This window comes from Ectothiorhodospiraceae bacterium 2226, from assembly GCA_013348725.1.
GTDB lineage: Bacteria > Pseudomonadota > Gammaproteobacteria.
In genome coordinates this window covers 285087-515772 of sequence record CP054689.1, presented here as the reverse complement: position 1 = coordinate 515772, position 230686 = coordinate 285087, and the positions used below count along the sequence as shown (strand labels likewise).

Annotated in this window: 187 protein-coding genes, 7 tRNA genes, 2 other RNA genes, 4 pseudogenes and 1 riboswitch (2 of these 201 only partly in view); of the genes and pseudogenes, 151 read left to right on the top strand and 49 right to left on the bottom strand. The window is 67.1% G+C overall.

The genetic code is table 11. The annotated features are described in order from the left end of the window. The 3 genes from HUS23_02340 to HUS23_02330 form a co-directional block, all read left to right on the top strand. Nucleotides 1-447 carry the 3' portion of a glycoside hydrolase gene (locus HUS23_02340; protein QKT02735.1) on the top strand. Its footprint begins 1245 nt before the window's first position, so the window shows 447 of its 1692 coding nt (coding positions 1246-1692); its start codon lies beyond the left edge, outside the window; its stop codon occupies nt 445-447. Continuing rightward, nucleotides 447-1931: a 4-alpha-glucanotransferase gene (gene malQ, locus HUS23_02335; protein QKT02734.1), complete on the top strand. Its 1485-nt coding sequence runs from the start codon at nt 447-449 to the stop codon at nt 1929-1931. The genes HUS23_02340 and malQ overlap by 1 nt, the downstream gene beginning before the upstream one ends. 291 nt (nt 1932-2222) lie before the next feature. Beyond that, nucleotides 2223-3473 (top strand): DEAD/DEAH box helicase, encoded by a 1251-nt coding sequence (locus tag HUS23_02330; GenBank protein QKT02733.1) that lies wholly within the window; start codon nt 2223-2225, stop codon nt 3471-3473. A gap of 135 nt (nt 3474-3608) precedes the next feature. Here the strand turns inward: HUS23_02330 and glgP are convergent, their stop codons facing one another. Together glgP and HUS23_02320 are read right to left on the bottom strand one after the other, a co-directional pair. Continuing rightward, on the bottom strand, nt 3609-6167 hold the full coding sequence (glgP, locus tag HUS23_02325; protein ID QKT02732.1) for an alpha-glucan family phosphorylase: 2559 nt from the start codon (nt 6165-6167) through the stop codon (nt 3609-3611). Nucleotides 6168-7010: 843 nt separating this feature from the next. Then, nucleotides 7011-7097, bottom strand: a tRNA-Leu gene (locus tag HUS23_02320). Between the two features lie 79 nt (nt 7098-7176). Here HUS23_02320 and queA point away from each other — a divergent pair. The 5 genes from queA to secF all read left to right on the top strand — a co-directional run bounded on the left by queA (nt 7177) and on the right by secF (nt 12566). After that, entirely contained in the window at nt 7177-8223 is a 1047-nt protein-coding gene (gene queA / locus HUS23_02315; protein ID QKT02731.1) for a tRNA preQ1(34) S-adenosylmethionine ribosyltransferase-isomerase QueA, read from the top strand. Continuing rightward, on the top strand, nt 8213-9319 hold the full coding sequence (tgt, locus tag HUS23_02310; GenBank protein QKT02730.1) for a tRNA guanosine(34) transglycosylase Tgt: 1107 nt from the start codon (nt 8213-8215) through the stop codon (nt 9317-9319). The genes queA and tgt overlap by 11 nt, the downstream gene beginning before the upstream one ends. 33 nt (nt 9320-9352) lie before the next feature. Continuing rightward, nucleotides 9353-9685, top strand: coding sequence for a preprotein translocase subunit YajC (gene yajC / locus HUS23_02305; protein ID QKT02729.1), 333 nt, complete (start codon nt 9353-9355; stop codon nt 9683-9685). A gap of 62 nt (nt 9686-9747) precedes the next feature. Continuing rightward, the gene (gene secD, locus HUS23_02300) at nt 9748-11607 is read left to right on the top strand and encodes a protein translocase subunit SecD (GenBank protein ID QKT02728.1); all 1860 of its coding nucleotides are present in this window, start codon (nt 9748-9750) and stop codon (nt 11605-11607) included. Nucleotides 11608-11618: 11 nt separating this feature from the next. Then, a complete protein-coding gene (gene secF, locus HUS23_02295; GenBank protein QKT02727.1) occupies nt 11619-12566 on the top strand; it encodes a protein translocase subunit SecF in 948 nt (315 codons plus the stop codon). Nucleotides 12567-12613: 47 nt separating this feature from the next. On the opposite strand, the gene HUS23_02290 is transcribed toward secF, so the two are convergent. Both HUS23_02290 and suhB read right to left on the bottom strand, forming a co-directional pair. Beyond that, a complete protein-coding gene (locus HUS23_02290) occupies nt 12614-12964 on the bottom strand; it encodes a hypothetical protein (protein ID QKT02726.1) in 351 nt (116 codons plus the stop codon). A gap of 259 nt (nt 12965-13223) precedes the next feature. Next, complete coding sequence (gene suhB / locus HUS23_02285) at nt 13224-14024, bottom strand: inositol-1-monophosphatase (protein QKT02725.1); 801 nt, start codon at nt 14022-14024, stop codon at nt 13224-13226. Nucleotides 14025-14119: 95 nt separating this feature from the next. Here suhB and HUS23_02280 point away from each other — a divergent pair, with 95 nt between their 5' ends. The 13 genes from HUS23_02280 to der all read left to right on the top strand — a co-directional run bounded on the left by HUS23_02280 (nt 14120) and on the right by der (nt 26628). Next, nucleotides 14120-14839 (top strand): RNA methyltransferase, encoded by a 720-nt coding sequence (locus HUS23_02280; protein QKT02724.1) that lies wholly within the window; start codon nt 14120-14122, stop codon nt 14837-14839. A gap of 86 nt (nt 14840-14925) precedes the next feature. Further along, nucleotides 14926-15726, top strand: a complete 801-nt coding sequence (cysE, locus tag HUS23_02275) for a serine O-acetyltransferase (protein QKT02723.1) — start codon at nt 14926-14928, stop codon at nt 15724-15726. 141 nt (nt 15727-15867) lie between these two features. After that, the gene (gene iscR / locus HUS23_02270; GenBank protein ID QKT02722.1) at nt 15868-16326 is read left to right on the top strand and encodes a Fe-S cluster assembly transcriptional regulator IscR; all 459 of its coding nucleotides are present in this window, start codon (nt 15868-15870) and stop codon (nt 16324-16326) included. A gap of 79 nt (nt 16327-16405) precedes the next feature. After that, nucleotides 16406-16729 (top strand): iron-sulfur cluster assembly accessory protein, encoded by a 324-nt coding sequence (locus tag HUS23_02265; protein QKT02721.1) that lies wholly within the window; start codon nt 16406-16408, stop codon nt 16727-16729. 581 nt (nt 16730-17310) lie between these two features. Then, complete coding sequence (gene ndk, locus HUS23_02260) at nt 17311-17742, top strand: nucleoside-diphosphate kinase (GenBank protein QKT02720.1); 432 nt, start codon at nt 17311-17313, stop codon at nt 17740-17742. A gap of 159 nt (nt 17743-17901) precedes the next feature. After that, nucleotides 17902-19071, top strand: a complete 1170-nt coding sequence (rlmN, locus tag HUS23_02255) for a 23S rRNA (adenine(2503)-C(2))-methyltransferase RlmN (protein QKT02719.1) — start codon at nt 17902-17904, stop codon at nt 19069-19071. Further along, complete coding sequence (gene pilW / locus HUS23_02250) at nt 19068-19838, top strand: type IV pilus biogenesis/stability protein PilW (protein QKT02718.1); 771 nt, start codon at nt 19068-19070, stop codon at nt 19836-19838. Before rlmN ends, pilW begins: the two co-directional genes overlap by 4 nt. Then, nucleotides 19825-20766 carry a helix-turn-helix domain-containing protein gene (locus HUS23_02245; protein ID QKT02717.1) on the top strand — a complete coding sequence of 314 codons (942 nt, stop codon included), beginning with the start codon at nt 19825-19827 and terminating at the stop codon, nt 20764-20766. The genes pilW and HUS23_02245 overlap by 14 nt, the downstream gene beginning before the upstream one ends. Nucleotides 20767-20793: 27 nt before the next feature. Then, nucleotides 20794-21924: a flavodoxin-dependent (E)-4-hydroxy-3-methylbut-2-enyl-diphosphate synthase gene (gene ispG, locus HUS23_02240; GenBank protein QKT02716.1), complete on the top strand. Its 1131-nt coding sequence runs from the start codon at nt 20794-20796 to the stop codon at nt 21922-21924. Nucleotides 21925-22083: 159 nt separating this feature from the next. Further along, entirely contained in the window at nt 22084-23385 is a 1302-nt protein-coding gene (gene hisS, locus HUS23_02235; GenBank protein QKT02715.1) for a histidine--tRNA ligase, read from the top strand. A gap of 30 nt (nt 23386-23415) precedes the next feature. Beyond that, complete coding sequence (locus HUS23_02230) at nt 23416-24057, top strand: tetratricopeptide repeat protein (GenBank protein QKT02714.1); 642 nt, start codon at nt 23416-23418, stop codon at nt 24055-24057. After that, nucleotides 24054-25214 carry an outer membrane protein assembly factor BamB gene (bamB, locus tag HUS23_02225; GenBank protein QKT02713.1) on the top strand — a complete coding sequence of 387 codons (1161 nt, stop codon included), beginning with the start codon at nt 24054-24056 and terminating at the stop codon, nt 25212-25214. Before HUS23_02230 ends, bamB begins: the two co-directional genes overlap by 4 nt. A 16-nt stretch (nt 25215-25230) precedes the next feature. Beyond that, nucleotides 25231-26628, top strand: coding sequence for a ribosome biogenesis GTPase Der (gene der, locus HUS23_02220; protein QKT04932.1), 1398 nt, complete (start codon nt 25231-25233; stop codon nt 26626-26628). 78 nt (nt 26629-26706) lie between these two features. Here the strand turns inward: der and HUS23_02215 are convergent, their stop codons facing one another. Both HUS23_02215 and HUS23_02210 read right to left on the bottom strand, forming a co-directional pair. Further along, nucleotides 26707-27561: a peptidoglycan DD-metalloendopeptidase family protein gene (locus HUS23_02215; GenBank protein QKT02712.1), complete on the bottom strand. Its 855-nt coding sequence runs from the start codon at nt 27559-27561 to the stop codon at nt 26707-26709. Then, nucleotides 27554-28924 (bottom strand): exodeoxyribonuclease VII large subunit, encoded by a 1371-nt coding sequence (locus tag HUS23_02210; protein QKT02711.1) that lies wholly within the window; start codon nt 28922-28924, stop codon nt 27554-27556. The genes HUS23_02215 and HUS23_02210 overlap by 8 nt, the downstream gene beginning before the upstream one ends. A 129-nt stretch (nt 28925-29053) precedes the next feature. On the opposite strand from HUS23_02210, the gene guaB reads away from it, so the two are divergent. The 19 genes and pseudogenes from guaB (at nt 29054) to HUS23_02115 (ending at nt 54643) form a co-directional block, all read left to right on the top strand. Then, a complete protein-coding gene (guaB, locus tag HUS23_02205; protein QKT04931.1) occupies nt 29054-30514 on the top strand; it encodes an IMP dehydrogenase in 1461 nt (486 codons plus the stop codon). A gap of 59 nt (nt 30515-30573) precedes the next feature. Continuing rightward, on the top strand, nt 30574-32172 hold the full coding sequence (gene guaA / locus HUS23_02200; GenBank protein QKT02710.1) for a glutamine-hydrolyzing GMP synthase: 1599 nt from the start codon (nt 30574-30576) through the stop codon (nt 32170-32172). Between the two features lie 114 nt (nt 32173-32286). Then, nucleotides 32287-32556 carry a type II toxin-antitoxin system Phd/YefM family antitoxin gene (locus HUS23_02195; GenBank protein ID QKT02709.1) on the top strand — a complete coding sequence of 90 codons (270 nt, stop codon included), beginning with the start codon at nt 32287-32289 and terminating at the stop codon, nt 32554-32556. 12 nt (nt 32557-32568) lie between these two features. After that, nucleotides 32569-32877: a type II toxin-antitoxin system RelE/ParE family toxin gene (locus HUS23_02190; GenBank protein ID QKT02708.1), complete on the top strand. Its 309-nt coding sequence runs from the start codon at nt 32569-32571 to the stop codon at nt 32875-32877. 129 nt (nt 32878-33006) lie between these two features. Then, complete coding sequence (gene tadA / locus HUS23_02185) at nt 33007-33450, top strand: tRNA adenosine(34) deaminase TadA (GenBank protein QKT04930.1); 444 nt, start codon at nt 33007-33009, stop codon at nt 33448-33450. A gap of 844 nt (nt 33451-34294) precedes the next feature. Next, a pseudogene (locus HUS23_02180) lies at nt 34295-34963 on the top strand (hypothetical protein). A 601-nt stretch (nt 34964-35564) separates the two neighbouring features. Further along, on the top strand, nt 35565-38057 hold the full coding sequence (locus HUS23_02175; protein QKT02707.1) for an SBBP repeat-containing protein: 2493 nt from the start codon (nt 35565-35567) through the stop codon (nt 38055-38057). A 39-nt stretch (nt 38058-38096) separates the two neighbouring features. Next, nucleotides 38097-46556 carry a DUF1566 domain-containing protein gene (locus HUS23_02170; GenBank protein ID QKT02706.1) on the top strand — a complete coding sequence of 2820 codons (8460 nt, stop codon included), beginning with the start codon at nt 38097-38099 and terminating at the stop codon, nt 46554-46556. 856 nt (nt 46557-47412) lie between these two features. Next, nucleotides 47413-47490, top strand: a pseudogene (locus tag HUS23_02165) (hypothetical protein). A 39-nt stretch (nt 47491-47529) separates the two neighbouring features. Beyond that, nucleotides 47530-49224, top strand: a complete 1695-nt coding sequence (locus HUS23_02160) for an RHS domain-containing protein (protein ID QKT02705.1) — start codon at nt 47530-47532, stop codon at nt 49222-49224. A 15-nt stretch (nt 49225-49239) separates the two neighbouring features. After that, nucleotides 49240-49569, top strand: a complete 330-nt coding sequence (locus tag HUS23_02155) for a hypothetical protein (protein ID QKT02704.1) — start codon at nt 49240-49242, stop codon at nt 49567-49569. A gap of 94 nt (nt 49570-49663) precedes the next feature. After that, a complete protein-coding gene (locus tag HUS23_02150; protein QKT02703.1) occupies nt 49664-49837 on the top strand; it encodes a hypothetical protein in 174 nt (57 codons plus the stop codon). Further along, nucleotides 49837-51000: an RHS repeat protein gene (locus HUS23_02145; protein QKT04929.1), complete on the top strand. Its 1164-nt coding sequence runs from the start codon at nt 49837-49839 to the stop codon at nt 50998-51000. Before HUS23_02150 ends, HUS23_02145 begins: the two co-directional genes overlap by 1 nt. Continuing rightward, the gene (locus HUS23_02140) at nt 50946-51140 is read left to right on the top strand and encodes a hypothetical protein (GenBank protein ID QKT02702.1); all 195 of its coding nucleotides are present in this window, start codon (nt 50946-50948) and stop codon (nt 51138-51140) included. The genes HUS23_02145 and HUS23_02140 overlap by 55 nt, the downstream gene beginning before the upstream one ends. After that, on the top strand, nt 51122-51763 hold the full coding sequence (locus HUS23_02135) for an RHS repeat-associated core domain-containing protein (GenBank protein QKT04928.1): 642 nt from the start codon (nt 51122-51124) through the stop codon (nt 51761-51763). Before HUS23_02140 ends, HUS23_02135 begins: the two co-directional genes overlap by 19 nt. Before the next feature lie 25 nt (nt 51764-51788). Continuing rightward, nucleotides 51789-52184, top strand: a complete 396-nt coding sequence (locus tag HUS23_02130; protein ID QKT02701.1) for a hypothetical protein — start codon at nt 51789-51791, stop codon at nt 52182-52184. 98 nt (nt 52185-52282) lie between these two features. Further along, a complete protein-coding gene (locus HUS23_02125; protein QKT02700.1) occupies nt 52283-53128 on the top strand; it encodes an RHS domain-containing protein in 846 nt (281 codons plus the stop codon). A 173-nt stretch (nt 53129-53301) separates the two neighbouring features. Further along, on the top strand, nt 53302-53862 hold the full coding sequence (locus tag HUS23_02120) for a sel1 repeat family protein (GenBank protein ID QKT02699.1): 561 nt from the start codon (nt 53302-53304) through the stop codon (nt 53860-53862). Between the two features lie 232 nt (nt 53863-54094). Next, on the top strand, nt 54095-54643 hold the full coding sequence (locus HUS23_02115; GenBank protein ID QKT02698.1) for a hypothetical protein: 549 nt from the start codon (nt 54095-54097) through the stop codon (nt 54641-54643). Nucleotides 54644-54709: 66 nt separating this feature from the next. Here HUS23_02115 and mltF read toward each other — a convergent pair whose 3' ends face one another. Then, nucleotides 54710-56086: a membrane-bound lytic murein transglycosylase MltF gene (gene mltF, locus HUS23_02110; GenBank protein QKT02697.1), complete on the bottom strand. Its 1377-nt coding sequence runs from the start codon at nt 56084-56086 to the stop codon at nt 54710-54712. A 919-nt stretch (nt 56087-57005) separates the two neighbouring features. Here mltF and HUS23_02105 point away from each other — a divergent pair. Continuing rightward, a tRNA-Ser gene (locus HUS23_02105) sits at nt 57006-57097 on the top strand. Nucleotides 57098-57567: 470 nt separating this feature from the next. Here the strand turns inward: HUS23_02105 and HUS23_02100 are convergent. Beyond that, nucleotides 57568-57834, bottom strand: coding sequence for a hypothetical protein (locus HUS23_02100; GenBank protein ID QKT02696.1), 267 nt, complete (start codon nt 57832-57834; stop codon nt 57568-57570). Between the two features lie 207 nt (nt 57835-58041). On the opposite strand from HUS23_02100, the gene HUS23_02095 reads away from it, so the two are divergent. Continuing rightward, nucleotides 58042-58785 carry an SIMPL domain-containing protein gene (locus HUS23_02095; GenBank protein ID QKT02695.1) on the top strand — a complete coding sequence of 248 codons (744 nt, stop codon included), beginning with the start codon at nt 58042-58044 and terminating at the stop codon, nt 58783-58785. On the opposite strand, the gene HUS23_02090 is transcribed toward HUS23_02095, so the two are convergent. Then, nucleotides 58734-59903 (bottom strand): hypothetical protein, encoded by a 1170-nt coding sequence (locus HUS23_02090; protein ID QKT02694.1) that lies wholly within the window; start codon nt 59901-59903, stop codon nt 58734-58736. The genes HUS23_02095 and HUS23_02090 overlap by 52 nt on opposite strands. Before the next feature lie 184 nt (nt 59904-60087). Here HUS23_02090 and HUS23_02085 point away from each other — a divergent pair, with 184 nt between their 5' ends. From HUS23_02085 to HUS23_02045, 9 genes are all read left to right on the top strand, one after another. Next, a complete protein-coding gene (locus HUS23_02085) occupies nt 60088-60789 on the top strand; it encodes a flavodoxin family protein (protein QKT02693.1) in 702 nt (233 codons plus the stop codon). Between the two features lie 44 nt (nt 60790-60833). Next, nucleotides 60834-61733, top strand: a complete 900-nt coding sequence (locus HUS23_02080; protein ID QKT02692.1) for a cobalamin-binding protein — start codon at nt 60834-60836, stop codon at nt 61731-61733. A gap of 406 nt (nt 61734-62139) precedes the next feature. Beyond that, nucleotides 62140-63321, top strand: a complete 1182-nt coding sequence (locus HUS23_02075) for a PQQ-dependent sugar dehydrogenase (GenBank protein ID QKT02691.1) — start codon at nt 62140-62142, stop codon at nt 63319-63321. A gap of 40 nt (nt 63322-63361) precedes the next feature. Continuing rightward, nucleotides 63362-64276 carry a pyrroloquinoline quinone biosynthesis protein PqqB gene (pqqB, locus tag HUS23_02070; protein QKT04927.1) on the top strand — a complete coding sequence of 305 codons (915 nt, stop codon included), beginning with the start codon at nt 63362-63364 and terminating at the stop codon, nt 64274-64276. Between the two features lie 10 nt (nt 64277-64286). After that, on the top strand, nt 64287-65015 hold the full coding sequence (gene pqqC / locus HUS23_02065) for a pyrroloquinoline-quinone synthase PqqC (GenBank protein ID QKT02690.1): 729 nt from the start codon (nt 64287-64289) through the stop codon (nt 65013-65015). Beyond that, on the top strand, nt 65012-65287 hold the full coding sequence (gene pqqD, locus HUS23_02060; protein QKT02689.1) for a pyrroloquinoline quinone biosynthesis peptide chaperone PqqD: 276 nt from the start codon (nt 65012-65014) through the stop codon (nt 65285-65287). Before pqqC ends, pqqD begins: the two co-directional genes overlap by 4 nt. Then, the gene (gene pqqA, locus HUS23_02055) at nt 65175-65447 is read left to right on the top strand and encodes a pyrroloquinoline quinone precursor peptide PqqA (GenBank protein QKT02688.1); all 273 of its coding nucleotides are present in this window, start codon (nt 65175-65177) and stop codon (nt 65445-65447) included. The genes pqqD and pqqA overlap by 113 nt, the downstream gene beginning before the upstream one ends. A 53-nt stretch (nt 65448-65500) precedes the next feature. Next, nucleotides 65501-66631 (top strand): pyrroloquinoline quinone biosynthesis protein PqqE, encoded by a 1131-nt coding sequence (pqqE, locus tag HUS23_02050; GenBank protein QKT02687.1) that lies wholly within the window; start codon nt 65501-65503, stop codon nt 66629-66631. A 342-nt stretch (nt 66632-66973) separates the two neighbouring features. Continuing rightward, nucleotides 66974-67933 (top strand): IS110 family transposase, encoded by a 960-nt coding sequence (locus tag HUS23_02045; protein QKT02686.1) that lies wholly within the window; start codon nt 66974-66976, stop codon nt 67931-67933. A gap of 91 nt (nt 67934-68024) precedes the next feature. Here the strand turns inward: HUS23_02045 and HUS23_02040 are convergent, their stop codons facing one another. The 4 genes from HUS23_02040 to HUS23_02025 form a co-directional block, all read right to left on the bottom strand. Further along, nucleotides 68025-68579, bottom strand: a complete 555-nt coding sequence (locus tag HUS23_02040) for a cob(I)yrinic acid a,c-diamide adenosyltransferase (protein QKT02685.1) — start codon at nt 68577-68579, stop codon at nt 68025-68027. Between the two features lie 4 nt (nt 68580-68583). Continuing rightward, entirely contained in the window at nt 68584-69396 is an 813-nt protein-coding gene (locus HUS23_02035) for a TonB family protein (GenBank protein QKT02684.1), read from the bottom strand. A gap of 2 nt (nt 69397-69398) precedes the next feature. Continuing rightward, a complete protein-coding gene (gene btuB / locus HUS23_02030; protein QKT02683.1) occupies nt 69399-71219 on the bottom strand; it encodes a TonB-dependent vitamin B12 receptor in 1821 nt (606 codons plus the stop codon). An 89-nt stretch (nt 71220-71308) separates the two neighbouring features. Then, nucleotides 71309-71529: riboswitch (cobalamin riboswitch) on the bottom strand. A 71-nt stretch (nt 71530-71600) separates the two neighbouring features. Beyond that, entirely contained in the window at nt 71601-72941 is a 1341-nt protein-coding gene (locus tag HUS23_02025) for a spore maturation protein (GenBank protein QKT02682.1), read from the bottom strand. 242 nt (nt 72942-73183) lie between these two features. On the opposite strand from HUS23_02025, the gene HUS23_02020 reads away from it, so the two are divergent. Continuing rightward, nucleotides 73184-75082, top strand: coding sequence for an ATP-binding cassette domain-containing protein (locus HUS23_02020; protein ID QKT02681.1), 1899 nt, complete (start codon nt 73184-73186; stop codon nt 75080-75082). A gap of 39 nt (nt 75083-75121) precedes the next feature. On the opposite strand, the gene HUS23_02015 is transcribed toward HUS23_02020, so the two are convergent. Next, nucleotides 75122-75991: a diiron oxygenase gene (locus tag HUS23_02015; protein QKT02680.1), complete on the bottom strand. Its 870-nt coding sequence runs from the start codon at nt 75989-75991 to the stop codon at nt 75122-75124. A gap of 165 nt (nt 75992-76156) precedes the next feature. Between HUS23_02015 and HUS23_02010 the strand changes: the two genes are divergently transcribed. Beyond that, nucleotides 76157-76247 (top strand) — tRNA-Ser (locus HUS23_02010). 418 nt (nt 76248-76665) lie between these two features. Here the strand turns inward: HUS23_02010 and HUS23_02005 are convergent. Beyond that, entirely contained in the window at nt 76666-77574 is a 909-nt protein-coding gene (locus tag HUS23_02005; GenBank protein QKT02679.1) for a DMT family transporter, read from the bottom strand. A 267-nt stretch (nt 77575-77841) separates the two neighbouring features. After that, on the bottom strand, nt 77842-78084 hold the full coding sequence (locus HUS23_02000) for a hypothetical protein (GenBank protein ID QKT02678.1): 243 nt from the start codon (nt 78082-78084) through the stop codon (nt 77842-77844). A 590-nt stretch (nt 78085-78674) separates the two neighbouring features. Here HUS23_02000 and HUS23_01995 point away from each other — a divergent pair. The 7 genes and pseudogenes from HUS23_01995 (at nt 78675) to recR (ending at nt 84876) form a co-directional block, all read left to right on the top strand. Continuing rightward, entirely contained in the window at nt 78675-79544 is an 870-nt protein-coding gene (locus tag HUS23_01995; protein QKT02677.1) for a glycosyltransferase, read from the top strand. A 102-nt stretch (nt 79545-79646) separates the two neighbouring features. Beyond that, the gene (locus HUS23_01990) at nt 79647-80696 is read left to right on the top strand and encodes a Gfo/Idh/MocA family oxidoreductase (GenBank protein ID QKT02676.1); all 1050 of its coding nucleotides are present in this window, start codon (nt 79647-79649) and stop codon (nt 80694-80696) included. Next, nucleotides 80693-81901: an NAD-dependent epimerase/dehydratase family protein gene (locus tag HUS23_01985; protein ID QKT02675.1), complete on the top strand. Its 1209-nt coding sequence runs from the start codon at nt 80693-80695 to the stop codon at nt 81899-81901. Before HUS23_01990 ends, HUS23_01985 begins: the two co-directional genes overlap by 4 nt. A gap of 78 nt (nt 81902-81979) precedes the next feature. Continuing rightward, an RNA gene (gene ffs, locus HUS23_01980) (signal recognition particle sRNA small type) lies at nt 81980-82076 on the top strand. A gap of 94 nt (nt 82077-82170) precedes the next feature. Further along, nucleotides 82171-83888, top strand: a pseudogene (dnaX, locus tag HUS23_01975) (DNA polymerase III subunit gamma/tau). Nucleotides 83889-83933: 45 nt separating this feature from the next. Then, complete coding sequence (locus HUS23_01970; protein ID QKT02674.1) at nt 83934-84260, top strand: YbaB/EbfC family nucleoid-associated protein; 327 nt, start codon at nt 83934-83936, stop codon at nt 84258-84260. Between the two features lie 10 nt (nt 84261-84270). Continuing rightward, on the top strand, nt 84271-84876 hold the full coding sequence (recR, locus tag HUS23_01965) for a recombination protein RecR (protein ID QKT02673.1): 606 nt from the start codon (nt 84271-84273) through the stop codon (nt 84874-84876). 4 nt (nt 84877-84880) lie between these two features. On the opposite strand, the gene rsgA is transcribed toward recR, so the two are convergent. Genes rsgA through HUS23_01950 form a run of 3 tightly spaced genes read right to left on the bottom strand, consistent with a single transcriptional unit; the run spans nt 84881 to nt 86442 of the window. Continuing rightward, the gene (rsgA, locus tag HUS23_01960) at nt 84881-85855 is read right to left on the bottom strand and encodes a small ribosomal subunit biogenesis GTPase RsgA (protein QKT02672.1); all 975 of its coding nucleotides are present in this window, start codon (nt 85853-85855) and stop codon (nt 84881-84883) included. Beyond that, nucleotides 85815-86156 carry a 4a-hydroxytetrahydrobiopterin dehydratase gene (locus HUS23_01955; protein QKT02671.1) on the bottom strand — a complete coding sequence of 114 codons (342 nt, stop codon included), beginning with the start codon at nt 86154-86156 and terminating at the stop codon, nt 85815-85817. The genes rsgA and HUS23_01955 overlap by 41 nt, the downstream gene beginning before the upstream one ends. 4 nt (nt 86157-86160) lie before the next feature. Next, nucleotides 86161-86442, bottom strand: coding sequence for a cytochrome c (locus HUS23_01950; protein ID QKT02670.1), 282 nt, complete (start codon nt 86440-86442; stop codon nt 86161-86163). Between the two features lie 196 nt (nt 86443-86638). Between HUS23_01950 and orn the strand changes: the two genes are divergently transcribed. From orn to HUS23_01885, 13 genes are all read left to right on the top strand, one after another. Beyond that, entirely contained in the window at nt 86639-87184 is a 546-nt protein-coding gene (gene orn / locus HUS23_01945) for an oligoribonuclease (protein ID QKT02669.1), read from the top strand. Between the two features lie 267 nt (nt 87185-87451). After that, on the top strand, nt 87452-88345 hold the full coding sequence (locus HUS23_01940; GenBank protein QKT02668.1) for a P-loop NTPase: 894 nt from the start codon (nt 87452-87454) through the stop codon (nt 88343-88345). Then, nucleotides 88345-89082: an RNA polymerase sigma factor FliA gene (locus tag HUS23_01935; GenBank protein QKT04926.1), complete on the top strand. Its 738-nt coding sequence runs from the start codon at nt 88345-88347 to the stop codon at nt 89080-89082. Before HUS23_01940 ends, HUS23_01935 begins: the two co-directional genes overlap by 1 nt. A gap of 124 nt (nt 89083-89206) precedes the next feature. Beyond that, complete coding sequence (locus HUS23_01930; protein QKT02667.1) at nt 89207-89920, top strand: DUF481 domain-containing protein; 714 nt, start codon at nt 89207-89209, stop codon at nt 89918-89920. Between the two features lie 177 nt (nt 89921-90097). Further along, nucleotides 90098-91033: a 50S ribosomal protein L3 N(5)-glutamine methyltransferase gene (gene prmB / locus HUS23_01925; protein ID QKT02666.1), complete on the top strand. Its 936-nt coding sequence runs from the start codon at nt 90098-90100 to the stop codon at nt 91031-91033. Nucleotides 91034-91046: 13 nt separating this feature from the next. Next, complete coding sequence (parE, locus tag HUS23_01920; GenBank protein QKT02665.1) at nt 91047-92954, top strand: DNA topoisomerase IV subunit B; 1908 nt, start codon at nt 91047-91049, stop codon at nt 92952-92954. A 5-nt stretch (nt 92955-92959) separates the two neighbouring features. After that, nucleotides 92960-95203 (top strand): DNA topoisomerase IV subunit A, encoded by a 2244-nt coding sequence (parC, locus tag HUS23_01915; GenBank protein ID QKT02664.1) that lies wholly within the window; start codon nt 92960-92962, stop codon nt 95201-95203. A gap of 395 nt (nt 95204-95598) precedes the next feature. Beyond that, nucleotides 95599-98790 (top strand): exodeoxyribonuclease V subunit gamma, encoded by a 3192-nt coding sequence (recC, locus tag HUS23_01910; GenBank protein QKT02663.1) that lies wholly within the window; start codon nt 95599-95601, stop codon nt 98788-98790. Beyond that, complete coding sequence (gene recB / locus HUS23_01905; protein ID QKT02662.1) at nt 98777-102256, top strand: exodeoxyribonuclease V subunit beta; 3480 nt, start codon at nt 98777-98779, stop codon at nt 102254-102256. The genes recC and recB overlap by 14 nt, the downstream gene beginning before the upstream one ends. Further along, nucleotides 102253-104049, top strand: coding sequence for an exodeoxyribonuclease V subunit alpha (gene recD, locus HUS23_01900; protein QKT02661.1), 1797 nt, complete (start codon nt 102253-102255; stop codon nt 104047-104049). The genes recB and recD overlap by 4 nt, the downstream gene beginning before the upstream one ends. A gap of 107 nt (nt 104050-104156) precedes the next feature. Next, a complete protein-coding gene (locus tag HUS23_01895) occupies nt 104157-106103 on the top strand; it encodes an SEL1-like repeat protein (protein ID QKT02660.1) in 1947 nt (648 codons plus the stop codon). Between the two features lie 32 nt (nt 106104-106135). Further along, nucleotides 106136-106750, top strand: a complete 615-nt coding sequence (locus HUS23_01890; GenBank protein ID QKT02659.1) for a hypothetical protein — start codon at nt 106136-106138, stop codon at nt 106748-106750. Between the two features lie 166 nt (nt 106751-106916). Continuing rightward, the gene (locus HUS23_01885) at nt 106917-107525 is read left to right on the top strand and encodes a DUF4412 domain-containing protein (protein ID QKT02658.1); all 609 of its coding nucleotides are present in this window, start codon (nt 106917-106919) and stop codon (nt 107523-107525) included. A 268-nt stretch (nt 107526-107793) separates the two neighbouring features. Here HUS23_01885 and HUS23_01880 read toward each other — a convergent pair whose 3' ends face one another. From HUS23_01880 to HUS23_01850, 7 genes are all read right to left on the bottom strand, one after another. Then, complete coding sequence (locus tag HUS23_01880) at nt 107794-108213, bottom strand: hypothetical protein (protein ID QKT02657.1); 420 nt, start codon at nt 108211-108213, stop codon at nt 107794-107796. A gap of 143 nt (nt 108214-108356) precedes the next feature. Then, nucleotides 108357-108842, bottom strand: coding sequence for a hypothetical protein (locus HUS23_01875; GenBank protein QKT02656.1), 486 nt, complete (start codon nt 108840-108842; stop codon nt 108357-108359). A gap of 17 nt (nt 108843-108859) precedes the next feature. Then, entirely contained in the window at nt 108860-109024 is a 165-nt protein-coding gene (locus HUS23_01870; protein ID QKT02655.1) for a hypothetical protein, read from the bottom strand. 131 nt (nt 109025-109155) lie between these two features. Further along, nucleotides 109156-109232: transfer RNA gene (locus tag HUS23_01865), tRNA-Arg, on the bottom strand. Between the two features lie 158 nt (nt 109233-109390). After that, complete coding sequence (locus HUS23_01860) at nt 109391-109894, bottom strand: hypothetical protein (protein ID QKT02654.1); 504 nt, start codon at nt 109892-109894, stop codon at nt 109391-109393. 150 nt (nt 109895-110044) lie between these two features. Further along, nucleotides 110045-110120 (bottom strand) — tRNA-Ala (locus HUS23_01855). Between the two features lie 91 nt (nt 110121-110211). Next, on the bottom strand, nt 110212-110520 hold the full coding sequence (locus HUS23_01850) for a flagellar biosynthesis anti-sigma factor FlgM (protein QKT02653.1): 309 nt from the start codon (nt 110518-110520) through the stop codon (nt 110212-110214). Between the two features lie 239 nt (nt 110521-110759). Between HUS23_01850 and HUS23_01845 the strand changes: the two genes are divergently transcribed. Beyond that, nucleotides 110760-112181 (top strand): sigma-54-dependent Fis family transcriptional regulator, encoded by a 1422-nt coding sequence (locus HUS23_01845; protein QKT02652.1) that lies wholly within the window; start codon nt 110760-110762, stop codon nt 112179-112181. Between the two features lie 45 nt (nt 112182-112226). On the opposite strand, the gene HUS23_01840 is transcribed toward HUS23_01845, so the two are convergent. Further along, nucleotides 112227-113294 carry a 3-deoxy-D-manno-octulosonic acid transferase gene (locus HUS23_01840; protein ID QKT02651.1) on the bottom strand — a complete coding sequence of 356 codons (1068 nt, stop codon included), beginning with the start codon at nt 113292-113294 and terminating at the stop codon, nt 112227-112229. A gap of 178 nt (nt 113295-113472) precedes the next feature. On the opposite strand from HUS23_01840, the gene HUS23_01835 reads away from it, so the two are divergent. After that, complete coding sequence (locus tag HUS23_01835) at nt 113473-113916, top strand: DUF1249 domain-containing protein (GenBank protein ID QKT02650.1); 444 nt, start codon at nt 113473-113475, stop codon at nt 113914-113916. Between the two features lie 7 nt (nt 113917-113923). Here the strand turns inward: HUS23_01835 and HUS23_01830 are convergent, their stop codons facing one another. Beyond that, nucleotides 113924-114370: a hypothetical protein gene (locus HUS23_01830; GenBank protein QKT02649.1), complete on the bottom strand. Its 447-nt coding sequence runs from the start codon at nt 114368-114370 to the stop codon at nt 113924-113926. A gap of 156 nt (nt 114371-114526) precedes the next feature. Between HUS23_01830 and HUS23_01825 the strand changes: the two genes are divergently transcribed. Beyond that, the gene (locus tag HUS23_01825; protein QKT02648.1) at nt 114527-114883 is read left to right on the top strand and encodes a DUF3579 domain-containing protein; all 357 of its coding nucleotides are present in this window, start codon (nt 114527-114529) and stop codon (nt 114881-114883) included. Here HUS23_01825 and HUS23_01820 read toward each other — a convergent pair. Further along, nucleotides 114857-115270: a VOC family protein gene (locus tag HUS23_01820; protein QKT02647.1), complete on the bottom strand. Its 414-nt coding sequence runs from the start codon at nt 115268-115270 to the stop codon at nt 114857-114859. The two genes, HUS23_01825 and HUS23_01820, sit on opposite strands and share 27 nt — an antisense overlap. Before the next feature lie 223 nt (nt 115271-115493). On the opposite strand from HUS23_01820, the gene HUS23_01815 reads away from it, so the two are divergent. The 3 genes from HUS23_01815 to HUS23_01805 all read left to right on the top strand — a co-directional run bounded on the left by HUS23_01815 (nt 115494) and on the right by HUS23_01805 (nt 119607). Next, nucleotides 115494-116864: a heterodisulfide reductase subunit B gene (locus HUS23_01815; protein QKT02646.1), complete on the top strand. Its 1371-nt coding sequence runs from the start codon at nt 115494-115496 to the stop codon at nt 116862-116864. Nucleotides 116865-116993: 129 nt separating this feature from the next. Next, nucleotides 116994-118124, top strand: coding sequence for a peptidase C39 family protein (locus HUS23_01810; GenBank protein QKT02645.1), 1131 nt, complete (start codon nt 116994-116996; stop codon nt 118122-118124). Between the two features lie 7 nt (nt 118125-118131). Further along, nucleotides 118132-119607 carry a RimK family protein gene (locus HUS23_01805; protein QKT02644.1) on the top strand — a complete coding sequence of 492 codons (1476 nt, stop codon included), beginning with the start codon at nt 118132-118134 and terminating at the stop codon, nt 119605-119607. Here HUS23_01805 and HUS23_01800 read toward each other — a convergent pair. Continuing rightward, nucleotides 119593-121746, bottom strand: coding sequence for an EAL domain-containing protein (locus tag HUS23_01800; GenBank protein ID QKT02643.1), 2154 nt, complete (start codon nt 121744-121746; stop codon nt 119593-119595). The two genes, HUS23_01805 and HUS23_01800, sit on opposite strands and share 15 nt — an antisense overlap. Before the next feature lie 129 nt (nt 121747-121875). On the opposite strand from HUS23_01800, the gene putA reads away from it, so the two are divergent. Then, nucleotides 121876-125022 (top strand): bifunctional proline dehydrogenase/L-glutamate gamma-semialdehyde dehydrogenase PutA, encoded by a 3147-nt coding sequence (putA, locus tag HUS23_01795; protein ID QKT02642.1) that lies wholly within the window; start codon nt 121876-121878, stop codon nt 125020-125022. A 163-nt stretch (nt 125023-125185) separates the two neighbouring features. Here putA and HUS23_01790 read toward each other — a convergent pair whose 3' ends face one another. After that, on the bottom strand, nt 125186-127315 hold the full coding sequence (locus tag HUS23_01790) for a hypothetical protein (protein ID QKT02641.1): 2130 nt from the start codon (nt 127313-127315) through the stop codon (nt 125186-125188). Between the two features lie 137 nt (nt 127316-127452). Here HUS23_01790 and HUS23_01785 point away from each other — a divergent pair, with 137 nt between their 5' ends. Both HUS23_01785 and chrA read left to right on the top strand, forming a co-directional pair. After that, complete coding sequence (locus HUS23_01785; GenBank protein ID QKT02640.1) at nt 127453-128409, top strand: chromate resistance protein; 957 nt, start codon at nt 127453-127455, stop codon at nt 128407-128409. Beyond that, nucleotides 128406-129776 (top strand): chromate efflux transporter, encoded by a 1371-nt coding sequence (gene chrA / locus HUS23_01780; protein QKT02639.1) that lies wholly within the window; start codon nt 128406-128408, stop codon nt 129774-129776. The genes HUS23_01785 and chrA overlap by 4 nt, the downstream gene beginning before the upstream one ends. On the opposite strand, the gene HUS23_01775 is transcribed toward chrA, so the two are convergent. From HUS23_01775 to HUS23_01760, 4 genes are read right to left on the bottom strand one after another with little or no spacing between them, the layout of a single operon-like run. Beyond that, entirely contained in the window at nt 129720-130331 is a 612-nt protein-coding gene (locus tag HUS23_01775; GenBank protein QKT02638.1) for a hypothetical protein, read from the bottom strand. The two genes, chrA and HUS23_01775, sit on opposite strands and share 57 nt — an antisense overlap. Continuing rightward, the gene (locus HUS23_01770; protein QKT02340.1) at nt 130328-130936 is read right to left on the bottom strand and encodes an SCO family protein; all 609 of its coding nucleotides are present in this window, start codon (nt 130934-130936) and stop codon (nt 130328-130330) included. The genes HUS23_01775 and HUS23_01770 overlap by 4 nt, the downstream gene beginning before the upstream one ends. Next, a complete protein-coding gene (locus HUS23_01765; GenBank protein QKT02637.1) occupies nt 130936-132405 on the bottom strand; it encodes a cbb3-type cytochrome c oxidase subunit I in 1470 nt (489 codons plus the stop codon). The genes HUS23_01770 and HUS23_01765 overlap by 1 nt, the downstream gene beginning before the upstream one ends. Nucleotides 132406-132419: 14 nt before the next feature. After that, entirely contained in the window at nt 132420-132959 is a 540-nt protein-coding gene (locus HUS23_01760; GenBank protein QKT02636.1) for a cytochrome C oxidase subunit II, read from the bottom strand. A 176-nt stretch (nt 132960-133135) separates the two neighbouring features. Between HUS23_01760 and HUS23_01755 the strand changes: the two genes are divergently transcribed. The 3 genes from HUS23_01755 to HUS23_01745 all read left to right on the top strand — a co-directional run bounded on the left by HUS23_01755 (nt 133136) and on the right by HUS23_01745 (nt 135712). Then, complete coding sequence (locus HUS23_01755; GenBank protein ID QKT02635.1) at nt 133136-133561, top strand: Rrf2 family transcriptional regulator; 426 nt, start codon at nt 133136-133138, stop codon at nt 133559-133561. A 177-nt stretch (nt 133562-133738) separates the two neighbouring features. Then, a complete protein-coding gene (locus tag HUS23_01750) occupies nt 133739-134878 on the top strand; it encodes a PilT/PilU family type 4a pilus ATPase (protein ID QKT02634.1) in 1140 nt (379 codons plus the stop codon). A 186-nt stretch (nt 134879-135064) separates the two neighbouring features. Further along, nucleotides 135065-135712, top strand: coding sequence for an adenylate kinase (locus HUS23_01745; protein ID QKT02633.1), 648 nt, complete (start codon nt 135065-135067; stop codon nt 135710-135712). A 72-nt stretch (nt 135713-135784) separates the two neighbouring features. Here HUS23_01745 and HUS23_01740 read toward each other — a convergent pair whose 3' ends face one another. The 3 genes from HUS23_01740 to HUS23_01730 all read right to left on the bottom strand — a co-directional run bounded on the left by HUS23_01740 (nt 135785) and on the right by HUS23_01730 (nt 139382). Next, entirely contained in the window at nt 135785-135988 is a 204-nt protein-coding gene (locus HUS23_01740; protein ID QKT02632.1) for a cold-shock protein, read from the bottom strand. Between the two features lie 240 nt (nt 135989-136228). After that, on the bottom strand, nt 136229-138217 hold the full coding sequence (gene betT / locus HUS23_01735; GenBank protein ID QKT02631.1) for a choline BCCT transporter BetT: 1989 nt from the start codon (nt 138215-138217) through the stop codon (nt 136229-136231). A 16-nt stretch (nt 138218-138233) separates the two neighbouring features. Beyond that, nucleotides 138234-139382, bottom strand: coding sequence for a carbohydrate porin (locus HUS23_01730; GenBank protein ID QKT02630.1), 1149 nt, complete (start codon nt 139380-139382; stop codon nt 138234-138236). A 151-nt stretch (nt 139383-139533) separates the two neighbouring features. Between HUS23_01730 and HUS23_01725 the strand changes: the two genes are divergently transcribed. The 12 genes from HUS23_01725 (at nt 139534) to HUS23_01670 (ending at nt 154685) form a co-directional block, all read left to right on the top strand. Further along, entirely contained in the window at nt 139534-140061 is a 528-nt protein-coding gene (locus HUS23_01725) for a hypothetical protein (protein ID QKT02629.1), read from the top strand. Nucleotides 140062-140130: 69 nt separating this feature from the next. After that, nucleotides 140131-141138, top strand: a complete 1008-nt coding sequence (locus HUS23_01720) for a hydroxyacid dehydrogenase (protein QKT02628.1) — start codon at nt 140131-140133, stop codon at nt 141136-141138. A gap of 6 nt (nt 141139-141144) precedes the next feature. Beyond that, nucleotides 141145-142824: an L-lactate permease gene (locus tag HUS23_01715; GenBank protein ID QKT02627.1), complete on the top strand. Its 1680-nt coding sequence runs from the start codon at nt 141145-141147 to the stop codon at nt 142822-142824. 322 nt (nt 142825-143146) lie between these two features. After that, complete coding sequence (locus HUS23_01710; protein ID QKT02626.1) at nt 143147-145270, top strand: chitobiase/beta-hexosaminidase C-terminal domain-containing protein; 2124 nt, start codon at nt 143147-143149, stop codon at nt 145268-145270. A gap of 26 nt (nt 145271-145296) precedes the next feature. Then, entirely contained in the window at nt 145297-147399 is a 2103-nt protein-coding gene (locus HUS23_01705) for a chitobiase/beta-hexosaminidase C-terminal domain-containing protein (GenBank protein ID QKT02625.1), read from the top strand. Between the two features lie 34 nt (nt 147400-147433). Then, entirely contained in the window at nt 147434-147754 is a 321-nt protein-coding gene (locus HUS23_01700; GenBank protein ID QKT02624.1) for a cytochrome C, read from the top strand. Between the two features lie 21 nt (nt 147755-147775). Beyond that, nucleotides 147776-149059 carry an FAD-dependent oxidoreductase gene (locus tag HUS23_01695; GenBank protein QKT02623.1) on the top strand — a complete coding sequence of 428 codons (1284 nt, stop codon included), beginning with the start codon at nt 147776-147778 and terminating at the stop codon, nt 149057-149059. A gap of 17 nt (nt 149060-149076) precedes the next feature. Beyond that, nucleotides 149077-149226, top strand: coding sequence for a hypothetical protein (locus tag HUS23_01690; protein ID QKT02622.1), 150 nt, complete (start codon nt 149077-149079; stop codon nt 149224-149226). A 9-nt stretch (nt 149227-149235) separates the two neighbouring features. Then, nucleotides 149236-149775: a cupredoxin domain-containing protein gene (locus tag HUS23_01685; GenBank protein QKT02621.1), complete on the top strand. Its 540-nt coding sequence runs from the start codon at nt 149236-149238 to the stop codon at nt 149773-149775. Nucleotides 149776-149815: 40 nt separating this feature from the next. Continuing rightward, a complete protein-coding gene (locus HUS23_01680; GenBank protein ID QKT02620.1) occupies nt 149816-151435 on the top strand; it encodes a cbb3-type cytochrome c oxidase subunit I in 1620 nt (539 codons plus the stop codon). A 2-nt stretch (nt 151436-151437) separates the two neighbouring features. After that, nucleotides 151438-152145: a cytochrome c4 gene (locus HUS23_01675; protein ID QKT02619.1), complete on the top strand. Its 708-nt coding sequence runs from the start codon at nt 151438-151440 to the stop codon at nt 152143-152145. 8 nt (nt 152146-152153) lie between these two features. Further along, on the top strand, nt 152154-154685 hold the full coding sequence (locus tag HUS23_01670; protein QKT02618.1) for a heavy metal translocating P-type ATPase: 2532 nt from the start codon (nt 152154-152156) through the stop codon (nt 154683-154685). Nucleotides 154686-154799: 114 nt separating this feature from the next. On the opposite strand, the gene HUS23_01665 is transcribed toward HUS23_01670, so the two are convergent. Continuing rightward, nucleotides 154800-156242, bottom strand: coding sequence for a PAS domain S-box protein (locus tag HUS23_01665; GenBank protein QKT02617.1), 1443 nt, complete (start codon nt 156240-156242; stop codon nt 154800-154802). A gap of 168 nt (nt 156243-156410) precedes the next feature. Here HUS23_01665 and HUS23_01660 point away from each other — a divergent pair, with 168 nt between their 5' ends. Together HUS23_01660 and HUS23_01655 are read left to right on the top strand one after the other, a co-directional pair. Beyond that, nucleotides 156411-157037 (top strand): response regulator, encoded by a 627-nt coding sequence (locus tag HUS23_01660; GenBank protein ID QKT02616.1) that lies wholly within the window; start codon nt 156411-156413, stop codon nt 157035-157037. A 212-nt stretch (nt 157038-157249) separates the two neighbouring features. Continuing rightward, on the top strand, nt 157250-160582 hold the full coding sequence (locus HUS23_01655) for an EAL domain-containing protein (protein QKT02615.1): 3333 nt from the start codon (nt 157250-157252) through the stop codon (nt 160580-160582). Nucleotides 160583-160969: 387 nt separating this feature from the next. Here the strand turns inward: HUS23_01655 and HUS23_01650 are convergent, their stop codons facing one another. Continuing rightward, nucleotides 160970-161773: a phospholipase A gene (locus HUS23_01650; protein QKT02614.1), complete on the bottom strand. Its 804-nt coding sequence runs from the start codon at nt 161771-161773 to the stop codon at nt 160970-160972. A gap of 111 nt (nt 161774-161884) precedes the next feature. After that, the gene (locus HUS23_01645) at nt 161885-166165 is read right to left on the bottom strand and encodes a PAS domain S-box protein (GenBank protein QKT02613.1); all 4281 of its coding nucleotides are present in this window, start codon (nt 166163-166165) and stop codon (nt 161885-161887) included. 655 nt (nt 166166-166820) lie between these two features. On the opposite strand from HUS23_01645, the gene HUS23_01640 reads away from it, so the two are divergent. The 4 genes from HUS23_01640 to HUS23_01625 all read left to right on the top strand — a co-directional run bounded on the left by HUS23_01640 (nt 166821) and on the right by HUS23_01625 (nt 174010). Further along, nucleotides 166821-168755, top strand: coding sequence for a hypothetical protein (locus HUS23_01640; protein ID QKT02612.1), 1935 nt, complete (start codon nt 166821-166823; stop codon nt 168753-168755). 254 nt (nt 168756-169009) lie between these two features. Continuing rightward, the gene (locus HUS23_01635; protein ID QKT02611.1) at nt 169010-170083 is read left to right on the top strand and encodes an HlyD family efflux transporter periplasmic adaptor subunit; all 1074 of its coding nucleotides are present in this window, start codon (nt 169010-169012) and stop codon (nt 170081-170083) included. Next, entirely contained in the window at nt 170080-172848 is a 2769-nt protein-coding gene (rbbA, locus tag HUS23_01630) for a ribosome-associated ATPase/putative transporter RbbA (GenBank protein ID QKT02610.1), read from the top strand. The genes HUS23_01635 and rbbA overlap by 4 nt, the downstream gene beginning before the upstream one ends. Before the next feature lies 1 nt (nt 172849). After that, nucleotides 172850-174010 (top strand): ABC transporter permease, encoded by a 1161-nt coding sequence (locus HUS23_01625; GenBank protein ID QKT02609.1) that lies wholly within the window; start codon nt 172850-172852, stop codon nt 174008-174010. A 9-nt stretch (nt 174011-174019) separates the two neighbouring features. Here the strand turns inward: HUS23_01625 and HUS23_01620 are convergent, their stop codons facing one another. Both HUS23_01620 and HUS23_01615 read right to left on the bottom strand, forming a co-directional pair. Continuing rightward, entirely contained in the window at nt 174020-175423 is a 1404-nt protein-coding gene (locus tag HUS23_01620; GenBank protein ID QKT02608.1) for a hypothetical protein, read from the bottom strand. A 437-nt stretch (nt 175424-175860) separates the two neighbouring features. Continuing rightward, nucleotides 175861-176160, bottom strand: coding sequence for a hypothetical protein (locus HUS23_01615; protein QKT02607.1), 300 nt, complete (start codon nt 176158-176160; stop codon nt 175861-175863). A gap of 130 nt (nt 176161-176290) precedes the next feature. Between HUS23_01615 and HUS23_01610 the strand changes: the two are divergent. From HUS23_01610 to HUS23_01600, 3 genes and pseudogenes are all read left to right on the top strand, one after another. Beyond that, nucleotides 176291-176704 (top strand): annotated as a pseudogene (locus HUS23_01610) (LacI family transcriptional regulator). A 133-nt stretch (nt 176705-176837) separates the two neighbouring features. Next, complete coding sequence (locus HUS23_01605) at nt 176838-177443, top strand: type IV toxin-antitoxin system AbiEi family antitoxin domain-containing protein (protein ID QKT02606.1); 606 nt, start codon at nt 176838-176840, stop codon at nt 177441-177443. Then, nucleotides 177440-178291, top strand: coding sequence for a nucleotidyl transferase AbiEii/AbiGii toxin family protein (locus HUS23_01600; protein ID QKT02605.1), 852 nt, complete (start codon nt 177440-177442; stop codon nt 178289-178291). Before HUS23_01605 ends, HUS23_01600 begins: the two co-directional genes overlap by 4 nt. 352 nt (nt 178292-178643) lie before the next feature. Here the strand turns inward: HUS23_01600 and ssrA are convergent. Both ssrA and smpB read right to left on the bottom strand, forming a co-directional pair. Then, nucleotides 178644-179020, bottom strand: a transfer-messenger RNA (tmRNA) gene (gene ssrA / locus HUS23_01595). Nucleotides 179021-179166: 146 nt separating this feature from the next. Beyond that, nucleotides 179167-179646, bottom strand: coding sequence for an SsrA-binding protein SmpB (smpB, locus tag HUS23_01590; protein QKT02604.1), 480 nt, complete (start codon nt 179644-179646; stop codon nt 179167-179169). Nucleotides 179647-179749: 103 nt separating this feature from the next. On the opposite strand from smpB, the gene HUS23_01585 reads away from it, so the two are divergent. Genes HUS23_01585 through HUS23_01575 form a run of 3 tightly spaced genes read left to right on the top strand, consistent with a single transcriptional unit; the run spans nt 179750 to nt 181946 of the window. Next, complete coding sequence (locus HUS23_01585) at nt 179750-181129, top strand: sodium-dependent transporter (GenBank protein ID QKT02603.1); 1380 nt, start codon at nt 179750-179752, stop codon at nt 181127-181129. A 39-nt stretch (nt 181130-181168) separates the two neighbouring features. Then, nucleotides 181169-181612 carry a type II toxin-antitoxin system RatA family toxin gene (locus HUS23_01580; GenBank protein ID QKT02602.1) on the top strand — a complete coding sequence of 148 codons (444 nt, stop codon included), beginning with the start codon at nt 181169-181171 and terminating at the stop codon, nt 181610-181612. After that, entirely contained in the window at nt 181599-181946 is a 348-nt protein-coding gene (locus HUS23_01575) for an RnfH family protein (protein ID QKT02601.1), read from the top strand. Before HUS23_01580 ends, HUS23_01575 begins: the two co-directional genes overlap by 14 nt. Nucleotides 181947-181957: 11 nt before the next feature. Here HUS23_01575 and HUS23_01570 read toward each other — a convergent pair whose 3' ends face one another. Next, the gene (locus tag HUS23_01570; GenBank protein QKT04925.1) at nt 181958-182335 is read right to left on the bottom strand and encodes an outer membrane protein assembly factor BamE; all 378 of its coding nucleotides are present in this window, start codon (nt 182333-182335) and stop codon (nt 181958-181960) included. 89 nt (nt 182336-182424) lie between these two features. Between HUS23_01570 and fur the strand changes: the two genes are divergently transcribed. Further along, nucleotides 182425-182844 carry a ferric iron uptake transcriptional regulator gene (gene fur / locus HUS23_01565; GenBank protein QKT02600.1) on the top strand — a complete coding sequence of 140 codons (420 nt, stop codon included), beginning with the start codon at nt 182425-182427 and terminating at the stop codon, nt 182842-182844. Nucleotides 182845-183019: 175 nt separating this feature from the next. On the opposite strand, the gene recN is transcribed toward fur, so the two are convergent. Beyond that, a complete protein-coding gene (recN, locus tag HUS23_01560; protein ID QKT02599.1) occupies nt 183020-184705 on the bottom strand; it encodes a DNA repair protein RecN in 1686 nt (561 codons plus the stop codon). 112 nt (nt 184706-184817) lie between these two features. Further along, nucleotides 184818-185696 (bottom strand): NAD(+) kinase, encoded by an 879-nt coding sequence (locus tag HUS23_01555; protein QKT02598.1) that lies wholly within the window; start codon nt 185694-185696, stop codon nt 184818-184820. A gap of 172 nt (nt 185697-185868) precedes the next feature. Between HUS23_01555 and hrcA the strand changes: the two genes are divergently transcribed. The 8 genes from hrcA to greA all read left to right on the top strand — a co-directional run bounded on the left by hrcA (nt 185869) and on the right by greA (nt 196838). After that, entirely contained in the window at nt 185869-186921 is a 1053-nt protein-coding gene (gene hrcA, locus HUS23_01550; GenBank protein QKT04924.1) for a heat-inducible transcriptional repressor HrcA, read from the top strand. A gap of 70 nt (nt 186922-186991) precedes the next feature. Further along, nucleotides 186992-187561 (top strand): nucleotide exchange factor GrpE, encoded by a 570-nt coding sequence (gene grpE / locus HUS23_01545; protein ID QKT02597.1) that lies wholly within the window; start codon nt 186992-186994, stop codon nt 187559-187561. A gap of 102 nt (nt 187562-187663) precedes the next feature. Beyond that, entirely contained in the window at nt 187664-189604 is a 1941-nt protein-coding gene (dnaK, locus tag HUS23_01540; protein ID QKT02596.1) for a molecular chaperone DnaK, read from the top strand. 184 nt (nt 189605-189788) lie between these two features. Then, nucleotides 189789-190934, top strand: coding sequence for a molecular chaperone DnaJ (gene dnaJ / locus HUS23_01535; GenBank protein ID QKT02595.1), 1146 nt, complete (start codon nt 189789-189791; stop codon nt 190932-190934). 23 nt (nt 190935-190957) lie between these two features. Beyond that, nucleotides 190958-191782, top strand: a complete 825-nt coding sequence (gene dapB / locus HUS23_01530) for a 4-hydroxy-tetrahydrodipicolinate reductase (protein ID QKT02594.1) — start codon at nt 190958-190960, stop codon at nt 191780-191782. Between the two features lie 212 nt (nt 191783-191994). After that, nucleotides 191995-193125 (top strand): glutamine-hydrolyzing carbamoyl-phosphate synthase small subunit, encoded by a 1131-nt coding sequence (gene carA, locus HUS23_01525; GenBank protein QKT02593.1) that lies wholly within the window; start codon nt 191995-191997, stop codon nt 193123-193125. A 15-nt stretch (nt 193126-193140) separates the two neighbouring features. Further along, nucleotides 193141-196362: a carbamoyl-phosphate synthase large subunit gene (gene carB, locus HUS23_01520; GenBank protein QKT02592.1), complete on the top strand. Its 3222-nt coding sequence runs from the start codon at nt 193141-193143 to the stop codon at nt 196360-196362. Then, nucleotides 196359-196838 carry a transcription elongation factor GreA gene (gene greA, locus HUS23_01515; GenBank protein ID QKT02591.1) on the top strand — a complete coding sequence of 160 codons (480 nt, stop codon included), beginning with the start codon at nt 196359-196361 and terminating at the stop codon, nt 196836-196838. Before carB ends, greA begins: the two co-directional genes overlap by 4 nt. A 13-nt stretch (nt 196839-196851) precedes the next feature. Here greA and yhbY read toward each other — a convergent pair whose 3' ends face one another. Next, complete coding sequence (yhbY, locus tag HUS23_01510) at nt 196852-197142, bottom strand: ribosome assembly RNA-binding protein YhbY (GenBank protein ID QKT02590.1); 291 nt, start codon at nt 197140-197142, stop codon at nt 196852-196854. Between the two features lie 94 nt (nt 197143-197236). Here yhbY and HUS23_01505 point away from each other — a divergent pair, with 94 nt between their 5' ends. From HUS23_01505 to HUS23_01345, 33 genes are all read left to right on the top strand, one after another. Further along, nucleotides 197237-197452 carry a hypothetical protein gene (locus tag HUS23_01505; GenBank protein QKT02589.1) on the top strand — a complete coding sequence of 72 codons (216 nt, stop codon included), beginning with the start codon at nt 197237-197239 and terminating at the stop codon, nt 197450-197452. Beyond that, complete coding sequence (rlmE, locus tag HUS23_01500) at nt 197439-198059, top strand: 23S rRNA (uridine(2552)-2'-O)-methyltransferase RlmE (protein QKT02588.1); 621 nt, start codon at nt 197439-197441, stop codon at nt 198057-198059. The genes HUS23_01505 and rlmE overlap by 14 nt, the downstream gene beginning before the upstream one ends. A gap of 150 nt (nt 198060-198209) precedes the next feature. Further along, nucleotides 198210-200135, top strand: coding sequence for an ATP-dependent zinc metalloprotease FtsH (ftsH, locus tag HUS23_01495; protein ID QKT02587.1), 1926 nt, complete (start codon nt 198210-198212; stop codon nt 200133-200135). Between the two features lie 57 nt (nt 200136-200192). Further along, on the top strand, nt 200193-200990 hold the full coding sequence (gene folP / locus HUS23_01490) for a dihydropteroate synthase (protein ID QKT02586.1): 798 nt from the start codon (nt 200193-200195) through the stop codon (nt 200988-200990). A gap of 39 nt (nt 200991-201029) precedes the next feature. After that, a complete protein-coding gene (glmM, locus tag HUS23_01485) occupies nt 201030-202376 on the top strand; it encodes a phosphoglucosamine mutase (GenBank protein QKT02585.1) in 1347 nt (448 codons plus the stop codon). Between the two features lie 280 nt (nt 202377-202656). Beyond that, the gene (locus HUS23_01480; GenBank protein ID QKT02584.1) at nt 202657-203412 is read left to right on the top strand and encodes a triose-phosphate isomerase; all 756 of its coding nucleotides are present in this window, start codon (nt 202657-202659) and stop codon (nt 203410-203412) included. Nucleotides 203413-203417: 5 nt separating this feature from the next. Next, entirely contained in the window at nt 203418-203765 is a 348-nt protein-coding gene (gene secG / locus HUS23_01475; GenBank protein QKT02583.1) for a preprotein translocase subunit SecG, read from the top strand. A gap of 17 nt (nt 203766-203782) precedes the next feature. Beyond that, nucleotides 203783-203867: transfer RNA gene (locus tag HUS23_01470), tRNA-Leu, on the top strand. A 199-nt stretch (nt 203868-204066) separates the two neighbouring features. Then, complete coding sequence (locus HUS23_01465) at nt 204067-204423, top strand: NADH-quinone oxidoreductase subunit A (protein QKT02582.1); 357 nt, start codon at nt 204067-204069, stop codon at nt 204421-204423. Beyond that, nucleotides 204414-204890, top strand: coding sequence for an NADH-quinone oxidoreductase subunit B (locus HUS23_01460; protein ID QKT02581.1), 477 nt, complete (start codon nt 204414-204416; stop codon nt 204888-204890). Before HUS23_01465 ends, HUS23_01460 begins: the two co-directional genes overlap by 10 nt. Nucleotides 204891-204901: 11 nt before the next feature. Further along, complete coding sequence (locus HUS23_01455; GenBank protein ID QKT02580.1) at nt 204902-205516, top strand: NADH-quinone oxidoreductase subunit C; 615 nt, start codon at nt 204902-204904, stop codon at nt 205514-205516. Nucleotides 205517-205518: 2 nt separating this feature from the next. Further along, nucleotides 205519-206772, top strand: a complete 1254-nt coding sequence (locus HUS23_01450; GenBank protein QKT02579.1) for an NADH-quinone oxidoreductase subunit D — start codon at nt 205519-205521, stop codon at nt 206770-206772. Next, complete coding sequence (gene nuoE / locus HUS23_01445; protein QKT02578.1) at nt 206772-207284, top strand: NADH-quinone oxidoreductase subunit NuoE; 513 nt, start codon at nt 206772-206774, stop codon at nt 207282-207284. Before HUS23_01450 ends, nuoE begins: the two co-directional genes overlap by 1 nt. 36 nt (nt 207285-207320) lie before the next feature. Beyond that, nucleotides 207321-208598: an NADH-quinone oxidoreductase subunit NuoF gene (gene nuoF / locus HUS23_01440; protein ID QKT02577.1), complete on the top strand. Its 1278-nt coding sequence runs from the start codon at nt 207321-207323 to the stop codon at nt 208596-208598. A gap of 40 nt (nt 208599-208638) precedes the next feature. Beyond that, nucleotides 208639-210999, top strand: a complete 2361-nt coding sequence (locus HUS23_01435) for an NADH-quinone oxidoreductase subunit G (protein ID QKT02576.1) — start codon at nt 208639-208641, stop codon at nt 210997-210999. Nucleotides 211000-211063: 64 nt separating this feature from the next. Continuing rightward, entirely contained in the window at nt 211064-212128 is a 1065-nt protein-coding gene (gene nuoH / locus HUS23_01430; GenBank protein QKT02575.1) for an NADH-quinone oxidoreductase subunit NuoH, read from the top strand. A 10-nt stretch (nt 212129-212138) separates the two neighbouring features. After that, nucleotides 212139-212627: an NADH-quinone oxidoreductase subunit NuoI gene (gene nuoI, locus HUS23_01425; protein ID QKT02574.1), complete on the top strand. Its 489-nt coding sequence runs from the start codon at nt 212139-212141 to the stop codon at nt 212625-212627. A 14-nt stretch (nt 212628-212641) separates the two neighbouring features. Further along, nucleotides 212642-213247 carry an NADH-quinone oxidoreductase subunit J gene (locus HUS23_01420; GenBank protein ID QKT02573.1) on the top strand — a complete coding sequence of 202 codons (606 nt, stop codon included), beginning with the start codon at nt 212642-212644 and terminating at the stop codon, nt 213245-213247. 82 nt (nt 213248-213329) lie between these two features. After that, complete coding sequence (gene nuoK / locus HUS23_01415) at nt 213330-213635, top strand: NADH-quinone oxidoreductase subunit NuoK (protein QKT02572.1); 306 nt, start codon at nt 213330-213332, stop codon at nt 213633-213635. A gap of 16 nt (nt 213636-213651) precedes the next feature. Further along, a complete protein-coding gene (gene nuoL / locus HUS23_01410) occupies nt 213652-215604 on the top strand; it encodes an NADH-quinone oxidoreductase subunit L (GenBank protein ID QKT02571.1) in 1953 nt (650 codons plus the stop codon). A gap of 26 nt (nt 215605-215630) precedes the next feature. Further along, nucleotides 215631-217142 (top strand): NADH-quinone oxidoreductase subunit M, encoded by a 1512-nt coding sequence (locus HUS23_01405; protein QKT02570.1) that lies wholly within the window; start codon nt 215631-215633, stop codon nt 217140-217142. Between the two features lie 12 nt (nt 217143-217154). Continuing rightward, nucleotides 217155-218594 (top strand): NADH-quinone oxidoreductase subunit NuoN, encoded by a 1440-nt coding sequence (nuoN, locus tag HUS23_01400; protein ID QKT02569.1) that lies wholly within the window; start codon nt 217155-217157, stop codon nt 218592-218594. Between the two features lie 76 nt (nt 218595-218670). Beyond that, the gene (locus HUS23_01395) at nt 218671-218988 is read left to right on the top strand and encodes a DUF2818 family protein (protein ID QKT02568.1); all 318 of its coding nucleotides are present in this window, start codon (nt 218671-218673) and stop codon (nt 218986-218988) included. Nucleotides 218989-219086: 98 nt separating this feature from the next. After that, a tRNA-Met gene (locus HUS23_01390) sits at nt 219087-219163 on the top strand. A 139-nt stretch (nt 219164-219302) separates the two neighbouring features. Next, a complete protein-coding gene (gene rimP / locus HUS23_01385) occupies nt 219303-219761 on the top strand; it encodes a ribosome maturation factor RimP (GenBank protein QKT02567.1) in 459 nt (152 codons plus the stop codon). A 73-nt stretch (nt 219762-219834) separates the two neighbouring features. Beyond that, on the top strand, nt 219835-221328 hold the full coding sequence (gene nusA / locus HUS23_01380; GenBank protein QKT02566.1) for a transcription termination/antitermination protein NusA: 1494 nt from the start codon (nt 219835-219837) through the stop codon (nt 221326-221328). Between the two features lie 16 nt (nt 221329-221344). Next, a complete protein-coding gene (gene infB / locus HUS23_01375) occupies nt 221345-223894 on the top strand; it encodes a translation initiation factor IF-2 (protein ID QKT02565.1) in 2550 nt (849 codons plus the stop codon). Between the two features lie 48 nt (nt 223895-223942). After that, nucleotides 223943-224308 (top strand): 30S ribosome-binding factor RbfA, encoded by a 366-nt coding sequence (gene rbfA, locus HUS23_01370; protein QKT02564.1) that lies wholly within the window; start codon nt 223943-223945, stop codon nt 224306-224308. Between the two features lie 17 nt (nt 224309-224325). After that, the gene (truB, locus tag HUS23_01365) at nt 224326-225243 is read left to right on the top strand and encodes a tRNA pseudouridine(55) synthase TruB (protein ID QKT02563.1); all 918 of its coding nucleotides are present in this window, start codon (nt 224326-224328) and stop codon (nt 225241-225243) included. Nucleotides 225244-225457: 214 nt separating this feature from the next. Next, nucleotides 225458-225727 (top strand): 30S ribosomal protein S15, encoded by a 270-nt coding sequence (rpsO, locus tag HUS23_01360; GenBank protein QKT02562.1) that lies wholly within the window; start codon nt 225458-225460, stop codon nt 225725-225727. A 42-nt stretch (nt 225728-225769) separates the two neighbouring features. Next, nucleotides 225770-227854: a polyribonucleotide nucleotidyltransferase gene (gene pnp, locus HUS23_01355; protein ID QKT02561.1), complete on the top strand. Its 2085-nt coding sequence runs from the start codon at nt 225770-225772 to the stop codon at nt 227852-227854. Between the two features lie 155 nt (nt 227855-228009). Then, nucleotides 228010-230163 carry an STAS domain-containing protein gene (locus HUS23_01350; protein QKT02560.1) on the top strand — a complete coding sequence of 718 codons (2154 nt, stop codon included), beginning with the start codon at nt 228010-228012 and terminating at the stop codon, nt 230161-230163. Between the two features lie 34 nt (nt 230164-230197). Next, on the top strand, nt 230198-230686 hold the beginning of the coding sequence (locus HUS23_01345) for a DUF4147 domain-containing protein (protein QKT04923.1). It continues 696 nt past the right edge of the window; 489 of the gene's 1185 nt are visible here — the first part of the coding sequence; the start codon lies at nt 230198-230200; the stop codon falls past the right edge of the window.

Below are 230686 nucleotides of genomic sequence, written 5' to 3'. Positions count from 1 at the left end.
GAGCACCCGCAACTCGAACTCACCACCTACGCAGAGCTATTGGCGCGCGCGCCCGAGGCGGCCACGCTGCCCCGGCTGGTCAGCGGCAGCTGGGTGTACGGCACCTTCTCGACCTGGATCGGCGAGAGCGACAAGAATCGCGGCTGGGATCTGCTCGGCGCGGCCAAGCAGGCCTTCGACCAGGCGGTTGCCCAGGGCCGCCTCAGCGGTGAGCGCCTGGCAGCGGCCGAGCGTCAGCTCGCCGTGTGCGAGGGCTCCGATTGGTTTTGGTGGTTCGGTGACTACAACGCCGCGGAGTCGGTGAGCGATTTCGAGCGCCTGTTCCGCCTGCACCTCGCCAACCTTTATCAATTGATCGGTGACGAACCGCCGGAGGACCTCACGCACGTGCTCTCGCACGGCGGCGGGGCGCCCGAACATGGCGGCGCCATGCGGCGGAGCCACTGATGGTGGTGCGCAATGAGGTACTGCCCCGCCGCATGGCGGGCATTCTGCTGCATCCGACCTCGCTGCCGGGTGCCTGGGAGTACGGCCACCTGGGCCCGCATGCGCGGCGCTTCGTGGACTTTCTGGTACGCGCCGGGCAGGGCGTGTGGCAGATCCTGCCGCTCGGGCCCACGCACGACAACCGCTCACCCTACCAGTGCCTGTCCGTGCACGCGGGCAACCCGCGCTTGATCAGCATCGAGGAACTGGTGGCCGCGGGTTGGCTGCCGGCCGAGGCCGCCCACGGCGGCGATCAAGCGCACCATGAACGCCTGCTGCGCGAGGCCTACCGCGCGTTTCGCACCCACGGCACCGAGGCGCAGCATCACGCCATGGAGCGCTTCTGTGCCGAGGAGGCGAGTTGGCTGGACGATTACGCGCTGTATCAGGCGGTGCGCCTCGAGCAACAGGCCAAGGGGTGGATGCAATGGCCGGTGCCGCTGCGCGACCGTGAGCCGCAGGCGCTGGCCGAGGCGCGCGCGCGGCTGGCCCGCGATGTGGAGCAGGCCCGCTTCGAACAATGGGTGTTTTTCACCCAATGGGACGCCGTCAAACGCTATGCGAACGACAACGGCATCCTGGTGTTCGGCGACGTGCCGATCTTCGTCGCGCACGACAGCGCCGACGTGTGGGCGCAGCGCGAGTACTTCGCGCTGGACGACGAGGGTAATGCGGCGCGCGTGGCGGGGGTGCCGCCCGATTACTTCTCCAAAACCGGGCAGCGCTGGGGCAACCCGCACTACCGCTGGGATCGCATGGAGCAAGATGGTTTTGCCTGGTGGCGCGAGCGCCTGCGCACCCAGTTGCGCCAGTTCGATCTGGTACGTATCGACCACTTCCGCGGCTTCGAGGCCTACTGGGACATCCCGGGCGAGGCGGAGACCGCGGTCGACGGCCACTGGGTCAAGGCGCCGGGCGAGGCCTTGTTCGAGGAGTTGCACAAGCACTTTGATCCGCTGCCGCTGGTGGCCGAGGACCTCGGCCTCATTACCGACGAGGTGCGCGCGCTGCGGGATCAGTTTCAGCTGCCGGGGATGACCATCCTGCAGTTCGCCTTCGACGGCGGCCCGGAGAATCCCTACCTGCCGCACAACTACCGCCCCAACTGTGTGGCCTACACCGGCACGCATGACAATGACACCACCATGGGCTGGTATGCCGAACTCGGGGAGGACGAGCAGGCCGCTATCCATGAATACCTCGGGCGCCCGGAGGAGCCCATGCCCTGGCCCCTGATCCGCGCGGTCACGGCGTCGGTGGCACGCCTCGCGGTGGTGCCGCTGCAGGACGTGCTGGAACTCGGCAGCGAGCAGCGCATGAACACTCCGGGCACCTCCGAGGGGAACTGGCGCTGGCGCTTCCGCTGGGAGGACGGGGTCGAGGACAAGGCCGGCCACCTGTTGCACCTGGCGGGACTCTACGGCCGGTTGCCGCCGCGGGACTAGCTGGGTGTTGAAGGGGCATTGCGGAACGCGCGCCCCGACCTGCGGCTGCTGCTCGCTTTTTGGCCGCGCGGCGGTTATACTCCGCCCCCAGCGTTCCTGACCCTCCTCCGGTTCCTTTCCCACCTCCGGCTTCGCGGTTAGCGACGTATGCGTCGACAGGTGTCGCGGTCTTAGAAGACCGGGCGCCCCAGGCGCCACGAGACCGGGCGGTCGCTACAGCCACCGTAGTTCGCCTACTGTCAATCATTCGTTTGCGCTCGTCCAGTGGCATGGCGGGCGAGGGGTATGCTTTTGTCTTTCAATGACCTGAATCTTAGTGAGCCGCTGTTGCGCGCGCTCGATAGCTGTGGATTTACCGTGCCGACCGCGATTCAGCGGGAGGCGATTCCTGTGTTGCTCGCGGGCCGTGATCTGATGGCCTCGGCCCAGACGGGCACCGGCAAGACCGCGGCGTTCGCGCTGCCGGCTCTGGAGCGCCTGCAAACTCGCGCCCCCGGCCATGGACCGCGCGTGCTGGTGCTCGCCCCGACGCGTGAACTGGCCATGCAGGTGGAGCAGAACTTCCGCCAGTTGGGTCGCTTCTCGCGCGTCAAACTCGCCACCGTCGTGGGCGGCATGGCTTACCCGCCGCAGCAGCGTGCGCTGTCGCAGCCGCTGGACGTGCTGGTCGCGACTCCCGGCCGTTTGATGGATCACATGGCGCGCGGGCGTGTCGACTTCTCGCGCCTGGAAATGCTGGTGCTGGACGAAGCCGACCGTATGCTGGACATGGGCTTCGTGGACGCGGTGAAGGACATTGCCGCCGCCACGCCGGCCACGCGCCAGACCGTATTGTTCTCGGCCACGCTGGAAGGGCGGGTGCTGTCGGTCGCGCGTATGCTGCTGAAGGATCCCGCGCAGGTCGCACTGGCGGCCTCCGCGACGCCGCACACCAACATCGATCAGCGCGCTTACCGGGCGGACGATGTGTCGCACAAGCGGGCGTTGCTCAAGCACCTGATCGAGGACGCGGACCTCTCCCAGGCGGTGATCTTCACCGGTACCAAGCGTGGCGCCGAAGACCTCTCGGCGGCTCTAAGCCAGAACGGTCATGCCAGCGCGCCCTTGCACGGCGACATGTCGCAGCGTGACCGTCGCCGCACGGTGGACAACATGCGCCGCGGCCAGGTGCGCCTGCTGGTGGCGACGGATGTGGCCGCGCGCGGTCTGGATATCAGCGGCATCACCCACGTGATCAACTTCGATCTGCCGATGGTGGCCGAGGATTACATTCACCGCATCGGCCGCACTGGTCGCGCGGGCGCAAGCGGCACCGCGATCTCGCTGATCGGTCCCGAGGATCGGCGGCGACTGGGCCAGGTCGAGCGGCTCACGGGTAAGCGGCTGGATTACGCCGTCGTGCCTGGCCTGGAGCCGCGGCGTCCGGTGCCGACGGGCCGTCCCGGCGGTGCGCGTCCAGGTGGCCGTCCCGGCGGTTACAAGGGCAAGCGAGGTGCCGGCGGAGGGAAACCCTTCGCTGCACGCACGCCGCGTTTCAGCTAAGAAAGGCCTGAATAGATCCATCGTGGATTGGTCAGAGCAGTGAAATGAAAAGCCGCCTTCGGGCGGCTTTTTGTTGCGTGCGCTATGAACGAAAGAGGCCGCCCAGGGGCGGCCTCCGTCGTTACCGTGCGGCGCCTACAGCCACAGCATGCAGCCGGTCTCGAAGCGGTGGCTGAGCTGGGCGTGGTAGGGATACATGCGCACCTTGTAGTACTGCAGCCCCGCCAACGGCGGCTGCAAGTCCAGACGGAACAGCGCCGCGCCGTCGCGTCGCGTCATTTGATGGTCGAAGGCGTGACTGTCGTGCTCCACGAACTCGCCGTCTTCGCCCAAGGTGCCCACCAGGCATTCGACCACCACGTCGTCGGGTTCCAGCCCGTTCAGTTGCGCGTTCACTTCCAGGACCAACGACTCCCCGGCGCGCATCTCGCTGGGCGGTGACTGTTCGCCGCCAAGGCTGACGCCGGGCCACGCGGCGCGCACCTTCTTCTTCCATTCCGACAGGACGCGTGCGCCGCGAAACTCGTCGGCCATGAGCGCGGCGTGCTGCTGCTTCGCGGGGCCGTAATAGTGCTTCACGTAGTCCATCACCATGCGCTCGGAACTGAAGCGCGGCATCAGCGAACGCATGGAGGCCTTGGACTTGCGCACCCAGCCCTCGGAGTAGCCGTGGCCGTTGCGCTCGTAGTACAGCGGCACCACCTGCTTCTCCAGGATGTCCATCAGCTCGTGTGCCTCCTCGCGATTGCGGAAGGTGGCGTCGTACTGCGGACCGTGCGGGGTGATGGCCCAGCCGTTTTCGCCGTCGTAGCCCTCGCCCCACCAGCCGTCCAGGATGCTGAGGTTGAGTACCCCGTTGATGCCGGCCTTCTGCCCGCTGGTGCCGCTGGCCTCCAGCGGGTAGTCGGGGTTGTTCAACCACACATCCACGCCCGAGACCAGCTTGCGGCTCAGCGCGAGGTCGTAGCCCTCGAGCAGGATGATCTTGCCCTCGAACTCCGGCCGGCGCGAGAAGTCGTGGATGATGCGGATCAGGTGCTGGCCCGGCTGGTCGTGCGGGTGGGCCTTGCCGGCGAAGATCAGGATCACCGGTCGCTCCGGGTCGTTCAGCAGACGCTCCAGACGCTCGGGATCGGCGAACAGCAACGTGGCGCGCTTGTAGGTGGCGAAGCGGCGCGCGAAGCCCACGGTGAGCACCTCCGTCTCGTGCGGGCGCAGGTGCTGCACCAGGCGCTCGGTCTGCGACTCGGAGAGCCCGTTGCGCCGGTGCTGGCGGACGGCGCGGCGGCGCACGTCCTCCAGTAACATCGCCTTCAGCGACTGGCGCAGGCTCCAGAAGCTGTGGTCGGGAATGTCGTCGATGCGCTGCCAATAATCCGGGTGACACAGCTCGGTACGCCACCCGCCGCCGAACTGCATGTCGAACACATTGGCCCACTCGCGCGCCAGGAAGGTCGGCACGTGCACGCCGTTGGTGACGTAGCCGATCGGGTTCTCCTCGGCGGGGATCTGCGGCCACACGTAGGCCTCCATCTGCGAGGCCACGCCGCCATGGATGCGGCTCACCCCGTTATGGAAGCGCGAGCCCCGCAGCGCCAGCGCGGTCTGGTTGAAGCCGTGCGGGTTGGCCGGTCCCGCACCGAGTTCGAGGAACGCCTCGCGCGAGATGCCGAGCCGCTGCACCAGCGGGGAGAGGTACTCGTCCACCATCTCGTGCGGGAAGATGTCGTGCCCGGCCGGCACCGGCGTGTGGGTGGTGAACACCGTGCCGCTGGCCACTGCCTCCAATGCGGCCTCGAAGGAGAGCCCTTCGTCGATCAACTCGCGGCAACGCTCCAGGATCTGGAAGGCGGCATGCCCCTCGTTGATGTGCCACACCGTCGGCTGCAGGCCGAGTTGACGCAGCGTCCGCACCCCGCCGATACCGAGCACGATCTCCTGCTGCATGCGGGTGTGAATGTCGCCGCCGTAGAGTTGGTAAGTGATGGAGCGGTCCGCCTCGCTGTTTTCGGGCAGATCGCTGTCGAGCAGGTATAGGCGAATGTGGCCCGCCACCGCCTGCCAGACCTTCAGACGCACGGTGCGCCCCGGCAGCTCCACCTCGACGTAGACGTCGGTCCCGTTGCGGTCTTGCGCGGGCGTCACGGGCAGGTCCGCCACATTGTTTTGCGCGTACTGGGCGACCTGGTTGCCCTGTTCGTCGATGATCTGGTTGAAGTAGCCGCGGCGGTACAGCATCCCGACCGCCACGAAGGGCACGCCGAGGTCGCTGGCGGCTTTGCAGTGATCGCCGGCCAGGATGCCGAGGCCGCCCGAGTAGATCGGGAAGCTCTCGTGGAAGCCGAACTCCGCGCAGAAGTAGGCGACCAGGTCCTGATCCGGATCGAGAATCTCCTCCACGCCGGAGCGGATCCGCTCCTCGCGGTAGATGTCGTAGGCGGATAGGACGCGGTTGTAATCCTGGATGAACACGCGGTCGTTGATCGCCTCGTCCAGGACGCTCTGCGCCACCCGGCGCAGGAACACACGCGGGTTGTGCCCGCAGGTTTCCCACAGTTGGGGGTCGAGGCGGTAGAACAGACCGCGCACCTGCCGCTCCCAGCTGTACAACAGATCGTCGGCCAGTTCCTTCAGGCGGGCGAGGCGGGCGGGAAGGGTCGGTTGGACCTCCAGCGGGAATTGAGTACCGGGCATAGGTGTGTTTTCGTCCTTATTGGACCCGAGCGGGTGCCGGGTCGGGTGTCGGCGGATTGGCGAAGGATAACGCGTGCCGCATCAGCAGCAGAAGGCGGGCCTACTGGATTTGGGACTGGTGCCAGCACCGCGGATCGCCGAAGCGGGCCAAGATCGCTATTGTGCGCCCATCCCGCCGCTCAGTCCAAGGTGGTGCGGGACATTGCCGCTCAATGGGCTCAGGATCGGTTCCCAAACAGGGTCCGGGTCCGCTGGTCGGACGGCGCGAACACAGGGAACTGCCCCGCTACGGCAGCGCCGAAAATGGAGGCGCCTGAAAACCACGCTTTTCAGGGGCCGACCAGGAAGAATCCATGGATGGATCCCGACGCGCCTCCGCGGCACAGGGAGGTGCCGCCATTTTCGGTAAGCGCCGAAAATGGGAGGTCCCTGAAAACCACGCTTTTCAGGGGCCGACCAGGAAGAATCCATGGATGGATCCCGACGCGCCTTCGCGGCACAGGGAGGTGCCGCCATTATCGGCGCCAGCCGATAATGGGAGCCCCTTGAAAACCACGCTTTTCAAGGGGCGACTAGGAAGAATCCATGGATGGATTCCGCCGCGCCCCCGCGGCACAGGGAGGTGCCGCCATTATCGGCGCCAGCCGATAATGGGAGCCCCTTGAAAACCACGCTTTTCAAGGGGCGACTAGGAAGAATCCATGGATGGATTCCGCCGCGCCCCCGCGGCACAGGGAGGTGCCGCCATTATCGGCGCCAGCCGATAATGGGAGCCCCTTGAAAACCACGCTTTTCAAGGGGCGACTAGGAAGAATCCATGGATGGATTCTTCCGTATATAAAATGGTGCCGAGGGGGAGACTCGAACTCCCACGGTGTCACCACCACCTGATTTTGAGTCAGGCGCGTCTACCAGTTCCGCCACCCCGGCGAGGGAACGCGGAAGTATACGCGTCCGGCGGCGCCCGGCCAAGCAGCCGGCGAGCCGATCTGTTACCATCGCGCGGCCCATGCAGCGTACCGACTTTCATTTCGATCTCCCCCCCGAGCTCATCGCCCAACACCCGCCGGCCGAGCGCGGCGCCAGCCGCCTGCTGTGCCTGGCGGGCGCCACCGGGCAATGGCAGGACCGGCGTTTCGCGGAGCTGCCGACGCTGTTGGCCCCCGGCGACCTGCTGGTGTTCAACGACACGCGCGTGGTGCCGGCGCGGCTGCGCGGACACAAGGACAGCGGCGGGCGGGTGGAAGTCCTGATCGAGCGCATCCTCGACGATCGCCGGGCGCTGGCGCTGGTACGCGCCAGCAAGTCGCCGCGCGAGGGCAGCACGCTGTGGCTGGGCGAGGACCTGCGGGCCGAGGTGGTGGGGCGGCGCGAGGATCTGTTCGAGCTGGTGTTGGCGGGTGAGCGGCCGCTGCTCGAGCTGTTGGAGGCGTATGGCGAGCTGCCGCTGCCGCCCTACATCGGCCGCGCCGCCGAGGCCGCCGACCTTAGCCGCTACCAGACGGTCTATGCGCGCCGGCCCGGCGCCGTGGCGGCGCCCACCGCCGGGCTGCATTTCGACGAGCCGCTGCTGGCGGAGCTGGCGGCGCGGGGTGTCGAGCGCACCTTCGTGACCCTGCACGTCGGCGCGGGCACCTTCCAGCCGGTGCGCGCGGATGATGTCCGCGAGCACCGTATGCACTACGAGTGGCTGGAGGTGACGCCGGAGGTGGTGGAGCAAGTGGCACGCACCCGCGCGCGCGGCGGGCGCGTGGTGGCGGTCGGCACCACGGCGGTGCGTGCGCTGGAATCGGCGTCGCAGAACGGCACGCTGCGCCCTTACGCCGGCGAGACGAATCTGTTCATCTATCCCGGTTATCGGTTCCGCGTGGTGGACGCCATGGTCACCAATTTTCATTTGCCCGAATCGACATTGCTGATGCTGGTGAGCGCCTTCGCGGGGCGCGAGGCGGTGCTGGCGGCCTATGCGCACGCCGTGGAGGAGCGTTATCGCTTCTTCAGCTACGGCGACGCCATGTACATCACCCCGCAGCCCGAGGCCCGCGATGCGCTTTGAGCTCCTGGGGCGCAGCGGGCAGGCCCGGCGCGGGCGCCTGCATCTGGCGCACGGCACGGTGGAGACGCCGGCCTTCATGCCGGTGGGCACCTACGGCACGGTCAAGGCCATGACGCCGGACGAGGTGAGCGCCGACGGCGCCGAGATCGTGCTCGGCAACACCTTCCATTTGATGCTGCGCCCCGGCCGGGAGCTAATCGAGGCGCACGGCGGACTGCACGGCTTCATGGGTTGGCACGGGCCGATTCTGACCGATTCGGGCGGCTTTCAGGTGTTCAGCCTCGGCACCCGGCGCAAAGTGCGCGAGGAGGGGGTGACCTTCGCCTCGCCGGTGAACGGGGACCGCGTGTTCCTCGGTCCGGAGGAGTCCATGGCCATGCAGCGCGCCCTGAACTCCGACATCGTGATGATCTTCGACGAGTGCACCCCGTATCCCGCGGATGAGCGCACGGCGCGCACCTCCATGGAACTGTCGCTGCGCTGGGCGGCGCGCAGCAAGGAGGCGCACGGCGACAACCCCAACGCGCTGTTCGGCATCGTGCAGGGCGGGATGCACACCGAACTGCGCCATCGCTCGCTCGAGGGTCTGCAGGCCATCGGCTTCGACGGCTACGCCATCGGCGGCTTGTCGGTGGGTGAGCCCAAAGACGAGATGCTGCGGGTGTTGGATGAACTGACGCCGGCGATGCCCGCCGAGCGGCCGCGGTATTTGATGGGCGTCGGGACCCCGGCCGACATCGTGGATGCGGTGGTGCGCGGCGTGGACATGTTCGATTGTGTGCTGCCCACGCGCAACGCACGCAATGGCCACTTGTTCGTGCGCGGCGGCGTGGTGCGCATCCGCAACAGCCGCTACCAGCACGACCTCGGCCCGCTCGACCCGGAATGCGACTGCTACACCTGCCGTCATTTCACCCGCGCCTATCTGCGCCACTTGGACAAATGCGGCGAAATTCTCGGCGCACGGCTTAACACCATCCACAACCTGCATTACTATCAGCAGCTTATGCGCGAGCTGCGGGAGGCCGTGGCGGCTGGACGGGTGGAGGAATACGCCCAGGCCTTCCATGCCCGCAACGCCGAGGCTATGTCATAATGCCGCTTTTTACCGCCAACCTTGGGAAACTTTATGAGCTTTTTCATCTCTGATGCTTGGGCGCAGGCCGCGCCGGCCGCCGATCAACCGGGCATGCTGGCGACCTTCCTGCCGCTGATCATCCTGTTCGTGGTGTTCTACTTCCTGCTGATCCGCCCGCAGCTCAAGCGTGCCAAGGACCACCGCAAGATGGTGACCGAGCTGGCCAAGGGCGATGAGATCGTGACCAACGGCGGGCTGGTGGGGCGCATCATCGAACTCGGCGAGAACTTCATGGTCGTCGAGGTGGCGGACAACATCCAGGTCAAGGTCCAGCGCCAGATGATCTCCTCGGTGCTGCCCAAGGGGACCATGAAGACCCTTTGAGGCCCCTCTTAGCCGGTAACAGTACGCGCGCGGCCGAGGCGGTCGCGCCGCGCAGGTAGACTATGAACCGTACTCCGCTCTGGAAGTATCTCCTCATCCTCGCCATCGTCGTGGTGGGCGTGGTGTATGCGCTGCCCAACCTGTTCGGCGAGGACCCCTCTCTGCAGGTCTCACCGCCGCGTACCGCGACGCTCGACGCCGCCGCGCGCGAGCGCATCATGGACTCGTTGCAGCAGGCCAACCTGACCCCGCGCGCGGTGGACGAGGTCGAGCGCGGCATCCTGGTGCGCTTCGAGGAGACCGAAGATCAGCTGCGCGCCAACGACATCGTGCGTGCCGCGCTGGGCCCGGAGTACACGGTGGCCCTCAATCTGGCGCCCAACACGCCGGACTGGCTGAGCGCGCTGCGTGCCGCGCCCATGTACCTGGGGCTCGACCTGCGCGGGGGCGTGCACTTCCTGCTGGAAGTGGATATGGAGGCGGCGGTCCACCAGGCGCTGGAACGTTACGTCAACACCTTCCGGTCCATGCTGCGCGACCAGCGCATCCGCTACCTGAGCGTGGCGCGCGAGGGCGGCGCGGTGGAGATCGGCTTCCGTGATGCCGCCGAGCGCGAACGCGCGCAGCGCCACCTGGGCGGCGAGTTCCGTGCGCTCGAGTTCACCACCGCCGAGCGGGGCGAGAACTTCTTTCTTTATGCCCGTCTGTCCGAAGACGAGCAGCGCGAGATCCAGCGCTTCGCGGTGCAGCAGAACATCACCACCCTGCGCAACCGCGTGAACGAACTCGGCGTGGCCGAGCCGATCATCCAGCAGCAGGGCGAGAGCCGTATCGTGGTTCAGCTGCCGGGGGTGCAGGACACGGCGCGCGCCAAGGAGATCCTGGGCACCACGGCGACGCTCGAGTTCCGCCTCGCGGTCGGCACGCACGACCAGTGGCAGGAGGCGGCGCAGACGGGCCGGGTGCCGTTCGACGCGCGGCTGTATCGCGAGCGCGACGGCTCGCCGGTGCTGCTGAGCCGGCAGGTGATCGTCACCGGCGATCAGATCACCGACGCCTCGTCCGGCTTCGATCAGGAGGGCGGGCGCCCCGCGGTGTTCGTCAGCCTGGACGGGCAGGGCGCGCGCGCCATGAGCCAGACCACGCGCGACAACATCGGCCGCCCCATGGCGGTGGTGTTCATCGAAAACCGGGTCGAAACCGTCATGGTCGGCGGCGAGGCGCAGCAGCGCACCCGTCGCGTGGAAGAGGTGATCAGTGTGGCCACGATTCAGGGCCACTTCAGCCGCCGCTTCCAGATCACCGGCGTCGGCAGCCCCGAGCAGGCGCGCGACCTCGCGCTCTTGCTGCGTGCCGGCGCGCTCGCCGCGCCCATCCAGATCGTCGAGGAGCGCACCGTCGGCCCGAGCCTGGGCGCGGACAACATCGAGCAGGGCTTCCGCTCGGTGGTGATCGGCTTCGTGTTGGTGCTGGCGTTCATGGCGCTGTGGTACCGCGGTTTCGGGCTGGTGGCCAACCTCGCGCTGGGGCTGAACCTGGTCATCATCGTGGCGGTGCTGTCGATGCTGCAGGCCACACTCACCCTGCCGGGTATCGCCGGCATCGTGCTAACCGTGGGTATGGCGGTGGACGCCAACGTGCTGATCTTCGAGCGAATACGCGAGGAGCTGCGTAACGGAAGCAGTCCGCACGCGAGCATCGTGGCGGGCTACGACAAGGCATTCTCGAGTATCGCCGACGCCAACATCACCACGATTCTGGCGGCCATCGTGCTGTTCATGTTCGGCACCGGCCCGATTAAAGGCTTCGCGATCACGCTAACGATCGGTATCGCGACCTCCATGTTCACCGCCATCGTCTGCACCCGCGCGGTGGTCAACTACTTCGTCGGCGGGCGCCGTATGCGCCGGCTGTCGATCTGAGGGTTCGCGTCATGTGGCTGATCAAGAAGAACCCCGAGTTCGACTTCATGGGCAAGCGCAAGCTGGCCCTGTTCATCTCGATAGTGCTGATCGTGGTGTCGATAGTGGCGCTGGCCACGCGCGGTCTGAACCTGGGGCTGGATTTCACCGGCGGCACGCTGGTTGAAGCGGGCTATCCGCATGCGGTGGAGTTGTCCGAAGTGCGCGCGGTGCTGGCCGAGGCGGGCTTCGATGATGCGGTGGTACAGCACTTTGGTACCGCGCGGGACGTGCTGGTGCGGCTCGCGCCGCGCGAGGGTGTGCAGGCCGCCACCCTGGCCGAGCAGGTGTTCGCGGTCCTCGATGCCTCGGTGGAGGGTGAGGTCGATCGGCGCCGCCAGGAGTTCGTGGGGCCGCAGGTGGGCGACGAGCTCACCGAAGACGGTGCGCTAGCCATGCTCTACGCGCTGATTCTGGTGATGATCTATGTGGCGCTGCGCTTCGAGTACCGCTTCGCGCTGGGCTCGGTGGCGGCGTTGATACACGACGTGATCATCACCTTCGGTATCTTCGCCCTGTTCCAACTCAGCTTCGACCTCACGGTACTGGCGGCCATCCTGGCGGTGATCGGCTATTCGCTCAACGACACCATCGTGGTGTTCGACCGCATCCGCGAGAACTTTCGGCGTCTGCGCAAGGGCACGCCGGCACACGTGATGAACGTGTCGATCAACCAAACCCTGTCGCGCACCTTGGTCACCGGCGTCACCACCTTGCTGGTGCTGCTGACCCTGCTGCTGATCGGCGGTGAACTGATGCGCAACTTCGCCATCGCGCTGATCATCGGCGTGGTGGTGGGTACCTACTCGTCGATCTACGTCGCGAGCCCCGTCGCGCTGGCGCTGGGTGTCAGCAAGGCGGATCTGATGCCCGTCAAGAAAGAGGGTGAAGGGGAAGGCGAAGGGCGCCCGGAGCCCTGAGCCGATGCCACGCGGCGCCCTGCGCGGGCGCCACGCACGATGGCCGCTCAATGGCTCAGGCGGCGCACTTCCTCCAGCGGGTCTTGTTCGTCGTCTTGCGGGCGCACCACGTGGCAGTGGGCGCTTTCCCCGCTGGTGCAGTCCGGGTCGCGTTCGTCTTCCGCGGCCCGGCGCAGGGTGTCGAACGTCCACACCACGGCGATTGCCCAGAGCACCAAGCCTAGCCCCAGCATCATCCACTCCAGCCCGCTGCTGCCCAGCAGTCCGTCGTTCAAGCCATAGAGCAATGCGGTGATGCCGGCGAGCCAGAATACGCCTATGGGCGCTGCGCAACAGCGCGCATAGGCGTAGCGGTACACGGCCAGAGGTGGAGCCAGGTAGGTGACAACATTCTTCATACCGCCCCCTTATGAGGTTGGGCGGGGCGCGGCAGGCGTATTCCGCTGGCGCGGCTCGCTGCCTGCGCTCCACTGACGACGGCGGACCCGGGTCCGTCGCCCGAAGGATCCCCACCGGGTCGTTACCCACCGACCTCTTGGAGTCGGGATCTACGCTCCCGTTTAGCAGCCGCGCCGCGGGCTTGTCAAGGCACTAGCGCGACGGCTGCGCCACGGTCGGGGTGCCGCGCAGGAGAGGGAAGTGCGACGGAGCGCCCTTTCAGCGGGTCAAAGCCTCGCCGAGGTGCGGCTGGATGGTCTGCAGAATGGCCTTGAAGACCTTGGGGTTGCCGCCAACCACGTTACCGCTTTCCATATAGCCGTGGCCGCCGGCGAAGTCGCCGACCAGCCCGCCTGCCTCCTGGATCATCAGCACGCCCGCCGCCATATCCCAGGGCTTGAGCCCGATCTCCCAGAACCCATCCAGGCGCCCGGCCGCGACGTAGGCGAGGTCCAGCGCCGCGGCACCGGCGCGACGGATACCCGCGGTCTTGGGGAGCATCGCGCGAAACGTCTCGAGGTAGGCGTCGAGGTGCTCAAGGTCCTTGAAGGGGAAGCCGGTACCAATCAGCGAGCCGTCGAGGCTGCGGCGGCTGGTGACGCGGATGCGGCGGCTGTTGAGCTGCGCGCCGGCGCCGCGTGAAGCGGTGAACAACTCCTGGCGCAGGGGGTCGTAGATCACGCCCTGGTACAAACGCCCGCGCTGCTGCACGGCCACCGAGACGGCGAACTGCGGAAACCCGTGTAGAAAATTGGTGGTCCCGTCGAGCGGGTCGATGATCCACACATACTCCTCGTCCAGCCCCTGCGCGCCGCTTTCCTCGGCCAGGATGCCGTGCTGGGGGTAGGCCTCGCGGATGATGCGCACGATCTCCTGCTCGGCGCGGCGATCAATCTCGCTGACGAAGTCGTTCTGCGCCTTCTGCACGACGTTGAGCGTGTCCAGCTGGTCGACCGAACGTGCAATGACGTTGCCCGCGCTGCGCGCGGCACGAACGGCGATGTTCAGCAGGGGGTGCATGTAGGGGACTCCTCGGTTCGTGGCGCAGGGGCAGGCGCCCGCCTGGCTGCAAAACGTTGTATTCTAGCAGCCCGCAAGTGCTGTCGGCATGTTTCATGAGCCTCTCGCAGATTCGCTTTGTCCTGGTCAACACCTCGCATCCCGGCAATATCGGGGCGACGGCGCGCGCGCTCAAGAATATGGGCCTGGAGCGGCTGTACCTGGTCGACCCGCTGGAGTACCCGCATGCCGAGGCCACCGCGCGTGCCTCGGGGGCCGACGACCTGCTCGCCCGCGCCGTGGTGTGCGCGACGCTGGAGGAGGCCGTGGCCGACTGCGCCTTGGTGCTCGGAGCGAGCGCCCGCCTGCGCACCTTGCCTTGGCCGGTGGTCGAGCCGCGCGAGGCCGCCGCGCGGGCGATGGCGTTGGCGGGCGAGGCGCAGGTGGCGGTGGTGCTCGGGCGCGAGCATTCGGGCCTGACCAACCAGGAACTGGAACGCTGCAACGCGCTGGTGCACATCCCGAGCAATCCCCGCTACAGCTCGCTCAACGTGGCAGCCGCCGCGCAGGTGCTGGCCTACGAGTTGCACTTGGCGGCGCGCGAGGCGCCTCCGGCGCCGGAGACGGACGGGCCGCTCGCTACCGGCGCCGACATGGAGGGGCTATACGCTCACCTCGAGCAGGTGCTGGTAGAGGTCGACTACCTGGATCCCGGCAACCCGCGCCAACTGATGCGCCGCTTGCGCCGGCTGTTCAACCGGGCGCAACTTGAGCGCATGGAACTCAACATCCTGCGCGGGGTGTTGACCGCGGTGCAGAAGAAAACCGGACGCTGAAGGCGATGCTAGTCGGCACTGGCATCGTGACGGCGAGTTGCGTCATAATAGTTGACGCGTTTACTCAGGAATAGGGGCTCACGCCTATGTTTGGCCGGCTGCGCGAAGACCTTCGCTGCATCAGGGAGCGGGATCCTGCCGCGCGTCATGCACTGGAGATTCTCACCACCTATCCCGGCCTGCATGCGATTTATCTGCACCGCCTGAGTCACGCGCTGTGGCAGTGGCGCCTGAAGTGGCTGGCGCGCGTGCTTTCGACGGTCGGTCGCTGGTTGACGGGAATCGAGATTCATCCAGGGGCCAAGATCGGCCGGCGGTTCTTCATCGACCACGGCATGGGCGTGGTGATCGGCGAGACCGCGGAGATCGGCGACGACTGCACCCTGTACCACGGTGTGACCTTGGGCGGCACCAGCTGGCAGAAGGGCAAGCGTCATCCGACGCTCGGCGCGGACGTGGTGGTGGGCGCGGGCGCCAAGGTGCTCGGGCCGATCACGCTGGGCGAGGGCGCGCGGGTGGGCTCGAACGCCGTGGTGGTCAAGGACGTGCCCGCCGGCGCCACCGTAGTGGGCATCCCGGGGCGCGTGGTGCGCAAAAGCGGGCCGGTGGTGGAGGTCGATGCGCGCCGTCGCGCGATGGCGCAGAAGATCGGCTTCGACGCCTACGGCACCACACAGGACATGCCCGATCCGGTGGCTAATGCCATCGATTGCGTACTCGATCACATGCACGCGACGGATAAGCAGCTGGAGATCCTGTGGCATGCCATGCAGCGCCTCGACCCGAAGTTCCACGGGACGGCGCCCGAGTCGGCCGCCTGCAGCGTGGATCTGGAGAGCCAGAAGCCCGGCGGCCCCGAGCAGGAAGCGGCCGCGGGCCGCAAGTAGGTAGTACCCGTATTGCCGGGGTTGGGGGGCGTTGGGTAGATTTTCACCAGGCGCCGATTGAGCCGCCTCGGGCCTTGGGCCTCGCCCGTATCCGGGCGCCGCGGCACACACTGGACAGCAATCGCGCGCGAAGGAAGAGCTATGAAGTTGACGACCAAGGGGCGTTACGCCGTCACCGCAATGCTGGATCTCGCCTTGCATTACACGGATGGCCCGATCACTCTGGCCGATATCTCGCGGCGCCAGGGCATCTCGCTGTCGTATCTTGAGCAGCTGTTTGCACGGTTGCGCAAGCACGGGCTGGTCGAGAGCGCGCGCGGGCCGGGCGGCGGCTATCGCTTGAGCCGCGCCGCCGCACACATTGCGGTGGCGGACGTCATCACCGCCGTGGACGAGAAGGTGGACGCCACGCGCTGCGGGGGGGCCTCCAACTGCCAAGGCGAGGAGCGCTGCCTGACCCACGATCTATGGGCGGATCTCAGCAACCAGATCCACAGTTTCCTGAGCAACATCACCCTCGGCGAACTGGTGGAGCGGCGCGCGGTGCGCGAGGTCGCCACGCGCCAGGATATTAAGGTGGCGCGCTTCGTGCGTCCTTAGCACGCAGCGGTCAAGCTTCGGAAAGTGTGGTCTGGCGCCGCCGGAAGGCGCGCCGCCAAGTATGTTCAGGAGGTAGTCAATGGCAGTCAGTCTCACCCCCGCGGCCGCCAGCCGCGTCAAGAACTTCATCGAGAAGCGCGGCTCCGGCGAGGGACTGCGCGTGGCGGTGCAGCGTACGGGCTGTTCCGGCTACATGTACGTCGTCGACTACGCCGAGGCGGTGGCGCCCGAGGACAAGGTGTTCGAGAGTCACGGTGTGAAGGTGATCGTCGACCCGAGCAGCCTGATGTACCTCGAAGGCACCGAGGTCGATTACCGGCGCGAGGGCCTCAACGAGGGATTCAAGTTCAACAACCCCAACGTCAAGGACGAGTGCGGGTGCGGAGAGAGTTTCAATATCTGATTGCAAGCCGGGATGGCGCTGTTTTGAAGCCGGATGAATCCCTCCTGGATTCCCCGGCTGACGGAAGGCGAGAAGCGTGTTCTCGCCTTCCTTCGTTTTCGGCGTGTTGCCCCGAAAACGGGCGGCGGCTGTTTTAAGCCGGATGAATCCCTCCTGGATTCCCCGGCTGACGGAAGGCGAGAAGCGTGGTTCTCGCCTTCCTTCGTTTTCGGCGTGTTGCCCCGAAAACGGGCGGCACATCCCTGTGCCGCGGACCCTGCGGGTTCTCGGCGGTTGTGGGCGCGTGGCCTGATGTCGCGCCGTTCCCGTGCCATCTATCTCGTCGCGGCTGAACCCCTGGCGCGCGTCTGCGTCCAATCAAGACGGGCGTCCATATGCCCGCCGACTTTGTTTTCAATGGCTTGTCTTCGGCGGCGGTGCGCCATGGCTCTGCAGGGCGGCGCGCGGTCGTTCGGCGGGTTGCGCGGACTTTTTGTGCACGCGGTCACGGCGCTCGATTGTGGGCCTGCGGGGCGACCGTTAGAATAGCGCGACCGCCGGGAGGCGGATGGACACCCCCCTAGAGACCTTACGGAGTAGTCATGGCCACAGAACGTACCCTCTCCATCATCAAGCCCGACGGCGTCGCCAAGAACGTGATCGGCGAAATCTACAGCCGCTTCGAGAAGGGCGGGTTGCGCATCGTCGCCGCCAAGATGTTGCAGCTGTCGCGCGAGCAGGCCGAAGCCTTCTACGCGGTGCACAAGGAACGCCCGTTCTACAACGACTTGGTGAGCTTCATGACCTCCGGCCCGGTGATGGTGCAGGTGCTCGAGGGGGAGAACGCGGTGGCTCGCAATCGTGAGCTGATGGGCGCCACGAACCCGAAGGATGCCGCGCCCGGCACCATTCGCGCCGATTTCGCCGAGACCGTCGACGAGAACGCCGTGCATGGTTCGGACGCCGCGGAGACTGCCCGGGAGGAGATCGCTTTCTTCTTCAAGCCCGAGGAATTGTGCGCGCGGACGCGCTGAGGCGCCGCGCGTTCTAGGCACACGGAGGTGCCGTCGCTGCAGCGCCGCGTGAGCAGCGGGGAGTGCGCCGCGCGCGCCGCTCCGTCTCCGGGGGCGGCGGCAGCGCGACGCCGGACCGCCCGCCGCCGAAGTACCCCAGCGTCATAGAGGCAATGCCCCATGGATCAGGCAGCACAGTCAGACCGCCCCCAGGCCGCGGGAACCCAGGAAGGGAACGCGCGCCTCAATCTGTTCGGCCTCAACCGTGCCGCGATGGAGGCCTATTTCGTCGACCTCGGCGAGAAGCCCTTCCGCGCCACGCAGGTGTTGAAGTGGATACACCAGCTTGGTGTCACCGACTTCGACGCCATGACCAACCTCAGCAAGGCACTGCGGGCGCGGCTGGCCGAGCGTTGTGAGATCCGCCCCCCCGAGGTGCGATTGGAGCAGACCTCGGCCGACGGTACGCGCAAGTGGTTGCTGAGCGTGGACGGCGGCAGCGCGATCGAGACGGTATTCATCCCCGAGGCCGGGCGCGGCACGCTGTGCGTGTCCTCGCAGGTCGGCTGTAGCCTCAACTGCTCGTTCTGCTCGACCGGGGCTCAGGGCTTCAACCGCAATCTGACCACCGCGGAGATCATCGCGCAGGTGTGGGTCGCGAAGCGTGCGTTGGAAGGGGATCCGGACGGCGCGCGGCGGGATTCTCCGGCCGCCGAGCGCGTGATCACCAACGTGGTGATGATGGGAATGGGCGAGCCGCTGCTCAACTTCGACAACGTGGTGCCCGCCATGGACATCATGATGGACGATTTCGCCTATGGCCTGTCCAAGCGGCGCGTGACGTTGAGCACCGCGGGCGTCGTGCCCATGCTCGATCGCTTGGCCCAGGAGAGCGACGTGGCGCTGGCGGTCTCGCTGCACGCGCCCAACGATGCGCTGCGAAACGAACTCGTGCCGCTCAACAAGAAGTACCCTATCGCGGAGCTGTTGGCGGCCTGCAAACGCTACGTGGCGGCGGATTCGCGCCGGCGCATCACCTTCGAGTACGTCATGCTCGAGGGCGTCAATGACAGCCTGGAGCACGCGCGCGAACTCATCCGGGTGCTGCGTGGCGTGCCTTCGAAGGTGAATCTGATCCCGTTCAACCCCTTTCCTCAGGCCCGCTATCGGCGCTCCTCGCAGTCCCGCATCGATCGCTTCCGCGACGTGCTGCTGGCCGCGGGCCTGACCACCATTACACGCAAGACACGCGGTGACGATATCGACGCCGCCTGCGGTCAGCTCGCAGGCCGGGTACAAGATCGGACGCGCCGCAGCCAACGCCTACAGAGGGTGCAGGAGGTGAGATGAGAGCATCGACCAGAACCTTGGTTCTGGCAGGGATGCTGATTGTTTTGCTGGCAGGATGTGCCAGCAAGGGTCCACGGGAAGAGCAGAGCGGTCCGGCTGAGTTGAATGCCGAACTCGGTCTGGCCTACATGCAGCAGGGCGAACTGGAACTCGCACTGAACAAACTGCAGCGGGCGTTGCAGCACAATCCGCGCCTGGACCGGGCCCACCACTACCTCGCCGAGTTGTATCGGCGTCTGGACGAGCCGGAGAAGGCCGAGCAGCATTTCGCGCGCGCCGTGCGGCTGGCCCCGCGAGACGCCGCCTTGCACAACAACTACGGCGTGTTCTTGTGCTCCCAGGGGGAGTACCAGCGCGCCTCCAAGCACTTCCACACGGCGCTGCGCAACCCGGTCTACAACGCCCCGGCGCAGACCTACGAAAACCTGGGCGTGTGCAGTAAGCGCAATGGCGACGCGGAACAGGCGGCGTCTTACTTTCGGTCGGCGCTGCAACTCGATCCACACTTGCCTACGGCGCTCGTGGCGCTGATGGAGCTCAAGTACGAGCAGGGCGAGCACCTGGAGGCGCGACGTTACCTCCAGCGGTATCGGGAGGTCGGTCCGCATACGGCCGAGACGCTGTGGCTCGCGGTGCGCAACGAGTACGCGCTGGGCGATCAGAATGCGGTGTCCAGCCTTCGCATGCAGTTGAACAACCGCTTTCCGGATTCGGACGAAGCGCGCCTGATGCGCGAATGGGAACGCACGCGACATGAGCGACACTGAACACGTACAGGAATCGGCCGAGCGCTTGGGCGCCGGCGCGCGGCTGCGGGCCGCGCGCGAGGCCCGCGGTCAGACCGTGCAGCAGGCCGCTCAGGCGTTGCGGCTGGAGGCGCGGGTGGTGCAGGCGCTGGAAGCGGAGGAGCGGGCGGCACTGCCGGCCGACATGTTTATCAAGGGCTACCTGCGCGCCTACGCGCGCCACCTGGGGCTGGACCCCGATACCGTCGTGGGCGAGTTTCCGCTGGACCTCCATGACCCCGCCCTGATGCCGAACATCACCCGTCCGCAGGTGCGCAGCAGCGATGCCCCGGTGCGACTGGTGACCTATGCGGTGGTGCTGGGCTTGGTCGCGCTATTGGCGATCTGGTGGGCCACGCAGGGCTCGGACCGCTTCGCCGAGCGGCTGCCGGTCGAGGACGCGGGCGGCTCGGTCACGGTAGCCGCGGGGGACGCGGTGCCCGATGAGGTTGCCGGCCCAGAGCCGCTCGCCGAGCCGCCGATTGTGGAGCCGGCGGCCCCGGCGCCCGCGCCGACGGCGGCCTCCGAACGCGCGGCGGCCCCCGCCCCGGAACCGGCCCCGCAGGTGCAAAGCGCGCCCGCGGACGCCCTCGCGGCGCGGCGCGAAGCCGCGCCGGCGGCCAATGAGGCGGCCCCGCGGGTCGCCGCAGCGGCGCCCAAGTCGCGCCTGGTGCTGCGCTTCGAGGCCGATTCCTGGACCGAAGTGACCGACGCGAGCGGCGAGCGCCTGGCCTATAACCTGGTGGCGGCCGGGCGTGAGTTGAGCCTCGAGGGTGAGCCGCCGTTCACGGTATTCCTGGGCTATTCGCCCGGCGTGGCAGTGACCTACGACGGTGCGCGCTTCGACCAGTCACGCTACAATCGCGCGAATGATGCGGCGCGTTTTCGCATCGGCCAAGCGCGCCACTAGCCCACCTTCTATCCCGCGGTGATCGACATGCAGTTCCACGGTGCAATACAGCGACGCTCTTCCCGCCAGATCATGGTCGGCGATGTGCCGGTCGGCGGCGGGGCGCCCATCGCCGTGCAGAGCATGACCAATACCGAGACCTGTGACGTCGAGGCAACGGTGGCGCAGATCGAGCGTCTGGAACGCGCGGGCGCCGACATCGTGCGCGTGTCCGTGCCCACCATGGAGGCCGCCGAGGCGTTCGGGCGCATCAAGCAACGGGTGCGGGTGCCGCTGGTGGCGGACATTCATTTCGATTACCGCATCGCGCTGCGCGTGGCCGAGTTGGGCGTGGACTGCCTGCGCATCAACCCGGGCAACATCGGGCGTGAGGATCGCGTGCAGGCGGTGGTGAGCGCCGCGCGCGACCGCGGCATCCCCATCCGCATCGGGGTGAACGCCGGCTCGCTCGAGAAGGATCTACAGAAGAAGTACGGCGAGCCCACCAGCGAGGCGCTCGTCGAATCCGCCCTGCGCCACATCGAGATCCTCGACCGGCTCGACTTCCAGGACTTCAAGGTCAGCCTGAAGGCCTCCGAGATCTTTATGACCGTGGGCGCGTACCGCCTGCTGGCCAAGCAGATCGAGCAGCCGTTGCACCTCGGCATCACTGAAGCGGGCGGCCTGCGCGCGGGCACCGTGAAGTCGTCCATCGGGCTCGGCATGCTGCTCGCCGACGGCATCGGCGACACCATCCGCATCTCGCTCGCCGCCGATCCGGTGGAGGAGGTGAAGGTCGGCTTCGACATCCTGAAGAGCCTGCACCTGCGCAACAAGGGCATCAACCTCATCGCCTGCCCGTCCTGCTCGCGACAGAACTTCGACGTGATCGCCACGGTGAACGCCCTCGAGGAGCGCTTGGAGGATGTACTCGAGCCCATGGACGTCGCGGTCATCGGCTGCGTGGTCAATGGCCCGGGCGAGGCCCGCGAGGCCAACATCGGCCTGGCTGGCGGTAGCCCGAATCTGCTCTATATCGGCGGCAAGCCGCATCACAAGGTCGGCAACGAGGGTCTGGTCGACGAGCTCGAGCGGGTGGTGCGCGCCGAACTTGCACGTCGCGCCGAAGCGGGGGAGGCAGAGCCCGGGCGCCCCGTGATCCCCATCAAGGCCGTCTGAGCGCCGACGGGGACAACCCGTCCAGTGTTTCGGCGCGCCGTGGCGCAACGCCGCAGTGCCGGGCATTTCAACATCCTGCTAGCGCCGCCACCGCCCATGTATAATGCGGCCTCCTGCGCGTCCGCGCGCGCCCTTCCAACCCGTCGATCGAGGTCAGTTTTGTCCAGCACCGTACAGGCCGTGCGCGGGATGAACGACATCCTGCCCGAGCAGACCCCCCAGTGGCAGTACTTGGAGGCCGGCTTCCGCGCCTTGATGGCCCAGTACGGCTACCGCGAGATTCGCCTGCCCGTGGTGGAGAAGACCGAGCTGTTCCGCCGCTCCATCGGCGAGGTCACCGACGTGGTCGAGAAGGAGATGTACACCTTCGAAGACCGTAACGGCGACAGCCTGAGCCTGCGCCCGGAGGGCACCGCGGGCTGCGTGCGTGCCTGCATCGAGAACGGGCTGCTGCACAATCAGGTGCAGCGCCTGTGGTATGCGGGTCAGATGTTCCGCCACGAGCGTCCGCAGAAGGGGCGCTACCGCCAGTTCCATCAGGTGGGCGTGGAGGCCTACGGGCTGGCGGGGCCGGACATCGATGCCGAACTCATCGTCATGACGCGGCGCTGGCTGGACGGGCTGGGTCTGGGCGACGCGGTTACCCTGCAGCTCAACTCGCTGGGCACCGCCGCCGCCCGCGCGGCCTATCGCGAACGCTTGGTGACCTATCTTGCGCAGCACGCGGACGTGTTGGACGAGGACAGTCAGCGGCGGCTGCACACCAACCCGCTGCGCATCCTCGACAGCAAGAATCCCGCGATGGCGCCGATGCTCGCCGAGGCGCCGGTGCTCACCGAACACCTGGACGCCGAGTCGCAGGCGCATTTCGAGGCCCTGCAGGGCTATTTGCGCGACGCGGGCGTGGACTTCGTGGTGAACCCGCGCCTGGTGCGTGGACTGGATTACTACTCGCGTACCGTGTTCGAGTGGGTCACCGACCGCCTCGGCGCCCAGGGCACGGTTTGCGCCGGCGGGCGCTACGATGACCTGGTCGAGCAATTAGGCGGTAAGGCCACGCCCGCGATCGGTTTTGCCGCCGGGCTGGAACGCCTGGTCGCGCTGTTGGACGAGACGCGTCGGCTGGACGACGCGCCGCACGTGTATCTCGTGATGGCCGGGGATGCGGCCGAGCGGCGCGGCTTTGCGCTGGCCGAGGGGCTGCGCGACGCGCTGCCGGGCCTGCGCGTGCTGATGCACGCCGGCGGCGGAAGCTTCAAGAGCCAGCTCAAGCGCGCCGATCGCAGCGGCGCTGCGGTGGCGGTGATCCTGGGCGAGAGCGAGGTGGCGCAGGGGGTGGCCGGTATCAAATGGCTGCGCGAGGCGCGTGAGCAGGAGAGCGTGGCGCAGGAGCGCCTCGGTGAGCACCTGGCGGAGAGGGTGACGCGCCCAACGACACAGCAAGAGCCCGCCATCGGCTAGCGGGCCGATTGAGGATCAGGAGGCAGGACGGTGCAGACAGACGACGAACAACTCGAAGCGCTCAAGCGCTGGTGGAAGGAGTACGGCCGCTCGGTGGTGCTCGGCGTGGTGCTTGGCGGCGCCATCGCCGGCGGTGCCTGGTGGTGGATGGAGCAGCAGGAGCGCCAGGCCGAGTCGGCCTCCATGGCGTACCAGTCCATGCTCCACGACCTGGAGCAGGGCGAGTACGCCCGCGTCATGGAGCAAGGCCAGGGGCTGATCGGCGAGTATTCGCGCAGCGCCTACGCCGGCCTCGCCGCGCTGGCCGTGGCGCGCGCCGCGGTGGCACAGGATGAACTCGACGTGGCCCGCGCGCAGCTTGCCTGGGCGGCGGACAATGCCCGTACCGATGAGGCGCGCACCTTGGCGCGGCTGCACCTGGCGCGGCTGCTGCTCGACGCCGGCGAGCACCAAGAGGCGCTGGCACGGCTGGAAGGCGAGGTGGCGGACCCCCTGCGGCCCGCCTTCGACGAGGCGCGCGGCGACGTGTACCTCGCGATGGGCGAGCGCGCGCAGGCGCGGCAGGCCTACGCGGCCGCGCTGGAGGGCGTGGAGGGGCGGCCCTCGCAGCTGTTACAGATGAAGTATGACGACGTCGCGGATGCGGCCACACAAGAGGACGCGGCCTCGTGAGACGCCTGCTGACGGTGGCGGCGCTCGCCGCCCTGCTGCTCGCCGGTTGCGCCACACGCTCGGCGGTCGAACCCCCGGCGCCGCTGGTCGAGTTCGAACCCACCGTGGAGGTGAAGCGGGACTGGCAGCGCCGCGCCGGTGGCGGCGACGACAAGCGCTATCTGCGGCTGGCGCCGCTGGTGGCCGACGGCGCGGTCTATGTCGGCGAGCGCGGCGGTACGGTGCGCGCCTACGAAGCCGGGAGCGGCCGCCCGCTGTGGCGCCAAGATCTCGAGGCGACGCTGACCAGTTCGCCCGGCTGGGGCGCTCATTTGTATATCGGCGCGAGCGACGGCACCGTGGTGGCGCTCGCGCCCGATACCGGCGAGGAGATCTGGCGCGCACGGGTCAGTTCCGAGGTGCTGGCGCCGCCGCGTGAGGCGGGCGGGGTGGTGGTGGTGCGTTCGGGTGATGGTCGCCTTACCGGCCTCGATGCGCGCGAGGGCCGACGGCTGTGGGTTTACGACCGCACCGTGCCGGTGCTGACGCTGCGCGGCACCAGCGCGCCGCTGCTGCTCGGCGACTGGTTGTTGGCCGGCTTCGACAGCGGCCAGCTCACCGCGCTGACCCTGGCCGAGGGCGGCGTGCTGTGGGAGCTGCCGCTCGGCGTGCCGCGCGGACGCAACGAGCTCGAGCGCATGGTGGATATCGACGCCGATCCGCTCGTGGTCGGCCCCTTGGTCTTCGCGGCCAGCTATCAGGGGCGTGTGGGCGCCATCGAACTGGAGAGCGGCCGGGCCGTGTGGGCGCGGGATATCTCGGTGCACGCGGGTCTGGCCACCGACGCGCGGCCGCGCGGTCCGGCGGTGGTCGGCGCCGTGTATGTGACGGACGCCGACGATCACCTGTGGGCGCTCGATGCCCGCACCGGCGAGACCTTGTGGCGTCAGGACGAGTTGCGCGGCCGGCGCCTCAGCGGCCCGGCCGTGCACGGCGACTACGTGGTGGTGGGCGACTACCAGGGCTATCTGCACTGGTTCGCGCGCGAGGACGGGCGCCTGGTGGCGCGCGAGCGCGCCGACCGGCGCGGGGTCCTCGCCGCACCGGTGGTGGAGGGCGAGTACCTGTACGTGCACGGCCGCGGCGGGCGCCTCAGCGCTTGGCGCGTCGGAGGCTGACGAGCGAGCCATGGCGCTGCATCCGGTCATTGCCCTGGTGGGGCGCCCCAACGTCGGCAAGTCCACCTTGTTCAACCGCCTCACGCGTTCGCGCGATGCGCTGGTGGCCGACCAACCCGGGCTGACCCGCGACCGCCAGTACGGGCGGGTCGAGCATGCCGGGCGCGCGTTCATCGTGGTGGATACGGGCGGCCTCACCGGCGAGGGCGGCGGCCTGGAGGGCCTCATGGCACAGCAGGCCATGCGTGCCGTGCAGGAAGCCGACCACGTGCTGTTCCTGGTGGACGGGCGCGGCGGCCTGACCGGCGGCGACGAGGCCATCGCCGCGGAGCTGCGGCGCACCGGCAAGCCGGTCACCCTGGTCGCCAATAAGATGGAAGGCCTGGACCCGGACGTCCACGCCGTCGAGTTTCACGCTCTGGGGCTCGGCGAGGCGCTGGCCATCGCCGCGGCGCACGGCCACGGCGTGCCCGACCTGATCGCACAGGTGCTGGAAGCGGTGCCCGAGCCCGAGGCGCCCGACGCGGCGGCCGAGGAGGAGTTCGGCATCAAGGTCGCCGTGCTCGGGCGGCCCAACGTCGGCAAATCCACCCTGGTGAACCGCATGCTCGGCGAGGAGCGGGTCCTTGCCTACGACATGCCCGGCACCACGCGCGACAGCATCCACATCCCCTTCGAGCGCGACGCACAGCGCTACACCTTGATCGACACCGCGGGCGTGCGCCGCCGCGGTCGCGTCCACGAGGCCATCGAGAAGTTCAGCGTGATCAAGGCCCTGCAAGCCATCGAAGAGGCCCACGTGGTGATCATGGTGCTGGACGCGCGCGAGGGCATCTCCGACCAGGACGCGCACCTGCTGGGCTTCGTGCTGGAGGCCGGTCGCGCGCTGGTGGTGGTGGTGAACAAGTGGGACGGTCTGGAACGCGACGTGCGCGAGCGGGTACGCAGCGAGTTGGACCGCAAGCTGCCGTTCGTGGATTTCGCCGAGGTGCGCACCATCTCGGCCCTGCACGGCACCGGCGTGGGCGACCTGTTCGGCTGCGTGCAGCGTGCCTACGACGCGGCCATGCGCAAGCTGCCGACGCCCCAGCTCACGCGTCTGCTGCAGGACGCCGTGACCCAGCATCAGCCGCCGCTGGTGCGGGGGCGGCGCATCAAGCTGCGCTACGCCCACCAGGGCGGCAGCAACCCGCCGCTGGTCGTCATCCACGGCACCCAGGCCGAGGCCGTGCCGGACAACTACCGGCGCTTCCTGGTCAATCTGTTCCGCGAGCGCCTGAAGCTGCGCGGCACGCCGCTGCGCATCGAGTTCCGCTCCGGCGCCAACCCCTACGAGGGCCGCAAGAACAAGCTCACCCCCCGTCAGGCCGAGCGCCGCAAGCGCCTGATGCGTCACGTCAAGGGCAAGTCGTAGCGGCGAGCGCGCCGCGCGGCATTCGCCGCCGTTTCTCGCCGGCCCGCTCGCCTGGGCGGGCCATCGTTCAGCCGCCGACTAAGGCGCCTGCTCCTCCAGTGCCGCTTCCTGCAGCTCCACGAACAGCAGCGGATCGACGCGCGCGTCGTTGAGGCTCACGCCCCAGTGCAGGTGCGGGCCGGTGGCGCGGCCGGTCATGCCGACGGTACCGACCACCTCGCCCTGCGCGACCTGCTGGCCGGGCTCCACCTCGATGGTGTGCAAGTGGGCGTACATCGTGACCAGACCCTGGCCGTGATCCAGGAACACGGTGTTGCCGTTGAAGAAGTAATCGCCCACCGACAGCACGCGTCCCGGCGCGGGGGCCGTGACCGGCGTGCCTTCGGGGGCTGCGATGTCCAGGCCGCTGTGCGGCGCGCGTGGCTGCTCGTTGAAGTAGCGGCGCAGGCCGAATGGGCTGGAGAGGCGGCCCTCCACCGGCAGCGTGAAGCGCACCGGCACCTCGGACGCGTCGGCCCAGTGGGTGAGGGCGGCGTCCATCTTCACGCGTTCGCGCTGGTGGCGCGCCAAGTCGGCCTCGGAGAGGTTCACCCGGCGGTTGCTGCTTAGCGTGATGTGCTGGGTGGGGTAGTCCTTGTCGTGGACCGAGAATTCGATGCGCTGGGGCTGCTCGCCCTCGCGCAGCTCGAGGCGATGCACGCCTGGGCGCGCGCTCAGCGGCAGCCCGACCACCGCGTGCCAGCGCCCCTCGCGCTGCAGCACCAGCACGCGCCGCTCGCCGTAGGTGACCAGCGGCGCGCGGCTGCCGCTGATCTCCAGCGGCACCACCGCCACGCCCCCCGGCACCGGATCGTGTGCCGGCCACGCCCAGGCGGTGCCGGCGGCCAGCGCCGAGCCCAGCAGGGCGAACAGGGCGAGCCCCCCTTTAATCATTCGAGATCTCCTCCACAGTGCAGGTGGCGCGGCCGCGGCCGAAGCGGGCCTCCACGCGCGCGCCGGGTTCGAGTTGATCGGCCGTGCGCACCAGGGTGCGCTCGGGTAGACGTTGCACGATGGCGTAGCCGCGTCCCAGCGTGGCGAGCGGGCTGACCGCCTCCAGGGCGCGCGCGTCGCCCATCAGGCGGTCCTGACGGCTGCGTAACGCCGCGCGCACGGCCCCTTGCAGGCGCGTGGCCAGCTGCGCCTGCTGGCTGCCGAGCCGCAGGAGTTGGGTGCGTGGGGTCTGGCGCTGCAGGCGCAGGGCGAGGTCCTGTACCTGACGGGTCTGCAGCGCGAGGCGTCGGGTGAGGCAGCCCTGCATGCGCCCGTGCAGCTCGTCCAGGCGCTGGGCCATGTCCTGCAGGCGACGGCCCGGATGACGGAGGCGGGCGCGCAGGCCCTCCGCGCGCCCGCGCGCCTCCGCCAGGCGGTGCACCATGCAGCGGCGCAGCGCGGCCGCCTGCTTGTCCACCTTTTGCGCCCACTCGGCGCGCTCGGGGCTGACCAGTTCGGCGGCGGCGGAGGGGGTGGGCGCGCGCTGATCGGCGGCGAAGTCGGCGATGGTGACGTCGATCTCGTGCCCCACGCCGCACACAATGGGCAACTCGGAGGCCCGTACCGCGCGCGCCACGCGCTCCTCGTTGAAGGCCCACAGATCCTCGAGCGACCCGCCACCGCGGGTGAGGATGAGCACGTCGCACTCGCCGCGCGCGTTGGCGGTCTCGATCGCGCGCACGATGGCGGCGGGCGCCTCGGTCCCCTGCACCGGCACCGGGTACACCACTACCGGCAGGGTGGGGAAGCGCCGGCGCAGCACCGCCAACACGTCGCGGATCGCCGCCCCGGTGGGCGAGGTGATGACGCCCACCCGACGCGGGAAGCGCGGCAGCGGGCGCTTGAGCTCGGTGGCGAACAGGCCCTCGGCGGCGAGGCGCTGCTTGAGCTGCTCGAAGGCGCGCTGCAGGGCGCCGTCGCCGGCCTCTTCCAGGTGCTCGACGATGAGCTGGTAGTCGCCGCGCGGCTCGTAGATCGAGATGCGCGCGCGCACCACCACCTGCATGCCGTTTTCGGGCCGTACGCTGAGCAGCCCCGCGCGCGTGCGGAACATGGCGCAGCGCACCTGCGCCTGGGCGTCTTTCAGGGTGAAGTAGAGGTGGCCCGAGGCGGGACGGGCGAGGTTGGAGATCTCCCCCTCCACCCACAGCAGCGGGAAGGAGCCCTCCAGGAGCAGGCGTACGTTGCGGTTGAGCTGGGAGACGCGCAGGATCTCGCGTTCGGCTCCCGGCGTGCCCCCCCACGGTTCACGGTCTTGGTTCATGAGGGAGATGATACCGCCGCGGCGCGACCGCGCCCACCGCCTCCCGGCGCATTCGGGAACCCGCACACGTTTACCCGTCGGCAGGAAAAACTTATAATGCGCGTTTCGCTTTAGGAAGCCTTATCTATGCTGCGCATAGTTCAGGAAGCCCTCACCTTCGACGACGTCCTACTGGTGCCCGCCCACTCCAAGGTGCTGCCCAAGGAGGTCGAACTCGCCACCCACATAACCCGCGGCATCCGCCTGTCCATCCCGCTGGTGTCCGCCGCCATGGATACGGTGACCGAGGCGCGTCTGGCCATCGCCATGGCCCAGGAAGGCGGCATCGGCATCATCCACAAGAACATGACCATTGAGGCGCAGGCCGAGCATGTGCGCCGGGTGAAGAAGTTCGAGAGCGGGGTGATCAAGGAGCCGATCACCGTCAGCCCCAACACCAGCATCCAGGACGTGGTGCGCCTCACCCGCGAGCACTCCATCTCCGGCGTGCCGGTGGTCGAGGGCGAGGAGTTGGTCGGCATCGTCACCAGCCGCGACCTGCGCTTCGAGACCCGCCGCATAGAGCCGGTCTCCAGCATCATGACCCCCAAAGAGCGCCTGATCACCGTGAAGGAGGGCGCAGACCGCGGCGAGATCGTCAACCTGCTGCACGAACACCGCATCGAGAAGGTGCTGGTGGTGAACGACAAGTTCCAGCTGCGTGGGCTGATCACCGTCAAGGATATCCAGAAGGCCACCGAGAACCCGTACGCCTGCAAGGACGAGCAGGGCCGGCTGCGCGCCGGCGCGGCGGTGGGCGTCGGGGCCGGTACGGAGGAGCGCGTCGCGGCGCTGGCCGCCGCCGGGGTGGACGTGGTGGTGGTGGACACCGCGCATGGCCACTCGCAGGGCGTGTTGGACCGCGTGCGCTGGGTAAAGAAGCACTTCCCCCACGTGCAGGTGATCGGCGGCAACATCGCCACCGGCGACGCCGCCCGCGCGCTGGCCGAGGCGGGCGCCGATGCGGTCAAGGTCGGCATCGGCCCGGGCTCGATTTGCACCACGCGCATTGTGGCGGGCGTCGGCGTGCCGCAGATCTCGGCCATCGCCAACGTGGCCGAGGCCCTGCAGGGCACCGACATTCCGCTGATCGCCGACGGCGGCATCCGCTATTCGGGCGACATCGCCAAGGCGTTGGCCGCCGGCGCACACCTGGTGATGGTCGGCAGCATGTTCGCCGGCACCGAAGAGGCGCCGGGCGACGTGGAGCTCTACCAGGGCCGCTCCTACAAGTCCTATCGCGGCATGGGCTCGCTGGGCGCCATGACCCAACAGCAGGGCTCCAGCGACCGCTATTTCCAGGAAGGCGGCGAGGCCGACAAGCTGGTGCCCGAGGGCATCGAGGGCCGCGTGCCGTACAAGGGCAACCTGCAGCCCGTGATCAACCAGCTGCTCGGCGGCATTCGCGCCAGCATGGGCTACACCGGCTGCCGTACCATCGAGGAGATGCGCACCCGTCCGGAGTTCGTGCGGGTAACCAATGCCGGCATGCGTGAGAGCCACGTGCACGACGTGACGATCACCAAAGAGGCGCCGAACTACCGGCTGTAATCACCGCCCCGCGTGGGCCGCGCGGCGGCCCGCGCGGGCGCCACGCGAGCTCGAACCCAGTGACCGATCAACACGCCGCTCCCGCGGACATCCACACCGACCGCATCCTCATCCTCGACTTCGGATCGCAGTACACGCAGCTCATCGGCCGGCGGGTGCGCGAGGCCGGTGTCTACTGCGAGATCCGCCCCTGGCACAGTGACGAAGAGGCGCTGCGCGCCTTCGCGCCCAAGGGCATCATCCTCTCCGGCGGGCCCGAGTCGGTGCACGGCGTGGCCGCGCCGCGCGTGCCGCAGGCGGTATTCGACCTCGAGGTGCCGCTGCTCGGCATCTGCTACGGCATGCAGGCCATCGCCTCCCACTTCGGCGGCAAGGTGGCGGTGGCCAACCACCGCGAGTTCGGTTACGCCCAGGTACGCGCCCGGGGTCACTCACGCCTGTTGCGCGACATCGAGGACCACACCACGCGCGAGGGCTACGGCATGCTCGACGTGTGGATGAGCCACGGCGACCGGGTGGAGGAACTGCCCGAGGGCTTCAAGCTCATCGCCAGCACCGACAGCGCGCCGATCGCCGGCATCGCCGACGAGGCGCGCCGCTACTACGGCCTGCAGTTCCACCCTGAGGTCACGCACACGCGCCAGGGCGCGCGCATCCTGTCGCGCTTCGTGCACGAGATCTGCGGCTGCGAGGCGCGCTGGACGTCGGGCAACATCATCGAGGAGAGCATCGAGCGCATCCGCCGCGAGGTGGGCGACGAGGAGGTGGTGCTCGGCCTTTCGGGCGGCGTCGATTCCTCCGTGGTGGCGGCGCTGCTGCACAAGGCCATCGGCGATCAGCTCACCTGCGTGTTCGTGGACAACGGCCTGCTGCGCCTGCAAGAGGGCGACCAAGTCATGGCCACCTTCGCGCAGCACATGGGCGTGCGCGTGCTGCGTGTGGACGCCTCCGAGCGCTTCCTCACCGCGCTGAAGGGGGTCAGCGACCCCGAGGCCAAGCGCAAGATCATCGGCGGCCTGTTCATCGAGGTGTTCGAGGAAGAGGCCGGCAAGCTCAAGAACGCCACCTGGCTCGCGCAGGGCACCATCTACCCCGACGTGATCGAGTCCGCCGGCGTGAAGGGCGGCGGCGGGGCGCACGTCATCAAGTCGCACCACAACGTCGGCGGCCTGCCCGAGATCATGAAGCTCAAGGTGCTGGAGCCGCTGCGCGAGCTGTTCAAGGACGAGGTGCGCAAGATCGGTGTGGAGCTGGGATTGCCCTCCGAGATGGTGTATCGCCACCCGTTCCCCGGTCCCGGGCTCGGCGTGCGCATCCTCGGCGAGGTGAAGAAGGAGTACGCCGACCTTCTGCGCCAGGCCGACCACATCTTCATCGAGGAGCTGCGCAGCAGCGGCTGGTACGACAAGGTCAGCCAGGCCTTCGCGGTGTTCCTGCCGGTGCGCTCGGTGGGTGTGATGGGCGACGGGCGGCGCTACGACTACGTGGTCGCGGTGCGCGCGGTGGAGACCATCGACTTCATGACCGCGCGCTGGGCGCACCTGCCCTACGAGCTGCTGGAGCGCGTCTCCAGCCGCATCATCAACGAGGTGGACGGCATCGCCCGCGTCACCTACGACATCTCCGGGAAGCCGCCCGCGACCATCGAGTGGGAGTGACGCCTACTCGCTATGCGCAGCGACAAGCATCCACTGGCAACTAGAGACCTGTTGAATGGTCGTCGAAGTGGCGCTATTTTGGGTGCTGATCAGAGCGCTTTGCGGAGCGAGTCAATGGCTATTAAGTTTTCCGAGGATCTGGTCCCCCTGACCGATCTCAAGGTCAACCCGGGGCGGGTGGTGAAGCATGCGACCGAGGCTCACCGCCCCGTGCTCCTTACGAGCCGCGGCCGCGGAGTGGCCGTGGTGCAGTCGGTGGTCGATTACGAGAAGGCGGAGGAAGAGCGGGCCTTCATGCGCGCCGTGGTCGCAGGATTGGCGGACCTGGAGGCAGGGCGCGAGGTCTCCCTCAACGAAGCTATGGCGCGGCTCGGCCTCAAGTAGCCTGAGCGCCGGATGGTCATCAGTTTCGCCGAGTCCGCACTGCGTGATCTTGATGCGGTACGGACCTGGTACGCCGAACAGGGGGTGCCCGATGTCGGGGCCAAGCTGGTCGGGGAGATATTTCAGCGCGTCCAGTCGCTTGCCGAGCACCCTGACATGGGCCGCGTGGTGCCCGAATTCGATCAACCCTTATTGCGGGAACTTATCCATCCGCCGTTTCGCATCGTGTACCGGCGTGATCCGCAGCGGGTGAGAATTATCCGCGTCTGGCGGAGCGAACGTCTGCTGCATCTTGCCCCGGGTGAGGATGAAGCACCGTGATCCCGGACGAACCGCACCAACGAAGACGGACTTCGTGACCCCTAACATCCTTGATCCTGCGCCGCTTACGGAACATGGCTTGGTAGTCATGGAGTGGGCGTAATGACTGATGCTGGCGACCTCGCCTGGATGGACCGCGCGCTCGCGCTCGCGCGCGAGGGCGAGGCGGCGGGCGAGGTGCCGGTCGGGGCGCTCATCGTGCGCGATGGCGAGGTGCTGGGGGAGGGCTGGAACTGCCCCATCGGCACCCATGATCCCACCGCCCATGCCGAGATCGTCGCCTTGCGCGCCGCCGCGCGGCGCTGCGCCAACTACCGCCTCACTGGCGCCACGCTGTATGTCACCGTCGAGCCCTGCCTGATGTGCGCCGGCGCAATCGTGCACGCGCGCATTGCGCGCGTGGTCTACGGCACCGATGAGCCCAAGACCGGCGCCGTCACCAGCCGTTTCCCGGTACTCGATTCCCCGCTGCACAACCACCGCGTCGCGGTGGAGGGCGGTGTGCGTGCCGAGGAGTCGGCCGCGCTGTTGCGCAGCTTCTTCCGCGCCCGCCGCGGCGCGTCCGGCGCCTAGCGCGCCCGCCCCGGCGCGTCCGGCGCCTAGCGCGCCCGCCCCGGCGCGGCTCCTGGTGCTCGCCAAGCCGCTTTCCGAGCCTGCTAGAATGGCCGAAACCACATGAATGGCGGCCGCTCGAGCCGCTCGGGAGGATGAGTATGAAACCTTGGCTGGCCCTCGCGGCCATAGGCGCACTGGTGGGATGTGAGCAGGGCCAGGCGCCCGAGACGCAGGCGGCGGCGGACGCGGCCGAACCTGCCTATGCGGAGACCAGCGTCGAGATGACGCTGCAGCAGCTCAGCGACCGCGTCTGGTTCGCCGATGGCAAAGACGGCACCGCCACCGAGTTCGAGGGCTTTATCTCCAACGCCGGCATCATCGTCACCGATGAAGGCGTGGTGCTGTTCGACGCCCTCGGCACACCCGCGCTTGCCAACACGCTACGCGAGCGCATCCGCGAGATTACCGATCAGCCTGTCCGCAAGGTGATCGTCAGCCACTACCACGCCGACCACATTTACGGCCTGCAGGTGTTCAAGGATCTCGACGGCGCCGAGATCATCGGGCCGCGCGGCGCGGAGCAGTACATCCACTCCGATGCTGCGGTGTCGCGCCTGGAAGAGCGCCGCACCTCGCTGTGGCCGTTCGTGGACGAGAACACGCGCATCGTCGAGCCCGACCGCTACGTTGCGGAGCGCGAGGAGTTCGAATTCGGCGGCGTGACCTTCACCATCGATCACGCCGGCGCCGCCCATTCCGACGGCGACCTCACCCTGTTCGTCGAACCCGACGGCGTGCTGTTCTCGGGCGACATCATCTTCGAGGGCCGCGTGCCGTTCCTCGGCGATGCGGACAGCGCCGCCTGGCTCGCCGCGCTCGAAGACATGGAGCAAGCCGAAGTCAGCGCCCTGGTCCCCGGCCACGGCCCTGCCGCCGACGACCCGCAGGAATCCATCACCCTCACGCGCCGCTATCTCGCGCACGTGCGCGAGGCCATGAAGACCGCCGTGGAAGACTTCATGCCCTTCGACGAGGCCTACGCCGCCACCGACTGGTCCGAGTTCGAACACCTGCCGGCGTTCGAAGAGACCAATCGCCGCAACGCCTACAACGTCTACCTCGGGCTGGAAGCGGAGCTACTGGGAGGCTAGGGAATACCCGAAAGCGCGAGGTGAAGAAGGAGTACGCGGACCTGTAGCGCCAAGGCGAACACATCTTCATCGGGGAAACTGCGCCGCAGCGGCCGATACGACAAGGTGAGCGGGCCTTCGCGGTGTTTCTGCCGGCGCGCTCGGTGGGCGTGACGGGTTACGGCCGCCGCTACGACTGCGTGTTCGCGGTGCACGCGGTGGAGACTACCGACTTCATGACCGCGCGCTGGGCGCACCTGCCCTACGAGCTGCTGGAGCCCGTATCCAATCGCATCATCAACGGGGCGGACGGCATCGCGCGCGTCACCTACGACATCTCTGGCAAGCCCCCCGCCCACCATCGCCCGGGAGTGATGGCGTACGCCGCCGACCTCGCCTGAATGGAGACGCTACTTAGGCAGCCAGCGATTCCGCTCGGGACACTGACGGGCCGCTTCATCGGCAACAGCGTGATGGTCGCATCCTAACGGGGTGTGGTGGTGTTCTTTGGCCACAGCGGTTTGGGTTGCGCACCGGAACCTCAGCGACCAGCGTGCCCGCAACGTTACCGTTGGCCGTATGCCGAAGCCGGGTGTGCCCTCCCCTGAGTAAAGCCAGCGACACGAGTGAGTCGAACGCACCTGATACTACTCTGCGCGCACGCGGGAGGTATGTAGGCCTCAGTAACATGCCGTTCGCGAGCGCTACGCGATGGGGTGAGGGTGCGAACCGCTGCCTGGTTCAACAAGGACGACCGCGGAAAACGACTACGTGTGGGCACGCTGGAACCGGTATTGCTTTCGCTGCCAAAAAAGCGCTTGTCGTGCGATCTCCGCGGATGCTATAAGACTTGGAAAGTCAAAGTACCGACTACAAGAATAAGCCGAGAGAGCCAGCCGATTGACGCCCATCGTTCTGCCTGATGGCGGCCGCTGGGGCGTGGTCGTCACTGTGCCTCATGGCTCCACAGCATACTAAGAACAAGACGCAAGTGGGGGCAGTATGGGCATAGCACGGACTTTTGTTCTCTTCGTCTTCCTGATGCCGCTTGAGCTTCTCGCTGGGGACATCTCGGACGTTCCCGACATCCAGGCAGTGTCGGCCATGTCGCGCACGGATGGCGCCGAGTTGGCGTTTGAGGAGAACCGTGGGCAAGCAGACTCAAACATCGAATACTTTGCCGAAGCTGCCGGATACAACGTGTATCTGGGCGCTGCCGAGGCGACGATCCACCTTCCAGTAAAGTCCTCTTCGGCCGGTCAAACCAACTCCTTCCGGCTGCGGCTATTAGGCGCGATTGCGGATGTGCCTCCGACTCCCTTTGATCGATATCCCGGTACCAAGAATTACATTCGCGCCAGCGGCACAATAACGGACGTTGGTAGCTATGCGCGCGTGGTGTACCCGGACGTCTATCCGGGTATCGATATTGTGTACTACGGGAACGGTCGCCACCTCCAATATGACTTTGAAGTTTCTCCCGGCGCTGACGTGTCCACTATCCATCTAATGCTCGAAGGGGTTAAAGGTTTAGCGCTAAGTGAAAACGGTGAGCTTCGCTTCCGCGTGGGTGAGCACGAACTGACGATGAGTAAGCCATATGTTTACCAGACGGAACGCGGTGAACACATCCCCGTGGCGGGAGCATATGAATTGCTCGCAGCAAACACGCTTGCCTTCCATATCCCGAACTACGATAGATCGAAGAAGCTCGTTATTGATCCCATTCTGAGTTACGCGACGTATCTCGGTGGATCGGGGAATGATGTGGCGACCGCCATAGCGGTGGACGGCGACGGGTATATCTATGTGGCAGGCTATACATCCTCACGCGACTTTCCGCTCGTCTCCGCATTGGATAGGCAGATAGGCAATGGGGATCGCGACGTCTTCATCACCAAGCTGGATCCCTCTGCACGCACAGCGATCTATTCTACCTATCTCGGCGGTAACCGGGGCAGAGACGCGGGAATTGCCCTCGCCGTAGACGAAGATGGAAACGTGTTTGTGGCGGGATATGCTGGGACAGGCTTTCCGACGACAAACGGCGCGTATCAGACCACGTCAGATTCTTCCGCAGGATTCGTAGCGAAGCTGAACAACCAGGGAACCGCGTTAGAGTTTTCAACCTATGTCTCCGAGGTAAGCATCCGCTCCCTTGCGCTTGGAGGTGATGGAAGCGTTTACCTCACGGGTGTCGCGACCCCCAGTTTTCAGACAACTCCTGAGGCGGTACAGCCAGCTGCGCTAAGCGCTCAGAGTAGCGCGTTTGTGGCGAGGCTCGCGCACGACGGAAAGAAGATGGTATATGCCTCCTTTCTCGGCGGAAGTGCTCGGGATGAGGGAATGGCAGTCGCTGTCGATTCGGGTGGCTATGCCCACGTGGCAGGTCTGACGTTCTCGGCAGACTTTCCCACGGCGAGCGCGCTGCAGCCCACCTATCTGGGTACTGATGGAAAATCCATGGGCTTTCTGGTGCAACTCTCGCCGGATGGACGATCATTCGCCTATTCAACCTTCATTGGTGGCAGTCTCACCGACATTGTGAATGCGGTAGCTATCGACGTGGAAGGGAATGTCTTCTTGGCCGGGGAGACGAGATCACCGGACTTCCCGGTGAGGAATGGCTTCCAGCTGAAGGCTGGAGCGCGCCTCAGGAACTCCAGTCTTGGCAATGCATTTGTTATGAAGTTGAACTCTGCGGGGAATGCAATAGTATACTCGTCTTTTCTTGGTGGAGAGGTTTGTCGTAGTAGCTGTTTTATCACCCCTAGTTCTCCGCCGGACTGGCCTGGCGACGCCGCGTACGGCATTGCTATAGATGATGCTGGTCATGCTTTCGTGACGGGAATTGCTAAATCATACACATTCCCGCTCATTAATTCGCTTTTCCCGACCAAGGCAACCGAGTACGTCGACTCTGTGTTCGTGACGAAAGTCAGCCGTTCCGGTTCTGCCCTCGTCTACTCAAGCATTGTTCAGCAGTGGGAGACGCCGCACGCAAGCGGATCATCCTACGACTCTTCCAGTTCCCTCTGGTTTGACATCGGCGGTGGGAGGGCGATTGTGACGTCGGGGGAGGGCCACGTTTACTTAGCGGGATCGACTAACCATCCAGACCAAACTCTAGTGAACTTTACGCCTACACAGGATGCCTTTCAGGCGGAGCACAAGGGGTTTAATGATGCAACGCTTATGGCGCTGACGAGCGTCGTGCGCGATATTTTGCTCGAGACCTCGGCGGAGTTCATTTCGAACGCGGAGAGCCTGCAGTTGACGGCTTCAGTGCATGGCGAAGCTACGTCCGGGATGATTACGTTTCTTAGCGGGCGCACACCGATGGGTTCTGCGCCCTTAATCGATGGTGTGGCGCAGCTTACCGTGAACCTCGGCGCGGGGGTCCACAGCCTCTCGGCCGTTCTTCGCACGAATGAAGTGTCCGGTAGTTCAGAATCGAAGTACGTCGTGGTCGACGCCGTCCGTCAATGCCACTAACAATAACAATCACAATAACAATAACTATAGGGACAATCGATGCACCCTCAGCTAAGAGCTTTGGCCGCGACGTTGCTCTTGACACTCGGGGTCGTCGCCAACGCGGCTCCTCCACCCAAGAACGTCGCCCCCCAGGTATCCCTTGTTGATCCGGTTCAAGGCGCGCATTTCGTTGCTCCCGCCACTGTTCGCCTGGAGGCGGAAGCCTCCGATACCGACGGGTATGTAACTCAGGTCGAGTTCAAGGCGGGAAATGCGACCATCGGTGTGGTCACCCAGGCGCCATATGTGTGGCACTGGGAGAATCTGGCTGTCGGCAGCTATACCATTTCGGCGATAGCCACGGACGACAAGAAGGCAAAGACGACGTCAAACGCCGTGTCATTCACGGTCGGAGACGCGCCACCGAACCAGTCGCCGAGCGTGTCTCTGATCAGCCCTGCACCGGGATCGAGCTATGTCGCGCCGGCAACCATCACGTTAGGCGCCAACGCGTGGGATGACGACGGTACGATTGCGAAAGTCGATTTCTTTCGAGGCGCGACCTTGATCGGCAGTTCCACAAGCGCGCCCTACACGTTCGTGTGGGGTTCGGTTTCCGCAGGCCAGTATTCACTCAGTGCGCGCGCGACGGATGATTTGGGCGCCACATCGGATTCCGCCCCGGTCGATGTCGTAGTGGTTGCGCAGAATCGCCCGCCGCTCGTCGCAATCACGCAGCCGCAACAATGCTCAGTATATGACACGTCTTCCTCAATCACACTGCGAGCCGATGCACTAGATCCTGATGGGCGGGTGGCGTCAGTGGATTTTTACGCGGGAAGCACGTTGTTGGGGAGCGTGGAGAATCCGTATCCCTATACCGACATGCCTAATAGCTACGTGTTTAGCTGGACCGGTATGGCCGCTGGCGATTATGTGATACGAGCAGTGGCAACGGACAACTTAGGGGAAACCGCAGTATCGGGTCCATTCGATGTGTCAGTGCTCGCGGCCAATGTGCCCCCGAGCGTGTACCTCACGTCTCCTGCTCCTGGGCAGTCCTATGGTCCAACCTCTTCGATTAGGATAGCCGCGGAAGCATCCGACTCCGACGGTTACGTCACGCGGGTTGACTTCTACCGCAACTCGAGCTTCTTGGGGATGTCGGCCCAACCGCCCTACGAGATCGAGTGGGGCGGCACCAAGTCTGCGGGCCAGTACAGCATCACAGCTCGGGCTACTGATGATCGAGGCGCCGTTACTACTTCGGCCCCAGTTTCGATCACTGTAGTGAGCTCTAACGTCCTGCCGAGCGTCGCGCTCACCAGCCCGATTTCGGGGGCGAGCTACGCCGCTCCAGCGAGTATCGCGTTGGCAGCGGATGCGTCGGACCCGGACGGTACCATTCAGAAGGTCGAGTTTCTCCAGGGAGATCTCGTCGTGGGGACAGCGTTGGAGTCCCCCTACGGCTATCAGTGGGAGAATGTACCAGCCGGAACGTATCAGCTACGTGCCCGGGCTACGGACAATCTAGGCGGCGTGGCGGTATCGGCGCCTGTTGAAGTCACGGTCGCGTCCGGGCCACCGGTGATTGTGATTGAGGACAACCTTACGGTGGCTGTCGGGACGGAGCTGACGCTCGATGCCTCGCAAAGTTACGACCCCATGGGAGGCACGCTCAGCTTCGGATGGTTCGACGTCGACACCGAGCAGCAGATCGGCACCGAAACTAGCTTGTATGTGGGCGTGCTTGAGGCGGGCGTCCGACGCTATCGCCTTGAAGTGGAGTCGGAGTCGGGGCAGACGTCTCAGACTATCGTGACGGTAACGGCAGCGCACGCTCCGGTGGCTAGAGCACCCGAAACCGTATCTGCGTACGTCGGAATGCCGATCGAGATCGACGGCAGTGCCAGCTCGGTAGAAGACGGCGAGTTGGTGTTCCGGTGGCGCATGAACGGCGAGGACGTGTCCCAGGAGCCCATTGCGCGCATCGAAGGTTTGGAGGTTGGTACCTACGGCATCGAACTGGTGGTGACGACGAATCACGGCTTGACCGACACGGTGACGGTGGCTCTGTACGTCGAAGAAGGGCGCGCCCCAGAGGTATGTCCCATCGCGCAGGTCGAGGACGACCAGTCCTATCTGGCGCTGTACCCCGCAGACAACGTCGACTGGATCGGAAACCGCGGCGAAACCGTAGAGGAGATCGAGCGAGCGTTCAACTTCGCGCGCGAGCAGGATCCGTCGGTATTCGCCTACCTGCTGATGCCGTCCCAGGCCGAATGGGACGCCATGAGTCTGCAGGCGAAGGGCTTGTATCTAATAAATGCCGAGCGCTCCGCGCGGGGACTGCGGCCTTTCGAGGGCTATGACGCACGGGTGGCGGACGTCGCGCAGTACTACGCCGAGTACATTCACTCGCGCAACCAAGTGATTGGGCATTACAACGACGGCCAGTCACCAGCGGGTCGCCTAGACGGTGATCCCTATGTTCTCGAGCATAGGGACGGACACATTCAGACTGAGTCCGTCGCGTATGGATTGAGCTATAACGAGCCGTTTAGCGCCGAGCTTGCGCTCGTCCGCGGAATCTTCTTCTGGTTGTATCAAGATAAGGACTGGTTCGAGCAGTTCGAGGGCGCTGATCAACTGCCATGGGGGCATCGCGACCATGTCTTGCAGACGGGATTGGAGGAGAACAGCGGCTCGCCGTTCGCGGAAGGTCTTCTCGGATTCGGTGTTGCTACAGGTCCGTACAGTCCGGGTATAGAGCCACCCGCGGCGCAGGGCTTTGTTACCGTGTTCAAGACGATCGACCAGGGGAGCACCTGGGACCTCAGTGCGATAGGCACGGTCGATCACAGCGGGAGTCAGGGTTGCAACACAGCCCACGTCATTTCCATTGAGCCCGACGCCGCGACGACGGAAGGACTTGCTTATTTGCAAGTCGAACCGGGGACGTTACTCATGGTGCCGGGGGATGTCCAGCCGATTCAGGTGTCGGGCATCTATGAGGATGGCTCCGCTGTCGACTTCACTCCCTTTGCTCAATACATTCCCGACCAGCGCTCGGTCGTCTCAGTCAGCGCCGGGCAGGTGATTGCCCTCCTGGAGGGCGAGGCACGGGTGTTTGCCCGCCTCGGCGACGTCGAATCAAATCGCCTTAACGTGCGGGTTCGGAAGCCGACAGACCTCGCGCATCTGACGGGCACAGGGGCGGAATCCCTGCTGCGGTACCTACCGCCTAATGCGACCGTAGATCGCTACGATCCGATGGCGATGGCCGTCTTTACGGGGTTCGTGACGGGCCGCAGCGGTCACGCACTCCAAGACGTACAGGTCTCCTTCCTAAACAAGCCGCAATACGGCTCAGTGCGCACCGGGTCGGACGGCCGGTTCATGATCGCCGGACCCGCCGGACATCAGACCCTTGTGTACGACAAAGCAGGCCATCTTGTAGTGCAGCGCTCCACGATCGGCTCTTCGGGAAGCTGGGCGACGCTTGACGATGTCATGCTCCTGCCGCGGGATACGAAACGTACGCGCATTGACCTCGCGTCTGGCGAACCTCAGGTACATCAATCCACGCTGATCAACGACCAGTTCGGACCGCGTCGCGGCACCGTGGTGTTCAACGGCGTCACGTCTGCCGTCATCCGCTCGATCGACGGCACGGAGCGGCCCCTGGAGTCCTTTTGGTTGACGGCGACGGAGTACGAGACTCCGGCCTCCATGCCGGGCGTGCTTCCGCGGGAGACTGCGTTCACCTACGCAACGGATCTCCATGTGGCCGGCGTTCATTACACCGACACGGTGGTCTTCGACAGCGACGTTGTGTTGTTCGTGGACAACTTCCTTGGGTTTCGGGTCGGCGAGATCGTGCCGATCGGTTACTTCGACCGGTTGGCGGATCGATGGATCGCCTCGAGCAACGGCGTCGTTGTCCAGTTGCTGGACCAGAACAACGACGGGGTAGTCGACGGCATTGACTATACGGGAGACGGCATAGCCGACGATCTGAACGGCAACGGTTCGGTCTGGGACGAGGCAATCGGACTGGAAGGGTATCACCCGGGTGACACTCTGTGGTGGGGAAGTTTCAACCACTTCACACCCGTCGATTACAACTGGGGCGCCGGAGAAGAGCAGGTTGACTTCGCAGTCGAGGTCGAGATCGACGAGGAGAAGCCGGAAGAGGAGGAGGAGGTTTGTACCGGCTCGTCTGCCAAACCCTACCAGCAATCGCACCATGATGATGTAGCGATCGGTGGAAGCAATATCGCTCTGCACTACGCCAGCCAGCGCACAACCGGCTTTAAGCATCGGATCCGCGCGACTGTTAGTGGCGATGAAGTTCCGGCGGGCTTGCAACGCATCATTGCCCGGCTGGACGTTGCCGGGCGGGTGTACGAGCAGACGTTTGACCCCGCGCCCAACCAAGAGGCCGAGTTCGTGTGGGATGGCCGCAGCATCGCGGGGGACCGACCGCGCGGCATTGTCAGCGGACGGATCAGCATCGGCTATGAGTTCCCGACACGCTATCTCAGCTCCGGCAATGCGGCGGATGAAGAGCGCCCGTTGGATGACTTTCCGGTTGCTTGGGCGACGGTTGGGGATACGGTCACGGATGTGGCTGCTCGCGAAAGCTTCATCAGCTGGCAAGGCCGAGGGGTCGCCCTGAAGAACAGCTACGACAGCCAGTTGGCGGAAGGATGGTCACTCGGCGTGGTGCACGAGTACGATCCCGTCGGTCGTGTTTACCTCGGCAGCGGCGGTACGGAAGATGTGGCTACCGGGTCCACTATTCTGAAGACTGGACAGACCTTCAGCCTGGTGGACGGCGACGACGGGTACTACCAGCGCGGTGGCAGTTCGATCGACTACGTCATCAGCGATGAAGGCGTGCTCATCGACCGCGTCACCGGAATCGTCTGGGAGTTTGCCGACCGACCGGCGCGGTTCCGCACGCGAGACGAGGCGGCACAATACTGCGCGGCGGGCGTCCACCTTCCTGGTAGTGGGTGGCGCTTGCCTACGGCGAAAGAGGTCGGCTACACGATCAGCAAGTCCGCCGCCAACGTCGGTCCGATGATGTATAACCTCAACGCAGCGTCGGATCTGTGGCACCACAGGTCGGGCAATCCGGAAGAACGTCTGAAGCCTGTGCTATGCGTTCGGGGCGAGCCCATCGACCAGCGCTACGTGACGGCTCTGGTGCGCGATGCGGCTCAGCAGGTGGTGGTCGATCAAGAGAACGGCCTCATGTGGCAGGATGCCCTCGACAACGCGAGCTTGAAGCGCGATTGGGCGGGTAGCATCCAGCACTGCGAAGCCTCAACGCACGGGGGCTTCGACGATTGGCGCCTGCCGAATATCAACGAGTTGTTGTACGTCCTCCCGAACGCGGTGTTCGCGCACCAGACCAAGGTGGTGTTCCCTCCGGGCGGGCTTTGGTCGCCCGAGGCGGACTTCCGGCAGCTCTACTGGAGTTCCACCACAAATTTCCAGAACGATGGCCAGGCGTGGGCGATCGAAAGCGAGAGCTTCCACAGCGAGCGCTTCAACAAGAACGACGAGTATCACGTGCGCTGCGTGCGCGACGCTGCGTCGGCTGCCCGCATGCCCTACCGGTTCAACCACGACGGCAAACACGTCGCGACTATCGACCTGGATAGCGGCAGGACACTGCTTGACCTTTCCTACGACGAACGCGGCTTCTTGAACGCCGTAGTCGACCGGTTCGGTAATCGCCTCACCGTGGAGCGAGATGCCGCGGGTAAGCCGATGCGTCTAGTCGCCCCGAATGGCCAGGTCACGGAGCTAGTCATCGACGAGAACGGCCACTTGACGCGCGTCGCGTACGAGGATGGCACCGCGTACGCGTTCAACTATGCCGCAGGCGGGCTGCTGACGCGAAAGACGACGCCCAACGGCCACGCCTTCAACCGGTTCTACAGCGCTGACGGGCGCCTGCTCCGCTCGGACGACCCCGAAGGCGGGCTGTGGGAGTTTTTCAGCGACAGGATGGCCCCAGGGCACGACCGCTACGGCTACACCACGGCGGAGAGCAACCAGTATCAGACGGATCGGCGGTTGCTGCCGGATGGCGATGTTCAACACACCACGGTGCGCGAGGACGGGACCCAGGTCGTGAGTCGCATGCGTGCGGATCGCCTCTGGGAGTCTGAAGAGGCCTGCGGCGTCGGCCGGGTCGTCGACTACGTCCGGGATGCCAAGACCCTCCAGGAGATCCCCAACGTCATCACCGTGTCACAGCCGAGCGGCTGGACCAACGTCACCACGCTCACCAAAGCCTACGGCGAAAACGGCGCGGACACTATGCGTTACACGCTGACTGTGGACGACGGCGCCGGCGTCAGTACCGTGAATGTAGACGCCCGTAGCGGCATCTCCACCTACACCTCACCGGAAGGCCGAGTCTCCTCGGAACTGCGCGACCCCGTCACGCTGCTGCCGCAGACGATTGCGCTAGGCGGCTTGCTGCCGACCACGTACGAGTACGACGAGCGCGGACGCGTCACCCGCCTAAGCGTCGGCGACCGGGCCACGCGTTACAGCTATAACGAAGCCGGGCTGGTGGCGGAGGTCGTCACGCCGGATGATCGTAGCACGCACTACGAGTACGACGCCCTGGGCCGGATTACACGCATCACCTATCCGGACGGCCACAGTACCGTCAGCACCTACGACGCGAACGGTAACCAGACGACGATCGTCGTTCCCACCCCGGCCGAACATGAGTTCGCCTACACTGGCGTGGATCGACTCCGGGAGAGCGTCGCCCCGCTTAGCGAGCCCACCCGCTACACGTACGACCGCGACCGCCGCCTCACCGCCATCGAGCTGCCCTCCGGCCAGCGGATCGAGCACAGCTACGCGCAGGGCCGCCTCGCGCGCACCGACACCCCCGAGGGGATTGTCGAGTACGACTACCTGTGCGGCGGTCGCCTGAGCCAGGTGCGGGAGGGCCTCGAGAGCCTCGGCTACACCTGGGACGGCAACCTGTTGACCGAGCTGCACTACCAGGGCGAGCTGAACGAGAGCATCCACTACGCCTACGACAACCAGTTCCGGATCAATCAGCTCAGCTACGCCGGCGCCGGAAGCAGCGTCAGCTACGACGCCGACGGCCTGCTGACCGGTATCCACGGGTTCAGCATCCTGCGCCATCCCGAGCACGGCCTGCCCACCCAGGTCAGCGATGCGGCGCTCAGCCAGACGCGCGCCTACAACGCCTACGGGGAGCCCTCAGCCCTCGCCTATAGCCTCGGCACGGCAGAGCGCTTCGCCTATCAGCTCGAGCGCAACGCGATGGGCCAGATCACCGCCCGCACGGAAACCCTGCCCGACGGCAGCACGCGCCAGTACGAGTACGGCTACGACGCGCGTAGCCGCCTGAGCACCGTGCACCGCGACGGCGTGCTGGTGGAGGCCTACCAATACGACGCCAACGGCAACCGCAGCGTCTACACCAGCGCCCTGCGCGGCCGCCACGGCGTGAGCGCCACCTACAACCTCGGCGACCAACTGCAAACCAGCGGCGACAGCAGCTACGCCTACGACGCCAACGGCCAACTCGCCGAGCGCACCACGGCAGGCGTCACTACCCGCTACCACTACAGCAGCCTCGGCCGCCTGGAGCGCGTCGAGACGCCCGACAAGCTCATCGAGTACCGCCACAACGCCTACGGCAACCGGGTGGCGAAGCTCGTGAACGGCGAGGTGGTGGAGCGCTACCTGTGGCTGGATCTAACCACACTGCTGGCGATCTACGACGGCGACGGCAATCTGAAGCAGCGCTACGAATACACCGTAGGCCACACGCCCACCCGCTTCACCCAGGACGGGGAGGTCTACTACATCCTCACCGATCACCTCGGCAGCCCCAGGGTGATCACCGACGCCCAAGGCAGCGTGGTCAAGTCCCTCGACTACGACGCCTACGGCAACGTCCTCCACGACAGCAACCCGGACTTCAGGGTACCCTTTGGCTTTGCGGGCGGGCTGTCCGACCCCGACACCGGCCTGATCCGCTTCGGCTACCGGGATTATGATCCCGACACCGGGCGCTGGACGGCGCGGGACCCGATCGGGTTTGCGGGTGGGGATACGAATCTGTACGGGTATGTGTTGGGGGATCCGGTCAACTTCTATGACCCGCGCGGGACGCACCCCCTCGTAATAGGTGCGGCAGTTGTTGGAGCGGGTGTAGTTATCTACCAGGGATACAAGGCGGTCTCCGAATTCTCTCAGGATGTGGCGACGCTGAAGGCCGCCCGAGATCGCCAAGACAGTATTGATATATTACGCGATCCAAACGCTTGGTTTGATGCTAATCGTGAGAGGAATGAGGCGTTGATCGACGGGATGTCGTCAGGTGTAGGAGTCGTGATGTCCTGTCCAGGAACTTCGGCCACCGGTCCGATTCCGTCATCTCAAATCGACTTGATATTTGGGGGTGCCGGCGCTGCACTTACCAGTGGAGGCGCAGATTGATCTGGGGGGTGGCGAAAAGCGCGTCGCGACTTAGACGCGCATGGATGGGGGCTGGCGCAATCGCTCTTGTGGCGGTTGGAGCCGGGTTGTACGTGAATATGCTAGTCGGCCTCTCGTTCTATGCTTATAACCGCGTGCTTGGCCCTAGCTCGCTTGAGATCGGGTATGCGCGCGTAGAGCTTCCTCCGTGGTGGTGGGTCCATGAGAGATCGCCCACGGAAGCGATTGTTTCCCGTGTTCCAGGCGGTAGAAGCGTAGAGTTTGTAACCCTTTTGCTCTTCACTGAAGATCCTGAAACGCTCTGTGAGCGCATCACGCGTGATGGTTGGTTTGGAGCTAAATGTGAGGTTGGAATGACGGGGCTGATTAGGTACGTGCGTCCGAGTAGTATGCGCGAAGGTGCTTACGACTACTTATGGATTTCGCCAGCGGCTCGAGTCGGTGTTCTGGGTGCGGACGCGCCGAGAACGTACGTTCCCGCCATGAATGAAGTCGTTGATAGGATCAGCATTAGCCAGTCGGGAGTTTACCCGACGCAAACAAGCGTGGTTGATCGACATGAAAGCTATGCGCTAGCATCGATCGCGGAGGCTTCCAATAGCTTGGGGCGATGGTGCAGCATCGCTAGTACAGGAGCAGATGACGGTCGCATCAAAGTATAGGTCGGTAAGCGACCAACTGCGGGGGGAGGTGGAGTGGTATAGCGAAGCCTTGCCGGCACAGTGCGCCCCGTGCGATGAAGAGAGGGCCTTGGCACCCGAGTCGTGCCCACTGTTGCCGTAACCCCGCGCTGATGGCGGAGGTCGGCACGCCGGATGATCGTAGCACCCACTAGAAGTACGACCTCCTCGGCCGCATTACGCGCGTCACCTATCCGGACGGCCACAGTACCGTCAGCACCTACGACGCGAACGGTAACCAGACGACGATCGTCGTTCCCACCCCGGCCGAGCACGCGTTCGCCTACACCGGCGTGGATCGGCTCCGGGAGAGCGTCGCCCCGCTTAGCGAGCCCACCCGCTACACGTACGACCGCGACCGCCGCCTCACCGCCATCGAGCTGCCCTCCGGCCAGCGGATCGAGCACAGCTACGCGCAGGGCCGCCTCGCGCGCACCGACACCCCCGAGGGGATTGTCGAGTACGACTACCTGTGCGGCGGTCGCCTGAGCCAGGTGCGGGAGGGCCTCGAGAGCCTCGGCTACACCTGGGACGGCAACCTGTTGACCGAGCTGCACTACCAGGGCGAGCTGAACGAGAGCATCCACTACGCCTACGACAACCAGTTCCGGATCAATCAGCTCAGCTACGCCGGCGCCGGAAGCAGCGTCAGCTACGACGCCGACGGCCTGCTGACCGGTATCCACGGGTTCAGCATCCTGCGCCATCCCGAGCACGGCCTGCCCACCCAGGTCAGCGATGCGGCGCTCAGCCAGACGCGCGCCTACAACGCCTACGGGGAGCCCTCAGCCCTCGCCTATAGCCTCGGCACGGCAGAGCGCTTCGCCTATCAGCTCGAGCGCAATGCCAAGGGCCAGATCACCGCCCGCACGGAGACCCTGCCCGACGGCAGCACGCGCCAGTACGAGTACGGCTACGACGCGCGTAGCCGCCTGAGCACCGTGCACCGCGACGGCGTGCTGGTGGAGGCCTACCAGTACGACGCCAACGGCAACCGCAGCGTCTACACCAGCGCCCTGCGCGGCCGCCACGGCGTGAGCGCCACCTACAACCTCGGCGACCAACTGCAAACCAGCGGCGACAGCAGCTACGCCTACGACGCCAACGGCCAACTCGCCGAGCGCACCACGGCAGGCGTCACTACCCGCTACCACTACAGCAGCCTCGGCCGCCTGGAGCGCGTCGAGACGCCCGACAAGCTCATCGAGTACCGCCACAACGCCTACGGCAACCGGGTGGCGAAGCTCGTGAACGGCGAGGTGGTGGAGCGCTACCTGTGGCTGGATCTAACCACACTGCTGGCGATCTACGACGGCGACGGCAATCTGAAGCAGCGCTACGAATACACCGTAGGCCACACGCCCACCCGCTTCACCCAGGACGGGGAGGTCTACTACATCCTCACCGATCACCTCGGCAGCCCGCGGTACATCACCGACGCCCAAGGCGATGTGGTCAAGGCGATCGAATATGATGCCTACGGCAACGTCCTCCACGACAGCAATCCCGCGTTCAGGTTACCCTTTGGTTTCGCGGGCGGGCTGTATGACACGGACACCGGCCTCATCCGCTTCGGGTACCGGGATTATGATCCGGACACCGGCCGGTGGACGGCGCGGGATCCGATCGGGTTTGCGGGTGGGGATACGAATCTGTATGGGTATGTGCTCGGTGACCCCGCCACCTTGCGAGATCCCTTCGGTCTTGCGCCGAGCTGGGTTGGGCCGACTGCCGTTGTGGTTAGTGCGACCGGGGGTGCCCTCGTCGTCGCAGGAGTCGCGAGTGGGAATCCCGTTGTGGGAGGAGCGGGACTCGTGCTTGTGGCGGTAGGAGGAGGATTGCTTTTCTGGGATGCTGCGACGACCCCGATGGAACAGGTGGAGTCGATCAAGAACAGCGAAAGCATGAAGGAGATTGAACAGAATTTAAGGGGGATACAAGATCTAATCGATGGTCGATCCCGGAATGAGCGGGATGGTTCCTGTTGACTTAGGAGTCAGGCAATGTGTGAACCGAAGTCTGCGTGCCTGCGTTACCAAAGACGCTTAGCCAAAGTTGCGGTATGGCCCGCTCTGGCGTTTGCGGTACTCTTTCTGCTGCTGGGGGGTCCACTGCTTTGGGTTATCCACGCGCTATACATCCCCGCGATGCTCCAACAAGCAAGCATAACCCTCTCCGACGCCGAACGGACGTGGATGATCGAGAGCACTCAGCAGATCGTCTTGTGGTTGGGGGCCTATATGATCGCCATGTTGATCGTCAACCTGGGGCTGGTCTATTTGGTCTGGACAGGGCGAAGGTTGGCTTTATCGCTTCAAAGGAAGGACGGCTAGCACACTCAATTCACAGGCCAGGCAGTTTGTGCTGGTGAACTACGCGGAGCGCAAAAGAGCGACTTCGAGGGTTCGTTCTCGTAGACTAGCTGACGTGTTCGCCTACCAGCTCGAGCGCAATGCGATGGGCCAGATCACCGCCCGCACGGAAACCCTGCCCGACGGCAGCACGCGCCAGTACGAATACGGCTACGACGAACGCAGCACCCGTGCGATGAAGGGCCTTGGCACCCGAGTCGTGCCCACTCTTGCCGTAACCCCGCGCTGATGGCGGAGGTCGCCACGCCGGATGATCGTAGCACTCACTACGAGTACGACGCCCTGGGCCGGATTACACGCATCACCTATCCGGACGGCCACAGTACCGTCAGCAGTTATGACGCGAACGGCAACCAAACGACGATCGTCGTTCCCACCCCGGCCGAGCACGCGTTCGCCTACACCGGCGTGGATCGGCTCCGGGAGAGCGTCGCCCCGCTTAGCGAGCCCACCCGCTACACGTACGACCGCGACCGCCGCCTCACCGCCATCGAGCTGCCCTCCGGCCAGCGGATCGAGCACAGCTACGCGCAGGGCCGCCTCGCGCGCACCGACACCCCCGAGGGGATTGTCGAGTACGACTACCTGTGCGGCGGTCGCCTGAGCCAGGTGCGGGAGGGCCTCGAGAGCCTCGGCTACACCTGGGACGGCAACCTGTTGACCGAGCTGCACTACCAGGGCGAGCTGAACGAGAGCATCCACTACGCCTACGACAACCAGTTCCGGATCAATCAGCTCAGCTACGCCGGCGCCGGAAGCAGCGTCAGCTACGACGCCGACGGCCTGCTGACCGGTATCCACGGGTTCAGCATCCTGCGCCATCCCGAGCACGGCCTGCCCACCCAGGTCAGCGATGCGGCGCTCAGCCAGACGCGCGCCTACAACGCCTACGGGGAGCCCTCAGCCCTCGCCTATAGCCTCGGCACGGCAGAGCGCTTCGCCTATCAGCTCGAGCGCAATGCCATGGGCCAGATCACCGCCCGCACGGAGACCCTGCCCGACGGCAGCACGCGCCAGTACGAGTACGGCTACGACGCGCGTAGCCGCCTGAGCACCGTGCACCGCGACGGCGTGCTGGTGGAGGCCTACCAGTACGACGCCAACGGCAACCGCAGCGTCTACACCAGCGCCCTGCGCGGCCGCCACGGCGTGAGCGCCACCTACAACCTCGGCGACCAGCTGCAAACCAGCGGCGACAGCAGCTACGCCTACGACGCCAACGGCCGACTCGCCGAGCGCACCACGGCAGGCGTCACCACCCGCTACCACTACAGCAGCCTCGGCCGCCTGGAGCGCGTCGAGACGCCCGACAAGCTCATCGAGCCTTCGGCAACCGCGTGGCCAAGCTCGTGGATGGCGAGGTGGTGGAGCGCTACCTGTGGCTGGATCTAACCACCCTGCTGGCGGTCTACGATGGCGATGGGAATCTAAAGCAGCGCTTTGAGTACACCGTGGGCCACACCCCGACTAAGTTCACCCAGGATGGCCAGAGCTACTACATCCTCACCGACACCTGGGGAGCCCGCGGGTGATCACCGACGCCCAAGGCGATGTGGTCAAGACCCTCGACTACGACGCCTACGGCAACGTCCTCCACGACAGCAACCCGGGCTTCAGGTTACCCTTCGGCTTTGCCGGCGGGCTGTATGACACGGACACCGGCCTCATCCGCTTCGGCTACAGGGATTTCGACCCCGACACCGGCCGCTGGACGGCGCGGGATCCGATTGGGTTTGCGGGTGGGGATACGAATCTGTATGGGTATGTGCTCGGTGATCCCGTTAACCTCATCGATCCCGATGGATTGCAGGGAATACCCAATCCGAACGGTATCGTACCGGGAGGGCCCTGGACACCTGCAGGCCCTGGCCAGCCGGCCGGCGCATTCTATGGACCGCCACGACCTGCGGGCGGCAAGCAACTTTGTCAATGGGTACCACCCGGTGGTCCGTCTGCCTCGATTGGCTATTGGAAAGTCAATGAGCCCGGTGTCAAAGGGTGGCAACGCTACAATCAGGAAGGAAAGCCGATCACGCCGGAGCAAGCTCATCCAGGACGAGGGAGCAGGCGTGGGGGTGGCGGAGGCGGGGGCGGAGGCTTCGACGGACCTGGAACTCCAGGTAACTGGCTGGACAAGCTGAATCCGAACCACTGACGTGCGACTTGCAGGGGTGATAGACGTGGCTGATAACAGCGATGGAGTTCCTCCAGACGACGAATTTCAAGCAGAGTACCGTGTTTTCGTCTTCACGCTCGAGGTCTTGGCGGACACGCCGGAAGGTGCGTGCGAGGCCATGGGAAACTATAACGTGCCGTGGGAGCTGAAGATCGACGTCGAGAGAGCGAAGTACCTTGTGGGGCGAGGCTACCTCACAGCAGAGCAGGAAAAGAAGATACTCGCCATGGTCTCGGCGCTGGGGGATGTTCCGGCGTCGGTTTACGCCGGGCCATCACCGACAGACGGTAATGTTGAAGCGATGCGGCACCCGGCATGGTCGCCGTTGCGTGACATGGCAAAGGAACTTCTCTTGGAACTGCGCCCTGTAACGGCGCGATGGTTGGGGAACGGAAACTAGCACTTGCCTGACTTCTTCCAGGTGCCGCCTGAGCGCCGCCTCGCGACGCCAACGGCAACCGCAGCGTCTACACCAGCACCCTGCGCGGCCGCCACGGCGTGAGCGCCACCTACAACCTCGGCGACCAACTGCAAACCAACGGCGACAGCAGCTACGCCTACGACGCCAACGGCCGCCTCAAGGAGCGCACCACGGCAGGCGTCACCACCCGCTACCACTACAGCAGCCTCGGCCGCCTGGAGCGGGTGGAGACCCCCGACAAGCTCATCGAGTACCGCCACAACGCCTACGGCAACCGGGTGGCCAAGCTGGTGGACGGGGAGGTGGTGGAGCGCTACCTGTGGCTGGATCTAACCACCCTGCTGGCGATCTACGACGGCGACGGCAATCTGAAGCAGCGCTACGAATACACCGTAGGCCACACCCCGACCCGCTTCACCGAGGAAGGGGAGGTCTACTATATCCTCACCGACCACCTGGGCAGCCCGCGGTACATCACCGACGCCCAAGGCAGCGTGGTCAAGTCCGTCGACTTCGACGCCTACGGTAACGTCCTCCACGACAGCAACCCGAGCTTCAGGTTACCCTTTGGCTTTGCGGGCGGGCTGTACGACTCCGACACCGGCCTCATCCGCTTTGGCTACAGGGATTTCGACCCCGACACCGGCCGCTGGACGGCGCGGGATCCGATTGGGTTTGCGGGTGGGGATACGAATCTTTATGGGTATGTGTTGGGGGATCCGGTCAACTTCATCGATCCTGATGGGATGCTTTTTCGGGGCTCCATGCGCTCTCCCGGGAAACGACCACGCGTCAAGCGATGCAGGCTGGTGGAATGGGAACTGCGGCTGCAGTCACAGGTGGAGCGGCAGCGGCCGTCACTGGCGCCACGGCGGTCGGCGGCGGTGCTTACATGTGTGTCCCCAGGGCGGTTAGGACGGTGAGTCCTGTGGTTAGGGAGCTAATAAAAGGGCTTGATGATCCGGTAATTCCCGCACCTCGTGCGCCAGGGCCGCAGCTACAGCAGCCGCCTGCGATCACGCAGCCGCATACACCGCCGCAGTTACCACCGAATCTTCCGCGATTGCCGTGACGTGGGTGGGGTATCGTGAGCAGTATGGAAAAAGAGCTTAAGGACGCTGCAGATTGCTACGGGCGCGGCGATTACCGTGCGGCGTACGAACGCTACCGATTGCTTGCCGAAGCGGGTCATGCTGAAAGTCAGGTATTCGTGGGTTGGATGCTCTTTAATGGGATTGGTACAGAACACTCACATGAAGGCGCTTCCTATTGGTTTCAACGAGCCGCATCGCTGGGCTCACCGCGTGGAGCTTTCTATTACGGAAGGTTTCTTACAAGTCAAGGGGAACATGTAGATGCCTTGGAGTGGTATAGAATAGCGGCAAACAAGCACGATACTCCCGCTCTCTTTCGCCTAGGATACTCGCTGGCGAGAGGTAAGGGAGCAGCTATTGACCTTGATGCTGGATATAGGTATTTGATTGCTGCATCCAAGAATGGGCATGTATTCGCCATACGGGAAATCGCTATCCAGGATGCGAAGGGCGGTCGTGGGATGGTCCGCCGAATGATCAGTCCTTTTGTCTACGCATACGCTGTTTCACTGGGTTTGCTTCTTGCTCTTCGGGACCGTTTCTCGGAAAGGCTGCTGGCGTAGCGGGCGTCACTCTCCAAAGCAAGAGGAACTGGAGGGCTTATCCCCGCCCAAGCACAGCCCGGGCAATGTATAGAATCCTTTCTCGGATACTGAGACTCTCTAAGCACCGACGACGCCGACGGTCTGCTCACCGGCATCCACGGCTTCAGCATCCTGCGCGATGCCGAGCACGGCCTGCCCATCACGCTCGACGATGGCACCCTCAGCCAGACGCGCAGCTACAGCGCCTACGGTGAGCCCTCCGCCATTACCTATCGCACCCTGCGGCTACCAGCTGGAGCGCAATGCCAAGGGCCAGATCACCGCCCGCACGGAGACCCTGCCCGACGGCAGCACGCGCCAGTACGAGTACGGCTACGACGCGCGTAGCCGCCTGAGCACCGTGCACCGCGACGGCGTGCTGGTGGAGGCCTACCAGTACGACGCCAACGGCAACCGCAGCGTCTACACCAGCGCCCTGCGCGGCCGCCACGGCGTGAGCGCCACCTACAACCTCGGCGACCAGCTGCAAACCAGCGGCGACAGCAGCTACGCCTACGACGCCAACGGCCGACTCGCCGAGCGCACCACGGCAGGCGTCACCACCCGCTACCACTACAGCAGCCTCGGCCGCCTGGAGCGCGTCGAGACGCCCGACAAGCTCATCGAGTATCGCCACAACGCCATCGGCAAGGAGTCTCTTGTACTCCTTTGCCTCGCTCGCAGCTTCGATGCATGTCTTCAGTGTGACTGCGGCCCTAGTGGAGCTGGACTCATGGTATCTACCGGACGTGGACACTGACATTTCGCAGCTACGTAGAGAGCTGGCCGCGCGCGGAGTTGATGCTGCCGGGTAGCGATCGGGTAGCTATTGGGCGGCGACGACCTGCGGGCGCGGCCCGCGCACGAGGTGGGGTTCGCGGTCCATGGTCCACAGCAGGATGTCGTAGTAGCTGCGGATGTTCTCCACGTACACGAAGGCCTCGTTGCCGCGCGCGTAGCCGTTACGGGTTTGCTGGTACCACTCGCGCTGCTGCAGCAGGGGCAGGTTCTCTTTCACGTCCGCCCAGGAGTTGGGGTTGCCGCCGCGCAGCGTGGTGATGTGGCGCACGCCGGCGACGTGCCCGGCCCCGATGTTGTAAGCGGCGACGGCCATCCACATGCGATCGGGTTCGGGGATCTCAGACGGCATGCGATCCCATAGGTGGCGGAAGTAGCGCGCGCCGCCGTCGATGCTCTGCTGGGGATCGGTGCGCTGGTCGAGGCCCAGGTCGCGCGCGGTGGCTTGCGTGAGCATCATGATGCCGCGCACGCCGGTGGGGGAGACGGCGCGCGGATTCCAGTGCGATTCCTGATAGGCCATCGCCGCCAGCAGGCGCCAGTCGAGGCCGTTGGCCTCGGCGGCCTCTTCGAACCACGCGCGATAGTGGGGCAGGCGCTCTTCGATGTGGCGCATGAAGACGCGGGTCCCCACGTAGTCGAACTCGCGCAGGTGGCCGTAATGCTTCTCCAGCAGGCGCGCGAGTTGGCCGTTCTCCTTGATCTCGGCGAAGTAGCGCTCGGCGGCCTGGTAGAGGCTCGCGTCCTTGCTATGCGGGAACGCCCAGGCCAGCGACTGCGTGCCCTCGAGGTCGAAGGCGACCCGCAGCTCGGGGAAGTAGCGCTGCTGTACGGCGACGAGGTGCGAATGCGCGACCGTGTAGTCCGCTTCGCGCGTCCATACCCGCGCCAGGAGTTCCTCGGCCGGGCCGTCGGCATACTCCCAAGCGAGGTCGGGGTAGTCGTTTTGCATCGACGCGACCCGCTCGGCGTGCGCGCTCGCGCTGGCGATCTGGAAGCGGCCGCCGTTCAAGGCCTCGAGCCCGGTGGGGCGGTCCGACCCGAAGCGGTAGACGACTTGCTGCGTGACGTCCTGATAGGGTGGGCCGAAGCGCGCGCGCTGGCGGCGCGCCTCCGTAATGGCGACCCCGCCCGCGGCGAAGTGGGCATGCCCCTGGGTGACGGCGTCGAACATCTCGTCGATGCTGTGCGCGGTAATGATGCGCACACCGACGCCCAGAAACTCCGCAAATCCCTGCGCGAGGTCGAATTCCAGCCCGGTCTCTCCATCCGGTCCGAGGTAGTACGTGGTGGCGCCCGGTCGGGTCACCACCACCACCTCGCCCAGCTCGACCACCTTATCGAGGGTATTCAGCTCCGGTTGCTGGCAGCCCCCCCCGATGGCTAGCGTCGCCCCCAGTGCCAAGCTGGCCAGGAGGCGCGTCGACCGCGAGCGACGTTCTTGATCTTCTCGCATGGGCGCGTAGATTAAGCGATTTCTGATGCGGCTGCCACCCATTTTGTGCGGCGTATCACATAAATAGGTCCGGCAGCGGTTCCCCGGATATCGGAAACGTGACAGAATAAGCGGTTTTCGGGCGCTTTGAGGCTTTGAAGGACGTCGCCCTTCCCCTGTCGCACGCGCCCCGAGTATAGTAGCCCCCGCCGAGCGGCGAGGCCGGCGTAGCGGTACCCAGGGAGACGTACCGGAGCGGTCAAGGCGCCGACTCGACAGAATCGCCGGGATCGATTTTGGCCGCTGCGAAGCGGCGGCCCCGGAGGGGCGAGTCCCAGGGATGGGACGAGCAAAGCGGTTGGGGGCAGCGCGGCGCAGCCGCGCCCGATACCAGAGCCTTCGCGGATTGTGTTTCATGCGCCCGCCGGCGCGTTAATGCCGGCAGTAGTAACCATGGAGAGGTACCGAAGCGGCCATAACGGCACCGACTCGACAAAATCGCCGGGAGCGATTTTGGCCGCTGCGAAGCGGCGGCCCCGGAGGGGCGAGTCCCAGGGATGGGACGAGCAAAGCGGTTGGGGGCAGCGCGGCGCAGCCGCGCCCGATACCAGAGCCTTCGCGGATTGTGTTTCATGCGCCCGCCGGCGCGTTAATGCCGGCAGTAGTAACCATGGAGAGGTACCGAAGCGGCCATAACGGCACCGACTCGACAAAATCGCCGGGAGCGATTTTGGCCGCTGCGAAGCGGCGGCCCCGGAGGGGCGAGTCCCAGGGATGGGACGAGCAAAGCGGTTGGGGGTAGCGCGGCGCAGCCGCGCCCGATACCAGAGCCTTCGCGGATTGTGTTTCATGCGCCCGCCGGCGCGTTAATGCCGGCAGTAGTAACTATGGAGAGGTACCGAAGCGGCCATAACGGCACCGACTCGAAATCGGTTGGGGGCATTGCGCCCCACGTGGGTTCGAATCCCACCCTCTCCGCCATAATGAAAAAGCCCCGCCTTGCGCGGGGCTTTTTCATTATGGGGGTGCCGGGTGGCTTGGTGAGGACCCATGGGTTCGACCGAATCGGCAGGACAGCCGATTCGGAACGCCGCGCAGCGGCGGCCCCGCAGGGGCGCGGGTCCAGGGAGGGACCCGCGTATCTCCCACCCTCTCTTTTGGGGTGCGGGGTGGCCTCTGGTCGGCAGCACCGTCGACTCGGAACGCCGCGCAGCGTCGGCCCCACGGCGGTGAGGGCGCAGGGGTTGGCCCCGAATACCGAATCGGCAGGACAGCTCCGGCGGTGGTGAAGGTGGTGATGGCCCGACGCATGCGCTCCGATCTTCGAGAGTGATCGTTTAAATGCGCTTGCTGAATGCGAGCGCGCACGAGAGCGCTGCCCCGAGCTGAACCTGGGCACCGCCTTCGTGCGTGGTGGGTTTGAGTGGGCGCCTCCCGTGGGCGGTGGCCACTCAGGCGGTCAGGGCGCCCTTGGTGCGCAGCTTGTTCGAGAGCGCCTCGGCGGCGCGGTCGGTCAGGTCACGCAGTTCAGCCTGTAGGTCGTCGAGCGACGCGACTCGTGGGTTCAGCACGTGCAGGAACCCCGCCCCGCGCCCCTCGCGCAGCATTACGCCTACCGCCAGGCCGCTGGGATCCCAGGCGCAGTAGGCAGCCACCGGCGCGCCGACCTGTACCATGACGTTGCGTTCGATGCGATCCAGGTCTTTTTTCGTTAGCATTTGTGCGACCTCCTTCCCGATGTTGTTGTTATCGTGCTGCTTGGACGCCAAACCGCGACGGCACGCAGCGTCGCTGCCCTCGATGTCGGCATGGGGTCACGTTACTGAAGGGCCGGCACCGCAAACCGTGACCGCATTCTCAAAGTGCGCCGGTCGGGCGTCGGTTGGATCATGCTGCCCCATCGGGGGTGCGGAGCGGAGCCCGTCATGAAGCGACTCACCGTGGATTGGATCATCGTCCTGAGCCTCATGGCGTTCTGCGCCGTTCCTCTCGCAGCCTGGGCGGAGGCGCAGCGCGAGCCACCGGCGATTGCGGTGCAAGGCGAGGGCACAGTGGCGGCACGGCCGGATCGCGTGACGATAGATGTGGCCGTGGTGAGCCAGGCGGCGCAGGCGGACGAGGCCCTGTCGCGCAACACACGCGCGATGCGCGAGGTGATGACGGTGCTATCACGCCATGGCGTGCAGGAGCGCGATACGCAGACCCGCCAGTTCGCGGTCACCCCTGTCTACGAGTACGAGGAGACGCGCCGCCGTCAGCGCCTGGCCGGCTTTCAGGTCACCAACCAGCTGCGTGTACGCAGCGATGACCTCGACGGCGTGGGTGCCTTGCTCGATAGCTTGGTCGCGGCGGGCGCGAACCGCATCGAGGGCATTACCTTCGATGTGAAGGACGCCTCGGCGCTGTTGGACGAGGCGCGCCGGCAAGCCATTGCCGATGCGCGGCGGCGCGCCGAGGTTTACGCCGAGGCCGCCAGCGTGGCGGTGGGGCCGCTGTTGTCGGTCGACGAGGCGGCGGGTGCCGTGCCGTTCGCCGGCCAGCGCCTCGCGATGGCCGCCGAGGCCGCCGTCCCGGTGGCTCCGGGCGAGCTGCAGCTGCGCGTCGCGGTGACTGTGCGCTACGGCGTGGCGGAGGCAGCGGCGGAGGGGGGTGCACCGCCCGCGCGATAGCGGGCATGCACGGCCAGCACCAGGGCGCCGATCCCGAGCAGCCACAGGACCAGCAGCGCCAGCGGTCCAAGCAGGGGCACGCGGCTGAGCAGCAAGACCGCGATCAGGGCGACGATGAAGGCCAGGGCCTGCGCGGCCCGGCCCGGTTCCAGCGGGGCACGCCGCGCGAGCCGCAGCCCGCGATCGCCCAGATAGAGGATGCCGGTGAGGAGGCCCGCTAGCAGAGTGACGAGGTAGGCGGCGGCGAGCATCAGCGCGAGCCACATGCCCAGTAGGGTCATCCCCAGCAGCAGAATCACCAGCGGCGTGGTCGCCAGCACGGCGAGGCCCAAGCCGAGGGCGTGCCAGGGCGCGGCGCCCACGCTGCGCGCGCCGGCAAGCGAGAAGGCGGGAAAGAGCAGATACAGGGCCACGCCCGTGGCCGCCAGGCTCGCCGCCAGCACCGTGATCACGGCGCCGCGCGGCGGTGCGGCCGGGGCGGTGGGCGTCTCCGTCGGCTGGTGGGTGATCGTGCCGAGAATCTCGGCCTGCGGATCGATGGCGGCGGCCCGTGGACTGCGGTAGTGCAGGTTGCCGTGCAGGCGTGCGCCGGGCAGGAGTTCGACGTGGTCGGCGACCAGTTCGACGTCGCCCAGTATCTCGCCGCTCAGTACGAGCCGCCCGCCGCCGGCCCGCAGCGGCCCTTCGAGTCGCCCGGCGATCTCGACGCGGCCCCCCGCCAGCGCGGTGCGGCCGCCTACCACCGCCTGCGGACCGACGATGACGCTGCCCCCCGCGGCCAGCAGCCCGTCGGCCACCGGGCCGAGCACTCGTACTTCGCCGCCGGCGGCCCGCACGTCGTCGCCCACCGGGCCCCGTATGGTGATCGAGCCCCCCACCGCCAGCACATCGCCATCCACGGCGCCATCGACGGCGATACGTCCGCCGGCCGCCACCACGTCGCCGCGTACCGGCGCGAGGACGTCCACCGTCCCGCCCGCGAGATACACGTCCTCGCGCACCTCGTCCGGGATCACCACCGAACTGCCGGCCTCCTGGCCCGCGGCGACGGGCGCGAGCCCAAGCCCAAGCAGTAGCACCAGGAGCAGGCTGCACCTGCAGCACGCTGTTACGCCCATGACCGCCTCCCTGCAAAGCCCCTGCGCAATGGAACGGACCTAACAAGCGTAGTCCCATGGAGGTTGTGGAAGGGCAGGGGCGGCTACGCTTAGTCTCGGGGTCAGGCGAAAGTCGACAACCCATGAACACGAGACGCGCGTTCCCTTTGCTCAGCGCACCGGCTGTCGAAGCTCAGGAGGAACCATGCCAAGAGAAGCGCTCACCACCGAGCCGCTCACCGCCTTGTTCCTCAACTGCACGCTCAAACGCAGCGGCGAGCTCTCGCACACCGAAGCACTGATGGACGTGGCGCGCACCGTCATGGCGCGCAACAAGGTCGCGGTGGAGCTGCTGCGGCCGGTGGACTACACCATTGCCCCCGGCGTCTATCCCGATATGACGCAGCACGGCTGGCCGCGCGACGACTGGCCGTCGATCCAGCGCAAGGTGTTGGCGGCCGACATCCTGGTGCTCGGCACGCCGATCTGGCTGGGCGAGAAGTCCTCCGTGTGCACCAACGTCGTGGAACGACTTTATGCCTGCTCCGCGGAGCTCAACGATCAGGGCCAGTCGATCTACTACGGGCGCGTGGGCGGTTGCGTGATCACGGGCAACGAGGACGGCGGCAAGCACTGCGCCATGAACATTCTGTACAGCCTGCAGCACCTGGGGTTCGTGGTGCCGCCGCAGGCCGACGCCTCTTGGGTGGGCGAGGCGGGGCCGGGCCCGTCCTATGCCGATGAGGGGTCCGGCGGGCCGCAGAACGATTTCACGCAGCGCAACGTCACCTTCATGAGTTGGAACCTCATGCACCTCGCCCGACTGCTCAAGCGCGCCGGCGGCATTCCCGCGCACGGTAACCAGACCGCGCGCTGGGCCGACGGCGAGCGCTTCGATCATCCCTGACGGGGTGCGGCTCGTGCGGCTCGCCCGCGCTAGAATGGGCCGCTATGCCTACGGCGTCACCCTTGCATTTCTTACGCAGCCTCGCAGCGGCACTGCTGCTGGCTGGCTGCCTGCTCGGGCCCGCGCAGGCGGGGCCACCGCCCGTTACCGACGCCACCGGGCACATGCTGCAACTGCCCGCGCCCGCCCAGCGGGTGGTGAGCCTTGCGCCGCACGTCACTGAGTTGCTCTATGCGATCGGCGCGGGCGAGCGCATCGTGGGGGCGGTCAGTCATAGCGACTGGCCGCCCGCCGCGCGCGATCTTCCGCGAGTCGGCCGCCACGACAGCCTGGATATGGAACGCATCGCGGCCTTGCGGCCCGATCTGGTGGTGGGCTGGGCCAGCGGCAACGCGGCGCACCAGGTCGCGCGCTTGCGACGCCTCGGCATCCCCGTGTACCTCACCGAGCCGCGCGCGCTGGACGATATCTCCGCCACCCTGCGTACGCTCGGCGTGCTGGTGGGGGGTGTCGACGGCATGGCGGCCGCCGAGGCGTTCGACGCGCGTCTGGCGGGCCTGCGCGCGCGCTACGCAGGCGCATCGCCCGTGCGGGTCTTCTACCAGTTGTGGGACCGCCCGCTGATGACGGTGGGGGGCGACCAGATCATTACCCAGGCTCTTAAGCTTTGCGGCGCCGAGAACGTGTTCGCCGACCAAGCAGCGCTCGCGCCGCAGGTTTCCTTGGAAGCGGTGCTGGCGGCCAATCCACAGGTCATCGTCAGCGCCGGCGAGGGGGACGTGGCGCCGCGCTGGCTCGCCGAATGGCGGCGGTGGCCGTTCTTGCACGCGGTGCGCGCCGATAACCTGTTCCAGGTCTCGCCCGACCTCATGCACCGGCCGACGCCGCGACTCCTCGACGGCATCGCCGAGTTGTGCGAGCAACTGGCGGCTGCCCGGCGTTAAGGATGGGCGCCGCGCGCTGAGGTCCCCTATCTCGAGCGGGAGCCGCTGAGGAACCCCGGCGACGCTATTCGCGTCGAGCTCTAGCTCATCAATGTGTCGCATGGTTGAGATGTATGGACGCGCTCCCGCCTGCTAGCGAGCCGCCCCGTTCGTCGCCCGACGGTGGACTCTTGGCGAACGTGATTTATTCTTCAACATACTCCGCGGGTCGGCCCCGACTGCGTGCCGGTGACGCCTTCGGGTCACCCTCTGCGCGCGCATCGGTTGTCATCCAGCGGACGGGACAGCCATCTATGCCATAGCGTCGGGCTCGTCGTCGTCTTGTCATTCCTTGGGCTTCGCTGACGGGCGCGCAGCCGCATCCCGTCCCTTACAGTTGGCGAAATCTCGTTGAGGGAGCAACGCAATGAGCAATTCATCCTGGAAGGACGCGCGGCCGTTGCTGGTGGCGGGCGCGCTGATGTTGGCTGCGCCCGCCGTCCCGGCGGCCCCGGAGCCGGTGGAGCCGACCGCCGACGTGCCCATGGCCGAAGGGTGGCGCATGGAGACAGTGGTGGAAGGGCTGGAGCACCCCTGGAGCATGGCCTTTTTGCCCGATGGCGACATCCTGGTCACCGAGCGCCCGGGCCGCTTGCGTCTGGTCCGGGACGGCGAACTGGTGGAGGATCCCATCGAAGGCGTCCCTGAGGTGCTGGCGCAGAACCAGGGCGGTCTGCTCGACATCGTGCTGCACCCCGACTTCGAGGAGAACCGCTACGTCTATCTCACCTACGCCTCCGGCAGCCCGGACCGGAACCGCACCACGCTGGCGCGCGGCGTGCTCGAGGGCGATCGGCTGCAGGACGTAGAGGTGCTGTTCCAGGCCGAGCCCGACAAGGAGCAGGCGCAGCATTTCGGCTCCCGCCTCGCCTGGCTGCCCGACGGCACGCTGCTGATGAGCGTGGGCGACGGCGGCAACCCCCCGCTCGAGATCGACGGCACCCCTGCGCGGGAGCACGCCCAGCGCCTGGACAGCCACCTCGGTAAGCTGCTGCGGCTCAACGACGACGGCTCCGTGCCCGAGGACAACCCCTTCGTCGGCCGCGAGGACGCCCGCCCCGAGATCTTCAGCTACGGCCATCGCAATATCCAGGGCCTCGCCTACGACCGCGACAACGACCGCATCTGGGTCAACGAGCACGGACCGCTCGGCGGCGATGAACTCAACCTGGTGCAGAAGGGCGCCAACCACGGCTGGCCGCTCGCCACCTACGGTGCCGACTACCGGACCGGGCAGCGCTTCACCCCGCACCGCACCCTCGAGGGTGGGGTGGCTCCCAAGGCTGTGTGGACGCCGGCGGTCGCCCCGTCCGGCCTGATGGTGTACACCGGCGATCAGTTCCCCGATTGGCGCGGTGACCTGTTCTCCGGCGGGCTGGTGGGGCAGGACATCCGGCGCATCGTCTTCGACGGCGAGGCGGTGCAGGACCAGGAGACGCTGCCCATCGCGCAACGCGTGCGCTACGTCACGCAAGGGCCCGACGGCTACATCTACGTGCTTACCGACGAGGAGGAGGGCGAACTGCTGCGCCTGGAGCCGGAGCAGTGAGCGCGCTAGGCCGCCGAGCCCCGGGCCCGGTGACGGCATGCTGAAGGTGCGCGTGCTGGGCTCGGCTGCGGGCGGCGGCTTCCCTCAGTGGAACTGCAACTGCGACAACTGCGCCGGGCTGCGCGCGGGGCGGCTGCAGGCGCGCGCCCGCACCCAGTCGTCCATCGCGGTGAGCGGCGACGGGCGCGGCTGGCTGCTGGTGAATGCCTCGCCGGACATCCGCGCCCAGATACTGGCCACGCCCGCCCTGCAGCCGGGCGCAGCGCGGCGCGACACCGGCATCCGCGCGGTGCTGCTGGTGGATGCCCAGATCGATCACGCGGCCGGCCTGCTGATGCTGCGCGAGCACGACCGGCCGCTGGCCGTGTGGTGCACTCGGGCGGTGCACCAGGACCTCACCACCGGGCTGCCGATCCTGAAGGTGCTGGAGCACTACTGCGGGGTGCGCTGGCACGAGCTCGCGGTCGACGGCACAGGCTTTCGTATTCCGGGGCTGGACGGACTCGAGTTCGCCGCCGTCCCGGTGGCGGGCAAGGCGCCGCCTTACTCGCCGCACCGCGACGACCCCCACGCCGGGGACAACATCGCGCTGAGCGTGCGCGACGCGGCGAGCGGGCGCAGCCTGTTCTACGCGCCGGGGCTCGCCGAGGTGGATGCGCGCCTGGAGGCCGAGATGGCCCGGGCGTCGGCTCTGCTGGTGGACGGCACCTGCTGGAGCGACGACGAGCTCGAGCGCCGCGGAGTCGGCGCGCGCCGCGCAACGGCCATGGGACACCTACCGCAGAGCGGCCCTGGCGGCATGCTGGAGGTCCTGGAGCGGCTGGACGGGCCGCGCAAGGTGCTGATCCACATCAACAACACCAACCCCGTGCTGGCGGAGGACGGGCCCGAGCGGGGGCAGCTGGCGGCCGCGGGCATCGAGGTCGCCTACGACGGGATGGAACTCGATCTGTAGAGGGGACGGCATGCAGGAAGCGGCCAGGACCAGACAGGAATTCGAGGCGGCGCTGCGCGCGCGGGGCCGCCGCTACCACATCCACCATCCCTACCACCGGATGATGGCGGCGGGCGAGCTCACGCCGCAGCAGATCCGCGCCTGGGTGGCCAACCGCTTCTACTACCAGGTCAACATCCCGCGCAAGGACGCCGCGCTGCTCGCCAACTGCCCCGACCGTGAGACCCGCCGCCGCTGGGTGCACCGCATCCTGGCCCAGGACGGTAGCGACGGCGACGCGGGCGGCATCGAGGCCTGGATGCGGCTCGGCGAGGCCTGCGGCCTGCAGCGCGAGGACCTGTGGTCCATGGCGGGGGTGCTGCCGGGCGTGCGCTTCGCGGTCGATGCCTACGTGCGCTTCGTGCGCGACGCCGAGTGGCACGAGGGCGTGGCCGCGTCCCTGAGCGAGCTGTTCGCGCCCGAGATTCACCGCCAGCGCCTCGACAACTGGCCGCGCGACTATCCCTGGATCGACCCGGCCGGGCTCGGCTATTTCCAGCGCCGCATCGGCGAGGCCGCCCGCGACCTCGACCACGGGCTGGCGCTGACCCTGGAGTGGGCCGACAGCGCCGAGCGCCAGCGCCGGGTGTTGGCCGCCCTCGACCTCAAGCTCGACGTGCTGTGGTCCCTGCTCGACGCCCTGTATCTCGCCTACGTGCTCGACATGCCGCCCTACGCCGGCATTCCGGAGGGGACATGAGCGCTGTCGAGACTCAGGCGCGCTATGGGCTCGCGCCGGGGCACCGGCTGCAATGGGAGGAGGCCCAGCAGACCTGGGTGATCCTCTATCCTGAGGGCATGGTGGTATTGAATGACAGTGCGGCCGAGACCGTGCGCCGCTGCGACGGAGAAACCCCGCTTGCAGCCGTCATCGACGATCTGGAGCGGACGTACGGGGAGACCGGCCTCGCCCCCGACGTCCAGGAACTCGTGGCGGCAGCCGTCGAGGAGGGTTGGCTGCAGCCTTGTTGATACAAGCGTTCGATACACGCATGCAGGACGTCCGGGCGCGCCGGCGCCCGAACGGCTTTCATTCAACCGGAGGAGCCTAGTGATGAAGCGATGGTCCAGACCGAAGTTCGAGAACCTGCGTTACGGCTTCGAGATCAACCTCTACGTGAAGGTCCGCTGAGGCGGTCGGAAGGCGGGCGGGGGCGCCGCCCGCCCGCCGGCTGTGCCGGTCCTATGAAGACTCCCGTCGCGCGCGCCGCGCCCCGGCCCCTGTGGCTGCTCGCGGAGCTGACGCATAGCTGTCCGCTGCAATGTCCGTATTGCTCCAACCCGCTGGCGCTCGCCGCGCGCGACACGGAGCTGTCGACGGCGGAATGGGTCCGCGTGCTGGGCGAGGCGCGGCGCCTCGGGGCCGCGCAACTCGGGTTGTCCGGCGGCGAGCCCCTGGTGCGCCGCGACCTCGAGGAGATCGTCGCGGCGGCGCGGGCGCTCGGCTACTACACCAACCTGCTAACCTCGGGTTTCGGGCTCGACGCGGCGCGCCTCGCCGCACTGCGGGCCGCGGGGCTCGACCACGTGCAGGTGAGCTTCCAGGCGGACGAGCCGGTACTGAACGACCGCCTGGCGGGTACGTCGAGTTTCGCCGGCAAGCTCGCCACCGCGCGCGCGGTGAAGGCGGCGGGCTATCCCATGGTGCTCAACGTCGTCCTCCACCGGCACAACCTCGACCGGGTGCGGGAAATCCTGGAGCTGGCGCTGGAACTCGGCGCCGATTATGTCGAACTGGCCAATGCCCAATACCACGGCTGGGCCTATCGCAACCGCCACTGGCTCCTGCCCACGCGTGAGCAGCTGGCGCGGGCCGAGGCGGTGGTGGCGGAGGTGCGCGCGCGCATCGGGCGGCGCATGCGCATCTACTTCGTGGTGCCCGACTACTTTGAAGGGCGACCCAAGCCATGCATGAACGGTTGGGGGCAGGTGTTCCTGGGCGTCGCCCCCGACGGCACCGCCTTGCCCTGCCACGCCGCCGCCGGGCTGCCGGGCCTCAACCTGCCCAACGTGCGCCGGCATTCCCTCGAGTGGATCTGGCGGGATTCGCCCGCCTTTGCCGCCTTTCGCGGCGAGGACTGGATGCAGGCTCCTTGCGCGGCCTGCGAGGAGCGGGGCACGTGCTTCGGCGGTTGCCGCTGCCAAGCCCAGCTCATCGCCGGTGAGGCGCGTGCGGCCGACCCGGCGTGCGACAAGTCGCCCCATCACGCCCGGCTGCAGGAGACCGTGCGCCGCGCCGCCGTGGCGGTCGACCTTCCGGCGCCGCTGATGCGCAACCGGCGCAACGCGCGGAACGGGCCAGACGCAGGCGCGTGAGGGCGGGGCTTGCGGGCGAGCAGTTGGGCTGGGGACGCCTCGGGCCGCTCGGGGGGGGGCGGGACGCCCCTGGCGCAATGCGCTGCGCTTATTGCGCCCTTATATCTAGATTCTTCCGCCGGTCGGTGGAAGAATTCCCGACTGATCATCGGGCAGCGGCGGGGACAGGACGTTTGCGCCCTTAGGCTGGCAGCCTGTTACGTAGATAGCCCACCCCGCCGCCTCTTCTGTTCTCAAGTACGTACAGTATCTTAGGCCCGCCCGTGGGTGTGAGCCTGCATGGATAAGGCTGAACGGGACAGATCGAGCCCCATGATCAGGTTGCTTTCGTCAGGGGGAGAGATGAAGACCGCCATCGGTATCGATATCGCCAAGCGTAAGTTCGACGTGGCCGCTCTGCGCCAGGGCAAGTACAAGACCAAGACCTTTCCCAACACCCCACAAGGCTTTGAGGCACTGATAGGTTGGCTGGACGGCTTCAGCGACCTGCACGTCTGCATGGAGGCCACCGGCGTGTATGGCCAGGCGCTGGCGGTGTTCCTGGCCGACCGCCAAGTGCCCCTGAGCGTGGTCAACCCGGCGCGCATCGCCGCCTATGCCAAGAGCGAGCTGGCCCGCTCCAAGACCGACCGGGGCGACGCCAAGCTCATCGCGCGCTTCTGTCACGAGAAGCGCGACAGGCTGAACCTATGGCAGCCGCCCGCGCCGAACGAACGGGCGCTACAAGCCTTGGTGCGTCGCCTGGATAGCCTGCTGGAGATGCAGCAAATGGAGCACAACCGACTGGCGGTGGCCGAGGCGGCGGTACGCCCCTCGCTGGAGGCGGTGTCGGCGACCCTGGCGGCGCAGATCGAGGCGGTGCGCGAGCAGATCCGCCGGCACATCGACAACGACCCCGACCTAAGGCAGCGGCGCGACCTGCTGCATAGCATCCCCGGCATCGGGGAAGCCACCAGTGCCGCGCTGCTGGGGTTGCTGGGTGACGTCGCGCGCTTTGAGAACGCCAAACAGGTAGCCGCTTACAGCGGGTTGAGCCCGGCGCTGCGTACCTCGGGGGAGTGGACAGGACGCACCCGGCTCTCCAAGACCGGCGACTCGCTGCTGCGCAAAGTGCTCTACATGCCGGCCTTGGTGGCGTGGCGCCACAACGCCGTGATTCGCGCCTTCTGCGAGCGACTGAAGGCCAACGGCAAGAACGGCAAGGCGATCGCTTGTGCCGCCATGCGCAAGCTGCTGCACATCGCCTACGGCGTGCTTAAATCAGGCCGCCCCTTCGATCCTGAAATCGCACTTGCGCGTTAGAAGCGAAGACAGTATCTACGGTTTCCCATTGCCGCCAGGACGCCCGACGCGTGCGAACGCCGCCGGCGCGTGTGGCCGAAGGCGCGCTGCCTCACGCGCGCTGGCGGCCGGGCTGCCACAGTACGTCGGGCGCACCGGCCGTGCGGTTCAGGTGCCGCGCGACCACGAACAGCAGGTCGGAGAGGCGGTTGAGGTAGCGCAGGGAAGCGGGATTGATCGTCGTTGCTTTGGCCAGGGTCACCAAGCGCCGTTCGGCGCGGCGGCACAGGGCGCGCGCGACGTGGCAGGCGCTGGCGGCGGGGGTGCCGCCGGGCAGGATGAACTCCTTGAGGGGCGGCAGCGGCCCGTTAAGGGTATCGAGGACGCGCTCGAGCCGGCCGACCTGCGCCTCCTGGAGATCGACGCGGCCGGGGATGCAGAGTTCGCCGCCGAGATCGAACAGCTCGTGCTGCACAGTGGTGAGCGCCTCGTGGACCGTCTCGGGCAATTCGTGGGCGAGCACCACGCCGAGCGCGCTGTTCAACTCGTCCACACAGCCGAATGCCTCGACGCGGGCGTCATCCTTGTCGACGCGGGTGCCGTCGCCGAGGCCGGTGGTGCCGTTGTCGCCGGTCTTGGTGTAGATCTTGGTCAAGCGGTTACCCATCGCATCAGCTCTCCGTCAGGCGGTAAATCACGGGCAGTTCCAGATCCAGTGCGCCGACGCCGCGCGCCCCCGCGAACCCGTGCAGGCGGCCCACGCGCGCCAGCGCGTCGCGTGCCGCGCGGTCGAGCAGGCCGTGGCCGGAGGTGCGGGCAATGACGATTTCCTCGATCGCGCCGTCCTCACTCACTCGGAAGCCGAGCACCACGGTGCCCTCCCAGCCGTTGCGCTGGGCGAGGGGCGGGTAACGAAAGTGGCGCGCGAGTTCGGTGCGCGCCTCGCGCAGGGCGTGGTGCCGGGCGCGTGCGTGCGCAAGTTGCGCTTCGTTCGGGACGGGGGCCGTCCGCGGCGGCGGTGCAAGGGGCGCAATCGCACGTTCGGCGGGCGGCGTCGGGCGGGGCGCTGCGGAGGCCGCGGGCGGCGGCGCGGCGGCCGCTTCGGCGTCATCACGTGGTGTCGGTGTCGGTGTCGGTGTCGGTTTCGCTTCGGCCGGCGCGGCGGTGCGCGGCGGCGACGGTGGGTGGCTCTTGGGCGGCGGCGCCGATTGCGCCTCGGCCGGCGGCTCGCGTTGCGCGCGCGCCTGTTCATGCGCCTGTTGTTCGCGTTGGACCGCGTCCAGTGCGGGCGGATGTGCGGCGGCCGTCTGTCGCGGCGCCGAGCGTGCGAGGACTACGGTCAATTCGGTTGCGCCGGGGTCTTCGCTGGGCATCGGCAGGCGCTCGGTGAGCCAGATCAGAAAGGCGGCGTGCAGCAGGCCGGAGAGGGCGGCCGCGCCGACCAATCCCCGGGTATGTCTGCTGGACGCCGCCTGAGACTTCATGGCTAGGGCATACGGTACGCGACCGAGAGGAACCAGAGCCGCCCCGGCATGCGGTAGCCGTGCGCGGTTTGGTACTCCTTGTCGAGCACGTTGTCGACCTTGGCGCGCAGGGCCCAACGCTTGGACAGGGCGTGCTCGGCGCGCAAGTGCACCAGGCCATAGCCCGACACGCGTGTGCTAGCAAAAGTCTCGGCATGGATGTCGTAGCGGCTGCCGACCGCCTCGACCGTCGTGCCAACCGTCGTGCGGCCGAACGAACGGTCCGCATGCAGCGCCGCGCTCTGGCGCGCGCGCCGGAGCAGTACCTCGCCCGTGTCACGGTCGCGCGGCGACAGGAAGCTGGCGCCGGCGCCGAGATCCCAGGCGCCGAGGCGAGTGCCGGCCTCCACTTCCACGCCGTCGATGCGAGCGCGGTTGATGTTCATCGGCTGGTTCACGATCGGATCATAGACGATGAGGTTGTCGACCTCGGTGCGGAAGGCGCGTAGCTCCCAGCGACCCCACGCAGGCATACCGCGCAGCCCCAACTCGACGCTTTCCGAGGTCTCGGGGTCCAGATCCGGGTTGCTGAATCCGGGCCAATAGAGGTCGTTGAAGGTGGGCGCCTTGAAGGCGGTGCCGTAGTTGGCGAGGACGCGCACGCCGTCGGTGATCCGATAGCCGTAATCGACGTGGAAGGTGCTGTGTACCCCGAACTGCTCGTTGTCGTCTCGGCGCACGCCGAAGCCGAGGTCGTGATCGGCCTCCCGCACCTGATACTGGACGAATACGCCGGTGTTGCGGCGCGAGGTCTTGGCATACGCCGTGGTGCTGTCCACCCGGTCACGATGCCAATCGACGCCGAGACTGACGAGCGCCGCCGCACCGAGGCTCAGGTCGTTCTGGACGCTGGCATAGTGGCGTTTGGTGTCGAAGGTGCTGTGGTAGGTCTGATCGGCGAAGCTATCCGCTTCGTCGCGACTCTCGCCAAGCTGGGCCTTGATCACCCAGTGATCGGCGGCGAGCACGCTGCCGCGCAGGCCCGCCGTCTGCTGCACGAATTCCATGCGGTTGTCGGCCCCCGGCCCCCAACCGTCGAACTCCGTCTCCCCCTGGGCACGCAGGCCGTGCAGTTCGAGTTCGTGTCCGCCGGCGAAGCGGTGGCCGAGGCGCGCGCTGAGGGAGTCGTTGCGGTAACCGTCGTCGTCCGGTTCGCGCGGCACGAACACGTCGTAGCCGTCGCTGCGCTCGGTGCCGAGTTGGACGCCCCAGTAGCTGTTGCCGACACTGCCGCTGGCGCCGGCGCTGCCGCGCCAGGTGCCGTATTCACCGTAGCCGACTTCGGCGTTGGCGACGCGCTCGCCCTGCCCGCCGCGCGTGAAGATCTGAATCACGCCGCCGATCGCCTCGGAGCCGTACAGGCTGGAGCGCGGGCCCCGCACGATCTCGATGCGCTCGATCTGTTCGATGGGTATGTTCTCGAACGCCGTCGTGCCGGCGGTCGCGGAGCCGTGGCGCACCCCGTCGACCAGTACCAGTACGTGGCCTGCATTGGTGCCGCGCAGGAACACGCTGCTGCGCTGGCCGAAGCCGCCTTGCGCAGCGACGTCGACGCCCGGTTGTCGCCGCAGCAACTCGGGCACGCTGCGCGCTTGGCTGCGCTCGATGTCATCGCGCGTGATGACCGTCACCGAAGCAAGCGCCTCGTCCGCCGTTTGCGCGGTGCGCGTGGCGGTGACGAGAATGGGAAACGGATCGGCGTCGGCCTGCGCAAACAGGCTGGTCGGCGCAGCGGCCGTTAGGGAACAGGCGACGGCCAGCAGCGGCCGGAAAGGGATGACCATGGTGCTTCCTCTTGTTATACGCACACCCGCGGACACGCGTGCGGTGGAAGGAAGCAGGTCGGAGAGGCCCGCCGTTGCCGCCCACCGCGACACGTACTCGAACTCCAGGCCGGTCTCCGGGCTTGCGAGTGAGCCGAAAGGCTCCGGGTGCATCGCCTTCCCATCCCGAAGGACAGTGGCGTGTTGACGCACCTTGGCTCGCTTACCGTTGCGGGGGCAGCGCCGGACTTGCCAGTAGAACTGGCGCACCGGCTTCCCGTTTAATCCTTGGGATGGAGGTCCCAGGGACACCTGAAGCGCAGGCGATTCTACGCGTGGGGTGTGGTAGCGGCAAGCGCGGCTTGGCGGAGCCTCAGGCGCCGCGTCATGCGCGAATCGGACCTAGGCAAACAGGTAGAGGCAGGCACCGACGGCGGCGACCACGGCGACGAAGTCGGCGGTCAGGCAGGCGGGGATGGCGTGGCGCAGTCGGCGCACCTGCACCGCGCCGAAGTAGACCGCCAGCACGTAGAAGGTCGTCTCGGTGGAGCCCTGCAGGGTGCTGACCAGATAGCCGACGTAACTGTCGGGGCCGATGGCCGGGTCGTTGATGATCGAGGCCATGATGCCGTAGGCGCCCGAGCCCGACAGGGGGCGCAGCAGCGCCATGGGCAGCGCCTCGGCGGGTAATCCGACGGCGCTGGTCCATGGCCCCAGGGTGCGGATCATGGCATCCAGCGCGCCGCTCGCGCGTAGCATGGCCACTGCCACCAGGATGGCGACGAGGTAGGGGATAATGCGCAGCGCGACCTGGAAGCCCTCCTTGGCGCCGTCGACGAACACCTCGTAGATGCGCACGCCGCGCAGCAGGCCGAAGGTCAGAAAGCCCAGGATAAGGCCGGGGATGATCCACGGCGCGATCACCCGGCCGTAGGCCACGGTGAGCGGAATCAGGGCGAGAAAGCCCAGCATGGCGGCGGCGGATACCCAGAGCGGGTAGGGCTTGCCCGCATCCGGCAGCGGCGCCTCCTCGGGCTTGAGTCCGTCCGTTCCAGGGGGTTCAGTGGGCGCGATGGTGCTCGCGGTCGCCGCGGGCTGCACCGCCGCGGCGGGCTCGGGCACCGGCGCCGGCGCGGCCGTGAAGGCAAAGAAACGCCGGAAGAAGAACGCCGCGCTGACCGCGGCGAGCGTCGCGCACAAGGTCGCGAACAGCGTGGTCGGCAGGATGGCGGCGGGATCGGCCGAGCCGGCGGCCGCACGGATGGCGATCACCCCCGTGGGCAGCAACGTGACGCTGGAGGTGTTGATTGCCAGGAACAGCACCATCGCATTGGTGGCCGTGCCGGGGTAGGGGTTCAGCTTGTTCAACTCCTGCATGGCACGGATGCCGAACGGGGTGGCGGCATTGCCGAGTCCCATGGCATTGGCCGACATGTTGAGAATCATGGCGCCCATGGCGGGATGCTCGGGCGGCACGTCCGGAAACAGCCGCACCATGAGCGGGCGGATCAGGCGCGCCAGGATGGTGAGCAGCCCGCCGGCCTCCGCCACCTTGATGAGGCCGAGGAACAGGGTCATCACGCCGACCAGGCCGATCGCCAATTCCACCGCGCCGCCGGCGGCCTCGACCACCGAGCTGGAGAGGGCGTCCATGGGGGCGGTGCCTGCGCCGTCCCAGCGCACCTGGCGATACGAGGCCGCGGCGACCGCCGCCAGGATGATGGCGAAGAAAATGACGTTCATCGGTGGACGCGCCTTCCCCCCGGGGCGTTGCGGTGGCTTAGCAGGTCGAAAACGGGCTATCCTGCCCTGCTTCGACGCGCCGCGCCCGGCATGTGGCCGAGCGCGGCGTCCGCGGCGCAAACGCTTGCGCGTTCGAGCCGCGTGCGGGGGCCTCCCTGTCCGCGCCGGCCGGCCGCACCAAACGGCCGACCGAGCGCATCGGCCCCCGATGTTACCCGCTAACGCCGCCCCCGGAATACGTCATGGCACTTATATCGCTGGAAAAGGTTTCACTCGCCTACGGCATCGCGCCGCTGCTCGACGAGGCCGACTTCTCGGTCGACGCCGGCGAGCGCGTGTGCCTGTTGGGGCGCAATGGCGCCGGCAAGTCCACCCTGTTGCGCGTGCTGAGCGGCGAACTGCAGCCCGATGCAGGCGAGGTGCGTCGCCGCGCGGCGCTGCGCATCGCGCGCCTGGAGCAGGACGTGCCGGCCGCACAGGAGCGCAGCGTGTTCGACGTGGTGGCCGACGGATTGGGCGAGCTGGGCGCTCAGGTGCGCGCCTACCATGCCACGGCGGCCGAACTGGCACGCGAGCCCGCTCGCGAAGAACTGCTGGTGCGCCTGGAGGCCTTGCAGCACGATCTGGAGGCGGCCGACGGCTGGCGGCTCACCCAGCAGGTGGAGCGGGTGCTGTCGCGCCTCGATCTGGACGGCGACGCGCGCATGGGCGAGCTCTCCGGCGGCTGGGCGCGGCGCGCTCTGCTGGCGCGTGCGCTGGTGGGCGACCCGGAGCTGCTGCTGCTCGACGAGCCGACCAACCACCTCGATATCGCCATGATCGGCTGGCTGGAGGATTTCCTGCTCGGTTACCGCGGCGCCTTGGTGTTTATCACCCATGACCGTGCGCTGGTGCGGCGCCTGGCCACCCGCATCGTGGAACTCGATCGCGGCCGGCTCACCTCCTGGCCGGGCGACTACGCCAAGTACGAGGCCCTGCGCGACGAACGCCTCGAGGTCGAGCAGGCGCAGGCGGCGGAGTTCGACAAGCACTTGGCGCAGGAGGAGACCTGGGTGCGCCAGGGCATCAAGGCGCGGCGCACGCGTAACGAAGGCCGGGTGCGTCGACTCGAGGCCCTGCGCGCCGCCCGTGCGGCGCGTCGGGAGCTGCTCGGCAAGGCCAAGATCGAGCTGGACGCCGGTGGGCTGTCCGGCAAGCTGGTCATCGAGGCCGAAGGACTGACCAAGACCTACGACGGCAAGCCGGTGGTCAAGGGCTTGGACCTGCGTGTGCTGCGCGGCGATCGCATCGGCCTGATCGGTCCCAACGGCGCGGGCAAGACCACGCTGTTGCGCCTGCTGCTCGGCGAGCTGGCGCCCGACGCGGGCAGCGTGCGCCACGGCACGCGCCTGGAGGTGGCCTATTTCGATCAGCAGCGCGCGGCGCTCGATCCCGCGGCGACGGTGCTCGACACGGTCGCCGAGGGGCGCGATCAGATCACCGTGAACGGCCGCACCCGCCACGTGATCAGCTATCTGCGGGACTTCCTGTTTCAGCCGGAGCGGGCGCGGGCGCCGGTGTCGGCGCTGTCGGGCGGTGAGCGCGCCAGACTGCTGCTCGCGCGGCTGTTTACCGCGCCGGCCAACATGCTGGTGATGGACGAGCCCACCAACGACCTCGACATGGAGACCTTGGAACTGCTCGAGTCCCTATTGGCGGACTATCCCGGCACCTTGTTGTTGGTCAGCCACGACCGCGAGTTCCTGGATAACGTGGTGAACTCCACGTTGGTGTTCGAGGGTGGCGGCGTAGTGCGCGAGTACGTGGGCGGCTACAGCGACTGGCTGCGCCAACGCCCGGCCGAGCCGCGCGCGACCGAGAAACCCGCGGCGACGGCCGCAGCCAAGCCCGAGGTGCAGGCCAAACCGGCGCCGACGCGAAGCAAGCTCAGCTATAAGGATCAGCGCGAACTCGATGCCCTGCCGGAGCGCATCGCGGCGCTGGAGGAGGAACTGGCCGAACTCGAGGGTCAACTGGCCGACCCCGCGCTGTACCAGCGGCCCGACGCCGGCGAGGCCGCCGCGGCGCTGGCCCAACGCGCCGAGACGGTGCGTGCCGAGGTGGAGCACGCCTACGCCCGCTGGGCGGAACTGGACGGCTGACGGGGCGCGCGCGCCGCGATCTGGTAGGGCGGGGCGTGCTCAGCGCCAGCGCAGGTCGACGCCGAGGTCGCGCAGGCCGCGCAGCGCCGAGTGCATGATCTCGTCCACGAAGCGAATGCGGTGCGGATTGCTGCGCGCCCGATGCGCCCAGCGCACGGGGTTGGACAGTCCCGCGAGGCGATAGACGTCCGGTTCCGGGAAGTACAAGGCGCGCGTGAACTGGCGGAACACGCGGCAGATCACGGGGCGGATCAGCGCCAGGCGCCAAGCCGGCATCCCCTTCATGCGACCCTCCAGCACCTCGCGGGCGTGCGCGATATGGCGCGCCTCCTCGATGATGTGGATCTTGGTCATGTCGTACACCGCCGGGCAGATCTCGTCGCGGTACTTGCGGATGAAGCGGTTGAGCCGATCGGGCAGTTCCTCGCCGATGAGCACCGCGATCCAGAACCCGGAGGAGTCGAACGGCGCGTAGTGACCCAGCGCGTTCGCCAGGCGCATGCGATGGAAGCGGGTGCGCGGACGGCTGAGCCCACTGCGGCGGATCAGCTCCACGAACATCAGGCTGTGGCCGGCCTCCTCGCGCAGCTCGTGCAGGTTGTAGATGAGTCGCGGCAGGTCGCGCCCGCGGTGGTTTATGGTCTGGCTGATGCGGGTCATGAAGATCCCTTCCAGCCAGAGCCCCGCCTCGATCACGTGCAGGAACTCGTAACGCGACAACGCCAGGCGCGTTACCCGCGGTAGCGCGTGATACTCCGCCAGCCCATAGAGCGACATCCCTTCTTCGGGCAGCCAGAACTGGTCACCCGGCAGGCTCTCCCAGTCGATACGACTCAGCGGGTCCTGGTAGGGGGTGCTGTTGCGGCTCAACTGCGCAAGCAGTTCCGAATTGGTTTGGGGGGCGCTCATTGATTATTGGTCATACGGAAGCGGCGGTACCTGGCGTCATTCTAAAGCAACCCCCCGTGCTTTGCATGGCGCCGTTGTCGCACATTGCGAGGCTCGGGGCGCCCTGGTAACATTCCGCGTCTTGTCCGCGGGCGGGGATTGTTCGAGCCGCACCCCGGGCGTACTGGAGAGGTGTCCGAGCGGTTGAAGGAGCACGCCTGGAAAGTGTGTGTACGGCAAAACCGTACCGAGGGTTCGAATCCCTCCCTCTCCGCCACAAAGCAAAAGCCCCGCCTCGCGCGGGGCTTTTGCTTTGTGGGGGTGTGGGAGGCTTTGGTGAGGACCCTGTGGTTCGACCGAATCGGCAGGATAGCCGATTCGGAACGCCGCGCAGCGGCGGCCCCGCAGGGGCGAGGGTCCAGGGATGGACCCTCGTAATCCCGGCGTGTCGGCTGCGACACCTAGGCCCCGCCTCGCGCGGGGCTTTTGCTTTGTGGGGGTGTGGGCGGCTTTGGTGAGGACTCTTCGGTTCGACGAAATCGGCAGGACAGCCGATTTCGAACGCCGCGCAGCGGCGGCCCCGCAGGGGCGAGGGTCCAGGGATGGACCCTCGTAATCCCGGCCAGTGAGCCGCGACCCCCGGTCGTCCAGCGGGGTCTTTCTCCGTTCGGCGGGGCAGGGCGGATAAACCGGATCTACCCCGCCCCCTCGCGCTGCGCCCCCTGCGGCGTCACCGCACCCCGCGGCGCTCTCCCCCAAAAATGCAGAGCGAGCCCGCCCACGATGAGTAGGGCGCCGCTCCAGACCTGCAACTGCACGGGCTCGTCGTTCGCCAGGCGGCCGAGCAGCAGCGCGAGCACCGGGGTGAGCAGGGCGATGACGGCGACCCGCCCCGACTCCAGGCGCTGCAGCAGGAAGTAGAACAGCACGAAGCCCAGCACCGAGCCGGCCAGCGCGAGGTACACGATGGACCATGCCGCGCGGTTCGGCAGCGCCGCCGGCCACGCGGCGCCGGAGGCGAGCCAGGTCAAGGCGAACAGGGGCGCGGCCAGCAGCAGGCCGCCGCCGGTCACGGCGAAGGCGGAGATCGGCGCGTCGATACGCTTGACCCACACGGTGCTGGCGGCGTGCACCAGCACCGAGGCGAGCATGGCGAGGATCCCCCATAGCGCGAACGGACCGAGCTGGTGATGGGCGCCGAACACCAGTGCCAGTCCCCCGAGGCCGAGAGCCATGCCCACCAGCTTGGGCGGGGTCAACGCCCGCTCGTTCAACCACAGCACCGCCAACACGCCGGTGACCAGCGGGGCCAGTCCGAACAGCACCGAGATCAGGCCCGAGGGGATGTGCTGCGCCGCCCAGTACACGCACAGCATCGCGCCGTAGATGCCCAGGCCGGCCGCCGCGTAGGTGCGCCGCGCCGCGCGGTGCCACGGTAGCGGTACGCTGAGCGCGCCCATCAGCGCCAGGCAAACCAGCGCCCCCAACACCATGCGCGCGGTGACCGCGAACAGGAAGTCGGACTCGGCGGCGCTCCACTGGATGGCGAGCGGCGTGGTGGACCAGATAACGACCACCGCGAGGTACGCGGCTGGAATCTGCATGTCGATCCTTTGTGCGTGGGACGAAAACGAAAAAAGGCCACGGAGCGCAAGTTCCGTGGCCTTTTGGAGTCAACCCTAATGTTCGGGTTACGGTGCTATCTCACTCCCTCCGGCGCACGGCCGCCCGGCGGACTACCTGCAGGCGCAGGTGCCAAGCGGGGACGACCATGTCGTGTCGATGGAAGCTCATGGGGTCGAGTGTGGCGAGTGCCCTGTGAACTGTCAACCGGCGGCACGTCGCGGCCGATCGCGTCGGCCCCGGGGCGGCTAGAAACGATCCGGCACGGCCAGTTCGGCCGATACCCCTTGGTTGTTAACGTGGGCCAGTACCTTGTCGGCGTCGATGACCCTGGGGTTGATCTCGGTGAGCAACATATGGCGAGTCTCTTCCCCGATATGCGTGCTGATGACGCCGTCGAGCTCGTGTAGCGAGGCCTGCAGGCGGTCAGCCTGATCCTGGTCGATGGGATCCTTGAGGCGCAAAGTCACGTCGATCATGTCGATGTCCATGGTGGTCTCCTCACGTCTAGCCTGCCTCACAGTATGGCCGCTCGCGCGCGAGTTGCAGCCCGCGAGTTGCACGGCCCGCGGGGCGCGGCGCCGGCTCGTTGTGGCGGTGCTGCGCACACAGCAGGGGCGCCAGACCTAATCAGGCTCGAGTTCCCGCGCCCCAGTAGACGCTCAGCAAGGCGCGCCCACCAGCGCCAGCTACAGGAACGCGGCCGCGCGCGCGCGCCAAACACCATGATCGCGAAGAAAGTCTCAGCCCCCGCCGTGCCTTGGCAGCGTCTCGCTCTTCGACTAGCTTTTCGAAAGTGTGATGGCGCGCACACTTCTGTGCCGTGGATTGCGGTCGGCATCAGGGAGATCAGAGGGAGACCAGGCGGAGACACGCTGGCGGCGCGCCCTGCTGACGGTAGGATCTGCCGCAGGAGAACAGGGGGGAACGGATGGGGAAGGTCAGTCGCTCTACGGTGCCGGACGGCGCATGGGTGTGGTGTCCCCTGCAATCCGCGCCGACTCTGGCGAAATTGCAGGATGCGGTTCGACTGCATTGCGTCGATTCGCGGGCCGCCGGTGCGCCGCGGCCCCTACAACCGGTGCGCATCAGCGTCATCATTCCCTGCTTAAATGCCGCCGACACCATCGGGGTTCAGCTCGAGGCACTCGCGCGCCAGACCTGGGCGGGGTGGTGGGAGCTCATCGCGGTGGACAACGGCTCGCATGACGGGACTGCCGAGCGGGTGGCGCGGGAGGCGCGGCGGCTGGGGCTGTCGCGCTGCCGGGTCGTCACTGCTGCGACTCGACGCGGCGCCGCCCATGCCCGCAACGCGGGGAGTCGCTGGGCGCAGGGCAACGTGCTGGCCTTCGTCGATGCCGATGACGAAATGGGACCGGGCTGGCTGGAGGCGGTGGCGAGCGCCCTACAGACGCAGGAAATCGTTGCCAGCCGGCTCGAGTACACGCGTCTGAACGACAGGCGGTCGATGGCAATGCGCGGGAAACCCCAGGAACAGGGTCTGCAGCATTTCAGTCGCCCGCGATTCCTGCCGCACGCCGCCGGCGCGGGCCTCGCGGTGCGCCGTGAACTGCACGAGCGTCTGGGGGGCTTCGACGAGGACCTGCCACTGCTGGAAGATACCGACTATTGTTGGCGTGCGCAGCTTGCCGGCGCCACGCTCGGCTATGCGCCCGATGCCGTGATGCACTACCGCCTGCGGGCCGACGTGCGCGGCGCCTGCCGCCAAGCGCGGCAGTGGGCGCAGTACAACGTCGAACTGTACCGGCGCTACCGCGACAGGGGCATGGGTACTATGCCATGGCGCAAGGGGCTGCGGGAGTGGTGGCGGCTGGTACGGCGCAGCCCCGAGGTGCTGGACCCTGAGCTCCGCGGGCGTTGGCTGTGGAATGTAAACTGGGCGTGGGGGCGCCTTTGGGGCTCGCTCCGCCGCCGTATCTGGGCATTGTGAGCGCACTGTACGAACAGCAGCTACTGCGCATTGGGTCGAAAAGGGGAAGGCGCTCGTCGCGCGTGTGCGGCGCGCGGCGTCAGACATCCAGGGAGGAACTTCATGCAAGAGAAACTACGCCTCGCGGTGGTAGGCGCAGGCACGGTGGCCGAGTTGTACCACTTGCCCGCCGCCGCACGTCATCCGCACATCGAGATCACGGCGCTCGTCGAGCGTGAGCGCGCGCGCGCTCAGCGGCTGGCCGCGCGCTATCAGGTGCCGGCGGTGCTGGACGACTGGGCCGACGTGCCGAAGGTCGCGGACGCGGCCCTGATCGCGCTGCCGCACTTTTTGCACGCGCCGGCCGCGGTGGACCTCATGACGCAGGGCGTGCATGTGCTGGTGGAGAAGCCCATGGCGCTTACCTCCGCCGACGCGCAGCGCATGGTGGACACGACCCACGAGAGTGGGTGCGCGCTCGCGGTGGGATTCCAGTGTCGCTTCTATCGCAACGCGCAACTTGTGAAGCATCTGCTCGCGAGCGGGCAGCTCGGCCGCATCGAGTCGTTCGAGGTCGAACAGGGTGGCCCGTTCTCGTGGCCGGTGATCGACGGCACGGCGTTCCGTCCCGAGACCGGCGGGGGCTCGCTCACCGGCATCGGCATCCACGCCCTGGATCTGGCGCTGTGGTGGTTCGGCGACTACAGCGCGGTGACCTACTTCGATGATGCGATGGGTGGCGTGGAGGCCGACTGCGAGGTGCGCCTGAGCTTTCCCGACGGCGTCCAGGGGACGTTGGCCTTCAGCCACCGACGCGCCCTGCGCAACCGCTGGCGTATCGTCGCTGAGCGGGGCACGCTCGAGATGGGCACGTCCTTCGATCAGCCGCTGCGGCTAAGCTGCGCGGGAACGCCGCTGCAGTGGGAGGGGCTGGTGCACGAGGGGGAGGCGCCGGATACCCATATCCGCGACGTCTTGATGCGCCAGTTCGACGATCTGGTGCGCGCGGCGCGCGGCGGTGCCAAGCCACTGGTCAACGGGGAAGAGGGGCTGCGCACGGTGCGGCTGTACGAGGCGTGCCAGCGGGTGCGCCAGCCTCTGCAACTGCCTTGGGTCACGGGCGCCTGCGCGCTCGACACATCGCCCGCACGGGCAGCGGGAGGTGCGGCATGAGCGTGTTGACCGGGCGGAAGGTGCTGGTCACGGGCGGCACCGGTGCCATCGGCGGACGTGTGGTCGAGAAGCTGTTTCTCGAGCACGGCGCGCAGGTGCGCGTGCTGGCGCGCAATCTCAGTCGCGCCGCGGGCGTGGCGCGCTTCCCCGTGGAGTTGGTGAAGGGCGACATCACGGACCCGCAGACGGTGCGGGTCGCCACCGAGGGGTGCGACTACGTCGTGCACTGCGCCTATAACCCGCGCGGGGAGGCGCACGAGCAGCGTCGCATCAATCTCGAGGGGACGCGCGCGGTGCTCGAGGCCGCCTTGCATCAGCGGGTGCGGCGCGTGGTGCACGCGAGCACGTGTTCGGTGTACGGCTTCGTCGCGCCGGACGGCGATCTGGACGAGCGCTGCGAACGCCGCCGCAGCGGCAATCCTTATGGCGATTCCAAAATCGAGGCGGAGGAGTTGGCGCTGGGATACGCCGAGCGCCATGGCCTGCCGGTGGCCGTGATCCAGCCCACCGCCGTGTACGGCCCCGGCGTGCCGGTGTGGACGGCGAGCATGCTGCAGCGCATGAAGCGCGCGCGCATGTTCCTGGTGGAGGGCGGGAGCGGCCTGTGCAACGCCGTCTACGTGGACGACGTGGCGGAGGGCATGCTGCTGGCCCTGCAGCGTCCGGAGGCCGACGGGGAGGCGTTTCTTATCAACGGGCCCGAGCCGACCACTTGGCGCAGCTATTTCGAGCATTACGAACGCATGTTGGGGGTGCGCGCCACGGTGGCGGCCTCGGCGGAGGAGATCGAGCGTCACTACCGCGCCTGGGCGCGCGACAACGCCCCCCCCAGCATGCTGATCGAACCCTGGCGGCTACTGCGCGAGAAGGACGCGCGCAAGCGCCTGCGCCAGACGCGCGAGTATCAAGCCTTACGCCGATGGGTGCGCCGGGTACGGCCCGCCGGCGTGCCGAAGCCGCCGCGGCGTAACGTGACGGCAAGCGCGCCGGGGCCCGCAACCGCGGTCGAACCGGCGATAGAGCCGATGTCGCCGGAGATGGTGCGCTTCTTCCAGGCGAGACCGGTGTTTCTCATTGACAAGGCGCGGCGCCTGTTGGGCTACACGCCCATGTTCGATCTGAGCGCCGGCATGGAGATGACCGAGCAGTGGGCCCGTTGGGAGGGTCTGCTGCACTCGCCTGAACCGCGGCGGTTGGCCGGCTGATCGGAGCGCGCCGCGCCGCGGCATTTGATACAATGCACGCCGAGGCCCCCGCGCGGGGCCTCGCTCTATGGTGGCCCGCGTCGGTCCCCCCGCGACGATACGCTGTGAACCCCGTCAGGCCCGGAAGGGAGCAGCGGCAGCAGCCGACTCGGGCGCCGGGGTGTGGCTGGCGTGGGCCGCCTCCTTTTCCAATCGACGGCGCCGCTGCCTGCAAGGGGCGAATCTGCTATGGTGGCGCGATCGACCGTAACTCGTCCAAGGCCTATCCGGTGAGCTACCAGGTACTGGCGCGCAAGTGGCGCCCGCGCACGTTCGAGCAGCTGGTCGGCCAGGAGCACGTGCTGCGCGCCCTGGTCAACGCGCTGGACAACGACCGGCTGCATCACGCCTTTCTCTTCACCGGCACCCGCGGCGTCGGTAAGACCACCATCGCCCGCATCCTCGCCAAGTCCCTCAACTGCGAGCGCGGCGTCAGCGCGCACCCGTGCGGCGAGTGCAACGCCTGTCGCGAGGTGGACGAGGGGCGCTTCGTGGACCTCATCGAGGTCGACGCGGCCTCGCGGACCAAGGTGGAGGACACGCGCGAGCTGCTCGACAACGTGCAATACGCGCCGACCCGGGGCCGCTACAAGGTGTACCTCATCGACGAGGTCCACATGCTCTCGGGGCACAGCTTCAACGCCTTGCTGAAGACGCTGGAGGAACCCCCGCCCCATGTGAAGTTCCTGCTCGCCACCACCGATCCGCAGAAACTGCCGGTCACTATCCTGTCGCGCTGCCTGCAGTTCAGTCTGAAGCGGCTGCCGCCGGAGTTGATCGGGGCGCGCCTCGCCTATGTGCTGGGGGAGGAGGGGCTGAGTTACGAGGACCCGGCGCTCGCGCTGCTCGCGCGGGCGGCCGAGGGCAGTTTGCGTGACGCCCTCAGTCTGCTCGATCAGGCCATCGCCTACGGCGGCGGCGCGGTCGGCGAGACCGAGGTGCGCGCCATGCTGGGCAGCATCGACCAGGGCCGCGTGTTCGACGTGTTGGAGGCGCTGGCCGCGCGCGATGCGGCCGCGCTGCTGGGCGCGGTGGAGGCGCTCGCCGAGCAGGCGGCGGACTTCGCCGATGTATTGAGCGAGCTGCTCGCCATCCTGCACGCGGTGGCGCTCGCCCAGGCCGTGCCCGACGCGGGCCAACCGGAGCCGCGCGTCGCGGCCTTGGCGGGCCAGCTCGCGCCCGAGGACGTGCAGCTGTTCTATCAGATCGGCCTGCTGGGGCGGCGGGACCTGCCCTATACCCCGGATACGCGCATGGGGTTGGAGATGGTCCTGTTGCGCATGCTGGCGTTTCGCCCCGACCAGGAGACCGACGGGCAGGCCCCCGCGCCGGCCGCCGATCGAGGCCGCGCCCCGGCGGGCCCGCCGAGGCGCGTGCCGCCGCCGCGCGTGCGCCGGTCCGGGACGCGCGGTCCGCACCGCCGCCGCCGAGCGAGGTGCGCGAGCCACCGCCGCCCGCCGCGCGGCCAGTATCGGCGCCCAGCGCGCGAGCCGTACCATCGGCGCCTCCCGCACGATCCGCTCCCGCGGCGCCTCCCGCACGACCCGCTCCCGCGGCGCCGGACGGGCCGCTGGACTGGGGTGTTGCGGTAAAGGCGCTGGGGCTCGGTGGGTTGACGCTACAGCTGGCGCGCAACTGCAGTCTCGCCGAGTATGAAGGGGATCAGGTCACGCTGCGCCTCGCCCCCAGCCACCGCCAGCTGCTGACGGATCGGCAGGGCGAACGCCTGCAGGAGGCGCTGAGCGCCTATCTCCAGCGCCCGGTGCGGGTGACCATCCAGGTCGGGGAGGCGCCCGAAACCACCACGCCGGCGGCCGTCGATGCCCAGCGGCACGAGGCGCGGCTGGCCGCAGCGCGCGAGTCCATCGCGCACGACCCGACGGTACGTGAGTTTGAAGAGTTGCTGGACGCGCGGGTCGATCCCGACTCGGTGCGTCCGGCCGACTGACCCACCCGCCGCCGCCGAGGCGGCATAGCGACAAGGAGCACGAGCATGATGAAGGGCGGGCTTGGCGGCCTGATGAAACAGGCCCAGCAGATGCAGGAGCAGATGCAGAAGATGCAGGAAGAGCTGCTCAACATGGAAGTCACCGGCCAAGCGGGCGGCGGCATGGTGAAGGTAATCATGACCGGGCGTCACGACGTCAAGCGCGTCAGCCTCGACCCCGGCTTGATGGAAGAAGACAAGGAGATGCTGGAGGACCTGTTGGCCGCCGCGGTGAACGACGCCGTGCGCCAGGTCGAGAAGGCGAGCAAGGATAAGATGGCGGGCATGACCGCCGGCTTGCCCCTGCCGCCGGGCATGAAGCTGCCGTTCTGACGCCTCTCCGATGCCCCGCAGCCCGCTCATCGACGGTCTGATTGAGGCCCTGCGCTGCCTGCCAGGCGTCGGGCCGAAGTCGGCCCAGCGCATGGCTTATCACCTGCTGGAGCGTAACCGCGACGGCGCGCGGCGCTTGGCCGCGGCCCTGCAGGCCGCGGTGGAGCGGGTGGGGCGCTGCGCGCGCTGCCGCACGCTGAGCGAGGAGTCGTTGTGCCGCCTCTGCGCCGACACGCGGCGCGACGCGACCCAGCTGTGCGTGGTGGAGTCGCCCGCCGATGTGGATGCCCTGGAGCAGGCCACCGGCTACCGCGGCCTTTATTTCGTGCTCATGGGGCATCTTTCGCCGCTCGACGGCATCGGCCCCGAAGAAATCGGGCTCGATGCCCTGCAGGCGCGCCTCGCCGAAGGTGATGTACGCGAGGTGATTCTGGCCACCAATCCCACCGTGGAGGGCGAGGCGACCGCCTATTACATCGGCGAGCTGGTGCGCGAGCGCGGCGCGCGCGCCACGCGCTTGGCGCATGGCGTGCCGATGGGCGGCGAGTTGGAGTACGTGGACGGGCGGACCTTATCGCACGCCTTTCTCGGGCGGCGCGAGCTCGGCAGCGAGTAGCGCCTCAGGGCTGCTCGATGATCTGGCGATAGCTCGCCAGGCGCCGCGGTGTGATCTCTCCGCGCTCGGCGGCGGCGATCACCCCGCAGCCCGGCTCGTGGGTGTGCGTGCAGTCGTTGAAACGGCACTGAGCGAGGTAGGGGCGGAACTCGATGAAGCCCTGTGCCGCCTCGCGCGGGGCGATGTTCCAGAGCGAGAATTCGCGCACCCCGGGGGAGTCGATGACGTCGCCGCCCTCCGGCAGGTGATACAGCCGGGCGGTGGTCGTGGTGTGCCGTCCCTGCCCCGTCGCCTCCGAGATCGCGCCCACGCGCACGTCGGTCTCCGGCAGGAGTTGCCCGACCAGCGACGACTTGCCCACGCCCGATTGACCGACGAACACACTGGTATGCCCGCGCAAAGTCGCGCGCAGCGCATCCAGGCCGTCCTCGCGTTTGGCGCTGGCCCACACCAAGTCGTACCCCAGCGCCGCGTAGGGCGCCAGTCGCTCGCGCAGCGCCCGGTGTTGCTCCGCCGCCAGCAGATCGACCTTGTTGACCACCAATACGGGCGGGATGCCGAAGTGCTCGGCCGCGATCAGGTAGCGGTCGATGATGCCCTCGTAGAGCGCGGGCGCCGGGGCCAACACGATCAGCATGCGGTCGAGGTTGGCGGCCATCGGCCGCAGCGCGCCGTCGGGAGAGGGGCGACACAACAGGCTGCGTCGCGGCAGGAGTTCGCGCACCGCGCCGACGCGTTTGCCGGCGCCGCTGCGGAGCAGTGCGAACCGGACGCGGTCGCCGCACACCACCGGCTCCCCGCCGCGCACGGCGTTACACTGCAGGCGCCCGCCCGCGGCGTCCTCCACCTCCAGACGCGCGCCGAACGAGGCCACCACCAGCCCCTCCTGCAGGGACTGGCGCGTGTCGGGCGCCGCTTTGCCCGGACGTTTTGCTCGCTTAGTCGGCGTGTGCCAGGAGTCGGTCGATTTTGGCCGCACAGATGAAGTCGTTTTCCGAAAGGCCGCCGATGCTGTGGGTGGCATAGCGCACGCGGCACTGTTTGTAGCCGAAGCTGATGTCGGGATGGTGGTCTTCCTGGTGGGCGATCCACGCCACAGCGTTCACGAACGCCACCGTGCGGTAGTAATTCTTGAAGGTGAAGGTGCGCTCGATGGCGCGCCCCTCGTCCGTAAAGGTCCATTGATCGACCTGCGCCAGCAAAGCCCGCGCGGCCGCCTCGTCGAGCGGCGCGACTCCCCCTTCGCAGACCTTGCAGCGGCGACCCTCTAGCGCGTCCATGGCCTTACTCCTCGAAGTGGTAGAAGGTCTGGTTGAGGTAGGCCACCAGATCCTTCACGTCGCGCTCGGGCCACTCGAAGCCCAGGTTGTCCCGGCAACGGTAGACCTGCTGTTCGAGGCTGTGCAGCGACTGAATACGCCGGTCGGGGCGCGTGTAAACGCTGGTGCCGTGGCAGGCGGTGCAGTTGGCGTCATGCAGCGCCTTGCCGCGCTGGACGTCGGTGTCCTGCGCCCCGGCCGCGAAAGACGCGAGCAGGGTCACGGCGGTGGGAATGATGTAACGCATGATGATGTCCTCTTCACGCCGGCGCCCGCCGGCCGCGCGGCGGGCGTGGATGCGCGGGGCGCGCGCAACTATGCCCGTTATCGTTACACACGCCGGCGCGGTCGTCTATGTGCGGGGCGCGCGCGACCCACGCCCGGTAAAGGCGCGCGGGGTTTTGCTAGCATAGGCAGCCCTATTCAAGCTGTGCGGAGCCGGTATGCCCCAGGACCCCAATAACCTCATCTGGATCGATCTGGAAATGACCGGGCTCGATACGCAGCGCGACGAGATCATCGAGATCGCGACCGTCGTCACCGACGCCGCCCTGAACGTGATCGCGGAGGGGCCGGTGTTGGCGATCCATACCGCCGATGCGGTGCTGGCGAAAATGGACGATTGGAACCGGCGCCAGCACGCGGCGTCGGGATTGGCCGAGCGGGTTCGGCACAGCGAGATCGACCTGCGCGAGGCCGAGCAGCGTACGCTCGCCTTTCTCGCCCAACACGTGCCGGAAGGGGCCTCGCCGATGTGCGGCAACAGCATCTGCCAGGACCGGCGCTTTTTGGCACGCCTGATGCCGCGCCTGGAGCGGTACTTTCACTACCGCAACCTGGACGTCAGCACCATCAAGGAGCTGGCGCGGCGCTGGGCGCCCGAGGTGGCGGCCGGCTTCGGCAAGACCGCCAGCCACCTTGCGCTGGACGACGTGCGGGAGTCGATTCGCGAACTGCAGTACTACCGCGCCTGCCTGTTCAAGTTCTGATCCGGCGCGCTGTGCAGCGAGTCGCATGGCGTAATTCCTTGCTCGATCGGCGTGCGCCCTCGCCAAAACCTTGGCGCGCGGCGCGGGTTGGTCAGTTCTCCGGCGCCGCCGTTGCGCGTCGTCTTCCCTGGCGCCGTCGGTCAAGGTTATAAGAATCAACAAGATGAAGATCGGTGTCGCGGTTTGTGAGACACGTCCCATTTTGGAACGGTTGTTGCAGGATCCCACCTAGCGCGCCGGGAAACGACTCGGCGCCCAGGGGGGGACATGCGCGTTACAGAAGCACGATCATGGAAGCCGGCGCCAGCACCAGAGGCGCGTAGCGTGCCCGGCGTTCGCCACCCGGTGCGGGTCATCGCCGTGACCAGCGGCAAGGGCGGCGTGGGCAAGAGCACGGTGGCCGTCAACCTCGCGGCGGCACTCGCCGAACTGGGGCAGCGCGTCTTGGTGCTCGACGCCGATTTCGGCCGTGCCGACGTGAACGTCCTGCTGGGGCTCGCGCCGCGCTGGAACGTCTGGAACGTGATACGCGGAGAGTGCGGCCTCAACGACGCCGTGGTGGAGGCGCCGGGCGGCTTCGCGGTGGTGCCGGCGGCGGCCGGCGTGCAGGCGATGGCGGAACTGACGGCGACGGAGCAGGCCGGTTTGATCCGCGCCTTCAGTACGTTGAGCCGGCCGTTCGACGTCTTGATCGTCGACACGGCCAGCGGCATCGCCGCCAGCGTGATCAACTTCGCTAAGGCCGCACAGGACTTGCTGATGGTGGTGCTGGACGAGCCGGCCTCCATCGCCAACGCCTGCACGCTGATGAAGCTGTTCAGCCGCGGCCACTATCTGTGTCAGTTCCACATCCTCGCGAATATGACGCACGGCGCGCAGGGCGTCGCACTCTACAAGAAGCTGCTGCGCCTGACGGACCGCTCGCTGGATGTGAGTCTGGACTACCTCGGCGCGATTCCCTCCGATACCTTCCTGCGCCGCTCGCTGCAGAAGCAGCAGTCGGTGGTGCAGGCCTACCCGAACAGCAAGTCGGCGCGTGCCTACAAGGAGTTGGCGCAAAAGGTGGCCGCTTGGCCGTTACCGCAAGGCGCGCGCGGACATTTGGAATTTTTCGTGGAGCGCCTGATCGAGCGCGATGAGCGGCGGGAGGTGTTGGCATGATGAACCGAGCAGTGAAGGCCGAGGCGCTACCCTGTGCGTGGGAACCCGAGCGGGTGGAGCAGCACACGCCCTTGGTGAAGCGCATCGCGTATCACCTGATGAATCGTCTGCCGAGCAGTGTGCAGGTGGACGATTTGATCCAAGCGGGCATGCTGGGGCTGCTCGAGGCCCTGCGCCACTATGATGCCTCGCAGGGCGCGAGCTTCGAGACCTACGCCGGGATCCGCATCCGTGGGGCGATGCTGGACGAGCTGCGCCGGCACGACTGGGCCCCGCGCTCGGTGCACCGCAAGGCCCGCCAGGTGGCGGAGGTAGTGCGCCAGATCGAGCACGAGCAGGGCCGCGATGCGCGCGATCACGAGATTGCCGAGCGGCTGGGGCTGTCCTTGGGCGAGTACCACGAGCTGTTGCAGAACGCGGTGGGGCAGCGCGTATTCAGCGTGGAGGAACTGGGCTTCGGCGAGGACTCCCTGCTGGAGACGGTGCGCGACGAATCGCCGGGAGTGATCGAGCGCTTGCAGGAGGCGGCCCTGCAGGCGCGTATGGCCGAGGCGCTGGCGAGCCTGCCCGAGCGCGAGCGCTTGGTCATGTCCCTTTACTACGACGAGGAGCTCAACCTGCGCGAGATCGGCGCCGTGCTGGGGGTGAGCGAATCGCGCGTGTGCCAGATTCACGGTCAGGCGGTGATTCGCCTACAGGCGCGCCTAGCGCCCGAGTTCGCGCCGGACGCGTGCTGAACGCGGCGCGCGGCGGGCACCCTCGGGGCGGACGGCTGGGGGGCGGGCTGGGAATTTCCCCAATGGGATAGCCGCGGCACGGACGCTAGGCTTAGCCGCTTGTTCTTCCCGAGGGGGTTCATCAATGTTCAGAAGAATCTGTTGCCTGGCGCTCGGCGCGGGCTTGGCGGCGCCGACGCTGGCCCAGGAGGCGTCCACCTGGGATGTCGGCGGCGAGGCCGAGCTCGGCGTGGTCGCCACCACCGGCCAGACGCAGTCGCGTAGCTTGAACAGCGCCTTACGCGCCGACGCACGACGAGACGATTGGACGCACACTGCCCGCTATAAGGGCGTGCGCGTGAGTTCCGAGGAGGCCGTTTCCACCGAGCGCTACATGGGCGAGCTGCGCTCGGCCTACCAGTTCACGCCGCGGACCGGTGCCTTCCTGAACGTGCGTTACGATCGTGACCGCTTCGGCGCCTACCGCTACCGCGTGTCCGAGACCGCGGGTCTGACCTGGAATGTGGTGCGGCGCACCGACACCACGCTGCAGCTCGAGGCCGGCGCCGGTGCGCGACAGAGCGCGCTGCGCACGGGCGGTACCGAGCGCGAGGCCATTTTGCGCGGCGCGGCGCGGTTCATGCATCGCTTCAACCCGAGTGCCGTATTCAATCAGGATCTGATCGTCGAGGCGGGCGAAGACAACACGGTCACCGAGTCGGTCAGCGCGCTGCGCTTCGACGTGATCGGCAACCTCGCCACCAAGCTGTCCTACACGGTGCGCTACACCTCCCCGGTGCCGGAGGGCTTCGCCAGCACCGACACCATCTCGGCCGTTACCCTCGTTTACGGCTTCTGAGCGGCGCCGGCGCTGCCCCCCGGCAACGGGCCGGGGGGCAGCGCCTGTGCGCATGTTGCGCGCCCCTTCTTCGTCGGCGGCCTTGGCGGCGCGCTTGCCGTTCTTGGGCCGATGCGCGTGCGCCGGGCTTTGTGCTAAGGTGCGCCCACCCTCGGCCACCTGCACGGAACGGATGACATGGATCCGGTGATTGACGAGCTCCACACGCTGCGCGATCTCGCGCGCTGGGGCGCGAGCCTCTTCAATCAGGCCGGGCTGCACTTCGGCCACGGCAGCACCAATGCGTTGGACGAGGCCGTGTATCTCGCTCTACACGCGGTGCACCTGCCCCCCGACGTCAACCCCGGCTGGCTGGACGCGCGCTTGACGCGCGAGGAACGCGCGGCCGTGGCGGCGCTGATGCATCGGCGTGTCGAGACGCGTCTGCCGGCGGCATACCTTACGCATGAGGCGTGGTTCGCCGGCCTGCATTTCTACGTCGACGAGCGCGTGCTGGTGCCGCGCTCACCGATTGCCGAGCTCATCGAGCAGGGCTTCGCGCCGTGGATCGAGTCCGAGCGTGTGCAGCGTGTGCTCGACATCGGCACCGGCAGCGGCTGCATCGCCATCGCGTGCGCGCTTGCCTTTCCCGGGGCGGGCGTGGACGCGGTGGACATCTCGCCCGATGCCTTGGAGGTCGCCCGGCGCAACATCGACGACTACCACCTAACGACGCGGGTGCATGCCATTCAGTCCGACCTGTTCGAGAACCTGAAAGGGCGCCGCTACGACCTCATCGTGAGCAATCCACCCTATGTGGATGCGGCGGAGATGGCGGCGCTCGCCGCCGAGTTTCGCCACGAACCGGCGCTGGGGTTGGCGGCCGGCGACGACGGTCTGGATCTCGCCATCAAGATCCTCGCCCAGGCCGTCGAGCATCTCGAGCCCGAGGGCCTGTTGGTGGTGGAGGTGGGGGCGAGCGCCCCCGCGCTGGAGACCCTGTTCCCGGACGTAGCCTTCAACTGGATCGAGTTCGAGCGCGGCGGCGAGGGCGTGTTCGCGTTCAGCGCGGAGGAACTCGCGCCGTACACCGAACTGTTCGTCGCGGCCGCCGCCGCCCGCCACAACGCCTAACGATCGAACATCTATGCCATCCGACTATACCGCCTATACCGCTCATTCCATCGAGGTCTTGACGGGCCTCGAGCCGGTGCGCAAGCGCCCCGGCATGTACACCCAGACCGAACGCCCCAACCACCTCGCGCAGGAGGTGGTGGATAACAGCGTCGATGAGGCGCTGGCGGGCTACGCCAAGCGCATCGAGGTTACGCTGTACGCCGACGGCTCGCTGGAGGTGGTGGACGACGGGCGCGGCATGCCCGTGGACATCCACCCCGAAGAGGGCGTGCCGGGCGTCGAGGTAATCCTCACGCGCCTGCACGCGGGCGGTAAGTTCTCCAACAAGAACTACACCTTCTCGGGCGGCCTGCACGGCGTGGGCGTGTCGGTGGTCAACGCCTTGTCCACGCGCCTCGAGGTCACCATCCGCCGCGACGGCGAGATCCACACCATGGCCTTCGAGCACGGCGCCAAGGCGGCCGAACTCGAGGCCGTGGGCACGGTAGGCAAACGCAATACCGGCACCGCCATCCGCTTCTGGCCCGACCCGCAGTTCTTCGACAGCGCGCGTTTCTCGGTGCTGCGCTTGAAGCATCTGCTGCGTGCCAAGGCCGTGCTCGCGCCGGGCCTCGCGATCGCGTTCAAGGACGAGAATACCGGCGAGACGGTCGAGTGGCTGTACGAGGCCGGGCTGCGCGATTACCTCGTGGAGGCGCTCGGGGATGCGCCGACGCTGCCCGAGGAGCCCTTCATGGGCAGCCTCGCCGGTAACCACGAGGCGGTGGACTGGGCCGTGGTGTGGCTGCCCGAGGGCGGCGCGCCCGTCACCGAGAGCTATGTGAACCTCATCCCCACGGCGCAGGGCGGCACGCACGTGAACGGCCTGCGCACCGGGCTGACCGAGGCCATCCGCGAGTTCTGCGAGTTCCGCAATCTGTTGCCGCGCGGCGTGAAGATCGCGCCCGATGACGTGTGGGAGCGGGTGAGCTACATCCTGTCGGTGAAGATGCGCGACCCGCAGTTCTCCGGCCAGACCAAGGAGCGCCTGTCCTCGCGCGAGAGCGCGGCCTTCGTCTCCGGCGTGGTGAAGGACGCCTTTTCGCTGTGGCTGAACCAGCACACCGAGGTCGCCGAGCGCATCGCCGAGCTCGCCATCAACAGCGCGCAATCGCGCCTGCGCTCCATGAAGAAGGTGGTGCGCAAGAAGGTCACCCAGGGCCCCGCGCTGCCCGGCAAGCTCGCCGACTGCAGTTCGCAGGACCCGAGTCGTACCGAGCTCTTTCTGGTCGAGGGTGACTCGGCCGGCGGTTCGGCCAAACAAGCGCGCGAGCGCGAGTTCCAGGCGGTGATGCCGCTGCGCGGCAAGATCCTCAACACCTGGGAGGTCGACTCCGGGCAGGTGCTCGCCTCGCAAGAGGTGCACGACATTGCGGTGGCGATCGGCGTTGATCCCGGCTCCAGCGATCTCACCGGGCTGCGCTACGGCAAGGTGTGCATCCTGGCCGACGCCGACTCCGACGGCGCACACATCGCCACGCTGCTGTGCGCGCTGTTCGTGCGCCACTTCCGACCGCTGGTGGCGGCGGGCCATGTGTACGTCGCCATGCCGCCGCTGTACCGCATCGACGTGGGCAAGGAGATCTATTACGCGCTGGACGACGCCGAGCGCCAGGGCGTGCTCGATCGCATCGCCGCCGAGGGCAAGAAGGGCAAGATCAATGTGCAGCGCTTCAAGGGCCTCGGCGAGATGAACCCGCTGCAGCTGCGCGAGACCACCATCGCGCCCGACACCCGCCGCCTCATCCAGCTCACGCTGGAGGACGACCTTGAAACCGACCGCGTGATGGACATGCTGCTGGCCAAGAAGCGCGCCGCCGACCGGCGCGAGTGGCTGGAGACCAAGGGCGACATCCGCGCCGTGCAGGAAATGGTGTAACCCCCATGTCAGTGACCGACCTCACCCGCGAGGGCGCCGAGCGCCTGCCGCTGTCCGCCTTCACCGAGAAGGCGTACCTGGACTACTCCATGTACGTCATCCTCGACCGCGCGCTGCCGCATATCGGCGATGGCCTGAAGCCCGTGCAGCGGCGCATCGTGTACGCCATGTCCGACCTCGGACTGCGCGCCGGCAACAAATACAAGAAGTCCGCGCGCACCGTGGGCGACGTGCTGGGCAAGTTCCACCCGCACGGCGACAGCGCCTGCTACGAGGCCATGGTGCTGATGGCGCAGTCCTTCTCGTTCCGCTACCCGCTGGTGGACGGGCAGGGCAACTGGGGCTCGCCGGACGACCCCAAGTCCTTCGCCGCGATGCGCTACACCGAGGCGCGCCTGGCGTCCTTCACCGACCTGCTGTTGTCGGAGCTCGGCCAGGGCACGGTGGACTGGATCCCGAACTTCGACGGCACGCTGGAGGAGCCCGCCATGCTCCCCGCGCGCGTGCCGCACGTGCTGCTGAACGGCACCACCGGTATCGCGGTCGGTATGGCCACCGACATCCCGCCGCACAACCTGCGCGAGGTGGTGGCGGCCTGCGTGCACCTGCTCGAGAACCCCAAGGCCACGGTGGCGGAGCTCTGCGCGCACATCCAGGGCCCGGACTATCCCACCGAGGCCGAGGTGATCACGCCGCGCGCCGATCTCATTCGTATGTACGAGACGGGTACGGGTTCGATCCGCATGCGCGCGCGCTACGAGCGCGAGGACGGCGACATCATCATCACCGCGCTGCCGCACCAGACCTCCGGCGCGCGCGTGCTGGAGCAGATCGCGCAGCAGATGAACGCGAAGAAGCTGCCGCTGGTGGAGGACCTGCGCGACGAGTCCGATCACGAGAATCCCACGCGGCTGGTCATCGTGCCGCGCTCTAACCGCGTGGATGTCGAGCAGCTCATGGCGCACCTGTTCGCCACCACGGACCTCGAGCGCAGCTACCGGGTCAACCTCAACGTCATCGGTCTGAACGGCCGCCCGCAGGTGAAGAACCTGCAGCAGATGCTGAGCGAGTGGCTCGCCTTCCGCACCGACACCGTGCGCCGGCGCCTGGAGTGGCGCCTGCAGAAAGTACGCGACCGCCTGCACATCCTCGACGGCCTGTTGATCGCGTTCCTCAACATCGACGAGGTCATCGCCATCATCCGCCGCGAGGACGAGCCCAAGCCCGTGCTCATGGCGCGCTTCGGCCTCACCGACACGCAGGCCGAGGCCATCCTCGAACTGCGCCTGCGCCACCTCGCCAAGCTCGAAGAAATGAAGATCCGCGGCGAGCAGAAGGACCTTGCCAAGGAGCGCGACGCGCTGGAGAAGACGCTGGGTTCGCGCGCACGCCTCAACAAGCTCATCCGCGACGAGCTCGAGGCCGACGCCGAGAAGTACGGCGACGCGCGCCGCTCGCCGCTGGTCGCGCGCAGCGCCGCGCAGGCCCTGGACGAGACCGCGCTCATCAGCGCCGAGCCGGTCACCGTGGTGCTGTCCGAGAAGGGCTGGGTGCGCGCCGCCAAGGGTCACGACATCGAGCCCGCGGCGCTGCAATACAAGGCCGGCGACGCCTACCTCGCCAGCGCCCTGGGGCGCAGCAACCAGCTTGCCGTGTTCCTGGACTCCACCGGCCGCGCTTACAGCCTCGGCGCCCACACGCTGCCCTCCGCGCGCGGGCAGGGCGAGCCGCTCACCGGGCGCTTGGCCCCCCCGGACGGCGCCCGCTTCACGGGCCTATTGATCGGTGACCCCGACAATCTGTACGTGCTCGCCTCGGATGCCGGGTATGGCTTCGTGGTACGCGCCGGCGACCTGCACGGCCGCAACAAGGCCGGCAAGGCCGTGCTCAGTGTGCCGGCCGGGGCCCAACCGCTCGCGCCGACACTGGTGCCGGGCGAAGGCGCGCAGCTGGTGGCGGTGACCACCGCCGGTCATTTGCTCGCCTTCCCGGTGGCCGAGTTGCCGCAGCTCGCCAAGGGCAAGGGCAACAAGATCATCGCGATACCCGGGCCGCGCCTGAAGAGCGGCGAAGAGCGGGTCGCCGCGGTCATTGCCGTTCCCGCCGGGGGCGCGGTGGCCGTGCATGCCGGCAAGCAGCACAAGGTCCTCAAGGCCGACGAACTGGCCGAGTATCGCGGTGAACGCGGCCAGCGGGGGCGCAAGCTGCCTAAGGGCTACCAGCGCGCCGAGCGGCTCAGCTTGGCCTGATCGTTCAGCGGCGCGGAGTGGCCGCTCGCGAGAGGGTTGACGAGGGAAGGGCGCGCGAAGGGTCTCTCGCGGCCCCAAAGGGAAGTCGGCATGCTGAAATGAAAAATCGCCCGCCGCAAATAGCGGCGGGCGACCGAGATTCGGTCGCCTTCCATGGCGCCGACCATCCTTAGTCGGCGCACCTCCGTGCGCTCGCGCCGAAGGGGTGACTCCTGCGCAGGTCCATTTGACGAAAAACCCTATCACCTTGAAATGGGGTTGTTTATCTAGGGTTGTAGGGGTTTACCCTTATCAGCTAAGTGCACGTTTTACCGTGGTGCGGACCGGGGCGTGGCTTGCGACGCGAGTGGTCGCGGCGCTCTGGTAGAGTACGAGGCTCTCTTCGGCGGCAGACCATGCTCCACATCCATCACAGCAACCGAGCGGAAGACTTGCTGGCGGGCCTGATGCAACGCTTGGCCGAACCCCCGCAGGGCGCCCTGACGCCCGAGTTGGTGGTGACCGCCAGTCAAGGCATGGGGCGTTGGGTGGCGCTGCAGTTGGCCGAGCGCACGGGCGTGGCGGCCAATCTGGAGTTCGTGCTGCCGGCCGCTTTCGTATGGCGGGTGCTGCAGGCGCAACTGGACGCGCCGCCGAGCGGGCCCGTGCTGGACCGCGAGACCCTCCTGTGGCGCTGCATGGCCGTACTGCCCGACTGGGTGGAGACGCCCGGATTCGAGACCCTGCGCGGGTACCTGGAGGGGCGCGACCGGCCGCTCAAGCTGTATCAACTCAGCCGCCGTATCGCGGACGTGTTCGACCGCTACTCGGTGTACCGGCCCGACTGGCTGCACGCGTGGGAGCGGGGCGGAGCGTCCGAGGACCCCTGGCAGGCGCCGCTGTGGCGCGCGTTGGCCGAGGGGCGCACGCACCGGGGGCACTTGCTGCAGCGCTACGCGGACCGCAAGCGGGCGGCCGGCCTCGGTAGCAAGGGCCTGCCGTCGCGCGTGAGCGTGTTCGGTTTGTCGGCACTGGCGCCGGCGTACCTGGACGTGCTGGCCGCGGTGGCCGAGCGCGCAGATGTGCAGGTGTTCGTGCTCAATCCGTGTACCGCCTACTGGGGCGACATCGTCACGCCGCGCACCCGCGCGCGGGTGCAGGAGCGTCAGGGCGACCTGTTCGCCTCCTATATGGAGGTCGGTAACCCGCTGTTGGCCTCCTGGGGCGGCCTGGGACGCGCCTTCCTGGAGCAGCTGCACGACTACGCGGGCGAGGAGCACGAGCACTTCGTCGCCCCCGCGGGCGGGACCCTGCTGCCGACCCTCCAGCGCGACATCCTGGCACTCACCACCCCAGCCCCCGGTGAGCGGCGCCTCGCCGAGGCCGACGACACGCTGCGCGTGCATGTCTGCCACAGCCCGCTGCGCGAGGTGGAGGTGCTGCACGACCGGCTGCTGGCGCTGTTCGAGGCCCTGCCGGGACTCACGCCGCGCGACGTGGTGGTGATGACACCCGACGTGGCGTTGTATGCCCCGTACGTCGAGGCCGTTTTCGGCAATGCCCCGCCGCCGCGCCACATCCCCTGGAGCCTCGCCGACCGCGGCCCGCGTGAGCTGCACCCGCTGGTGGCGGTGGCGCTGGAGCTGTTGACCCTGCCGAGCTGGCGCTTCGAGGCCGGGCGCGTGGCCGAGCTGTTGGAGACGCCGTCCCTGCTGCGGCGCTTCGGGCTCGCCGAGCGCGATCTGCCGCTGCTGCACCAATGGGTGCGCGACAGCGGCGTGCGCCACGGCCTGGACGGCGCGCAGCGCGCCGCCGCCGGGCTGCCCGCCGAGGAGGCCAACACCTGGGCCTTCGGCCTGCGCCGCCTGTTCCTGGGCTACGCCATGCCCGAGGCGAGCGCGGCGCTGGTGCAGGGCGTGCTGCCCTGCGCGGGCATCGAGGGCGGCGAGGCCGAAGCGCTGGGACGCCTGCAGACCCTGGTGGCGCGCCTGCAGAGCTTTGCCACCCGCTTCGCCCAGCCGCTGGCGCCCGTGGCCTGGCAGGAGACGGTGAACGCGCTGCTCGATGGCTTTTTCGAGGCCGAGGAGGAGGACGAAGCCGCTGCCGTGCAGGCGGTGCGCGACGCGCTGGACGCGTGGGTGAAGCAGACCACGGGTGCCGGCTACGAGCTGCCGGTGACGGTGGAGGTGCTGCGCGAGCATCTGGAGCGTCAACTCGCGACTCCGGCGGGGCCGGGCGGCTTTCTCTCCGGCGGCGTGACCTTCTGCACCCTGGTGCCCATGCGCGCCGTCCCGTTTCGCGTGGTATGCCTGCTCGGCCTGGACGACGAGGCCTACCCGCGCCGCGCGCGCCCACCGAGCTTCGATCTCATGGCCGAGACCCCGCGCCGAGGCGACCCCAGCCCGCGCGAGGAGGACCGCTACCTGTTCCTGGAGGCGCTGCTCTCGGCGCGCGAACACCTGCACCTGAGCTACGTGGGGCGCGACGCGCGCGACAACAGCGAGCGTCCGCCCTCGGTGCTGGTGAGCGAGTTGTTGGACTATGTCGCGGTAGGTTGGGGCAAAGACGCCCGCACGTGTCTGGTCAGCGAACATCCGCTGCAGCCGTTCAGCACACGCTGTTACGGCGACGGTGCACCGCCCGTCTCGTATGCCGAGGAATGGCTGCCGGCCGCACAGGCGCTGGCGCGCGGCCCCACCGAGCCGCCGCCGCGGATGTCCTCGTCGCTGCCCGAGCCGGCGCTGGCCGAGGTGGACCTGGAGGCGCTGGTGGCGCTGTTCAGGAACCCCGCGCGCGCCTTCCTGGAGCAGCGCCTGGGCGTGCGCCTGCCGCGCGAGGAGGCCGCGCTGGAGGATGCCGAACCGTTCGCCGTCGGCGGCCTGGACGGTTACGGCCTGCGCCGCGATCTGGTGGAGGCCTTCCTGCGCGACGAGCCCGCCGAGGCGCTGGCGGAACGCATGCACGCCGCGGGGCGCTTGCCGAGTGGCGCATTCGGGGCGGTCGAGTTCGAGACGCTGGCGCGCGTGGCGCGCGCGCAGGCCGAGGTGCTGCGTCCCCTGCTGCCGGCGATGCCGCAGCGGGTGGAACTGGATCTGACCCTGGACGGCGTGCGCCTCACCGGCTGGTTGACCGGCATCGGCGCGCACGGCCTGGTGCTGTACCGCAGCGGCAAGCTGCGGGCGCAGGACAGGCTGGAGCTGTGGCTGCGTCACCTCGCGCTGAACGCGGCGGGCGTGGCGGATGCGAGCTTCTACGTTGGCCGCGAGGAGACGCTGAGTTTGGAGACCTGCACGGACGCGCAGGCTGTGCTCGCCGGCTTGCTCGCGCTGTACCGCGAGGGGCTGAGCGCGCCGCTCCCCTTCGAACCGGAGGCCGCGCTCGCCGCGCTGGAGACGCTGCGCAAGGGCGACAAATCGCCGCAGGACGCGCGCCGCGCCGCCGCCCTGAAGTCGGCGCGCAACGGCATGGACACGCGCGATGCCTGGCGGCGCCTGTTGTGGGGCGAGCGCGATCTGGTGGACGCGGCGCGTTTCCTGGAGCTCGCGGAGACGGTGTGCGGCCGGCTCTTGGACGCGCAGCACCTGGAGGGTCACGATGCGCCCGCTTGATTCCGCTACGCTCGCGCTGCACGGCCCCTGCCTGATCGAGGCCAGCGCCGGCACGGGTAAGACCTACACCCTCGCAGCGCTGTACCTGCGCCTGGTGCTGGAGGCGGGCTTGGACCCGGCGCAGATCCTGGTGGTGACCTTCACCAAGGCGGCCACCGCCGAACTGCGCGGGCGCATCCGCAGCCGCCTGCGCGACGCGCGTCTGGCGCTGGACGGGCAGGGCGAGCCCGACGACACGCTGCGCGCCGTGCTGGCGCGCGCGGGTGATGCGCAGGCGCTGCGTTCGCGCCTGGAGTCGGCGCTGCTGCGCATGGACGAGGCGGTCATCTACACCATCCACGGTTTCTGCCAGCGCGTGCTGCAGGATCACGCCTTCGAGAGCGGCATGCTGTTCGACCTGGAGTTCGAGGGCGAGGACGCCGCCGCCGGGCTACAGGTGATGCAGGATTTCTGGCGCACGCGTTTTCACGGCGCGCCGCCGGCGCTGGCCGAGTTCGTGCTCCATCGCTGGGGCGAGCCGGCCGGGCTGTGGGACGCGCTGCGCGCGCTAGTCGGGCGCGTAGCGCAGGCGCGCCTCGCGCCGCCGCCCGCGTGGAATTCCATCGACGCCGCCTTGCAGGCGCTGGATGCGCGGTGGCGGCGCGCCGCCACGTTGTGGGCCAACGGCGGCGAGCCGCTGGGCGAGGTGTTGAAGGCCTATCCCGGTTGGAACGGCAACAAGTACCGCAGGCTCGCCGCGGACCTCGACGAGTTGCACGCCTACTTCGCGCAGGGCCGCCTCGTGCTCGCGGTGCCCGAGTGCGGCAAGCGCTACCTGCCTGCCAAGATCGCCACCGGCTTCAAGAAGGGCCACGCGCCGCCCGAGCACGACTTCTTCGCCGCCTGGGAAGCGCTGTGCGAGGGCGTCGAGCGCCTGTCCGCGGTGGTGCTGCACGAGGCGTTGCGCTATGCGGCCGAGACCCTGCGCGAGCGCCGCCGTGCGGCCAGGCGCCTAGCCTACGACGATCTGCTGCGCGAACTCCACGACGCCCTGCACGGGCCGCGCGCCGCGGAGCTCGCGCGCGGCATCCGCGCGCGTCACCCGGTCGCCCTGATCGACGAGTTCCAGGACACCGATGCCGTGCAGTACGGCATCTTCCAACGCGTCTACGGCCCGTCCGAGCAGGGCGGGCTGTTCATGATCGGCGACCCCAAGCAGGCCATTTACAGCTTTCGCGGCGGCGACATCTTTACCTACATGAGCGCGCGGGCCGACGCGCCCGAGGAGGGACGCTATACGCTCACGCGCAACTGGCGCTCCACCTCGGCGCTGGTGGACGCATTGAACACGCTGTTCGGCTCGGCGCGCGCGCCGTTCATCTACGAGCCGGCCATCGCCTTCCAGCCGGTGGAGGCGGCGGGCGAGGCCGACGCCGCGCCGCTGCGGGTGGAGGGCGCGCCGCCCGCGCCCCTGCAGGTGTGGCAGTTGGCGGGCGAGGCGCTGACCAAGGGCGCGGCCGAGGCGGCGGTGGCCGAGGCCGTGGCCGGCGAAATCGCGCGCCTGCTGGCCGCGAGTGGCCAGGGCCGCGCGCAACTCGGCGAGGCGCCGCTGCGCGCGGCCGACCTCGCGGTGCTGGTGCCAACCCGGCGCCATGCCGCGCTGGTACAAGGGGCGTTGCGCGCGTGCGGCGTGCGCAGCGTGTACACGGGACAAGACTCGGTGTACGCCACCGAAGAAGCCGAGGAACTGGGCCGCGTGCTGTACGCACTCGCCCATCCGGCCGAGGAGGGCGCGCTGCGTGGGGCGCTGCTCACGCGCCTGTTGGGCGTGGATGTGCCCGCGCTCGCCGCGCTCGCCGAGGACGAGCGCGCCTGGGAGGTGTGGCTGGCGCGCTTTCAGCGCTATCACGAGCAGTGGCGCACGCGCGGCTTCATGGCCATGTTCCGCGGTCTGCTGCGCGAGTTGGACGTGGCCCCCCGCCTGCTCGGCGTGCTGGGCGGCGAGCGGCGCCTGACCAATCTGCTGCAACTGGGCGAGCTGCTGCAGGAGGCGGCGCGCACACGCCCGCCCGCGGCGCTGCTGCGTTGGCTCATGCAGCAGCGCGATCAGACCGCGGCCGACGAGCAGATGCTGCGCCTGGAGAGTGACGAGGGCCTGGTGCACATCGTCACCATCCACAGCAGCAAGGGCCTGGAGTACCCGGTCGTGTTCCTGCCCTTCCCTTGGCACGGCAAGACGCTGCGCAAGAACGAGCCGCTGCTGTTCCACGACGCGCACGGCGCGCTGACGCTGGACCTCGACGGCAGCGATGAGACGCACCGCGCGCTGGCCGCGCGCGAGGCCCTGGCCGAGAGCCTGCGCCTCTTGTACGTGGCGCTCACGCGCGCCAAGTACACCTGCTACCTCGCCTGGGGGCCGGTGAACGGCGCGCATGACTCGGCACTCGCGTATCTGCTGTATCAGGACGCGGCGCGGGAGGGACAGAGCGTGGCCGAGGCGGTGAAGGTCCTCGCGCCCGAGGACTGGTGGACGCCGTGGGAGCGCCTCGCGCAGCAGGGCCACGTGCGGCTCGCGCCGCTGCCGGAGCACACGGACCGCGCGCCGCTCGCGCCGAAGCACCCGCCCGAACTCGCCGCGCGCCGCTTCGGCGGCAGCATCGCCCACGGCTGGCGCATCGAGAGCTACTCGAATCTGGTCGCGCGCCTGGAGGCGGCGCACACCGCGGCGCCGCTGCCTGCCGCGGACGCGCCGCGCGACATCCATGCCTTTCCGCGCGGCGCGCAGGCGGGCACGTGTCTGCATGCGGTGCTGGAGGGGCTGGATTTCCAATCGGAGCCGCACGAGCGCGCGCCGGAACTCGCGCGCGTGCTGGCACGCTACGGCTACGCGCGCCAATGGCAGGGCGTGGTGGAGCGCCTGGTGCACGACGTGTTGCACGCGCCGCTGGACGCCCCGTTGAACGCCGGGGGGCTGTGCCTGGCCGCCGTGCCGCCGGAGGCCCGCCGGCCCGAGATCGAGTTCTATTTTCCGCTCGCGCCGCTACGCGCCGAGCGTCTCGACGTTTGTCTGCGCCGCGCCTGGGCGGAACCCTGCGAGTTGCCACCACTGCCGCCCGCCGCGCTGGAGGGCATGATGCGCGGCTTCATCGATCTGGTGGTGGAGCGCGAGCAGCGTTTCTACGTCATCGACTACAAGTCGAACTACCTGGGCGTGGACGCGGCCGCCTATGCACGCCCCGCGCTGGCCGCCGCCGTAGCGCAGCACCGCTACGACGCGCAGTACCTGCTGTACACCGTGGCGCTGCACCGCTACCTCGCGCAGCGCGTGCCGGGCTATGACTACGACCGGCACATGGGCGGCGTGTATTACCTGTTCCTGCGCGGCATGCAGGCCGACGCGCCGCCCGGACAGGGCGTGTTCGACGCGCGCCCGCCGTTCGAGGTCGTGACGGAGCTGGACGCACTGCTGCGCGGGGGGGGCGCATGAGTGAACTGAGTGCGGCGGAGCGCCTATTGCACGGTGCCTGGCAACAGGGCGCGCTGCGCGATCTCGATTTTCATCTCGCGCGCCAGTTCGCCGCGCTCGCGCCCGCGCCCAGTGCGGCCTTGATGCTGGCGACCGCGCTGGTCAGCCAGCGCTTAGGCGCGGGGGACGCCTGCGCCGATCTGCGCGTAGTGGCGGGACGGGCACTGTGGCCGGACGCGCCGCCCGCGCCCGCGCTCGAGGATTGGCGCGCGGCGCTGCTGGACAGCGGCTTGGTGGCGCGCGCCGAGGAGGCGGACGCAGCCGCCCGCCCGCTGATCCTGGACGGCGCCGATCGCCTGTACCTGGCGCGGTACTTCGTGTACGAGCGCGCGGTGGCCGAGGCGCTGCGCGCGCGTGCCGCCGCGTGGCGGCCGGTGGCCGAGTCTGCCGCCTTGCGCGCGAGCCTGGAGCGCCTGTTCCCGGCCGCTCGGGAGACGCCCGACTGGCAGCGCGTGGCCGCGGCGGTCGCGGCGCTGCGCCCGCTCACGGTCATCGCCGGCGGGCCCGGCACCGGTAAGACCACCACCGCCACGGCGATCCTCGCGCTGCTCGCCGAGCACGCGCCGCGGCGCCTGCGCATGGCTATGGCCGCACCCACCGGCAAGGCCGCCGCGCGTCTGGCCGAGGCGGTACGCGCGGCGCGCGCGCGCCTCGATTGCCCAGCCCCCGCGCTGGCGCAAATCCCCGAGGTGGCGCTCACCCTGCACCGCCTGCTGGGTCTGACGGGCGGCGGGCGCCCGGCGCGCTATCACGCGGGCAACCCGCTGCACCTCGACGTGCTGGTGGTGGACGAGGCCTCCATGATCGACCTGCCACTGATGGCGCGCCTGTTGGCGGCGCTGCCGCCCGAGGCACGTTTGGTGCTGCTGGGCGATAAGGATCAGCTCGCTTCGGTGGAGGCGGGGGTGGTGCTGGCCGACGTGTGGCAGGGCGCGGGAGAGGCGGTATCGGAACCGCTCGCGGCGGCGCTGGGCGAGGTCGGCTGCCCAGTGCCCGGCGCCGCGGACGCACCTGCACTGCGCGACAGCTTGGTACTGCTGCGCACCAGCCATCGCTTCACCGGCGCGAGCCGCGTAGGGCGGGCGGCCGCCGCTGTGCAGCAAGGCGACGCGGCGGCGGTTAGCGCGGCGCTGCTGGACGCACCGCCGCCCGAGTTGGCGGCGCTGGCAGTCGAAGGTTACCGCGCCTACCTGCGCGCGGCGCTGCCCGCCGAAGCCCTGGATGCCTTTGCGCGCTTTCGTGTGTTGTGCGCGGTGCGGGAGGGGCCGCGCGGCCTTCACGCGCTGAACGAGACGGTGCGTGCCGCCCTTGGCGGCGCCGGGCTGCTGCGCGGCACCGGCCTGTGGTACGCCGGGCGCCCGGTGATGATCACGCGTAACGATTACGACCAGGGCTTGTTCAACGGCGACATCGGTGTGACGTGGTCGGAGCCCGACGGGCATTTGCGTGTTTACTTCCCCGCTGATCGAGGCGTGCGCGGCGTCCTGCCCGCGCGCCTGCCGCCGCATGAGACGGCCTACGCCATGACCGTGCACAAGAGCCAGGGCTCGGAGTTCGACCGCGTGGCGCTGGTGTTGCCCGACCAGGACGGCCCGCTGCTCACCCGCGAGTTGCTGTATACCGCGATCACCCGCGCGCGAGAGCACATCGACGTTTACGCGCCTCCCCAGTTGCTCGAAGCCGCCGTCGCGCGACATACGCGGCGTGCCTCGGGCCTGGCGCAGCGGCTGTGGGGTCCCGCGGCCAGGGCGTAGCGGCCGGCATACTCAATATCGGGTATGACCCGGCCGACAAGACCAAATACGATAAGGCGCCGGCTCCGGTCCGGCGACACAACAACAAACCGAGCGGGTATCCAAGCATGCTGAAGCGCACTACAGGAACGCTGTTGGCCTGGACCGTCGTGCTGTTGCTCACGGCGGGCTCCTTCGCGCATGCGGGCGCGGCCGACGAACTCGAGCGCCTGGCGAACGCCGCGGGGGAGGGCGATGCGGCGGCGCGCGCGCAGATCGAGCACCGCGCGGGCGCGGGCGAGGTGCAGGCGCAGTACTTGCTCGGCGTGGTCTACAGCATGGGAGAGCCCTCGCCGGCCGACCTCGAGGCGGCGGTGGGCTGGTGGCGCAAGGGCGCTGTGCAGGGGCACGCCGAGTCGCAGCTTGCGCTGGCGGGTGCCTACTACGACGGCAGGGGTGTCTCGGAGGACCCCGTCCAAGGAGCCGCTTGGCTGCACAAGGCCGCCGCGCAGGGCTTGGACACGGCTCAGTACCAACTGGGCGCGGTTTACGACCTTGGCCTGGGCGTGGCACAGGACAAGGTGCAGGCGGCCGAGTGGCACCGCAAGGCGGCAGAGCAGGGGTATGCGGAGGCACAGAAGCGCCTGAGCGATCTCTATTTCGCCGGCGAAGGCGTGGCGCAGGACAAGGCGCAGGGGCTGCAGTGGTTGCGCCGCGCCGCCGAGCAAGGGCACCACACGGCGCGATTGCTGTTGGCCTTCGGTCATTCCGTAGGCGACGAGAATGTGCCGCGCGACGACGCGCAGGCTGCGATCTGGTGGCACACGCTGGCCGACAACGGCATGCAGTTCGCGCAGGAGACACTGGGCGAGTGGTATCGGAGCGGCCGCGGCGTGGCGCAGGACCACGCGCAGGCGGTGGCTTGGTATCGCCGCGCGGCGGAGGGCGGTTCCGCCTCGGCACAGCGTATGTTGGGGGTAATCCTGTTGCGGGGCGAAGGGACGGCGCGCAACGAAGCGGAAGCAGTGATGTGGTTCCGCAAGGCTGCCGAGCAGGGCTTTGTCGGTGCGCAGCTCGACTTGGGCAACATCTACTTTGATGGGCTAGGCGTGGCGCAGGACGACCAACAGGCGGTCAACTGGTACCGCAAAGCCGCTGAACTGGGGCACGCCACGGCGCAGAACAATCTAGCGGTTATGTATCACGACGGTCGGGGCGTCGCGCAGGATCGGGCGCAGGCGGCCGAGTGGTATCGCAAGGCGGCGGAGCAGGGCCACGCGTCCGCGCAGGATGCCCTCGCGAACCTGTATTACGGCGGGAACGGCGTCCCCAAGGATCACGCGCACGCGGCCGAGTGGTACCGCAAGGCGGCGGAGCAGGGCTATGCGCGTGCGAGCTATAGCCTCGGCGTCCTGTACTTCAACGGCGAGGGTGTGCCGCGCGATCCCGTCGAGGGTCTCGCGTGGCAGCGCAAGGCGGCCGAGCAGGGCCACGCGCAGGCGCAGTACGAGTGGGGGCTCGACCATGCGCGCGGCGATGGCGTCGAGCAGTCCATGACGCAGGCCGCCGCGTGGTTCGCCAAGGCGGCGGCACAAGGCTATGTCGACGCCCAGTTCGCGTTGGGAATACTGCATTACAACGGCGAAGGCGTGACCAAGGACCTCGCCGAGGCCGTGCGGCTGGTCGCCGAGGCCGCCGAGCAGGACCATGCGGAGGCCCAGTATCACCTCGCGTACTTCTACGCGAACGGCGAAGGCGTGGCGAAGGATGAGGCGCGCGCCCGGGCGCTGGTGCGCCGCTCCGCGGAAGGCGGTCACGCTGATGCGCAGCACGGTTTAGGGCTGTGGTATGTGCATGGCGATGGCGTACCGCAGGACTACGCGCAGGCGCACCGCTGGCTGCTCGAGGCCGCCCGGCAGGGGCACGCGGGCGCGCAGTACGACGTGGCAGTCTTGTACTTCAACGGCCACGGCGTGGCGCGGGACGAGGCGCAAGGCAGAATTTGGCTGGGCCGCTCCGCGCGCCAGGGCTACCCGCTGGCGCAAGAGGCCTTGTCGGATATGCGCCGTAACTGAATCAGTGGGGGGGGGCGATGAGAACAAGTGACATGAAGTACGCGCGTTCCTTCGTAGTGGGTCCGGTTGTGTTTGTCCTGATGCTGTTGCCCGTGGCCGGCGTTCAGGCACAGCCGCTTTGCGAGGTGGACAGCGGTACGCTGGGCAGCGACCGCTACTGGCAGGTGCTGAACCACGACCCGGACGAGTACAAGGACAACTTCATCAACGCCGTGGTGAGCGAGAAGGCGGTGTGGGGGGAGCATCCCTTCACGATCAGATTGGTAACCACGGTGGATCCCCGCGGCTGGAACAGCTCCCGGTTTCACATGGAAGGCCTGGGGGATGACTACGATGGCGCGGAGTTCCGTCTGGGCGGCGCGGTGATGGCGACCCTCTCGCGCTACCGCCAGGGCAGTTCGCTGTATCCCGAGGAGGATTTTGTCGGCAGCAAGGCCTCCATCAAGCGTCTGCAGGAGGCAATGCAGGGCGGCGAGCAGGTGGTCATCCGCATCAAGCGCAAGCAGCCCCGCGGTGGTGAACCGACCTATGGCGTGACGTTCCGCTACACGCCCGAAGCCCTGCCAGCCGCGCGTCGCGCCATGGAGGAGCAGATCGCACGCTACCGGCGCGGTGCGTGCAGCCTAGCGGAGGAGCCGATGTGGTGATGGCGTGTTCGTGGGCCGGTATCCCTTTGTCGACCACCGTTCACATGGCTCGCCGCGCTCGGACGGTCGAACGTGAGCCAGTCCTCGCCGGGCAGAGGCCGGCGACCGTTAACGTCCGTTGGATCCCGGGCCATCCCGCTGCCGGAATGAACTAAGAGGAAACCCCATGCGCTACGTGTTCGCTGCCTTGAGCCTGATGCTCTTCTCGCCCGTCCACGCCGATGTCACGTTCGAGTACGCCGAGTTTGACGGCACAATGAAGATCCACATCAGCGGCCAGAATGCGCTGGTGTCGGCGCCGGAGAATCCGCCGATCTACCTGATCGGAGACGAGCTGCACGTGGTGGACATGGACGCGCGCCAGTACACCACGTTGACGGCCTCCACCATCCAGCAGATCCACGAGCGCCGCGAGGCGCGGTACAACCACCGCTATGTCCCCAGGCCTGGCAGCGCAAAGACCGTAGGCGGCTATCGCTGCTCGACCGTACGTTATGAAGTCGACGGGGAGAATGTCGGCGAGTTCTGTGTCACAAGCCATGCCGAGATGAATCTCACCGACGAGGAATGGATGACGCTCCAGCGCGTGATGCACGCATTAGCGGCGGCCGACGGCCTCGGCGGGGACTGGAGCAAGGCGAAAGGTGTGGTAATCGAGTGGTCCTCCGGCGGAGCCACGGCACGACTCACCCGCGTCTCGCACGACAAGCTCCCGCGTGGCCTGGTACGGGATTCGATGCCAGCTGCTTTCCGGCAAGACGTATACCGCCCATAGGAAAAACCGGCTTGCGGCCGCCTTCGAGGCGGGCGAACCAGTGCGTGGAACCTGCGACGCCAGGAGTGAGAACGAAGGTTTGGCGGGATCGATGAATGCTGAAGGGGAGCGAAGCCGGTGCCAGCGTGCAGGCAGGCCAAACGCTCTTCCCACGTAGGCGATCATAGTCCGTCGTCATCGCTAGGTTAGAGGGCGGGCGGAATCGACCCCGTAGCGACTGCTGATGCGCGCAGCTTTGTTGTAGCAGCGGCGTAGCGCGCGGCGAAACTCACCGCAGGTTGATACAGTTCACCGTGAAGATGAGGGCGTTGGTCTCTCGGTGTTGCACCCTCAGGGTGTAGTTCTTGACCTCCGCGTCCCAGGCGGTGAGGGCCATCGCATGGGTCCCGCTGGGCCGTAGAAAAACCTCGGGCATGCCGTTCGCGCTGCGGCGCGAGTGGACGCGGTCATAGCGATACACCTTCCCGTCGTACTCGATGTGGCTCGCCGAGAACCTCGCGAACGGCTTCACTTCATGAAACCGTCGCATCTGGAGCGCCTCGCCGGGCTTCTTGAATGCCGCGCCGGCGCAGGTGCCGCGAAAGGCATCGGGCAGGGTGTTCACGGCGCGATAACCCTGGCTGTCGACGCTCGCGCATCCCGGCGCGCCGAGCGCTAGGACGAGCACCAAGGCGGCGTACTTTCTCATTCTCGTTCCCCAGTTCGTTCACGCGCTAATCGATGGGCAGGATGTCGCGCCGTGCACAGGTAGTCGCCGGTGCGGTTGCCGCAGGGCACGGCGCGGACGAGTTCCGCCCCCGTCTTATCATTGACCGCATGCGAAATTCTCCTTTACTCCGCAGGGGCCGGCATCGGCGTTTGCGCCGGTATCCACGGATACGTGGCGGCCATCAGGGCCTGCCATTTGGCGAGTCGGGCCTGGTCGGGATCGCGCCAGGGAGTGCCTCGGGGACCGTCGCAGGCGTGTGCGTGCACGGCCGCGGCGAGCGCCGCCGGCGCGGCACTGCGCACGGGCCGCGCGGGGCCCAGCGGACGTTCCTGGGTGGTGCGGGATTCGATTTCGACGTGGGCGCGCGCGCAGTCCACGTGCCACACCGTGCGGGTGAGCTGGTAGCGTTCGGGATTGGGCCGCGCCACGCCGCGGTAAGTCTCCGGCCCATAGATGAAGCCGATCGTATGCGCGCGCATCAGGTTCTCCGCGAGCGGCTGCGAACGGCCCTCGATCAGCGTGATCGCGTCGACCTGTTCCTCGAGCGTGTACCAATCGGCGGGCGCCACCAGCGGCAGCGTTGCCAGCAGGAGCAGAAGAGGGCGCATGGTGGGCGCTCGGCCGGCTATAGGCCGCGTTCCTTGAAGATACTACCTGCTTCGCGTCCAACCGCGGCGTTGATCACGGTGATGCCCGTGTAGTCGTCTTCGAGCGTAAGCCATTGCGCGCCCGCGGCGATCGGTGCGGCCAGCGGAGACAACGCGCGGATCGCGGCCTTGAGATGGGTCATGGATTACCCCTCGTTCTGATCGTTGTTGGAGGGCGCCGGGTGCCTGGCCGCGCGGCATGATGCCGGCCCTCATCCGGAGGGGTAGTGGCACGTTAGCATGCGCCTGAGCTGAGGAGAAGCAGGGGGCGAAATGGCGCCCCGGACACGATTCGAACGTGTGACCTTCCCCTTAGGAGGGGGACGCTCTATCCAGCTGAGCTACCGGGGCAACGGCGACCGATGATACCTGAGGGGGCGGAAGGTCAAAAGGTGCGACGGCAGGGGGCTGCTACGTCCTATCGATTCTGGACGGCGCGCAGGCGCATCGACTCCCACCCGCGCGATGCGACGAACGGGTGGCCTCCAGTCGGGCGACTGGCTCGTCCGCTACCTGCTCTGCGCCAACGGCCCTTCGCCGCGCTCGGCACTGTCGAGGTGGCCGATGAGGTCGGCGAGCGGGATCTGATAGTCCAGCATGGTGCGCGCCGACTCGGCATGCAGCGAATGGTCCACGCCCTCGTCCGCGCCGCACATCCAGTCTCCGCTGTCGAGCAGCCTCCGGTGCTCCTCGTTCCACGCGACGATGTGCTCCGGCTTGCGCGGGTCGCATCGGTTCCCGCCCCAGTACCAGGGCGAGCGTAGCCCGGCCGTGGACACGCACTGGAGTGTCCCCTCCAGATACCGCTTGGCCCGCTCCCCGAGCTCCACCGAGCGCGCCAGCTTGATGTTGCAATCGGCGGGCTCCGCCCGGTCGCCCCAAGTCATGAAGGTCACCAAAGCGGCTCGGAACGGCGCCAGATCGATGGTCGGCGGCGCTGCCATCGGTGCATAGTTGGCGGGTGTCAGCGCAAAGACGGACAGCACCGTGAATGAGAGAACTGTGCGGACCATGCCCCCCGAAACTCCTGTTGTTGTTGCTAGGAAGCTAGTCGTCCGGTGGGGCGGGTTCAACCCGGGGTAGCGGGGGAGATAGCGGCGGCAAGTACTTAGGCGTGGACAAACAAAAAGGCCAGAGCATCTGCTCTGGCCTTGGTGTGTTCTTGGTGGAGCGGAGGAGGATCGAACTCCCGACCTTCGCATTGCGAACGCGACGCTCTCCCAGCTGAGCTACCGCCCCAAGTGGTGTTTCTTCGGCGGCCGGGCCGCCGTGAAGTGCGCCATTCTACATGCTGCTTTTGTGCCGCGCCAGTCCCGCGGGCGGCGTTTCCTCAAGCCCGGCGGGTGCCCGCGCGCTTGTTCCGACGGCCGGCGTTGTCAATGAGTTGGCGTTCGAACTTGACCAGTTTGGACGCCACGCGTGTGGCGTCGAAGCCGTACGTGCCGGCGTTGATCGCCTTCTGTAGCCGCTCGACACAGACGGTATCGATCAACGGTGCCCGTTCCAGTGCCTCGCTGCGCGGCGGACAGGCGCTGTCGTGCGGCGGATCGTCGAGCCGGAGACCTCGGTTATCAAGGCGGTCGCGCCGCTCGTTGCGGGCACGAGGGAAGGGTATCGCCTGGTTCTGTTTGGAGGCCATGGCGTCGCTCCTTATGATTTTGAGGCGCGGGTCCATGCCCGGCGACTTCGTGCTTATAGCGGCGTCATGTCGCACGGCTTTAGCGCGCACTAATACCCGCGCACCGTGCCTGCCGGGGCGGTTTTGTGAAGGGCAATCAGCTTTTACGACAACATTTTGACATCGTCGCTGAACGGCCGTTACTATCGGCCACGGGCTGCACGTCCTTCCTCTATCAATAAGGTCAGCGGGATCGAACAATGACCGACGTGGTTCTTCTTATCGACGGGGCTACCTCCCGCCGCGAGCACCTGCAGATCATCTTCGGGTTTTTGGATTACCACCTCGTGACGACGGACGTTGAGGCCTGGCGCGCGCGCGCGCAGGAGCTGGACGAGGTCCAGGTGGTGGTGCTGGGTCAGTGCGGCGGCGTGAATCGCCAGCGTGACGTGCTGCGCGCGCTGCGCGAGTGGGATGCCCAGGTACCGGTATTGATCCTGCAGGAGCCGGACGAGGAGGCTCATCCGGAGGTGGCGGCCGACGCGCTGGGCGAGCTCGAGTGGCCGCTCAAGTATCAGCCCCTGCTGCAGCAGCTGCGCCGCGCGCAGCGCTACCGTGAACACGTCAAGTTTCAGGGTTCGAATCGGGCGCCGGAGCTGTTCCGCAACCTGGTGGGGACCAGCCAGGTTATCGCGCGCGTTTGTCGCCTGATCGAACAAGTGGCCGACTCCGACGCCAACGTGTTGATCCTTGGCGAGTCAGGTACCGGCAAAGAGGTAGTGGCCCGCAACCTGCACTACCATTCGCGCCGCCGCGACAAGCCCTTCGTGCCGGTCAACTGCGGTGCGATTCCGCCGGAGCTCCTGGAGAGCGAGTTGTTCGGGCACGAGAAGGGGGCCTTTACCGGCGCGTTCACGGCGCGCCAGGGCCGCTTCGAGATGGCCGACGGCGGCACGCTGTTCCTGGACGAAATCGGCGATATGCCGCTCGCCATGCAGGTGAAGCTGCTGCGCGTGATCCAGGAGCGGGCGTTCGAGCGCGTGGGCAGCAACAAGACCCTGTCCACCGACGTGCGCATCATCGCCGCGACCCACCGCGACCTCGAGGACCAGATCCGCGAGGGCTATTTCCGCGAAGACCTCTATTACCGCCTCAACGTGTTCCCCATCGAGATGCCGCCACTGCGCGAACGCGTGGAGGATATCCCGGTCTTGATCAACGAACTGAATGCCCGCCTGGAGCACGGCAAGCGTGGCTCCGTGCGCCTCAGCCCGGCGGCGATCGACGCCCTGTGCCGTTACCGCTGGCCCGGTAACGTGCGCGAGCTGGCCAACCTGATCGAGCGTCTGGTGATCATGTATCCGAACAGCGTGGTCGACGTGTTGGATCTGCCCGAGAAGTTCCGGCGCCACGTGGGCGACAGTGTGCTGCACGGTATACATCCGCAGCCGGCGTCGCTGCCGGTCGACACGCGCTCGTTACCGCGTCTGCCGGAGGAGGGCTTGGACCTCAAGCAGCACCTCGGTGCCCTGGAGTGCAATCTGATCGAGCAGGCGCTGGAGGAGACCGGCGGGGTGGTGGCCCATGCCGCGCAGCGGCTCAAGATGCGCCGCACCACCCTGGTCGAGAAGATGCGTAAGTACGGCCTGACGCGGCCGGGCGGACGCCTCGTCGGCGAGTAGCTCCCGCGCCGGCGCGCTGCGGGCATCGCGCCGCCGGCAGCCCCCTCAGTTCAGTAGCGCCAGCACCCGTTCGCGTGCACCCACCTGCGCGTGCAGCCACGCACGTCCGCGCTCGCCCTGGGCCTGCGCTGCCGCAGGGTCGAGTATCCACGCGGCGGCGTGATCGACCATCTCCTCCGGTGTCGTGGCGGCGGCGACCGCGCCCGCCCGCACGGCGGCGCCGATCAGGGCGTCGTGGCGCGCGGGCCCGACGATCGTCGCGCGTCCCAATGCCAAGGGGGTTAGCACATCCGGCGCGTTGCGCGCCGCCTCGCTCACGGTGCCGCCCACCACGACGTAGTCCGCGCAGCCATACAAGCCCGCCATGACCTCGGCATCCTCCACGTAATACACCCGCGTCTTGATCGGTACATAGGAGGTGCTGAGACGGTTGTGCCGGTTGGTGGGCAGGCGGTACTTGATCGCCTCGCGGTAGACCGGCTCATAGCGCGCGGGGTCGGCCGGCGCGAGCACCAGCAGGCCCATCTTGCGGCGCGCGAGTTGAAAGAAGCTGCCGTAGGCCACCGGCTCCTCGTCCTCCCCGGTGGCGGCGAAATACCCCACCCAACGTCCCGCCGCACGCTGATCGCGGAAACGCTCGCACAGCGCTTCGTCGACAGCAGCCGCGGGCAGCCCCGTCAACTCGACCAGCGGATCGCCGGTGAGCTTTGCGCCGGGGATGCGTTCGGCCGCCTGGGCGTCGGCGACCGTCACCAGCCGACAGCCGGCGAGGGCCGCGTGGTTCGTCTGCGCGTTGACCCAGCTGCACGCGTCGGCGCCCTCGAGCACGTCCGGGCGACCGGCGCAGGCGCCCAGTGCGATGACCCGTGGGGCAGCGAGACGCCGGTGCCAGCGCCCCACGCCTTGCGCGGGAAGACGCAGCACCGGCCACGGCAGCTGCGCCGGTGCCTCGCCGGCGTCGGCCAGCGCCACGGCCAACGGCCCGAGGCGCTCGGTCAGTGCCTGCAGCAAACCGCGAGCGTGCGCGAGAGTAGCGCTGTCGGCCACCACCAGCGTGGCACCGCGCGCCGCGGCGGGGAACCTATGCAGGCCCAGCAGGTCGAGTAGGGACATGATCTGCACCGCCAAAAAAAGGCGGTATTATACAAATGAGAGCCGTTGGCGCAGGTCGACGTGCGGGAAGGTCGCCGGATCTGCCGTTTCAGGTACCAAATCGCAGCTTACGATCGAGCCATGACACTACGATGGCGTTCAGAAGGCGAGCACGGTCGCCGAAGGAACAGGGAACTGAATGAGTGTTTGGGTGAGCAATGCGCGCATGATCAGTCTCATGCCGCTTTACGAGTACAACTACGACCAGCTCATGGCCATGCTGCCGGACCTGCGTCGGCAGGGTCGCGCGGGGGCGGCGCTGCGTAACGGCACCCACGTGCGGGTGACGGTGCTTGAGCGCTGCAAGTACACCACCACCGTCTCGCTCACCCATCGGTTTCCGAAACGGGGGCGTTACTTGACCGACATGCGTCTCAAGGTGCGTCTGTATCACGATGCGCAGGTGGCGGAGACGCTCGGCTACCAGCACCTCGGACGCATCAAGCCGCGCTACCCGCTGCCCAACCCGCACATGCTGCACCGCGACGAGAAGCGCCAGATCAACCAGCTGTTGCGGGACTTCCTCGGCTACTGCCTGCGTCAGCAGGCCCGCTTCGACGACCTCGACTGCGCCAACGCGTGACCCGCGTTCAGTGGACGGTGTCGGTCTGGCCGAAGGCCTCCGCCAGGGCCGCCAGCCGCCGGCCGGCCGGAGTGTCGGCGCGCCCGGCCTCGCCCACAGCGGCGAGATAACCGGCAAAGAACGCCGGTAGCGACTGCACCACCGCGGCCTTGCGCAAGCGGGCCACGTTCTGGATCGCCCAGGCGACGCGCCAACCCGCATTGGGTAACGCATCGCATACGCGCAGGCTCCACTGCGGGTCGCTATAGCCTTCCTGGTGCGCACGGACCGCCAGTCGGTACACGCCGCGCTCGCCTTCAACGCCCACGCCGGGGCCGTGATACTCCACTTGCAGTTCGTTAGCCAGCGCTTGCAGCGCGGCGTCCAGTTCCGCCAGGGCGGCGTCCAGTTCCGGGGTAAGGCTGACGCGCGGGGCGCGCGCCTGCGCGGCGAGAGTTGCGGTGAAGTCGGCCATGGTCGCGTGCGGCTCCGGTCAAAAACCCGGCATTCTAGCACGCGCCGCCCGGCTGTCCGGCGACTCCGATGCGCGTCGCGACGAACTGCTGGGCGGTGTCATGGTCGGAGCAAGAAAGGGTGGACCCTCGCCTATGCCCCAGCGACGGATCGGATCATGGCGAATACCAGTGACACGGACGGCCACATCATCATCCGCGGGCTGACCCACGCCGGACGGCGTTTTCGTCCTAGCGACTGGGCGGAGCGGTTGAGCACGCAGAGCGGGACCTTCGTCGGCGGGCGCATTCGCTACCACCCCTATGTGCAGTTGCGTACGCTGGACGGCGTGAAGAGCCTGGTGGTGGACAAGCGCTATGCCGTGGAGAAACCGCTCGGCTTCGCGCACCTGCTCGCCTTTGCGCGGGGTAACGATCTGGTGGTTGAGGGTCTGGACGAGGCGACCGCCACGGCGGCCGATCCTGCCGGGGCGCGGCGTCCGGAGCCGCTACGCGTCCGGCGCGCCGGGACCTAGCGGCTGGCCGTAGCTGAACTCGATCACGTTACCGTCGGGGTCGCGCACGCCGCAGTAATAACCCACGGGATACGGTTCCTCGCGCGGCGCCCACACCAGCAGTCCGGCCTCGCGCGCTTGGTCGGCAACGCGGTCGACTTGAGCGCGGTTCGCGAGGGCGAAACCCACGTGGCTGTAATCACGCGCGCCCTGGGTGTGGCCCGGGCCGCCCGGCATTAGCACGAAGATCAGCTCGCGCTCGCGGCCCGGTTCGCTCAGCCACACGATGCGCTTGTCGCCGCTGCGCCGCTCGTGCGTCACATGCATGCCGCAGAACCGCATATAGAAGCTGACGCAGGCGTCCAGGTCCTGCACGTGCAGAGCGATGTGTGTCAGGGTCGGTTGCATGCCGTCTACTATAGCGGTCCAGGACGCTCGCGGCCCACGACCACAAAAAGATGCAGCTCATCTGCATATTAAAAGAAGATCATTAATATCAATCGGATGTGGTGTGTGTGGTAGCTTGCCTGGCCCGCGGGAGGATTTGACTCCCGCCCCCTCGCGGGGTCATACTTGAGCGCATTGGTCGGGTTTTTGGTGCCCGGCAGTAATGAGCAACGGAGGTGACGGTATGAGCACGACGGGCAACGGCAACGGAAACCCGCAAGGAACTCCGCAGGACGGCGGCGGCATTGCCGGCCACGGCTCCTTCTTCCAGGACGCCAACCTGTCGGCCGAGGAGGCCACGCGCGCGACCGACTGGGTGCGCAAGCACGTGGACCGTCGCACCATCGATCTCGGCGAGCGGATGGACGACATCCGTGAGCACATGTGGGAGCTCGAGAAGGAGGGCGAGATCATCGTCCACCGGATCACCGACCAGCACGAGCCCATCAACGTCAAGACCCTGTTCGGCTGGGACAAGAAGGTCCCGACCAAGCAGCTGTGGCACCACAAGAGCTGCGGGCAGTGCGGCAACATCCCGGGCTACCCGGCGTCGCTGATGTGGTTCATGAACAAGTTCGACTTCGTGCCGGGCAAGGACTACCTGGACGAGACCGACCAGACCTCCTGCACGGCGTGGAACTACCACGGCTCGGGCATCGGCAACGTCGAGTCGCTGGCGGCGGTGTTCCTGCGCAACTTCCACCAGGCCTATGTGTCGGGCAAGCAGCACGGCCACGAGCTCGGTCACTTCTTCCCGCTGGTGCACTGCGGCACCTCCTTCGGTAACTACAAGGAGATCCGCAAGTACCTGGTCGAGTCCGCCGAGCTGCGCGAGAAGGTCAAGAAGATCCTGGGCAAGCTGGGTCGCCTGGTGGACGGCAAGCTCGTGATCCCCGAGGAGATCATCCACTATTCCGAGTGGGTGCACGTGATGCGCAACCGCATCGCCTCCGAGCTGCAGACCATCGACGTGTCCAACATCCGCGTGACCATGCACGCCGCGTGTCACTACTACAAGATGGTGCACGAGGATGCGATCTACGACCCCACGGTGCTGGGCGGCAACCGCACCGCGGTGGGCTCCTCGGTGGCGCAGGCGCTGGGCTCGCAGCTGATCGACTACTCCACCTGGTACGACTGCTGCGGGTTTGGCTTCCGCCACATCATCTCCGAGCGCGAGTTCACCCGCTCGTTCACCATGGACCGCAAGATCCGCGTGGCGCGTGAAGAGGCCAATGCGGACGTGATGCTCGGTATCGACACCGGCTGCATCACCACCATGGACAAGAACCAGTGGATCGGGCGCGCGCACGAGCAGAACTTCTCGGTGCCGATCATGGCCGACGTGCAGTTCGCGGCGCTGGCCTGCGGTGCCGATCCGTTCAAGATCGTGCAGCTGCAGTGGCACGCCTCGCCGTGCGAGGAGCTGGTGGAGAAGATGGGCATCAGCTGGACCGAGGCCAAGAAGAACTTCGAGGCCTACCTCAAGGAGGTCGAGGCCGGCAACATCGAGTATCTCTATAACCCCGAATTGGCGCTAGGCGGACGCGCCTAGCCGCCGACGGGGCGCTCGATCCAAAGCGGGGCTGCGGCCCCGCTTTTTTTTGTCCAGCCGGCGCGCGTGGCGCACCGGTTCTGGCGATGCTCGGTGTATGATACGCCATCGATTTGGCGGACCCCGACCATGATCCGTGACGCCATCCTCCAGGATGCCGAGGCGTTGCTGCGCATCGAACTGCGCAGCTTCGATACGGACGCCCTTTCCCTGCGCAACTTCAAGTACCTGCTAAGCGAGGCCAACGCCCACACCCTGGTTTACGAGGAGGAGGGGCGGCTGCTCGGCTATGCCATCGTGCTGTTCCATGCCGGGACGTCGCACGCGCGGCTGTATTCGCTGGCGGTGGACCCCGACGCGCGCCGGCGCGGCATCGGCAGTGCACTGCGCGAGGCGGCCGAGGAGGCGGCGCGCGTTGAAGACTGCATTTCGCTGCGGGTCGAGGCGCGGCGCGACGATCCGGTGGGCAGCGCGTTCTTCGAGCGCGCGGGCTATCGCCCGTTCGAGCAGATCGAGGACTACTACGAGGACCACATGGATGCGGTGCGTTTCGAGAAGGGGCTCGCGCCGCGCCTGAGCCCAGATCAGGTGCGGGTTCCGTTCTACCAGCAGACGCTGGATTTCACCTGCGGACCGGCTGCACTGCTGATGGCCATGCAGACGCTGGACCCGGACCTGCCGGTGGGACGTAAGCTCGAGCTGCGCATCTGGCGCGAGTCCACCACCGTGTTCATGACCGCCGGGCACGGCGGTTGCGGTCCCTACGGGCTGGCGCTGTCGGCCTACCATCGGGGGTTCGACGTGGAGGTGTTCGTCAAGGACGAGAGTGCGCTGTTCGTGGACTCGGTGCGCAGCGACGAGAAGAAGGAGGTGATTCGGCTGGTGCAGGAGGATTTCGTCGAGGAGATCCAGTCGCTGCCCATCCCGCTGCACTATGGGAGCCTGAGCTTCGCCGAGATGAAGCGCCGTTATGAGGAAGGCGGTATCCCGCTCGTGTTGATCAGCTCCTACCGGATCTACAACGAGAAGTTTCCCCATTGGGTGGTGGTGACCGGTTTCGACGAAGGGTACATCTACGTGCACGACCCGCTGGTCGATTTCGAAAACGACAAGTCGGTGGTGGACAGCATCAACATGCCGATCCCGCTCAAGGAGTTCGAGCGCATGGCCCGCTACGGCAAGGCCGGCCAGCGCGCGGTGATCATCGTCAAGAAGCGCGCGGCCGCCGCGGCAACGTCGGCCGGCACGGGCGCGCATTAGGAGCAACGTGGCCACGTATCTTGTCGTTGTCGAGAACCTCGGCGATTGGAAGTCTCATTTTCCCGGCGTCACGGTGGTATCGGCGCGTGATTACCTGACCGATCCGAGTTATGCCAAACTCCAGGACATCCGCGTCGTCAATCTGTGCCGCAACTACCGCTATCTCAGTACCGGATACTACTGTTCGCTGCTGGCCGAGGCGCGCCGGCATAAGGCGATTCCGTCGGTGCGCACCACCTTGGACTTGTCGAGCCGTTGGATCTACAGCCTGAACACCGGCGCGTTGGACGACCTGGTGCAGAAGAGCCTGGGCGCGGGCCGCCACAAGCCCGCCGCGACCAGTCCGCACGAGCTGACCATCTTCTTCGGCCGCTGCGCCGAGGAGCGCCTGCAGGACCTGGCGCGGCAGATCTTCGACATGTTCCGTTGTCCGCTGATGAAGGTGGAGTTTCGCCTGGAACGCGGCCGCTGGCAGATTGCTGCGATCAAGCCGGTGCACCTGAACGGCGTCACCGTCGAGCAGGAGGCGCTGTTCTGCGACGCGCTCAGCACCTATCTGCACAAGCCTTGGAAGCGCCCGCGCACGCCGAGCGTGGCGCGCTACGACATGGCGATTCTGTTCAATCCGGAGGAGAAGCTGGCGCCGTCGGACAAGCGTACGCTGCGCCAGTTCATCAAGGTCGGCAAGGGCATGGGCCTCGGCGTCGAGATCGTCGAGAAGAAGGACTTCGCGCGCCTCGCCGAGTACGACGCGCTGTTTATCCGCGAGACCACGCGCCTCAACCACTACACCTACCGCTTCGCCAAGAAGGCAGAGAGCGAGGGCATGGTGGTGATGGACGATCCCAACTCCATTCTGCGTTGCACCAACAAGGTCTATCTCGCCGAACTGCTCAAGGCGCACCGCGTGCCGGCGCCCAAGACGCTTATCCTGAGCAAGGCCAACGCGCACCTGATCGACAGCGAGATCGGCTATCCGGCGGTGCTCAAGATCCCGGACGGGTCGTTCTCGCTGGGGGTGTTCAAGGCCGACAACCGCCGCGAGGTGGAGACCCTGACCGCCAAGCTGTTTAAGGACTCGGACCTGATCCTGGCGCAGGAATTTCTGTACACCGAGTACGATTGGCGCATCGGCATCCTGAACCGCAAGCCGATCTTCGCCTGCCAGTACTTCATGTCCAAGCAGCACTGGCAGATTGTGAACCACAAGCCCGGCGGCAAGTTCGTCGAGGGCGGCTACAAGGCCTTCGCGGTGGAAGACGCGCCGCCGACCGTGGTCAAGGCGGCGCTAAAGGCGGCCAATTTGATCGGCGACGGCTTGTACGGCGTGGATGTGAAGCAGAACGCGCGCGGGGTGTACGTCATCGAGATCAACGACAATCCGAACATCGAACTCGGCGTGGAGGATTCGGTGCTGAAGGACGAGCTCTACCGCATCATCCTCGGCGAGTTCGTGCGCCGCCTCGATCTACGTGGGGTGTAAGCTTGTGCCGTTGGGCGGATTGATGCGCGTCCAGCCGTGGTCGCGCATCAGCAGCACGAGGTCATCGGGCAGCATGGGCGGGGCGAACAGAAAGCCCTGCGCCTTGCGACAACCCTGATCGCGCAAGAAGGCGAGCTGATCGGCGGTCTCCACGCCCTCGGCCATGACCTCGATGTCCAGGTCGTTGGCCAGACGAATCACGCCGGCGGCGATCGCCGCGTCGGCCGGGCTATGGGGCAGGTGACGCACCACGCTCTGCGCGAGCTTGACCTGGTCGATACGCAGCTCCTTCAGGGCGCGGAGGCTAGTGAGGCCGGCGCCGTAGTTGTCCAGCGCGACCTGCACGCCCATCTCCTGGAGTTTCAACACGGCGGTGCGCGCCCGTGCATCGCGCGTCAGCGGTCGCTCGTTGATCTCCAGCTTCAGGCAGTCGTAGTCCAATTCGTTGGCGTCCAGCACGGCGCGGATGCGCTCGATCAGGCGCAGGTCGACGAACTGGCGGCCCGACATGTTCACCGACATGCGGATCGGCGGAAGGCCGCTGCGCTGCCACGCCTTGCTCTGCGTGCACGCCGTCTCCAGCGCCCATTCGCCGAGCGGCAGGATCAGCCCGGTTTCTTCGGCGATGCTGATGAAGTCACGCGCATAGGGCAGCGGGGCGTCGGGGCCGTCCCAGCGCAGCAAAGCTTCGACACCCGCCAGCTTCCATTCCTCGAGGTCGATCTGCGGCTGATAGTAAACCCGGAACTGGCCGCCCTCGAAGGCCCGGCGCAGCCGCTCGCCGAGCTCACGGCGCCGCTCGCTGCCGTGGTTCATCTCGCGGGTATAGAAAGCGTGGCGGCGGCTCGGATCGCTCTTCGCCTTGTAGAGCGCGAGGTCGGCGTTCTTGAGCATCTGCACCGGGTCGTCGGCATCGGCGGGATGCAGCGTCACCCCAATGCTGGCGGTGCAGTGCAGCACGCGTCCTTCCACGTCGTAGGGCTCGGCCAGGGCGGCCCCAAGCTTGAGCGCCAGGCTCTCCACCGCGCGGCGATCGCCCTCCGAGGTCTGTACCACCACGAACTCGTCGCCGCCCAGGCGCGCCACCATGTCCGTTTCGCGCGTCTGCGTAAGCAGGCGCTGGGCGACCTGCTTGAGCAGCAGATCGCCGGTGTAATGGCCGAACGTGTCGTTGATGGGCTTGAAATGATCCAGGTCTAGCAGCAGCAAAGCGACGATGTCGCCGCTGCGCTGGGCGCGGGCGAGGGCCTCGTGCAGGCGGTTGCTGAGCTGCGTGCGGTTGGGCAGGCCGGTCAGCGCGTCGTGGTTCGCGAGGTAGGCCGCCTCTTCCTGCGCGAGCCGCGCCTGGGTCAAGTCACGCATGATCTTGGAGTAGCCGCGCAGCCGACCTTCGGCGTCATACAACGGCGACACCGCACCGCTGGCCCAGAACCGGGTGCCGTCGGCGCGCATGTGCCAGCGGTCGTCGGCGGCCACGCCCTCGCTGCGCGCCGTGCGCAGCTCCTGCTCGAGCCGACCCGAGGCGCGGTCCTCGTCGGTGAACAGGATGTACGCGGGCTGACCGATCAGGCTTTGGGCGGAGCGCCCAAGCATCTGCGCCGCGCCCTTGCTGCAGCGCAGGATACGTCCGTCCGGGTCGAGCAGCAGGATGCCGTAGGCGGTGGTGCCGTCGAGCAGCAACTTGAGCTCGGCATCGGTGCGGCGCGCCGCGTGCTGCGCCCGGATGCGCTCCCCGATGTCGCGCAGCACGGCGTGGATGGCGGCCGGACGCGCTGCACGGTCGGGGCCGGTTGCCACCAAGGTCAATGAAAGGTGCACGGGACCGGCTTCGCGCTGCAGGGTGATCTCGGTCTGAACCTTGGCGACGCGCCCATCGAGCAACTCGTCCAGGTGGTGCGTGCCGGGCTCGTGCGGCCACAGCACCTCCACGGGCGTCAGCTTGGCGAGCGCACTCGGCTGCTGCCCGAGCAGCTCGCAGAAGCGCCGGCTGACTCGCCGCCAGCGCCCCTGCGGGCCGATTTCCGCCAGGCCGATTCCGGCTACACCCAGCGCCGTGCCCAGGTGCGCACGCGCGACATCGTCGACGGCCCCCTGCGCTAACAAGTCGTCCAGCAGTTCAACGGTTGCGCGTTTGCTCATCCGTGCTCCAACGAGAACGGCGGGCACGCGGCAGGCGGCCCGCCGAGTGCAACCCGGCGACAATGCGTCGCTGATTCCCCCTGAGAACGTATAGCAGTGCCCCGACGCCTGGGCTATGGTGGGGCGATTATGACTGGCCGCTTTGCCGCACCCGTCACAGAGCTGCCGCCGCTGCGTGCCGCGGTGGCCCATCGCGCGCGTCTCGAAGAGGCCGTGGCCGTGGCCGGCCTGCTGCCGCGCGCTGAACTCCCTCCGCAAGCGGCCCGCGAGGTCTTGCAGCGGGCACGCGAACTGGCGCGTGCTGCGCAGCAGCACCAGGCGCGCCAGGGCGGATTGGACGCCTTTCTGCACGAGTACGACCTCTCCTCTGAAGAAGGCGTGGTGATGATGTGCCTCGCGGAGGCGTTGCTGCGCATCCCCGACCGAGCGACCGCCGACCGCCTGATCAAGGAGAAACTCGCGCGCGGCCAGTGGGACCGCCACCTCGGCGCCGGCCGCTCGCTGTTTGTGAACGCCTCCACCTGGGCCTTGATGCTGACCGGCCGGCTCAGCCGTCCCGCGCCGGACAGCGCCTCGGTGCAGGCCGTATTGGGCCGGGTCTTGGCGCGCGGCGGCGAGCCGCTGGTGCGGGTGGCTTTGCAGCAGGCCATGCGCATCCTGGCGCGCCAGTTTGTACTGGGGCGCGACATGGCCGAGGCGCTGCAGCGCGGCGCGCGTCGGCCGGACACCCGCTATTCCTACGACATGCTGGGCGAGGCTGCCCTCACCGCCACCGATGTGGAGCGTTACATGCGCGCCTATCAGGAGGCGATCGCGCGGGCGGGTGAGGGCGCGCCGCCGGCGGCCGCCGACGACCCGCTCGCCATGCCCGGCGTCTCGGTCAAGCTCTCGGCGCTGCACCCGCGCTATGCCTATGCCCAGCATGGACGCGTGTTGGCCGAACTCGGCCCCCGTCTGCAGTCGCTTGCCCAGCTGGCGCGCGCCAAGGGCGTGCAGCTGACCTGGGACGCCGAGGAAGCGGAGCGCCTGGACCTGTCGCTCGATCTGTTCGAGCAGGCCTACGCCGATCCCGCGTTGGCCGGCTGGGAGGGGCTCGGCCTTGCGGTACAGGCCTACCAGAAGCGAGCTCCGGCGGTGTTGGAGTGGCTCGCGGCGCTGGCGCGCGGGGCCGGGCGCCGGATGCCGGTGCGCCTGGTCAAGGGCGCGTACTGGGACTCGGAGATCAAGTGGGCGCAGGAGCGCGGCTTGGACGGCTTTCCGGTGTATACGCGCAAGCTGGCCACCGACGTCTCGTGGCTGGCCTGCGCGCGCCTGCTGGTCGAGGCGGAGGATGCCTTCCATCCGCAGTTTGCCACCCACAATGCCTACAGCGTCGCTTACGTGCTGAACATTGCGTCCGGGCGGCGGGTGGAGTTTCAGCGCCTGCACGGCATGGGGGAGGCGCTCTACGAGGCCCTTACCGAGCAGCGGCCCGACGCTCCACCCTGCCGGATCTACGCCCCGGTGGGCGGGCATCGCGAGTTGCTGCCTTACCTGGTGCGGCGCCTGCTCGAGAACGGCGCCAACACCTCGTTCGTGCACCGGCTGGGGGAGGCCGCGCGGCCGATCGAGCAGGTGGTGGTGGACCCGGTGCACGAGTTGGTCACCACGCCCTATCGGCCCAGCGCGCGGCTCGCGGCGCCGCCCGACCTGTTCCGCCCCGAACGTAAGAACTCGCGCGGCCTCGATTTCGGCGATGTGCGCACCGTGAGCGCGCTGGCGGCGGAGCTCGCTCCGTGGGCGGAGCATCGCTGGCGCGCCGCGCCCATCGTGGGCGGCCGCGCGCGGGAGGGAGCCGCGAAGGCGCGGGTGGAGCCGTGCGACCATTCCCGTCCGGTCGGCGATGTGGTGCAGGCGGACGCGGCGCTCATCGAAGAGGCGCTCGCGCTCGCCCAGGGCGCGGCACGCGACTTCGAGCAAGTCTCGGCCGAACGGCGTGCGCGCTGGCTGGAGCAGGCGGCCGACGCCCTGGAGGCGCATCGGGCGGAGCTCATGGCGCTGTGCGTGCGTGAGGCCGGCAAGACCCTCCCGGACGCCTTGGCGGAGGTGCGCGAGGCGGCCGACTTCTGTCGCTATTACGCGGCCCAGGCGCGGCGCCGGTTCCAGAGTCCGCAGCCGCTACCCGGCCCCGCGGGCGAGAGTAACTTCCTGCAACTACACGGGCGCGGCGTGTTCCTGTGCATCAGCCCGTGGAACTTCCCGCTAGCGATCTTTGTGGGTCAGGTGGCCGCGGCGCTCGCCGCGGGCAACCCGGTGCTGGCGAAGCCCGCCAGTCACACCCCGCTGGTGGCCGCGCGCGCGGTGGAAATCATGCTGGCGGCCGAGTTCCCCGCCGAGGCGCTGCAGTTTGTGCCCGCGCCGGGCGCCGCGCTGGAGGCGCTCGTCTGCGACCCGCGCCTCGCCGGCATCGCCTTCACCGGCTCCACCGAGGTGGCGCGTGGGTTGCAACAGCGCCTGGCCGCCCGGCCGGGACCGTTGGTGCCGCTGATCGCCGAGACGGGCGGGCAGAACGCCATGATCGTGGATTCCTCAGCCCTGCCCGAGCAGGTGGTGACGGACGTGCTGCACTCGGCCTTCAACAGCGCGGGCCAACGCTGCTCGGCGCTGCGGGTGCTGTGCGTGCAGCAGGAGATCGCGCCGCGCGTGCTGGAACTCTTGAAGGGGGCGATGGCGGAACTGAGGGTGGGCGACCCGGCGCTCTTTGCCACCGACGTCGGGCCGGTGATCGATGCCGGGGCGGCGCAGACGCTGGCCGGCCACGTGCAGGCGATGCGCGCTGCGGGCCTGGCCGTGCACAGCCTGCCCCTACCGGAGGCCGCACGCGCGGGCAGCTACTTTGCGCCCACGCTGGTCGAGCTCGACGGCCTGGAGCGCCTGCACACCGAGGTGTTCGGGCCGGTGCTCCATGTGCTGGCGTATGCGGCCGAACGGCTCGATGACCTGGTGGAGGCCATCAACGCCACCGGCTACGGCCTGACGCTCGGCATCCACAGCCGCATCGACGCCACCGTCGACTACATCCGGCGCCGCGCGCGGGTCGGCAACGTGTACGTCAACCGCAACATGATCGGCGCGGTGGTGGGCGCCCAGCCCTTCGGCGGCGAGGGCCTGTCGGGCACCGGGCCGAAGGCCGGGGGCCCGCATTACCTGCTGCGCTTCGCCACCGAGCGCACCGTCAGCGTGAACACCGCCGCCGTCGGCGGCAACGCCAGCCTGCTGGCGCAGGACGACGACTAAGGGGGAGGTCTGAATACATCCATCCTGGATTTATCAGACCACGCAAAGCGAGAACGCGGTTTTCACTTTGCTTCGCGAGCGACGGCGTGCAGCGGTCGATCACGGCGGCACCTCCGTGTACCGCGGGAAGCCCTGAATTGATCGGCGCTTCCCTAACCCGCGCTCAGTACACCGCCTGCGTCTCGGCCAGTTCCTCCACCGACGGCGGGATCTTCTGCACCATGTGCTTGTAACGGTCCACCCGCGGGTCGTCCGCGTGCAGGGCTTCGACGAAGGTGGGGCGCACCGCCTGATAGAGCAGGCGCGCCTGCACCGTGAACGGCCCCTGGGCGTCGCCCGTCTCCACGCGGTAGTGCACCGTGTCGGTCCCGCTGCCCTCGCCCGTGGAGTCCTGGTTGAAGTCGGGATCGTGGGCGGCACGACCGAAGATGCCGGTCGTGCCGTCCGCCGGGACGGCGCTGCGGTCGAAGCCGCGCGGCGGGATGCGGTTGTCCTTCAGATACTCCGCGGCGTGCAGCAGTACATAGGTGATGTTGCCGTTCACGTCCCCCAGCACCGATTCGTAGATGGCGACCTGCGCGGGGTCCTCGATCACCTCGTGGTGCGGTTCGTAACAGCCCGCCACCGGCGCGTCCTTCTTCGGCGCCAGGCACTGCGGGTGTAAGTGATCGGCGTCCACCGACAGTCGCCCCGCCGCGTCCGGGCGCCCGGACTCGAACACCAGCTGTCCGTCACGGTCGGTCACCTCTAGGTGCAGCCATACCCGGCGCGAGGGATAGGCGGTCGGCAGCTTGTGACCGGTGCGGTTGGTGATCGTGACGGGGATGGCGAGGCGCCCGTCGTCATCGGTGCCGATGATGCCGATCTCCAGGTCTGCCGTCTCCTTGGCCAGCAGGTCGCGCGTGCGGGCGATGGCCGCCTCGAAGCCGGCCTCGGTGGTGCTGTCGGCGATACCCAGCACGTCGCGATAGGCCTTCAACAGCTCCAGGGTATGGGCGTTGCCGCCGGTGAAGGTGTGGGCGTGAAACGGGCTGCGCACGGGCAGGTTGGCGATGGTGCCGCCGTCCGGGCGAGTGGCGATCTGCGTCGCGTAGCCGTCGTGGGGCTCGGCCATGTGGCAGGCCTGGCACGACCTTTCCGCGCTGCGTCCGGGGCCGTACACGCTGTTGCGCCACTCGAGATAGGGCGTCTGCTCGGGAAAGCTCTTGCCGGTGGGCTGCAGGGTGGCGATATCGATCACCGGCGTGAACAAGGTGTGGCAGGTGGCGCACATGGCCGAATCGCGCATATGGGGGCTGTACACGGGGGTGTACTGGGTCCTGTTTTGCATGGCGCCGGCGCGCGGCTCGGGGTAGGGCCCGTAGATCTCCCCGGTGCCGAGGCTGTACTGGCCGGTGAAGGAGGCCGCGGTGCCGAGTTTGCCGTCGTCCCGGATCTGGTGACAGGCGGTGCAGCTTACGCCCTCGCGCGCATGCATCTGCTGCAGCGCCGTCTCCAGGCGGTAGTGGCCGTCGCTGTCGAGCCCGACGCCCGTCTGGTGCGCGTGGGTGCGGCCCATCGGTGCGTGGCAGGTGAGGCAGGTGTCCTCGATCTTGCCGGCGAGGTGCGGGAACACGTGGGTTTCCTCCGCCAGCGCTGCCTGGAAGTAGGGGTCGGTCAGACTCTGCCCCATCATGCTGTGCTTCCACATGTCCGGCGGGCTGACGTCTTGGCCGGCGTGCGTCATCACCTGTCCATTGGCGGTGTGGCAGGCGGCGCAACTGTTGGCGTTGCTGAAGGCGCCGGTGTCCGCCCAGTTGGGATCGAACGCCGCCTCGCCCAACAGGGGCACGATGCGGGCCCGGCCGACCGCCTGCTCTGTTCCTTCTTGGTCGGCGAGAACCAAGGAGAAGTCCACCCGCTCCTCAGGCTTGCCGAGGAGCTTCACCACCACGTGCTTGGCGCTTTCGCCGGCGGCGAATTCCAGCGCACCCTGCACCGTCTGGTAGTCGGTGCCGGCCACGGCTGAACCGTCCGCCGTCGCGTAGCGAAGGATTGCTTTGCGCTCCACATCCGTACGCCAAACCGTGAACCACGCTTCCTGATCGCCCGCGGCGACTGACACGTCTTCGACCCTCAGCGCGGCGTTCGCCTCGACCTCGCCATCGGGGGCGGGGGTCGTGGCCTCGCCGTTGCTGCCCGCGTTCGAGCCGCCACCACAGCCGGCCAGCACCAGGGCGAGGGAGGCTAGAGCGATGAGCACTAGCGACAGATTGAGTACGCGAGCGAGGCCGTGCGACATGATGGCATCCATGTTTCAAGGGAGCCGGCAAGTGTAAGAGGCTGAATTGCAAGCGGACGTGGCGTGTGTCCCAACTGGCGGCCGGAGGGGAACTAGCTGCACGCGTGAAGTAGCGTTCGAGACACATAAGGTAGTAATCTCTACGCCCTATGGACTGGCACCTTTTGATCCTCGCACTCCCGTCGGCGCAGGCCACGGCGCGCATGCGCGTCTGGCGCGGGCTACGCGCGCGCGGCTGCGCGGTGCTGCGCGACGGCGTGTACCTCCTGCCTCAGAAAGCGGGACTGCGGGAGTTTCTCGTTGAACAGGCGGCTGAAGTGACGGCGGCCGGCGGCGGCGCCCAGGTGTTGGATGTGCAGGCCGACGCGGCGCAGGCTGGGGCCTTCCGCCAGCTGTTCGATCGCGCAAACGACTATGCCGCGTGGAGCCGCCAAACGACTGCGCGCGCGGCGGAGCTGGAGGCCAAATCGCCGGGCGCCGCGGCGCGTGAGCTGGCCAAGCGGGCGCGTGAGCTCGCGCGCATCGAGGCGATCGACTACTTCCCTGGCGCCGAGCGCGCGCGGGCGCGGGCACTGCTGGCGCGGCTGGAGGCCGCTGTTGAGGGCGCCGCGGGGGAGCCTCGCGCGCTGGGCGGCGCCATCGAAGCGCGTCGGCGCGCGGACTATCGCGCACGCCTGTGGGCGACACGCCGTCGACCGTGGATCGATCGCCTGGCGAGCGCGTGGCTCATTCGGCGCCACATAGATCCCGAGGCGCGTTTCCTTTGGCTCGCGGCACCGGCCGACTTAGCGGCCGGTGCCGTCGGCTTCGATTTCGACGGTGCCGAGTTCACCCACGTGGGTAACCGCGTCACTTTCGAGGTGCTGGCGGCGAGCTTTGGGCTGGAGCGCGAGCCGGTGCTGGCGCGCCTGGCGCAGCTGGTGCACTACCTCGACGTCGGCGGCGTGCCATCGCCCGAGGCGCCCGGTCTGGAGGCGATGCTGCGTGGCGCGCGTGAGCGTCATGCGGACGACGACGCGCTGCTGGGCGAGGCGCTGGTGATTTTTGATGCCTTGGCGGGCGGCTTGGCGGCGGCCCTGGCAAGGCAAGAGGAGAACGATGCATGAGCAGCGACAACGCGCTTGCCGGTGACGCGGCTGACGCGCCGGTGCGCCGAGTGAGTTGGCGTGAGGCTTTCTGGTACTGGTTGCGCCTGGGCTTCATCAGCTTCGGCGGGCCGGCGGGCCAGATCTCGATCATGCATTACGATCTGGTGGAGCAGCGGCGCTGGATCTCGGAGCGGCGCTTCTTGCACGCGCTCAACTATTGCATGCTGCTGCCCGGACCCGAGGCCCAGCAGCTCGCCACCTACATCGGCTGGTTGCTGCACCGCACCTGGGGCGCGATCTTGGCCGGGGTGTTGTTCGTGCTGCCTTCGCTGGTGCTACTGATCGTGCTGAGCTGGATCTACCTGCGCTGGGGCGATGTACCGGCCGTGGCGGGCATTTTGTACGGCATCAAGCCCGCGGTGGTGGCCATCGTGCTGTTTGCCGCCTACCGCATCGGCTCGCGCGCGCTGGCCAACGTCCCCTTATGGGGCATAGCCGCGGCGGCCTTTGTCGCGATGTTCGCCTTCGGTATACCGTTCCCGCTGATCGTGGGTGTGGCGGCGCTGATCGGGTTCATCGGCGGACGTCTTGCGCCGGCCACGTTCGCCTTGGGCGGGGGGCACGCGGGCGGCGGCGCCCAACGCTACGGGCCGGCGATCCTCGACGACCACACGCCGACGCCGGCGCACGCGCGTTTCACCTGGCGGCGCCTGGTACGCATCCTCGTCGTGGGGTTGGGGCTCTGGCTGTTGGCGATGGCGGTGCTCACCGCGCTGTTTGGGTGGCAGGGGATGCTGACGCAGGTCGGCTGGTTCTTCACCAAGGCGGCGCTGCTCACATTCGGTGGGGCCTACGCGGTACTGCCCTACGTGTACCAGGGCGGCGTGGAGTACTACCAGTGGGTCACGCCGCACCAGATGATGGACGGCCTGGCGCTCGGCGAGACCACGCCGGGGCCGCTGATCATGATCGTGGCCATCGTGGGCTTCATCGGGGCGTGGAGCCAAGCGATCTTCGGCCCGGATCAGCTGTTCCTGGCCGGCGCCTTGGCGGCCACGGTGGCGACCTTCTTCACCTTCCTGCCCTCGTTCCTGTTCATCCTGGGCGGCGGTCCGCTGGTGGAATCCACCCACGGCAATATCAGCTTCACCGCCCCGCTGACCGGCATCACCGCCGCCGTGGTGGGGGTGATCTTCAATCTCGCCGTGTTCTTCGGCTACCACGTGTTGTGGCCGCAGGGGCTGGACGGGCGCTTCGATGTGTTCTCGCTGCTGGTGGCGGTGGCGGCCTTCGTGGGCTTGTTCCGCTTCAAGCTCGGCATTATTCCGCTAATCGGCGTGTGCGGCGCCCTGGGGCTGGGTTACAGCGTGCTGGTGGGCCTGTGAGGTGCGCCCGTCGAGCGTGAAGGCCCGCAGCGCGAGGGCCAGCCCCAGGCCGAGCGCGGCCAATAGCAGCAGGCGCCCCAGGGTCTCCTGGTCGCTGACCAGGTAGTTGTTACATACCCGCAGCGGGGCCACCAGGTACAGCCAACCCATCACCGCCAGCATGGCGACCAGCTTGCTCGCCACCACGCCGCGCAGCACGAAGGGCACGCGTGGCCAGGACAGGCGCAGGGGCAGCCCGACCAGCAGCGCGAGGCTGGCAAACTTGGCGGCGTCCACCGCCGCCGATTCGAGCGCGGCATCGAGGTGCCGGGGCAGCATCCACCAGGCGAGGGCGAACAGGGCAAGCAGCAGCCCCGCGACGCCCGCGCGGTCCCAAGGCGCGAGCGCCGCGCGCCAGCGCGCCGGCAGCGCGCTACCGAGCAGGGCGCCGGCCACGATCAGCAGGGGAATCTGCACCAGCATGTGGGTCCACATGATGCCTTCGAGGCCCGCGCGCAGCGGCGGCAGCGCCAGCGCCGCCAGCAGGCCCAGACCGGCCGCGGCCGGATAACTCACAGCATCGCCTCCAATACCCGTACCACCCCGTCGACGTCCTCGAGGTCGGTGATGTAGGCCAACCGGCCGGCCCGATCCACGACGTGCAGTGCGGCGTTGTGCTCATAGCCGCCGTAGCCGTCGGGAATCACGGTGATGCCGAAGGCGCGCAGCACCGCGGGCAGCTCGGCCGCCTCGCGCGGCCGGGCTACCTGCCAGTGCGGCCCGGCCCCGAACCGCTCGGCGTAGCCCGTGAGCATGCGCGGGGTGTCGCGGTACGGATCGAAGCTGATGCTGAGCAGCATCACCTTCCCGCCGAGCCGGCCGGGACCATCGTCCTCCAGCCGCGCCTGCAGGCGCTGCATGGCATCGCCGAGGTCGTTGCACACCGTCGGACAGCGGGTGTAGATGAAGTTCACCACCACGGTGCGCCCCGCCCAATCCGTCAGCGCCCAGTCGGCACCCTCTCGGCCTTGCAGCGCGAGCGGCGGCAGGGGACGTGGGGCCTCGCGTACCGCCAGCCGGCGTGCCTCCTCGGCGGTGAAGGCGCGGAGGCCGTCCGTGGCCCCCCACAGTGCCGGCACGCCCGCGGCCAGGATCAACAGCGCGGCGAGTGCCGTGCGCATCAGGCGGCCCGCGGCGGCGCGCTGCGGGTGCAGCCGAGCGAACACAGGAAGCGCAGCACGAACACCGCCACCGCGATCACGACGAGCGCGGCGAAGAGCGCGCCGATCTGGCTGTACGGGACCCATTCGGCGGCATGTTCGGCATAGCGGCGCGGGATGCTGTGGCGCCCCGAGTACAGGAAGGTGAACACGAAGCCCAGGCCGCCGAGCAGGAAGCCCCAGAAGGCCAGGCGGTCGGTGTTGCTGTCCGGCGCGGGGCGCTCGCCCTTGGTCATCCAGTACATGAAGCCGAAGATCATCGCACCCACCCCGAGCAACAGGTAGAAGTGGAAGTGTCCCGGCACCCACAGGGTGTTGTGCATCACCCTATTGATCGGGATGAGCGCGTCGATGATGGCGGGGATCACGCCCGCGGCCCAGCCGAAGGTGCCGAGGAACAGCAGCCCCGAGGTCAGGTCCCAGCGCATATTGGCGCGGTGCACGATCATCAGGGCGCCGTAGGCCGTCACGAGCAGCACGGGAAGGCCGCTGGTGAAGGAGATGATCTGCCCCATGGCGTGCGCCCACACCGGCATGTTGAAGTCCATCAGCAGGTGGTGTGGGTAGACGATCATCACCATCACCGTGGAGGCGGTCCAGGCAGCCAGGAACACGCGGTTGGGCTTCCAGCTGCGATTCGCGTAGCGCGGCAGGATCTCGTACACCGCGATCACCGCCATATAAATAGTGGCGTTCACGAACACATGGCCGAAGAAGTAGATCAGGTTCTTGGCCAGCAGCGGGTCGATGGTGAAGGCCGGCACGTAGAGGTTGACCAGCGTCATTACCAGGATGGCCGCGCCGGCGGTGATACCGAGGATGTTGACGATCAGGACCATGGTGCTCGCCACCACCGCCGCGGGCGGCGGCTCCGAGGTGTCGCCTCCGAACAGCTGCGGCCAGCCCAGCGCGCGCGGCAGGCTGCCGTAGGCGGCGAGGATGGCGCGCGCGATATCCAGGTGCAGGATCAGAAAGCCGGTACCGATCAGCAGCAGGCCGCCCATGAACAACGCCGCCGCGTGCGCCGACCACAGCCCCATGGAATTGGCGGGCAGCGGGTAGAGGAAGGTCCAGGCGCCGGCGAAGCCGCCGAAGAAGATGCTACCCAGGATCGCGACCGCGCCGACCAGAAACAGGCCGAGGTTGAGCGCGAATATGGCGGTGGACAGGCGCACATAGCGCGCGAGGAAGTACCACATCACGGCGGCGGAGCCGATCGCGGCGATCCCGACCATGCCGGCGCCGTGGGCGGTGAGCACCTGATAGAAGCGTTCCAGCCCGAGCGGCAGCAGCTGCGCCTGGCCCAGGCGCATGGCCAGGCCAAACAGCATCATGAGCAGCAGCACCACCCCGGCGACGGCCAGGTAGGCGAGCACGGTGTTGCGGGCGGCGGGCGTCAGATGCCCGTCGGCGGCGGATTGTGTGGTCATGTTCGGTCTCCGGATCAGCGAGCGGCGAGCGGGGCGTCGGTGACGGTGAAGGTGGCGTCCATCGCGTGGTGGGCGATGCCGCAGTACTCCAGGCACAGAATGCGGTAGGTGCCGGGTTCGGCGAAGGTATGCACCAAGCGGTTGGTGTAGCCGGGCATGGCCTGGGTCTGGGCCACCAGACGCATACTCTGGTCATAGATGGCGAAGCCGTGGTTGGCGTCGGCACTGGTGACGTGGAACACGACCGGGCGGCCGGCCGGCGCGGTGTCGGTGCTGAGCTCCCAGTAGAACTGATGCCCGGTGGCGTCCACCCGCACCGCTTGGTCGGTGACTTGATCGGCCACGCTGTACGGCAGATCGACCAGGGTGCCGATCATCAGCCCGGTGCCGAGCGCCGCCGAGGCGGCGAACAAGCGGCCGCGCAGGCGATAGGCGCGGGTCTGGATGGGTGCGTAGTCCGCCTGGTGGCGGGCGTTGAGCACGACGTACAGATAGACCGCCGCGAGCAGCAGGATCAGCAGCAGGGAGATCTGCCACGCGATTGATTGTTCCATCGGGTTCCCCTCGGATCACTAAAGATGTATAGCGGATGCATCTTCAGGCCGAGGCCGCAGCGCTGTCAAGCACCGGCGGCCGCTCGCGCCCGCCAAGTGTGGAGCGCTGCGCGACGGATGGGCAGGCCCGGCGCGTTTCGGCTTCCTGCTAGAATGGGGCGTCCACAGGAAAGCGCATGCATCTGACACGACATACCGATTACGCCCTGCGGGTCCTGATGTACCTGGCCCTGGAGCCCGACCGCGTGGCGACCATTTCGGACATCGCGGGGGCCTATGACATCTCGCGCAACCACCTGGTCAAGGTGGTGCACGAGCTGGGCGGACATGGGCTGTTGCACACCAGCCGCGGCAAGGGCGGCGGGATCCGTCTCGCGCGCCCCCCCGACAGCATCACGGTGGGGGAGGTGGTGCGGCGCATGGAGGGCAGCCTGCAGATCATCGACTGTGCGTCCCCGCGCTGCGCGATTCTGCCCCAGTGTCGCCTGAAGGGCGCATTGGAGGAGGCCGCGCGGGCCTTCCTCACCACGCTCGACGGCTACACCTTGCACGACCTCGTGCAGCAGCGCGAGCCGGCCCTGCTCGGCCTGCTGGGCCGCTGACGCCGCGCCCCGGCCAACTCGGCCACTTCCGCCATCTCCGGAATGCGAACCAGTCGGTAGCCCTTCAGTTTTCGTTGTGGCGGCCGACATCTCAGTGCGTCGGCGGCGGTCGCGGTGGATCGAAACCCGTCGCGGCGGCCGTAGAGGCTTGTTGCGCATTTCTTGACCGGAGGGGGCATGGATTTTCAGGATTATCTGCGGGTGCTCGTGCACAAGGACGGCTCGGACCTTTATCTCACCGTCGGTGCGCCGCCGGCCGCCAAGTTCCAGGGCGCCCTCCGTGCCATCGACAATCTGACGCTGACGGCGGAGGACCTGCGCCGCATCGCCTATGGGGTGATGAGCCCGGAGCAGCAGGCGGAGTTCGAGCGCAAGCCGGAGATGAATCTCGCCATCTCGGTGTCGAAGGTGGGGCGCTTTCGCGTCAACATCTTCCGGCAGCGCAACGCCCTTGCGATGGTGGTGCGCAACGTCAAGACCGCGATCCCCCGCTTCGAGGATCTGGGGCTGCCCGAGGTTTTGAAGAAGCTCATTATGGAGAAGCGCGGGCTGGTGCTGTTCGTGGGCGGCACGGGGTCGGGCAAGTCCACCTCGCTGGCGTCGCTGATCGACTTCCGCAACACCAACTCGGCGGGGCACATCATCACCATCGAGGACCCGGTGGAGTTCGTGCACCCGCACAAGAAGAGCATCGTCAACCAGCGCGAGGTCGGGGTGGATACCGACAGCTACGAAGACGCGCTCAAGAACACCCTGCGCCAAGCACCCGATGTGATCCTGATCGGCGAGATCCGCGACCGCGAGACCATGGAACACGCGCTGGCCTTCGCCGAGACCGGCCACTTGTGCATCTCGACGCTGCACGCCAACAGCGCCAACCAGGCGCTGGATCGCATCATCAACTTCTTCCCCGAGGAGCGCCGCCACCAACTGCTCATGGATCTGTCCCTGAACCTCAGGGGTTTTGTTTCCCAGCGCCTGGTCCCGACCGTGGACGGCAAGCGCGTGGCCGCGATCGAGGTGTTGCTGGGCACGCCGCTGGTGCAGGACCTGATCATGAAGGGTGAGATCCACAGCATCAAAGAGGTCATGGCCAAGAGCGAGAATATCGGCATGCAGACCTTCGACGGTGCGCTGTTCAAGCTCTTGCAGCAGGGGCGGATCACCGAGGAATTCGCCCTCGGCAACGCCGACTCGCCCACAGACCTAAAACTGCGCATCACGCTGTCCAAGAAGAAATCCGTGGACGACGAGGAGGTATCGGAGAAGTTCTCCTTGGTGCTCGACGAGGAGGAGGCCGAGGAGGGGCGGGGTTGATCTGAATACCTCTCCTTCCTGGCGTTCTCGGAACGTGTGCCGCGCGCTCTGACAGCAGCGTCTCATTAGCTCAACTTGGTGTTCCATCAGTTCCTTTCGGCTTGGCGGCCCGCGGCGGGGACCACACAATCGGTGGTTCCCGCGTAGCTTGCGGGGCTCAACCCAGAAGAAGGAACAGGAGGCAGCATGAGACTGATACTGTTGGGGGCACCCGGCGCCGGCAAGGGGACTGTGGCCAAGCTGCTCACCGCGCTGGACGGCTCGGTGCAGATCTCCACCGGCGACATCCTGCGGGCCGAGGTGCGCGCGGGTAGCGAGCTGGGCAAGAAGGCGAAGGAGTACATGGACGCCGGCGGGCTGGTGCCCGACCAGCTCATCCTGGACATGATGGGCAAGCGCCTGCAGCAGCCCGATTGTGCGAAGGGCTTCCTACTGGACGGCTTCCCGCGCACCATCCCTCAGGCCGAGGCCTTGGACGCCCTGCTCGCCGAACTCGGCATCAGCCTGGACGCCGTCGTGGAGATCGACGTGCCGCGCGAGGTGATCCTGGACCGGCTGACGACGCGCCGCACCTGTTCCAATGCCGATTGCCAGGAGATCTACAACGTGAAGACCAAGCCGCCCAAGGCGGATGGGACGTGCGAGAAGTGCGGGGCGAAGGTGGTGCAGCGTGACGACGAGACCGAGGAGGCCATCGCCAAGCGCCTGGACGTGTACAACGAGAAGACGGCGCCGCTGGCCGGCTACTACGCGAAAAAGGACTGCCTGCTGACGGTGCGCAGCACCTCCAGCGACGATGTGGTGGCGGCCATCCAGCAGCGCGTCGCGGCCTGAGCGGCTGGCCTCAAAAAGAACCCCGCCGGGGGGCGGGGTTCTTTACGTCTCAGTCCGGCAAGGGTGCCGAACTTAGACGGCGGTGACGTTCGCCGCCTGCGGGCCCTTGGGGCCATTCTGCAGGTCGAAGCTCACCTTCTGGCCCTCGGCCAGGGTCTTGAAGCCCGAGGAGTTGATCGCGCTGAAATGCACGAACACGTCCGCGCCACCGTCGTCCTGGGTGATGAAGCCGAAGCCCTTGGACTCGTTGAACCACTTCACAGTGCCTGTCGCCATTGCGGTATACCTAATCTAAACATTTACTTGGGTGTTGCTTGCAGGTCATGAAATGGGGCGGGTACGAGCCATGTTACTGAAGGGCCAGACCAAAATCTCCAAAGCCACAATCTGCAGCACTGTCACTATAGGCCAAGCGTTTCGGGAATACCACCTTTTATTTTGTGGGGCTAACGGGGGGCGGAGGCGGTCGGCCGGCGGCACGGGAATCGTTGTCTAACTGACTGTTTGACAAGGGGGCTAGCGCGCCATGTGCAGGAAGTACATGTGCCGCTCGTACTGGTCGAGCACATCGCCGATGACCTCGTCGCGGCTGTAGCCGTAGATGTCGAAGTTGTGGCTGCCTTCCTTGAGGAACACCTCCGCACGGAAGTAACGATGCTCTTCGGCCGCGTCGTCCAGTTGATCGAGGATGAACGCGGGCGGTGCGTAGCCGTGCAGGCGCACACCGTATACGAAGTCGCCGCCCCCGCCCAGGTGTACCTCGAGCTGCTCGCGGTCCGGCTCGGTGCGCACCGCCACGTCGAGGCCGGCTTTGCGTAGTTCCTCGGCCACCGACGTGAGCGCGGGGCGGGCCGTCTCCTGCAAGAAGCGCCTGACCTCACGCTCGCCGGGAAAGGTCACGATGCGGCGCACGCGCTCGCGCCAGGAATGAGGCTCGCGCGTGTGGCGGGCGGAGCTTACGTGCTGTTGCAGCGTGCCGCGCTTGAGCATCTCGAGGCGCAGGGCGGCGTACAGGCCGTAGGCGGCGATCAGCATCACGATCGAGAAGGGCAGCGCGCTCGCGATGGCTGCCGTCTGCAATGCGGTGAGCCCGCCCACCAGGAGTAGCACACCCGCCACCACGCCCTCGCTCACCGCCCAGAACACGCGGGTCCATTGGCGCCGGTTGCGCCGCCCCCCGGAGGCGATGATGTCGATCACCAGCGAGCCCGAGTCCGACGAGGTGACGAAGAAGGTTATCACCAGCAGGGTCGCGATGAGCGACGTGACGGCGGCCAGCGGCAGGTTCTGCAACATCTGAAACAGCGCCACGGCCTCGTCCGCCTGCACCGCGTCGATCAGGCCTTCGACGCCCTGGCGCAGCACGAAGTGGATGGCGGTGTCGCCGAACACCGTGAGCCACAGGAAGGTGAAGCCCACGGGCACCAGCAGAACGCCGAGAACGAACTCGCGTATCGTGCGCCCGCGCGAGATGCGCGCGATGAACATGCCGACGAACGGCGACCAGGCGATCCACCAGCCCCAGTAGAACAGCGTCCAACCGCCGATCCAGTCCTCGCCCGGTTGGTAGACGTACAGGTTGAAGGTCTTGTACACGATCTCGCTGAGGTAGCCGCCGGTGTTCTGCACCAGGGTGTGCAGCAGAAACACCGTGGGCCCGACCGCCAGCACGAACACCAGCAGCACTACCGCCAGGATGAGGTTCAACTCGCTGAGGCGCCGGATGCCTTTGTGCAGCCCGGCCAGCAGGGATATCAAGGCAAGGCCGGTGATCAGCGCGATCAGCAAGAGTTGGACGGCCACCGTCGACGGCACGCCGAACAGGTAGTTCAGCCCCGCATTGATCTGCATGGAGCCGAGCCCCAGTGAGGTCGCGACGCCGAACAAGGTGCCCAGGATGGCGAAAACGTCGACCGCGTGGCCGATGGGTCCGTGGATGCGTTCGCCGATCAGCGGATACAGCGCCGAGCGGATCGCCAACGGCAGATTGTGGCGAAACGCGAAGTAGGCGAGCACCAGCGCGACCACCGCGTAGATGGCCCACGCGTGCAGCCCCCAGTGGAAGAAGGTGATGCGCATCGCCTCGCGCGCGGCGTCCACGGTCCGGCCTTCGCCCACCGGCGGCGTGGCGTAGTGCAGGATCGGCTCCGCGACGCTGAAGAACATCAGGCCGATGCCCATGCCGGCGGAGAACAGCATGGCGAACCATGAACGGTAGCTGAACTCGGGTTCGGAATGGTCGGGTCCGAGCTTGATGCGCCCGTAGCCGCTGGCGGCCAACACGATGACGAACCCGAGAAAGATGCCCACGGCCAGCAGGTAGAACCAGCCCATGGTCTCGTTGATCCCGCTCTGCACCGACTCGAACAGGACCTCCGCGCGCTCCGGCGCAAGCATCGCGAAGGCCACCAGTACCACCACCAGCAGCACGGCGCTATAGAACACCGGCGGATTGATCGCGCCGCGGCGCGTGTCGTGTTGTGGGTCGGAGTCGCCGTTACTCATCGCGCTGGCGTCCTCTTCAGAAGTAGTAACCGACGTTGATGTTCAGGCGGCGGTGACGCTCGCCCGCGCCGCTCGCCAGCGATCCGCCGATGAAGGGGTGGTCACGCGCGACGATGTAATCAATGTAGGTGGATACGGGTCCTGCCTGAACCAGCATCCCGGTTACGTTCTTCCAGGTATCGTTCAGGTCGCCTGATTTGCGGTACAGGAGGCTGTAGTTGTTGTAGAACTGCAGCTCGCTGATCGGGCCGAATGTCACCGGCAGGCTGCGCGCGAGGTTGACGCTGGCGATGCGCGCCGACGCCGGAATCGTGTCGTAGAACGCATAGGCACCGACCGCGAGCAGCTGGGCGTCGTTCACGCGGTGGCGGTAGTCGCTCAACTGGGCCTTGAGGTTCCAGCGCCCGTAGTCGGCATCGACCGCCAGCGCCCAGGCGCGGCTGTCACCGGCGCGCGCGTCGAGGTCGTGCAGCTCGCCGTACAGCCCCGAGAGCGACGGCGTGAGCCTCACGGGCCCCCAGGCCAGGGTCCGCGCGATACGCGCCGCCGCGGTGTTGGCCTCGCCAAGAGGCTGCCCGGGGGCGTCATGCAGCCCTTCGGCCGGGGCTCGCACACCAAGCACGTCATAGGAGTAACGATGCGTGCGATCGCTGACGAAGCCGTCCACGCCGCCGTGCTCGTCGTTCTTGAGCAATGCGAGATCGAGCCGCCATGGGCCTTGCTCGACCCGCGCCGCAACGCCCAGATCGTGATCGTCCTCCAGGCCGACGTAGTAATGGGTGCTGAAGAAGAAGTTGTGCGAGGTCAACGGGCGGTTACCGAACGGCACCGGCACGATGCCCGCGCGCAGCTGAGTGTTCGCCCAGGGCCGATAGCCCACCCACCCGAACTTCACCACGTTCATGTAGGCGTAGTGGCGGAAGTCGGCCGCCAGCTCCATCTCGTCCCGCGTGCCGTCGACGTTGATGCGGAAGGTATCGAAGTCGATGTCGCCACGGCGTTCCCGATTGCCCTGGTCAAAGGGCTCGTAGCTGTACTGGAAGCGCACCGCCCCGCCGATCGCGATGCCCTCGTCCGCCGCCGCGGCCGACGCCGCAGAGGCGGGGCCAGCCGCCGCGGCGCCGAGCAGAACTGCGGTGGGCAGCTTGCGCCATCGTGCGTTCATGGATTTCGACCAGGCAACTGTCGGGTTCCCCTGGAAGCGTAGCAGTCGCAACCCGCGCCGCCGGATGGTCATGGGTGCGGGGCGCGGCCGTCGTTGCCCGGAGTGGCCGACGCGGCTACCTTCACTGAATCCAGACAAACAGGAGGCCGAGGTGGGACGCAGCCATATCGGAACGGACTGGGCGATCGCGCTTGCCGCCGGTTATCTCGCTACCAAAGTGACCGAACAGGCGCAGGTGTTGCTGTGGCGCGCCACGCCGCCATCCGCGCGCGCGCGCGAGCCGCGCCTACCCGAGGGCAGCAGTGCGCGGCAGGCGGCACGCCTGGTGTGCGACGCTGCCGGCATCGAGCCGCGCCCCGAGCGGCTGGGTTTCATGAAGCGCTGCATCCACTATGGGCTGGGACTCGGATGGGGCTCGGTCTACGGATTCTTGCGCCGGCGCAGCCGCATGAGGCCGCTGGGCGCCGGCATCGTGGCCGGCGCTTCCATGTCGCTCATCGTCGACGAGACCCTCAACCCCGCGCTGGGCATCACACCGCCCAGCGAGGCTTATCCAGCCAGCGCTCACCTGCGCGGATTCGCCTCCCATCTCGTATATGGCCTTGCGTTGGCCGGCGCGGCCGAAGGGCTGCATTGGCTGGTCGAACGCGCCGGGCGGCGCGCCGCCCGCGCGTCTTGATGCCGATCGAAGCGCCATTGCGCCGCGTACCGGTATAGTGACGCTCAAACGAACGCACGGAGGAGACGGATGAAGTTGCTCTACGCGGACGCCTGTTCCGAGGAACGGCCGTGGGTGCGCGAGGCGCTGCCCGAGTTGGAGATCGCCTTCACCGAGGATTGCGTGGACAGCGGCGCGCTGCCCGAAGGTGCCGAGGACGCGGAGGTATTGTCGGTGTTCGTGAGCTCGCGGGTGGACCGCGCGTTGCTCGAGCGCATGCCCAAACTGGCGTTCGTGGCCGCGCGCAGTACCGGTGTGGATCATATCGATCTGCGCGCATGTCGCGAGCGCGGCATACAGGTCGCCAACGTGCCGACCTATGGCGAGCGCACCGTGGCCGAGCATGCCTTCGCCTTGATGCTCGACTTGTCCCGCAAGGTGTGTCAGGCGCGCGCTCGCACCACGCGTCTGGACTTTGACCGCACCGGCCTGCGCGGCTTCGATTTGTTCCGCAAGACCTTGGGCGTGGTCGGCACCGGCGGCATCGGCCGCAACACCATCCGCATCGCCAAGGGCTTCGGCATGGAGGTGATCGCTTATGACGTGCGCCCGCTGGCGGACGCTGACGCGCACGGCTTCCGCTATGTCGATTCCCTCGACACCCTCCTCAGCCAGAGCGACGTGGTGAGCCTGCACGTGCCGTATGTGCCCGCCACCCACCACCTCATCAATCGCGACAACCTGCAGCGCATCAAGCGCGGGGCGCTGCTGATCAATACCGCGCGCGGCGCCGTGGTCGACACCGAGGCGCTGCTGTGGGCGCTGGATGAGGGGCTGTTGGGCGGGGCCGGCCTCGACGTGCTGGAGGAGGAGTTGGCCACCTTCACGGCGCCCGCCTGGCTGCCGCACGGGATGCCCGCCGGTATCGACGCGGCGACGCTGCTGCGTAACCAAGTGCTGGCGGCGCGTCCCGATGTGGTGCTGACGCCGCACAACGCCTATAACAGCGCGGAGGCCTTTCATAGCATCGTCGAAACCTCCACCCAGAACGTGGCCGCGTTCCTGGGCGGACGTGCGCTGAACCTAGTCACCGCGTAGCCGACCATGGGGCCGTCCTACGGCGCGCTGTTGGCCGCGCTGCCGATCGCGTTTGTCGCCCTCATGATGGCCGCCTTCGCGTGGCCCGCGCGGCGTGTGATGCCGCTCGGTTGGGCGATTGCGCTGGCCATCGCCTGGAGCGTGTGGGCGGTCGAACCCATGCGCCTGCTGGCGGCCACGCTGTACGGCTTTCTCTCTTCGCTCAACATCCTGCTGATCGTGTTCGGGGCCGTGCTGGTGCTGAACACGCTGCGCGGCAGCGGCGCGATGCGTGCCATCAGTCACGGTTTCGACGGTATCTCGCCCGACCGTCGTGTGCAGGCGATCATCGTCGGCTGGATGTTCGGCTCGTTCATCGAGGGCGCGGCCGGGTTCGGCACCCCGGCGGCGCTCGCGGCGCCGCTGTTGGTGGTGCTCGGTTTCCCGGCGCTTGCGGCGGTGATGATCGCGCTGATCATGAACTCCACCGCGGTGAGCTTCGGCGCGGTGGGGACGCCGGTGCTCGGCGGTTTGGCCGTCGTGGCCCACGATGCGGCCGGCACGTCCGAACTCGCGCTTCTGGACTTTCTGCGCGAGGTCACCTTGTGGAGCGCCTTGCCGCACGCGGTGGTGGGTACCTTCGTGCCGCTGCTGGCGATCTGCATGCTCACCGCGTGGTTCGGCCCTCCCGGAGAGCGCGGTCTGCGAGGGCTACGCCACGGCTTGCAGGCGGCGCCGTTCGCGCTGTTCGCAGGGCTCGCCTTTACGCTGCCGTATCTGGCCACCGCCGCGCTGCTGGGGCCGGAGTTTCCCGCGTTGATGGGGGCCTTCATCGGGCTGCCGCTGGTGCTCCTTGCGGCGCGGCGGGGTTTCCTCACGCCGCGCACGGTGTGGGATTTCCCGCCGCGTGATCGTTGGCCGGGGGAGTGGTCGGGTAGCGTGGGCGCGGAGCAGGTGGCGCGCGACACCGAACCCGTGATGCCGCTGTGGCGCGCGTGGCTGCCCTATGCGGTGATCGCGCTGGCGCTGCTTGTGACGCGCCTGCCTGCGCTCGGCCTGCGCGATTGGCTGGCGGCGCGCACGCTGCAGTGGAACGACATCCTTGGCAGCGGCATCGATTACAGCCTGCCGTACCTGTACCTGCCCGGCATCGTGCCCTTCATGGTGGTGGCGTTGCTGGCGGCGTTGTTCTATCGCATGCCGGCGCGGGCGGTGGCGCAGGCCTGGGGGAATACGCTGCGGCAACTCGGCGGCGCCACGCTCGCGCTGCTGTTCGCCGTGGCGATGGTGCAGATCATGATCCAGTCCGACGTCAACGCGCGTGAGGTGGAGGGCATGATGCTCACCTTGTCGGGCGCCGCCGCGGACGCCGTGGGCGCGGCGTGGCCGGTGGCGGCGCCGTTCGTCGGCGCCCTCGGCTCCTTCGTGTCGGGCTCGGCCACGGTGTCGAACGTCATGTTCGCCGCGTTCCAGTTCGAGGCCGCCGAGCGCATCGGGGTGTCGGGCGTGCTGATACTCGGCTTGCAGAATACCGGCGCCGCCGTGGGCAACATGATCGCGGTGTTCAATATCGTGGCCGCCTGCGCCGCGGTGGGGCTCGCGGGTCGCGAGGGGCTGGTGCTGCGTCGTAATCTGTTGCCCGCCGCACTGTACGCGCTCTCGCTCGGCGCGCTCGGCTGGGTGCTGAGCCGGCTAGTCACGAACTGACGGGCGCCGCTCCACGTTGACAGCCTCCGAGTAGATGCTAGGGTCCAATCTAATCGCTGTTCGGGATTTTCCTAGCTGCCACGGAGGGCGGTCATGGGGAGGGGGGACAGCAGCGCGCGCGCGGCCGTCACTGGGGGACGGTTTGGGCGAGCGCTGACGCAACGAGCCGACTGCGCCTCTGAAAGCGTGTGCCCTGCACGCGAGCGGCTCGCCGTACGCCCCCGGTTCCTTCCTCGTTCCGTCTTGCGCGGCGCACGTCTCAACCCTCTCGCTTCCAAGGAGCGGATCGCGTTGATGCGCGCTGCACGCCATGGAGGGCGACATGCATAACGAAGACCATCGGTACGCCGCGAGCGCCGGCCGCGGCACTACCGCGAAGACGGTGATCGTTCTGCTGGCAACGCTCCTGCTGTTTGGCGGTGGCGGACCGGCCTTGGCCCAGGGGTCCTCGCCGCTGGATGAATGGCACTGGCGCAATCCGCTGCCGCAGGGGAATACCTTGGAATGCCTGCTGCACGCGGAGGGCCGGTTCCTGGCCTTGGGTACAGCACACACCGCGCTCACTTCTAGCGACGCGCGCGACTGGTCCGAGGAGGAACTCGTTGGCGGGTGGGCGGCGGGGGCGACCTGTCATGATCTTGCCTACGGCGACGGCCGCTACGTCACTCTGTTCTCCGATGCCTTCTCGGACGGTCGCCCGTACGTCTCTACGGATGGTTTGCAGTGGACCGCCGGAGGTCCTGAACTACCCACTGACTTTCACGGGCTGACGTTCGGTGCGGGCTTATTCGTGGCGGTGGGGCGACGAGCTATAGCGACGTCTCAGGACGGCACAAGCTGGGCCGTGAACGAGCTTCCGCCGGGCGGGCCGTCGATCCCGCAGTCCCAGGGCGACGCCCTGCTCAACGGCGCGACCTTCGGCGGAGATCGGTTCGTCGCTGTGGGCCGAGGCGGCGCCATCTTAACTTCTCGGGATGCCATAGACTGGACCTACCGGGACAGCGGGGTCAGTGAAATCTTGCATGCCGTCGCGTTCGGCAGCAATGCTTACGTGGCTGTGGGGAATAATGGCACCATCCTGCGTTCGCATGACGCGCAACAATGGACTCGCGTCCGGTCGCCCGTGGATGTTCAGTTGCGTCACGTCGCTCACGACGGTCACGGATTTGTGGCGATAGGAGTCAACGGCACCGTACTCACCTCGCCTGACGGCCACGCGTGGCGGCGCGTCTCCTCGGGCACGGACGTAACCTTGTATCAAGTGGTCGCCGGCGATGGACGCTACCTCACGGTGGGCGCGTACGGCACGATCCTCTACTCCAGCGATGCCCGGCGTTGGCAACTGGCCTCCCGGGCCTTCACCAACAGAGCGCTGTTCGGCCTCGTGCGGACGGACGGTCGCCTCGTGGCGGTCGGCTCGCGCGGCACCATCCTCACTTCCGAGGACGGGACGGCGTGGCGCAAGCGCAATTCGGGGACGTTGCACGCGCTTCACGACGTGATTCGCGCGGGACGCCTGGTCGTGGCGGTGGGGGACGCGGGTACCGTGCTTACCTCGCCCAACGGTATCGGCTGGGCACCGCGGCGTTCCGGTACGAGCCAGGACCTCTACGGCGTGGCTTATGGCAATGGGGTGTATGTAGCGGTTGGGAACGGGGGACGCGTCATCACCTCCCGCGACGGTCGACGCTGGAGCTCGCACGACTCGGGGCACAGCGGACGCCTATGGGGCGTTGCCTTCGGCGGGGGACGCTTCGTCGCGACGGCGGGGGGGAGGACGGTGTTGACCTCCACCGACGGCCGCCGTTGGACACCGGTCGATGTGGGCGTCGAAGGCATCGAACTCTACAACGTGACCTACGGGGACGGGCGCTTCGTTGCGGTGGGTGGTGACGAGAGCATTTTCGGCCAAGTGGCGGTGTCGGAGGATGGTCTGAATTGGCAGCAAGCCTCGGTCCTTCCAACTGTGGATGGGGCGTTGCGCGGCGTGACGCACAGCCACGGGATCTACGTCGCCGTAGGCACCGGCTTCTTCGAAGACGCACTGATCTACAGCTCATCGGATGGCACGGAATGGCAGCGTCACGCCGTGCGCGTGGACAATGCTCTTAATGATGTCCTGTTCGCCCACGGCACCTTCATCGCGGTGGGCTCGGGCGGCACCATCCTCCAGTCTTCGCCCTACCTCGCCGCGCGCCCCGCATTCAGCGTGCGTGGCGGCACCTTCCGGCAGCCGCAGCACGTGACCCTCACCACGCGCACCGAGGGCGCCACCATCCGTTACACCACCGACGGGAACCTTCCGAGCTGCACGCGCGGCACGGAGATCGCCAGCGGCGGCTTCGTGACCCTGGAGCGCGACGCGGTGCTGCAGGCGGTGGCCTGTGCCGAGGGCTACGGCATGTCGGAACTGCGCAAGGAGACCTATCGGTTTCGAGGACGTTGAAGATGCCATACGCCATGGAGGGCGAAATGAACAAAGCACAACAAGCCAGGCAGCAAGCCGAACGCGGTCTCGGCGACGCCCTCAAGACCGTGGTTCTCTTGCTGGCGACGCTCCTGCTGCTTGGCGGGGGCGGACCGGCCTTGGCCCAGGGGACCTCGCCGCTGGATGAGTGGCACTGGCGCAATCCGCTGCCGCAGGGCGACACACTGCAATGCCTGGTGCATGCGGAGGGGCGCTTTCTCGCGCTAGGCTCCGGGCGCACTGCGCTTACCTCCACGGACGGGCGTGAGTGGACGTCCGAGCAGCTCTCGTTCAACTGGCCGGGTGGTGCTCAGTGTCTGGACGTGATCTATGCCGACGGCATTTACCTGGCGAGCGTGGGCTGGTTTGTGGATTACCTGTTCGTGTCGACCGACGGCATTAACTGGAGCCAGGTCTGGTACGAGCTAGGCGAGTCCTACGGGCTCGCCTACGGTGCGGGCACGTTTGTGGCGGTCGGTCACCGCATCGTGACGTCCGCCGACGGCACGACCTGGAGCGCGATGGACGTTCCCGTCGGCGCGCCGGGCGCCGGCTCGCCCACGCTGTTCGGGGTTACCTACGATGGGGAGCGCTTCGTGGCGGTCGGTGGCGGAGGCGCTGTCCTCACGTCTCCCGACGCCGCCGAATGGCACCACACAAACAGCGGCGTGACGGCCGCGTTGCGGGATGTCGCCTTCGGGAACAACGTCTACGTCGCGGTGGGGGAGGACGGCACGATTCTGCGCTCGAGCGACGCGCAGCAGTGGAACCCGGTGCGTTCGCCGGTGGATAGTCAGCTGCGCCGGATAACCCATGACGGCAACCGCTTCCTGGCCGTCGGCGAGAATGGCGTCCTGCTCACCTCCAGCGATGGCAGCGAGTGGCAGCGTGTCAGGTCGGGCACGGACATGCGGCTGTACCATGTCGCCGCCGGAGACGGTCGTTATGCGGCGGTGGGCGCGTATGGCACGATCGTCTCCTCTGCCGACGCACGCCCTTGGCAGCTGGCCTCGAGCAGCGTCACCCAGCAACACCTGCACGGTCTTGCGCGCGAGGGCAACCGAATAGTGGCGGTCGGGTCACGCGGCACCATTCTCACGTCCGAGAACGGTGTCGACTGGCGGAAGCGCAACGCCGGGACCCGCAACTCGCTGTTCGACGTGGTGAGCGCCGGGCGTCGGTTCGTGGCGGTGGGCCAGAATGGCACCGTGCTCACGTCACCCAACGGCATCGGCTGGGCGCTGCGCCGCTCGGACACGAGTCAAAGCCTGTACGGGGTGACCTACGGCAACGGCTTGTACGTCGCGGTGGGCGCGGAAGGGAAGATCATCACCTCGCGCGACGGGCGCACCTGGCGCGCACGCGCGTCGGGCGTGAGCGAAGACCTGCGGGGAGTCGCCTACGGCGGGGGGCGCTTCGTGGCGGTGGCGGAGCGGTGGAACACGGTGGTGACCTCCACCGACGGCGTCAGCTGGACGCCTCGAGACACCGGCACCTTCGAATTTGAGTTCTACGATGTGACCTATGCCGACGGACGCTTCGTGGCGGTGGGAAGGGAAGATCAGTACTCGGGTGGCGTGGCCGTCTCCGAGGACGGTATCAACTGGCAACGGGACAGTTCCTTCGAGGAAGGCTGGTTGCTCGGCGTCACCCACAGCCACGGCACCTTTCTGGCCGTGGGCAGCGGCTATTTCGATTCGTCGTTGCTCTACAGTTCATCCGACGGCATCGAGTGGCGCCGCCACCCGATACCCACGGACAATGGGCTTTTCGGCGCGCTGTTCGCTCATGGCACCTTTATTGTTGTCGGCGACGGCGGCACCATCCTCCAGTCTTCGCCCTACCTCGCCGCACGCCCGGCGTTCAGCGTGCGTGGCGGCACCTTCCGCGAGCCGCAGCACGTGACCCTCACCACGCGCACCGAGGGCGCCACCATCCGTTACACCACCGACGGGAACCTTCCGAGCTGCACGCGCGGCACGGAGATCGCCAGCGGCGGCTTCGTGACCCTGGAGCGCGACGCGGTGCTGCAGGCGGTGGCCTGTGCCGAGGGCTACGGCATGTCGGAACTGCGCAAGGAGACCTATCGGTTCCGGCCGCGCCGCTAGGCGGGAAGGGCAACCTCAATGTGAGGACGAAGGGATGAAGAAAGTATCGTGTGCTACTACTTTATTGACGTTGGTGCTGCTGTTCAGTGGCCCGTTTGCCGCAGCAGAAGAGGACGAGGTGCGGCGCGCGGCCATACTCAGCCAGTCCTGCAATAGCTGTCATGGCCCCGGCGGCTACAGTCCCGGGGCTATTCCGCCCCTGCAGGGTCTTTCGGAGGAGGTCTTCGTGCGCGCCATGCAGGACTTCAAGAGCGGCGCGCGGCCCGGCACCATCATGAACCGCATCGCGCGCGGCTATCGGGATGAAGATTTCGTGCTGATGGCCCGCTACTTCCTAGCCCAGGAGCGGCGCTAGCCGTTCCGCCCGGAGAGCGCCATGATCGACATCACGCGCAGGGAGTTCATCAAAGCTGCTGGGGCGGCGGGTCTGGTGGGTGCATTCGGTGGGTGGCTGCCTGCCGCCCGAGCGCGCACCTCGGCGCAGGTCGTGGTCGTCGGTGGCGGCTTCGGCGGCGCGGCCGCGGCGCGTTACCTGAAATTGCTCGATCCAGAGATTTCAGTGTCGCTCATCGAACGCGATCGCCAGTACGTCACGTGCCCCATGAGCAATGACTACATCGGCGGCAACCGCGCTTTCGACACCCTGGTGCACGATTTTCGCGCGCTGGAGGAGCTCGGCATCGCGGTGCATCACGACTCGGTGGTGAACGTGGACGCCGAGCGCCGACGCGTCGTAACCCAAACCGGCGCCGAACATCCTTACGACCGTTTGATCCTCGCGCCCGGAATCGATTTTCGTTGGGACGCCCTCGAAGGCTACGATGCGGCGGCCGCCCAGGTGATGCCGCATGCCTGGAAGGCGGGGCCGCAGACCCAGCTCCTGCGCCGTCAACTCCAGGAGATGCGCGACGGCGGTCTGTTCGTGATGGTGGCGCCCGACAACCCGTTCCGGTGCCCGCCGGGGCCGTATGAGCGCGCGAGCCTGGTTGCAAACTATCTTGCCACCTACAACCGGCGTGGGAAGGTGCTGATACTCGACCCCAAGGACAGCTTCACCAAGCAGGAGTTGTTCATGCAGGGCTGGGACGAGCTCTACCCGCGGGGAATGATCGAGTGGGTGCCGGGCTCGCAAGGCGGGACGGTGGAGCGAATCGAGGTGAACACACGCACCATCGTTACCGCGGCCGGCGCCCAGCAGGCGGATGTCGCGAATGTTATCCCCCCGCAGCAGGCCGGTATGCTGGCGCACACCTTGGGCCTGACAGACGAGACGGGCTTCTGCCCGGTCGACCAACGCACCTTCGAGTCCACCCGCGTGGCGGGCATCCACGTGATCGGCGACTCCTGCATTGCGGGCGAGATGCCCAAGTCGGGCGTTTCGGCCAACACCCAGGCCAAGGTATGCGCCCATGCGGTGCTGGATATTCTGGCCGAGCACGAACCGACCCTGCCGTCGCTGATGAACGCCTGTTTCAGCTTGGTGGGTCCGACCTACGGTATCTCCGTCGCCGCCGTCTACGAACTGACGGATAAGGGTATCACCGCGGTCGAAGGGGCCGGCGGCGTCTCACCGATGGATGCCACACCGGCGCAGCGGCGTCTCGAATCGGTGTTCTGGCGCAGTTGGTACGAGAACATCGTCGCCGACACGTTCGGCTGAAACTGATGGAGGAGCTCATGGACGAGCTTAGCGAAGAAGACAAACGCCGAATCGCGGATGCGCCCAAGGGCACCCTGGTGATTATGCTGCTGTTTGCAGGGGCCTTCACGCTGGCCTGGCTGTATTTTTACTTTGGTGTGTTCCTGGCGCGCGGGCCGGTCAGCTGAGGTGATGCCATGCATATCGATCCGCGCGAGAAGGCCTGGGTCTACGTCTCGCTGATTCTGGTGGCATTCGCCTCGGCGGTCGTGCTGTTTACCGCCGTCAGCGCCAACATTCATCCGCCCAGTAACGTCGAGACCATCGACTCGGCCTCGCTGCATCTGTCCGAGGAATTCGCCGAGGACCGGCTCGGGCCTCGGATCACCGAGGATGGGCGCGTGGTGGTGACCATGGTTGCCGCGCGCTATGCGTTCTATCCCCAGCGGGTGGAAGTGCCGGCCAACACGCCGGTGACCTTCCGCTGGGCGACGCCCGACGTGCTGCACGGCGTGCACGTGGCCGGCACCAACATGAACACCATGGTCGTGCCGGGCTTCGTTTCGGAGGTCACTACGGAGTTCCCGCGCCCCGGCACCTATCCGTTCCTGTGCAACGAGTACTGCGGTTTGGGGCACGACTACATGTGGAGCCGTCTGGTGGTGGTGCCGCAGGACCAGTGGCAGCCGGATCAGGTGCAGGCGGGGCCGAACCCGCCGGGCGACCGGGGTCAGTGAGGCGCGGCCCGGGCGCCGCCCGGCCGGAGGGGAGAATGCGATGTTCGACAAGGCGGAACGACTCAGCCTGACCCATATGTGGGTGGCCTTCGCGGCATTCGCCGTGGCTGCGATCTTGGGTTTCTATCAAGTGCTCGCGCTGAGCGGCATCGCACCTCAGGTGCAGTCGCAGGCGATCTATTTCGGGGCGATCAGCACCCACGGGACCCTGATGGGCTATGTGCTCACCACCTTTTTCATCATGGGCTTCGGCTACTACATCGCCACGACCAGCCTGCAACGCCCCTTATGGAACAAGCCGCTCGCGTGGCTTGGTTTCTGGGTCGCGCTTGCCGGCACCGTGATCGCCGCCGTTCCATTGGTGCTGGGCCAGGCCTCGGTGCTCTATACCTTCTATCCGCCGCACCAGGCTCACTCGGCCTATTACATCGGCGCCACGCTACTGGTGGTGGGGTCGTGGGCATGGGCGGTGATCATGCTCACCATGATGGTGCAGTGGAAACGGGGCAATCCCGGCCAACCTGTGCCGCTGGCCATGTTCGCCATGAGCGTCAATGCGGCGCTGTGGCTGTGGACCAGTGTCGGCGTCGGTGCCGAGATGCTGTTTCAGCTGATTCCCTGGTCGCTGGGCTGGACCGACACCATCGATGTAGGGCTCGCGCGCACGCTGTTCTCTTGGACGTTGCACGCCATCGTCTACTTCTGGCTCATCCCGGCCTACATCGTGCTCTACGCCTTTCTGCCGCGCGCGGCGGGCGGGCGCTTGTTTAGCGACGAACTCGGGCGCGTCGCGTTCATCATGCTGCTGGTGTTCAGTCTTCCGGTCGGGTTCCACCACCTGTTCATGGATCCGGAGCACAGCGCCGGCTTCAAACTTTTTCATACCATCAGCACCTTCGGCGTGATGGTGCCGACATTGATCACCGGCTTCACCATTATGGCCTCCATGGAAATCGCGGGACGGTTGCGCGGGGGGCGCGGTCTGTTCGGCTGGATACTGTCGCTCGATCGCAGCAACCCGGTGGTGCTCGCGTCGGTCTTCGCCTTCCTGTTTTTGATCCTGGGAGGATTCGGCGGCTTCATCAATTCGAGCTACGCGATGAACGCCATGGTGCATAACACCGCCTGGGTGACAGCGCACTTCCACCTCATCTTCGGCGGCACCACGGTGATTCTGTACATGGCCGGCGCCTACTACATGTGGCCCAAGCTGACCGGCCGGCCGCTGCATTCGAACCGGATGGTGCTGACGCAGTTGTGGCTGTGGTTCATCGGCATGGTGGTGACCACCACGCCGTGGCACATCGTCGGCCTCATGGCCCAACCGCGGCGTATCTCCTCCATCGTGTACGAGATCCCGCAAGCCGCGCAGTGGTATCCGTATCAGGTCGTGATGGTGTTCGGTGGATTGATTCTGATGATCTCGGCGCTGCTGTTCGTCTACAACCTGTTGCGCAGCCATTACACCTTCGGCGTGGAGGCCGATCGCGAATTGCACTACGCGCAGCCGTTGCATCCGGTGCTGCGCGTGCCGCGGGTGCTCAACGGCCTCACGTTGTGGAACTGGATACTGGTGTTCTACATGATCGCGGCATTCGGCTATCCGATCGCCCAGTTCTTCATTCTGAACACCTACGATTCGCCGCCCTGGGGGATTTGACGATGCGCGCCAAGTTACTGCTGATCGCGGCTATCGCACTCTCGCTGACGGCGCTCGCCGGGGCGCAGCCTCCGGTGGGGCTGGAGGGGGCGTTGGAGGACCCGCAGGCCGAGCCCTCGACACGCGTTGCGTGGACCGTCGAGACGCGCCGGCTGGTGCGCGGCGGCGACGCACAGCGCGGTGAGCGACTCGCCCAGGACTGCGCGTCCTGCCATGGTGCCACCGGCGTGAGCCCCAGCCCCAACTTTCCGAGTTTGGCGGGCCAGTTGCCCGAGTACACCTTCAAGCAGTTGCACGATTATCACCTCGGCAACCGCGTGCACCCCATCATGACCGCCTTGACCGAGGTGATGGAGATCCAGGACATGGCGGACATGGCTATGTGGTACGCCGCGCAGCCTCTGCCGCCACCGCAGACCGCAGAGCCGCCGGACGACATCGCCCTGCAGTTGGTGCGCCGCGGCGATGCCGCCCGCTTCATACCCGCCTGCGCCGTCTGCCACGGGCCGCAGGGGCAGGGTCGTGCGGTGGACAAGGCCGCGCTCGCGGGACAGCCGGAACTGTACTTTCGGACCACCATGCGCGCCTACCGCGACGAAACACGCGCCAATGATCTCTACGGCGTGATGCGCGTCATCGCGAGCGAGCTAACCGACGAGGAGATCGACGCGCTGGCGCGCTACTACGCGGGGCTCGGCACGGAGCCATAACCTTCGGCATGCGTAGCGAAACCTGTTTTCATTGCGGTTCGGCGCTGGCGCGCGGCAGAGCGCCGACGTTGATGGTGGGGGAGACGCCGCGCGCCTTTTGTTGCGCCGGCTGCCGCGAGGTGTGCCGCGCTATCCTGCAGGCGGGCCTGCAGGACTACTACCATCACCGCGAGCAGCGCGCGCCCAACGCCGAGCGTCCGGCGTTGCGCGAGCTCACCGCACGCCTCGCGCTGTACGACGACCCCCAGGTTCAGGCGAGCTTCGTGCGCTCCGGCGCCGGATGGCGTGAGGCGGAGCTGTTGCTCGAAGAGGTGCGCTGCGCCTCCTGCCTGTGGCTCAACGAGCAGCGCCTGCGCCGCTTGCCCGGGGTCCTCGCGGTGGATTTCGACTACACCGCGGGCCGGGCGCAAGTGCGCTGGGACCCCGCGCGCCTCAAGTTGAGCGAGATCCTGCGCGCCATCACCGACCTCGGCTACGTGGCCCACCCCTACGACCCGGCGCACCGCGTCGAGCTTGCCCGGGAGCACAAGCGCCGCAGCGCCGAGCGCCTCATCTTCGCGGGGCTGCTCAGCATGCTGGTGATGAAGTTCTCGCTCGCCACCTACCTGATGGGCGCGCCCGACGCGGCGGGTAACCTGCCGGGCTGGGTAGAGGCCGGCCGCTACGCCGCGTTACTCGCTACCGCCGCCTTGCTCGCCTACCCGGCGCAGGATTTCTTCCACGGCGCGTGGCAGGACCTGCGCAACCGGCGCCTGGGTATGGACGTGCCGGTGACCACCGCGCTGATACTGGCATTTGTGGGCAGTGCCTGGGCGACACTGCACCAGTATCAGGAGGTGTATTTCGACTCCATCGCCATGTTCATTGCCTTCCTGCTGCTTGCGCGTCACTTGGAACTGCGTGGGCGGCTCGCGGCCGCGGCCGAGGTGGATCGGCTCGCGCGCGTGGTGCCGCGCGCTGCGCGGCGCGTGCAGCCGGACGGCGCGGAGGCGGAAGTCGCCGCGCCCGCGCTACGCCCCGGGGAACGCGTGCGGGTGCGCCCCGGCGAGGTGGTGCCGGCCGACGGCGTGATCGTCGCGGGGCAGAGTCGCTTCGATGAGGCCCTGGTCACCGGGGAGGCCACGCCCGTGCTGCGCGGGCCGGGCGAGAGCGTCATCGGCGGCAGCTGCAACGGCGACCAGGACGTGGTGGTGGAAGTCACGCGTACCACGCGCGACTCCGTGCTCAGCGAGATCCATGCGCTGCTGCGCCAGGCGCTACGCGCGCGGTCCGGCGAAGGGCGCCTCGCGCGCCGCGCGGCAAGCCTGTTCATCGCCGGCATGTTGCTCGTCGCGGCGGCGACCGCGGTTTACTGGTGGTCGGTCGACCCGGCGGTGGCGCTGCCCGCGACCCTGGCGGTGTTGATCGTCACCTGTCCGTGCGCCTTCTCGCTGGCGGCGCCGGTGGCGCTGGCGGTGGGCGCGGGGCGGTTCGCGCGGGCGGGCGTCCTGCCGGTGCGGCTGGGGGCGCTGGAGGCGCTCGCGCACAGCACGGTGGTGGTGTTCGACAAGACCGGCACGCTCACCCACGGGCGCCCGCGGGTGGTGGAGACGCGGCCCCTCGGGCGCTTGGACGGCGCCACGGCACGCCGTCATGCGGCGGCGTTAGAGGCCACATCCAGTCATCCCTTGGCAGACGCCTTTCGGCATGCATGTATTACCCCCAGCGCCGCGCGGGATTGGACGCACGCGCCCGGCGCGGGCGTGAGCGCACGGATCGACGGCGGGCGTTGGTGGCTCGGTAGCGCGCCCTACATCGCGCGGCAGACACGCCTATCGTCGTCCGCCCAGGCCGCGCTGGAGGCCTGCGCCGCCCGCGGCGATACGCCGTTGGTGCTTGCGGATGAGGCCGGCGTGCAGGCGGTGTTCGCGGTGCGCGACGAGGTGCGTCCCGAGGTGCCCGCGTTGTTGCACGGCCTTCGTGCCGCGGGCGTGCGCCGCTTCGTAATCCTGAGCGGCGACACGCCGAGCAGCGTGCGCCGCGTGGCCGAGCAGGTCGGCATCGCCGATTGGCAGGCGAGCATGACGCCGCAGGACAAGCTTGCCCGGATTCGCGCGGAACAGCGCCGCGGCGCGCGCGTGCTGATGGTGGGCGATGGGATGAACGACGCCCCCACGCTTGCCGCGGCGGACGTGTCGGTGTCGCCCGCCGAGGCGACCGCACTGGCGCAGACGAGCAGCGATTTTGTGCTGCTCGGACGCGACCTCTCGGCGCTGCTCGAGGCGAGGCGCATTGCGCAGCGCACCCGGCGCATCATCGTGCAGAATTTCGCCTGGGCGGCCGGCTACAACGTGACGGCCCTGCCGCTCGCCGCGGCGGGCCTGATCCCGCCGTGGGGGGCCGCCATCGGCATGACCGCGAGCTCGCTGCTGGTGGTGGGGAATGCGTTGCGCCTGCGCCGCGCGGCGGGCGCCAAGCAGGCCACGCCCGATGCGCCGGCTGATCCGCCTGACCCGGCGGCCCCATCCGTGCCGACCCGGCGTCGCGCGGCTAGCGCGTGATCGAGTAGCCCACGCGCAGGTGGAAGTTCCCTTCTGCTAAGGGCGTCGCCTTGGCCGTGTGGGAATCGGGGCGCGGGCCTCAGGCGCGCGGCTCCTGCAGTCTGTAGCAGGCGGTCAGCTTGCGGGTGCCTGCACGAGTACCGGATGCGCCAAGCGCAGGCGCGCAGTGACACCGCCTTGGTCGGCGCGGACGTCCAGCCAAGCACCTTCCGGCGGTAACAGCGATTTGATGAGCGACAGACCGGTGCCCAAGCGTTCACCCCCGTCGAAGTCGAATCCGGGCGGGAGCGTGCCCTGCGGGTTGTGCACTTGCACCTCCGCGCTGCTCCCGTCTCTGTGGAGCGAGACCCGGACGCCATCTCCGGTCGCGCCGCCGTGCTTGATGGCGTTGATCACCAGTTCGTTAAGTATCAGCGCCATGGGTACGCACTCGCCGGGCGCAATCTGTATGCGACGCAGGATATCCACCTCCACGGGCAGGTGTACGTGCGCCGCGGTGAGTTCCGCCGCCGTGTGGCTAATCGCCTCGACCATCTCGCACAGCCGCACCTCGTCGTGCTGCCCGCGCGCCTGCAGGCCGTGCACCACGGCGACGGATTGCAGCTGCGCCAGGCCCGAGACCAGCAGCCGCGCTACCTCGGGTTGCTCGGCCGCCTGCTGGCGCAGCAGGCCCACGACGCCCTGCAGGTTGTTCTTGATGCGGTGATGCACCTCGCGCACCAAGGCATCGCGCTGTGCGGCCCACTGGGTGAGCCGCTCGCGCTCCGCGTGATGGCGCTCGGTCACGTCGCGGAAGATGCCTTGCGCCACGCGCCGCCCGCCGTAGGTGATCGTGCGCGCGCTGAGGTCCACAGGTACGACTTCGCCGTCCTTGCGCCGCACCGCGGTATCCATGACGATGACGTGGCCGTGCGCGAGCAGGTGCTCGAAGGCCCGCTCGATGCGCGCGAGTTCGCCGGAGGGGTGAATGTCGCGGTAAGTAAGCTCGGCGAGCTCTTCCCGGGTATAACCCAGCAGGGACTCGGCGCGATCGCTCGCGTCGATCAGGCGACCGTCCTCGGCGGCCGTCAGTATGGGGTCGCTGGCGCGGCGCAGCAGGGTGCGGTACTTCTCACCCGTGTCGCGTAGCGCGTCGAGCAGTTGGCAGCGCGTATCGCAGTCTGGATCGTCCGCCTCCGGCAAGCCCTCCAGCATAGCCAGCACGCTGGCGGCCGTGGGCGTTTCCAGGCGGCTGAAGCGCAGCAGCTTGGGCGCGAGCCCCGCGCCGTCTGGCGCGCCGCAGGCGGCGACGGAGGTTGCGATGCCGCTCGCGAGTGCGCTGCGTAAAGCCTCGCCCCCTTCGGGAGCCCAGGCGGCGCCCGCGGCATCTAGCACCGCGAGCATGTTTCGCCCCGTCGCCGCGGCAATGGGATCTCCGGCGGCCGCGCGCGCGTGCCACGCAGGATTCGTGTACCGCACGCCGCCGTCCGCATCGAGCAGCGCGACGGGCAGGGGCATGAGGTCAAGCGCGGCCCGCAACACGTCCTCTGGGGAAGCTTCGTTTCCCTGCATGTTCATGACGTCGTCACTCCGGTCCAGCGTTTCGGCGGCCAATCACCGGCCCCACTGGCCTGCCACCATGCCATGGTTGCACTCCGAAGGCGAAGTCGATAGATTGCCTAGACTGCGGCACAGAACGAAAACTCCTGCATTTTCATATTCGTGGGCGTGGAGGAGACGTTGCGCATGAGCGAAGCGGCGGTTTCCGTATTGCTTGCCGACGATGACCGGCTGATTCTCACCACGCTGGGCCAGGGGCTCGAGCGGGCGGGTTTTGAGGTCCTGCGCGCTCCCTCGGGGGAGGAGGCGGTGCGGCTCGCGGAGCTGCGCAGGCCCGATATCGCGCTGCTCGACGTGCGCATGCCGGGGATCGGGGGTATCGAGGCGGCGCGGCAACTGGGTCGAGCCGGCATTCCGGTGTTATTTCTGTCCGCCTATGACGATGCCGACACGGTGCGCGAGGCGGTCGACGAGGGCGCAGTCGGATACCTAGTCAAACCGGTGGACGTCCCCAAGATCGTCCCCTCGTTGCGCGCGGCGCTGTCCGTCTCGGAGCAGCTGCGCCGCCTGCGCGCCGAAGGCGAGCACCTCGCTGTGGCGCTCGCCAGCGGGCGGGCGGTGAGCGTGGCGGTGGGCCTCATCATGGAACGCTACCGCCTCACACAGGCGGGGGCGTTCGAGGCGCTGCGCGCGCATGCGCGATCGCAGCGCCGCAAGGTTCAAGAGGTGGCGGCGGAGCTCGCCAGTGCCAGCGACGCGCTCAACCTGTCCCCGCAGGCCTTGCGGCGCGGCGGCGCCGGTGCCGATGCCTGAAGCTAAAGTTCGCACCGTGCTTGCCGCTACCATGGCCTGAACCGCAAGACCCGGATCCGGGCGAGCGCGCCGTGAACCCGCGCGCCACGCCGGTCCCTCGCACGGCGTTGCGTCGCCTTCGCGAGCACTAAGCCCCATCCCCGCTTGTAGTCGAGTACCCGCCCTGGACGAGGGCGGCATGTTGCTTTTTGGCCGGTGACATTGGGGTGACAATGAACAAGCCTGAGACGGACGCGGGGGCGCCCGAGGGGGGCGACGACCATACGATCGCCGAGCGAGAGGCTTTCGTGGGCCTCGGTGCCGAGGATCGCCAGCATCTGCGCGCGCTGCGCGAGCGCCTTGCCCCGCCCACGCGTCATTTTATCGAGCGATTCTACAGCGACGTCGATCGCTTCGAGCCGGTGCGTGCGCTGATCGCGCGCCCCGAGGTACGCAAGCGGCTGAAACACGCTCACGTCCAGTACTTCGACGATCTGCTGGCGGCAGACTTCGGCCCTGAGTACGTGTTGGGACGCCTGCGTGTGGGCGAACGGCATCACCAGATCGGGCTGGACCCCAAGTGGTACATCGGCGCCTACGCGCGATATCTCTCTCACGTCGCTCCCGATTTGCTGCCGAGCGCCAACGAGGAGGACGTGCGGGCGCTGCAAGCCCTCACGCGGGCGGTGTTCATGGATATCGGCTTGGCGCTCGATGCCTATTCGCTTGCCGAGCGTCGCGCGGGTACCGACTTCAGCGCGGGTATCATCTGCACCCTGCCGGTGGCTGTGCTCGCGGTCTCTTCCTCCCTGCGCGTACTGCACGCGAATCGCGCGGCGGGGGAGTTGCTGCAGTTGGATCATGCGGCCATGGCGGGCCGCCTCCTCCTGGATTTGCCCGCGCTGGCACCGTTGAAGGAGCCGGTCACTCAATTGGATATCTCGGGAGAGGTGCCGGACTTGCCTCTGCTGGAAGGCCCAGGCGGCAGGTGGCTGGACGCTCGGCTGATGCGCTGGGAGCGGGCCCCTTCCCCCACGCACGACAGCATCGATGCCTGCGCGCTGGTGGTGATGCTCGAGGACGTGACCGAACGTGAGCGCTTGCGCGGGCAGGCCGAAGCGGCTGCGGCACGCAACCAGACCATCGTGACGCTCGCGCCGGACGGCATCGTCATCATCGACGCTCTCGGCACGATTCAAACCTTCAATCACGCGGCGGAGAAAATGTTCGGGTATCAAGCCGACGAAGTGATCGGCAAGAACGTCAGTATGCTGATGCCTTCGCCCCACCGCGAAAACCACGACGCGTACCTTGCAGATTACCACGGCCGGCGCGGCAAGCCGCTCGGCGTGAACATGGGCTATCGGGAGTTGATGGGCCAGCGCAAGGACGGACAGGTGTTTCCGCTAGAACTGGCAGTGAGCGAAGTCGCGCTGGATGACGGAACGGGGTTCATCGGCACGCTGCGCGACATCGAGGAGCGCAAGCGCACCGAGGCGGATCTGCAGCACAGCCGACGCCGCCTGGCCGAGGCGCAACGCATCGCCCGGCTCGGCAACTGGTACTGGAATGTCGATACCGGCTACCTCCACTGGTCGGACGAGCTGTACCGGATCTTCGGCCTGAAGCGCCATGCTGGCGCGCCGACCCTCGACACCTATCTCGCGCTGCTGCACCCGCAGGACCGCGCGGGGGTGGAGGCTAAGCTGCAGCAAGCGCTCGATGGCGGGCCGCTCTACGAGTCACACCATCGCATACTGCGGTCCGACGGGACCGTGCGCTGGATTCACGTGCGCGGAGAGATTACCCGCGCCATGTCGAGGCGTGCTATCCATGTGGTGGGCACGGTGCAGGACGTGACCGAGCGTCACGAGGCGCAGGAGCAGATGCGCAAGCTATCCAGCGCGGTCGAACAGACGGCCGACATTGTGTCCATCACAGACCACCGCGGCAGGATCGAATACGTGAACGCGGCCTTCGAGAGCGTTACCGGCTACACGCGCGCCGAGGCCATCGGCCGGAAGCCTAGTATGGTGAGCTCAGGGAAGCACAGTCACGAGTTCTATGTGAATGTCTGGGAGACGCTCCTGCGCGGCGAGCCATTTCGGGAGGTGTTCATCAACCGGCGCAAGAGTGGCGAGCTCTATTACGAGGAGAAGACCATCACGCCGCTGCGCAACTCGCAGGGGGAGGTGACGCACTTCGTCTCTACCGGCAAGGACATTACCGAACGCATGCAGGCCCAAGAGCGGCTGCATTTCCTGGCACACTACGACCCGCTGACCGGCCTGCCGAACCGCGCCTTGTTCATGGACCGGATGGAGCGCGCGCTGGCGCGTGCGCGGCGCACGCAGAGCAACGTTTGCGTGATGTTTCTCGACATGGACCGCTTCAAGCTGGTCAACGACTCGTTCGGCCACACGGTCGGCGACGGCCTGTTGCGCGATTTCGCGCTGCGCCTGCAGGATACGTTGCGCGAGACCGACACTGCAGCCCGCTTCGGCGGAGACGAGTTCGTGATTCTGCTCGAAGACATCAAGTGCGAAGCGGATGCCGAGGCGGTCGCGGCCAAGCTGCTGGCGTCACTGACACATCCGTTTCGCTTGGAGGAGCGGGAGTTCTACGCGACAGTGAGCGTGGGCGTGTGCTGCTCCTCGCAGGGCGGCCAAGGCAGCGCGGAGCTGCTCAAGAACGCCGATGCGGCCATGTACCGGGCGAAGAACCAGGGCCGTAACCGCTATGCATTTTTTGAGCCAGAGATGGATGTAGGAGTGCACCAGCGCCTCGAACTGGAGGGCGCGCTACGCCGCGCGCTGGATCACAAGGAGTTCGAACTCGAGTATCAGCCGATCGTCGATGCCACCGGCAAGGTCCTCGCCTTAGAGGCGCTGTTGCGCTGGCGGCGCGCAGACGGCGTGCAAATCGCGCCTCTGGAGTTCATCCCGCTGCTCGAGGACACCGGGCTCATCGTCCCCGTGGGCGAGTGGGTGCTGGCTACCGCGTGTCAGGCTAAGAAGGGTTGGGAGGCGGCCGGATTCCATGAGTTGGATGTTGCGGTCAATATCTCGGCGGCGCAATTTGAGGGCCAGGCGCTGGCGGCAACCGTCGAACGCATCTTGGGCGAGCAGGGTGTCGAGCCCGCCAATGTGCACCTGGAGATCACCGAAAGCCTGCTCATGCGCGACCTGCCGCGGGCGCTGGAAACCATGGGCGCGCTGCATGCCCTCGGCGTTCAGCTTGCGGTGGACGATTTCGGCACCGGGTACTCGTCGCTGAACTACCTGAAGCGGTTTCCCATTCGGAGCGTCAAGGTCGATCGGACCTTCGTGCAGGACATCGTTCACGATGCGAACGATCACGCGATCGTAGCGGCCGTTCTGCACATGTGCGAGAGCCTTGGCCTCACCGCGGTTGCGGAGGGCGTCGAGAACGCCGAGCAGTTGGAATTGCTGCGACGGCTCGGGTGTAGCCACATGCAGGGATTTTACTTCGCGCGGCCGCTGGCCGCTTCGGCTGTGCTGGAGTATCTGCAGCGCGCGTCACGCGGCGCACCTGGCGCGCGTTAGCAAGAATGCGCGATGCGGCGCCTGAACGCGCTTTGAACCGCTGGCGCCCCGTTCCCTACCTCCGGTCTTTATGCGTAAAGGGCACAGCCCGATTCCAGTATCGTGAACGCGGTTTGGTAAGAGTGCGGCCGATCCGTGCCCGCAACATCCGGATCCGCGAGGGGGGGGCGAGGTCGCGCTTGTGCACGCGGCTGGGCTCCAGCTTTTCGTGTGCCGGGCGGTCGCCTGTGTGCAGCCGAGCGTGGCCCTGCAAGAGGCGGAAGTAGTGTGCGGGCTCGCCACCCACCGGCAGCTTGCTGATCCGAAGGAGGGCTGAACGCGGGCAAATCCACCGGATCGCGCCCGATGCCCCGGCTGACCCGCCCGTGCCGACCCGGCGCCGCGCGGCTAGCGCGTGATCGAGTAGCCCACGCGCAGGTGAAGGTTCTCCTTCACGTCGTAGTCGATCAGGCTCTGGCCGTAGCCATGAAACAGCTGTACGTGGACGAACCCGCCCGCGCGCGTGAAGATGGGACGCCGTAGCGGGTAGGTGTAGTTCAGCTCGATGCTGCCCTTGCCAGTCGTGCCATAGCGGCCCACCCCGTACACGATCCAGCTGTCTTCATTGCCGTAGCGCACGAGCCAATCGGCGCTGCCGCGGTAGTGATGGATGTCGGGGTTCTCATCCTTGTCGAGGTAGACGAAGGCGCGCGGCCCGAGGATGAGTTCACGATCCGCGACCCGCGTCGACCAGGCCGGCTGCACGAACAGCAGATCGATGCTGCGCGAGGCTTCGTCCTCGCGGCCGTTGGACTCGTGCTCATAACCGAAGCGCCAGAGCTGCGGCAGCAGGCCCTCCCGGCTGCCGCGTCCCTGCCAAAAGAAGCTCGGGCGATAGCTCGTGTCCTGAAACGGGCGCGAAGTGGTGCTGAGATCCCACAGTGCATTCTGGGTAAAGGCGAAGTGCACGCCCTCGAGTTCTTCGAAGGCGCGCGTTACGGCCGTATCGGCGTCGAACAGACGGTACTTGAAGCTGATCTGAAAGCGCGCGTTCGCGCCCCCGCGGCCACCGAGTATGAAGTACATCGGCTCGTGTACCGACAGCGCCTGTTCCTGGGTCGGCAGCAGCACGGTGTCGGGCGGGGGCGCTTCCGGTTCGGGGAGCTGCTGAGCGTGCGCGGCGGCGGTCCACATCAGTATGCCGGCGGCCATGCGCGTCAGCGCGGCGCCGTAGCCGCGCGTTGCATTGTGGCGTGGTGATGTCGGGGCGGCAGCAAGCGATCTCATTCAACGGTCACGGCGCCATGGGGGGGCGCCGGCCGCCTAGAGCGCCTCCAGCACCTCCCGCAGCGCGTCGAGGTTTACCGGCTTGAGCAGGTGGTGGTCGAAGCCCGCTTCGCGCGTGCGCCGCCGATCTTCGGCCTGCCCCCAGCCGGTCAGTGCTATCAGCGTAACACCTTCCATGCGGGGATTCGCCCGCAACCGGCGCGCGACCTCGTAGCCGTCCATGCCCGGCATGCCGATATCGAGCAGCACGACGGCGGGACGATAATCGTCGCAGGCCTTGAGGGCGCCCGGGCCGTCGTAGGCCACGCGTGGCTGCAGGCCCATGATCTCGAGCAATGCGGCCAGGCTGTCAGCGGCGTCGTGGTTGTCATCGGCCACCACCACGCGGTGACTGGATTCGAGCGGGCCGTGCGAGGTCTGCGATTCGGGCGCTTCCTGATCGCCCGCGTCATCCCCCGGTAGGGGCAAGTGAACCACAAACTCGCTGCCCTGGCCGAGTCCGGGACTGTGCGCCTCGACGTGTCCGCCGTGCATTTCCACCAGGCTGCGCACGAGGCTCAGCCCGATGCCCAGGCCGCCGCGGGTACGGGCCGCGGAATGCTCGACCTGCGTGAACATCTCGAAGATCGTTGCCAGCTGATCCGGCGGCAATCCAATCCCGGTATCGCGCACCGAGATGAGCATCTCACCCTCGGCGTGACGCGCCTCGAGCCAGATATCGCCCTCGGGATCGGTGTACTTGGCGGCGTTGTTGAGCAGGTTGCCCAGCACCTGCGCCAGTCGCACGGCATCGGCCTTCAGTACGATCGGCGCGCTCGGCACGGCGACGTGCAGCCGGTGCTTACCTTCCTCGATCGCGGGCCGCGCGCCCTCGATCGCGCTGCGTACGATTGTCGCGAGTTCCACACGTTCCTTGCGCAGCTCGATGCGCCCACGGGTAATGCGCGAGACTTCCAGCAGATCGTCCACCAAGCGGGTGAGGTGGCTGACCTGGCGCTGCATCATCTCGTGCAGCGGATCGTTCGCCTCACCGCGCAGGTGCAGAATGTCCAGGCTGTTGCGCAGCGGCGCGAGGGGGTTGCGCAACTCGTGTGCCAGCGTGGCGAGGAACTCGTCCTTGCGCCGGTCCGCGGCGCGCAAGGCCTCCTCGGCCTGCTTGCGCTCGTGCACGTCGATCACCGAGCCGATGAACCCGCACCACTCGCCGTTCTCGTCGTAGCGCGGGCGGCCGGTGTCGATGCACCAACGGTAGCCGCCGCCGGCATGACGCAGCCGGTAATCGAGCGAAAAGGCCTCGCGCCGCTGAAAGGCTTTTAGGAAGCTGGCCCGTGCCCGGGTCTGATCGTCCGGGTGGACTGCCTCCATCCAGCCGGCACCGAGCGCCTGCTCGAAGGATTGGCCGGTGAACTCGCTCCAGCCGCGGCTCACGAAGGCGCAGTCATCGGAGGTGTCGGTAAGCCACAGCATCGCGGGGGCAGTGTCGGCCATGCGCCGGAACCGCGCTTCGCTCTCGCGCAGGGCGGCCTCGGCCTCCTTGTCGGCGGTGATGTCCTTGAACAGTAGTGCGACGCGGCGCTCCTCGGGGTTGCCGATGCGGAAGGCGTAAACGTCGAACCAGCGTCCCATGGCCGGTGCATGGTTCTCGAAGCGTACGCTCTCGCCGCTGCGTGCCACCTTGCCGTAAATCTCGAACCAGGAGGCGTCGAGGTCGGGTACCAGTTCACGTGCGGTCTTGCCCACCGCATCGCGCAAGCCGGTCTGGCGTTCGAAACTCGGGTTGACCTCCAGCCAGCGGTAGTCGACCGGGTGGTCCTCGGCGTCGAACAGTACCTCCATCACGCAGAAGCCCTCGTCGATGCTGTGAAACAGCGAACGGTAGCGTGCCTCGGAGGCGCGCATGGCGTCCTCCGCGCGGGCTCGTTCCAGGCGCAACCATACCCGTTCGGACAGGTTGTGCAGCAGGTCGACCTCGTGCGGCGACCAGCGGTAGGGCTTGTCCCGTTGCACGGTCAGCAGAAACTTCCAGCGGCCCGCGCTACGGTAGGGCGCATGCAGCTGTGCGCGGATGGCGTGGGCACCGTAGGCGTCGGCGTAGGGCTGCGTACCCGGGTCGCGTATCACGTCGTCGACGGCCACCGGGGAACCGGCGCGCAGGGCCTTGAGGTACGCCTGGGACATGAGGTCGGTCAAACGGTAACCGCGTTGGGTGCAAGGCCGGCTCGCTCCGCGCCCATAGATCACGGTGGCATGTGTCCCCTCGGCGTCGATCTCACTGAATGCGACGCCGGTTACCCCAAGATAGCGGCCGATGCGCTCGCCGGCCGCGTGCAGGATCTCCTCGGGGTGAGTCAGGCGGGTGAAGTCGGCGCTGACGCGCGCAAGAAAGGCCTGATTGCGCTCGCGGCGCAGACGTTCGGTGATGTCCTGGAACAGGATCGCCACGCGATGCTGAGCGGGGGCATCGATGCGGAACGCGTACACATCGTAATAGCGTTCGATCTGACTCGCTTCCTGGACAAACCGCTCGGCCTTGCCCGTGCGGGCGACCCGGCCGAACACCTCGAACCAATCGAGTTCCTGATCGCGCATGAGTTCACGCACGCGCCGCCCGACGGCGTGTTTGAGTCCGGTGCGCCGCACGAAGGCGGGATTGACCTCCAGGAAGCGATAGTCGTGTGCCTGCCCGCGCTCGTCGAACAACACCTCGATGATGCACAAGCCCTCGTCGATGGACTCGAACAGCTGGCGGTAGCGCGCCTCCGAGGAGCGGCGCTGCTCCTCGGCCTGCCGACGTTGGGTGATGTCCAGCGTGGCGATGGTGATGCCGTTGAACACGCCCGCTTCGTCGAGGACCGGCGTGACCGTGTCCATTACCCAGATATCGGTCCCATCGGGCCGCCGGTAGCGGCGTTCCGTACTGAAGGCTTGTCCCCCGGCGTGCAAGCTGAGCATGAGCTCCGCGCTGCGTTCGCGATCCTTGGGGTGCAACAGGTCCTGCACCAGCAGTCCCTGCAGCAGCGTTTGGCGCGAGCGGCCCGTCAATGCGCAGAAGCAGTCGTTGGCGTAGGCGATGCGCCCGCGCGGATCGGCTTGGGCGATGCCGATGTCGCTGTGGTTGACGATGGCGCGAAAGCGCGCCTCGCTCTCGCGCAGGGCGGCGTCGGCTCGGTGGCGCTCGATGAGATCGGCCGCTTGACGCGCCAGGACGTCGAGCAGGTGCAGCTCCTGTTCGCTAGGGGTGTGCGCTTGGCGCCAGTGGGTCGATATGAGGCCCAGGGTGCGCCCGGCGCGCGAGATGAGCGGCGTGGCCTGGACGGCCAACACCCCGGCCTCGCGCAGCATGTGCTGCGTGGCGCTGTCGCCGAGCGGTTGCGCCTCGAGGTTGGTGATAATGACGCGCCGACCGTTTTCCAATGCCGTCCGGCAGTCGTCTGCACGGACACGCGCGCGTTCGAAAAACGCGACCGCCGTAGTGTCGAAGCCCTGGGAATGCAGCAGGACGAGGTCGCCGGTCGTCGGTTCGATGAGTTGCAGGCTACCCATGTCGGCGTGGGTTACGGCGATCGCCGCGGCCAGGATCTCGGCGTACAAGGCGTGCACGTCACCATCCGGATCGACGCGGGTCGCCGCTTCCTGCAGGCGCTGCCGGTGCGTGATCTCGGTGACGAGGACTTGCTCCGCGCGTTCGCGCGCGCGGGCCTGAGCCAGCAACTCGGCTTGGGATTCGCGCAATTTGGTGCTCCGCGCGCGCTCGATCTCGAGGGCCTGTTGAAAGCGGTATCCCGCCAGGGCAAACCGGGCGAGGCTGCCCGCCAGGCGAGCGTGTTCGGCGTCGAAGCGCCCGCCGGCATGGTTGAGCGCCCATAGCAGGCCGGCGGGCTGACCGTCGGCATGGAAGGGCGCGAGCAGCGCCTCGCCGATAGGCGGCGCGGTCGCCAACGCGGCCGACAGGCAAGCCGGCTGATCCAGCAGGACCACCGAATCGTCGAGGCCAATGCCGTGTTCATGTAGCGCGTCGAGGGGAACGCCTTCGCCGGGCAGAGCGAACGCACCGGCGATGGCGTGCCAGTGGCTGCGTGGGCCGCCGGGCGTCGTCAGGCTGATGGCCGCCGCGTCGGCGCCGCATAGCTCGAGGGTGGTGTCGACCAACTTCTGCAGGAAGGTTTGGGCGTCGCTCCCCAGTTCTTCGGCCAACATGCCCAGGGCGCGGCTTTCGGCAGCGTAGTCAGGCGTGCGGGCGCGGCGGCGGCCGAGCTCCGCTGTAATGATCGCCGCGTGCCCGGCGCCTCGGCCGGCCCGCGTGGGGGATTGCGTCATCACTCCAGCTCCCTGCAAGGCGCGCGTTCCGCGACGCCGCGTCGTTCGGTCGACCCACGGGCCGCACCGAATCCGTTCCATCGTGGGGCGGCCGGCGGGCTTGTGAACCGCGGGCCGGTCGACTCGCCGGTTAACTATAACTTCAAAGCGGGACGCAGTTCCGCGACGAAGTGTGCATTTCGCGCTTAGCCCGCGCCAACGGCGACGTTCGACGCCTCCATGGCCTGCGTTATTTCACAGAGGACCGCAGCTTCTACTGACGGGGGGCGCGTCCTGGTTTCCCGTACCGATTCGAGTGCTGCGACATCGCGGTGTGCTCGCGCGGGTGCCGAGCGATGAGCTTAGCCATTACCTCATCGCGAGCAACGACGGCCTCGTTGGGCTAGGGGCGGGTGTGCACGGGAGATACCGGCGAATGCCAACCTCGTCACGGTATGTGCGGGGCCGCCCCCGCCGCTGCCGTGTCCGCGCTTGACCGGCAATACGGACGCGACTATAGGCCTGTACAAGCCGCGTCAGATGGGGCGGCGCGCCACATCACAGGTGCATGGAGCACCGACGATAGTCAGCACACGCAGGGGATGCCATGTACGCCAATGGAAGGGTGAGGGGGCCGGCGGCCTGCCGGGGAGGCGACGTCGTCGTTGCTCTGCTGATGGGCGCTGCATTGCTGATGGCGGCGCAGGCCGTGAGCGCGCGCGAGTGGGAGTGGCGTAACCCCTTGCCGCAGGGCGCGGACATCCAGTGCCTGGCTGGCAGCGAGGACGACGGCTTGCTCGGCGTGGTGGATCATGGCGGGCTGCTGCGCAGCGAGGACGGAACGCATTGGACGGTGGCGCTCAATGCGCTCGATAGGTCCTGGCAATGCAACGCCCTGACGCGGGGCAATGGCCGCTGGTTGATGGCGGTCAACGCGCCGGGGAACGACCCGCACCAAGTGCTCATGTCCGATGATGCCGGCCGAACCTGGCGGGCCGTGGGTGAGCCCGCTCTGCTGCGCGACATCGTGTGGCACGCGGGCCGCTTTCTGGCCGTGGGAACGAGCACCGCCGGAAACGGTACGACCGTGAGCCATATCCTCGAGTCGACCACCGGCGAAGGGGAGTGGACGGTGCATGCCACGCTCTCGGGGACGTTACATGGCATGGCCGCCGGCGTGGATCGTTTCGTGATCGTGGGCGCCGGCGGCGCGATTTACGTCTCCGCCAATAAACAGCGCTGGCTGCGGGCGCTCTCCGGCACCACGGCCCACCTGCGCCACGTGCGATTCCGCGAGGGACTCTTCGTCGCCATCGGCGATAACGGCACCATCGTCTCCTCCACCGACGGCCTGTTCTGGAACGCGCACGCGGCGGGGGTCGATAGCGATCTGCAGGGTCTCGCGGCCGGGCCGGACGGCTTTGCGGCGGTGGGCGACGGCGGGGCGCTGCTCACCAGCGCCGATGGCAGGTCCTGGCGCGCGCAACGCAGCGACAGCGTACGCGCGCTGCGCGCCGTCACCGCCTTTGGCCCGGAGTTCATCGGCGCAGGTGCGGGAGGCGATCTCTACCGGGGCGCGGGCGACGCCTGGACGCCCCTGCGCAGCCAATCGGGCGGCGCGCGCTCGGGCGCGTTGCATGACCTGGTTGGCGGGCCGCCCGGCCTCGTCGGCGTCGGTGCCGATGGGTTGCTGCTGTTCTCGCCCGACGGCGTCGACTGGGAGATGGTGGAAACCCCCATCGAGACCGCTCTGCGCGGCGTCACATACGGGCAGGGTCATTTCCTCGCGGTAGGGGCCCGGGGTAGGGTGCTGCTGTCGCCCGACGGGCGTGAATGGGAGGCATATAGCGTCCCCGGGCGACCGGAGTTGAACGGCGTAGCGTGGCGCGGGGGCGAGTTCGTGGCGGTCGGCGATAATGGCGCGATCGCGCGCTCGCGCACCGGCACGCAATGGGAGCGCGTGGCCGATGACCTCGGCGGGCAGGACCTGATCCGCGTGCGGGCCGGGGCGGCCGGCTGGGTGGCGTTGGCGCGCCAGGGCACCATCCTTTACTCACCCGATGGCGAGGCCTGGGAGCCGCGCGCCTTGCGCGAGGGTTACGAGTTCGTGGAGCTGGTGCACGCGGGCGCGCGCTTCCTGGCCGTCGGTCGCGACGATGCCGCGAGCGTGCTTGTCGAGTCCGCCGATGGCCGTCTTTGGGAGGAACGCAGCGAGCTCGAGTACCTCATTGTGACGCTGGCCCCGGCCGGAAACGGCTACCTGGCGGCAGCGACCGCCGGCCCCGAGCAGCCGCCCGTCTGGCTGCAGTTCGATGACCTCGGCGAGCCGAGCGTGTACGCCGGCACCGCGTCCGTCCATCGGCTGGTGGCGAGCGGCGGCGCGTTGTTTGCGCTGGGTCCCCACGGCGCAATTCTGCAGTCGGGCCGTTTCACGCCGCCGGCCGAACCCTCGGCGAGCGGCGAGGAACGCCTGGCGAGTAGCGGGGGCTGCGCCATCGGCGCGCCGGGCGCGCCCGATGCGATCCTGCTATTGCTGCTCGTCGGTGGATTGGCCTATCTCGGCCGACTGTCATGCGCGCGGGCACACCGCCGCCGTTCCTCCATGGTGTGAATCATCGGCCCGGCGCCGCCGGGCCGTGCCCCGCGGCAACCGGCCGCCGTGGTCTACTCGCTTGACTTCTCACCCTTAACACTCAGTCTCAAAGTACAGCTATCGCCCGGTTGGCGGCGGTCGCTGCCTTCCGCGAGGGACCGCATGGCGCATGACTGGGGACTCGGGCAAGCACGCGTGGCCGCCGCCGCCGGCGGCGTTGCGGCGCTTGCCGGTGCGCGCGTCTTACTGCCGCGTCGCCGGCGGGCCGCGCCGTGAAGCTTGCAACCAAAAAGCCCTTGATCGGCACCCTCGCGCTCGCGGGACTGCTCATCGTCGCGCTGGTGGCTTGGCGCCAGTACGTCGGCCAAGACGACAGTGCCGGCCTCGCCAGCGGCAATGGCCGCATCGAGGCCGTAGAGATCAGCATTGCCGCGCGGTCGGCCGGGCGGGTGCAGGAGATCCTGGTGCGGGAGGGCGAGTTGGTAACGGCGGGCCAGGTGGTAGCGCGCATGGATACCAACGTGTTGGCGGCGCAGTTGCACCAGGCCGAGGCGCAACTGCGCCAAGCCGAGAGTGCGGTGGCGACCGCGCGCAGTCAGGTGGGGCAGCGCGAGGCGGAGAAGGCGGCCGCGCAGGCGCTGCTGGAGCAGCGTGAGGCCGAGCATCGGGTGGCCGAGTCGCGCCTGGCGCGCACCTCGCGGCTCGCCCGCCAAGGAGCCATATCCCAGCAGGATGTGGACGACGACGAGGCGCGCGTGGCCGGTGCCGCGGCCGCGGTCAGTGCGGTGCGCGCGCAGATCGCGGCCGCGGATGCGGCCATCGTCACCGCCCGCAGCCAACTCGCGGGTGCGGAACAAGCGGTCGAGGCCGCACAGGCCGGCATCGAACAGATCCGCGCGGATCTCGCCGAAACGGAGCTGCGGGCGCCGCGCGCAGGACGCATCGAGTATCTGGTCGCGCAGTCGGGCGAGGTGGTCGGTGCAGGCGGACGCGTCATGAACATGGTCGACCTGAGCGACGTGTACATGACCTTCTTCCTGCCAACCGCCGCCGCCGGGCGCATCGCCATGGGGAGCGAGGTGCGCCTCGTGCTCGATGCCGCGCCCGAGTATGTCTTTCCCGCCCACGTCTCGTTTATCGCGGACGTCGCCCAGTTCACCCCAAAGACGGTCGAGACGGCCCTTGAGCGGGAGCGCCTCATGTTCCGCGTGCGCGCCCGCATCCCGCCCGAGCTGCTGCAGGCGCACATCCACCAAGTCAAAACCGGTCTGCCGGGCGTGGCCTATGTGCGCCTCGATACCTCCCAACCCTGGCCGGCGCGCCTGCAGGTGAGGTTGCCGGAATGAGCGACGCCGGACCCGCGAAGCGGTCGGTGGTCGCGCGTCTGGACAACGTCAGTCTGCGCTACGGCAAGACCTTGGCGCTGGACGGCATCGACCTCGAGCTGCCGGCGCAACGCCTGGTGGGGGTGATAGGCCCGGATGGGGTGGGCAAATCCAGCCTGTTCTCGCTGGTGGCCGGTGCGCGCGCCATCCAGACGGGTCGGGTCGAGGTACTGGGCGGCGACATGGCCGACCGCCGATACCGCGGCGAGATGTGTCCGCGTGTGGCGTACATGCCGCAGGGGCTCGGCAAGAATCTCTATCCGACGCTCTCGGTGTTCGAGAACGTGGACTTCTTCGGCCGCCTGTTCGGCCACGCCCGCGCGGAGCGCGAACGGCGCATCGCGGCCCTGCTGGAGGCCACCGGTCTCGCGCCGTTTGCCGGCCGTCCCGCGGGCAAGCTGTCGGGCGGCATGAAACAGAAGCTCGGCCTGTGTTGCGCGCTAATCCACGACCCCGACCTGTTGATCCTCGATGAGCCCACCACCGGCGTCGATCCGCTCTCCCGGCGCCAGTTCTGGGAACTCATCGATGGGATCCGCACCGACCAGCCCGGCATGAGCGTGTTGGTGGCGACGGCCTACATGGAGGAGGCGGCGCGGTTCGATTGGTTGGTCGCCATGAACAAGGGGCGGGTGCTCGCCACGGGCGCGCCGCAGGACCTGTTGGTGCAGGCCGAGAGCCGCACCCTGGAGGAGGCCTTCATCAAGCTCCTGCCGCGCGAGCAGCGGGCCGGTCATCGGCCTGTGGAGGTCGTACCTCGCGCGGCAGGCGCGGAAAGCGATGTGGCCATCGAGGCGCGCGGACTGACCATGCGCTTCGGTCGCTTCACGGCGGTGGACCACGTCAGCTTCCGTATCCGGCGCGGCGAGATCTTCGGCTTCCTCGGCTCGAACGGCTGCGGCAAGACCACCACCATGAAACTGCTCACCGGCCTGTTGCCCGCGAGCGAAGGACAGGCCTGGCTGTTCGGCACCGAGGTGGAGCCCCACGACATCGACACGCGTCGCCGCGTGGGCTACATGAGTCAATCGTTCTCGCTGTATGGCGAGCTGACGGTGCGCCAGAACCTGCACCTGCACGCGGCGCTGTTCGGTTTGCCCAGGGCGCAGATCGCGGGCCGGGTGCGGGAGATGGCGGAGCGCTTCGACCTCACCACGATCTTGGATGCCCTGCCGTTCGCGCTGCCACTGGGCACGCGTCAGCGTCTGTCGCTCGCCGTGGCCATGATCCACCGCCCGGAGATGCTGATCCTGGACGAGCCGACCTCCGGCGTGGATCCGATCGCGCGCGACGCCTTCTGGCGCATCATGATCGAGTTGGCCCGCCGCGATAATGTCACCATCTTCATCTCGACCCACTTCATGAACGAGGCCGAGCGCTGCGATCGCATCTCGCTCATGCACGCCGGCCGCGTGCTGGTGAGCGACACGCCCGCGGCGATCGTGGCGGGGCGGGGCGCGCACAGCCTGGAAGAGGCCTTCATCAGCCACCTCCAGGATGCTGTGGCACGCGAGGCGCCGGGCGGGGCACCCGATGCCGCGCCGCCGCCGCGCCGGCCGCCGCCGCTCGCTCGAGCCGCCGACAGCCGGCAGCAGGGCTCCCCCAAGCTGCGTCGCCTGCTGAGTTATACGCGGCGCGAAGCCCTGGAACTGCGGCGCGACCCGATTCGGCTCGCGCTGGCGCTGGTGGGCAGCGTCCTGCTCATGCTGGTGCTGGGGTATGGCATCAACATGGATGTCGAAGACATCACCTTCGCCGTGCTCGACCACGACCAGACCCCGGCGAGTCGCGACTACGTGCTCAATCTCGCCGGCTCCCGCTACTTCATCGAGCGTCCACCCCTGCGCAGCCACGACGAGATGGACCGGCGCATGCGCGCGGGCGAACTCAGCTTGGCGCTGGAGATCCCGCCGGGGTTCGCTCGGGATCTGTCGCGCGGGAGCAGCGTGCAACTCGGCGCCTGGCTCGACGGTTCCATGCCCGCGCGCGCCGAGACGGTGCGCGCCTACCTGCAGGGTATGCACCAGCACTGGCTGGCCGCGCGCGCACGCGAAGCGAACCACGCCGCCCCGCTACTCCCGCACACCAGCATCGAGACGCGCTTTCGCTACAACCCCGACGTGGCGAGCCTGCCGGCGATGGTGCCGGCGGTGATCCCCTTGTTGCTGATCCTGATCCCCGCGATCCTCAGCGCCTTGGCGGTGGTGCGGGAGAAGGAACTCGGCTCCATCGTCAATCTCTACGTCACCCCCATCACGCGCCTGGAGTTTCTGCTCGGCAAGCAGCTCCCCTATATCGCGCTCGCCATGATCAACTTTCTTCTGCTGACGGGCCTGGCGGTGTTCCTGTTCGGCGTGCCGCTGAAGGGCAGCTTCCTGGTGTTGGCCAGTGCCGCCCTGATCTACGTCACCGCGACCACCGCCTTTGGGCTGTTGGTCTCCGCCTTTGTGCGCAGTCAGGTGGCGGGGCTCATCGCCGCGGGCGTGCTGAGCATCCTGCCCGCGGTTCAGTTCTCCGGACTGGTGGAGCCCGTCTCCTCGCTGGCAGGCCCGGGACGTTTCGTCGGCGAGCTGTTTCCGACCACCCATTTCCTGACGATCGCCCGCGGCACCTTCTCGAAGGGCCTGGGGTTTGCGGATCTGCAGGGGGCGTTCTTTGCGCTGGCGCTCTCGGTCCCCGTGCTCATCGGCCTGGGCACGCTGTTGCTGAGAAAGCAGGAGCGGTGACGTGCGCGCGGCGCGTAACATCTACCGCCTGGGCATCAAGGAACTGCGTGGCCTCGCGCGCGATCCCATTCTGTTGGGGCTGATCGCCTTCGCCTTCACCGTCAACATCTACACCGCGGCGACCGCGATGCCGGAGACGCTGCACAAGGCGCCCATCGCCATCGTCGATCACGACCAGTCGGCACTCTCGGCGCGCCTCGTCGATGCCTTCCTGCCGCCGTACTTCCTGCGCCCCGCGCTGATCACGCCTGCCGAGGCGGACGCGCGGATGGACGCGGGCCTGGATACCTTTGCACTGCATATTCCGCCGGGTTTCGAGCGCGACGTGCTTGCCGGGCGCGAGCCGACCTTGCAGCTGAACGTGGACGCCACCCGCATGGGGCAGGCCTTTACCGGCAGCAGCTATATCCAGGTGATCGTCTTGAGCGAAGTAAACGATTACGTGCGACGCTTTCGGGGCGAGGTGGAACGGCCGGCGGAGCTGGCCATGCGCGCCCGCTTCAATCCCGAGCTGAACAAGGTCTGGTTCGGGGCCGTGATGGAGGTCATCAGCGGCATCACCATGCTCGCCATCGTGCTCACCGGCGCCGCGCTGATACGCGAACGCGAGCACGGCACGGTAGAGCACCTGCTGGTCATGCCGGTCACGCCGTTCGAGATCATGGCCAGCAAGATGTGGGCGATGGCGCTCGTGGTGCTGGTCAGCTCCGCCGCCGCGCTCCACGTGATGGTGCGCGGTCTGCTCGCGGCGCCGATCGAAGGCTCCGTCGCGCTGTTTCTGGTGGGCGCGGCGCTGCATCTGTTCGCCACCACGTCGCTCGGCATCTTCCTGGCGACGATTGCCCGTTCGATGCCTCAGTTCGGGCTGCTGCTGTTCATGGTCATGCTGCCCATGCAGATCCTCTCCGGCGCCGGCGGGCTCATCCGCGCGCAGGCCATCTCGGGCGGCTTCGCGGTCCAGCAGGGCCCGCTCGGTCCGCTGGACGTCATCATGCTGGCCGCCCCCACCAACCACTTCGTCCCGCTCGCGCAAGGCATCCTGTTCCGCGGCGCCGGGCTGGACGTGGTGTGGCCCCAGTTCCTCAGCCTGGTGGTGATCGGCGCCGTCCTGTTCGCACTGTCACTGGCACGCTTTCGCCGCACGCTGGCCACCATGGCGTGAACCGCGCGCCTAGTCTCGTGGCGAGAACTTGATCACCCGATCGTAAAGGATCTCCGACACCGCCGGTCCCACCGCGGTCTCGTCCTCCAGATAGGCGCGTATCCCGATGCCGAGCTGCGTGTCGTCGTCCAGTTGCAGCACGGGACAGTCGGGGGGCGCGGCGAGCTCCAGGCAATAGGGCTCCCCGTGGCACTGGCGGGCGATCTTGTAGGCGTACATCTGATCGGCGGACGGTCCGGTAAAGCCCGCGAGGGTCTGGGCGCTGTTCTCCAGTTGATCGACGAAAGCGTGCCCGACCGCCATTTTGAGCGTCTCACTGGCATAGACGTTGATGCTCATCGAGGTGGACTTGCCGGTGGCGACGTGGTTCACCCCGTACGCGATCAGGTACTCGTCCTCAGCCAACGTCATCGCGTGCTGCATGTCGAAGTCCGGCAGGAACCCCATACCCAGCTGGGTAGTGTCGCGCGTGTCGCCCCAGGCGTTGACGGGCCGCTGATCGAAGCCCTCATAACCGATCGACCGGGTCTCGTACTCGGTGACCGCCATGCCCGGGTTGGCATCCAGCACCGCTTGGCGCAGGCGGGCGAGCTCGGGGGTCAGGTCGAACTCGGTCTGGCCCGTACCGCGCACCCGCAGCCGCGGCACGGGAAATGGGTCGGACTCCGTCGCCTCCTCGGGCGTCACGCGGAACACCGCCATGGGTGGCTCGTTGAGGAAGGCGTCGCCGGCCTCCGGGTCGGTGAACTGCTTCATGCGATGCAGCAGCACGAAGGAATCGGTGGCCTCGTCCACGCCGAGCGTCACCATGGGGTCGGGGATGACCAGCGTGTTGATGATCTCACCCGGATAGCCGGCCGCCTCCAGCGCGCTGCGCACCCGCTGCTCGGTGTTCTGGTCCGGCGTGAAGATCAGTACCACCTCGCGCTCGAAGGGCTCGTCGCCGCCGGTCTCTATGGTGCTGATGTTGATCGTGTCGCCCACGCTGTTCAGGCCGCGCAGTGGCTCCTCCGGGTGCTCCGGGCGAAAGGTGTGCGACAGGTAGGGCTGATAGCTGAAGTACTCGGTGTCGGGCGGCGTGCGGCCGATCACCACCACCGCCTCGTCCGGCCGCAGGCGGAACTCCGCTGCCGGAAAGAAGACCGGCGCCTGCTCTTCCAGCGGCGGTGGGTTGAAGGTGATGTACGGCGCCGCCTGGTTCAGGTACAGCGCGGACGCAAACCGGCCCTCGCAGGCCTCCCGCACCGGGTCGAACCGCCCGGCCGTCCCCTCGCGCACGACGAAGCCGTCCGCTCCGAGGTTGTCCTTGAACGTCTCGGTCGAGCCCGCCGCGAGCGGCTCCCCCAGAACCTGGCCCGCTGCGGCCAGCAGGGCTGCAAAGATAACGTGCTGCGCGCGCCTCATGCTGAACATGGTTGCCGGTCCTCCATCCATGGAATTGTCAGCCACCAACGGCCGGGGGTGGCTTGCCCCACCGGCCACTCCCAAGTATCGCCGAAACGGGGGCGATGTCTGCATCGGCCGCGCGGCGGCCTCACGCCTGTGGGGACGGCCGTCGCGGAGCGACGGCGTTCTGCGGCACCTTCCGGTGCCTGCTCGACCCCGCTCCGCGGGTTCTTGATTCCCCCGGAAATGGAAAAGGGCTGACGAGGCAGCCCTTGTATTGGTGGTGGGGCGGCAGCCCGCGCCAAACGACCGTTGAACGTGCGCGATACCGCAGCTTCTCGAACTCCAGCGCATTGTCCTGCATCGCGAGTTCGTGGCCGCGCTCGCCCTTGCGGTCGAACCACTTCAGGCTTCGGGAGCAAGGCGTAAGGCCCCGCCCAGGAGGCCACCGAGCAGGGTCTCGATCATTGCGCGCCTCCCATGAGCTTGAGCTTGATCGCGGCGCCGACCAGCAGCGCGGCCAGCAGGCCCGTGGTCAGTACCTTCACGAAGGTTTGCCATGCGGTGCGACGGGCGTCGCGCCAAGCGTCGAGGAGGTCGCGCAGCTCGCGGATGTCGCGGGCGGCGTGGCCGTTCTCGAGGCCGAGGTGGGCGAGACAGCGTTCGGCGCCGTGTTCGGCGGCGCAGTCGAGCAGCTCCTCGAAGTCCTCGCGACGCAGCAGGACCATGTTCTCGACGACGGCGGGTTTGGGGACTTCGATCATCGGCGGTCTCCAGAAACGACGAACCCGCCACGCGGGCGGGTTCGGGACGGTAGGGTTGCGGGGCGGTTCAGACGGGGATGCCCGCGCTGGCCGCGAAGCGGCGGACTCCAGGGATTGAGTCCGCAACGACATGCGCGTCCAGAAAGCCGGCGAGCCGGACATTCTGCAGACGAGCGAAGGCCGGCTGACCCTGTCGGTGCCGATCCAGATCAAACGACGCAGCGGGGGCAAGCTGGTCACGCTGCCGAACGGCGGAACCGGTCCCGGTGGGTTGTGACACCGACGCCGCTCCAGTTGGCGCGGGCAAGGGGCATCGCTGGCTGGCCATGCGGGAGTCTGGGGAAGCGAAGTCACTGAAGGGGATCGCCGCGCGGGAGGGGATCGACAACAGCTACGTGAGTCGGATGGTCAACCTCACACGCTGGCGCCGTACAACGTGGCCGCGATCCTGGACGATACGCTGCCGAATCACGTCACGCTTTTCGACTTGGCGGTGGACCCGCCGGCGCTGTGGGATGAGCAGCGGGAGCGGGCTGGGCTTTGAGGTGGCATCTGTTGAGGCTGACCTCGGGGCGATAAGCGCCGCAGCGGTGTCTGTCAGCGCAGATGGCACAGGCTTGTGCCTATTCTTCGTCAAAAAGATTGCAGTCGACGAATAAACGGAACATACTCCCACCATGCCTGCCGACACCCACACCCAGCGCGTCCTCGATCTGGCCCGCCAGAAGGGGCTGCTGCGCGCCAGCGACCTGGACGCCATCGACGCACCCCGGGTCGTTCTGACGCGCCTGACGGCCGCTGGCCTGCTGGACAAGGTCGGTCGCGGTCTCTACCGCCTGCCCAGTCATCCGGGGTCGGAGCACGAAGGTCTCGCGACCGTCGCCACCAAAGTACCCCAGGCCGTGTTCTGCCTGCTGACCGCGCTGCAATTCCACGAACTGACTACCCAGCTGCCGCGTCAGATTTGGATCGCCATGGCGCGCGGCAGCCATGTACCGCGCATTGACTACCCGCCGATCAAGATGGTTCAGATGACGGGCGACGTCTACACGACGGGCATCGAGGAGCACCTGCGCGACGGTGTGACGCTGCGCGTGTACGGCGCGGCCAAGACGGTCGTGGACTGCTTCAAGCACCGCAACAAGATCGGTCTGGACGTGGCCCTGGAGGCGCTGAAGGACGCGCGCGCCAAGCGCAAGGCAACGGCGGACGATCTGTGGCGCTACGCGAAGATCTGCCGCGTGGCCAACGTGATGCGCCCCTACCTGGAGGCCATTGAATGAATAACGTCGCGGCCTCCGTGCGCGCCCGCTTGCTCAACGTCGCCAAGGCGCAGGGCGTGGACTTCAACCAGGTGTTGGTGCGTTTCGCGCTGGAGCGAATCCTCTACCGTCTGAGCCAGTCCGAGCACGCGGATCATTTTCTGCTCAAGGGCGCGTTGCTGTTCACGCTCTGGTACGACATGCCGCACCGGACCACGCGCGACGCCGACCTGCTTGGCTTCGGCGCGAGCGATCTGAAATCCGTGGCTCAGACCTTCCGCGACATCGCCAGCGTCGCGGTAGACGACGGCATCGTGTTCGACCCGGCCTCGGTCGCCGCCGAGGAAATCCGCAAGGACCCCGGATATGCCGGGGCGCGCATCTTCATCAGTGGCGAGCTGGCCAAGGCACGCTGCAAGACACAGATCGACATCGGCTTCCGAGATGCCGTGACGCCTGGCCCCGTCGATGCGACCTATCCGGTGCTGCTGGCCGACCTGCCAGCGCCTCGTTTGCGCACCTATCCCGTTTACACCGTCGTCGCGGAGAAACTCCACGCCATCGCGCTGCTGGGTATGACCAACAGCAGGTTGAAGGATTACCTCGATCTGTCCGTGTTGCTGGATCGCGAAACCCTGGACACCGATCTGCTGGCCCAAGCGATCAAGGCCACCTTCGAGCGGCGCGGCATGGCGGTGCCCGCCGGGTTGCCGGTCGGCCTGACGGATGAGTTCGCGCACGATCCCTCGCGGCAGGCTCTGTGGCAGGCGTTCATCAAGAAGAACGAGCTTGCTCTTGAACCCTTGCCCACCATCGTGGATCGGCTGCGGGTCGCCTTGGGAGCGGCGTTGAACCGAGCCGCCGCTTGAAAACCCCTGGAACCCGGCCCGCAAGTTCCCGACCGGGCCAAATGTCCAGTTCCTTGCCCGACGATCCTGTTCCCTCCGCCTGCCAATGCTGCAATCCAACCGCTCGATTTGTCCGCGCGTAACCCGTGGATCTGTATGGCTCCTCGTTGCGGCCTTTGCGGACTTCGGGTCAGTTCCAGGGAGCGAGGCCGGAGCGAGGAATGGCCAGGAGAGAGTGGAATGTGGCCGGGAACGGCCAATTCGGGCGGCTGGCAAAGTCCGCAGGCGTTCGCAGGAACCCCCAATAACACGCGGGAACTGGCGCAAACAGACAAGAAAAAGCCCCAACTGATAACAGTTGGGGCTTCAGTATTGGTGGAGGCGGCGGGAATCGAACCCGCGTCCGTGAGTCCTACGCTGTCGGATCTACATGCTTAGCCGGATCTATTGTGTTTAACCGGCTGCTGCCCGACCGGCAGGGCGTGCAGACGGCGATCCCGGTTGGGTTTTAGCGCTTTGGCCCCAGGCGAGCCTCGGTCGCGATCTTGTGAGAGTCGACCCTTGAGCGGCCTGCTTACACAGACCCCGAGCGCACAAGCACGGCCTCGGTCAAGGGCTAGCGGGGCTTAAGCCGCTAGAGCGTAGTTGTCGTCGTTGGCAACTATGTTGGTTGCAGATTGTTTTACGAGGTGATCTGCACCTCGGCATGCACCTAAAGTTTCATACCCACGTCGAAACCATGTCGCCCCCGGTTTCGATCTCGCTGACTATGACAGTGTACGCCGCCGGCAAGTTCCCGGCCAGCGGAGAGTTCGCCGGTGCTAGGAGCCGGCTAGGCTCCGCGAAGCGAGGAGGGCGCGCGGCACCGGCAGCTTGTGCTGCGGGCGGCGTCCTGCCTAGCGCTGGCGCAACAGTCGCTGCTGGGCGCGATCCCAGTCCCGGTCGCGCTCGGCGGCGCGCTTGTCGTGCGCCTGCTTGCCCTTGGCGAGACCGATCTCGAGCTTGCTGCGTCCGCGCTTCCAGTACATGGCGAGCGGCACCAGGGTATAGCCGCGCCGCTCCACCAAGCCGATGAGCTTGCTGAGTTCCTCCTTGTGCAGCAACAGCTTGCGCGTGCGCGTCGGGTCCGGGTGGATGTGCGTGGAGGCCGTTGGCAGGGGCGTGATCAGTGCCCCCAGCAACCAAGCCTCGCCGTCCTTGACGATGACGTAGCTTTCGGCGAGCTGCAGCCGTCCGGCGCGCAGGCTCTTGACCTCCCACCCTTCGAGCGCGATGCCGGCCTCGTAGCGTTCCTCGATGTGGTAGTCGTGCCGGGCCTTGCGGTTCAGGGCGATGGTGTTGGAACCGTCGCCTTTTTTTGCCTTTTTTGCGCTCATGCGCGGATTATACCGCAGCGGCCGAATGCGACGGGGCTTCCGACGTGTTGAGGGAGCCATGGAGCATAGCCGACAATAAGCGCCAAAAAATCCGGGGGCTAAGGTGACAAAGCGCGTTTCCATCCACGGTCAGTGGTCGTCCCGCTGGGCGTTCATTCTGGCGGCGACCGGCTCGGCAGTGGGCCTCGGCAACATCTGGAAGTTCCCCTACATCGCGGGGGAGAACGGCGGCGGCGCCTTCGTGCTCGTGTACCTGCTTTGTATCGTGGCGATCGGGGTGCCGACCATGATGGCGGAGATCCTGCTCGGGCGGCGCGGGCGTCAGAGCCCGATCAACACCATGCAGAGCCTGGCCGCCGAGGCCGGTCGCAGCCCGCGCTGGCGGGCCCTCGGTTGGCTGGGCGTGCTCGCCGGCGTATTGATCCTGTCCTACTACAGCGTGGTGGCAGGCTGGGCCTTGGCTTACATCTTCCGTGCCGGCACGGGGGCGTTCACCGGCATCGACAGCGCGCAGGCGGCAGCGCTGTTCGAGAGCCTGACGGGCGACCCGCAACTGCTTATCGCCTGGCACACCACCTTCATGGCGCTGACCATCCTGATCGTCTCGCGCGGCGTGCGCAGCGGGCTGGAGAGCGCGGTGAAGGTGCTGATGCCGGTGATGCTGGTCCTTTTGCTGGTGCTGGTCGGCTATGCCCTCAACAGCGGCGCCTTCCAGCAGGGCATCCGCTTCATGTTCTCGCCGAACTTCGCCGAGCTCACCGCCACCGGCGTGCTGGTAGCCATGGGGCACGCCTTCTTCACCTTGAGCCTCGGCATGGGCGCCATCATGGTGTACGGCTCGTACCTGTCGCGCCGGGCCTCCATCGCCCGCACCACCTTCACCATCGCCGCGCTGGACACGCTGGTGGCCGTGCTGGCCGGTATGGCGATCTTCCCGATCGTGTTCGCCAGCGGGCTGCAGCCCGGGGAAGGGCCGGGGCTGGTGTTCCTGACGCTGCCCATCTCCTTCGGCCAGATGCCGTGGGGCGCGTTCTTTGGCACGCTGTTCTTTATACTGTTGGCGTTCGCCGCGTGGACCTCGGCGATTTCGCTGCTGGAACCCGCGGTCGCCTGGCTGGTAGAGACGGTGGGGTGGAAGCGCTCCACGGCCGCGCTGGCGACCGGCACCTTGTGCTGGTTCGTCGGCCTGGGCACCGTGTTCTCGTTCAATGTCTGGTCCGAGCCGCTGATCGGCGAACGCAATCTGTTCGGGATCATCGACTTCGTGACGTCTAACATCATGTTGCCGCTCGGCGGTCTGCTCATCGCGGTGTTCGCGGGCTGGGTGCTCGGCCGCGACGCGAGCCGCGACGAACTGGCGCTCGGCGACGGCCGCGGCTACCGCGCCTGGCGCTTTTTCGTGCGCTATGTGACGCCGCTGGCGGTCGGCATCGTGTTCCTGCATGTGGTGGGTGTGCTGGATCTGCTGGCGCGCCCGGCCTAGCGGCTGTTGGAGAACAGCTAGTCCGAAAGGGGTTTTGAGTTGACGACGATCAGCAAGTCGGCGCTGGTGCAGTACACGCCTGCGCAGATGTTCGCCATGGTGGACCGGATCGAGGACTATCCGGCCTTCATTCCCTGGTGCGAGAGCGCCGAGATCCACGAGCGACTGGAGGACGAGGTGCGGGCCACCCTGCGCATCGCGCATAGCGGCATCCGCAAGTCGTTCACTACCCGTAACCGGACGCAGAAGGACAAGATGATCGAGATGCGCCTGGTGGAGGGGCCGTTCCGGCGCCTGGAGGGCTACTGGCGCTTCGACCCGCTGGGCGACAGTGGCTGTAAGGTCTCTTTCGACATCAGCTTCGAGTTCTCCAGCCGGCTGGTCGGACTGGTGTTCGGGCCGGTGTTCAGCCAGATCGCGAACACCCTGGTGGACGTGTTCATCCGTCGCGCGCACCAGGTGTACGGCAATGAGCGCGGCTGAGGTCGAGGAGATCGCGGTCGAGGTCGCCTACGCGCTGCCGCAGGAGCAGTTCCTGCGCGCCCTCGCGGTGCCGGCCGGGGCGTCGGTGGAGGCGGCGATACGCGCCTCGGGGGTGCTCGAGCAGTATCCCGACATCGACTTGAAGAAGAACAAGGTCGGCATCTTCGGCAAGCTCACCAAGCTCGACAAGCCCGTGCGGGCGGGCGACCGGGTGGAGATCTACCGTCCGCTGATCGCCGATCCCAAGGCCGTCCGCGCGCAACGCGCCGCCGAGGGCAAGCGCATGAAGAAGGGCGGGGGCGATCTCGAGCCGGAGGACAGCGCGAAGGACTGACGTTCGCGCCGCTATGGGTGCTCGGGGGGGCGCTCGGGGGGGCGCTCGGGGGCGATGCGCTCCTCGATGCGCGCCAGGCGCCCCTGCTCGAAGTACAGCACCACGTGCGCCTGCTTCTGGCGCTCGCCGCGGGTGAGGACATATGAGGGGTAATCCCAGCGGCTGCCCCGGAAGGGGTCGACCAACAGCGGGCTGCCCATGATGTAGAGCACTTGCTGCTCGTCCATGCCGGGGCGCAGCTGCTCGACCATCTCGGCCGTCACGATGTTGCCCTGCGGGACTTCGAGGCGATGTGGCGTGCAGGCGGCCATCAGCGGCAGCAGGACGAGCAGGCCATAAATGAGAAGCTTTTGCATCTGCGGGGAGTTGGTTAACATAGGCGCTGGCATCATACCTGATCGGGGGAGCGCGCAGCTATCGGCGCTGCCCACAGGCGGGACCAATTCTTTCCCCACGGCCGCATCCCGCGAGGCGCGACATGCAGACTCAAGATCTCAAGAAGGCGGGGCTCAAGGCGACCCTGCCGCGACTCAAGATCCTCCAGATGCTGGAGAGCAGTGAGACGCGCCACCTCAGCGCCGAGGACATCTACAAGGCGCTGCTGGAATCGGGCGAGGAGGTCGGCCTGGCCACCGTGTACCGCGTGCTGACGCAGTTCGAATCGGCGGGGCTGGTCAGCCGCCTGCACTTCGAAGGCGGCCATTCGGTGTTCGAGCTCAACCAGGGGGAGCACCACGACCACATCGTGTGCGTGAAGTGCGGCCGGGTGGATGAGTTCATGGACGAGACCATCGAGGCGCGCCAGCGTCACATCGCCGAGAAGGCGGGTTACGCGATGACCGACCACAGCCTGTACATCTACGGCATCTGCCCCGACTGCCAGGCCGACAACCGCTGACACGCCGGGGATCGGCGCCTGGGGTGCGATAAACGCCCCGCAACCGCTTTACGGTCTGCGCACTGCGCCGCGGGGCATGCGCCACCGGCTCGCACATGGCGCGCCAGCCGCGATCAGCGCCGCTGGCGCATTGCGCTGCGCTTAATGCGCCCCACCGTGTTTGATGGCGCCGGCGTCAGGCCGGCAGCGGCTCGCCGGCGCGCTCGATCATCTCCCGCGCGTGGGCGCGGGTCTGCGCGGTGATGGCGACCCCGCCCAGCATGCGCGCGATTTCCTCCACTCGCGCGTCCTCGTCCAGCGCCTCGATGGCCGTGAGCGTGAGGCCTTCCGCGGTCTGCTTGCGTACCTGCAGGTGGTGATGGGCGAGCGCCGCCACCTGCGGCAGGTGGGTGACGCACAGCACCTGACGGCCCGATCCCAGGCCGCGCAGCTGCCGCCCGACGATCTCCGCCACGCCGCCGCCGATACCCACATCCACCTCGTCGAACACCAGGGTGGGGATGCGTGCGCTGTGCGCCGCCACCACCTGGATGGCCAAGCTGATACGCGACAGCTCGCCGCCGGAGGCCACCTTGGCGAGGGGGCGCGGCGGCTGGCCCGCGTTGGCGCTGACATCGAACACCACCCGCTCGGCCCCGTGCGGGGCGTAGTCGCCATCCTCGCGGGCATCAAGGCGCACGGCGAACACGCCGCCGGCCATGCCGAGCCCCTGCATGTGCTCGCTCACCGCCGCGCCCATGCGCTTGGCGGCGCGGGCGCGGCTGGCGCTCAGCCGTTTGGCGGCCTCGCGATAGTGCGTCTGGGCCTCGCCGAGGCGCTGTGCGAGGACCTCCTCGTGGGCCTCGGCATTCTCGATCGCGTCCAAACCGGTGCGCAGCGACACGAGGAGTGCGGGCAACGCTGCGGGTTCGGCGCGGTGTTTGCGCGCCAGATCGTGAATCGCGCCGAGGCGCTGCTCGACCTGCGCCAGGCGCGCGGGGTCGAACTCGACACCCGTGGCGTAGTGGCGCAGCTCGGCCGCGGCCTCCTGCGCTTGAATCAGGGCGCCGTCGAGCAGCTCCAGGCAGGGCCGCAGGCGCGCGTCGAACTCCAGCACGCCCTCCAGGGCGCGGCGTGCCTGCCCGAGCAGGGCCGCGGCGCTCGCCTCCTCGCTGTCCTCCAGGCGCGCCAGGGCACCTTCGGCGGCCTCCAGCAAGCGGTTGGCGTGGGCAAGCCGCGCGTGCTCTTCCTCCAGACTATCGAGCTCGCTCGCTTCCATCTGCAGTGCCTCGAGCTCCGCCACCTGGAAGCGCAGCAGGTCAAGGCGGTCATCGCGGCTGGCGCGGGCCGCGCGGGCCTCCTGCAGCGCGCTATCCGCGGCGCGCACGGCCTCGGCCGCCTGTGCTACCGCGGCGACCAAGCCGCCGTGCTCGGCGTAGTCGTCCAGCAACTCACGCTGCACCTCGGCGCGCAGCAGGGACTGGTGCTCGTGCTGGCCGTGCAGGTCGACCAGCATCTCGCCGACCTCGCGCAGTAACTGCACGGTGACCGGCTGGCCGTTGATGTAGCCGCGCGAGCGGCCGTCGCGGGAGACGGTGCGCCGCAGCAGGCACTCGGCGTCGGCGTCCAGTTCGTGCTCGGCGAGCCAGTTCTGCACCGCCGTCAGCGCGTCCACGCGAAACCCCACGCTGACCTCGGCGCGCTCGGCGCCGTGGCGCACCAAACCGGCATCGGCCCGGTCGCCGAGCGCCAGGCCGAGCGCGTCGAGCAGGATAGACTTACCCGCCCCGGTTTCGCCGGTCAGCACGGTCATGCCCGGGTGGAACTCCAGCTCCAGGGCGTCCACGATGGCGATGTTGCGGATGTGGATGTGGGTCAGCATGCGTGTGCTGCGGCCTCGCAGGGGGCGGGCGTCGCCCGTGGCGTCTTCTGCGCGGCGCTCAAAGCCGCTTGTTTTATCGCGGCCCTCAAAGCCGCTTGTTCTACCGCGGCGCTCATAGCCGCTCGCTCCAGCGCAGCTTGGCGCGCAGGATGTCGTAATGGTTGTGGGTCGCGGGGTGGAGTAGGCGGATCGCGTGCGACTTCTTCGCCACCTTCACGCGATCGCCGGCCAGCAGGCCGAGGTTGATCTGCCCGTCGCAGGTCACCTGCGCGTGGGCCTGACTGCCGTCCTTCACCACGATCTCGATGCGGCTGTCGGCCGCCACCACGATGGGGCGGTTGCTCATCGAATGCGGGCAGATGGGCACCAGCACCAACGCATCCAGTGCGGGATGCAGGATGGGCCCGCCGCCCGAGAGGGCATAGGCGGTGGAGCCCGTCGGGGTTGAGACGATCAGGCCGTCGGCGCGCATGGTGTACACGAACTGGTCCTCGATGTAGACCTCCAGTTCGAGCATGCGGGCCACTTCCCACTTGTGCACCACCACGTCGTTCAGGGCGTCGCTCGCGCTGATCGGTTCGCCGCCGCGCTCGATGACGGCGTGCAGCAACAGCCGCGACTCCTCTTGGTAACGCCCGGCCAGGACCTCGTCCAGGCACTCGGTGACGCGGTGGGGCGAGACGTCCACCAGAAACCCCAGACGGCCGAGATTCACGCCGAGCAGGGGCACATCGTGGTCGGCCAGGCTGCGGGCCGCATTCAACAGTGTGCCGTCGCCGCCGATCACGATGGCGAGATCGGCCTGCTCGCCGATGGCCAGGCGTGAGCACAGCTCGGCCGGCCAATCCTTGACGGATGCGGCGGTGTTCTCGTCGATCAGGACGCGCAGGCCGCGCGCATGCAGGTGCTGCGCCACGCGCTGCAGCATCTCGCCGACACTGGCGTCGCCGTACTTGCCGATCAGGCCGACGGTGGTGAAGTGGGTGGGCATCGTTCCTCCAGGCTGCGCGCAAAGTTAGCATGACCGTCGGGGGCCGCCAACCGGCGCTCACCTTGACTTCACAGGGGGGCATTGATACTTTGGCATTAGCACTCGATGCGGGGGAGTGCTAGCGGGGCTCGGGCCTTTTCCTCACTGTCTTCTCAGAAGCTTACAGGATTCTATCGTGGCAAAGGAGACCGCTGCCATCGGCGAACGCGCCCAGCACCTGCTCAAGGCGCTGGTGGAGCGTTATATCCGCGACGGGCAGCCCGTGGGCTCCCGCACGCTGGCGCGCGACGCGGGTCTGGACTTGAGTCCGGCGACGATACGCAACGTACTCGCCGACCTCGATGACTTGGGCCTGGTGAAGTCGCCCCACACCTCCGCCGGACGGGTGCCGACGGTGCAGGGATACCGCTTGTTCGTCGATTCGCTGCTCACCATCCAGCCGCTCGGCCACGAGGAGATCAAGCGGCTGCGCAGCCAACTCGGCTCCGAGGAGCCCACGGATCGGCTGCTGAACGCCGCCTCGTCGCTGTTGTCCGGGGTGACGCGCTTGGCCGGCGTGGTCATGGTGCCGCGCCGCGAGCACGTAACCCTCCGCCAGGTGGAGTTCCTGCCGCTGTCGGCCAACCGCGTGCTAGTGATCCTGGTGGTGAACGAGCGCGAGGTGCAGAACAAGATCATCCACACCACCCGCAGCTATTCCGCCGGCGAGTTGCAGCAGGCGGCCAACTATTTGAATGCGGCGTTCGCCGGACGTCGCCCGCAGCAGGTGCGCGAGGACCTCATCCGCGAGATGGGTGAAAGCCGCGAAGGCATGAACTCCATTATGCGCACCGTCGTCGAGGTGGCGGGTCAGGTATTTACCGAGGAGCAGGCCAGCGGCGACGACTTCGTGCTGGCGGGCGAAACGAACCTGATGAGCTATACCGAGATGGCGGATATCAACACGCTGCGCCAATTGTTCGAGGCCTTCAATCGCAAGCGCGACATTTTGCACCTGTTGGATCAGTCGCTTGCGGCGGACGGCCTGCAGATCTTCATCGGCGAGGAGGCCGGGCGGGAAGTGCTCGAGGCCTGCAGCGTGGTCACCGCTCCCTACAGCGTGAACGGCGAGGTGGTGGGCGTGCTGGGGGTGATCGGCCCCACCCGCATGGCCTATAACCGCGTCATCCCCATCGTCGACGTGACGGCCAGACTGCTGGGCGCGGCCTTGAATCACGAGTCTTGAGCCCCCATAGCATCCGCACGCCCGGGTAAATGGGCGCGGAACGGTTTTAGTGCGAGCTTACGGAGAGCCTATGTCGAACCACGAGAGGCGGCCCGCGGAGGCGGCTGAAGAACGGATGGAAGCCGAGCGTCCCGCGGCGGAGGAGGCTGCCCAGGTCGAGGGCGAGGCGCCCACGGTCGAGGAGTTGGTACCGCTGCTGGACGATGCGCGTGCCAAGGCCGACGAGCATTGGGATCAACTGCTGCGGGTGCAGGCGGAGCTGGAGAACGTGCGCCGGCGCTCCGCGCGTGAGCTGGAGAACGCGCACAAATACGCCCTGGAGCGCTTCGTGCAGGAGCTGCTGCCGGTGAAGGACAGCCTCGAGCTCGGTCTGCAGGCCGGCGCGGAGGCCGAGGGCAGCGCCGCCAAGATCATCGAGGGCGTCGACCTGACCCTTAAGATGCTGGTCGCGGTGCTCGAGAAGTTCGGCGTGCAGGAGATCGACCCGGCAGGTGAGCGCTTCGATCCCGAGCTGCACCAAGCGATGAGCATGCAGGAGGCCCCGGGGCACGAAGCCAACACTGTGGTCATGGTGATGCAGAAGGGCTATCGACTGCACGACCGACTGGTACGCCCCGCTATGGTGGTGGTGGCCAAGTAGCGCGTATCGCGCTCGGACCCTTGAATTCCCCGGTCGCGGCCCACACCTAGCCCCCCAGGGCGGCGTGGGCGCTGCGGCCAAACAACTATCGGAGACAGGCATATGGGCAAGATCATCGGAATCGACCTCGGCACCACGAATTCGTGCGTGGCTGTCATGGAGGGCGGCAAGGCGCGCGTCATCGAGAATCAGGAGGGCGCCCGTACCACGCCCTCGGTGGTGGCGTTCTCGAAGGACGACGAGGAGGTCCTGGTCGGCCAGTCCGCAAAGCGGCAGGCGGTGACCAATCCGGAGAACACGTTCTTCGCCATCAAGCGCCTGATCGGCCGTAAGTTCAAGGACGATGTCGTGCAGCGCGACATCCAGATGGTGCCGTACAAGATCGTCGGCGCCGACAACGGCGACGCGTGGGTCGAGGCCAAGGGCAAGAAGATGGCCCCGCCCGAGATTTCCGCGCGCGTGCTGATGAAGATGAAGAAGACCGCCGAGGATTACCTCGGGGAGCCGGTTACCGAGGCGGTGATCACGGTCCCGGCGTACTTTAACGACTCCCAGCGCCAGGCGACCAAGGACGCGGGCAAGATCGCGGGCCTGGACGTCAAGCGCATCATCAACGAGCCTACCGCGGCGGCGCTCGCCTACGGCATGGACAAGAAGCGCGGCGACAGCAAGGTGGCCGTGTACGACCTCGGCGGCGGTACCTTCGATATCTCCATCATCGAGATCGCCGACATCGACGGCGAACACCAGTTCGAGGTGCTGTCCACCAACGGCGACACCTTCCTGGGCGGTGAGGACTTCGATATGCGCCTCATCGACTACCTCGCCGGGGAGTTCAAGAAGGAGAGCGGTATCGACCTGAAGGGCGATCCGCTGGCCATGCAGCGCCTGAAGGAAGGCGCCGAGAAGGCCAAGATCGAGCTCTCCTCCAGCCAGCAGACGGACATCAACCTGCCCTACATCACGGCCGACGCCAGCGGGCCCAAGCACCTGAACATCAAGGTCACGCGCGCCAAGCTCGAGTCCCTGGTGGAGGACCTGATCGCGCGCACCATCGAGCCTTGCAAGGTCGCCCTGCGGGATGCGGGCCTGGCGGCCGGCGACATCGACGACGTCATCCTGGTGGGTGGTCAGACCCGCATGCCCAAGGTGCAGGAGGCGGTGAAGGACTTCTTCGGCAAGGAGCCGCGCAAGGACGTGAACCCGGACGAGGCCGTGGCCGTGGGCGCCGCGGTGCAGGCCGGCGTGCTCGGCGGCGAGGTGAAGGACGTGCTGCTGCTCGACGTTACCCCGCTGTCGCTGGGTATCGAGACCCTGGGCGGCGTGATGACCAAGCTGATCGAGAAGAACACCACGATCCCCACCAAGGCCTCGCAGGTGTTCTCCACCGCGGAGGACAACCAGTCCGCGGTGACGGTGCACGTGCTGCAGGGTGAGCGCGAGATGGCGACCGCCAACAAGTCGCTGGGACGCTTCGACCTGACCGACATCCCGCCGGCCCCGCGCGGCGTGCCGCAGATCGAGGTCGGCTTTGACATCGACGCGAACGGTATCTTGAACGTGTCGGCAAAGGACAAGGCCACCGGCAAGCAGCAGTCGATCGTCATCAAGGCCTCGTCCGGCCTCAACGAGGACGAGATCGAGCGCATGGTGAAGGATGCCGAGGCGCACGCCGAGGAAGACCGCAAGTTCCACAGCCTGGTGAATGCGCGCAACCAGGCCGACAACCTGATTCACGCCACGCAGAAGTCGCTGGGCGAGCTCGGCGACAAGCTGGAGGCGGACGAGAAGCAGGGCATCGAGGCGGCCATCGCCGATCTGCAGGAGGCCATGAAGGGCGACGACGTGGCGGCCATCGAGGCCAAGACGCAGGCGCTCGGCGAGGCTTCGGGTAAAATGGCCGAGCGCATGTATGCGCAGGGCCAGGAAGGCGCCCAAGCCGGGGCTGAGCAGGCCGGCGGTGCGGAGCAGCCCGAGGCCGCCAAGGACGACGTGGTGGACGCGGAGTTCGAAGAGGTCGACAAAAAGGAAGGGCGCGGCTAAGGCCACTGCTCAGCGCCGTGGGCGCCGTCCGCAAGGGGCGGCGGCGCCGGTCAACTCGGGTCGGCGGCAGGCGCGGGGTGGCTCCCGCGCCTGCCGCCGTTGAGGGTGTCCGAAATCCAGTCGTTGTGCGCCGCTGCCCGGGCGGCGCCGCGCCACGCCCGCCGTAAAGCAAGCAGAGCAAGGCATGAGTAAACGAGACTACTACGAGATTTTGGGGGTCGCGCGCAACGCCAGCGAGGCCGAGCTCAAGAAGGCGTACCGGCGTCTGGCGATGAAGCACCACCCGGATCGCAACCCCGGTGATGCGGCCGCCGAGGAGCATTTCAAGGAAGCGAAAGAGGCTTACGAGGTGCTGACCGATCCCCGGCGCCGGGCGGCTTACGACCAGTTCGGCCATGCCGGTGTCGAGGGTGCCGCCGGTGCGGGTCCGGGTGGGTTCGGCGGCGGCGGGTTTGGCCGCGGCGGTTTCAGCGACATCTTTGGTGACGTGTTTGGCGATATCTTCGGTGGCGCGGCGGGCGCACGGGGGGCGGGCGTGTTCCGCGGCGCGGACCTGCGCTACAACCTCGAGCTCAGCCTCGAAGAGGCGGTGCACGGCACGACCATCAAGATCCGCGTGCCGACCATGGTGCCGTGCGAGATCTGCGGCGGCAGCGGCGCGAAGCCGGGTAGCCGGCCGACGCCGTGCGCCACCTGCGGCGGGCACGGTCAGGTGCGCATCCAGCAAGGCATCTTCTCGCTGCAGCAGACCTGCCCGCGCTGTCAGGGCACCGGCCAGATCATCTCCGACCCGTGCGGGACCTGCCACGGCAACGGCCGGGTGCAGGAACACAAGACCCTGTCGGTCAAGGTCCCGCCCGGGGTGGACACGGGCGATCGCATCCGCCTGGCGGGTGAGGGCGAGGCGGGCGAGAATGGCGGGCCGCCGGGCGATCTGTATGTACACATTCAGCTGAAGCCCCACCCGATCTTCACGCGCGAGGACACCAGCCTGTACTGCGAGGTGCCGATCAGCTTCGGCGCGGCGGTCCTCGGCGGCGAGCTGGAAGTGCCCACGCTGGATGGTGCCGTCAACCTTAAGGTGCCCGCGGGCACGCAGTCCGGCAAGGTGTTTCGCTTGCGCGGGAAGGGGGTGCGTTCGGTGCGTGGCGCGCACATGGGCGACTTGTACTGCAAGGTGATGGTGGAGACGCCGGTGAACCTGACGCGCAAGCAGAAGGCATTGCTGGAGGAGTTCGAGCGTTCCCTGGGCGAGGACGAGGGGAGTTACCCGCGCGCGCGCTCCTGGGTCGAAGGCGTCAAAAAGTTCTTCGAGGACATGAAGCCTTAGGCGCTGCCTAGGCGGGGGAGACCATGACCAGAATCGCGATCGCGGGCGCCGGCGGGCGCATGGGCCGCAGCCTGATCGAAGCCAGTCGACTGTTTGCTGAGCTGACGGTGGTGGCGGCCACAGAGCGCGCGGGGTCGAGCCTGCTCGGTACCGACGCCGGCGAGTTGGCCGGGGTCGGCCGGCTGGGGGTGCCGCTCGTCGCCGAATTGGGCGAGGCCGCGCCCTTCGATGTGTTGGTCGATTTCACCGGGCCGCAGGCCACGCTGGCGCACCTGGCGTACTGCCGGGCCCAGGGGCGACGCATGGTGATCGGCACCACCGGCCTGGACGAGGCAGCGCGTGCCGAGATCCGCGCCGCGGCCGCGGATACGGCCATCGTATTTGCGCCCAATATGAGCGTGGGCGTGAATCTGTGCTTCAAGTTGTTGGAGGTGGCGGCGCAGGTACTGGGCGACGACGTGGATATCGAGATCATCGAGGCCCATCACCGTCACAAGGTCGACGCCCCGTCGGGTACCGCGCTGCGTATGGGGGAGGTGGTGGCCCAGGCGCTGGGGCGCGATCTTGCGCAATGCGCGGTGTACGGGCGCGAGGGGCAGACCGGCGCGCGGCCGCGCGAAGTGATCGGCTTCGAGACCATACGCGCGGGCGATATCGTGGGCGAGCATACGGTCATGTTCGCCGCCGATGGCGAGCGCGTGGAGATTACCCACAAAGCTTCCAGCCGCCTGACCTTCGCGCGCGGTGCGCTGCGGGCGGCGGCCTGGCTGATGGGACGCCCGGCCGGCCTGTACGATATGCAGGACGTGCTCGGGCTGCGCGAGCGAGTCGGCAACGTGACACCTTGAGGGCGCTGCCGGTATAATGTCTGGCGCACCGGGGCTTGTGGCGGCCTCGGTTTCCGGGCGCCCAAGGTGGGGCGCGGACACGCGGAGCATGAATCACGGCGTCGACCGAAGCGCGGAGCGGTCGGCGCCGATCCGGGACGCCCAGGCGTTCCTACAAAGCGGGAGGAGTCGCAAGACGACCTCCCGCTTTGCACATCTGACGGGAGGTATTCTTGAGCAAGCCCGCCCTGTTAGCGCTAGAGGATGGCACGCTGTTTCGGGGCGTGTCGATCGGCATCGATGGGCAGACCGTCGGCGAGGTGGTGTTCAACACCGCCATGACGGGTTACCAGGAGATTCTGACCGATCCTTCCTACAGCAAGCAGATCGTCACCCTGACCTATCCTCATATCGGCAACACCGGTGCCAACGAGCAGGATTGCGAGGCCCCCAACGTCATGGCGGCCGGTCTGGTGATCCGTGATCTGCCGCCGCTCGCGAGCAACTGGCGGGCGGACTATTCGCTGCCGGAGTATCTGCGGGCGCAGGGCGTGGTCGGCATCGCCGACATCGACACCCGCAAGTTGACGCGTCTGCTGCGCGAGAAGGGCGCGCAGAACGGCTGCATCGTGGCGGGCGAGGCGGTGGATGCCGATGCCGCGCTGGCGGCGGCGCGCGCCTTCCCGGGGTTGAAGGGGATGGACCTCGCGCAGCAAGTCTGTTGCCAGGAACCCTACCCGTGGACCGAAGGCACGTGGTCGCTGGAGGAGGGGGTGCACCAGCCCCGGGACTTTCCTCATCACGTGGTGGCTTACGACTACGGCATCAAGCGAAACATCCTGCGCATGCTGGCCGATCGCGGTTGCCGCGTCACGGTCGTGCCGGCCAAGACACCCGTTGCCGACGTGCTCAAGCTCGACCCCGCGGGCGTGTTCTTCTCCAACGGCCCCGGCGATCCCGAGCCCTGCACCTACGCCATCGAGGCGTGCGCCGAGGTCGTGGACCGCGGCCTGCCCACCTTCGGTATCTGCCTCGGGCACCAGATCCTCGGCCTGGCGTGCGGGGCGCGTACGGTGAAGATGAAGACCGGGCACCACGGGGCCAATCACCCGGTGCAGGAGGTCGACACCGGGCGCGTGCTCATTACCAGCCAGAACCATGGCTTCGCGGTCGACGAGGCGACCCTGCCGGCGAACCTGCGCGCCACGCACCGTTCGCTGTTCGACGGCACACTCCAGGGCATCCACCGCACGGATCGCCCCGCGTTCAGCTTCCAGGGCCATCCGGAGGCCAGTCCGGGTCCCCACGACGTGGGGCATCTGTTCGATCACTTCGTCGACTTGATCCGCAAGGCGGCGCGCTAGCACCGGCAAGGACCTATGCCCAAACGCACCGACATTGAAAGCATACTGATCATCGGCGCCGGCCCCATCGTCATCGGGCAGGCGTGCGAGTTCGACTACTCCGGCGCCCAGGCCTGCAAGGCCCTGCGCGACGAGGGCTACCGCGTGGTGCTGGTGAATTCCAATCCGGCCACCATCATGACCGACCCGGAGCTGGCCGACGCCACCTACATCGAGCCCATCGACTGGCAGACGGTGGCGCGCATCATCGAGCGCGAACGCCCCGACGCGGTGCTCCCCACCATGGGCGGTCAGACCGCGCTCAATTGTGCGCTGGACCTCGCGCGCAACGGCGTGCTCGAGAAGTTTGGCGTGCGGCTGATCGGCGCGAGCGAGCAGGCCATCGACAAGGCCGAGGACCGCGACCTGTTCCGCCAGGCGATGAAGAACATCGGCCTCGCCACGCCGCGCTCGGACGTCGCGCACAGCCTGGACGAGGCGCTGCGGGTGCAGGCCGAGATCGGCTTCCCGGCCATCATCCGCCCGTCGTTCACGCTGGGCGGCTCGGGCGGCGGCATCGCCTACAACAAGGAAGAGTTCGTCGAGATCTGCGAGCGCGGCCTGGACCTCTCGCCGACCAACGAATTGTTGATCGAGGAGTCCGTGCTCGGCTGGAAAGAGTACGAGATGGAGGTGGTGCGCGACAGCAAGGACAACTGCATCATCGTGTGTTCCATCGAGAACCTCGATCCGATGGGTGTGCACACCGGCGATTCGATCACCGTGGCGCCGGCGCAGACGCTGACCGACAAGGAATACCAGATCATGCGCAACGCCTCGCTGGCGGTGTTGCGCGAGATCGGGGTGGATACCGGCGGCTCCAACGTGCAGTTCGCCATCAATCCGGCCGACGGGCGCATGATCATCATCGAGATGAACCCGCGCGTGTCGCGCTCCTCGGCGCTGGCCTCCAAGGCCACCGGCTTCCCGATCGCCAAGGTCGCCGCCAAGCTCGCCGTCGGCTACACGCTGGACGAACTGCGCAACGAGATCACCGGCGGCGTCACGCCGGCTTCGTTCGAGCCGAGCATCGACTACGTGGTCACCAAGGTGCCGCGCTTCACCTTCGAGAAGTTTCCCCAGGCGGAGGCGCGCCTGACCACGCAGATGAAGTCGGTGGGCGAGGTGATGGCCATCGGCCGCACCTTCCAGGAATCGCTGCAGAAGGCGCTGCGCGGTCTGGAGACCTCGGTCGACGGGCTGAACGAGAAGGTCGACCCGAACGATCCCGAGGCGCAGGATCGGGTGCGCCACGAGTTGCGTTTCCCGGGTCCGGACCGCCTGTGGTACGTGGCGGATGCCTTCCGGCTCGGCATGACCATGGAAGAGGTGCACGAACAGTCGAGCATCGACCCCTGGTTCCTGATCCACATCCAGGAGCTGGTGGAGATCGAGCAGGACCTGCGGGGCAAGGCGCTCGACGCGCTGGATGCCGGCGAGTGGCGCAGCCTCAAGCGCAAGGGCTTTTCCGACCGGCGCATCGCCCAGTTGCTGGGCGTGCACGAACAGAAGGTGCGCGACGCGCGTCACGGCGCGAACGTGCGGCCGGTATTCAAGCGCGTGGACAGCTGCGCCGCGGAGTTCGCCTCCACCACGGCCTACATGTACTCGACCTATGACGAAGAGTGTGAAGCCGAACCGACCCAGCGCGAGAAGATCATGGTGCTGGGCGGCGGGCCCAATCGCATCGGCCAGGGCATCGAGTTCGATTACTGCTGTGTGCACGCGGCGCTCGCCATGCGCGAGGACGGCTATGAGACCATCATGGTCAACTGCAATCCCGAGACGGTGTCGACCGACTACGACACCTCGGATCGCCTGTACTTCGAGCCGCTGACGCTGGAGGACGTGCTGGAGATCGTGCACGTCGAGAACCCGAAAGGCATCATCGTGCAGTACGGCGGGCAGACACCGCTCAAGCTCGCGCGTGACCTGGAGAAGGCCGGCGCGCCCATCATCGGCACCACGCCCGATTCGATCGATCTCGCCGAGGATCGCGAGCGCTTCCAGCGCATGCTGGAGGGCGAGGGGCTGCTGCAGCCCCCGAACCGCACCGCGCGCGATCCGGAGCAGGCCGTGCAGCTGGCCGAGGAGATCGGCTATCCGCTGGTGGTGCGGCCCTCCTATGTGCTCGGCGGGCGCGCCATGGAGATCGTGTACAACGAAGAGGATCTGCGTCGCTACATGCGCGACGCGGTGCTGGTCTCCAATGACTCGCCGGTGCTGCTCGATCGCTTCCTGGACGACGCGATCGAGGTCGACGTGGACGCGGTTTGCGACGGCGAGAACGTCTTCATCGGTGGCATCATGGAGCACATCGAGCAGGCAGGCGTGCACTCGGGCGACTCCGCGTGTTCGCTGCCGCCCTATGGGCTGCCCACCACGGTGCAGGACGAGCTGCGCGAGCAGGTCGCCAAGATGGCCCGCGCCCTCAACGTGATCGGTCTGATGAACACGCAGTTCGCCATTCAGGGCGAGCGTATCTTCGTCCTGGAGGTCAATCCGCGCGCCTCGCGCACGGTGCCGTTCGTCTCCAAGGCGATCGGCGTGCCGCTCGCCAAGGTGGCGGCGCGCTGCATGGCGGGGCGTTCCCTGCCGGAGCAGGGTTTGACCGAAGAGGTCGTGCCGCGGTATTACTCAGTGAAAGAGGCCGTGTTCCCGTTCATCAAATTCCCGGGCGTGGATTCCTTGCTCGGGCCGGAGATGAAGTCCACCGGCGAGGTGATGGGGGTCGGGCGCACCTTCGGCGAGGCCTTCGCCAAGGCGCTGCGCGGCACCGGCATGAGCCTGCCCGTGGAAGGGCGCGCGTTCCTCAGCGTGCGCCAGGCCGACAAGTGCGAGATCGCGCGCGTGGCGCGGGATCTCGTGGATGTCGGCTTTGAGATCATCGCCACGCGCGGCACCGCCGACGTGCTCGAGGCGGCCGGGATCGCCTGTACCCGGGTGAACAAGGTCACCGAGGGTCGGCCACACATTGTGGACATGATCAAGAACGACGAGATCAGCCTCATCGTCAACACGACGCAGGGCAAGCAGGCGATCGCGGACTCGTTCACCATTCGCCGCAACGCCCTGAATCGCAAGGTGACGTATGCCACCACCTTGGCCGGGGCGCAGGCCATGTGTCTCGCGCTCAAGGGGCGCGAGGCGGCCGACGTGTATCGTTTGCAGGATCTACATCAGGAGTTGTTGGGATGAACGGCAAGGTACCGTTGACCGCCAGGGGCGCGGAGAAGTTGCGCGAAGAGCTGCAGCGTTTGAAGAGCGTGGATCGGCCAAATGTGATCAAGGCGATCGCGGAGGCCCGCGCACACGGCGATCTCAAGGAGAACGCCGAGTATCACGCCGCGCGCGAGCAGCAAGGCTTCATCGAAGGCCGTATCGCCGAGTTGGAGGGCAAGCTCGCCAACGCGCAGATCATCGACGTCACCACGCTGAACCCCAGCGGCAAGGTGGTGTTCGGCGCCACCGTGGATCTGGCGGACGAGGCCTCCGGCGCCGAGGTGACCTATCAGATCGTCGGCGAGGACGAGGCCGACATCAAGGCCGGCCTGATTTCGGTCAACTCGCCCATCGCCCGTGCCCTGATCGGCAAGGAGGAGGGCGAGGTGGCGCTGGTTCAGGCCCCCGGCGGGGAGAAGGAATTCGAGATCCTGGCGGTGCGCTACGTGTGAGCCGCTGAGGCGCTCAGGGCAGCGTGATGCGGGCCCGCTCGGACGACCGGTAGAAAGAGGCCACGTGGCCGATGCTCTGCACCAGTTCCGCGCCCGTGCGCTGTGCGATGTCCTCCGTCATGGCGCGGCGCGCCTCCCGGTCGGATGCGTTCACGCGTACCTTGATGAGCTCGTGATGGTTCAGCGCCGCGTCGATCTCCGCCACTACCGTATCGCTCACGCCCGCCTGCCCGACGATCACCACCGGCTTGCGGCTGTGGGCGAGTCCTCGCAAAAACTGCCGCTGTTTTTCATTCAATGCCATGAAACCGGAAACCTCTAACGTGGAACGGCCGGAACCGACGGAATCGCATAGTGTAACCGAGCGGCGCGGCACCTGGGCAGTGTCGGCAAGCCCTTTGAACGGGGTGAAGTTCGAGCTGGGGGTGATTCTCCTGGTAGCGCCCCTGGTGTGGTTGGTCGGCGGCCGGCTCGTGCCGGGCCCGGCGGAGCATCTCGCGCTGTTGGCGGCCTTTGGCGGCGGTGCGGCGCTGTGGCTCATTTGGCGCACGCGCCGGGCGATGCGTCGGGCGCTGGCGCGGGGTGCGGCGGGACAGGGCCATGGGACGCAGTAAGAGCAGCCATCGCTGGCTACGCGAGCATTTCGATGACCCATACGTCAAGCGGGCCCAGCAGGAGGGTTGGCGTGCCCGCGCGGTCTACAAGCTGCAGGAGCTGGACGAGCGCTACGGCCTGCTACGCCCGGGTATGACGGTGGTCGATCTGGGCGCCGCGCCCGGTGGCTGGGCGCAATACGCGGCGCGCCGGGTGGCGCCGCAGGGAAGGGTGATTGCGCTCGACTTGTTGCCGATCGAGCCCATCGCCGGCGTGACGGTGGTGCAAGGCGACTTCCGCGAGGAAGAACCCTATCGGGCGCTGCTCGATGCCCTCGAGGGACGGCCGGTCGACCTTGTGCTGTCGGATATGGCGCCTAACATCAGCGGGACCAAAGCGGTCGACCAGCCACGCGCCATCGCCCTGGCGGAACTCGCGCTGGAGTTGGCGCGCGAGGTGCTCCGTCCCGGGGGCGACTGGGTCGCGAAAACGTTTCAGGGCGAGGGTTTCGACGCGCTGGTTCGGGAGCTACGGCAAGGCTTCGAGCGCGTGGACGTGCGCAAACCGGCGGCCTCACGGCCGCGCTCGCCGGAGGTGTACCTGGTGGCCCGGAACTCCCGTTTATAGTAGAGTTCTAACATCACGCTAGATGCCGAACCGGCGCTGCGGCGGCCGGTGGCGCCGTCAGGCGCCGCGTCAAACCTGCGGGGTGGCGACGGACGCAGCCACGCTGCGTCGCCGAACGTCCCGCCCTGATTCTCACACGAGGCATGGATTTTGAACGACATAGCCAAGAATCTCATCTTGTGGGTCGTCATCGCCATCATTTTGATGTCGGTGTTCAACAACTTCGGCCCACCGCGTACCCCGCAGGCCGAGCAGGTTGAATACTCGCAATTCATTAGCAGCGTTAATCAGGGGCAGGTCAGCCGCGTCGTGATCGAGGGCCGTGAGATCCGCGGCGAAATGGTCAACGGCACGCGCTTCCAGACCTTCAGCCCGGGCGATCCCGGTCTGATCGGCGACCTGTTGGACGCCGGTGTGGCGATCGACGCGCGCCCGCCCGAGCAGCAGTCGCTGCTGATGCAGATCTTCATCTCCTGGTTCCCGATGCTGCTCTTGATCGCGGTCTGGCTCTACTTTATGCGCCAGATGCAGGGCGGCGCGGGCGGCCGCGGCGCCATGTCGTTCGGCAAGAGCAAGGCGCGCATGCTCGGCGAGGACCAGGTCAAGGTCACCTTCGCCGACGTGGCGGGCGTCGAGGAAGCCAAGGACGAGGTGGTGGAACTCGTGGAGTTCCTGCGTGATCCGGGCAAGTTCCAGAAGCTCGGCGGCAAGATCCCCCGCGGCGTGCTGATGGTGGGCCCGCCGGGCACGGGTAAGACCCTGCTGGCACGGGCCATCGCGGGCGAGGCCAAGGTGCCGTTCTTCACGATCTCGGGCTCCGACTTCGTCGAGATGTTCGTTGGCGTGGGCGCCTCGCGCGTGCGCGACATGTTCGAGCAGGCCAAGAAGCATGCGCCGTGCATCATCTTCATCGACGAGATCGACGCGGTGGGCCGCCATCGTGGCGCGGGTCTCGGCGGCGGTCACGACGAACGTGAACAGACCCTGAACCAGCTGCTGGTCGAAATGGACGGCTTCGAGGGCAATGAAGGCATCATCATCATCGCCGCCACCAACCGCCCGGACGTGCTGGACCCGGCGCTGCTGCGCCCCGGCCGCTTCGACCGCCAGGTGGTGGTGCCGTTGCCGGATCTGCGCGGCCGCGAACAGATTCTCAAGGTGCACATGCGCAAGGTGCCGATTGGCGACGACGTGAAGCCGTCGGTGATCGCGCGCGGCACGCCCGGTTTCTCCGGCGCGGATCTTGCCAATCTGGTCAACGAGGCGGCCCTGTTCGCCGCGCGCGCCAACAAGCGCACGGTAGGCATGAGCGAGTTCGAGAAGGCCAAGGACAAGATCATGATGGGCGCCGAGCGCCGCTCCATGGTCATGAAGGACGAGGAGAAGCGTCTCACCGCCTATCACGAGGCGGGGCATGCCATCGTCGGCCTGTTGGTGCCCTCGCACGACCCGGTCTACAAGGTCAGCATCATTCCGCGTGGCCGGGCGCTCGGCGTCACCATGTTTCTGCCCGAGGAAGACCGCTACAGCTACAGCAAGGAGCGGCTGGAGAGCCAGATCAGCTCCCTGTTCGGCGGACGGTTGGCCGAGGAGCTCATCTACGGCAAGGAGCACGTCACCACCGGCGCCTCCAATGATATTCAGCGCACCACCGAACTGGCGCGCAACATGGTCACCCGTTGGGGCCTGTCCGACACCCTCGGGCCGATGACCTTCGAGGAGGAGCAGGGCGAGGTGTTCCTGGGCCACTCGGTGGGCCAGCACAAGAACGTCTCGCCCGAAACGGCGCAGCTCATCGACGGCGAGGTGCGCACCATCGTGGAGCGCAACTACGAGCGGGCGAAGCAGATCCTGGTCGACAATATGGACAAGTTGCACCTGATGGCCGAGGCCCTGGTGAAGTACGAGACCATCGACCGCGAGCAGATCGACGACATCATGGGCGGCCGCCCGCCGCGCCCGCCGCGCGACTGGACCGACCAAACCCCGGGCGGCGATCGGGTGGATACCGATCTCGGTTCCGAGTCGGGCGACAAGGATACCGGTCGCATCGGCGGTCCGGCCGGGCAGCACTAAGCGCCCCACGCTGTGGAGTTTGCGGGCCGGGCCCTGGACCTAACCCGTCCCCAGGTCATGGGGATACTCAATATCACCCCCGATTCGTTCTCGGACGGGGGTGTTTTTTATGCCTCGAGCAACCTTCGCCGTGCCGTCGAGCACGCCCATGCCATGGTGGCGGCCGGGGCCACGCTGCTCGACGTCGGCGGCGAGTCGACCCGCCCCGGTGCTGCCGCCGTCTCGGTGGAGGAGGAGCTCGCCCGGGTCGTGCCGGTGATCGATGCGCTGCGGCGTGAAGGCCTGCCCGCGGTGATCTCGGTGGACACCAGCAAACCCGCGGTGATGCGCGCAGCCGTGGCGGCCGGCGCGGGGTTGATCAACGACGTACGTGCGCTGGGGGCGGATGGCGCGCTGGAAACGGCCGCCGAACTGCAGGTCCCGGTCTGCCTGATGCACATGCAGGGGCAGCCGCGCACCATGCAGCAGGCGCCCCGCTATGCTGATGTCGTGGGCGAGGTGCGCGCCTTCCTGCGGGAGCGCGTGCGGGCTTGCGAAGAGGCGGGCATCGCCCGCGAACGCCTGATCCTCGATCCGGGCTTCGGCTTCGGCAAGCGGCTGTCGCACAACCTCGCGCTGCTGCGCGGTTTGCCGGCGCTGCTGGCGGACGGCCTGCCCGTGCTGGTGGGCATGTCGCGTAAGTCCATGCTCGGGCAGTTGCTCGGCGATGCGCCGGTGGATGCGCGCTTACATGCGGGTACCGCGGCCGCGGCATTGGCCGTTTATTTTGGCGCGCGCATCGTGCGCACGCACGATGTTGCGGCGACCTGGGATGCCGTGCGCGTCGCCGCGGCGGTGGCGCAGATCGAGCGATAACAGACCCGCAGGTATAGCGGGACGGAGTCTTGGGGGAACATGAACAAGAGATTCTTTGGTACCGACGGCATCCGCGGACGGGTGGGCGAGCCCCCGGTGACGCCCGAGTTCGTGTTGAAGCTGGGTTGGGCGGCCGGTCGTGTGCTGAGCCCGAAGGGCGGCGGCAGCGTGCTCATCGGCAAGGACACGCGCATCTCGGGCTATATGTTCGAATCGGCCCTGGAGGCGGGGCTGTCCGCCGCCGGGGTGGACATCCGTCTGCTCGGCCCGATGCCGACGCCCGCCATCGCTTATCTCACCCGCACGCTGGGCGCCCGCGGCGGCATCGTGATCAGCGCTTCGCACAATCCGTACTCGGACAACGGCATCAAGTTCTTTTCGGCAGCCGGGGAGAAGCTGTCGGACGAATCCGAATTGGCGATCGAGGCGGCCCTGGATGCACCGCTCACGACGGTCGACTCGGCCGCACTCGGCAAGGCCTCCCGCGTCCCGGACGCGCCCGGCCGCTACATCGAATTTTGCAAGAACACCCTGCCGCGGGACCTCGATTTCAGCGGTATGACGATCGTGGTCGACTGCGCGAACGGCGCCAGTTATCACGTCGCGCCGAGCGTGTTCGCCGAGCGCGGCGCGCGCGTGATTCCGCTCGGCGTGGAGCCCAACGGCCTGAATATCAACGACGGCTGCGGCTCCACCGCGCCCCAGGCTCTGCAGGCGGCGGTGCTCGCCCACGGGGCCGATCTCGGCATCGCGCTCGACGGCGACGGCGATCGGGTGATCATGGTAGACCACAAGGGCGAGTTGGTGGACGGCGACGAGTTGCTGTTCATTATCGCGCGCGACCGGCACCAGACCGACCGCCTGAGCGGTGGCGTAGTCGGTACCGTGATGAGCAATCTCGGGCTGGAGCATGCGTTGGACGCAATGGGCATCCCATTCGCCCGGGCGCCTGTGGGCGACCGCCATGTCCTCGAACGGCTCCAGCAGGACGGCTGGGTGTTGGGCGGCGAGTCCTCGGGCCACATCCTGTGTCTCGATCGCGCATCCACCGGGGACGGCATTGTGTCGGCGCTGCAGGTCCTGGCGGCGGTGGTGCGCACCGGCGTCAGCTTACATGCCCTCAAGGCGGGCATGAACAAATGCCCCCAGGTGTTGCTCAATGTCCCCGTCGTGCGCCGTTTCGAACCGGGTGAGGATCCGCGCGTGAGCGCCGCGGTGACCGAAACCGAGGCACAACTCGGGGGGCGTGGACGGGTGCTGCTGCGCGCCTCGGGCACCGAGGCCCTCATCCGCGTCATGGTGGAGGGCGAGGACGGTCCGCAGGTCGAGGCCGCGGCGCAGCAGCTGGCGGCGGTGGTGCGTGAGGCTGCCGCGGCGCACGCTTGAGTCGTCCCTTTGAGCTAAGTGCTTGTCACGCGAAGGCATAGCGTTTTCCGCTGTGAACCGCGTTGATTTATGGGGCACGCGGCGGTAAGCTTGCCCGCTCTCTCGGCAGGCTCGCGCTCGGCGCATGGAGCCGCCAACAGGACGCGCTGCCGCGTACTCAAAGGAGGAGGCCCCGCCGCCGCGACTCGCCGGGCGGGACGCAGGTCCAGCACGCGTAGAGACGGCCGCAACGGACAGGACGAGTTGCGGCCTTCACTTTTCTGATTCGGAAGGAGTTGTGATGCGTCAGCCGCTAGTGGCCGGGAACTGGAAAATGAACGGTTCCAAGGCGAGCGTCCGGACGCTCCTGGACGGCATCAAGGCCGGCCTCGACGAGGTCAAGGTAGCCGAAGTGGCGGTCTGTCCGCCGTTCGTCTACCTGGGCCAGGTCGAAACGGTGCTCCAGGGCGAGCAGCGGGTGCGCTGGGGAGCGCAGAATCTCAGCACCGAGCAGAGCGGCGCCTACACGGGCGAAATCTCGGTCGAGATGCTCAAGGATTTCGGCTGCACGTACGTGATCGTCGGCCACTCGGAGCGTCGCGCCCTCTATGGCGAAAGCGATGAGCTGGTTGCGCGCAAGTTCGCTGTGGCGCGTGCGGCCGGCGTGACGCCCATCCTGTGCGTGGGCGAGACGCTGGACGAGCGTGAGCAAGGCGTGACCGAGCAAGTGGTGGCGCGCCAGTTGGATGCCGTAATCGCTGCGCAGGGCGTCAATGCGCTGGACGGCGCCGTGGTGGCTTACGAGCCGGTGTGGGCCATCGGTACCGGCCGTACCGCCACGCCCGAGCAGGCGCAGGAGGTGCATGCCTTCATTCGCGGCCGGATCGCGGGGCACGACGCCGACATCGCGCAGCGCTTGCGAATCCTGTACGGCGGCAGCATGAAGGGCGATAATGCCGCCGATCTGCTGCGTCAGCCGGACATCGACGGCGGTTTGGTGGGTGGCGCCTCCCTCAAGGCGGACGAATTCATGACCATCTGCCGTGCGGCAGGTTAGGGCGCTTGATGCAAACGGTTCTCTTGATTCTGCATGTGATCGTGGCCGCCAGCCTTGTGGTGCTGGTTCTGCTGCAGCACGGAAAGGGCGCGGACGCGGGTGCTGCCTTCGGCAGCGGTGCGTCGTCCACGGTCTTCGGCAGCCGCGGTTCAGCGTCGTTTTTGAGTCGTTCCACGGCCATGTTGGCGGTCGTGTTCTTTATCACCAGCCTGTCGCTGGCCTATCTCTCGGGCCAACGGGCTGAAACCCGCAGCGTGACCGACCTGCCCACGCGGTCGGTTCCCGCGGCTCCTGAGCGTCCGGCGTCCGATGTGCCCACGGCACCCCGTGCCCCGGCCGAAGACTCTCGATAGGAGCAGTAGCAGTCTATGCCGAAGTGGTGGAACTGGTAGACACGCCGTCTTGAGGGGGCGGTGGCGCAAGCCGTGCCGGTTCGAGTCCGGCCTTCGGCACCATTATCTGGAGCACGGCTCCGCCTCGGCGGAGCCCACGCTCATTAATCTAAGTGGCTGATAGATAAATAGAACTCGCTGTCAGACGCGCTTGACACGGCGTCGCCGAGTGACCTAGACTCACTCATCTTTCAGTTGGCCAGCGCACATAACGCGTTGAAAAAGCTGGGAAAGTTGATTAAGCCCGGGGGCGGAGCAACTGATGCTTGAGAGCTATTTGCCGATACTAATCTTTATCGTGGTGGGCCTGGTCTTCGGGGCCGTCGCGATCGGCCTCGGGTGGGTTTTGGCCCCGCAACGCCCGGATACCGAGAAGCTGTCGCCGTACGAGTGCGGCTTCGAGGCGTTTGAGGATTCGCGCATGAAGTTCGATGTGCGTTATTACCTCGTCGCGATCCTATTCATCATCTTCGACCTCGAGATCGCATTTCTCTTTCCCTGGGCGGTGTCGCTCGACAACATCGGGGTCATCGGCTTCGCCGCCATGGCGGTGTTCTTGGGTATCCTCGTGATCGGCTTCATCTACGAGTGGAAGAAGGGAGCCCTCGAATGGGAATAGAAGGCGTACTTGAGAAGGGCGTGGTCACCACCACGGCCGACAAGCTCATCAACTGGGCCCGCACCGGCTCCCTGTGGCCCATGACCTTCGGCTTGGCCTGCTGCGCCGTCGAGATGATGCAGGCCGGTGCCTCGCGCTACGACCTCGACCGCTTCGGCATCGTCTTCCGCCCCAGTCCGCGCCAATCGGACGTGATGATCGTGGCCGGCACGCTGGTGAACAAGATGGCGCCCGCGCTGCGCAAGGTCTACGACCAGATGGCCGAACCGCGCTGGGTGATCTCCATGGGTTCGTGCGCCAACGGCGGCGGCTATTACCACTATTCCTATGCGGTGGTGCGCGGCTGCGACCGCATCGTCCCGGTGGACATCTACGTGCCGGGGTGCCCGCCCACTGCCGAAGCCCTGCTCTACGGCATTCTGCAGCTGCAGAACAAGATTCGGCGCACCAACACCATCGCGCGTTGAGAGGCGAGAGCATGTCGGAGTTCTATCGCAAACTGGCAGATGAGATCGCGGCGCGCTTCGGCGATGCGCTGATTTCCTGCGATGTGGCGGGCGACGAGGTCACGGCCGTGGTGCGCCGCGAACATCTCTTGGATGTGTGTCGCGCGCTGCGTGATGAAGAGGCGTTCGGCTTCGCGCAGCTGATGGACCTGTGCGGGGTCGACTACAGCGAGTACGGCATGGGTGCCTGGCAGGGCGAGCGCTTCGCCGCCGTCTACCACCTGCTGTCGGTGACGCATAACCAGCGCCTGCGCGTGCGGTGTTTTGCAGAAGGCGATCCGGCCATCCTGCCGTCGGTGGTGGATATCTGGAACTCCGCCAACTGGTACGAGCGCGAGGCCTTCGATCTGTACGGCATCGTGTTCGAAGGACACCCGGATCTGCGCCGCATTTTGACCGATTACGGGTTCGTGGGTCACCCGTTTCGCAAGGACTTTCCGCTTATCGGTCACGTCGAAATGCGTTACGACCCGGAACGCCAGCGCGTGGTCTATCAGCCGGTATCGATCGAGCCGCGCGTGTTGGTCCCGCGCGTCATCCGCCGCGACCATCGCTATCTCGAGCCCGAGCAGGCGAAGGGGAACTGACAATGCCCGAGATTCGCAATTACACGATGAACTTCGGGCCGCAGCATCCCGCCGCGCATGGCGTGCTGCGCCTGGTGCTGGAGATGGATGGGGAGGTGGTGCAGCGTGCCGACCCACATATCGGCCTGTTGCATCGCGCGACCGAAAAACTGGCCGAGACAAAGCCTTTCAATCAAAGCATAGGCTACATGGACCGGCTCGACTACGTGTCCATGATGTGCAACGAGCACGGCTATGTGCTGGCCATCGAGAAACTGCTCGGGATCACGCCGCCGCCGCGCGCGCAGTACATCCGCGTGATGTTCGACGAGATCACCCGCATCCTGAATCACCTGATGTGGCTAGGCGCGCATGGCCTGGATATCGGCGCCATGACGATCTTCCTGTATGCGTTCCGCGAGCGCGAAGATCTGATGGACTGCTATGAGGCCGTGTCCGGGACGCGTATGCATGCGACCTATTACCGGCCGGGCGGCGTGTACCGCGATCTGCCGGAGACCATGCCGCAGTACCAGCCCTCCAAGTGGCACAGCAAGGAAGAGGTCGCGCGCCTGAACGAGAATCGTCAGGGCTCGCTGCTCGACTTCATCGACGACTTCACGCAGCGCTTCGATGGCTACGTGGATGAATACGAAACGCTGCTAACCGACAACCGGATCTGGAAGCAGCGCACGGTCGGTATTGGTGTGGTGTCGCCCGAGCGCGCGCTGCAGCTCGGCTTCAGCGGCCCCATGTTGCGCGGTTCGGGGATAGAGTGGGACCTGCGTAGGAAGCAGCCCTACGAGGTATACGACCAGCTCGAGTTCGACATTCCGGTGGGCGTGAACGGGGACAGTTACGACCGTTACCTGGTGCGTGTGGAAGAGATGCGCCAGGCGAATCGCATTATCAAGCAGTGTGTGCGGTGGCTGCGCGCCAATCCCGGTCCGGTGATGCTGCAGGATTACAAGCTCGCCCCGCCGCGCCGCGAAGAGATGAAGGACGACATGGAAGCTCTCATTCATCACTTCAAGCTCTTCACCGAGGGCTACACCGTGCCGGAAGGCGAGGCCTACGCCGCCGTCGAGCACCCCAAGGGCGAGTTCGGCGTGTACCTGATTTCCGACGGGGCCAACAAGCCCTATCGGGTCAAGGTGCGTGCGCCCGGCTTTGCCCATCTGTCGGCCTTGGACGAGATGGCCCGCGGGCACATGCTCGCCGATGTGGTGGCGATCATCGGCACGCAGGACATCGTATTCGGGGAGATCGACCGCTGATGAGCCAGCCCAAGTCCGCTCACGAGAGCCGCGTGGACCTGATCAACGCCGCCTCCCGCGCCGAAATCGACCATTGGGTCGCGAAGTATCCGCCCGAGGAGAAGCGCTCGGCGGTGATGCCGGCGCTACGCATCGTGCAGGACCAGAACGGCGGTTGGCTCACCACCGAACTGATGGACGCGGTGGCCGAGTACCTGGAGATGGAGCCCATCGCCGTGTACGAAGTCGCGACGTTCTATTCCATGTACGAGTTGAAGCCGGTCGGTAAGCACAAGATCTGCGTATGCACCAACGTCTCCTGTATGTTGTGCGGCTCGAACGACGTGCTCGCGCACCTCAAGCAGCGCCTCGGTATCGGCCTCGGCGAGACCACCGCCGATGGTCGCTACACCATTAAAGAGGTGGAGTGCCTGGGCGCGTGCGTCGATGCACCGATGTTCCAGATCGGCCGCACGTACTATGGCCAGCTGACCCCGGCCAAGATCGACGAGATTCTCGACAACCTGGACTGAGTCGCGCGGCGCGCGACTCGCTCCAGCGGAGGACCGATGGCGAACGAAGTCTGCTTCCGAACCCTGCACGAGCCCGAGCCGTGGACGCTGGGAACCTACCAGCGTCATGGGGGCTATGAGGCGTGGCGTAAGATCCTCGCCGAGAAGACGCCGCCCGAGACCATTATCGCGGAGCTCAAGACCTCGGCACTGCGCGGGCGCGGTGGCGCGGGCTTTCCGACCGGCCTCAAGTGGAGCTTCATGCCGCGCAATGCGCCGGGGCAGAAGTACATCGTCTGCAATTCGGATGAGGGCGAGCCGGGTACCTGCAAGGACCGCGACATCCTGCGTTATAACCCCCATGCGCTGATCGAGGGCATGGCGATCGCCGGTTACACCATCGGCGCCTCCGTGGGGTACAACTACATCCGCGGCGAGTTCTGGGAGCCCTTTGAGCGCTTCGAAGCCGCGCTCGCCGAGGCTTACGCGGCCGGCCTGATCGGCAAGAACGTGCTGGGCTCCGGGGTCGATTTCGACCTGTATACGCACCTGGGGGCCGGCGCCTATATCTGCGGCGAAGAAACCGCGCTGCTCGAATCGCTCGAGGGCAAGAAGGGTCAGCCGCGCTTCAAGCCGCCGTTCCCGGCGAGCTACGGTCTGTATGGGCGCTCGACGACCATCAACAACACCGAGACGCTGGCCTCCGTTCCGGAGATCATCCGCAAGGGTGGCCAGTGGTTCCTGGACATCGGCAAGCCCAACAACGGCGGCAGCAAAATCTTTTGCATGAGCGGCCACGTCGAGCGGCCCGGCAACTACGAGGTGCCGATGGGCACGCCGTTCGCGGAGTTGCTGGAGATGGCGGGCGGCGTGCGCGGCGGGCGCAAACTGAAGGCGGTGATCCCGGGTGGTTCCTCCGTGCCGGTGCTGCCCGGCGACGTCATGATGGACGTGACCATGGATTATGACGGCATCGCCAAGGCCGGCTCCATGTTGGGCGCCGGCTCGGTGATCGTGATGGACGACACCACCTGTATGGTGCAGGTGCTGCAGCGCATTTCGCACTTCTATTACGAGGAATCGTGCGGGCAGTGCACGCCGTGCCGGGAAGGCACCGGCTGGCTTTCGCGCATGATCCACCGCATCGAGCATGGTCGCGGCCAGCCCAACGACCTCGAGCTGCTCGACGACGTCGCGCGCAAGATCGAAGGGCGCACGATCTGCGCCCTGGGCGACGCGGCCGCGATGCCGGTACGCAGCTTCATCAAGCATTTCCGCGACGAGTTCGAGTATCACATCGAGCACAAGCGGTGCATGGTCGGCGCAGGCGCGTGAGCCCTCGCACCTTGAAGTTCAGCAAACTACGGACCGCACGATGGTAAACATCGAGATCAATGGCGTAACGATTCAAGCCCGCGATGGCGCAATGGTCATCGAGGCGGCGGACGAAGCCGGTATCGTCATCCCGCGCTTCTGTTACCACAAGAAGCTGTCCGTGGCGGCGAACTGTCGTATGTGCCTGGTCGAAGTCGAGAAGGCGGCCAAGCCGCTGCCGGCGTGTGCCACGCCGGTGACCGAAGGCATGCGCATCTTTACGCGCTCGCCCAAGGCGCTCGATGCCCAGCGCGGCGTGATGGAGTTCCTGCTGATCAACCATCCCTTGGACTGCCCGATCTGCGATCAGGGCGGCGAGTGCGATCTGCAGGACATCGCCATGGGCTTCGGCGAGGACATCTCGCGCTATCAAGAGAAGAAGCGCGTCGTCAAAGACAAGAACATCGGGCCGCTGATCTCCACCGACATGACGCGCTGCATTCATTGCACGCGCTGCGTGCGCTTCGGGCAGGAGATCGCCGGCGTCATGGAGCTCGGCGCCACGGGGCGCGGCGAGCACATGGAGATCGGCACCTACATTGAGAAGAGTGTCACCTCGGAGCTGTCCGGTAACGTCATCGACCTGTGCCCGGTCGGCGCACTGACCTCCAAACCGTTCCGGTATTCGGCCCGCGCGTGGGAGTTGGTCCGTCACGACGGCGTGGCGCCGCACGACTGCATTGGCTCGAATCTGCACATCGAGACCCGCGGTCAGCGCGTTATGCGCGTGCTGCCGCGCGAGAACGAGTCCATCAATGAGACCTGGATCTCCGATCGCGACCGGTTCAGCTACCTCGGCCTGTACGCCGAAGACCGTTTGCAGACGCCGATGGTCAGGGTGGCAGGCCAGTGGCAGGAGACGGACTGGGAGACCGCGCTCAAGCGCGTGGTGGAAGGGCTCGAGGGGGTGCGCAAGGAGCACGGGGCCGATCAGCTCGGTGCCTTGATGTCGCCTTGCGCCACCACTGAAGAGATGTACCTGCTCCAGCGCGTCATGCGTGCGCTGGGCAGCCATAACATCGACCATCGTCTGCGTCAGAGCGACTTCCGTGCGCAGGGGCAGATGCCGGCTTACCCCGGTTTGGGTGTGAGCATCGAGGACCTCGAGAGCGCCGACACGGTGCTGCTGGTGGGCTCGAACATCCGCAAGGACCAGCCCATTGCCGCGCATCGCCTGCGCAAGGCCGCGGTCAATCAAGGCGCGCGGATCAGCGTGCTCAACCCGGTCGACTATGACTTCCGCTTTCCGTTGGCCCATAAGTTGGTCGTCCATCCGCATCAGATGGTCGACGCTTTGGCGGGCGTGGCCAAGGCGCTGCTCGATGCCGGTCGTGCGGCCCCCGAGGGTCTGGCCAAGCACCTGGACGGCGTGCAGGCCGACGCCGCGCAGCGCGCGGTCGCCGAGCAACTCAGCGAGGGCGCCAAGGCCGTGGTGCTGCTGGGCAATGTGGCCCACGCCCATCCGCGGTACGCGGAACTGCGCATGCTTGCCGACGCGGTGGCGCGCATGAGTGGGGCGACCTTCGGCCAGTTGACCGAAGGCGGCAATGCGGCGGGTGCCTGGCTAGCCGGCGCGGTTCCGCATCGCGTGGCCGGCGGCGCCGCCGCGCCCAAGGCGGGCCGGGACACCGCGGCGATGGTCGCCGACGGTCTCAAGGGGTACGTGCTGATGGGCATCGAGCCAGAGTACGACTGCGCGGCCCCGCGGCGCACGCTGGAGACCTTGCTGGCGGCCGAGTTCGTAGTCGCGCTCAGCGCGTACGTCACGGATACCATGCGCAGTTACGCCGACGTGCTGCTGCCTATCGGTGCCTTCGCCGAGACCTCGGGTACCTTCGTCAACGCCGAAGGCCGCTGGCAGAGTTTCGGTGGCGCGGGGGCGCCGCTCGGCGACGCACGTCCCGCCTGGAAAGTGCTGCGCGTGTTGGGCAACCTGCTCAACCTCCCTGGCTTTGAGTATCTGAGTTCGGAAGAGGTGCGCGACGAATTGCGGGCTCAGGTTCCCACGCAGTTGGAGACGCCGGCTTGGCAGTGGGTGGAGCCCGCGGCATCGAGTTCGGCGGGTGCGTCGCTGATGGCGGAGGCATCCATCTATGCCGTCGATCCGCTTGTGCGTCGTGCCGGGGCACTGCAGCAAACCGAAGATGCCCAGAGTGTGCGCGCGCTCGTGAACGAAGCGACGGCCGCCAAGGCGCACGTCTCCGGTGCGGGCTCGGTGGTGCTGCGCGGCGGCGATTACAGCGTGACCTTGCCGCTGGTGATCGACGCGCGCGTGCCCGACGACTGCGTGTGGGTGCCGACGCTTCCGCAGGGCGCCGGCTACATCGGGGTACTGGATGTGGAGGTCAGCCCCGGAGCATGACGGCGCTGCGCGGCGCTTGCAGAACAACAATCGGCACAGACAGACGCTTGGCGAGAATAGCTGAATGATAGAGTTCATGGTGACCCTGACCGCCTGGATGCCGGACGGCCTGCAGACGGTGGCCCTCATTTTGTTCAAGATGAGCCTGATCCTCGGCCCGTTGATGCTGGCGGTCGCCTATTTGACCTTCGCCGAGCGCAAGGTCATCGGCTACATGCAGGTGCGCATCGGCCCGAACCGGGTGGGTCCGCGCGGTTGGCTCCAGCCCATCGCGGACGCGCTCAAGCTGATGTTCAAAGAGATCATCGTGCCGAGCGGTGCCAACCGCTATCTCTTCATTCTGAGCCCGATTCTCGCCATGGGTCCGGCGCTGGCCGCGTGGGCGGTGATTCCGTTCAACGAGGGTTGGGTGCTGGCGGACATCGACGCCGGCCTGTTGTATGTGCTCGCCATCACCTCGATGGGCGTTTACGGCGTGATCATTGCCGGTTGGGCGTCCAACTCGAAGTACGCATTCCTGGGCGCGATGCGCTCGGCGGCGCAGATCGTCTCCTATGAGATCGCGATGGGCTTCGCGCTCGTCGGCGTGCTGATGGCCGCGGGCAGTCTCAACCTCAGCAACATCGTGCTGGCGCAGTCGGGCAGCATCCTGCACTGGTATTGGCTGCCGCTGCTGCCACTGTTCCTCATCTATTTCATCTCCGGCGTGGCGGAGACCAACCGCGCGCCGTTCGACGTGGCGGAGGGCGAGTCGGAGATCGTGGCCGGTTTCCACGTCGAGTACTCGGGTATGGCCTTCGCGGTGTTCTTCCTGGCCGAGTACGCCAACATCATCCTGATTTCGACGCTGGCGGCGCTGCTGTTCATGGGCGGCTGGCTGTCCCCGTTCGAGGGTATTCCATTCCTCGAAGCGGTGTTCGCATGGGTGCCGGGCATTTTGTGGCTCATGCTCAAGATCGCCTTCTTCCTGTTCCTGTTCCTGTGGTTCCGCGCCACCTTCCCGCGCTATCGCTATGACCAGATCATGCGGCTTGGCTGGAAGGTGTTCATTCCGCTGACCATCGTCTGGCTGTTCGTGCTGGGCGTGGCCATCCTGGCCGAGGTCGGGCCCTGGTTCTCGCGCGGCTAGGAGACAACGCATGAGTGGATTCTCTGGCAAGATCAAAAGCCTGTTTCTGATCGAGCTGCTGCGCGGCATGCGCCTCACCGGTCGGTATCTGTTCCGGCCCAAGGTGACGGTGCAGTATCCGGAGGAGCGCACGCCGCAGTCGCCGCGCTTCCGTGGCCTGCATGCCCTGCGCCGCTATCCGAACGGCGAGGAGCGCTGCATCGCCTGCAAGCTGTGCGAGGCGGTCTGTCCGGCGCTCGCCATCAAGATCGATTCCGAGCAGCGGGCCGATGGCACGCGTCGTACCACGCGCTACGACATCGACCTGACCAAGTGCATCTTTTGCGGCTTCTGCGAGGAATCCTGCCCGGTCGACTCGATCATCGAGACACGCATTTTCGAGTACCACGGCGATAAACGCGGCGATCTGTACATGACCAAAGACAAGCTGCTCGCCATTGGCGAGCAATATGAAAAGCAGATTGCCGCAGACCGCGCGGTCGACGCGCGTTACCGCTAGGAGTCGACGACGACATGGGCGTGGAAAAGGCGATTTTTTACATCTTCTCGTTCATCCTGGTGGCCTCGGCCGTCATGGTGATCACGGTGCGCAACCCGGTGCGCGCGGCTTTGTTTCTGGTGCTTGCGTTCTTCACCAGCGCCGGCGTCTGGTTGTTGCTCGAGGCGGAGTTCCTCGCCATCACGCTGGTGCTGGTGTACGTGGGCGCGGTGATGGTGCTGTTCTTGTTCGTGGTGATGATGTTGGACATCAATGTGGCGCCGCTGCGCGAGGGGTTCATCCGTCACTTGCCGGTCGGGGCAGTGGTCGCCATTGGCATGGTGGCGGTACTCATTCTGATGGTGGGGCCGCAGCATTTCGGCCTCGATCTGGTCGAGGCACCCCCCAGGCAGGGGCCGGATTACAGCAATACCGAGCACTTGGGCACCGTGCTCTACACCGCCTACCTGTATCCGTTTGAGATCGCCGCGGTCATTCTGCTGGTCGCCATTGTGGCGGCGATTGCGCTGACCCTGCGCCGTCGCCCGGACACCAAGTACCAGCGCCCGGAGGATCAGGTGAGGGTGCGCCGCGCCGATCGCGTGCGCTTGGTGAAGATGGCATCCGAGAAGCGCCGCTAACGATTGCAGCAACGAAGGCTAACCAACTACACGAGCGAAAACTCGACGTGGGCCGCGCTGCGGCGCGGACTGAGGAACGACAATGCTTGCCTTATCCGATTTCCTGATCTTGGGGGCCATCCTGTTCAGCCTGAGCGTGGCCGGCATCTTCTTGAACCGAAAGAACATGCTGATCCTGCTCATGTGCATCGAGCTGATGCTGCTCGCGGTGAATATGAATTTCATCGCCTTTGCGCACTTTCTCCAGGACATCACCGGGCAGGTATTCGTGTTCTTCATCCTCACGGTGGCTGCGGCGGAGGCGGCGATCGGCCTCGCGATTCTGGTCGTGCTGTTCCGCAATAAGAACACCATCAACGTCGACGACCTCGAGAGTCTGAAGGGATAGCGCCGTGACCGAGAACATGCAGAACATACTCCTCGCGATCGTTCTGGCCCCGCTGATCGGGGCGGCGCTGGCAGGACTCTTCGGTAAGCAGATCGGTCGGGCCGGGGCCCACTGGGCCACGATCATCGGGGTCGCGATTTCGACCGTGCTGTCGCTGCTGGTGTTCAAGCACTTCGTGTTTGACGGCGCGCCGACGTATAACGAGTCGGTCTATACGTGGATGACCGTGGCCGGCATCACCCTGGAGATCGGTTTCCTGGTCGATCGCCTCACCGCCATGATGATGGTGGTGGTGACCTTCGTCTCGTTGATGGTGCACATCTACACCATCGGCTACATGAAGGATGACCCGGGCTACCAGCGCTTCTTCAGCTACATCTCGCTGTTCACCTTCTCCATGCTCATGCTGGTGATGGCGAACAACTTCCTGCAGCTGTTCTTCGGCTGGGAAGCGGTGGGGCTGGTGTCTTACCTGCTGATCGGATTCTGGTACACCCGGGAGAGCGCGATCTACGCGAACCTGAAGGCCTTCCTGGTCAACCGGGTCGGCGACTTCGGTTTCCTGCTCGGCATCGCCGCCGTCCTGATGTACTTCAACACCCTCGACTACGCCGAGGTATTCGCCGCCGCGCCGATGTTCGAGCACGTCACCATCCAGATCATTCCGGGCGTGGAATGGTCGCTGATGACGGTGATCTGCATCCTGCTGTTCATCGGAGCCATGGGTAAATCGGCACAGGTCCCGCTGCACGTCTGGCTGCCCGATTCCATGGAGGGCCCCACGCCCATCTCGGCCCTGATCCACGCGGCCACGATGGTCACCGCCGGCATCTTCCTGGTGGCGCGTATGTCGCCGCTGTACGAGCTGTCGGTGACGGCGCTCAGCGTGGTACTCGTGATCGGGGCGATCACCGCACTGTTCATGGGCTTCCTCGGCATCATCCAGAACGACATCAAGCGGGTAGTGGCGTATTCGACGCTGTCGCAGCTCGGCTATATGACGGTCGCGCTCGGCGCTTCGGCCTACGCCGCGGGTATCTTCCACTTGATGACGCATGCCTTCTTCAAGGCGCTGCTGTTCCTGGCCGCCGGCTCGGTCATTATTGCCATGCATCACGAGCAGGACATCCGTAAGATGGGCGGCCTGAAGAAGTACCTGCCCATCACGTACTGGTGTTCGCTGCTCGGCACCCTGGCGCTGATCGGCGCACCGGGCTTCGCGGGCTACTTCTCCAAGGACGCCATCATCCTCGCGGTGGGGGCCTCTGAGACCCCGGGTTCGGGTTTCGCGTACTTTGCGGTGGTGCTCGGCGTCTTCATCACCGCGCTATACAGCTTCCGCATGTTTTTCCTGGTGTTCCACGGCAAGGAGCGCATGGACGAGCACACGCGCCACCACCTGCACGAGTCACCATGGGTGGTCACCGTCCCGTTGATCCTGCTGGCAATCCCGTCGGTGATCATCGGCTGGCCCTATGTGAGCAGCATGGCCTTCGGTGATTTCTTCGGCGACGCCATCTTCGTGCTGCCGCAGCACGACGTGCTGGCCGCGGTGGGTGCGGCCTACCCGACGGCGTGGGCGATGTTCCTGCATGGTTTCGTCTCGCTGCCGGTGTGGCTGGCCGTCGCCGGCGTGCTGACCGCTTGGTATCTGTACCTCAAGCGGCCGGACATCCCGGCGGCCATCAAGGAGCGCTTCTCGCTGGTGCACCGCGTGATGGAGAACAAGTACGGCTTCGATGCCTTCAACGACTGGTTCTTCGCCGGCGGTAGCCGCGGGCTGGGCCGCACCCTATGGCAGGTCGGCGATGTGCGGCTGATCGACGGGCTGATCGTCAACGGCAGTGCGCGCGTGGTCGGCTGGGTGTCGGGCGTCGCCCGTCAGGTGCAGTCGGGTTACCTGTACCACTACGCGTTTGCGATGATCATCGGCCTGCTGCTGCTACTGATCGGCTTCGTGCTCGCCTGAGCCCATAAGAAAAAGGTGACATTTCGATGTTTTCCGATTTGCCATTGCTGAGCCTCGTTATCTGGACGCCGATCCTCGGCGGCCTGCTCGTGCTCGCGGCCGGCGACCGCCACGCGTTGGAGGCCAAGGTGCTGGCCTTGGTGGTGTCGCTGGTCACCTTCGGGCTCTCGCTGCCGCTGTACTTCCAGTTCGATATCACCACGGCGCAGATGCAGTTCGTCGAGTTCCGGCCGTGGATCGAGACCTTCGGGATTAACTACCACTTGGGGGTGGACGGCATCTCGATGCCGCTCATCCTGCTCACCACGCTGATCACCATCCTGGTGGTCATCGCCGGGTGGGAGGTGATTCGGTACCGCCCCTCGCAGTACATGGCGGCGTTCCTGATCCTCGAAGGCCTGATGGTGGGCGTGTTTGCCGCGCTCGACGCGGCGTTGTTCTACGTCTTCTGGGAAGCGCTGCTGATCCCGATGTTCCTGGTTATCGGTATCTGGGGCGGCCCGCGGCGCGTCTACGCCACGATCAAGTTCTTCCTGTACACCTTCTTCGGCTCGGTGTTCATGCTGGTCGCGCTGATCTACCTGGCCATGCAGGCGGACAGCTTCGCGATCCTGGACATGCATGCGGTCCAGATCGGCCTGACGGCACAGATCCTGATCTTCCTCGCCTTCTTGATTGCGTTCGCGGTGAAGGTGCCGATGTGGCCGGTACACACCTGGTTGCCCGACGCCCACGTGGAGGCGCCGACCGGGGGCTCGGTGGTGCTGGCCGCGATCATGCTCAAACTGGGCGGGTACGGCTTCCTGCGTTTTAGTCTGCCCATCACGCCGGACGCCAGTCGCGAGCTCGATATCCTGATGATCGTGCTGTCGTTGATCGCGGTGGTGTACATCGGCTTCGTGGCGCTGGCGCAGCGCGATATGAAGAAACTGATCGCCTATTCGTCGATCTCGCACATGGGTTTTGTCACGCTCGGTTTCTTCATCGCCTTTGCGGTGATGCTGAATACCGGCCCCCAGGGGGCAGCGCTCGGCGTGCAGGGCGGTATGGTGCAGATGATCTCGCACGGCTTCGTCTCCGGCGCGCTGTTCCTGTGCGTCGGCGTGCTGTACGACCGCCTGCACAGCCGCGAGATCAGCACCTATGGCGGTGTCGCCGCCAGTATGCCGATCTTCTCCGCCTTCATGGTGCTGTTCGCGATGGCCAACGCCGGCCTGCCGGGCACGTCCGGCTTCGTCGGCGAGTTCATGGTTATCCTGAGCGCCTTCCAGGCCAACTTCTGGTACGCCTTCCTGGCGGCGACCACGCTGATTCTCGGTGCGGCCTACACCCTGTGGATGGTCAAACGCGTGGTGTACGGCAAGGTGCGTAGTGCCGAAGTCGCTGCGCTGCAGGATGTGAACGGGCGCGAGTTCCTGGTGCTCGCGGTGCTGGCGTTCTTCGTGCTGCTCCTTGGCGTGTGGCCCGAACCGCTGCTGGCCGTGATGCAGGTCACTGTGGACAACCTGCTCGCCCACATCGTCGAATCCAAGCTGTAGGACTGAAAGAACATGACCTTCGCGACCGCCCATTTGCTGCCGCTGGCGCCGGAAATCTTCGTTCTGGCGATGGTGTGCTTGATCCTCGTCGTGGACCTCTTCCTGTCCGACACCAACCGTGGGGTGACCTACCTGCTCTCGCAGGCCACCCTGGTCGGGGCAGTGGCCATAACCCTGGGGGTATCCACCGGCGAGACGCGGTTTGCCTTCAATGACACCTTCGTTGCGGACCCGATGAGCGATCTGCTCAAGATCGCCATTTATGTCGCGGTGTTCGTCGTGTTCTTGTACTCGCGTGAGTACCTGCGCATGCGCCAGTTGTTCAAGGGCGAGTTCTACGTGCTCGGCCTGTTCGGCATGCTGGGCATGATGGTGCTGGTGTCCGCCAACAATTTCCTCACCATTTACCTGGGCCTTGAGCTGCTGTCGTTGTCGCTGTATGCGATGGTGGCCCTGCGTCGCGATTCGGTCGCCGCTTCCGAGGCGGCCATGAAGTACTTCGTGCTCGGTGCGCTCGCCTCCGGCATGCTGCTGTACGGCATCTCCATGCTGTACGGCGTGAGCGGCACGCTCGACCTCCGTGAGTTGGGCACCTTGATCGCCGAGGGCGACCACAACCGGGTCTTGCTGGCCTTTGGCCTGGTGTTCGTCATCGTCGGCATCGCCTTCAAGCTCGGTGCGGTGCCGTTCCACATGTGGATCCCCGACGTCTACCACGGCGCGCCGACGGCGGTGACCCTGTACCTCAGCACCGCCCCCAAGCTGGCCGCGTTCGCCATGTTCATGCGCGTGATGGTCGACGGCCTGGAGGGTTTGCACGGGGACTGGCAGGGCATCATCATCATCCTCGCCGTGCTTTCGCTCGCGGTGGGGAACGTCGTAGCCATCGCGCAGTCGAATATCAAGCGCATGCTGGCCTATTCGACGATTGCGCACGTCGGCTTTCTATTGCTCGGCCTGCTGGCGGGCACGCCGGAGGGTTATGCGGCGGCGATGTTCTACACCATCGCCTACGTGCTGATGGGGCTGGGTGCCTTCGGCATGATCGTGTTCCTCAGCCGATCAGGTTTCGAGGCGGAACGGCTCGATGACTTCAAGGGTCTCAATGAGCGCAGTCCGTGGTACGCGTTCATGATGTTGATCCTCATGTTCTCGTTGGCCGGTGTGCCGCCGTTTCTGGGCTTCTGGGCGAAGCTCGCCGTGCTGCGCGAGGTGGTGGCGGTCGAGTTGTGGTGGCTGGCGATCGTAGCGGTGGTGTTCTCCATCATCGGGGCGTTCTATTACCTGCGCATCGTCAAGCTGATGTACTTCGACAAGCCCGAGGACACCGCCCCGATCGTCGCGAGCAGCGATATGCGCTTCATGCTGAGCGCGAACAGCTTGGCGGTATTGGGGTTCGGCTTGTTCCCCGGCGCGCTGCTCGCAGTGTGCGTGGCGGTGCTGGTGCCTTGAGGCGCCGCGCCGCGCTCGGCACCGACGGATAGAACCGGATGCCGGCTTCGGCGGGCATCCACGATGGAGGGATTCGATGTCCTACAGCCTGGCGATAGGCATTTTGTTCGTGATCGCGATAGTGGCCGCCAATCTGCCATGGCTGAGCGAGCGCATCTTTTTCATCAAGCAGCCGCGCGACGGGGTGAAGCCCTTCTATGTGCGCTTGCTGGAGTGGTTCGTGCTGTACTTCATCGTGGGGGCCATGGCGCTTGGTCTGGAACAGGCGGCTACCGGCCAGCGCTACGAACAGGGGTGGGAGTTTTACGTCATCACGGCCTGCCTCTTCCTCGTGTTCGCCTTCCCTGGGTTCATCTATCGCTATGATCTGAAAAGGCACTTGCAGCGTCATTGACCGGCCGCCGCGAGCGCCCGGGTGCCGCAGGGACACCCGGTGGAGCGGTTTTGTCGCTTGAAATGCCTGGAGCGGCTGGGTACAATGCACGAATCAGATGCGGGGTGGAGCAGTCCGGTAGCTCGTCGGGCTCATAACCCGAAGGTCGTAGGTTCAAATCCTACCCCCGCTACCACATCCTGGTAGTGCGAAGGGCCCCGGTATCGGGGCTTTTTGTTAACCGCTGCGGCGGGTTAGTAGTAGCGGAACACGCGACGAGTCGGCGGTTTAAGGAAGTGGGCCTATGGCCCTTTTTTTGTTTACGGGAATGTGAAATGGCGCGCGCAGGCAAGGCCTTGGAGAACTTGATTGAGCCGGCCGTGACGGCGCTCGGTTACGAACTCGTCGGCGCCGAGTTTCACTCCCAGGGCGGCCGCGGCGGACTGCTGCGACTGTATATCGATGCCGAGGCGGGTATCACGCTGGACGACTGTGAGCGGGTGAGTCGCCAGGTGAGCGCCGTGCTGGAGGTCGAGGACCCGATCCCGGGGCGCTACACCCTGGAGGTGTCATCGCCGGGATTGGATCGGCCGCTGTTCAGCGCCGCGCACTATAACCGCTTCCTCGGTCGCCGGGCGCGGCTGCGCCTGCAGCAACCGGTGGAAGGGCGGCGCAAGATCACCGGTGTCATCGTCGCCGTGCGTGACGAGACGGTGGTGCTGGAAGAAGACGGCGCGGAGTATGCCGTGCCGCTGGTGAACGTGGAGAAGGCGAACCTGGTCCCGGAGAACTGAGGGCGGGTGCGCCGGCTGGTAAGCGCGGATGATGCGTCCCGTGGGGTGCGGCGGGCGCGGTAGAGGCGGGGCTATGACGAAAGAGATCCTGTTGGTGGCGGAAGCCGTCTCGAACGAGAAGGGCGTCGACAAGGAGATTATCTTCGAGGCGATCGAGGCGGCTCTGGCGACGGCGACCAAGAAGCGCTATCTGGCGGATATGGAGGTGCGTGTCGAGATCGACCGCACGAGCGGTGATTACCGTACCTTTCGTCGCTGGGAAGTGGTGGAAGACGCCGACGCCGTGGAGGCGCCGGACCGGCAGATCGTCCTCACCGACGCGCGCGAGAAGAATCCGGAACTGAACGTGGGTGACTTCGTCGAAGAGCCCATGGAGTCGGTGGAGTTCGGGCGCATCGCGGCGCAGACGGCCAAGCAGGTCATCGTGCAGAAGGTGCGCGAGGCCGAGCGCCAGCAGGTGGTCGATGCCTACCAGGACCGCGTGGGCGAGTTGGTCAACGGCGTGGTCAAGCGCATGGATCGCGGCAGCGTGATTCTGGATCTCGGCGGCAATGCCGAGGCGCTGATTCCGCGCGAAGAGTTGATTCCGCGTGAGGCCTTGCGTCCCAACGACCGCTTGCGCGGCTATCTGAAGGACGTGCGCCCCGAGGCCCGTGGCCCGCAGTTGTTCGTGAGCCGTACCGATCCGCAGATGCTCGTCAAGCTCTTCGAATTGGAGGTGCCGGAAGTCGGTGAGGGGCTGATCGATATCATGGGCGCCGCGCGCGACCCGGGGCTGCGGGCCAAGATCGCGGTGCGCTCGAACGATCCGCGCATCGATCCGGTCGGCGCGTGCGTGGGCATGCGTGGATCGCGCGTGCAGGCGGTGTCCAACGAACTCGGTGGCGAGCGGGTCGACATCATCCTTTGGGACGAGAACCCGGCGCAATTCGTGATCAATGCCATGTCGCCTGCCGAGGTGGTCTCCATCGTCATGGACGAGGAGGCGCACAGCATGGACGTCGCGGTGATGGACGAGCAGTTGGCGCAGGCGATCGGGCGCAACGGGCAGAACGTGCGGCTTGCCAGCCAGTTGACCGGCTGGGAGATTAACGTCATGACCGAGGCGCAGTACGAGGAGAAGAGCGAGGCCGAAGCCAAGTCGCTGCAGGCCCTGTTCCAGGAGCAGCTCGACGTGGACGAGGAGGTCGCCGCCATTTTGGTGCAGGAGGGTTTCTCCAGCATCGAAGAGGTGGCCTACGTCCCCGTGGACGAGATGCTCGAGATCGAAGAGTTCGACGAGGAAATGGTCGAGGAGTTGCGCCGGCGTGCCAAAGACGTGCTGCTGACGCGCGCGATCTCACAGGAAGAGCACGCGGCCGAGCCCGCCAAGGATCTGCTGGAGATGGAAGGTATGGACTCGCCGCTCGCGTATGTGCTCGCCAGCCGCGGTGTGGTGACCATGGAGGACCTTGCGGAGCAGTCCGTGGACGACCTTCTGGAGGTCGAGGGCATGGACGAGGAGCGCGCAGCGCGGCTGATCATGACGGCCCGCGCGCCGTGGTTTGAAGAAGAGCGTAGGAGTTGATGCGCAGGGGGTTGGTATGTCGGAAGTGAGCGTCAAGCAATTTGCCGATGTCGTGGGCATCCCGGTGGACAGGCTGCTAGTGCAGCTCAAGGAGGCCGGTCTGCCCGTGAAGGACGCGGACACCCCCATCACCGACAAGGAGAAGGTGGAGCTGTTGGGATACCTGCAGCGCAAGCACGGGTCCGAGGAGGCCAGTACGCTGGCGGCCCCGCGCCGAGTGACGCTCAAACGCAAGACCACCAGCGAGCTCCGTCAGACCGGCCAGGGCCGAGGCAAGACCGTGACGGTGGAGGTGCGTAAGAAGCGCACTTACATCAAGCGCAGCGAACTTGAGCGCGCCGCCGAGGAGGCGCAGGCGGCCGAGCAGGCAGAGGCCGACCGCCAGCGCGCCGAGGAAGAAGCCCGCCAGCGCTCGGAAGAGGAAGCACGGCTGCGCGAGGCGCAGGAAGCGGAGCGCAAGCGCGCCGAGGAAGAAGCCCGCCAGCGGGAAGAAGAGGCCAAGCGTAAGGCCGAGGAAGAGGCCGCCGAGGCGGCCCGTCGTGCGGCGGAAGATGAGGCGCGGCGCGCCGAAGCGGATGTTGCGCGGGTCGCCGCGCCGGCACCTGCCCGGGCGACGCCTGAACGCCGGCCTGCCGATGCGCGCGGTGCGCGCCGCGGCGGTGGCGAGCGCGAGGGAGCGGCGACGCGCTATGGGCGTCAGGAGCTGCACGTCGCGGCCGGCAAAGGCGGGCGGCGCGGTAAGAAGCGTGGGCGCGGCGCAGGGCGCGTGGTGACCCCCGCTGGTCGCCATGGCTTCCAGGCACCGACCGCACCGATCGTGCGAGAGGTCGCGCTACCGGAAACGATCACGGTGGGCGAGCTTGCCCAGAAGATGACCGTCAAGGTCAACGAGCTCATCAAGGGCATGATGAGGATGGGCGTGATGGCGACCATCAATCAGGTGCTCGACCAAGAGACCGCCGCCCTGGTGGTTGAGGAGATGGGTCACAAGGTCAAACTGCTCAAAGAAAATGCGCTCGAAGAGGCGCTCGAGATGGCCGAAGAGCAGGGCGAGGCGACTCCGCGCGCGCCGGTGGTCACCATTATGGGTCACGTCGATCACGGCAAGACCTCGTTGCTGGACCACATCCGTGCCGCCAAGGTGGCGGCGGGCGAGGCCGGCGGCATCACGCAGCACATCGGCGCTTATCACGTCGAGACCGATCGCGGCATGATCACCTTCTTGGACACTCCGGGCCACGCCGCCTTCACGGCGATGCGCGCCCGCGGCGCCAAGGCGACCGACATCGTGATCCTGGTGGTCGCCGCGGACGACGGCGTCATGCCGCAGACCAAGGAAGCGGTGCAGCACGCGCGCGCCGGCGGCGTTCCCATCGTGGTGGCGGTGAACAAGATCGACAAGCCGGAGGCCGATCCCGACCGGGTCAAGCAGGAGCTGGTCAAGGAGGAGGTCATCCCCGAGGAATGGGGCGGCGACACCATGTTCGTGAACGTCTCCGCCAAGACCGGCGAGGGCGTCGACGCGCTGCTGGAGACGGTGCTGCTGCAGGCCGAGGTTCAGGAACTGCGCGCGCCGATCGAGGGGCCCGCACGCGGCGTGGTAATCGAGTCCCGGCTGGACAAGGGGCGCGGCCCCGTGGCCACCGTGCTGGTGCAGCGCGGCACGCTGCGCAAGGGCGACGTGCTGTTGGCCGGCAAGGAGTATGGGCGCGTGCGCGCCATGCTGAGCGATCTCGGCAAGCCCATCGACGAGGCGGGTCCGTCGACGCCGGTGGAAATCCTGGGTCTGTCCGGCGCGCCGGATGCCGGTGAGGAAGCGGTTGTCGTGGCCGACGAGCGCAAGGCGCGTGAGATCGCGCTGCACCGTCAAGGCAAGCTGCGCGAGGTCAAACTCGCCCGTCAGCAGGCGGCGAAGCTGGAGAACATGTTCGCCCAGATGGAGGAGGGCGAGGTCCGCACGCTCAACGTGGTGCTCAAGGCCGACGTGCAGGGGTCGGTGGAGGCGATCAGCGATGCGCTGAACAAGCTGTCCACGGACGAGGTGCAGGTCAGGGTCATCGCCAGCGGCGTGGGCGGCATCACCGAGTCGGACGCCAACCTTGCGATCGCGTCCAACGCGGTAATGCTCGGGTTCAACGTGCGTGCCGATGCCGCCGCCAAGCGGCGCGTGGAAGAAGAAGGCTTGGATTTGCGCTACTACAGCGTGATCTATGACCTGATCGACGAAGTCAAGCAGGCCCTGACCGGCATGCTGGCGCCCGAGTTCAAGGAAGAGATCATCGGTGTCGCCGAGGTGCGCGATGTGTTCCGCTCGCCGAAGTTCGGCGCAGTGGCCGGCTGCATGGTCACCGAGGGCGTCGTAAAGCGCAACAACCCCATCCGCGTGCTGCGTGACAACGTGGTGATCTACGAGGGGGCGCTGGAGTCGCTGCGCCGCTTCAAGGACGACGTGGGCGAGGTGAAGGCCGGTATGGAATGCGGCATTGCGGTGAAAAACTACAATGACGTCAAAGCCGGCGACCACATCGAGGTTTACGAGCGCGTGCAGGTGCGTCGCACGCTCTGAGGACGGCCGGCCTGCGGGCACGGACAGGGACAGCAAGGGCGCACTTCTATGGCGAAGCAGGGAACCCGGCATCGGCGCGTGGGCGAGCAGATGCAGCGCGAGCTCGCCGCGCTGATTCAGCAGGAACTAACGGATCGACGCTTTGGGCTGATCACCGTGCAGGCGGTCGAGGTCTCGCGGGACCTCTCGCACGCGAAGGTGTTCGTCACGGCATTGAATACCGAGGAGCCGCACGAGGCGGTGGTGGCCCATCTGCGCCAAGCCGCCGGATTCCTGCGCCACGAGCTTGGGCGGCGCATGGCGATCCGCAGCATTCCCGAATTGCATTTCGTATACGACACCTCCGTCGAGCGCGGCAGCGCGCTCAGCCGCCTGATTGATGAGGCGGTGGCGGGGGATCGCAACAAGAGTTAAGGACTGAGGGCGACAGTTTGGCACGTCGATATACCCGGGGCCGGCCGGTCAACGGCATCTTATTGCTCGACAAACCTGCCGGGCTGACCTCCAACGCCGCGCTGCAGGAAGTGAAGCGGCTGTTCAACGCGCGCAAGGCCGGCCACACCGGCAACCTCGATCCGCTTGCTACCGGCTTGCTGCCGGTGTGTCTCGGCGAGGCCACCAAGATGTCGGCGTTCCTGCTCGACGCCGACAAGCGCTACCAGGGCGTATGCAAGCTGGGCGAGCGCACCAACACCGGGGACGCGGAGGGCGAGGTGATCGAGCGCCGGCCCGTGCCCGAGTTGACCGAGGCACAGGTGCGCGAGGTGCTGGCCCGATTCACGGGTACCATCGAGCAGATTCCGCCCATGCACTCGGCCATCAAGCGCCAAGGACAGCCGCTCTACAAGCTCGCCCATCAGGGCATCGAGGTCGAACGCGACCCGCGTACGGTGCACATCCATGTCCTGGAGCTGGTGCGTCTCGAGGGCGATGAGCTCGAGATCGACGTCCATTGCTCCAAGGGGACCTATATCCGCACCCTGGCCGAGGACATCGGCGCGGCGCTCGGTTGCGGTGCCCACTTGGCCAGCCTGCGGCGCAGCATGGTCGGCCCGTTCGACATCGCCGACGCCGTGGGGCTGGACGAGTTGGCCGAGCTCGCGGAGCAGGGCAGCGCGGCGATGGACGCGCGCCTGCTGCCTCTGGACACCGCCCTCGCCGACTGGCCGGCGCTGCAGCTCACCGAGAACACGAGTCATTACCTGCGTCAGGGCCAGCCGGTGCTGATTCCTCGCGCTCCCACGCGGGGGTGGGTGCGCCTGTTCGGGCCGACGCAGCGCTTTCTTGGGGTTGGGCAGATCCTGGACGACGGGCGGGTCGCACCCAAGCGTCTGGTCAGCGTGGCTTGACCAAGCGCGGCACCCTCATCGGGCTGCGGCGCAGTCGCGTACTCAGTCAAAGGCTTGCGCCGTTGGTCGCGCAAGCCTGTGACCGCGGGGCTCAGGAACCATGGCCTCCCGGGGTGCTGGACGCGGCCGCGCTCCACTGCTTGTTAGGCCGCTGGCGGACCGGTAACATATCGCACCTTAGTCATTACGAACATTTGTCAGGAGTTGGGTACTCATGCCGCTGAACAGTGAAGCGAAACAGCAGGTGGTCGGCGAATACCGTCGGTCATCGAACGATACGGGCTCGCCCGAGGTGCAGGTGGCGCTGTTGTCGGCGCGTATCGAGCACCTGTCCGACCACTTCAAGAGCCACATTCACGACCACCACTCGCGTCAGGGTCTGCTGCGCCTGGTGAGCCAGCGCCGCAAGTTGCTGGACTACCTGAAGCGCAAGGATCTGGAGCGTTACCGCGAACTGATCGCGCGCCTCGGCCTGCGCAGGTAAGCGTTACGCAGGCAGTAACTCACTAGGGGTCGAGGAGATCGCATGGCATCGGTACGCAAAGAGATTCAATGGGGCGCGCACAAGCTCAAACTGGAGACGGGGGAGATCGCTCGCCAAGCCACGGGCGCCGTCATGGTGAGCCTGGGCGACACGGTGGTGCTGGTCACCGCGGTGGCCATGAAGGAGGCGGTGGAAGGGCGTGATTTCTTCCCGCTCACCGTCAACTATCAGGAGCGCACCTACGCGGCCGGCAAGATCCCCGGCGGTTTCTTCAAGCGCGAAGGGCGACCCAGCGAAAAGGAAACCCTCACCAGCCGCCTCATCGATCGCCCGATCCGCCCCCTCTTCCCCGACGGTTTCACCAACGAAGTCCAGATCATCGCCACGGTGGTCTCGCTCGATCCCGAGATCGATCCCGATATTCCCGCCATGATCGGTGCGTCCGCCGCCCTGGCGCTCTCCGGTGCCCCCTTCAACGGGCCCATCGGCGGCGCCCGGGTCGGCTATAAGGACGGCGACTACCTGCTGAATCCCACCCTCAGCCAACTCAAGGACTCGCAGCTCGACCTCGTCGTGGCGGGCACCGAGCGCGCTGTGTTGATGGTGGAGTCCGAGGCCAAGGAGCTGCCGGAGGACGTCATGCTGGGGGCCGTCATGTACGGTCACGAGCAGATCCAGGCGGTGATCGGCATGATCCAGGAGCTGGTGCGCGAGGCCGCCAAGCCGGGCTGGGACTGGCAGCCGCCGGCGCAAGACGAGGCGCTGCATCAGGCCGTCGCCGAGGCCTGCGAAGGTGCCTTGACCGAGGCATACCAGATTCGCGAGAAGCAGGCGCGCTACGCGCGTGTCGGCGAGATCCGCGACGATATACTCGCGCGGTTCACCGGCGAGGAGAGCGGGCGTAGCGCCGACGAGGTGCGAGGTGCGTTCGATAAGGTCGAGAAGCGGGTGGTGCGCGGCAACATCATCGCCGGCCAGCCGCGCATCGACGGACGCGACACCAAGACCGTGCGTCCGATCACGATTCGTACCGGCGTGCTCCCGCGCGCCCACGGTTCGGCGCTGTTCACGCGCGGCGAGACCCAGGCGCTGGTGATTACGACGCTGGGCACCGGGCGCGACGCGCAGGTCATCGATGCGATCGAGGGCGAGCGTAAAGAGCCCTTCATGCTGCATTACAACTTCCCGCCCTACAGCGTAGGCGAGACCGGCTTTGTGGGCAGCCCCAAGCGCCGCGAGATCGGCCATGGCCGCCTCGCCAAGCGCGGCATCGCCGCCGCCATGCCGGACATGGAGAGCTACCCGTACGTGATTCGGGTGGTCTCCGAGATCACCGAGTCCAACGGCTCCAGTTCCATGGCGACGGTCTGCGGTACCAGCCTCGCGCTGATGGACGCCGGTGTGCCGGTGAAGGCGCCGGTGGCGGGCATCGCCATGGGCCTCATCAAAGAGGCCGATGGCTTCGCAGTGCTGAGCGACATCCTGGGCGACGAGGACCACCTCGGCGACATGGATTTCAAGGTGGCCGGTACCGAGCAGGGCGTGACCGCCCTGCAAATGGACATCAAGATCGACGGCATCACCCGCGAAATCATGGAGCAAGCGCTGGCGCAGGCGAAGGATGGCCGCCTGCATATCCTCGGCTGCATGAACGAAGCGATCCACAAGCCGCGCGAAGAGATGTCCGAGTATGCGCCGCGGATCGTGACCATGCGCATCCACCCGGACAAGATCCGCGACGTGATCGGCAAGGGCGGGGTCACCATCCGCGCCATCACCGAAGAGACCGGCGCAACCATCGACATCAATGATGACGGCGTGGTGAAGATCGCGTCGGTCGACAAGGCGGCCGGCGACGAGGCGCGCAAGCGTATCGAGCAGATCACCGCCGATGTCGAGGTGGGGATGGTGTACGAGGGGCGCGTCGCCAAGCTGATGGACTTCGGCGCCTTCGTGACCATTTTGCCGGGGCGCGACGGCCTGGTGCACATTTCTCAGATCTCGGAAGAGCGCGTAGAGAATGTCGCCGACAAGTTGTCCGAGGGCGACGTGGTCAAGGTCAAGGTGCTGGAGGTGGACAAGCAGGGTCGTATCCGCCTCAGTATGAAGGCCGTCGACCACGGTTGATTCGGCGGAGTTGAACCTCTGCTACCGGAAGAAGGGCCCGCTCGGGCCCTTTTTTCTGAGCGGCATTTTTGTCAGCTGCGCCAGCCGCTGGTAGCATATTACGATTTGATGATATGCCGGGCTGCGGCGCGGCGGGCTTGGGGGCTAGGATCCGAATGAGCTACATGCAGCGCGTATTTCCCTTTTTACGCTGGTTCCCCTTACGCAAGGAACACCTGCGCACCGACCTGATGGCGGGTATCACCGTCGCGCTGGTTCTGATTCCCCAGTCGATGGCCTACGCGCAGCTGGCGGGGCTGCCGGCGTACTACGGCCTGTACGCCTCCTTTATTCCGGTCCTGGTTGGCGCTCTATGGGGCTCTTCCAATCAGCTGGCGACCGGCCCGGTGGCCGTGGTCTCGCTGCTCACCGCCTCGGCGCTCATTCCACTGGCGGCTGAAGGCACCGAGGAATTCATCGCGCTCGCCATCCTGCTCGCCTTGATGGTGGGCGTCACCCAGTTGCTGCTGGGCGTCTTCAAGCTGGGCGTGATCGTCAGCTTCCTGTCCCATCCGGTCATCGTCGGCTTTACCAACGCCGCGGCGATCATCATCGGCCTGTCGCAGCTCAATAAGCTGCTCGGCGTGCAGATGGGGACCAGCGACTACTTCTTTCTCAACATCCTGGCGGTGTTTCAGCAGATCGCGGCGGCGCATTGGCCCAGTCTGCTGATGGGCCTGCTGGCCTTCGCGATCATGATCTCCCTCAAGAAGTACGTGCCCAAGGTGCCGGGCGTACTGATGGCGGTGGTGGTCACCACCGTGCTGAGCTGGGCGATCGGCTTCGAGCGGACCGGCAGCGTGCCGGTCGCGGCGGTGGCCGATGCCGATGTGCAGGCGCTGGTGGACGAAGTGCGCGGGGTGCAGGGGCGCATCGCGGAACTGCAGGCGTCACTGGGTGCGGCACCCGCGGCCGACGAGCGCGGGCGCGCGGAGGGCGATCCCGCAGCCCAGCGACGCGCGCTGCTGGAGCAGGAACTGGCGGATGCCGAGGCCGCGCTGGTGGGGCATGAGCGGGCCCTGCGCGGCCAGCGTCTGCAGCGGGCCGAGGGGCCCGACGGCGAGCCGTTGCTGTATCGCTACGGCGAGGTGCCTGCGCACCTGGACGCGGAGGCGGTGCGCTGGCGTGTGCGCGCGGTCGATGGCGACCAGTTGGTGCTGGTCGGCGGTGGCGAAGTGGTTGGCGCGATTCCCTCCGGCCTGCCGTCCCTGCAGGCGCCGTCCCTCACCTGGGACAAGATCAGCACGTTGCTGGCCTCGGCGGTGGTGATCGCCCTGGTCGGCTTCATGGAGGCGATCTCCATTGCCAAGGCAATGGCGGCCAAGACCAAGCAGCGCCTCGACCCGAATCAGGAGTTGGTCGGCCAGGGCCTGGCCAACATCACGGGCAGTCTGAGTCAGTCCTTCCCGGTCAGCGGCTCGTTCAGTCGTTCGGCGGTCAACCTCAACGCCGGGGCCAAGTCCGGCATGGCCGCGGTGTTCACGGCGGTGGTGGTGCTGATCACGCTGCTGTTCCTCACGCCGCTGCTCTACCACCTGCCGCAAGCGGTGTTGGCCGCGATCATCATGATGGCGGTGGTGGGCCTGATCAACTTCGGCGCCATCAAGCATGCCTGGCAGGCGAATAAGCACGACGGTATCGCCGCGGTGGTGACCTTTCTCGCCACGCTGTCGTTCGCGCCGCATCTGGATATGGGCATCCTGGCCGGCGCCGGCCTCGCCATCGTGTTGTATCTGTTCCGCACCATGAAGCCGCGCGTGGCGATTCTCGGTCGCCATCCGGACGGCACGCTGCGCGATGCGCGTATCCACGACCTGCCGACCAGCGAACACATTATCGCGGTGCGCTTCGACGGCTCGCTCTACTTCGCCAATGTGCCCCACTTCGAGGATGCGATCCTGGAAGCGGTCGCGGCCAATCCCAAGGCCGAGTACGTGCTGGTGGTGGGCGACGGCATTAACGAGGTGGACGCATCGGGCGAAGACACCATTCACAACCTGGTGCGGCGCCTGCGGGACAACGGCATTACCATGGTGTTCAGTGGCCTCAAGTGGCAGGTGATGCAGGTGATGCACCGCACCGGGCTGTATGAGGAGATCGGCGCCGAGAACTTTTTCCGTACCGAAGACGCCGCGCTCGACACCGTCTACGGCTGCATCGGCGACGAAAGCTTCGATGCCAAGTTCTGCCCGCTCAAGCGTCAGAACGTGACGAGTAAGCGCCGCGACCGCGCGGAACGGGACGCCGCCGCGCCGCAGCAGGGATCGTAGCGGCGGCGTGACTCCGCGCGACACGCTGCTCCACCTGCTCCACGCCGCGCTGGAAAGCGTGCGCGGGGAGCGGGTGGTTGCGGACTATCTTGCGGCGCATCGCCCGCCGCGCCCGAGCGCGCTGTTGAGCGTCGGCAAGGCCGCCTGCAGCATGGCGGCCGGTGCGCTGGCGCACTGGCCGGGGTTGGACGGACTGGTGGTCACCAAGCCCGGCCATCTGGCGCCCGGCTGTCGCGCTCTCGAATGTATTGAAGCCGGACACCCGGAGCCGGATGCCGAGAGCCTGCGCGCGGGCCGGCGTGTCCGGGAGTGGATCGCCGGGACACCGCACGATGCCTCGCTTATGTTCCTGCTCTCGGGCGGCGCCTCCGCGCTGCTGGAAGCGCTGCCGGCGGGGGTGGAGTTGGAGGCATTGGTGCGCCTGAACCGCTGGCTGCTCGCCAGCGGCCTTCCCATCGATCAGGTCAACGCTCTGCGCCAGCGGGTCTCCCTGGTCAAGGCGGGGCGCCTCGCGCGCGTTCTG

Bases quoted from the DNA above. Each gene is read 5' to 3' on its own strand.
- queA (QKT02731.1), top strand. From the start codon at position 7,177: ATGCAGCGTACCGACTTTCATTTCGATCTCCCCCCCGAGCTCATCGCC.
- HUS23_01970 (QKT02674.1), top strand. From the start codon at position 83,934: ATGATGAAGGGCGGGCTTGGCGGCCTGATGAAACAGGCCCAGCAGATG.
- HUS23_01810 (QKT02645.1), top strand. From the start codon at position 116,994: ATGATCCGTGACGCCATCCTCCAGGATGCCGAGGCGTTGCTGCGCATC.
- nuoL (QKT02571.1), top strand. From the start codon at position 213,652: ATGCAGAACATACTCCTCGCGATCGTTCTGGCCCCGCTGATCGGGGCG.
- HUS23_01885 (QKT02658.1), top strand. From the start codon at position 106,917: ATGCGCTACGTGTTCGCTGCCTTGAGCCTGATGCTCTTCTCGCCCGTC.
- HUS23_01935 (QKT04926.1), top strand. From the start codon at position 88,345: ATGAACCGAGCAGTGAAGGCCGAGGCGCTACCCTGTGCGTGGGAACCC.
- dnaJ (QKT02595.1), top strand. From the start codon at position 189,789: ATGAGTAAACGAGACTACTACGAGATTTTGGGGGTCGCGCGCAACGCC.
- HUS23_01435 (QKT02576.1), top strand. From the start codon at position 208,639: ATGGTAAACATCGAGATCAATGGCGTAACGATTCAAGCCCGCGATGGC.
- HUS23_01705 (QKT02625.1), top strand. From the start codon at position 145,297: ATGAACAAAGCACAACAAGCCAGGCAGCAAGCCGAACGCGGTCTCGGC.
- HUS23_02145 (QKT04929.1), top strand. From the start codon at position 49,837: ATGGCGGAGGTCGCCACGCCGGATGATCGTAGCACTCACTACGAGTAC.
- HUS23_01740 (QKT02632.1), bottom strand. From the start codon at position 135,988: ATGGCGACAGGCACTGTGAAGTGGTTCAACGAGTCCAAGGGCTTCGGC.
- HUS23_01620 (QKT02608.1), bottom strand. From the start codon at position 175,423: ATGTTCAGCATGAGGCGCGCGCAGCACGTTATCTTTGCAGCCCTGCTG.
- HUS23_02215 (QKT02712.1), bottom strand. From the start codon at position 27,561: ATGATTAAAGGGGGGCTCGCCCTGTTCGCCCTGCTGGGCTCGGCGCTG.
- HUS23_01650 (QKT02614.1), bottom strand. From the start codon at position 161,773: ATGGCCGCCGGCATACTGATGTGGACCGCCGCCGCGCACGCTCAGCAG.
- HUS23_01815 (QKT02646.1), top strand. From the start codon at position 115,494: ATGAGCACGACGGGCAACGGCAACGGAAACCCGCAAGGAACTCCGCAG.
- nuoK (QKT02572.1), top strand. From the start codon at position 213,330: ATGCTTGCCTTATCCGATTTCCTGATCTTGGGGGCCATCCTGTTCAGC.
- HUS23_02075 (QKT02691.1), top strand. From the start codon at position 62,140: ATGAGCAATTCATCCTGGAAGGACGCGCGGCCGTTGCTGGTGGCGGGC.
- nuoF (QKT02577.1), top strand. From the start codon at position 207,321: ATGGCGAACGAAGTCTGCTTCCGAACCCTGCACGAGCCCGAGCCGTGG.
- HUS23_01720 (QKT02628.1), top strand. From the start codon at position 140,131: ATGAAGTTGCTCTACGCGGACGCCTGTTCCGAGGAACGGCCGTGGGTG.
- HUS23_01895 (QKT02660.1), top strand. From the start codon at position 104,157: ATGCTGAAGCGCACTACAGGAACGCTGTTGGCCTGGACCGTCGTGCTG.
- recB (QKT02662.1), top strand. From the start codon at position 98,777: ATGCGCCCGCTTGATTCCGCTACGCTCGCGCTGCACGGCCCCTGCCTG.
- HUS23_02000 (QKT02678.1), bottom strand. From the start codon at position 78,084: ATGGACATCGACATGATCGACGTGACTTTGCGCCTCAAGGATCCCATC.
- HUS23_02020 (QKT02681.1), top strand. From the start codon at position 73,184: ATGGCACTTATATCGCTGGAAAAGGTTTCACTCGCCTACGGCATCGCG.
- rbbA (QKT02610.1), top strand. From the start codon at position 170,080: ATGAGCGACGCCGGACCCGCGAAGCGGTCGGTGGTCGCGCGTCTGGAC.
- folP (QKT02586.1), top strand. From the start codon at position 200,193: ATGGGGATACTCAATATCACCCCCGATTCGTTCTCGGACGGGGGTGTT.
- recR (QKT02673.1), top strand. From the start codon at position 84,271: ATGCCCCGCAGCCCGCTCATCGACGGTCTGATTGAGGCCCTGCGCTGC.
- suhB (QKT02725.1), bottom strand. From the start codon at position 14,024: ATGCACCCCCTGCTGAACATCGCCGTTCGTGCCGCGCGCAGCGCGGGC.
- HUS23_02090 (QKT02694.1), bottom strand. From the start codon at position 59,903: ATGGGCGTAACAGCGTGCTGCAGGTGCAGCCTGCTCCTGGTGCTACTG.
- glgP (QKT02732.1), bottom strand. From the start codon at position 6,167: ATGCCCGGTACTCAATTCCCGCTGGAGGTCCAACCGACCCTTCCCGCC.
- HUS23_01750 (QKT02634.1), top strand. From the start codon at position 133,739: ATGGATTTTCAGGATTATCTGCGGGTGCTCGTGCACAAGGACGGCTCG.
- nuoN (QKT02569.1), top strand. From the start codon at position 217,155: ATGACCTTCGCGACCGCCCATTTGCTGCCGCTGGCGCCGGAAATCTTC.
- HUS23_02120 (QKT02699.1), top strand. From the start codon at position 53,302: ATGGAAAAAGAGCTTAAGGACGCTGCAGATTGCTACGGGCGCGGCGAT.
- parE (QKT02665.1), top strand. From the start codon at position 91,047: ATGCCATCCGACTATACCGCCTATACCGCTCATTCCATCGAGGTCTTG.
- infB (QKT02565.1), top strand. From the start codon at position 221,345: ATGTCGGAAGTGAGCGTCAAGCAATTTGCCGATGTCGTGGGCATCCCG.
- HUS23_02280 (QKT02724.1), top strand. From the start codon at position 14,120: ATGAGCCTCTCGCAGATTCGCTTTGTCCTGGTCAACACCTCGCATCCC.
- orn (QKT02669.1), top strand. From the start codon at position 86,639: ATGCCCCAGGACCCCAATAACCTCATCTGGATCGATCTGGAAATGACC.
- HUS23_01820 (QKT02647.1), bottom strand. From the start codon at position 115,270: ATGCAACCGACCCTGACACACATCGCTCTGCACGTGCAGGACCTGGAC.
- HUS23_01680 (QKT02620.1), top strand. From the start codon at position 149,816: ATGTTCGACAAGGCGGAACGACTCAGCCTGACCCATATGTGGGTGGCC.
- rlmE (QKT02588.1), top strand. From the start codon at position 197,439: ATGGGACGCAGTAAGAGCAGCCATCGCTGGCTACGCGAGCATTTCGAT.
- chrA (QKT02639.1), top strand. From the start codon at position 128,406: ATGAGCAGCGACAACGCGCTTGCCGGTGACGCGGCTGACGCGCCGGTG.
- HUS23_01600 (QKT02605.1), top strand. From the start codon at position 177,440: ATGAATAACGTCGCGGCCTCCGTGCGCGCCCGCTTGCTCAACGTCGCC.
- HUS23_01825 (QKT02648.1), top strand. From the start codon at position 114,527: ATGGCGAATACCAGTGACACGGACGGCCACATCATCATCCGCGGGCTG.
- HUS23_01930 (QKT02667.1), top strand. From the start codon at position 89,207: ATGTTCAGAAGAATCTGTTGCCTGGCGCTCGGCGCGGGCTTGGCGGCG.
- HUS23_01840 (QKT02651.1), bottom strand. From the start codon at position 113,294: ATGTCCCTACTCGACCTGCTGGGCCTGCATAGGTTCCCCGCCGCGGCG.
- HUS23_01710 (QKT02626.1), top strand. From the start codon at position 143,147: ATGCATAACGAAGACCATCGGTACGCCGCGAGCGCCGGCCGCGGCACT.
- HUS23_01890 (QKT02659.1), top strand. From the start codon at position 106,136: ATGAAGTACGCGCGTTCCTTCGTAGTGGGTCCGGTTGTGTTTGTCCTG.
- HUS23_02290 (QKT02726.1), bottom strand. From the start codon at position 12,964: ATGAAGAATGTTGTCACCTACCTGGCTCCACCTCTGGCCGTGTACCGC.
- iscR (QKT02722.1), top strand. From the start codon at position 15,868: ATGAAGTTGACGACCAAGGGGCGTTACGCCGTCACCGCAATGCTGGAT.
- yhbY (QKT02590.1), bottom strand. From the start codon at position 197,142: ATGGCATTGAATGAAAAACAGCGGCAGTTTTTGCGAGGACTCGCCCAC.
- HUS23_01760 (QKT02636.1), bottom strand. From the start codon at position 132,959: ATGGAACAATCAATCGCGTGGCAGATCTCCCTGCTGCTGATCCTGCTG.
- HUS23_01985 (QKT02675.1), top strand. From the start codon at position 80,693: ATGAGCGTGTTGACCGGGCGGAAGGTGCTGGTCACGGGCGGCACCGGT.
- HUS23_01955 (QKT02671.1), bottom strand. From the start codon at position 86,156: ATGGACGCGCTAGAGGGTCGCCGCTGCAAGGTCTGCGAAGGGGGAGTC.
- pilW (QKT02718.1), top strand. From the start codon at position 19,068: ATGAGAGCATCGACCAGAACCTTGGTTCTGGCAGGGATGCTGATTGTT.
- HUS23_01675 (QKT02619.1), top strand. From the start codon at position 151,438: ATGCGCGCCAAGTTACTGCTGATCGCGGCTATCGCACTCTCGCTGACG.
- HUS23_01645 (QKT02613.1), bottom strand. From the start codon at position 166,165: ATGACGCAATCCCCCACGCGGGCCGGCCGAGGCGCCGGGCACGCGGCG.
- malQ (QKT02734.1), top strand. From the start codon at position 447: ATGGTGGTGCGCAATGAGGTACTGCCCCGCCGCATGGCGGGCATTCTG.
- smpB (QKT02604.1), bottom strand. From the start codon at position 179,646: ATGAGCGCAAAAAAGGCAAAAAAAGGCGACGGTTCCAACACCATCGCC.
- HUS23_01860 (QKT02654.1), bottom strand. From the start codon at position 109,894: ATGGTCCGCACAGTTCTCTCATTCACGGTGCTGTCCGTCTTTGCGCTG.
- secD (QKT02728.1), top strand. From the start codon at position 9,748: ATGAACCGTACTCCGCTCTGGAAGTATCTCCTCATCCTCGCCATCGTC.
- rimP (QKT02567.1), top strand. From the start codon at position 219,303: ATGGCGCGCGCAGGCAAGGCCTTGGAGAACTTGATTGAGCCGGCCGTG.
- HUS23_02080 (QKT02692.1), top strand. From the start codon at position 60,834: ATGCCTACGGCGTCACCCTTGCATTTCTTACGCAGCCTCGCAGCGGCA.
- glmM (QKT02585.1), top strand. From the start codon at position 201,030: ATGAACAAGAGATTCTTTGGTACCGACGGCATCCGCGGACGGGTGGGC.
- HUS23_02190 (QKT02708.1), top strand. From the start codon at position 32,569: ATGGTCATCAGTTTCGCCGAGTCCGCACTGCGTGATCTTGATGCGGTA.
- HUS23_02015 (QKT02680.1), bottom strand. From the start codon at position 75,991: ATGAGCGCCCCCCAAACCAATTCGGAACTGCTTGCGCAGTTGAGCCGC.
- HUS23_01605 (QKT02606.1), top strand. From the start codon at position 176,838: ATGCCTGCCGACACCCACACCCAGCGCGTCCTCGATCTGGCCCGCCAG.
- HUS23_02035 (QKT02684.1), bottom strand. From the start codon at position 69,396: ATGAAGTCTCAGGCGGCGTCCAGCAGACATACCCGGGGATTGGTCGGC.
- HUS23_02245 (QKT02717.1), top strand. From the start codon at position 19,825: ATGAGCGACACTGAACACGTACAGGAATCGGCCGAGCGCTTGGGCGCC.
- dnaK (QKT02596.1), top strand. From the start codon at position 187,664: ATGGGCAAGATCATCGGAATCGACCTCGGCACCACGAATTCGTGCGTG.
- HUS23_02095 (QKT02695.1), top strand. From the start codon at position 58,042: ATGAAGCGACTCACCGTGGATTGGATCATCGTCCTGAGCCTCATGGCG.
- recD (QKT02661.1), top strand. From the start codon at position 102,253: ATGAGTGAACTGAGTGCGGCGGAGCGCCTATTGCACGGTGCCTGGCAA.
- HUS23_01350 (QKT02560.1), top strand. From the start codon at position 228,010: ATGAGCTACATGCAGCGCGTATTTCCCTTTTTACGCTGGTTCCCCTTA.
- parC (QKT02664.1), top strand. From the start codon at position 92,960: ATGTCAGTGACCGACCTCACCCGCGAGGGCGCCGAGCGCCTGCCGCTG.
- tadA (QKT04930.1), top strand. From the start codon at position 33,007: ATGGACCGCGCGCTCGCGCTCGCGCGCGAGGGCGAGGCGGCGGGCGAG.
- HUS23_01555 (QKT02598.1), bottom strand. From the start codon at position 185,696: ATGCCCACCCACTTCACCACCGTCGGCCTGATCGGCAAGTACGGCGAC.
- recC (QKT02663.1), top strand. From the start codon at position 95,599: ATGCTCCACATCCATCACAGCAACCGAGCGGAAGACTTGCTGGCGGGC.
- HUS23_01850 (QKT02653.1), bottom strand. From the start codon at position 110,520: ATGGCCTCCAAACAGAACCAGGCGATACCCTTCCCTCGTGCCCGCAAC.
- HUS23_01790 (QKT02641.1), bottom strand. From the start codon at position 127,315: ATGGATGCCATCATGTCGCACGGCCTCGCTCGCGTACTCAATCTGTCG.
- HUS23_01765 (QKT02637.1), bottom strand. From the start codon at position 132,405: ATGACCACACAATCCGCCGCCGACGGGCATCTGACGCCCGCCGCCCGC.
- nusA (QKT02566.1), top strand. From the start codon at position 219,835: ATGACGAAAGAGATCCTGTTGGTGGCGGAAGCCGTCTCGAACGAGAAG.
- HUS23_01690 (QKT02622.1), top strand. From the start codon at position 149,077: ATGGACGAGCTTAGCGAAGAAGACAAACGCCGAATCGCGGATGCGCCC.
- HUS23_02045 (QKT02686.1), top strand. From the start codon at position 66,974: ATGAAGACCGCCATCGGTATCGATATCGCCAAGCGTAAGTTCGACGTG.
- pqqC (QKT02690.1), top strand. From the start codon at position 64,287: ATGCAGGAAGCGGCCAGGACCAGACAGGAATTCGAGGCGGCGCTGCGC.
- nuoE (QKT02578.1), top strand. From the start codon at position 206,772: ATGAGCCAGCCCAAGTCCGCTCACGAGAGCCGCGTGGACCTGATCAAC.
- HUS23_01715 (QKT02627.1), top strand. From the start codon at position 141,145: ATGGGGCCGTCCTACGGCGCGCTGTTGGCCGCGCTGCCGATCGCGTTT.
- HUS23_01665 (QKT02617.1), bottom strand. From the start codon at position 156,242: ATGAACATGCAGGGAAACGAAGCTTCCCCAGAGGACGTGTTGCGGGCC.
- cysE (QKT02723.1), top strand. From the start codon at position 14,926: ATGTTTGGCCGGCTGCGCGAAGACCTTCGCTGCATCAGGGAGCGGGAT.
- secF (QKT02727.1), top strand. From the start codon at position 11,619: ATGTGGCTGATCAAGAAGAACCCCGAGTTCGACTTCATGGGCAAGCGC.
- recN (QKT02599.1), bottom strand. From the start codon at position 184,705: ATGCTGACCCACATCCACATCCGCAACATCGCCATCGTGGACGCCCTG.
- rbfA (QKT02564.1), top strand. From the start codon at position 223,943: ATGGCGAAGCAGGGAACCCGGCATCGGCGCGTGGGCGAGCAGATGCAG.
- ndk (QKT02720.1), top strand. From the start codon at position 17,311: ATGGCCACAGAACGTACCCTCTCCATCATCAAGCCCGACGGCGTCGCC.
- grpE (QKT02597.1), top strand. From the start codon at position 186,992: ATGTCGAACCACGAGAGGCGGCCCGCGGAGGCGGCTGAAGAACGGATG.
- HUS23_01660 (QKT02616.1), top strand. From the start codon at position 156,411: ATGAGCGAAGCGGCGGTTTCCGTATTGCTTGCCGACGATGACCGGCTG.
- HUS23_01875 (QKT02656.1), bottom strand. From the start codon at position 108,842: ATGCGCCCTCTTCTGCTCCTGCTGGCAACGCTGCCGCTGGTGGCGCCC.
- greA (QKT02591.1), top strand. From the start codon at position 196,359: ATGAACGGCAAGGTACCGTTGACCGCCAGGGGCGCGGAGAAGTTGCGC.
- HUS23_01455 (QKT02580.1), top strand. From the start codon at position 204,902: ATGTCGGAGTTCTATCGCAAACTGGCAGATGAGATCGCGGCGCGCTTC.
- tgt (QKT02730.1), top strand. From the start codon at position 8,213: ATGCGCTTTGAGCTCCTGGGGCGCAGCGGGCAGGCCCGGCGCGGGCGC.
- HUS23_02005 (QKT02679.1), bottom strand. From the start codon at position 77,574: ATGCAGATTCCAGCCGCGTACCTCGCGGTGGTCGTTATCTGGTCCACC.
- rpsO (QKT02562.1), top strand. From the start codon at position 225,458: ATGCCGCTGAACAGTGAAGCGAAACAGCAGGTGGTCGGCGAATACCGT.
- HUS23_02175 (QKT02707.1), top strand. From the start codon at position 35,565: ATGGGCATAGCACGGACTTTTGTTCTCTTCGTCTTCCTGATGCCGCTT.
- HUS23_01785 (QKT02640.1), top strand. From the start codon at position 127,453: ATGGACTGGCACCTTTTGATCCTCGCACTCCCGTCGGCGCAGGCCACG.
- nuoH (QKT02575.1), top strand. From the start codon at position 211,064: ATGATAGAGTTCATGGTGACCCTGACCGCCTGGATGCCGGACGGCCTG.
- pqqE (QKT02687.1), top strand. From the start codon at position 65,501: ATGAAGACTCCCGTCGCGCGCGCCGCGCCCCGGCCCCTGTGGCTGCTC.
- HUS23_01940 (QKT02668.1), top strand. From the start codon at position 87,452: ATGCGCGTTACAGAAGCACGATCATGGAAGCCGGCGCCAGCACCAGAG.
- HUS23_01685 (QKT02621.1), top strand. From the start codon at position 149,236: ATGCATATCGATCCGCGCGAGAAGGCCTGGGTCTACGTCTCGCTGATT.
- HUS23_01695 (QKT02623.1), top strand. From the start codon at position 147,776: ATGATCGACATCACGCGCAGGGAGTTCATCAAAGCTGCTGGGGCGGCG.
- yajC (QKT02729.1), top strand. From the start codon at position 9,353: ATGAGCTTTTTCATCTCTGATGCTTGGGCGCAGGCCGCGCCGGCCGCC.
- HUS23_01405 (QKT02570.1), top strand. From the start codon at position 215,631: ATGTTTTCCGATTTGCCATTGCTGAGCCTCGTTATCTGGACGCCGATC.
- HUS23_02195 (QKT02709.1), top strand. From the start codon at position 32,287: ATGGCTATTAAGTTTTCCGAGGATCTGGTCCCCCTGACCGATCTCAAG.
- HUS23_01395 (QKT02568.1), top strand. From the start codon at position 218,671: ATGTCCTACAGCCTGGCGATAGGCATTTTGTTCGTGATCGCGATAGTG.
- rlmN (QKT02719.1), top strand. From the start codon at position 17,902: ATGGATCAGGCAGCACAGTCAGACCGCCCCCAGGCCGCGGGAACCCAG.
- HUS23_01615 (QKT02607.1), bottom strand. From the start codon at position 176,160: ATGATCGAAGTCCCCAAACCCGCCGTCGTCGAGAACATGGTCCTGCTG.
- HUS23_01700 (QKT02624.1), top strand. From the start codon at position 147,434: ATGAAGAAAGTATCGTGTGCTACTACTTTATTGACGTTGGTGCTGCTG.
- HUS23_01835 (QKT02650.1), top strand. From the start codon at position 113,473: ATGAGTGTTTGGGTGAGCAATGCGCGCATGATCAGTCTCATGCCGCTT.
- prmB (QKT02666.1), top strand. From the start codon at position 90,098: ATGGATCCGGTGATTGACGAGCTCCACACGCTGCGCGATCTCGCGCGC.
- HUS23_01870 (QKT02655.1), bottom strand. From the start codon at position 109,024: ATGACCCATCTCAAGGCCGCGATCCGCGCGTTGTCTCCGCTGGCCGCA.
- HUS23_01745 (QKT02633.1), top strand. From the start codon at position 135,065: ATGAGACTGATACTGTTGGGGGCACCCGGCGCCGGCAAGGGGACTGTG.
- HUS23_01640 (QKT02612.1), top strand. From the start codon at position 166,821: ATGGGCGCTGCATTGCTGATGGCGGCGCAGGCCGTGAGCGCGCGCGAG.
- HUS23_02210 (QKT02711.1), bottom strand. From the start codon at position 28,924: ATGAACCAAGACCGTGAACCGTGGGGGGGCACGCCGGGAGCCGAACGC.
- pqqD (QKT02689.1), top strand. From the start codon at position 65,012: ATGAGCGCTGTCGAGACTCAGGCGCGCTATGGGCTCGCGCCGGGGCAC.
- dapB (QKT02594.1), top strand. From the start codon at position 190,958: ATGACCAGAATCGCGATCGCGGGCGCCGGCGGGCGCATGGGCCGCAGC.
- HUS23_01800 (QKT02643.1), bottom strand. From the start codon at position 121,746: ATGAGCAAACGCGCAACCGTTGAACTGCTGGACGACTTGTTAGCGCAG.
- HUS23_01830 (QKT02649.1), bottom strand. From the start codon at position 114,370: ATGGCCGACTTCACCGCAACTCTCGCCGCGCAGGCGCGCGCCCCGCGC.
- HUS23_02265 (QKT02721.1), top strand. From the start codon at position 16,406: ATGGCAGTCAGTCTCACCCCCGCGGCCGCCAGCCGCGTCAAGAACTTC.
- HUS23_01670 (QKT02618.1), top strand. From the start codon at position 152,154: ATGCGTAGCGAAACCTGTTTTCATTGCGGTTCGGCGCTGGCGCGCGGC.
- fur (QKT02600.1), top strand. From the start codon at position 182,425: ATGCAGACTCAAGATCTCAAGAAGGCGGGGCTCAAGGCGACCCTGCCG.
- HUS23_02170 (QKT02706.1), top strand. From the start codon at position 38,097: ATGCACCCTCAGCTAAGAGCTTTGGCCGCGACGTTGCTCTTGACACTC.
- HUS23_01570 (QKT04925.1), bottom strand. From the start codon at position 182,335: ATGCCAGCGCCTATGTTAACCAACTCCCCGCAGATGCAAAAGCTTCTC.
- HUS23_02155 (QKT02704.1), top strand. From the start codon at position 49,240: ATGTGTGAACCGAAGTCTGCGTGCCTGCGTTACCAAAGACGCTTAGCC.
- pnp (QKT02561.1), top strand. From the start codon at position 225,770: ATGGCATCGGTACGCAAAGAGATTCAATGGGGCGCGCACAAGCTCAAA.
- HUS23_02040 (QKT02685.1), bottom strand. From the start codon at position 68,579: ATGGGTAACCGCTTGACCAAGATCTACACCAAGACCGGCGACAACGGC.
- HUS23_01845 (QKT02652.1), top strand. From the start codon at position 110,760: ATGACCGACGTGGTTCTTCTTATCGACGGGGCTACCTCCCGCCGCGAG.
- HUS23_01655 (QKT02615.1), top strand. From the start codon at position 157,250: ATGAACAAGCCTGAGACGGACGCGGGGGCGCCCGAGGGGGGCGACGAC.
- HUS23_01420 (QKT02573.1), top strand. From the start codon at position 212,642: ATGGGCGTGGAAAAGGCGATTTTTTACATCTTCTCGTTCATCCTGGTG.
- HUS23_01575 (QKT02601.1), top strand. From the start codon at position 181,599: ATGAGCGCGGCTGAGGTCGAGGAGATCGCGGTCGAGGTCGCCTACGCG.
- putA (QKT02642.1), top strand. From the start codon at position 121,876: ATGACTGGCCGCTTTGCCGCACCCGTCACAGAGCTGCCGCCGCTGCGT.
- HUS23_01450 (QKT02579.1), top strand. From the start codon at position 205,519: ATGCCCGAGATTCGCAATTACACGATGAACTTCGGGCCGCAGCATCCC.
- HUS23_01460 (QKT02581.1), top strand. From the start codon at position 204,414: ATGGGAATAGAAGGCGTACTTGAGAAGGGCGTGGTCACCACCACGGCC.
- HUS23_02025 (QKT02682.1), bottom strand. From the start codon at position 72,941: ATGAACGTCATTTTCTTCGCCATCATCCTGGCGGCGGTCGCCGCGGCC.
- btuB (QKT02683.1), bottom strand. From the start codon at position 71,219: ATGGTCATCCCTTTCCGGCCGCTGCTGGCCGTCGCCTGTTCCCTAACG.
- carB (QKT02592.1), top strand. From the start codon at position 193,141: ATGCCCAAACGCACCGACATTGAAAGCATACTGATCATCGGCGCCGGC.
- HUS23_02100 (QKT02696.1), bottom strand. From the start codon at position 57,834: ATGCTAACGAAAAAAGACCTGGATCGCATCGAACGCAACGTCATGGTA.
- nuoI (QKT02574.1), top strand. From the start codon at position 212,139: ATGAGTGGATTCTCTGGCAAGATCAAAAGCCTGTTTCTGATCGAGCTG.
- HUS23_01770 (QKT02340.1), bottom strand. From the start codon at position 130,936: ATGCGCACGGCACTCGCCGCGCTGTTGATCCTGGCCGCGGGCGTGCCG.
- HUS23_01880 (QKT02657.1), bottom strand. From the start codon at position 108,213: ATGAGAAAGTACGCCGCCTTGGTGCTCGTCCTAGCGCTCGGCGCGCCG.
- HUS23_01480 (QKT02584.1), top strand. From the start codon at position 202,657: ATGCGTCAGCCGCTAGTGGCCGGGAACTGGAAAATGAACGGTTCCAAG.
- HUS23_01950 (QKT02670.1), bottom strand. From the start codon at position 86,442: ATGCGTTACATCATTCCCACCGCCGTGACCCTGCTCGCGTCTTTCGCG.
- HUS23_01990 (QKT02676.1), top strand. From the start codon at position 79,647: ATGCAAGAGAAACTACGCCTCGCGGTGGTAGGCGCAGGCACGGTGGCC.
- betT (QKT02631.1), bottom strand. From the start codon at position 138,217: ATGAGTAACGGCGACTCCGACCCACAACACGACACGCGCCGCGGCGCG.
- ispG (QKT02716.1), top strand. From the start codon at position 20,794: ATGCAGTTCCACGGTGCAATACAGCGACGCTCTTCCCGCCAGATCATG.
- HUS23_01755 (QKT02635.1), top strand. From the start codon at position 133,136: ATGCATCTGACACGACATACCGATTACGCCCTGCGGGTCCTGATGTAC.
- HUS23_01465 (QKT02582.1), top strand. From the start codon at position 204,067: ATGCTTGAGAGCTATTTGCCGATACTAATCTTTATCGTGGTGGGCCTG.
- HUS23_01730 (QKT02630.1), bottom strand. From the start codon at position 139,382: ATGAACGCACGATGGCGCAAGCTGCCCACCGCAGTTCTGCTCGGCGCC.
- HUS23_02085 (QKT02693.1), top strand. From the start codon at position 60,088: ATGCCAAGAGAAGCGCTCACCACCGAGCCGCTCACCGCCTTGTTCCTC.